Here is a 221978-nt window from a genome sequence, read left to right as displayed (position 1 = left end):
GCGCAGCAGCTCGCCGCGGACGGCCTCTCGCCCGCGCAGATCCAGCGCGCCCTCGCCGTGCTGCAGCCGGGTCAGGCGGCGCTCGGACGGGCGGCGGCCTCCGCCGAGTCGCTCTCCTCCGGCGCCTCGTCCGTCGCCTCCGGCGCGAGCCGGGTGAGCACGGGCGCCGGGCAGGTCGCGGCGGCCGCGAAGCGCGCGGCGAGCGGCGCCGACCGGGTCGCGTCCGGCACGCGCTCCGTCGCCTCCGGTGCCTCGAGCCTCGCCAGCGGCACGAAGCAGGTGGCGTCCGGCGCCTCCTCCCTCGCCTCGGGCACCGACTCCCTCGCCGCGGGCACGAAGCGGCTCGCCTCGGGCGCCGCGTCGGCGGCCAGCGGCAGCAGCTCGCTCGCGAGCGGCACCGCGGAGCTCGCCTCCGGTGCCTCGTCGCTGCGCGACGGCCTGTCGAAGGGGGCGCACGCGATCCCGGCCACGACCGCCCAGCAGCGCACCGCCCAGGCGACGGCGCTCGGCGACCCGGTCGCCGTGCGGACCACGGACACCGCGAGCGCCGGCACGTACGGCGCGGGCCTGGCACCGCTGTTCCTCAGCCTGTCGGCGTGGATCGGCTCGTACGCCCTGTTCCTGATCCTGCGGCCGCTGTCGCGCCGGGCGATCACCGCCGTGCGGCAGCCGATCCGCGTGGCGCTGGCCGGCTGGCTCACGCCCGCGCTGCTCGGTGCCGCCCAGATGCTCGCGCTGTTCCTCATCGCGACCGGGCCGCTCGGCATCTCGATCGTCCACCCCGTCGCGACGATCGGGCTGCTGCTGCTCACCGCGGCCACCTTCGCGGCGATCCTGCTGCTGCTGAACGCCGCGCTCGGCAGCGTCGGGCAGTTCCTCGGCCTGATCCTGATGCTCGTGCAGCTCGTGACCGCGGGCGGCACCTTCCCGTGGCAGACGCTGCCCGGACCGCTCGCCGCCGTGCACCACGCGCTGCCGATGGCCTACGCCGTCGACGGGCTGCGGCAGGTCATGTACGGCGGCGACCTCGCCCTCGCCTGGGGCGACGCGGGCGTGCTCGCGATCTGGCTCGTCGCCGCGGTCGCCCTCACCTCCGCGGTGGCGGCCCGCATGACGCGGCACCGCACCCTGCGCGACCTGCAGCCGAGCCTCATCGGCGGTTGAGCCGTCCTGACGTTCACGGATCAGGGGAAGCGCTTCGTGATCCCCCTGATCCGTGAACGCCGTCAGCTTCCGTCGAGGACGTCGACGAGGCTGCCCTGCAGCCAGGTGAGCCAGGCGTAGACCATGCTGTGCGGCTGCGTCACGTCGTGCTGCAGCGCGTCCATGCCGACGCGCTCGGCGAGCGCGAGCCGCAGGTCGCCGAGCACCCGCAGCCAGACCACGGCGCCGTCCTCGTCGAGCCGGACCAGGCCGTTGGGCGCGGCCTCGAGGTCGGCGGCGACCCGGCGCGCCGTCTCCTGCTTCGCGGTCGCGAGGCGCTGGCGCGTCGCGGACGCCCACTGCGCCCCCGCCTCCGGGTCCTCCGGGTAGGCGTTCGGCAGCAGGCGGCGCAGCACGGCGTCCTCGTAGCCGGCCAGCTGGTCGGAGCGGTCCAGCGTCTCGTCGAGGCCGCGCAGCAGGTTGCCGATCATGCGGCGCTCGGCGGGCGTGAAGCGCCGCTCGATCCGGCCGTGCTTCCGACGGAACTCGCCCAGGATCCTCACGCCTCCACCTTCGCATCCCGGGCGGACGCAGGAACGCCCGCGGCACCGATCGGTGCCGCGGGCGTCCCGGTGGAGCGGTGGAGCTAGGACTGCAGGTTCTGCCGGGCCTCCTGGGCCTGGCCCTGCAGGTCGTCCTTGGCGCCGGCGGCCTGGTCCTGCACCGTGCCCCTGGCGTCCTGGGCGGTGCCCTTGACGTCCTGCGCGGCGGACGTGCCCTGCTCCTTGACCGTCGAGGCCGCGTCCTGCGCGGTGCCCTTCAGGTGCTGGGCGGCGTCCTGCGCCGGCTCCTTGAGGTGCTGGGCGACCTCCTGGCCGGCCTCCTTCGCCTTCTCCTTGACCTGACCGGCCAGGGGCGCTGCCTTCTCCTTCGCCGTCGAGGCGAGGTCCTGCTCGGCCTGCGAGGAGGGGAGGAGGCTGGACAGCAGCCAGCCCGCGCCGAACGCGATCAGGCCGACGACGACCGGGTGGCCCTTCGCCGACTGCACCGTGCTGGACGCGGCGCCGGAGACGCCGTCCGCCGCGGAGCCGGTGCCGCCGCGCACGCCGTCCTTGACCGAGCCGACCTTGTCCTGCGCGTCGTGCGCGACGCCCATGATGGACTCGCGGACGTCGGTCAGACGGCCGCGGACCTTCTCCTTCTGGCGCTCCGCGATCTGCTGCGGGCTCACCTTGTCGGCGAGGGCGTCGACGTCGGTCCCGAGGTTGGCTCGGGTCCGCTCGATCTCGGCGCGGATGGTGTCGGGGTCGCTCATGCTGTGCCTCCAGGCTTCAACGTTTCGGGGATCTCCTTGAGGGAGTCGACGGTCTGGGGCGCGCCCTGGATCGTCTTGAACTGCTTGCGTCCGCGCAGGAACAGCACGAGCGCGACGACGGCGTAGACCACCGTGACGGCGAGGGCCGACCACGCGTTGCCGATCAGGTACCCGAGCGCCCACCAGACGGTGATCGACAGGAACAGCAGTGCGAAGTAGCCCGCGACCGCGGCGCCGCCGAACATGCCGGCGCCCTTGCCCGCCTTCTTCGCCGAGTCGGTGAGCTCGGCCTTGGCCAGCTCCACCTCCTGCCGGAAGAGGGTGGACAGGTCACGCGTCACGCCGGCGAGCAGCTCGCCGAGGCCCGTGTTGGCCGCGCGCTCGGCCGCGGGGTCGGGATGACCCGCGGCGTGGGCGGAGCCCGAGGGGATGCTCATCGAACCCCACCGGTGGTGCCGAGGTCGCCCGTCTCGCCGTAGCCCGGTGCGGTGCCGTAGCCCGGCGTGGTCGGCTCGACGAAGGGGTCGTCGCCGACGTAGGCGCCCGGCGTGTAGCCGGTGCCGTAGTCGACGCCCCGCGTCGTGCCGTTCGGGAACGCGGTGCCGGCGCCGGAGGTGCCGAGGTGTCCGCTGTCGACGACGTCCGTCCCGGCCTCCGACTTCGCGTCGGCGACGAGCGCCTTCGTGAGGCGGGCGCCGACGATGCCGGCGGTCGCGGCCAGGGCGATGAAGAGGCCCGGTCGGCGTGCCGCGAACTGCTTGACCTCCTGCAGGACGTCGGCCGGCTCGCGCTGCTCGAGCCACGTGGCGACGCCGCTCGCGCGCTGGGAGAGGTTCTGCACCAGCTCGGTCGCGAGCCCGCTGTCGACGCTCTCGCCGCGGCCGAGCTTCGACAGGTCGGCGCCGAAGGTCTGCAGCGTCGAGGCCGCCTTGCTCTGCTGCGTCGAGGCCTGGCTCGAGAGCTCGCTCGTCGCCTGGCCGTACAGCTCGCGGGCCTGGCCGAGCGCGTCCTTCGCGACGCGGGAGGCCTGCTCCTTGGTGGTGCCGGCCACCTGGCCGGCGGCGTCCTTGGCGGCACCGGCGACCTGACCGGCCTGCTCCTTCGCGACGCCGGCGGTCTCCTTCGCCGTGTCCTTGGCCTGTGCTGCCGTCTGCTTCGCCTGGTCCTTGGCCTGATCCGTCTTCGAGCCGGACCCCGTCTCGTCGTCATCGGTCGGGTGCACCGCGGTCGCGGTCACCGTCTCGTCGAAGATGGGGGTCGTGGGCTGAACGGAGTCGTCGGTCGGATAACTGCTCATGGTTTTCCTTCTCGTCGTCCATCGGCGGCCGTAGCGGCCACAGGTCGAGCGGAGCACGCACCGACTGGGCGTTGCCCCCGTTTCCAGGGTGCACGCCGGGGACGCGCGGCCGCTTCCCAGAGTGCGGGAGGGGGGTTGACCCGACCCCCTCCGCTGTGCTGGAAGGCGGGTCAGGACTGCTGGAGCGTGGCCTGCAGTCCGTAGCCGTGCATGGCCTCGACGTGCCGCTCCATCTCCTCGCGGCTGCCCGATGCGACGGCCGCCCTGCCCTCGGTGTGCACCTGCAGCATCAGGCGCTCGGCCTTCGGCTTGGAGAACTCGAAGTAGGTCGTGAACACCCACGTCACGTAGGTCATCAGGTTCACGGGGTCGTCCCAGACGACGAGCGTCCAGGGCTTGCCGAGCAGCAGGTCCTGGTCGAGACGGATGTCCTCGAGCACGTCGGTCACGCGTCAAGCGTGCCACCGGTCGCGACCTCCGCGCTCGGAGGAGGACGAGCGGGTACTTCCGCGGGAGTACGGGCCCGCTTCCCGGGATGGCTACGGTCGGACGGTGACGCGAGCGGTCCCCGGGCACCGGTTCCGCCATCGCGCCGTGGTCGCGCTGGCGCTCTCCGCCGTGCTGGTCGGCGCGGTCGCCGGCAACCTCGCCCGGCTGGGCGACCCGGTCCGCGGCCTCGCCTACCTGCTCCTCGGCTGGTCCTCGGCGCTCGTCGTCGGGCTGCTCGCGCGCCGCGCGCCGGGCCCGGCCGTCGCCGTCGCGGCGGCGCTGTCCACCGCGGCCGCCGTGGTGCAGCCGGTGCCGCCCTTCGCGCTCCTCCCCTTCGCCGTCGCGATCGTGCTGGCCTTCGTCGGGGGCGCCGCGGTGTGGGCGCTCGTCGCCGTCGGTGCCGCCTACGCCGTCGCGCTGACCACCGTGTTCGTCAGCGACTCCCCGCCCCAGGCCGTGCGCGGGTTCGGGACCATGGCGATCCTGCTCGTCGCACTCGGCTCCGGGGCGTTCCTCCGCTCCCGCCGGGCGCGCGAGGAGGAGGAGGCCCGGCTGCAGGTGCAGCGGCAGCGGACCGCCATCGAGCAGGAGCGGCTGCGCATCGCGAGAGAGCTGCACGACGTGCTCGCCCACTCCCTCTCCTCCATCACCGTGCAGGCCGGCGTCGGGCTGCACCTGGCTCCCGGCCGCCCCGAGGCCGCCACCGAGGCGCTCGAGACGATCCGCACCGCCAGCCGCGAGGCGCTCGACGAGGTGCGGAGCGTGCTGGGCGTCCTCCGCGGCGACGAGGACGCGCCGCTGGCGCCCGGCCCCGACCTCGACGCGCTGCCGCTGCTCGTGGAGGACGTGCGGCGCACGGGCGCCCGCGTCGTCCTGGACGACCGCCTCCAGCCCCGCCCGAGCCGGCCCGTGCAGCTCGCCGTGTACCGGGTCGTGCAGGAGGCGCTGACGAACGCGCGGCGGCACGCGCCGGGTGCAGCCGTCGAGGTCGCCCTCGCCCGCGACGGCTCGGTCGTCACCGCGTCGGTGCGGGATCGACGCCCCCGAGCGGAGCCGCCGCCGCTCGTCGCCGGCAACGGGATCACGGGCATGCGGGAGCGGGCGGCATCGCTCGGCGGCTCGCTCGAGGTGACGGCGCACGACGACGGCGTCGAGGTGGCGCTCAAGGTGCCGACGACGGAGGGGACCGCATGATCCGGGTGCTGCTCGCGGACGACCAGGCGCTGATCCGCGCGGGATTCGCCGCCCTCGTCGACGCCGAGGCGGACATGACCGTCGTGGGGCAGGCGAGCACGGGCCGGGAGGCGGTCGCGCTCGCCCGCCGGAGCCGCCCCGACGTGGTGCTGATGGACGTGCGGATGCCCGACGGCGACGGCCTGCAGGCGACGCGCGAGATCGTCGGCACCGCGGGCCTCGAGCGGTGCCGCGTCGTGGTGGTGACGACCTTCGAGCTCGACGAGTACGTCGCCGAGGCCGTGCGGGCCGGTGCCAGCGGGTTCCTGGTGAAGGACACGGAGCCCGCCGAGCTGCTGCGCGCGGTCCGCGTCGCGGCGGCGGGCGACGCGCTGCTCAGCCCCGGCCCCACCCGGCGCCTCCTCGCCCGCGTCGCCGGCGGGCTGCGCCGCGCGGAGGCCCCGGAGCGCCTCGCGGTGCTGACGGACCGCGAGCGCGAGGTGCTCGTGCTCGTCGCCGGCGGCCTGACGAACGAGGAGATCGCGGAGCGCCTGTTCCTCAGCCCGCTGACCGCGAAGACGCACGTGTCCCGCGTGATGGGGAAGCTGGGCGCGCGCGACCGGGTGCAGCTGGTCGTGCTCGCGTACGAGACGGGGCTCGTCGCGCCGGGCTGGCAGCCCTAGGCCTGCTGCCCAGGGAGCAGCGCGAGTGCCTCCCGAGGGCGGACGCGCCGCGGACACGATTGGCGGAGTGTGGGAGCACGGTCCGACCGGATCCGTTCGACCCCGACCTTGGAGGCATCGTGCTCACCGCACTCGCCGCTGCTGCGCCCTGGACCGACCCGAACCGCTTCGGCGGCCCCGGCCCCGGCTTCCCGTTCTTCTTCCTGATCCCGCTGCTCTGGCTCGCCGCGTTCGTCGCGCTGGCCCTGCTGTTCCGCCGGGGCGCCCGCCGCCGCTGGGAGGCGTACGGCGGTCCCGCCTCCGGCCCGAACCGCTCCCCCGAGGCGACGCTCTCCGAGCGGTTCGCGAACGGCGAGATCGACGAGATCGAGTACCGCGCCCGCCTCGAGGTGCTGCGCGCGAACCGCCCCCAGCGGCGCTGACCCGCGATGGTGCTCCGGATCCCTGCCGCGCCGACGTCGACGGCGCGGCAGGGATCCGGAGCACGTCACGACGGGGCCCAGCGGCGGACCCACTCGTGCATGACGATCGCGGCCGCCGCGGACGCGTTGATGGAGCGGGTGGAGCCGAACTGGCGGATCTCCACCACGGCGTCCGCGCCCGCGAGCGCCTCCGCGGTCAGGCCCGGCCCCTCCTGCCCGAAGAGCAGCAGGCAGGCCTCGGGCAGGTCGAACGACTCGATCGGCACCGACCCGGGCACGTTGTCCACCGCGACGACGGGCAGCCCGCGCTCGCGGGCCCACGCGAGCAGCCCCGCGACGTCGTCGTGGTGCACCACGTGCTGGTAGCGGTCGGTGACCATCGCGCCGCGCCGGTTCCAGCGGCGCCGCCCGACGATGTGCACGGTCTCGGCCAGGAAGGCGTTCGCGGTGCGGACGATCGACCCGATGTTGAGGTCGTGCTGCCAGTTCTCGATCGCCACGGAGAAGGGGTGCCGGCGCCGGTCCAGGTCGGCGACGATCGCCTCCATCCGCCAGTAGCGGTAGCGGTCGACCACGTTCCGGGCGTCGCCCCGCGCGAGCAGCTCGGGGTCGTACCGCGGGTCCGTCGGCCGCTCCCCCTCCCACGGGCCCACGCCGACGGACGCGCGCTCGACCTCGGGGACCGCTGCGGCGCGACGGGGCGTCGGCTCGTGCTCCGGAGGGGGCGGGGCGACGATGTAGCCGCCGGCCAGGTCGCCGTACACGGTCAGGGCGCCCGGCCGCTGCTCCCACAGCCAGGCGAGGTGCGCGCAGAAGACCGCGTCGACCTCGTCCTCGAGCACGTCGAGGTGCACGAGCCGCTCCGCGGCCGCGAAGCGCTCGCGGATGGACGCCCAGGCGTCGCTGCGCCGTAGGGCCAGCACCTCGATCGACTCGAGCAGCGCCAGGAGGCGCTCGAAGGCCGCTCGACGGTCCGCGAACGCGCCCTTCTTGTACGGCAGCACGCGGCCGAGCCGGAACAGGCCGACCATGCCCGGATGGGGGTACACCTCCAGGCAGAGGGGCTCCTGCTCGGTGCCGCGGTGCGCGGGATCGATCGACCAGCAGTGCCGCTCCGCGAGGCGCAGCCCCCGCGGCGGGTCCATCCAGGGCCGCGACCGGTTGGTCGGGTGCGCGCCCGCGTCGAAGCGGGCCCAGGCCTGCCCGAGCAGCCGCTCCGCCTCCCGACGGCCGGTCGCGTTCGGCACGATCAGCGGCGCGTCGACGCCGACGACCACCGCCGGGCCGTGCTCCGCCAGCCAGCCGTCGATCTCCGCGTCCGCCCGCACGCTCGTGGAGGCGACGAGGGCGCCCGTCGGATCGAGCGCGGCGAGCCCGGTGCGGCCGTTGGCGCCCCAGGCGAGGTCGATCCCGATGAACACCCGCGCAACGCTAGGCGGCGGGACGGACCCCGGTCACTGCACGGCGGAGGTCAGCCGCGCGACGCCGTCGACGAAGGCGTGCACCGGGCCGCGGCGCTCCCATCGCTCGAGCGTCAGCTCCTTCGACCGCGAGCGGTACTCGTCCTCCACCGCCTGCAGCTGCTTCGAGAACGAGCGCCCGGACACCAGCATCATGACCTCGAGGTCGAGCTGGAACGACCGGATGTCCATGTTCGACGAGCCCACGACCGAGACGTGGTCGTCGACCGACATGTGCTTCGCGTGCAGGATCGTCGGCGCCGCGTACTCGTGGATCCGCACCCCCGCCTCCAGCAGCTCCCGGTAGTAGGAGTGCTGCGCGTGGAACACGAGGAACTGGTCGCCGATCTCGCCGACGAACAGCTCGACGGCGACCCCGCGGCGTGCGGCGGTGAGGATCGCGCCGAGCAGGGACTCGTCGGGCACGAAGTACGGGCTCGTGATCGAGACGCGGTGCTCCGCCGCGTAGAGCAGGGAGTTGAACAGCGCCAGGTTGTTCTCGCTGTCGAACGCCGGCCCGGACGGAGCGATCTGCGCGAGCAGCGTCCTCGCGTCCTCGTCGTCCGCGGCCGCCTCCACGGCGGTGCTGCCGGGGATCTCGTCGGTCTCGCTGAACCAGTCGGTGTCGAAGAGCGCGTCGATCTCCTGCACCACCGGGCCCTCGACGCGCGCCATCAGGTCCCGCCAGCGGAGGTGGCGCCTGCGGCTGCTCCAGGTCTCGTAGCCCGGGTCGATCATGTTCAGCGAGCCGACGAAGCCGATCCGGCCGTCGATCACCATGAGCTTGCGGTGGTTGCGGAGGTCGGGCCGCTGGTACCGCCCGCGCAGGGGCTGCACGGGCAGCATCAGCCGCCACTCCGCACCGATCCGCGTGAGCTCCTTGCGGGCCCGCCGGAAGCCGGGGTACTTCAGCGAGCCGAGGTGGTCCACGAGCACCCGCACGGCCACCCCGCGGGCGACCGCCCGTTCCATCGCCGCGAAGAACGGCCGCGTGGTCGCGTCGAGCGCCAGGATGTAGAACTCGACGTGCGCGGTCCGCTCGGCGGCGTCGACCGCCTCGACCAGCGCGGCGAGCTGCTCCTCGAAGTGCGGCAGCAGGAGCGCGCTGTTGCCGTCGACGAGCGGCATCGCGCCCGACTCGCGGTTCAGCCGGGCGATCGGCGCGAGCCAGCGCGGCGCCCCGTGCGTGTGGGCGACCTGTTCGACCGCGCGGGAGCGGTCCTCGATGCGCTCGTTCATCGACCGCTGCCGGTCGCGACGGCGCTTCGGCAGCTTCGGCGACCCGATGACCGCGAAGAGCACCAGGCCGATGAACGGCAGCACGACGATCAGGAGGATCCAGGCGAGCGCCGACGACGGCCGGCGGTTCGGCGGCGCGACGGCCAGCGCCACGAGCAGCAGCGCGACCTCCAGCACGACCACCGCGGCCGCGGGCAGGACGCCGGAGAGCCAGTCGAGCACGGTGCATTATTTCGGGAACGGCGCGGTGCGTGCACCCCCGCCGCGTACCGTGCACGGTGTGAGCAGGCGCTTCGCCGGGGTGGACGCGGCCCGCGGGCTGGCGATCCTCGGCATGCTCTGGGCGCACACGGCCGCCGACGGCACCCGGCAGTCGCTCGCGGACGGCCGCTCCTCCGTGCTCTTCGCGACGCTGCTCGGCTGCTCCGTCGGCCTCATCACCGGCGGTGCACGACCGCGACGGGGCGCGGACCGGCGGGAAGCGGTCGCCTCCGTCGCCCTCCGGGGGCTCGCGCTGATCGTGCTCGGGCTGATGCTGTGGACCCTCGGCACCCCGGTCGCGGTGGTGCTCGACACCTACGGCGCGCTGCTGCTCGTGCTGCTGCCGATCGTCTTCGCGCCGACCGCGGTGATCGCCGCCGTCGGCGTCGTGGCCGCGCTCGCCGGGCCGCTCGTCGTGCAGGCCGTCGGGGAGGACCTGAGCACGCCGTTCTCGCCGCAGCGCCTCCCCTCCCTGCTCGGCGAGTGGTTCGTCACGGGCTACTACCCGGGCGTCGTGTTCGCCGCGTACCTGTGCGCGGGGCTGGTCGTCGCCCGCGCGGACCTGGCGCGGCGCGCGACGCTCGTCGCCATGCTCGGCGGCGGGGCCGCGGCGAGCGCGCTCGGCTACGGAGGCGCCGCCCTGCTCGGCCTCGACGCCTCCGCGCACGCGAACTCGACGGCGGAGGTGCTCGGCTCGGGCGGGCTCGCGATCGCGGTGGTCGGCGGCCTCGAGCTGCTCTGCACCGCGGAGGCGACCGCCCGGCCCGCGCGCACGGTGCTCGCACCGCTGGTGGCGGCGGGCCGGATGCCGCTGACGATCTACACGGCGCAGCTGATCGTGCTGACCGTCTGGCTCGCGACGCCCGCCGCGGGGACCCCGCCGTGGATCGAGTCCTGGGCGCTGCTCGGCGGCCTCGCCCTCGCCTCGGTCGTCGCCGCGATGATCTGGCAGCGGTTCGTCGGCAAGGGCCCGCTCGAGCGGGTGCTCACGCGGCTGACGACGTTCCCGGCACGGCGGGCCTGATCGGGCGGCACCGGTTCGGGGCGTCGCCCTGCGGCCCGGCGGGTCCTAGCCTGAGGCCGTGCCCGGAACCCGCGCCGACGTCGACTGCTGGCTCACCGACATGGACGGCGTGCTCGTCCATGAGAACCAGGCCATCCCCGGCGCAGCCCAGCTGATCCAGCAGTGGACCGACCAGGGCAAGCCCTTCCTCGTGCTCACCAACAACTCGATCTTCACGCCGCGCGACCTCGCCGCCCGTCTCCGCGCGTCCGGCCTGTCCGTGCCGGAGGAGTCGATCTGGACCTCCGCGATGGCGACGGCCGACTTCCTCGCCTCCCAGATCCCCGGAGGCAGCGCCTTCGTGATCGGCGAGGCCGGGCTGACCACCGCCCTGCACGAGGCGGGCTACATCCTCACGGACACCGCCCCCGACTACGTCGTGGTGGGCGAGACGCGCAGCTACTCCTTCGAGGCGATCACCAAGGCGATCCGGCTGATCGGCGGCGGAGCGCGCTTCATCGTGACCAACCCCGACGCGACGGGCCCGTCGAACGAGGGGCCGCTGCCCGCGACCGGCGCCGTCGCCGCGCTGATCGAGCGGGCGACCGGCAAGTCCCCGTACGTGGTCGGGAAGCCGAACCCGATGATGTTCCGCTCCGCGATGAACCGCATCGGTGCGCACAGCGAGAACACCGCGATGATCGGCGACCGGATGGACACCGACGTGGTCGCCGGCATCGAGGCGGGGCTGCACACGATCCTCGTGATGACCGGCATCGCCGACCCCGCCGAGATCGAGCGCTACCCGTTCCGCCCGGACGAGGTGCTCTCCTCCGTCGCCGACCTGATCGACCCGCAGCCGACGCTCACCACCGGCGCCGAGGACTGACCGCCCGCCTCCGGCCGAGCACGACGGCAGGACGAAGGACGTTCAGCAGGACGGAGCGGCCTCTCCTGTCCTGCTGACGTCGTCCCGTCCTGCCGACGTGCTCGGAGGGCGGGTCAGACGAGCACGCGCACGTGGCCGACCTCCGCGCCGCCGCCGAGCACCGCGAGCGCGGGGTCGGCGAGGAACGCGTCCGCGCCGGCGCGGTCGACCGCGCCGACGCCGGCCAGCAGCGACACGGCGACCGCCGCCGCGGCGCGGTGGGCGCCGTCCAGCACCTTGACCGCGGTCGCCGTGCCGTCCGGCGCGATCGCGCACCACACGCCCTCGGCGCCCGACTTGGCGAAGACGCCGAGCGCGGCGACCGCCCGGGTCGTCGCGGTGCCCTCGCCCTCGATCAGCTCGGGATCCGACCGCACGGCGGCGAGCAGCGCCGGCTCCGCGGCGCCGAGGGAGGCGTAGCCCCGCGCGAGCGCGACGAGCGGCACCGCCCAGACGGGACCGCCGCAGCCGTCGGTGCCCGGGTGGAGGGGGTCCGCGCCGCTGTGCTCGTGCAGCACCTCGACGGCCAGGGCGTGCACGGGGCTCGACGGGTCCAGGTAGTCCGCGACGGGCCGGCCGAGGGCCAGGGAGGCGGCGATCATGCCGGCGTGGTTGCCGGAGCAGTTCATGGCGATGCGGCTCGGGCCCTCGCCCCGCCGCACGGCCTCCTCCATCGCCGTCCGCGACGACGGCCATGCGGGCGGGGTCCGCAGGTCCTCCTCCGAGGCGCCCGCACCCTCGAGCACCGTCCGCACGGCGTCCACGTGCCGCGGGCTGCCGACGTGGCTCGAGGTGACGATCGCGAGCCCCGTCGCGTCGAGCCGCACGCCCGCCCGCAGCGCGGCGACCGTCTGGAACGGCTTCAGGGCGCTGCGCGGGTAGACGAGCGCGTCGGCGTCCCCGGAGGCGGTGAGCACCCGGCCGCGCGGATCGACGACGACCGCGGCGCCGAGGTGCTGGGACTCGGGGAAGCCGCTGCGCTCGAGGGTCGCCAGCGGCACCGCCCCCGCGCTGCTCAGGGCGCTCATGCCTGCACCGGCATGCTCAGGCGAGGCCGAGGTCCGCGAGGTCGAGCGCAGCCAGGTAGCGGTACCCGGCGCCCTCGATGACCTCGCGCGCGCCGGTGCTGCGGTCGACGACGACGGCCACGGCCGCGATCTCCGCCCCGGCCTTCTCGAGCGCCTCGATCGCCTTCAGGGGGGAGCCGCCGGTGGTCGAGGTGTCCTCGACCACGATCACGCGCCTGCCCGCGACCTCCGGGCCCTCGACCTGCCGGCCGCGGCCGTGGTCCTTGGGCTCCTTGCGCACCACGAAGGCGTCGAGCGCGCTGCCGCGCGCGGCGCCCTGGTGCAGGATCGACGTCGCGATCGGGTCCGCGCCCATCGTCAGGCCGCCGACCGCGGCGACGTCGGGCACCTCGGCGATCAGGTCGAGCATCACCTGGCCGATCAGCGGGGCGACCCGGTGGTCGAGGCTCACCTTGCGGAGGTCGACGTAGAACGTCGCCTTCTTGCCGCTCGTGAGGGTGAAATCGCCGTGGAACACGGCGTCGGCCTTGATGTGGTCGATCAGCTGATCGCGGGCGCTGGGCACGGTCCCCCATCGTATGCAGCGGTGCCCGGCGGCCGGAACGCCGGATGCACGTGGATCGCGCTCCTCAGCGCAGCGCGTCGACGAAGGCGCGACGCGCGGGACGCGCCTCCGGGATCGGCAGGAGGGGGAAGTTGTGGAGCAGCCCCTCCCCCACCAGCACGCGGACGGGGCTCGGGCACCGCTCCTCCAGCCGCAGCGCGTCGCGGTGCAGCACGTCGCGGGTGCCGCTGGCGACGACGATCGGGCCGAGCCCCGTCAGGTCGCCGAGCAGGGGGCTGACGAAGGGGTGCTCCATGGGAAGCGCACCGCGGTACAGGTCGGCCGCGTGACGGAGGCCGGGCGCCGCCAGCCACGGGTCGCGGGGCGCGGTCCAGGGCTCGGGCACCCGGCCGTCGAGCCACGGGGCGCTCAGCAGCAGCGGGACCGGGTGCCCGTCGACCGCGAGCAGCTGCGCCGCGGCGAGCGCCATGCCGCCGCCCGCGGAGTCGCCGAGGAGCGCGACCGGTCCCTCCTCCGCGAGCGCGCTCGTGAGGCGCGCGACGTGCGGCACCGCTTCGGCCGCGGTGCCCTCGGGGGCGAGCCGGTAGAGGGGCACCACCACGGTGCGGCGGCTCGCGAGCGCGATCGCGCGCCAGAACGACCAGTGCTGCGGCTCGGGCCCGAAGACGTAGGCGCCGCCGTGCAGGGCGACCACGGCACCGGAGGCGCGGGGCGGCACGAGCCGGACGACGGGCCAGCCGTCGTCCTCTGTCCTCGCGACGACGACGCCCGGCGAGGGCGTCGGCGCCGTCGCGGGCCAGGGCGCTCGGCGGGCGATCGCCTCTTCGACCGCCTCCGGCGAGCGCCAGGTCCGCCCTCGGCCGCTCAGCGTGATGAAGGCCCGCACCGCGTCGTGTCGCACGCTCATCGGCCGCGCCCTCCTCCCGCGGAATCCTCCGCTGCGATGGGTAGCGTTGCATCCCGTGCGGATCGCCACCTGGAACGTCAACTCCGTCCGGCTCGCGTCGGCCGCGTGACCGACTGGCTGCAGCGCGCGGACATCGACGTCCTCGCCATGCAGGAGATCAAGTGCAAGGACGCCCAGTTCCCGCACCAGGCGTTCGAGGACGCCGGCTACGAGGTCGTCACCCACGGGCTGTCGCAGTGGAACGGCGTCGCCTTCGCGAGCCGCATCGGCCTCGACGACGTGCAGCGCGACTTCCCCGGCATGCCCGGCTTCGGCAAGCCGCTGGACGACGGCGGCCTGCCGCTCGAGGCGCGGGCGATGGCCGTGACGGTGGGTGAGGGCATCCGGCTGTGGAGCCTCTACGTGCCGAACGGCCGCGAGCTCGACAACCCGCACTACCCCTACAAGCTCGAGTGGCTGAGCGCGCTCGCGGACGTCGCGCAGGGCTGGCTGGCGGACCACGAGGGCGAGCCGCTGGCGATGATGGGCGACTGGAACATCGCGCCGCTCGACAGCGACGTGTGGGACCGCTCGGTGTTCGAGGGCTCGACCCACGTCTCCGAGCCCGAGCGCGACGCGTTCCGGCGGTTCGAGCGGCTCGGCATGGCGGACGTCGTGCGCCCCCTGGTGCCGACCGGCTACACCTACTGGGACTACAAGCAGCTGCGCTTCCCCCGCAACGAGGGCATGCGCATCGACTTCGTGCTCGGCTCCCCCGCGTTCCAGGAGCTGGTGTCGTCCGCCTCCATCGAGCGGAACGAGCGCAAGGGCGAGGCCCCGAGCGACCACGTGCCCGTGGTCGTGGAGGTCGACGCGGACTCGCCGCTCGACGACGACCGGCCGATGATCTTCTGATGGCCGAGGCGCCGTACCGGATCATGACCGTCTGCACCGGCAACATCTGCCGCTCCCCCATCGCGGAGGTGGTGCTGCAGGACCGCTTCGCCGCGGCGGGCCTCGGCGACCGGGTCGTCGTGGACTCCGGCGGGATCTCCTCGGAGGAGCTCGGCAACCCGATCGACCCGCGCGCGGCCCAGGTGCTGCGGGAGGCGGGCTACGCCGTGCCGCGCCGGACCGCGCACCAGGTCACCGGGCGCGACATCGCCGAGCGCGACCTGCTGCTGCCGATGACCGCGCAGCACGCGCGACGCCTCCGCACGCAGGCGCCGACCGATGCGGACGCGGCGAAGGTGCGCATGTACCGGTCGTTCGACCCGGCCGCGCCGTCGCTCGCGGTGGTCGACGAGTCCGCGCTCGACGTCGAGGACCCCTGGTACGGCGGCCATGACGACTTCGTCGCCACACTGGAGCAGGTGGAGGCCGCGGCCGACGAGATCGTCGCGCACGTGCGCGAGGAGCTCGCCGGCCGCTGAACCTCCGTCTCGCAGGACGGAGGTCCCTGCAGGACGGAACGGGCCGTCAGCGCGCGGCGCGGGCCAGGTCGCTGAGGCGGTCGAAGTCCGGTCCGGAGGTCGGCACGTCGATCCGGAAGACCTCCTTGACCGCCTGCAGCCAGCCGTGCACGAAGTACGTCCAGCCGTCCTCGGCGCGGACGCCGCGGGAGCCCTCCTGGCGGATCGCGGTCTCGAGGAACCGGAGGTCGCCGCGGTAGTTGAGGTCCCAGGCGATCGCGTCCTGCGGCAGCAGCGCGTCCTCGCCGATCGGGGAGCCCGGCAGGTCCTTGCCGAGGCCGGTCGCGTTCACGACCAGGGAACCGGCGGGCTGCGCGGCCAGCACGGCGTCCGTCTCGTCGGCGGACGCCACCTGCACGAGCTCGAGCGGCACGTCGGGCCCGACCTCGCGGGCGATGGCGGCCAGGTGCTCCAGGCGCTCGGCGCTGCGGTCCGTGACGACGAGGGTGCCCGGGCGGTCCTCGCCGAGCTCGCGGCGCACCAGGCACCAGGTCAGCGCGGTGCCCGCTCCACCCGCTCCGAGCACGACGGCGCCGGCACCGGTCGACCAGTGCCCGGTCGGCACGATCGCGTCGAGCGCGAGCGCCCCCGCCACCGGGTCCTTCGCGAAGCCGGTCAGGCCGCCGTCCTCGTCCTTCGTCACGCAGCTCACCTCGCCCATGAGCGTGGCGAGGGGGCGGAGGTGCGTGAACAGGTCGCGCGCGGCCGTGCCGACGCCGATCTTGTGGCTCGTGATCTGCATGCCGACGCCGAGGGCGTCGTCCCGCAGGAACTCGACGATCCGGCGGGTGTGGTCGGCGGGCGCGCCGACGGGCAGGTCGATGCCGCGCAGCACCGCGTCGCCGAGCCCGAGCTCGGCGGCCCAGCTCGGGAAGACGCGCTGGATGGAGGACGAGCCCGTGGAGACGCCGAGGAAGTAGATCGTCGGCTGCTCGGCGGGCACGAGGGTGTCCGGGGTCAGCACCGGCAGCGGTGCCGCAGCGGGGACGTCGATCGCGGTCATGGGACCTCCTAGGTGGAGCGCGGGTCGCCGCGTCAGCGTAGGTGAACCCGGTAGCCGATCAGGGTCTTCCCAGATGTCGGGGTCGGGCCGGGATCACGGCACGAGCAGCAGCGAGACGACCAGCAGCACGGGCACCGCGGCGATCGTCGTGATGAGCCCGGTGTCCCGGGCGATCGGGATCCCGGTGCCGTAGCGGCTGGCGAAGTTCAGCACGTTCTGGGCCGTCGGCAGGCCCGCCAGCACCACGGAGGCGTGCAGCTCGGCGGCCGGGAGGTGGAGCACGAGGGCGCCGACGGCCCATGCCACGAGCGGCATGCCGATCGCCTTGAGGAACGACGCGAGCAGCACGTCGACGCGCCCCTCCCCCGCCGCGAGCGGCCGCGCACCGAAGAGCGACAGCCCGAACGCGCTGAGCATGAGGGGCACGGACGCGCCGCCGAGCAGGCGCAGGGGCTCGAGGACCAGCGCGGGCACCCGCAGGTGCGCGAGTGCCACGACGGTGCCGAGCACGGAGGCGATGATCAGCGGGTTCCGCAGGGAGGTGAGCACCGTGCCGGCGACGCTGCGCCGTCCCTCGTGGGTGGCCGCGTCGAGGATCACCAGCGCGGTGGGCGCGAGGACCATCAGCTGCAGCAGGATGATCGGCGCGGTGTATGCGGCGTTCCCGAGCAGGTAGACCGCGACGGGCAGCCCGATGTTGTTGCCGTTGACGTAGCCCGACGACAGCGCGCCGACGGTGAGCGGACCGAGCGGCCGGTGCCAGACCAGGCGGGCGACGAGCACGTAGACGCCGGCCACCGACAGCGCGGAGATCGCGGCGACCAGCAGGATCGGGGAGAACAGCACCGCGGTGTCCGCGGTCGCGATCACGGTGAAGAGCAGGCACGGCGCCGCGACGAAGAACACGAAGCGGTTCAGGACGAGCTGCGCGCCGGGGCCGAGCAGGTCGAAGCGCCCGAGGAGGTAGCCCACGAGCACGATCACCCCGATGACCGCGAACCCCTGGAGCACACCCGCCACGGGTCGAGTCTGCCGGTGACGCCCGGGCCGTTCCTCCTGGAACGGCCCGGGCGGCGTGCTCAGACGGCGACGGGCTCGGTCACCCGGTGCTGGACCGCCTGCGCCTCGGCCTCCGGAGCCGCGATGCCGCGCGGTGCGCGTCCGGCGGGCAGCAGCAGCGCGAGCAGCGCGCCCAGCGCGACCGCCGCCGCGCCCACCAGGACGGCCGGCTGCGCCGCTGCGGCGAAGCCGGAGGGGGTGAGGGTGCCGTTCGCGCCCGTGAAGACGGCCGTGAGCACCGCGGTGCCGAGGGCCACGCCGATCTCGCGCAGCGTGGAGTTGGTGCCGTTCGCCTTCGCGTGGTCGGCGGGCGCGACGGATGCGAGCACCGCGTTCGAGAGCGGCGAGAACGTGAGCCCCATGCCGATGCCGGCAGCGATGTAGGCGGGCAGCTGCTCGCCGTAGGTCGCCGCACCGGGCAGGATCACGCCGAGGTAGGCGATGCCGCCGGCGAGCAGGCTCGCCCGCGAGCGGGGCGTGCACCTGTCCCTGCTGCAGGCCTTCGTGCAGGGGGCGGACCCGGTCGTGGGCACCGCCGCGCGGGCCGGCTACCTGGAGATCTGGCGGATGCTGCGCGACGAGGCGGGGCTGAGCACGGAGCAGGCCCGCGACTTCCTCGGGCAGGGGATGCTCATCAGCGTCCTGCTCGCCGTCGACATGCCCGTCCTCGACGGACTCGAGCCCGACGCGCACGCACTGCTGCAGGCCGCGTGCGGCGACAAGCTGACCGAGCTGCTCGAGTCCGCCTGACGGAGCCCGGGACCCCGTTCGGGTTCCCGCGGGACGACGCACTCCCCGTTCCGCCGGTCGGTCGGCCCTGCGGGACGGGGAGTGCGGACGTCGTCCGCTCAGCGGACGAGCGCGAAGCCGCCCTTCGGCAGCGCGACCCGGCCGGCACGGACCGTCACCGGATCGAGGGAGGACCCGTCGGCGCGGTACCGCTCGACGCGGGCGCCTCGGTCGACCGCGACGGTGCCGCCGCGGCCGGAGTCGACGAGCAGCGTCGGCCCTCCGTCGAAGGCCACCCGCTGCACCGCGGGCCGGACGAGCAGCGCGTCGATCCGCACCGCTCCGCCGAGCGCTCGGACGGTGAGCACGTCCCCCCGCACAGCGCCGATCGTCTGCGGCGCGAGCGCTCCGGAGGTCGGCGTGATCCCCCTCGCGCCGACCGTCGAGGTGAGGGTGCGCCGGACGCCGCCGCCCCTCCAGCGCGAGACCGGCGGGGTCGCGGTGCCGCGCTCGACCTGCTGCACGACGGCCTCGACCTCGTGGAGGCCCGCGCCGAGGTGGAAGGTCGCCGACTGTCCCTTCCGCAGCAGCAGGCCCTTGCCGCTCCACGCGGACTCCGCCGTGGAGGCCGGGTCCGGGGTGAACACGGCACCCGTCGTCGACGCGCCCTCCGCCTCGATCACGCGCAGCCCGTCGCGGGCGCCGAGCCCCCGGATCGCGGTGGCCGCCCGTGCGACGGACGGGTGCGCGTCGAGCGCGAGCATGGTGAGGAGGCCGTGGATCGTGCTCTCGGCGCCGCTGTTCCGGTTGACCGTCCCGTCGGCCTGCACCCCGTCGAAGGTGACGCCCGTCGCGGGGTCGTAGACCGGCGAGCCGCTCGCGTTCGCGCCGAAGAACCACGAGGCCTGGAGCGCGGCGAGCGCACGCACGCCGCGGGAGCGGGTCCGGTCCGCCACGGCGAGGAGGCCCTGCACCCGGGAGTCGACGCCGTAGGCGATCTGCGTCCGGTCGCTCGGCGTCGGGCCGAGCAGGTCGTCGGCGCCGCCCGCGGCCAGCAGGTCCGGCTCGAACCCGGCGGTGTCGCGGACGGCGGACCGCAGCAGCGATGGCCGGTGCAGCGCGGACGAGGCGGCCGCGAGGGCGGCGCTCGTCTGCGACGCCCACGCGTGCCAGCTCGTCCTCGAGGCGGCGGAGGGGAGGATCGCGCCGTACGGCCAGGAAGCGGTCTGCGGGGTGGTGGCCGCGAGTCGTTCGATCGACCCCGCGAGCGCGGTGAGCGCCCGACGGGGCGCCGCGTCGTGCGGTGCCGCCTTCGAGTAGGCGGCCAGGCCGAGGACCGCCTCCGCGCTGGCGCCCGCGTCGTCGACGATCAGGCGACCGGGGACGCCGACGCCGTCGGCGGTCTCGGTCGCGGCCCCCGTGCGCAGGGTCTCGCGGTCGAGCGCGCGGACGGCCAGCCGGAGCCGGCCCTGGAGGAAGCGGGCGAAGCCGGGATCGCGGTCGCGGAAGGCCGCGTACCCCTCCCCGTACGCCCAGACGGTGCGCGCGAGCCAGTAGCTCGGACCGGAGTCGCTCGGATCGGGCAGCTCGACCGGGTCGGCGCTCGGGTTCAGCGTGCCGTCCGGCTGCATCCAGAGCACGGGGTTCCCCGCGTGCGGACCGGTCGTGGTCTGGAAGACCGCGAGACCGCGCAGCACGGCCTCCGCGCGCTCGCGGCTCGCCGCCCTGCCGGTCTGCCGCCAGTCGCGGACGTAGACGACGGCCGCCCGGGCGACGTCGTCCGTGTTGAAGGCCCCCTGCCCGTAGGTGTTCGTCGCGGCGTCGTAGGTCCCGCCGCCGACCCGGCGGTAGGACCCGTCGGCGTTCCGGTCCGCGTAGGTCCAGGGCAGCTCGACGGCCGCCGAGCCGTACGTGCTGTGCCCCGGGACGGCCGGCGGCCGCACCTCCTGCAGCAGGAGGTCGAGGTGGGCGGTGTTCGTCAGCCGCGCCGGGGCGGCCGGCGGCGGCGCGGCGTCGGCGGGTGCGGCGACGAGCGCCGTGGCGAGCAGAGCGCCGGCGGACGCCGTCGCGAGCAGATGCTTCAACACGCGTGAACTCCTTCGTTCGGGTGCTTCGCGGATCCGCAGCTTCCCCGCGGATCCGCGAAGAGGGATCAGTCCTTGAGCAGCCGGGCGGCGCCGATCTTCGTGTCGGCCATGCCGTAGAAGACGAACGGCTGCCCGTCGATCTCCTCGATCGCCGTCGGGAACACCACGTTCGGCACGATGCCGCTCTTCTCCCAGTCCGTCTCCGCCGTGAGCACGGGGACCGGAGTGCGGGCGAGGACGCGGGAGGGGTCGTCGCCGTCGAGCAGCATCATCCCGGCCGCGTAGTTCACGTGCTTCTGCTGCGCGAAGGCGTTGTCGATGCGGCCCGTCACGCCGTGGTGCAGCAGCAGCCAGCCCTCCGGCACCCGGTAGGGCGCTGGCCCGCCGCCGATCTTCAGCTCCTCGAACGGGAACTCCGGCCCGGCGAGGAACCGGTTCCGCGTCCACCGCGTCAGCAGCGAGAGGTCCCGGGCGACGTCCTCCACCGGCACGTACCCGATCCAGATGCTCTCCCGGGCGTCCGGCAGTCCGGCCGGCACCTGCGGCGACTCCCCGGGCACGGTCTCCCCCACGTTCCACATCGGTCGGTGCAGCACCGCGAAGCAGCGCACCCCGTCCGGCGACGTGACGGCCTCCGGGAAGAACACCGTGTCCTTGTTGAAGACGATGCCGAGATCCGCGTCCTGCGCGTCGTCGTACGCGAACGTGACCGGACCGAGGCGGCGCCAGGACCGGAGGTCCTCCGAGACCGCGACCGCCGTCCGCGGACCCAGCGGCCCGTACGCGACGTAGGTCATGACGTGCAGCCCGAGCTCGTCGATCCGCGTGATCCGCGGATCCTCGACGCCGGCGTGCGTGGCGCCGCGCTCCCACTGCCGGTCCGGTTCGAGGACGATCCCCTGGCGCTCGACCCCGACGGGCACGCCGTCCTCGACGAGCACGCGGGCGAGGCCCACGCGGGAGACGTTGCCGGCGGCGACGACCCGCGGCAGCAGGTAGAGCTCGCCGTCGGGTCCCCGACCCGAGCCGGGGTTGAGCACCCCTTCGAACTCGAGGTCGTTCCCGGGCTCCGGCTCCATCACGAGTCCGACGCGCTCGAGGCGGTAGCCGACGTCCGTGCGGGTGGAGGAGGTGGTCATGGGGCTCATCCCTTCACGCCCGAGCCGAGGTCGCTCGAGACGAAGTAGCGCTGGAACACGATGAACAGGACGACGACGGGCACGGCGAGCACGAGCGCGCCGGCGGTGACCGCACCGAAGGGGTTGGCGGTCGACGAGGCGACCGAGGTGATGTAGTTCGCGAGGGAGACGGCCAGCGGCTGCCGGTCCGCCTGCTTCGTGATCAGGAACGGCCAGAGGAACTCGTTCCACGGTCCGATGAAGGTGAGCAGCACGCCCGTCACGAGCGCGGGCCGCACCAGCGGGATGGCGACGCTCCACAGCAGGCGCAGCTCCCGGGCGCCGTCGATGCGGGCGGCCTCGAACAGCTCCTTCGGCACCTGGAGGAAGTACTGCCGGAACAGGATGACCGCCGTCGAGTTGATGGCGAACGGCAGGATCATGCCGAGCACGTTGTCCGCCAGACCGTAGTTCCGCGCGACGAGCACGTAGAGCGGGATCTGCAGCAGCTGGAACGGGATGACCTGCACCAGCAGCACGATCGCGAACGTGGCGCCGCGGCCCCGCCACTCGAGCACCGCCAGCGCGTAGCCGACCAGCACGCCGAACACGAGGGTGCAGATCAGCACGCCGCCGGTGAAGAGTCCGGAGTTCAGCAGGCCGGAGAGCAGGCTGATGCGGCTGTTCACCGCGGCGAAGTTGTCGAGGGTCAGGTTCGACGGGTCGGGGATCAGACCGGACAGGGTCTGGTCCGGCTTCTTCTGCAGGGAGCCGATGACCATGTAGTAGAAGGGGAAGAGGAAGGCCACGGCGCCGATCGCGAGGACCGCCCCGCGGAGCACGGTCTGGGTCCGCGTCCATCCCGTCGATCGCCGTCCGGCCGGGCGGCTCGTCGTCGGCGCACCGCTTCCGGGCGCGGCCTCCTGGGCCTGCTGGATCGTCATCGGTCCCTCTCTCCGGCGAATCGGTTCTGCAGCCACGCGATGATCAGGACGCCGATGACGAGCACGATGCCGATCGCGCTGGCGACGTCGGGGAGGCCCTGCTCCACGCCGAGCTGGTACATCAGGTAGACGGGGGTGTTCGACGCCCCGTTCGGGCCGCCTCCGGTGAGGAGGTACGGCTCGGTGAAGAGGTTCGCGCCGGTCACCGTCGAGACCAGCAGCACGAGCAGCGTCGCGGGCCGGACGCCCGGGACGGTGACGGACCGGAACTGCCGGATCGCGCCGGCGCCGTCGGTGGAGGCCTGCTCGTAGAGCTCCTTCGGCACGTTCTGCAGCGCCGCGAGATACAGCAGGATGTAGAAGCCGAGCTGCTTCCAGGTGACGTAGATCGCGATCACGGGCATCGCGAGCGACTGGTTCACCAGCCAGGACGGGGCCGGCGCGAGCGGCCCGAGGGTGGAGTTCACGAGGCCGTCGCCGCCGAAGAGGAACAGCCAGACGCCGACCAGCGCCACGGAGGCGGTGATGTACGGCACGTAGAAGCTGATCCGCAGGAAGACCCGCAGGTGGATCACCCGGTTCAGGGCCGCCGCGAGGAGCAGCGACAGCACCACGGTGAGCGGCACGTTGATCAGCAGGAAGACGCCGACGTTGCCGAACGACTGGATGACCTGCGCGTTCGAGAAGGCGTAGACGAAGTTGGCGAAGCCGACGAACGGGTAGGAGACGTCCGCGCCGGGAGCGGCGAAGAAGAAGTCGTGGAACGCGATCCAGACCGCGTAGACGACCGGGGAGGCGAAGACCGCGACCACGAAGACGAGGTACGGGGCGCTGAACAGGAGCCCGAGGGGGTTCCTGCCGAGCACTCGATGGCGGAGGCGGTCGTTCGGGTTGCGGCGGTCGATCCTGCCGACCGGCGTCGGCGGGGCCGGCCTGGTCACGGCGGTCACGGCTGCTGCTCCAGGGTGTCGATGGTGGCGGCCGCGTCGTCGAGCGCCTGGGCGGGGCTCGCGCCGCCGAAGATCACGGACGACGTCCACGCGTTGCGGAAGGTCTGCATCTGCTGCACCGTGTTCGGCCCTGCGGGCACCTCCACCGTGCGCGTCGCGAGGGAGCCGAAGAGCCGGTACTGCGGGTGCTTCGCGAAGTAGTCGGCGTAGGTGGAGGCGAGATCGGGCCGGATCGGCATCTGCCCCGTCGTGTCGAGGAACCTCGCGTCCTGGTCCTCGCTCGTCGCGAACTTCAGGACGTCCCAGGCCGTGCCCTTGTGCTGGCACGCGGTGTACATGGCGATGTTCTTCGCGTCGCTGAACGTGTGGATGTCATCGGCGGGCGTGCCGTCCGGCGTCGGCACCGGGACTGCGCCCCAGTCGACGTCCTTGTAGTAGCTGACGGCCCAGGGCCCGACGATCGCCATGGCGGCGTAGCCGTCGGCGAACGCGTCTCCCTGGTACTGCTCGGGGCTCGACAGCCCCTCCTGGTAGAGCGTCCGCCAGAAGTTCGCGACCTCGTCGCCCGTCTTGTCGTCGAAGGTCGCCTCGCCGTCCTGGATCAGCGGCGTCCCGCCGCTCGCGGCGACGTACAGCGGGTAGAAGTCGGTGTCCATCTGGAAGAACTCGCTGGTCGGCGCGGGCTGGATCGCGACCTTCGCCGCGCCGGTCTTCACGACCTTCCGCGCCGCGGCGAGGAACCCGGCGTAGGTGCCGAGGCCCGGGTCCTTCGTGTCGATGCCGGCCTTCGCGAAGAGCTTCTCGTTGTAGAAGATCACGACGGGGTTCGACTTCCAGGGCAGCTGGTAGTAGTCGCCGTCGACGCTCGACCGGTACTGCTTCGCGAGATCGCCGCTGCGGCCCTCGATGTAGGAGTTCCCGTCCGGGAACTTCGACAGGTCGACGAGGCCGCCCTGCTTCTCGAACTGACCGGCCGCGAAGGGCGCGGTGTTCAGCACCAGGCACGGAGCGTTACCGGCAGTGATCGCCGCCGAGATGACGGACTCGCTGGTGCGGCCGGCGGGGATCTCCTGGGCGGTGACCTTCTCGTCGGGGTGGTCCCGGTTCCAGGCGGCGACCATCTGCTTGCCCCAGGCCACCTCCTGCTCGTTGTTCGAGTACCAGATGGTGATCGGGCCCTTCGAGGTCAGGCTCGGGTTCGCGACGTTCCCCTGTCCGCAGGCGGTCAGGCCGACTGCGAGGACCGTCGCGACGGCGGCAGCGGCGATGCTGCGCGCCCGTCGGTGGTGCTGCATGGGGGTGTTCCTCATTCCTGGGTCTCGTGCCCCGCGGGTACGGGGCCGGTCGAGCGGCGCACGACGAGCCGCGCGGGCCCGAGGTCCTGGTCGGTCGCCGGCTGCCCGGCGAGCAGGTCGAGCAGGGCGCGCGCCGCGGCCGCGCCCCACCGCCCCGGGTCGGTGCTGACCGTGGTGAGGGCCGGCACGGTCCAGCGGGCGATCTCCGAGTCGTCGAAGCCGCACACGGAGATCCCGCGGGGCACGTCGAGCCCGTGCTCGCGGAGCACGCTGATGCCGGCGGCGGCGGCGACGTCGTTGCCGTAGACGATCGCCGTCGGCGGGTCCGCCGCCGCGAGCAGCGCCTCCGTGGCCCGCGCCGCCGCGAGCGGTGAGAAGTCGGTCTCGACGACCGTCGGTCCGCCGACCCCGGCCTCGGTGAGCACCCGCCGGAGGGCGTCGGCGCGGCGAGCGCCGTGCACCAGCTCGCGCGGACCCGCGACCATCGCGATGCGCCGGTGCCCGAGGTCGAGCAGGTGCCGCGCGGTCGCGACGACCCCTGCGGCGTCGTCGATCGTGACGGCCGGGAACCGCGCGTCCCCCGTGCTGCCCAGGGTGACGGCGGGCAGCTCCAGCTCGGCGAGGAGGTCGAGCCGCGAGTCGTCGGGCCGGATGTCGCCGATGATGACGCCGTCGACCCGGCGGTCCGCGACGAGCGCCCGGTAGTGCGCGGCCTCGTCGCGCTCCCGGCCCAGCACGCTCAGCGTCAGGGTGCGGCCCGCATCGACGAGCACGCTTTCAGCGCCGGCGATGAAGGGCGGGTAGAAGGGGTCGGCCGCGACCAGATCGGCGTCCCGCGCGATGACGAGGCCGACGGAGTAGGCGAGCCGGGTGGACAGCGAGCGTCCCTGGACGCTCGGCCGGAACCCGAGCTCCTGCGCGACGTCGAGGATGCGGCGTCGTGTGGCGGGGGCCACGCCGGGCCGGTCGTTCAGGGCGAAGGATACGAGGCCCTTGCTCACGCCGGCCGCCTGGGCGACGTCCGCGATCGTCGGCTTGCCCGCCATCGCGCCTCCCGTCGTCTCTGAACCGGTTTAGTCACCGTAGGACCGCTGGCTGCCGCAGTCAAGGGCCCCCCGAATGCACAGCCCCTTGCGAGCGGACCGGAGGGGCTGCACGCAACATCTGTGCGCAGACGGCACGTCCGTGCACGGGGTGCGCACGCAAACGGCGCGCGGTGCGCCCTACCGTCGGTCGGGAACGAAGGAGGCGCACTGTGTCGCTGCTCGAGTCGACCCGTCCGACCGTCACCGCCGAGTCCCCCGACTGGCTGGCCCTGAAGGCCGTCGTCACCTCCTTCCGCGCGCTGCAGCAGCGCGACGGCACGCTCGCCGAGGGCGCGGACGCCGCCCTCGCCGCCCGCCTGATCGACGAGGTGCGCGGGTCCGTCCGGGCGCTCGCACCGGCCTTCCCGCACGACGCCGCCTACCTCGCGGCGCTCGACGAGGACCTGGCCGCCTGGGCCGCCTCCGGCTTCGCGGTGCCCGACTTCCGCGCCTCCCTCGCGGCGTTCAACCCGCAGCGCGACCGGACCGACGGCCTGCGGCACCTCGTCGTGTTCCCGATGACGACGCAGAACGGCTCCCCCGACCGGCTGCTCGAGGCGCTGCTCGTCGACGTGATCTGGCCGGACTTCATCGACGCGCTCGAACGGGACGCCTACTCGAACCCGCTGTTCGTGCCGATCCGCTTCGTCGACTTCACCGGCGGCTACGACACCGACTCCGCGGTCCTCTTCCCCGAGACCGTCGCGATGAAGGAGCTGATCCCCTTCACCTGGGGCGCGATCCTGCAGGACCGCGAGGCGGCCCGCTTCCGGCGGGTGGTCGCCGCGGCCGCGGAGATCACGAAGCTCGACCTGCCCGAGGACGCGCAGCGGCTGCTGCAGGACCAGCAGCTCGCGGAGCGCGCCTTCGTGCTGTGGGACCTGATCCACGACCGCACCCACATGCGCGGGGACCTGCCGTTCGACCCGTTCATGATCAAGCAGCGGATGCCGTTCTTCCTCTACTCGCTGGAGGAGCTGCGCTGCGACCTGACCGCGTTCCGCGAGGCGGTGCGCCTCGTCCGGGCCGAGGACACCGACGACGAGACGCGGGACCACGCCCGGCTCGCGCAGTACACGATCCTGTTCGACCGCATCTTCCGCTTCCCGCTCACCGGCTCGCGGGTGCGCAACTACGACGGCCTCGGCGGGCAGCTGCTGTTCGCCTGGCTGCACCAGCACCACGTGCTGCACTGGACGGACACGAGCCTCGCGATCGACTGGGAGCAGCTGCCTCACACCGTCGTGGCGCTGTCGGACGCGATCAACGACCTGTACTGGGCCTCGATCGACCGACCGAAGACGGCGCACTGGCTCGCGGCCTACGACCTGGTCCGGTCGACCCTGACCCCGAACCCGGCGTCGCGCTGGGCGCGGGGCCTGCCCGACGAGATCCTCAGCGGGGCGCCGAAGGGCTTCACGGACGCCGTGCTCGACGACGAGTTCCCGCTGTCGATGTTCTACGAGGCGCTCGGCAAGAAGCTCCGCCCGACGATCGAGTCGACGAAGGGCATCACGGGCGCGACCGCCTGACGGGGAGTTCCTCCGCGGGCGGACCGTCGGTTCCGGCAGCACCGGTCGGCTGCGACAGCGCGGCGGCACCGAACCGGCTGCCGGATCCGACGGAGCGCTGCGGGAACCGACGAGCGCGCGGCTCGGGGAGGATGGGGGCGTGAGACTGCACGATCCCGACCGCCGCACCTTCGCCTCCGACAACTACGCGGGGGTGCTGCCCGAGGTGCTCGCGGCCGTCGCCGACGCGAACGGCGGCCATCAGATCGCTTACGGCGAGGACGTCTACACGGCCCGCCTCGGCGAGGTGGTCAAGGAGCGGTTCGGCGAGCGCGCCGAGGTCTTCCCCGTCTTCAACGGCACCGGCGCCAACGTCACGGCGCTGACCGCGCTGCTGCCGCGCTGGGGCGCGGTGATCGCCACGGGCTCCGCGCACATCCACACCGATGAGGGCGGTGCCCCGGAGCGGGTCAGCGGCCTGAAGCTGCTCGTGGTCCCCGCCGAGCACGGCAAGCTCACGCCCGCCGCGGCGGAGACGGAGGCGTGGGGCTGGGGCGACGAGCACCGGCCGCAGCCGCTCGCCGTGTCCATCACGCAGTCGACCGAGCTCGGCACCGTCTACACGCCCGACGAGGTGCGGGCGATCGCCGACTTCGCCCACGAGCGCGGCATGGCCGTGCACATGGACGGCGCACGGATCTGGAACGCCGCCGCGGCGCTCGACATGCCGTTCGCGGCGTTCACGAAGGACGCGGGCGTCGACGTGCTCAGCCTCGGCGGCACGAAGAACGGGCTGCTCGGCGCGGAGGCGATCGTCGTCCTCGATCCGGAGCGGGTCAGCGGCCTGCACTTCCTCCGCAAGCTGAACATGCAGCTCGCCAGCAAGATGCGGTTCGCGAGCGCCCAGCTGCTCGCGCTGTTCGAGGACGACCTCGGGCTGCGCACCGCCGCGCACGCCAACGCGATGGCCGCCCGCCTCCGCGCCGGGCTCGAGCAGGTCGAGGGCGTCGGCTTCAGCCACCCCACCCAGGCGAACGCGATCTTCGCGGAGCTCGACCTCGACGCGGCCGACCGCATCCGCGAGCGCTACCGCTTCTACGACTGGGACCGCGCGAACCGCCAGGTGCGGTGGATGTGCGCCTTCGACACCACGGAGGCCGACGTCGACGACTTCGTCGCCACGGTCAAGGCCGCGCTGAGCTGATCGCTGCGCCGCCGCTGCGACGCTTCGCGGCCCTGAACGGGTCGCGCTCCGCGTCCTGCCGCGCGGCACGCACCGGACGGGGCGGTCTCGGGACAGCATGGCGTCCGTGATGGGCGTCAACCACGCGACCAGCGGCGCAGCCGTGTGGTTCGCGGCGACCGCGGCGCTGCCGTCCTTCGGCACGCACGCCTACCCCCTGTCGCCCGCGGGCGTGCTGTCGGGAGCCGTCGTGTGCGCGGGGGCGGCCCTGCTGCCCGACGCGGACCACCACAGCGGCACCATCGCCCACTCGGTCCCCGTGATCGGCAAGCTCGTGACGAGCGGCATCGCGGACACCAGCGGCGGCCACCGCCACGGGTTCCACACGATCCTCGCCGGCGCGATCGTCACCCTGCTCGCCGTGCTCATCGGCCGCTTCACCGCGGACGTCCCGACGCTCGGCGTCGTGCCGATCGGCCCGGCGATCGCGACGATCGCGCTGATCTGCTTCGCGGTGAAGGCCCGCGAGCTCGTCCCCTCCTGGGCCGCGGCCTGGTTCATCGGCCTCCTGGCCGCCGCCGCGGTGGTCGTCTACGCGCCGGACAACCCGACCTGGTTCCCCATCGCGGTCGGGCTCGGCTTCCTGACCCACATCGCGGGCGACCTGCTCACGAAGGAGGGGGTCCCGTCCCCCACCTGGCCGATCCAGATCCGGCCGCCCCGCTCCTGGGCCCGCACGCCGGGCCTGCGCGCGATCTGGAAGCGCAACGGTTACATCGCGGTCCCGGTGCTCGGCCACGCGGGCAGCTGGCGCGAGGCGCTGCTCGGGTCCCTGCTGGGGCTGTACTGCATCTACGCGATCGTGATCGTCGTCGCGCGGGCGGCGCACGTCTCGCTCACCGCGCTCGGCTGACCCCGGTCCGGGTCGTCTGCTGCGGAATCCGTCGTCGAAGCGCACTGCGCCTGCCGGATCGCGCACTTCCGGCGTCGAACACCGACGATCGCGCCGGTGCGGAGCTCGATCGTCCTTATGCTGACGCCATGACTCGGATGGAGCGGGACGTCGTCATCGTCGGCGCCGGCGCCTGCGGCCTCGTCGCGGCGAACCGGCTGAAGGAGGCGGGCGTCTCGGTCGTCGTGCTGGAGGCGCGCGACCGCGTCGGCGGGCGGCTGCACACCGACGCGTCCTCGGGCGCGCTGCTCGAGCTCGGCGGCCAGTGGATCTCGCCGGACCAGACGGCGCTCAGCGAGACGGTCGCGCAGCTCGGCCTCGAGACCTTCGCCCGCTACCGCGAGGGCGAGAGCGTCTACGTCGGCCCCGACGGCGCCGCGAAGCGCTTCACGGGCGACATCTTCCCCGCGTCCGCGACGACGGAGTCGGAGATCGAGCGGATGATCGCCGTGCTCGACGGCCTCACCGCGGAGATCGACCCCGACGCGCCCTGGGAGCACCCGCGGGCCCGCGAGCTCGACGGCATCACCTGGCGGGGCTTCCTCGAGCAGCTCTCGGACGACGAGGAGGCGCGGGCGAACGTCGCGCTGTTCACCGCGGAGGCGATGCTGACGAAGCCGTCGCACTCCTTCTCCGCGCTCCAGTCGCTGCTGATGGCCGCCTCGGCCGGCAGCTTCTCGAACCTCGTCGACGCGGACTTCATCCTCGACCGCCGCGTGGTCGGCGGCCTGCAGCAGGTCCCCCTCCGGCTGGCGGAGGCGCTCGGCGACGACGTCGTGCTCGACTCCCCCGTGCGGCGCATCACGTGGGGCGACGACGGCGTGACCGTCGAGGCGGACGGCGACCTCACCGTGGTCGCGCGCCGCGTCGTGCTCGCGGTGCCGCCGAACCTCTACGACCGCATCGACTACGTGCCGACGCTGCCCCTGCGCCGCCACGTGATGCACCAGCACCTGTCGCTCGGGCTGGTGATCAAGATCCACGCCGTGTACGACGAGCCGTTCTGGCGCGCGGACGGCCTCTCGGGCACCGCCTTCAGCCCGTACCTGCCGGTGCACGAGGCGTACGACAACTCGAACCACGGCGACCCGCGCGGCATCCTGGTCGGCTTCGCCTCCGACACCCGCGCCGACGCCCTCCTCGCGATGGACCCGGAGACGCGGAAGGCCGCCGTCCTCGACTCGCTGGCGCACTACTACGGCGAGCGGGCCCGCACGCCCGCGATCTACTTCGAGAGCGACTGGGGCAGCGAGGAGTGGACGCGCGGCGCCTACGCCGCGAGCTTCGACATGGGCGGCCTGGAGCGCTTCGGCGCCGACCTGCGCACGCCCGTCGGGCCGATCCACTGGGCGTCCAGCGATCTGGCCGGAGCGGGCTACCAGCACGTCGACGGCGCGATCCGCATGGGCCGCTGGGTCGCCGACCGCGTGCTGAGCGCCCTGGCCCCCGTCCCCGCCTGACCCTCACGACCGACCCGACCACTTCCCGACGCGTACCGCGGCCCGTTCAGGGCCGCGAAGCGTCACAGCTGCGCCGCAGCGGCGGCGGCGCAGCAGTCAGTGCAGGTACCGGTGCATGACGTGGAGGCCGACGAGGCCGTGCGTGCGGCTGTCGAACGCCTCCGGGACCGTGCCGATCACCGTGAAGCCGAGCGAGCGCCAGAGGTGCACCGCGGCCGTGTTCGTCTCGACGACCGCGTTGAACTGCACCGCTCGGTACCCCGCCTCCGCCGCCCACGCCAGCACGTGCTCGCCGAGCGCGCGGCCGACGCCCCTGCCCCGCGCGGCGCCGCCGACCATGAAGCTCGCGGTGGCGACGTGGGAGCCGCGGCCCGGCCGGTTCGGGCCCATCGTCGCCGAGCCGAGGACCTCGCCGCCCTCCTCCGCGACCACGACCCGGTGCTGCCCCATCCACAGCGCCTCCGCCTCCGCGGACGACAGGCCGGGCGGGTAGGCGTAGGTCTCGCCGTCCTCGACGATCGCGGAGAAGAAGGGGAGGATCGCGGGCCAGTCGGCGGGCACGGCGGGGCGGATCGGCATCCCCCACGGTACCGGGGCGCCGCTACCCTGTTCGCGCCCATGCCGCAGCCCAGCACCGACCCCGTCGTGTTCGGCGTCCTCAACGTGACGCCGGACTCCTTCAGCGACGGCGGCCGCTTCCTCGACCCCGACGCCGCCGTCGCGCACGGCCTCGAGCTCGCGCGGGCGGGTGCGGACGTCGTCGACGTGGGCGGCGAGTCCACGCGGCCGGGCGCGCAGCCCGTGGACCCGGACGAGGAGACGCGGCGCGTGCTGCCCGTCGTCGCGGGCCTCGTCGCGGCCGGCGTGCGGGTGAGCATCGACACCCGCCGCGCGACCGTCGCCGCGGTGGCCGTCGAGGCGGGCGCCGCGATCGTGAACGACGTGGACGGCGGCCGGGACCCCGGCCTGCTCCGGGTCGCGACGGAGGCGGACGTCGACCTCGTGCTGATGCACTCACGGGGCCCCTCCGCATCGGCCGGCGGCTACGGCGACGTCGTGCAGGAGGTCGCCGCGGACCTCCGCGCCCGGGTCGACGCCGCGCTGGCGGCGGGTGTGCCCGCGGAGCGGCTCGTGGTCGACCCCGGCATCGGGTTCAGCAAGACGGGCGCCGAGAACTGGCGGCTGCTCGCGCACCTCGAGGCGCTGCGGATCGACGACCTGCGGATGCTCGTCGGCGTCTCGCGCAAGCGGTTCCTCGGCGAGCTGGTGGAGGGCGACCCCGAGGAGCGGGACGGGGTCACCGCCGTGCTCTCGGCCCTCCTCGCGGAGCGCTCGGTCTGGGGGCTGCGCGTGCACGACCCGGCCGCCACGCGCGCCGCGATCGAGGTCGTGCGCCGCATGCGGGTCGCGGCATGAGCGGCGCGGACCGCATCGTGCTGACCGGCGTGCGCGCCTTCGGCCGGCACGGGGTGCTGCCGGAGGAGCGCGTCGCGGGACAGGACTTCGTCGTCGACCTCGAGCTGCACCTCGACCTCGACGTCGCCGCGGCCACCGACCGCGTCGCGGCGACCGTGCACTACGGCGAGCTCGCGCAGCAGGTCGCGGCGGTGATCGGGGGCGAGCCCGTCGACCTGATCGAGACCCTCGCGCAGCGCATCGCCGACACCGCGCTGGCGTACGACCTGGTCGACCGGGTGGCCGTCACCGTGCACAAGCCGGCCGCGCCGATCCCGGTGCCGTTCGGCGACGTCGCCGTGCGCATCGAGCGGGAGCGGTCCGCGCCGGCCGAGCACGTGGTCGTCGCGCTCGGCACCAACCTCGGCGACCGCGACACCACCCTCGACGACGCGGTCGCGGCGCTGCAGCGGCTGCCCGGCCTGGTCGTGGAGGGGGTCTCCGCGATCCACGAGACCGTCGCCGTGACGCTGCAGGGGCCCGACCCGTCCCGCCCGCGCTACGGGAATCGGGTGGTCGTGGGCCGCACCGCCCTGCCGCCGCAGCGGCTGCTCGACGCGCTGCTGCGGATCGAGCGCGTGTTCGGGCGCGTGCGCACCGAGCGCTGGGGCGACCGGACCCTCGACCTCGACCTGATCGTGCAGGGCGACCGCGTGCTCGACGAGCCGGGCCTCGTCCTGCCGCACCCCCGCGCGCACGAGCGGGCCTTCGTGCTGCTGCCCTGGCTCGAGGTCGAGCCCGACGCCGTGCTGCCCGGTCGCGGCCGGGTCCGCCACCTGGCCACCGGGCTGGAGCCGTCGTGACGCCGGACCTGGAGCGCGCCCGCCGCGCGGTCGAGGAGTACCTGCGCGCCTACGGCCTCGACCCGGCCGACCCGACGCTCGACCGCACCCCGGACCGCGTCGCCCGCCTCGGCGGCGAGCTGTTCGCCGGCGTGGGCGTGGACCCCGTGCCGGCGCTGCGCGACTCGGCGGTCGCCGACGTCGACGCCCGCGGCCCGGTCGCGTTCCGCGACGTGCCGTTCCGGTCGACCTGCGAGCACCACCTGCTGAAGTTCGCGGGCACGGTCTCGGTCGTCTACCTGCCCGGCGAGCGGGTCGCGGGCCTCGGCGCCATCGTGGCCCTGGTCGAGACGATCGCCGCGCGGCCCCAGGTGCAGGAGCGGCTGACGGACGAGGTGGCCCTCGGGCTCGAGCACGCGCTCGGCGCCGTCGGCGTGCTCGTCACCGCCACCGCCGAGCACAACTGCGTGGCGATGCGGGGTCCGCGCATCCGCGGCGCCTCCGTGACGACGCTGGCGGCCCGCGGCCGCTACGCGACCGAGCCGGCGGCCGCCGAGGCGAGGGCGCTCGTCGGCCTCGGCTGACCGCAGGAGGCGTCGTGTGACGGGCGGGAGCGCCCGTCCTGCCGCGAGCGCCTAGCGTCGATGCGCCATGTCGACCGTGCACATCAGCGAACTGCTGCCCGAGACCCGCGTCTTCCCGCCGAGCCCGGAGTTCGCCGCCGAGGCGAACGTGCAGGCGGAGGAGTACGACCGCGCCGCCGCCGACCCGGTCGCGTGGTGGGAGGAGCAGGCCGAGCGCCTGCGGTGGACCGAGCGCTGGCGCACCGCCCACCGCTTCGTGCCCGCGCAGCGTCCCGACGGATCGCTGCAGCCGCCCGAGATCGCCTGGTTCGAGGGCGGCAGGCTGAACGTGGCCGTCAACTGCGTCGACCGGCACGTCGACGCCGGACTCGGCGACCGCGTCGCGTTCCACTTCGAGGGCGAGCCCGGCGACCGCCGCAGCCTCACCTACGCCGAGCTGCAGCGCGAGGTGTCGCGCGCCGCGAACGCGCTGGAGGCGCTCGGGGTGGGTGCGGGCGACCGGGTCGTCGTCTACCTCCCGGTGCTGCTCGAGACGGTCGTCGTCACGCTCGCGATCGCGCGCATCGGCGCCGTGCACTCCCTCGTGTTCGGCGGCTTCTCGGCCGAGGCGCTGCGGTTCCGCGTCGCGGACACGGAGGCGAAGCTCGTCGTCACCACCGACGGCCAGCACCGGAGGGGGCGCGCGGTGCCCGTGAAGGCCGCCGTGGACGAGGCGGTCGCCGGGCTGGAGCACGTCGAGCACGTGCTCGTGGTGCGCCGCACCGGCGACGACGTCGCCATGACCGCCGGCCGCGACGTCTGGTGGCACGACGTCGTCGACACCGCCGACGACGTGCACGAGGCGCCCTCGTTCGACGCCGAGCACCCGCTCTTCGTCATCTACACCTCCGGCACGACGGGCAGGCCGAAGGGCGTCGTGCACACCTCGGGCGGCTACCTCGTGCAGGCGTCCTGGACGCACTGGGCGCTCTTCGACGCGAAGCCCGACGACGTGTACTGGTGCACCGCCGACCTGGCGTGGGTGACGGCGCACACCTACGCGCTCTACGGGCCGCTGTCGAACGCGGCGACCTCGGTGCTCTACGAGGGCACCCCCGACACCCCGCGGCGCACCCGCCACCTCGAGATCATCGAGCGGTACGGCGTCACCACGTACTACACGGCGCCCACGCTCATCCGCACGCTCGCGACCTGGTTCCCGGACGGGCCGCCCGCGGGGTCCGACCTGCGGTCGGTGCGCCTGCTCGGCACGGTCGGGGAGGCGATCAACCCGGCCGCCTGGATGTGGTTCCGCGAGCACCTCGGCGGCGGCAGCGCTCCGGTGGTCGACACCTGGTGGCAGTCGGAGACCGGCGCCGCGATCGTCGCCCCGCTGCCCGGCGTCGTCCCGGGCAAGCCGGGCTCCGCCACCCGGGCCCTGCCCGGTCTCACGGTGCGGGTGGTCGACGAGGGCGGCGCGGAGGTCGGCCCCGGTCAGGGCGGCCTGCTCGTCGTCGACGGGACGTGGCCCGCGATGGCGCGCACCCTGTGGCGGGACCCGCAGCGCTTCCTCTCCGCCTACTGGGCCCGCTTCGCGGAGCAGGGGTGGTACGTGGCGGGCGACGGCGCCCGGAAGGACGCGGACGGCGACCTCGTCGTGCTCGGCCGCATCGACGAGGTCGTCAACGTCTCCGGGCACCGGCTCTCGACCATCGAGATCGAGTCCGCGCTCGTCGCGCACCCCGCCGTCGGGGAGGCGGCCGTGACGGGCGTCGCCGACCCGCTGACCGGGGAGGCGGTCACCGCGTTCGTCATCCCCGCCTCGGACGCGCGGGACCTCGAGGCGGTGCTGCGCGCGCACGTCGCCGCGGTGATCGGGCCGATCGCCAAGCCGAAGCACGTGCACGTCGTGCGCGACCTGCCGAAGACGCGCTCGGGGAAGATCCTGCGGCGCCTGCTCCGCGACCTCGCCGAGGGCCGTCCGCTCGGCGACACGACGAGCCTGCAGGACCCCGAGGGACCGCGCCGGATCGCCGAGCAGCTCGCCGCGGAGCGCGGGGAATAGCGGTGCGCCGCCGCGTGCTCCACCGGACGGCCCGATGACGTGCTGCAGCCCTCGATCCCGCTCGGAGGAACCATGACGCTCATCACCGACGACCGCCGCGCCACCACCGCCGCACCGATCGAGGAGATCCTCTCGATGCGCTGGTCGCCGCGGTCCTTCGACGAGACGGCGACGGTGACGGACGAGCAGGTCACCTCCATGCTCGAGGCCGCTCGCTGGGCCGCCTCCGCCTCCAACGCGCAGGGCCGCCGCTTCATCGTCGGCCGGCGCGGCACCGAGACCTTCGACCGCCTCGAGCGGCACCTGATGGGGTTCAACCGGATGTGGGCGCCGAAGGCGTCCCTGCTGGTGCTCGCGATCGTCGTGACCCCGGAGGGGGACCAGCCCGCCGGTGCGCTGCGCTGGGCCGAGTACGACGCCGGGCAGTCGATGGCGAACCTCGCGAGCCAGGCCCACGCGCTCGGGCTGCACGCCCACCCGATGGGCGGCATCGAGGTCGAGGCGCTGCGCGACGAGTTCGACCTGCCGCAGCACCTCGTGCCGATCACGGTCACCGCGATCGGCACCGTCGCCTCGCCGGACCTGCTGCCGGAGAAGTACCGCGAGCGCGAGACCGCGGTGCGCACGCGGCTGCCGCTCGACGAGCTGGTGCTCGTCCGCGACTGACCTCAGCCGCGCGCCAGCGCGGCGAGCAGCCGCGGCGTGAGCTCGGTCGGGGGCATCTCCGCCGGCCACTCGTCGAGGGCCGTGTTCCACGCGGCACGTGCGACGAACGACGCGACCACCTCCGGCTCGCCCCCGCCGTGCCCTCCGCCGTCGAGGTGACCGTGGTCCGTCGTCACCGCGACGAGCCACGGCTCCCCCTCCCGCGCCCTGCGGTCGACGACCGCGAGCAGTCGGCCGAGGTGCACGTCGATGCGGCCCACCGCCTCCACGTACGGGCGGCTGACCGCGCCGTACACGTGGGCGGCCTCGTCGGCGCCGGAGAAGTACACGAAGGAGACGTCGGGCCCCGCCGCGTGCAGCCCGGCGACGGCGAAGTCCGCGATCTCCGCGTCCGTCGTGCGGTAGCCGTAGGTCTCGCCGTCCCGGACGACGACGCGGTGCCGCTCCGCGCGCCGCTGCTCGTCGCGGGTGTGGATGATCGGTCCGACCCCCGCCGGGTCCACCAGGGGCGGCCAGGCGGCCGCGGCGAAGGTCGTCCGCGACGGGTCCGCGAAGACCGCGCGGCTGAGCAGGTCGGGGAACGACGCGAGCCGGCTGCCGACGAAGCGGTTGTCGACGACGCCGTGCTCCTCGTGCGAGGCGCCGGTCAGCAGCGTCGCCCAGCCGGGCCCGGAGATGGTCGGCACCGGCATCGTCATGCGCGTCTCGGCGCCGCGCGCCAGCAGCGCGTGCAGGTGCGGGGCGCGGGCGCGCGTGGCGAGGTCGAGCCGCAGCCCGTCGACGCCGACGAGCAGCAGGTGCAGGCGGTCCACCGGGCCTGGCTACCGACCCCAGGTGTCCGGCAGGCGACCAGCAGGGGTCGTCCCGGATCCGGTGGTGCGCCGCAGCACCGGATCCGGGAGGGTCGTCAGGCGACCGGGACCTCGAAGCGGCCGACGACGAGGGCGTCGTCCACCGGGTCCACGTCCACCCGCACGGCGTCGCCGTCGCGCACCTCGCCGGCGAGCAGCGCCCGCGCGAGGCGGTCGTCGATCTCCCGCTGCATGAGGCGGCGCAGCGGCCGGGCGCCGTACATCGGGTCGTAGCCGCGCTCCGCGAGCCAGCGCCGCGCCTCCGGCGTCACCGCCAGCTGCAGCCGCCGGTCGCTGAGCCGGCGCGACAGCCGGTCGATGTACAGCTCGACGATCTGCGCGAGGTCGTCCTCGGTCAGCGTCTGGAACACCACGATGTCGTCGAGGCGGTTCACGAACTCCGGCTTGAAGGCCTGCCGCACCATCGCCTGGACGGCCTCCTCCTTCTGCTCCGCCGACAGCGACGGGTCGGTGAGGTACTGGCTGCCGAGGTTCGACGTGAGGACGAGGATCGTGTTGCGGAAGTCGACCGTGCGGCCCTGGCCGTCGGTGAGGCGGCCGTCGTCCAGCACCTGCAGCAGGACGTCGAACACCTCCGGGTGCGCCTTCTCGACCTCGTCGAGCAGGATCACCGAGTACGGACGGCGCCGCACGGCCTCCGTCAGCTGGCCGCCCTGCTCGTAGCCGACGTAGCCGGGAGGGGCGCCGACCAGGCGCGAGACGGAGAACTTCTCGCCGTACTCGCTCATGTCGATGCGCACCATGGCGCGCTCGTCGTCGAACAGGAACTCGGCGAGCGCCCGGGCGAGCTCGGTCTTGCCGACGCCGGTCGGGCCGAGGAACAGGAACGAGCCGGTGGGCCGGCTGGCGTCGGCGATGCCCGCGCGGGTGCGGCGCACCGCGTCCGCGACGGCGCGCACGGCCGCCTTCTGGCCGATCAGGCGCTTGCCGAGCTCGGCCTCGAGGCGCAGCAGCTTCTGCGTCTCACCCTGCAGCAGGCGCCCCATCGGGATGCCCGTCCACTGGGCGACGACCGCGGCGATGTCCTCGTCCGTGACGTGGTCGTTGACCATGCGCTGCACGTCGGGGTCGTCCTCGGCGCGCTCGGCGGCCGCGAGGTCGCGCTCGATCACGGGGATCTCGCTGTAGAGCAGGCGGGAGGCCTCCTCCAGATTGCCCTCGCGCTGCGCCCGGTCCGCGCGCATGCGCAGCCCGTCCATCTTCTCCTTCAGGTTCCCGACGCGGTTGAGGTCCGCGCGCTCGCGGTCCCACCGCGTCTGCAGCTCCTTCAGGGTCGACTCGCGACGGGCGAGGTCCGCCCTGAGCTTCTCGAGGCGGTCGCGGGAGGCGTCGTCCTTCTCGCGCTTGAGGGCCAGCTCCTCGAGCTTCAACCGGTCGACGGAGCGTCGCAGCTCGTCGATCTCGACCGGGGCGGAGTCGATCTCCATCCGCAGCCGGCTCGCCGCCTCGTCGATCAGGTCGATCGCCTTGTCGGGCAGCTGGCGGGAGGAGATGTAGCGGTTCGAGAGCGAGGCGGCCGCGACGAGCGCCGAGTCGGCGATCGCGACCTTGTGGTGCGCCTCGTAGCGCTCCTTCAACCCGCGGAGGATCGCGACGGAGTCCTCGACCGAGGGCTCGCCCACGAACACCTGCTGGAAGCGGCGCTCGAGCGCGGCGTCCTTCTCGATGTACTCGCGGTACTCGTTGAGCGTCGTCGCGCCGATCATGCGCAGCTCGCCGCGGGCGAGCATCGGCTTCAGCATGTTCGACGCCGCGACGCTGCCCTCGCCGCCGCCGGCGCCCATGAGGGTGTGCAGCTCGTCGATGAAGGTGATGATGCGGCCGTCGGAGTCGTTGATCTCCTTCAGCACGGCCTTCAACCGCTCCTCGAACTCGCCGCGGTACTTCGCGCCGGCGACCAGGGCGGCCAGGTCCAGGGAGACGAGCTGCTTGTTCTTCAGCGAGTCGGCGACGTCGCCGGCGACGATGCGCTGCGCGAGCCCTTCGACGACGGCGGTCTTGCCGACGCCGGGCTCGCCGATCAGCACGGGGTTGTTCTTGGTGCGCCTCGTGAGCACCTGGCTCACCCGGCGGATCTCGCTGTCGCGACCGATGACCGGGTCGAGCTTGCCGGCTCGCGCGATCTCGGTGAGGTTGATGCCGTACTGCTGGAGGGCGCTCTTGGCGTTCTCCTGCGGAGCAGCCGCGCCGCGCATGTTGGCCATGTGTCCTGCCTTCAGGAGGAAGCGGATGGAGGAGGTCCGTCGGCGTCCGCTCTCGCGGATCCGACTCCTGCAGAGTTGAGCGCACCACGCTCAGGTGTATTCCGACCCTACTCCGACTCGATGGAGCGAGGGCGCCACACCATCACCTCGGTGCGACGAGCGGCACGGGTGCCGTGCCGCAACGGCACCACGTCTCCCTGGGGGGACGACGCGAACACGCGGGCGCCCGGGCGGGACAGCAGCTCGTTGGCGAGCGCCGTCTCGAGCTGGCGCACCCGGTCGCGCAGGCTCACGACCTCGTTCTCGAGCTCGAGCACGCGCTTGATGCCCTCGAGCGAGACGCCCTCGCTCGACAGGCGCTGCACCTCCCGCAGCTGCGCGACCTCGCGCAGCGAGTAGCGGCGGGACTTGCCGGAGGTGCGGCGCGGCACCACGAGGCCGAGCCGGTCGTACTGCCGCAGCGTCTGCGGGTGCATGCCCGCGAGCTCCGCGGCCGCGGCGATGGGGAAGATCGGGTCGTCCGCTTCCATCACTGCTCCAGCTGTCGTCGGTGTCCGCGGATCGGGGGAATCGGTCCGGCCGATTCCCCTGATCCGTGGACACGACCGGTCATGCGCGGGCCCTGGCCAGCAGGTCGTCGCGCGGGTTGTCGTCGCCGGAGGCGGCGGCGAAGGCGTCGAGCGCCTCCTTCTGCGCCGCGGACAGGTGGCTCGGCACCGCGACCTCGACCCGGGCCAGCAGGTCGCCCGTGCCCTTCGGCGTCTCGACGCCGCGGCCCTTCAGCCGCAGCACCTGGCCGCTGGAGGTGCCGGCCGGCACCTTCATGCGCACCGGGTCGCCGCCGAGCACGGGCACCTCGATCGTCGCGCCGAGGGCCGCCTCCGCGAACGTCACCGGAACGTTCACCCTGAGGTTGAGGCCCTCGCGCTCGAAGACCGGGTGCTTGTCCACGCGGACCGTGAGCACGAGGTCGCCCGGCTCGCCGCCGTCGGGGCTCGGTTCGCCCTTGCCCCGCAGCTTGAGCTTCTGGCCGTCGGTCACGCCGGCCGGGATGCGGACGGTGATCGGCTTGCCGTTGCCGCCGGACAGGGTGACGGTGTCGCCCTTCGTGGCGGTGAGGAAGTCGATGCTCGTCGTGGCGGTCACCTCGCGCCCGGGGGTGGGCCCCCCGAACCCGCGGAACCCGCCCGAGGTCTGGCCGAAGCCTCCCCCGTTGCCGAACATCCCGCCGAGGATGTCCTCGAACCCGCCTCCGCGGGTGCTGGTCCTCGTGCGAGTGCCCTGCCCGAACAGGTTGCCGAACACGTCCTCGAAGCCGCCGCCGCTCTGGCCGCCGGCCCCGCCCGCCGTGAAGCGGGCGCCCGAGCCCATGGCCCGGATCTGGTCGTACTCCTGCCGCTGCTCCTCGTCGGACAGCACGCTGTACGCCTCGGAGATCTCCTTGAACCGCGCCTCCGCCTTCGCGTCGCCGGGGTTCGAGTCGGGGTGGTACTGCCGCGCGAGCTTCCGGTAGGCCTTCTTCAGGTCGGCCTGCGAGACGGACTTGTCGACTCCGAGGACCGCGTAGAAGTCCTTCTCGAACCAGTCCTGACTCGCCACGGCTCAGCTCCCGGAGGGGGTGTCGACGACGACCTTCGCCACGCGGAGCGTCGTCTCGCCGATGCGGTAGCCGCGCTCGACCACGTCGGACACGGTGGGGCTGGTCACGTCGGGGCTCTCCCGCTGGAAAATCGCGTCGTGCTGGTGCGGGTCGAAGAGCTCGCCCTTCTCGCCGTAGGGCGTGATGCCGAGCTTCGCGACGGCGCCGCGCAGCTTCTGCGCGATCGCGGTGAGGGGGCCGCCCTCGGCGAGGTCGCCGTGCGCCTCCGCCCGGTCCAGGTCGTCGAGCACCGGCAGGAACGCCCGCGCGGCGTCGCCCGTGGCACGGTCGCGCAGCGCGTCGCGCTCGCGCTCGGTGCGGCGCCGGTAGTTGGCGTACTCCGCCGTCACGCGGCGCAGGTCGGCGAGGTGCTCGCTGTCCTGCGGGGTGCCGTCCGGCCCGGTCCCGGCGGGGAGGTCGCCCTCCCCGTTCAGGAACGCCTGGTCGGCGTCGTTGAGCGACGTCTCGACGTCCGGCCCCTCGGCCTGGATCCAGTTCTCGTCGTTCTGGCCACCGTCGCCCTGGGGGGCGCCCTCCTCGGGCGCCCCCTCCGGCTGGTTCTTGTCGTCCGTCATCGCTTCGGCTCGTCGTCGTCCACGACCTCGGCGTCCACGACGTCCTCATCGGAGGAGGACGAGGCGGCGGGCTCCTCGGCGCTCGGGGCGGACTGCTCCGCCTGCGAGCTCGCGTAGATGGCCTGGCCGAGCTTGGTCTGGCTCTCGTTCAGCTTGTCGAACGCGGTCTTGACCGCGTCGTCGTCGTCGCCGGCGAGCGCGCTCTTCAGGGAGTCGACGTCGCCCTGCACCTCGTCCTTGACGTCGGCGGGCAGCTTGTCGTCGTTCTCCTTGATGAGCTTCTCGATCGAGTAGACGAGCTGCTCACCGGAGTTGCGGACCTCGGCGGCCTCGCGACGGCGCTTGTCCTCCGCGGCGTGCTCCTCGGCCTCGCGGACCATGCGCTCGATGTCGTCCTTCGGGAGGCTCGAGCCGCCCGTGATCGTCATCGACTGCTCCTTGCCGGTGCCCTTGTCCTTCGCGGACACGTGGACGATGCCGTTCGCGTCGATGTCGAAGGTGACCTCGACCTGCGGCATGCCCCGAGGCGCCGGCGCGATGCCGGTCAGCTCGAAGGTGCCGAGGTTCTTGTTGTCGCGGGTGAACTCGCGCTCGCCCTGGAACACCTGGATCGCGACGGACGGCTGGTTGTCGTCGGCCGTGGTGAAGGTCTCGCTGCGCTTGGTGGGGATGGCCGTGTTGCGCTCGATGAGCTTGGTCATGATCCCGCCCTTGGTCTCGATGCCGAGGGACAGCGGGGTGACGTCGATGAGGAGGACGTCCTTGCGCTCGCCCTTCAGCACGCCGGCCTGCAGGGCGGCGCCGACGGCGACGACCTCGTCCGGGTTGACGCCCTTGTTGGGCTCCTTGCCGCCGGTGAGCTTCTTCACGAGCTCGGAGACGGCGGGCATGCGGGTGGAACCGCCGACGAGGACGACGTGCGCGATGTCCTCGACCTTGACGCCCGCCTCCTTGATGACGTCCTGGAACGGCTTGCGGGTGCGCTCGAGCAGGTCGCTCGTGAGGTTCTCGAACTGCGCGCGGGTGATCGTCTCGTCGAGGTTCGCCGGACCGTTCTCGGTCAGCGACAGGTACGGGAGGGTGATCGAGGCGGAGGTGGAGCCCGAGAGCTCCTTCTTCGCCTGCTCCGCGGCCTCCTTGAGGCGCTGCAGCGCGATCTTGTCCTTCGAGACGTCGACGCCGGTCGAGTCCTTGAAGCGCTTGATCAGGTGCTCGACGACCCGCTGGTCCCAGTCGTCGCCGCCCAGGCGGTTGTCGCCGGCGGTGGAGCGGACCTGGATGGTCGAGAAGCCCTCGTCCTTGCCCACCTCGAGGAGGGAGACGTCGAAGGTGCCGCCACCGAGGTCGAAGACGAGGATGAGCTCGTCCTCCTTGCCCTTGTCGAGGCCGTAGGCGAGCGCCGCGGCGGTCGGCTCGTTGATGATGCGCAGCACGTTGAGGCCGGCGATCTCACCGGCGTCCTTCGTGGCCTGGCGCTCGGCGTCGTTGAAGTACGCCGGCACGGTGATGACGGCGTCCGTCACGCTGTCGCCGAGGTACTGCTCGGCGTCGCGCTTCAGCTTGCCGAGGATGCGGGCCGAGATCTCCTGCGGCGTGTAGGGCTTGCCGTCGATGGACGTGGTCCAGCTGGTGCCCATGTGGCGCTTGACGGAGGAGATGGTGCGGTCGACGTTGGTGACGGCCTGACGCTTCGCGGTCTCACCGACCAGCACGTCACCGTCCTTCGCGAACGCGACGACCGAGGGGGTGGTGCGGAAGCCCTCCGCGTTGGCGATGACCGTGGGGTCGCCACCCTCGAGCACGGCGACCACGGAGTTCGTGGTCCCGAGGTCGATTCCGACGGCACGAGCCATGGGGTGTCTCCTTGCGTTGATTGTCTGCGGCACGACTTGCGTCGTGGCGACTCAACATTAGGAACCCGAGGCGACCGTGTCCAATCGCAGCCCGAGAAGTTGAGTCATAGGTACTCAACTCTCAGGAAGCGCCCGAATTCCCGGTGGATGGGAGCGATCGCCGGGATCAGGCGAGCGCGCGCAGCGCGGCCACCAGGACGAGGCCGACGCAGACCGCGGCGATGATCAGCAGCGGCGTGCGGCTCCTCCAGCCCCGGTCCGGGCCCGATCGGATCAGCCAGAGCGCGCCGGCGCCGCCGACCATGCCGCCGACGAGGCCGGCGAGGCCGTTCCCGCCGAGCACGAGGCTCAGCATGAGGTTGATGCCGATCATGATCAGGATCTGCGTGCGCATCTGCGGTTCGTGCCACACGACGACGAGCAGCGCGGCGAAGCACCCGAAGATCACCGGCGACAGCCCGGCGGCGAAGCCGGCCGACAGCACCAGGCCCGCGCTGCCGACCACCGCGGCGGTGCCGACGACGATCAGGAAGGTCCGCAGGCCGAGCATCCGCTCGAGCTGCGGCGCCGTGAGCCAGAAGAAGACGGCGGACAGCGCGAAGAAGACCGCCGAGGGGAAGCTGAACCCGCCCGACGAGCTGACCAGCGGCGCCGTCAGGTAGCGCCACACCTGCAGCTCCGGCAGCGGGAGCGGCGACAGACCGAGGGAGGAGGACTGCCCCGCGAGGAACGCGAACGGCAGCATCGAGAACGAGCCGACGACCCAGAGCACGATCGCGGAGCCGAGGATCACCGAGCTGGCGCTGAAGCCGACGCCGCGGGGCGCGAGCAGGGACTGCACGCGAGCGGCCGCAGCCGGCCGACGACGGCTGCGCTTCGGCTTCGCGAGCGGGGTGACGGTGTTGGCGGGCCGCCAGGCGACGCCGCCCGAGGTCTCCGCGACGCACTCGGGGCAGTGCACGCCGACCGGGGCCTGGATCTGGCACTCCGGGCACACGGTGCGGCCGCAGCGCTGGCACAGCACCCAGCTCTGCCGCCCCGGGTGGCGATAGCAGACGGAGGGGTCCGTCTCCAGGGCACGCGTTCGATCGGTCACCCGCCGATTCTCCCCGATCCCGCGCGCGTCGCGGGGCGTGCCGCGTCCCCCGTTCTCGGCGGGCGCCCCGCCCGCTCCTCCTCCACAGCCCCGATTCGGGTGTGCGCAACCCGATGCACGTGGATCAGGGCACCAGAGGTCGAACGATCGCGCGTTCCCGTCCCGGTAGCGCACGAGCCCTCGCGCACAACTCGGACTGGAGCCCACGACCACTCCCCGCCGCCGGGACGCGAACGGGGGATCCGGTCCGACACCTCGCGGTCCTACGCTGCGGCCATGACCACGGCACCGCCGCCCGCCGTCCGGCTGCTCGACCGCCGCGTCTTCGCCTGGGCGGCCTGGGACTGGGGCAGCGCCTCGTTCAACGCCGTCATCACCACGTTCGTCTTCACCGTCTACCTCACGAGCGACGTCTTCACCGGGCTGACCCCGGAGGCCCCCGGCTACACGGCGGCGAAGGCGGCGCTGTCCAGCGGGCTCGGCGCCGGGCTCGCGGTCGCCGGCGTCGCGGTCGCACTGATCGCTCCGGTCGTCGGGCGGCGCTCCGACGCCGTGGGCCGACGGCGTCGTCCGCTCGCCGTCGCGAGCGCCGTCGTCGCCGCCGCGATGGTCGGCATGTTCTTCGTCCAGCCGTCCCCGTCCTACTTCTGGTTCGGCGTCGCGCTCGTCGCGATCGGCACGGTCGCCTACGAAGCGGGCGCCGTCAACTACAACGCGATGCTGCTGCCGCTCTCCACCCCGAGGTCGATCGGGCGCATCAGCGCGTTCGGCTGGGCCTCCGGCTACGTCGGCGGCATCGTCCTCCTGGTCCTGCTCGTCACGACCCTGATCCCGCTCGGGGCGTTCGGCGTGCGGCTGAGCGCGCTCGTCTGCGCGATCTGGTTCGCCGTGTTCGCGATCCCGGTGCTGTTCGCGGTCCCCGACGACCGCCGGATCGCCACCGGGGAGCAGCTCGGAGTCCTCGCCACCTACCGGCGGCTGGTCGCCGACCTCGTCGCCCTGCGGCGGAACGACCGCAACCTGCTGATGTTCCTCATCGCGAGCGCCGTGTTCCGAGACGGGCTCACCGGCGTCTTCACCTTCGGCGCGGTCATCGCCGCCGCCGTCTTCGGCTTCACGTTCTCGGAGGTCCTCGTGTTCGGCGTCGCGGCGAACCTCGTCGCCGGGGTCAGCACCCTGATCTCCGGTCGCTTCGACGACCGCTACGGCCCGAAGCCGGTGATCATGACATCGCTCGTCGGCCTCGTGGTCTGCGGCACGATCGCGTTCGCGCTGCAGCACGAGGGCCGGTGGGTGTTCTGGGTCTTCGGCCTGGCGCTCTGCCTGTTCGTGGGCCCGGCCCAGACCTCGAGTCGCGCCCTCCTCGGCCGGCTCGTGCCGGCGGAGCGGGCGGGCGAGCTCTTCGGCCTCTACGCCACGACCGGTCGCGCTGCCAGCTTCATCGCGCCCGCGGCCTTCGCCGCGCTGACCGCGATCGCGCAGGACCAGGGCTTCGGCATCCTCGGCATCGTGCTGGTGCTCGCGCTGGGGCTCGTCCTGATGCTGCCGGTCGAGGGGTCGTCGTCACCAGCCGAGGGTGCCGGGCGCTCCCTTGAAGGGGCCGACCACCTTTGAGGTGACCCAGCCGCCGTAGAAGTCCCCCTCCTGCGGCACGACGGCCTCGCCGTCGACCGTGCAGCGGTCCATCTTCGACGGGTACACGGCGATGCGGCCGGCGATCGCCTCGTAGCCCGGCCACGGCTCGGGGTAGGTCCACGCGGAGCGGACGGCGATCCGGTTCCCGGCGGCGATCGTCAGGTAGTGCGCCATGCCCTTGAACTCGCACATGCTGAGCCCGCCGCCCTCGTGCACGTCCACGACGAAGGCCTCCGGGGGCAGGTAGTACACGGGAGGGTGGCTGGTCTCGAGCACACGGAGGCTGTCGGTCGTCTCCGCGACCAGCACCCCGCCGAGCTCGATCCGCACCAGCTCCGTGGACGGTTCCACGGCGGGAGGGCGCGGGTAGTCCCACACCGACTCCTGACCGGGCCCCGGCTCGATCCGCTTGAACCGCTTCCCCCGCATGTCGCGATCCTCCCCCGGATTCACGCGAGCGCCGACGCGACGATCGCGAGCATGGTGACGGCGAACCCCGCGCCGTAGTTGATGGCCAGGAAGCGGCGCCAGCCCCGGTTCGCGCGCTCCGCGGTGGCGTCGGTGATGCCGACGAACGGCAGCACCATCGCCAGGTAGGGCAGCGCGAGCAGCCCGGCGAGCGCCGTCGGCCACCTGGAGCAGGCGGCGAGGACTCCCGCGGCGAGGTACAGCGCCGCGGCGAACAGCACGGTCGCGCGGGCGCCGAGCACGGTGGCGACCGAGCCGATGCCCGCTTCGCGATCCGACGGCACGTCCTGCACCGCCCCGAAGGCGTGGCTCGCCATGCCCCAGCAGAAGAACGCGGCGAGCAGCAGCACGGCGCGGGCGTCCGGCGCGACCCCGGCCAGCGCGACCGCGTACGCGGCGGGGCTGGCGAAGTGGGTGGCCGAGGTGATCGAGTCGAGCACCGGGCGCTCCTTGAACCGCAGCACCGGCGCGCTGTAGGCGACGACGGCGAACACGCTGATCAGCAGGACGAGCCAGGAGGCGGGGCCGCCGAGCAGCACGAGCACCACCAGGAACGGCGCGTTCGTGACCGCGGCGGCGAGCAGGGTGGGCCGGTGGAACGCGGGGGCGAGCACCGCGCCCTCGATCCCGCCCTTGCGGGGGTTCCGCAGGTCCGACTCGTAGTCGAACACGTCGTTGATGCCGTACATCGCCAGGTTGTACGGCACGAGGAAGTAGAGGGTGCCGACCACCAGCACCAGCGGGTCCACCGGCCGCGCGAGCAGCAGGTAGGCGAGCGCGAAGGGGTACGCCGTGTTGACCCACGAGAGCGGGCGGGAGGAGACGAACAGGTGGCGGATCACCGCGCGCGCCTCCGCTCGAGCAGGACCCACAGCGCGGGCAGCGCGAGCGCCGCGACGATCGCGTAGGAGAAGTCCTCCACCGGTGCGACGCCGAGGCGGATCCCGAGGATGCGCGTGGAGTCGTACGCGACGACGCCCGAGCCGACGATGACGTTGTCGAACACGGCGGTCAGCGCGACGAGCACCACCAGCCCGGCGAGCGCCGGCAGCAGCGCCCGGCGACCCGCCCGCGCGAGCACGACGAGCGCGACCGCGGAGACGGGCACGGCGACGCCCGCGGCGAGCCAGAGGTAGGTGGTCACCGCGCGGAGCCCCGCCCGGCACCTCGATCGACGAGGCGCTGCACGAGCGCGAAGGCCTCCATCGCGCTGAGGCACAGCAGGATCAGGAAGAAGAGCTCCTCGAGCGGGATCTGCGGCGCGAGGTCGATGCCGACCAGCAGGTCGTTCCGGCCCTCGAAGAAGATGCCGAGCGCCACCCCGGCCGCGTCCCAGACCAGGAAGCCGACCACGCCGATCGCGAGCACCGCCGCCGCCCGCCGCGGTGCGGCGCCGAGGAAGAGCTTCGACCTGAGGTCGAGGAACACCAGCCCGGCGATGGAGAGCAGCAGTCCGCCCAGGTACAGCCCGGTCACGGACGGACCAGCGGCTCGGGCAGCGGCCCCGCCGTGGTGTCGTCGTGCAGGCGCTTGATCACGAGCTCGGCGCTGATGAGGCACATCGGCAGGCCGATCCCCGGGATGGTCGACCCGCCCGTGAAGAGCAGGCCGTCGACCTTCCGGCTCGTGTTCCCGGCGCGGAAGAGCGCCGACTGCGCGAGCGTGTGGGCGGGACCGAGCGCCGTGCCCTGCCAGGCGGCGAGGTCGTCGGCGAAGTCGGCCGGGCCGATGGTGCGGCGCACCTCGATGCGGTCGGCGAGGTCGGGCGTCTCGAGCCACCGGGACACCTGCGCGATAGCGCGGTCCGCGATCGCCTCCACGCCCGCGTCGCCGGCGCCGTCGACGCCGCCGTGCCCGATCGCCGGGTCGGCGGTGACCGGCACCAGCACGAAGAGGTTCTCGTGCCCCTCCGGGGCGACCGCGTCCGTGGCGCTCGGCCGGCAGACGTAGAGGGAGAGCTCGTCCGGCAGGGGCGGCGCCGGCCGGTGCGTGGGCATGACCGCTTCGAAGTTCTCCCGCCAGTCGTCGGTGAAGAACAGCGTGTGGTGCAGCAGCTCCGGCAGCTCGCCGCGGACGCCGAGCAGCACGAGCACCGCGGAGGGTCCGGGCGTGCGCTTGGACCACCAGTCGGCGTCGTAGGTGCGGAGGGCGGGCGGGAGGAGGGTGCGCTCGGCCGCCTCGAGGTCCATCGCGCTGACGACGAGGTCCGCGGGGACGACGTCGCCCGCGGCCGTGCGGACGCCGGTGACGTGCGGGGTGCCCGCCGCGGTGCCCTCGGTGAGGATGCGCGCAGCCGGCGTGCCCGTGCGGATGTCGACGCCCCGCTGCTCCGCCTGCTTGCGGATCGCGTCGATGACGGCGGTGATGCCGCCGCGCGGGTAGAGCACGCCGCCCTCGAGGTCGAGGGTGCTCATCAGGTGGTACATCCCGGGCGTCTTGAACGGCGAGCTGCCGAGGAACACCGCGGGGTACTGCAGGATCTGCGCCAGCCGCTGGTCCTTGAACCGACGGGTCACGAAGCGGTGCAGCGACTCGGTCAGCATCGGCACGAGGCGCGGCAGGCCGCGCACCACCTCCCGCACCATCAGCGGCTTGAGCTTCTGGAAGGTCGTGTAGAGGAAGTACCGCTTGGCGGTCTCGTACACCCACCGCGACGAGTCGAGGTAGCGCGACAGCTGCTCGCCGGCACCGGGTTCGAGCGACTCGGCGAGCGCGATGTTCGCCTCGCGGCTCGCGGCGATGTCGACGACCTCGGCGGCCGCACCGGGCTTCGGCTCGAAGACGACCCGGTAGCCGGGGTCGAGCTGCTGCAGGTCGAGCTCCGCGTCCGCGCTCGAGCCGAGCAGGCGGAAGAAGTGGTCGAACACCTCGGGCATCAGGTACCAGGAGGGGCCGGTCTCGAACCGGTAGCCGCCGCTGTGCCACTGCCCTGCCCGGCCGCCGACGTCGTCGCGCGCCTCGAGCAGCACGACGTCGTGCCCCTCCTCCGCCAGCAGCGCCGCGGTCGCGAGACCCGCGATGCCGCCGCCGATGACGACCGCGCGGCTCATCGTCGCCTCGGCAGGCGCCCGGCGACGGCGAGCGCCGCCAGCCGCGCCTTCGCCGGGTCGGGCACCCGGATGCGGGTGGTGCGCAGGGTCTCCGCCGGCGTCGCGCGGATGCGGACCGCGAGTTCGGCGAACAGGCCGTGCGCGAGCGCCACCGCGCGCCGTGGACCGGGTTCCAGCAGCGGCAGGGCGGCCGCCGCGGCCGCGAGGTCCGCGTCGATGTCGTCCAGCAGCCGGTCCTTGGTCGATTCGTCGAGACGCGTCACGTCCACCCCCGGGAAGTAGGCGCGCCCCAGTCCGTCGGAGTCGGCGGCGAGGTCGCGCAGGAAGTTCACCTTCTGGAACGCCGCACCGAGCCGGCGCGCACCGGTCTCGAGCGTCGCGAGCTGCTCGGGCGAGCGCGGCGGCCCCTCGGCCGTGAACGCGCGGAGGCACATCAGGCCGACCACCTCCGCGGACCCGTCCACGTACTCGGCGAACGAGGCGTCGGTGTGCGTCGCGCGCTGCAGGTCCATGCGCATCGACGTGAAGAACGGCGTGACGATCCCCCGCTCGATCCCGACGGCGCGGGCGGTCGTCGCGAAGGCGTGCACCACGAGGTTCGTCGAGTACCCGGTCCCCATCGCCTCGTAGGTCGACGACTCGAGGTCGTCGAGCGCCGCGGCGATGCGATCCGCGGGGACGCCGGCCGCGGCCGCCACCCCGTCGACGACCTCGTCCGCGAGGCGAACCAGCGCATAGACGTTGCGGATGTGTCCCCGGGTGCGGGGCGGCAGCAGGCGCACCGCCAGCCCGAACGAGGTCGAGTACTCGCCGATGACGACGGCGGAGGAGCGGGCCGCGGCGCGGTCGTAGCGCTCGAGCGGTCCGGCGCTCACGGGCACCGGCTCCACGGGTCGACCGCGCAGGTTCGAGCGCCGCCTGGCTCTAGGCTGGCGGCCTCTCGGCGCCCCCGAACGGGGGCGTCTCGGTACGGCACGACGGCAAGGGTACAGCGCAGCGGATGACGGACATGGACGAGCGCGTGGTGCTCCTCGACGACGACGGCACGCCGATCGGCACGGCCCCCAAGGCGACCGTGCACGACGAGGACACGCGCCTCCACCTCGCCTTCAGCTGCCACCTCCGCGACGCCGACGGCCGCCTGCTCGTCACCCGCCGCGCGCTCTCGAAGCGCACCTGGCCCGGCGTGTGGACCAACTCCTTCTGCGGGCACCCGGCACCCGGCGAGGACATGGCGACGGCGATCGCTCGCCGGGCGAACGACGAGCTCGGCGTCACGGTCACCGATCTGCGGCTGGTGCTCCCCGACTTCCGGTACCGCGCGACCGACGCGTCCGGCGTCGTGGAGAACGAGATCTGCCCGGTCTACGCCGCCGTGACGCTCGACGAGGTGCAGGCCGACCCCGACGAGGTCGCCGAGTACCGCTGGATCGAGTCGGACGACCTCGAGGTCGCCGCGAGCATGGCGCCCTGGGCCTTCAGTCCCTGGTTGAACCTCCAGCTCGCGGAGCTGGCGGCCGCCCGCGCCTGAGCCTGTTCCACGTGAGCAGGACGCTCAGGCTCCGGAGGCCCCCGCGTCCGTGACGGAGACGTCCGCCTTCGTGAAGTTCAACCAGGACCGGGAGGCGGTCGGGCCCCGCTGGCCCTGGTACCGCGACGCGTACTCGCCCGAACCGTACGGCTTCTCGGCCGGCGAGCTCAGGCGGAAGAAGCACAGCTGCCCGATCTTCATCCCCGGCCAGAGCTTGATGGGCAGCGTCGCCACGTTGCTCAGCTCGAGGGTGATGTGGCCCGTGAACCCCGGGTCCACGAAGCCGGCCGTCGAATGGGTGAGCAGGCCCAGGCGGCCGAGGGAGCTCTTGCCCTCGAGCCGGGCGGCGATGTCGTCGGGGAGCGTCACGGCCTCGAAGGTCGCACCGAGCACGAACTCGCCCGGGTGCAGCACGAAGGCCTCGCCGGGCTTCGTCTCCACGAGGCGCGTCAGGTCCGGCTGGTGCTCCGCCGGGTCGATCACCGCGTACTTGTGGTTGTCGAACAGCCGGAAGTACCGGTCGAGCCGCACGTCGAAGCTGGACGGCTGCAGCAGACCCGGATCGTAGGGATCGAGCACCACCCGACCCGAGGAGAGCTCAGCGGCGATGTCCCGATCCGACAGCAGCACGGCCCCGACCCTAGCGGGGCGACGAGACGCCGATCCCCCTTGCTACACTCGCCGGGCGCGCTCGACGCGCATCGCGGGCGTAGTTCAATGGTAGAACTCCAGCTTCCCAAGCTGGTAGCGCGGGTTCGATTCCCGTCGCCCGCTCCGCATCCATGGTCCTCGAAGCGCGAGCGCTTCGGATCCTGTGCCGCTTCGCGGCTCGTGAACCGAGCTGCGGTACGCGACCACTCGCCGCCGGGTCGGTCTCACGGCCTCTGCCGCGCAGGCGCTCCGATGTCCGCGGCGACCGTGCACGCCGTCGTGTCGGTGGCTCAGCGGTGATGGCGCTCCGTTCGACTGCGCGCAGGTCGACGTCCCCGGCCGCCCTGGTTCAGGGGTGGGGGAGCCACGCCTCCGGCGGCTCGGAGCGGCCCGTCTCCTCCAGCCACTGGTCGGCCTGCGTCTGCAGCGCCGCGATGATCTGGAACACCTGCTCCGCCGGGATGCGCACGCGGGCGGCGACGCGCGCCGGCATCGCGCCCACGATCTCGCCGTCGCCGTCCAGCTGCGGCTGCGGGCCGGGCGACGTCAGCGACAGGAAGTCGAGCACGAAGGTGTTCGGCGTGTGCCAGATGCCGGCGAAGTCGGCGAAGACCCCGACCTCCTGCTTCGGGGGCACCGTCACGGCGATGGAGGGGGTCGCGGCCTCGTCGGTCATGGCTCCACGCTAGGACGCGGGACGAGCTGCGGCGTGGACGGACCCTCCCCCGCTCGCGGAGTGGCGAACTCCCGGCGGAGCCTGACATCGTGGGTGCCGGTCCCGACGCGGGACCGAGTGACGAGGAGGCGCGCGAGCGTGCAGATCAACCAGATCAACCCCGGGACGGCCTTCCACAAGTCCCCGAACCGGATCATCGCGACCCTGTTCGGCGCGGTCTACGTGCTGGTCGGGCTCCTCGGCTTCTTCTGGGTCAACGGCGTGCCCTTCGCCGGTCCGGGCGACGGCAGCAACGCGATCCTCGGGATCTTCGAGGTCAACCCGCTGCACAACATCGCGCACCTGCTGATCGGCTCCGCGCTGCTGATCGCCGGCGCCGGCACCGCCGCCTCCGCGCGGGCCGCGAACAGCACCGTCGGCGCCCTCTACCTGCTGCTCGGCATCGTGGGCTTCTTCCTCACCGCGCCCGACGGCGGCCGGTCCCCCGTGAACTTCCTGTCGCTCAACGTGCCGGACCACATCCTGCACCTCGCCTCGGCGCTGCTGCTGCTCGCGACCGGTCTCGGTGCGGACCACGGCGCCACCCGCGACCGCGAGCAGCCGGAGCCCGAAGCGCAGCACGTCTGACCCGGGCGCCTCGTGCGCACCTGGCCGGGGCTCGCCGCCATCGGCGCCGGGCTGATCCACCTCGGCAGCTCCGTCGGCGCGGTCCCGGCCGCCCTCACCCCGCTCCTCCTCCTCGGCGTCGCCGAGGTCCTGTGGGGCGTCCTGGCGCTCTCCCGCACCGCCCCTCCCGCCGCGCCCGCAGCAGCCGGAGGCACCGCGGTCGCACTCGTCGGCACGGTCGTCGGCCTGCTGCTGCCGGGCTCCGCCGCGCGCCACGGGTTCTCCGTCTCGCTGGGCGTCCCGCCCGTCGCTTTCGCCGTCGGCGGGGCGCTCGACCTGGCGGTCGGCGTGCTGCTGGTCGTCCACCTGCTGCGCGGCCGCATCGAGACCCGCCCGATGCGCCCCCTCCGCTTCGTGCTGGAGGCGGGCGCAGCGGCTGCGGTCGTCGCCGTGCTGGTCACGCAGGGCCTCGCCGCCACCTCCGTCGGCGGCTCCATGCCGATGCAGATGCACTGAGCCGGTCCACGGGTTTCACGGCTCGTGGTCGTGCGGGCCGGCTCAGCCCTCGGCTGCGGCCCTTCGGCGCTCCTCGACCCATCGGCGGACGTCGGCGTCGACGATCACGTCGCCGGGGATGAGCGGGCGCGACAGGTAGAGCCCGTCGAGGCTGGTGAGCCGGCTCAGCGCGACGTACGTCTGGCCGGGGGAGAAGGCCCGTCGGCCCAGATCGATGCGCGCCGTCTCCAGCGTCGCCCCCTGCGCCTTGTGGATCGTGACCGCCCAGCCGAGCCGCACCGGCAGCTGCCGGAACTGCGCGACGACCTCGCGCTGCAGCTCCTTGGAGTCCGGCGACACCGTGTAGCGGTGGCGCTCCCACGACACGGGCTCGACCTCGTGCCGCACGCCGTCGATCTCCACCGTCAGCGCACCGCGGGTGAGCTTGGCGACCGTGCCCATCGATCCGTTCACCCAGCGGCCGTCGGCGTCGTTGCGCAGCATCATCACGTGCGCGCCGACCTTCAGCCGCAGCTCCTCGTCAGCGGGGAAGCTGCGGCCGCCGAAGTCGCCGTCCACCTCCGCGAGCGCCGTCGCCTCCTTGCCGGGCAGGTCGGCGAGCGCACGCTTGTTGATGGCGGTCACCGAGGCGTTCGTGCTCGCGAGCGTCAGCGGCGTGTCCGCCGGCAGGGGACGGGCCCCGACCTCGTTCAACCGCTGCGCCATCTCCCGCGTCACGGACCCGTGGCGCACGGCGGTCAGCAGGCGCCGGAACTCCTCGTCCTGCTGGCGGTGGATCAGGTCGAGATGGAGGGTCCGCAGGCCGATCTGGTCCCACACGTGCGCGTCGAAGAACCACAGCGAGCGGTACATCTCGGCGTACCAGGTGCGCTCCTCCGCGCCGCCGGGCACGGGAGCGAGCTGGAACGGGTCGCCGAAGAGCACGAGCTGCACCCCGCCGAACGGGTCCGACCGCCCCCGCGCCTCGCGCAGCGCCCGGTCGATGCCGTCCATGAGGTCGGCGCTGACCATCGAGATCTCGTCGATGATCAGGACGTCCAGCGCCATCAGCAGCCGTCGCAGCTCGCGGTCCTGGTACAGCCGGCTGTTACCGATCAGGCCGACGGGCAGGCGCAGCAGGGAGTGGATGGTCTGGCCGCCGACGTTCAACGCCGCGACGCCGGTGGGCGCTGCGACGGCGACCTTGCGCTGGTCCGCAGCCACGATCCGGTGCAGCACGGTCGACTTGCCCGTGCCCGCGCGCCCGGTGACGAGCAGCGGCGTGATGTCCGCGCCGGCCACGGCCTCGAGCACGGCCTGCTGCGCCGGGGTGAGCGCGACCTCGAGCGCGGCGTTCATGCGGGGACCTCGGATCGTCGGGAGGGGAGCGGCTGAACGGCCGTCGAGGCCTGCGCGTCGGCGGGGCGGCGCAGCGCGACGACGAGCAGCACGAGCGTCGGCGCCGCCGTCACGACCCACGCGAGCACCGCGCCGATGCGCTGGTCGACGAGGGCATCCGTGCCCCAGCCCATCGCGCCGTACCAGTCGGCGAGCAGCAGGCCCGACCCGGCGCCGAGCACGGCGGCAGCAGCGGTCTCGATCAGGAGCAGCAGCACCGTCGCGGCCACCGCCGCCCGTCGCGGACCGCCGAGCACGGCGGCGACGACGAGCGCGCCGGTGACGACGCACTGCAGCAGGGACCACTCCGCGCCGATCGCGTCGGTGACCGACCACCGCAGCAGGGGCGAGCCGTGGAGCGCGAGGAACGCGATCGCCGCGAGCACGGCGACGGGGACCGGGTGCTGCAGGACCCGGGGCAGGTCGCGCTGCTCCGTCCGGTCCGATCGGAGCGCGTGCAGCAGCCGCAGCGGCGCGCCGCCGGCGAGGAGCAGCGGCACGGCGACGGTCAGCGCCGCGTGCTGCGTCAGCTGCGCGCTCAGCAGCACTGGTGCGTAGACGGCGGGTCCCCCGCTCGTGCACCACACGAGCACCAGCACCCCTGCAGTCCAGGAGAGCGTCCGCAGGGCCGGCCACGACCGGCCGCTCCGGCGGAGGCGCACGACGGCGACCAGGTGGGCCGCGAGCAGACCCGCGCCGACGACGAGCCAGATGGCGTCGGGCTGCACGGCGGCCAGCAGCCGAGCGGCGGTCGGCGCCGGCGGCAGCGGGGCGCCCGTCAGGATCGCCGCGGGGGAGGTGCGCGCTGCGGCCGACGTCGGCGCCGCCTGCAGGACCCGGCCTGCGACGCCGAGCCCGGCCGCGACGCCCAGCAGCACGACCGACGCCGACCGGGCCCGCGCCGACCCGGCGACGAGTGCGAGCACCAGCGCGCCGACGACCGCGAGGCCGAACGGCAGCAGGGGCATGCCGCCCAGCAGGAGCGCCGCCACGGCCAGCACCGTGCAGACCGGCGCGATCGCGCGCAGCGCCCGGGACCCGCCTCGTGCTCGGCCTGCGGACAGCACCGCGGTCGCTCCGATCCACGTGCTCGTGCTCAGGAGCACGACGAACGCCGCGGCGCCGGTCGATCGCGTGCCGGCGAGCGTGCCGTCGGGCGTCGCGCTCTGCAGGGCGACGGGCACCAGGCAGGCGGCGGTGAGCAGGGCCAGCACGACCAGCCCGGGAGCCGAGCGGACGGCCACGAGCGCAGCGCTGAGCACCGCTGCGAGGATCGCCGCGATGAGCCAGGTGCGACCGACCGGGATCTCGGCGACGAACGTCACCAGGCCGGGCCCGAACGAGGGCGAGGACACCGCGGGCGCCTGCCCGACGTAGAGCAGGAACGCCGTCAGCGCTGCGGCGACGGCGGCGACGCCGGCGGCCACCGCCGCGGCGTCGAGCAGCGCCCCGCGACGGCGCTCCGCACGGGGCGCCGCGAGGAGCAGCACGGCGAGGATCCCGAGCACGGCGGCCCAGGACAGGTCCAGCGCGAGCCGGGCACCGACCCGGGCGAGCAGCAGCGGCGCGGCTCCTCCCGCACCGGCGACGGCGGCGATCACGGCCGCCGCGACGGCGGCGACCACGAGGAGGAGGACCGGGAGCGCGGCGGGCCGCCGGTCGTCGTCCGCGCGGCCGGCCGGCCGGCCCGGAGCACGGCGAGCGGACGGAGCAGCGGACATCATCCTCTTCAGGGTAGGCGGGCGAGCGCGGCGCAGCGGCCCCGCGGGCCTGCGGGAACGAGAACGGCGCCCGTCCTCCCCGGGGGAGGAGCGGGCGCCGTGCTCGTGCGGAACGCGGTCCTACTTGACGGCGGCCTTCAGCTTGCTGCCGGCGCTGATCTTGACCGACTTGCTCGCGGCGATCTCGATCGGCTCGCCCGTCTGCGGGTTGCGGCCGGTGCGGGCGGCGCGGGACGTCTGCTCGACGGCGAGCCAGCCCGGGATCGTCACCTTCGTGCCGTCGGCGACGGACTTCGCGAGCGTCGAGAACAGCGCGTCGAGCACGCCGTTCACCGTCGCCTGCGACTGGTTCGTCTCGTTCGCCACTGCCTGCACGAGCTCGGTGCGGTTCAGGGTGTCTGCCATAAGAGTCGTCCTCCTCGAGTCGGACGGGTAGGCCGCGGTCAGGCGGCGGTTCGGTGGGTGAGGTCCTGCGTGGTCCCCGGCGTGTCGCCCGGAACCACGCGGAAACCTACCAGGAGGACTTCGTGATGCCGGGGAGTTCGCCGCGATGCGCCATGTCGCGGAAGCGCACGCGCGAGATGCCGAACTTGGAGAGGTTGCCCCGGGGACGCCCGTCGACCGCGTCGCGGTTGCGCAGGCGGACCGGCGACGCGTTGCGGGGCAGCTTCTGCAGACCCACGCGCGCCTCCTCGCGGGACTCGTCGGTGCCGTTCGGGTCGACGAGCGCCTTCTTCAGCTCGAGCCGCTTGACGCGGTAGCGCTCCACGATCACGGCGCGCTGGTCGTTGCGCGCGATCTTGCTCTTCTTCGCCATGTCCTGTTCCTTAACGCTCTTCGCGGAAGTCGACGTGCTTGCGGACCACGGGGTCGTACTTCTTCAGCACGATGCGGTCGGGGTTGTTGCGGCGGTTCTTGCGGGTCACGTAGGTGTACCCGGTGCCGGCGGTCGACTTGAGCTTGATGATCGGTCGGACGTCCTGCTGGCGGGCCATCAGATCTTCTCCCCACGGGCCAGGATGTCCTTGACCACGCTCTCGATGCCACGGGCGTCGATCACCTTCATGCCCTTCGCGGACACCGTCAGCGTGACGGTGCGCTTGAGGGACGGCACGAAGTACTTCTTCTTCTGGACGTTCACGTCGAACCGGCGACGGTTGCGCCGGTGCGAGTGCGAGATGGTGTTCCCGAAGCCGGGTCCGGCCTGGGTCACCTGGCACACTGCTGCCACGATTTCCTCCTCGGTACCGTGCACGTGCCGGAGCACGTGCACCCAAGATCACTTGTCTGCGATCCCCCCGGGTGCGGGACGACCACTGCCGCGACGCGGCCGATCGAGAACCCTACCAGAGTCCCTCGGCGCAGCCTCCTCCAGCGCGTGAAACCACCGCGCACGTGAATCGCCGAGGTTCGAACACCTGATTGCGTTTCAGAGTCGCATCGGCTGCTCGCGGGCAGTGCAGGCCTCGCAGGTGCCGAACACGTCGACGACGTGCTGCGGATCCCGGAACCCGTGTGCCGCCGCCGTGCGGGCGGCCCACGCCTCGATGTCGTCCGCCTCGATCTCCACGGTGCGGCCGCACGACCGGCAGATCAGGTGGTGGTGGTGACCGGGGGAGGCGCAGGCGCGGTACAGGCTCTCGCCCTCGGCCTGCAGGGAGTCCGCCTCCCCCTCCTCCGCCAGGTCCGCGAGCGCGCGGTACACGGTCGCGAGCCCGATCGGCGAGCCGTCGGCACGCAGCGAGGAGTGCAGCGCCTGGGCGCTCACGAAGTCCTCGCGGCCCGCGAGCGCCTCCTGCACCGCGGTGCGCTGCCAGGTCCGCCGCTTCATGCGGCCGAGCGTACGCGCGCGGACCGGCGGGCCCCGGCGACGCGGCAGACGAGGTAGATGAGGAACGACAGCGACGTGACGAACGGGCTGATCGGGATGGAGGACCCAAGGGCCAGCAGGATGCCGCCGACGACCGACGCGGTCGCGAAGAGCATGCTGAGCAGACTGACCGCGAGCGGTCCGGACGCGACCCGCAGCGCGGCGGCGGCCGGGGTGACGAGCAGCGCGAGCACCAGCAGCGCACCGACGGTCTGCACGGCCACCGAGACCGTCAGGGCCAGCAGCACCATGAACAGCATCGAGAGGGCCCGGGTCGGCACGCCCCGGGCGACGGCGACTTCCTCGTCGACGCTCGCGAACAGCAGCGGCCGCCACACGAGCAGCAGCGTGACGAGCACGACGAGCGACACCGCGATGAGCACGAGCACCTGCGGGCCGTCGACCGAGACGACCTGGCCCGTCAGCAGCCCGAACCGGTTCGCGGAACGGCCGGGGTAGAGCGCGAGGAACAGGATCCCCAGGCCGAGCCCGAACGGCATCAGCACGCCGATGACGGAGTTGCGCTCCCTCGCCCGCGCCCCCAGCAGGCCGATGAGCAGCGCGGCGACGACGGAGCCGACCACCGAGCCGGTCACGACGTCCGCGCCGATCAGCAGCGCGCCCGCCGCACCGGCGAACGACAGCTCGCTGATGCCGTGCACCGCGAACGGCAGGTCCCGCGCCATCACGAAGAAGCCGACCAGGCCGCCGACCACGCCGAGCAGCGCGCCGGCGATCAACGAGTTCGTGACCAGGGACAGCAGCGCCCCGTAGTCGGAGTAGTCGAAGAGGCTCATGACGCCTCCTCGGCGTGCTCGTGCGGATCGTGCCCGGCGCCGACGACGACGATCCGGTCGTGCACGCGCACCACGTCGATGTGCGTCCGGTACAGCTCGCTGAGCACGGGGGAGGTGAGCACCTCGTCGGGCGGGCCGATCCGCACCCGCCCGTCCACGAGGTAGACGACCCGGTCGACGTGCTCGAGCACGGGGTTCACGTCGTGGGTGACGAACAGCACCGCGGAGCCGTGCTCCCGGCGCTGCCGGTCGATGAGCCCGCTGACCGCGGCCTGGTTCGCGAGGTCGAGCGAGATCAGCGGCTCGTCGCAGAGCAGCAGCGCGGGGTGGTCCGCGATCGCCTGCCCGACCCGGAGCCGCTGCTGCTCACCGCCGGACAGGCGCCAGGCGGGGCGGTCGGCGAAGCCCTCGGCGCCCACCTCCGCCACGAGACGGGCCACCCGCTCCCGGTCCGCGCGCCGGCGGAACGGCAGGCCGAGCCGGGGGCCGTCCACGCCGAACCCGACGAGGTCCGCGCCGCGGACCGGCGTCGACGCGTCCAGGAGGCGCTGCTGCGGGATGTAGCCGATGCGACGGTCGCCGCGGGACGGCGCCCGCCCGAGCACGCGCAGCGAGCCGCCGCTCAGGGGCTGGATCCCCAGCACGGCCTTCAGCAGCGTCGTCTTCCCGGATCCGTTCGGCCCGAGCACCGCGACGAACTCCCCCGGCTGCACGTCGAGGTCGAGGTCCCGCCACAGGGTGCGCCCGCCGAAGGCGAGCCGTGCGTCCCGCAGCTCGAGCGAGGCGCTCATCGGCTCACCGCCGCGCGCAGCGCCGCGAGGTCCTGCTGCATCCACGCGACGTAGCCCTTCCCCTCCGGCAGCGTCTCCCGCACCCCGACGACCGGCACGTCGGCCGCCTTCGCCGCCGCCAGCACCTGCTCGGTGGTCGCGCCGGTGGTCTGCTCGTTGTAGGCGAGCACGGCCACGCGGTGCTCGGACAGGAGCGCGAGCTGCTCGCGGAGCAGCGCGGGGGCGACGTCGTCCCCCTCCTCGATCGCCTCGCTGAAGTCGGGCGAGGTGCGGTTCACGAGCCCGAGCGCCTCGGTCATGTACAGCGGCACCGGCTCGGTGATCGCCACGCCCTTCCCCTGCGCGGTGCGGCGGATGTCGGCCTCGGTGCGCTCGAGGCCGTCGAGCTGCTCCCGGAAGCGGTTCAACCGCGAGGTGAAGGTCGCCTTCCGCTCGGGATCGATGCGGGTCAGCTCCCGTGCGATGCGGCCCGCGACCTCCGACACGACCGGCACGTCGTACCAGAGGTGCTCGTTGAACTCCCCCGAGTCCGGCGTCCGGTCGAGCCCCGACACGTCCGCGGCGTCGATACGTGCGGTGGAGTCCGGCGCGTTCTTCAGCAGCTGCGTCAGGAAGTCGTCGTACCCGCCGCCGTTCACCACGACGAGCCGCGCCCGGGACACGGCGAGCTGGTCGCGGGCGTCGGCCTGGAAGTCGTGCGGGTCGCGCGACGGGTCGTCGATCAGGGAGTCGACCTGCACGGCGGACCCGCCGACCTGCCGCACGACGTCGCCCCACACGTCGGTGGAGGCGACGACGCGGATGCGGCCGCCGTCCTCCGCGCCGGCCGACGCGGAGCAGCCGGTGAGGAGCAGCAGTGGGACGACGAGGAGGACGGCGAGGCGCTGCACGGACGGCAGGCTAGCGCTTGATGACAATGATTCTCAAACTCGGCGCCGGGCGCCGAGCCGTCAGTCCAGCAGCAGCGCGGGCTCCTCCATCACCGCGGCGACGTCCGCGAGGAATCGGCTCGCCACGTCGCCGTCCACGATGCGGTGGTCGAAGCTCGCCCCGATCGTGGTCACGTAGCGCGGCACGACCTCCCCGTCGACGACCCACGGCTTCTGCCGGATGGTGCCGAGCGCGACGATCGCGACCTCGCCCGGGTTCAGGATCGGCGTGCCGGTGTCCATCCCGAAGCTGCCGAGGTTCGTGATCGTGATGGTGCCCTGCGCCATGTCGGCCGGCGTCGTCTTGCCGTCGCGCGCCGTGATGACGAGCTGCTCGAGCGCGCCCGCCAGGTTCCGCATCGACAGCGACTGCGCGTCCTTGACGTTCGGCACGATGAGCCCGCGAGGGGTCGCCGCGGCGATGCCGAGGTTCACGTAGTGGTGGACGACGATCTCCGCGTCCGTCCACGTCGAGTTGACCGTGGGGTTGCGGCGCACCGCCCAGATGATCGCCTTCGCCATCACGAGCAGCGGCGAGATCTTGACCGACGCGAAGTCCGGCGAGGCCTTCAGGCGCCGCACGTACTCCATCGTGCGGGTCGCGTCCACGTCGACGAAGAGGCTGACGTGCGGCGCGGTGAAGGCGCTGCGCACCATGGCGCTCGCGATCGCCTTGCGGACGCCCTTGACCGGGATCCGCTCCTCGCGGTCGTCCGGCCACGCCGGCGTCTCGACGTTGCGGAACACGCTCTCCTGCTGCTTGCTGCGCAGCACGTCGTCCCGCGTCACCTCGCCCGAGGGGCCGCTCGGCGCCACGCGGGCGAGGTCGACGCCCAGGTCCTTCGCGAGCTTGCGGATCGGCGGCTTCACCGGAGCGGCGACGGCGGGCTTCGTGGGCACCGGGCTCGCGACCGGGCCGCGGCGCTGCCCGCGCCGGCTCTTCGCCCGCGCGTCCACCCCGTAGCCCACCAGGACGGCGCCGGAGCGCTCCTCCGCCGGCGGCTCGACCTGCTCGGCCGGCTCGCGGACCTGCACCTCGTCGGGGGAGGCGGCCTGCGCCGGCGTCTGCAGCGGCGCGGCCAGCTGCTCGGCGGTGCCGGAGGCGACCGCGAAGATCGGCGTGCCGACCGCGACGGTGTCCCCCTCCGCGACGAGCAGCTCCTCGACCGTGCCCGCGTACGGCGACGGCAGCTCGACGAGCGACTTCGCGGTCTCGATCTCGACGACCACCTGGTTCACGGTGACCGCGTCGCCGGGCGCGACCTTCCACGAGACGATCTCCGCCTCCGTGAGTCCCTCGCCGACGTCGGGCAGGGAGAAGTGGGACGTGGTCACGGTTCTCCTAATGCGGCTTCGTCAGTAGCCGAACGAGCGGTCGACGGCCTCGAGCACGCGATCCGCGTCGGGCAGGTGGAGCTTCTCGAGCTTGGCGGGCGGGAACGGGATGTCGAAGCCCCCGACCCGCAGCACGGGCGCCTCGAGCGAGTAGAACGCGCGCTCGGTGAGCGTCGCGGCGATCTCCGCACCGAGGCCGAGGAAGCCGGAGGCCTCGTGGGCCACCACCGCCCGGCCGGTCTTCTCGACGCTCGCCAGGATCGGCGCCCAGTCGATCGGGGACAGGGAGCGCACGTCGACCACCTCGAGGCTGCGGCCCTCCTGCGCGGCGATCTCCGCCGCGCTCAGCAGCACGCTCACCATGGGGCCGTAGCCGATCAGGGTGGCGTCGGTGCCGGTGCGGACGACGCGGGAGGCGTGCAGGCCGACGGCCGGGCGCTCCAGGTCGACCTCGCCCTTCGGCCAGTACCGGCCCTTGGGCTCGAAGAACATCACGGGGTCGTTCGACGCGATCGCCTGCTGGATCATCCAGTAGGCGTCGTTCGGCGTGGAGGGGGAGACGACGCGGAGGCCCGCGGTGTGCGCGAACAGCGTCTCGGGGCTCTCCTGGTGGTGCTCGACCGCGCCGATGTGGCCGCCGAAGGGCACGCGGATCACGACCGGCATCGACAGGCTGCCGCGGTGGCGGTTCGTGATCTTCGCGAGCTGCGAGGTGATCTGGTCGAAGCCCGGGTAGATGAACCCGTCGAACTGGATCTCGCACACCGGGCGGTAGCCGCGCATCGCGAGGCCGATCGCGGTCCCGATGATGCCGGACTCGGCGAGCGGGGTGTCGAGCACCCGGCGGTCTCCGAACTCGGTCTGCAGCCCCTCGGTGACGCGGAAGACGCCGCCGAGCGCGCCGACGTCCTCCCCCATGATCAGCACCTTGGAGTCGTCCTCCATGGCCTTTTTCAACCCCGCGTTCAGCGCGCGGACCATCGGCATCGTGGTCATCGGTCGCTCCCGTACGAGGCCTCGTAGTCGCGCAGCCACTGCAGCTGCTCGTCCATCAGCGGGTGCGGCTCGCTGTAGACGTGCTGGAACAGGTCGGCCATCGGCGGATCGGGCAGCTCGAGCGTGCGGCGGCGCACGTCGGCCGCGAGGTCGGCCGCCTCCGCGTCGATCGTGTCGAACAGGTCGGCGCCGACGCCCTCGGTCTCGAGGTGGCGGCGGAGGCGCAGGATCGGGTCCCGCTCGGCCCACCGCTGCAGCTCCTCCTCCGACCGGTACTTCGTCGGGTCGTCCGAGGAGGAGTGGCCCTGGATGCGGTAGGTCAGCGCCTCGATGAGCGCCGGTCCGGCGCCCGCGCGCGCGTCGTCGAGCAGGGCGCCGGTGACCGCGAACGAGGCGAGCACGTCGTTGCCGTCGAGCCGCACGCCGGGCATGCCGAAGCCGGCGGCCCGGCCGGCGAGCGCGACCCTCGACTGCCGCTCCACGGGCACCGAGATCGCCCAGTGGTTGTTCTGGATGAAGAACACCGTCGGCGTGCGGTAGCTCGCTGCGAAGACCAGCGCCTCGTTCGAGTCGCCCTGCGAGGTCGCGCCGTCGCCGAAGTAGACGACGACCGCGGCGTCCGTCTCCGGATCGCCCGTCGCGGTCGCGCCGTCGAGCTGGAGTCCCATCGCGTACCCGGTCGCGTGCAGCGTCTGCGAGCCGATGACCAGGCAGTACTGCCGGAAGTTGCCGGCCGCGGCGGGGTCCCACCCGCCGTGGACCGCGCCGCGGTAGAGCCGGATGATCTCGAGCAGGTCGAGGCCGCGGATCATGCCGACGGCGTGCTCGCGGTACGCGGGGAAGACGGTGTCCTGCGTCCGGGTCGCGCGGGCGGAGCCGACCTGCGCCGCCTCCTGGCCGTAGCTCGACACCCAGAGGGCCAGCTGCCCCTGCCGCTGCAGGTTCGCGGCGGCGACGTCGAACGCGCGCACCCGCACCATGTCGCGGAGGAAGCCGATCCGCTGCTCGACGGAGGTCGCCAGCGCCCGGTCCGCGTACGGCTCGGCCGCCGCGGAGGGGCGGATCGCGCCGTCCTGGTCGAGCACGCTGATCGTCTCGGAGCCTGAGGCCACCTGCGCTCCTCACGTGGTGCGTCGACGCGCACCCGACGGGCCGCGCACGGTGGGCCGCACGGCCCGCCGATCACTGTATCCGTGGACGGTACCCGGCACGGGGCGCCCCACCGCTGGAGGAAGGGCACAAAGCGCGAGCCCGTTCCATGCACGGTTCCGACGAGCGCAGGCGCGCGGGCCTCCATGCCCCCCGGCGCATCCACGACCGCCGGCTGCCATAGTGGTCCGATGCGCCGCTTCGTCGTGCGCGCGATCGCCAACGCGATCGCGCTGTGGCTCACGACCCTGCTCTTCTCGTTCCTCTGGCGCGACGCCGGGGTGCGCGTCGTCTCGTACGAGTCCGGCGACGTGATCGCGACCGTGCTCACCTACCTGCTGCTCGGCCTGATCTTCGGCCTCGTGAACGGGGTGCTCGGCACCGCGATCCGCATCGTCGCCTTCCCGCTCTACCTGCTGACCCTCGGGCTGATCTCCCTGGTCGTGAACGGGCTGCTGTTCCTGCTCGTCGCCTGGATCAGCGACGTCATCGGCTTCGGGCTCGTGGTCGACGGGTTCTGGTGGGGCGTGCTCGGCGCGCTCGTGGTCGGCGTCATCGGCTGGGTCCTCGGTCTCGTGCTCCGTCCGCTGTCGGGCCGGAACCAGGACTGACCCGCCGGGCCCGCCAGCGCGTGGCGGTGCCCTCGCGGCCGTCGAGGAACGGGCCGAGCCGGTCGCGGAAGGCCCGCACCCTCGCGTCGCCGGACGCCTCCGCCTCCGCGGTGGTCCGCCGGTAGGCCCCGAGGTCGTGCGCCGGGAAGGCCGCCGTGGCGGGTGACGTCGGGCGCCCGAACCCGCCGCCGGGCAGCGACCGCCGGATCACGAGCCGTCGCAGGCCGGCGGCGCCGGACGCGGCGGTGCCGCCCAGGACCGGCACCAGGTCCTCGTCGTGCTCGACCGCGAGCACCGGCACGTCCTCCGGCAGGACCACCTGCCCGGTCGGGCCCCCGAACTGCACGACGCCGCCGACCTCGTACCCGCCGTCCTGCGCGACCCGCACCGCGTCGAGCGCACCCTGCGAGTGCCCGACGAGCAGCACCGGCTCGTCGGCGCCGACGCCGGCGGTGCGCATGGCCTGCAGCACCGCCTCCTCCGAGTCGCTGGTGCGGTGGGCGACGCCGAGCACGTCGGACGCGAGGTCGAAGGGCTCGTCCCCGCTGTCGCGGTCGAAGGTGACCGTGCCGGCGATGTAGACGATCCAGCGGGTGCCGTCGGCGTCGTCGTACCGCTCGATCCGCACCTGGCCGCCGGGCTCCGAGCCGTCGGGCAGGCGGTCCGCCAGCTCGGCGAGCCGCCGCGGCGAGCGCACGGCCCGCTCGGAGGTCGGCACCGTGCTGAGCCGGGCTCCCGCGGGATGGAGCAGCAGCGCCGCGAGCAGGGCGCCGATCCCCTCGCTGCCGATCGCCCCCGCCGGGTCGTCGGACACGAGGTGCTGCGGGGTCTCGAGCAGGAGGGCGCCGCGCACGCCGTCGTCGAGGGACGCCGCGGCGAGCGCGAGGGCGCGGAGCAGCACCGGGTCCGACTGCGGTGCCAGCCGGCCGGTCTCGATCGTGCGCTGCACCGTGCGCGCGGCGACGAGCAGCGCCGCGAGCTCGAGCACGCCGCCGGCGACCAGCACCGGCCCCGCCGCTCCGAGCACCGGGACCGACAGGCGCATGAGGGCGCCGGTGACCGCGGCCGCCGCAGCGGCCGCACCGCGCTGCCCGTCGAGGACCAGGTGCTCGACCCCGCCGTACCGCAGCGCGGCGGTGCGCAGGCCGTCCGCGGCGGCCTCCGCCTCCGCGGTCGCCCGCCGCAGCAGCACGACCGCCTCGTCGACGTGCCTGCGCGGGAGACCGTCGGGCAGCCCGCCCGCGCAGGCCGCGGTGCGCGAGGCGATGCCGGCGAGCGCGTCCTGCGCCGTCGCCAGCCGGTGCGCCGCCTGCACCATGGCGTCGGTGTCGACGGCGATCGTGCCGCCGCCGGAGACGGAGGGCCCGCTCATCCGGACGCCCGGGCTGCGGCGAGCGCCGCGGCGATCGTGCCGAGCAGGTCCGCGAGGCGCCGTGCGGCGACCTCGTACTCCTGCGCGGTGAGCGACTGCCAGCCGGGCAGCTCGGGGGACGGCAGCGGCACCGCGCGCACCAGCTGCTCGAGGCGCAGGAGCTCGAGGAGGTCGGCCGCGTCCGGTGCGGCGAGGGAGGGGTCGGGGAGCACGCGGGAATCCTCCGCTCCCGGCTTCGCGCCGGGAGTCCTGAGGGACCGGATCGGGGTGGGGAGGAGCGGACCGCGGCGCCCGGGGAGAATGGGGGCAGCCGAAGGAGGCCCCGATGCCCGCTCCCGCCGACCAGCCGCTCTCCCCGCTCGACGGCCGCTACCGCGCCGCGACCGCGCCGCTCGCCGTCCACCTCTCCGAGGCGGGCCTCAACCGCGCCCGCGTGCGCGTCGAGGTCGAGTGGCTCATCGCCCTGACCGACGCCGGCGTCGCCGGCACGTCCGCCCTCTCCGACGAGCAGCGCGCCGGCCTGCGCCGCGTGGTGACGGAGTTCGGCGCCGACGACGTGGCCGAGCTGGCCGCGCACGAGGCCGTCACCCGCCACGACGTGAAGGCCGTCGAGTACTACCTCCGCGACCGGCTGCCCGCGCTGGGCCTCGAGGGCCTCGCCGAGCTGGTGCACTTCGCCTGCACGAGCGAGGACATCAACAACCTGGCGGTCGCCACGACCGTGCGCACCGCCGTGCAGGAGGTGTGGGTGCCCGCCCTCGACGCGGTGCTCGAGAAGCTCCGCGGGCTCGCCCTGCGCTGGGCGGACGCGCCGATGCTCGCCCGCACCCACGGCCAGCCGGCGACCCCGACCACGATGGGCAAGGAGCTGGCGGTGTTCGTGCACCGCCTCGCCCGCCTCCGCGAGCAGGTGCTCGCCGTCCAGGTCACCGGCAAGGCGAACGGCGCGAGCGGCGACTTCGCGGCGCACGTCGTCGCCGTGCCGGACGTCGACTGGCAGGCGCTGACCCGCCGCTTCGTCGAGGGCCTCGGCCTCGTGTGGAACCCGCTGACGACGCAGATCGAGTCGCACGACTGGCAGGTCGAGCTCTACGGCCGCATCGAGCACGTCGGGGGCGTGCTGCACAACCTCTGCACCGACGTCTGGCTCTACATCGCCGAGGGGTACCTGATCCAGGTGCCGCAGGCGGGCGCGACCGGCAGCTCGACGATGCCGCACAAGGTGAACCCCATCCGCTTCGAGAACGCGGAGGCGAACCTCGAGCTCGCGGAGGGCGTGCTCGGCACCCTGCGCCGCACGCTCGTCACCTCGCGCTGGCAGCGCGACCTCACCGACTCCAGCACCCAGCGCAACATCGGCGTCGGGCTCGGCCACGGCCTGGTCGCGCTCGACAACCTCGCCCGCGGGCTCGGCGAGATCGAGCTGGACCGCGACCGCCTGCTCGCCGACCTCGACGCCAACCAGGAGGTGCTGGGCGAGGCGGTCCAGACGGTGGTGCGCGCGGAGATCGTCGCGGGGCGCAGCGAGGCCGCCAACCCGTACGAGCTCGTCAAGGAGCTCACCCGCGGCCGGCGCGTCACCGCGGAGCGGATGGCGGAGTTCGTGGCCGGACTGGGTCTCGACGACGCCGCGGCGCAGCGACTGGGCGCGCTCACGCCCGCCGGCTACACGGGACTCGCGGAGCAGCTGGTCGACCACGTCCGCTGACCGTCGAGACGATCGCGGATGCGTGCAGCGTGGACCCGTCGGGCCTGCACGGAAAGTTCCCCGAGATCTGGGGCCGCCGTGGACAGGGCGGTTCGGACAGGCTCGTCGGGTGACCATCCAGCGTGCATCGACCTCCGTCCGCCGCCCGGCGGACGGGAGGCGGCACGCGCTGCCTGTCGACGAGGCGGCCGCTCCCGCCCGTCCGGCCGACCGGCGCGACGACCTCGGTCTCGGTCTCCGCATCCTCTTCGTCGGCACGGGGCTCGACCACGGCTGGAACGGCGGTCGCCGGCACGCGCCGACCGCCGCGATCGCGGCGAGCGTGCGCGCGATCACCGGTCGCTCCTGCGAGCTCGACCTCGTGGGCGACCCGACGGCGGACGGGGAGGCCGTCGCCGAGGACCTGCACGCACGAGCCGGCCGGCACTACGACGGCGCCGTCGTCGCGGTGGGGGCCGCGGACGCCATGCGGCTCACCCCGGTCGCCGACTGGGGCGCACGCATCGTCGACCTCGTCGACGTGGTGCAGGCCGCCCTGCCCGCCGGGGCCCCGGTGCTGCTCGTCGGCGCACCCGCGGTGCACGTGCCGACGCGCGTGCAGCCGCTGAACCCCATCGCCCTGCGGCACGCCGCTCGGCTCGACCGGGTCGCGCACCGGCTGGCGCAGATCCGTGCAGACGTGACCTACCTGCCCGCACCGCCGCTCGCGAAGCTGGTCGGCCGGCGCGCGGGCGGCGACCTGCACGCCGCCTTCAGCCTGCCCATCGCCTCCGCGTTCGCGAAGTCCCTGCGCGACCGCGCCGCGGCGGTCGCGGTCGTCCGGCCGGCGCCCGGCCAGCGCGTCGACCGCCGAGTGCTGGTCGACGCCGCGCGCACGGGCGCGCTGTCCGCGCTCACCGACCTCGTGCGGCGGGCGGCGGACGAGTTCGGCGTCGCGGAGGCGGCCATCTCGCTGTTCGACGGCGAGCGGCGCTGGCGCATCACGAACCACGGCTCGGGCCCGGCGGCCGAGACGCAGTCGCTGACCTGCTGCGAGACCGTCGTCACCGCGGGCGAGCCGCTCGTCGTCGCGGTCGACGCGGCACCCTGCTTCCCGGCACAGGCCCGCGCCGGCCTGCCCGTGCCCGTCTTCTACGCCGGGATCCCCGTCCACGCCGAGGACGGCTCCGCGGTGGGCGCCCTGTGCCTCGTGGAGACCGACCCGCGCCTGACGGGTTCGGTGGACGTCGACCGGCTGCGCGACTTCGCGCACGAGGCGGAGCGCGTGCTCCGCGCCGCCACCGCGGGGCCCCTCGTCCGCTAGGAGCGGTCGCGCCGACGGCGGCGCGAGGGCCGCTCGCGGTCGAGCACGGGCCCCTGCTGGTCGCCGTCCTGCGCGGTGCCGCTGGCGAGGGCCAGCATGGCGAGCACGAGCAGCCCGACGATGAAGGCGACGCCCGCGAAGATCAGCGACAGCTCGATGGAGCGGCTGCCGAGGAAGCCGACGCCCCCGGCGAACACGCCGAGCACCGCGGCCATGCCGACGAGCTCGAGCGGCTTCATCCGCTCGCGCCACGAGGGGCCCGTCACGCGCGGACCGCCCGACGACGGAGGTTGGCGGCGGAGATGCCGAGGTACACGGCGACGATCGCGCCCCACGCGGCGAGCACCCCGACCGCGAACAGCGGGTCCGAGTTCAGGATGATCAGCAGCACCCCGACGAGCGCCTGCAGGCCGCCGACGACCACGGCGTCGCCCGCGAGGTCCGCGCGCTCGGAGCGGCGCAGGCCGCCGACGATCTCGAGCGCGCCGAGCAGGAGGAACACCAGCGCCTCGAGCGGGCGCAGCACGTCGATGCCGCCGTCGACCCCCGTGAGCGCGATCACGCCGCCCACGAGCGACACGAGCGCACGCACGAGCACGAGCGCGCGACCGACGCGGGACCAGGCGAGGCCCGGCGCGCAGACGGCGAGCACCACGGCCTGCACGATCAGGTAGCCGCCGAGCACCAGCAGGCCGAAGCGGGCCGGGTCGCCGTGGTCGAGGGCGAAGGTGACGACGATCGCGAGCCCCGCGGCGACGATCGCCCGCACGGCGACCGCGAGCGGCGTCGAGACCGGGAAGCGGGCCGGTCTGGTCGTCGTGCTCACGTGTCCCTCCCGGCCCCGGGGATCCGCGGGCCGAGGATCAAGGGTACGGCCGGGCGGCCGTCCCTCCGCCCGCAGCGCTGGGTCAGACGGCGGCGATGTCGGCGAACCGCGAGTACCGGCCGTGGAAGGCGACCGTGACGGTGTCCGTGGGGCCGGCGCGGTGCTTCGCGACGATCAGGTCGGCGTCGGGGTTCGGCTGGTCGCGGTCGTAGGCGCTCTCGCGGTGCAGCAGGATCACGATGTCGGCGTCCTGCTCGATCGAGCCCGACTCGCGGAGGTCCGAGATCGCCGGGCGCTTGTCCGCGCGCTGCTCGGAACCGCGGTTCAGCTGCGACAGCGCGATGACGGGCACGCCCAGCTCCTTCGCGAGCAGCTTGAGCGCCCGCGAGAACTCGCTGATCTCCTGCTGCCGGCTCTCCACGCGCTTGCCGCTCGACATCAGCTGCAGGTAGTCGATGACGATCAGCTTCAGCCCGTACTTCTGCTTCAGCCGCCGGCACTTGGCGCGGATCTCGACGAGCGTCATGTTGGGGCTGTCGTCGATGAAGAGCGGAGCGTCGTTGATGCGGCCGCGGGTGGCGGCGATCTTCGTCCAGTCGTCGGCGCTCAGGCGGCCCTTGCGCATGTCCTGCATCGAGATGGTCGCCTCGGCGGCCATGAGCCGCATCGCGATCTCGCTCTTGCCCATCTCGAGGGAGAAGAAGATCGTCGGCATCTGCGCCTTGACGCTCGCGTGCCGGGCGAAGTCGAGCGCGAGCGTCGACTTCCCCATCGCGGGACGCGCGCCGATGATGATCATCTGGCCGGGGTGCAGCCCGTTGGTCAGGTCGTCGAGGCCCTTGAAGCCCGTCGGCACGCCGGTCAGCTCGCCGTCTCGCCCGCTCGCCGCCTCCATCTCGTCGATGGCGATGGTCACCGCCTCGGAGAGCGGCGCGTAGTCCTCGGTGGCCGATTCGCGGGCGATGCCGAACACCTCGGCCTGGGCCTGGTTCAGCAGGTCGAGCGCGTCGCCCTGCGCCTCGTAGCCCATCTGCGCGATGTGCGTGCCGGCCTCGACGAGCCGCCGCAGCACGGCCTGCTCGGCCACGATCTGGGCGTAGTACCCGGCGTTCGCCGCCGTGGGCACGATGTTGGTGAGCGTGTGGAGGTAGGCCTCGCCGCCGGCGCGCTGCACGTCGCCGGTGCGTCCGAGCTCGTCGCCGACGGTGATCGCGTCGGTCGGCTCGCCGCGCGAGTACAGGCTCAGGATCGCCTGGAAGATGACCTCGTGCTTCGGCACGTAGAAGTCGGCGCCGACGACGACCTCGAGCACGTCGGCCACGGCGTCCGTCGACAGCAGCATGCCGCCCAGCGCGCTCTGCTCCGCGAGGAGGTTGTGCGGCGGGGTGCGCTCCTTGCGGTTGGACCGCTCGCCCCACTGGTCGTCCGGGGGTGCGGCGGTGTCCCACTCCGTCATCGACATGCGTTCGAGCACCCCTTCCCTGCACGGCTTCCGGGCGGCGACGCCGCCGTTCCGGTCCCACCGTGGTCTAGCACCTGGCCCGGACACACCGACGCGCCGCGGACCCGCAGAACCTACGCGAGGGGGTGTGCACGGCCTTGTGGACGACGCGCGGGAAGTCCGGTCGTGCACATGTGGAACGCCTGTGGACAACCAGTCGCGGAGAACCCTGCGAGCGGGCCGTGTTGCCGGTCTGATCAGGTCCTTCGACAGTGCACAGGGGCACCTGGGGATAAGTGGCGACCGGAGATGGGCCGCCGCTGTCGGCGGGCGTGTCGCGGTCCGACCGCCGTCGGCGGCCCGGGCGGGGGCCGCTGCCCGCCGGGGACGCGAACGGCGCCGGCCCCCCGAGAGGGACCGGCGCCGCGTCGATGCTGCAGCAGGCTCAGCGCTTGCCGACGACCTCCAGCGTGAGGGACGCGGTGACGTCCTCGCGGAGTCGGACGGTCGCCTCGTGGGTGCCGACCGAGCGCACCGGGGAGGTGAACTCGACGGTGCGGCGGTCGATCGAGCCGAGGCCCGCCGCCTCCACCGCGTCCGCCACGTCGGCGGTCGAGACGGAACCGAACAGGCGGCCGGCCTGACCGGTGCGCACCGGGATGCGCACGGCCTGGGCCTCGAGGCGGGCCTTCTGGGCCTGCGCCTCCTCGAGCGACGCCGCCGCGCGGGCCTTGCGGGCCTTCGCGATCTGGTCGACCTGCTTCTGGCCGCCGCGGGTCCACGCCGTGGCGAGGCCCTGCGGGACGAGGTAGTTGCGGGCGTAGCCACCCTTCACCTCGACGATGTCACCCGCGCTGCCGAGGCCGGAGACCTCGTGCGTCAGGATCAGCTTGGTGTTCGACATGTGCCGTCCTCCGATCAGCGGCCGGAGCCGGAGTAGGGGAGCAGCGCCATCTCGCGCGCGTTCTTCACGGCACGAGCGATGAGTCGCTGCTCCTGCACGGAGACGCCCGTGATGCGGCGGGCGCGGATCTTTCCGCGCTCGGAGATGAACTTGCGGAGGGTCGCGACGTCCTTGTAGTCGATCGGCCCGACCTTGATGCGCTTCGCGGGAGCGAGCGGCTTGCCGCCCTTGGTCCGCGGCTTGCGGCTGTCGCCGCGCGCCTTGCCTGCCATGAGGTGTCCTTTACGTCAGAAAGAGTGTGAGAGGGGACGGGAGGCCTAGAACGGCGTCTCGTCGTCGTATGCGCCGGGCGTGGACCAGCCGTCGTTGCCGCCACCGGAACCGCCGCCGGAGCCGCCCGAGGGCGCGCCCCACGGGTCGCTCTGCGGCTGGGACTGCGGACGACCGCCGCCACCGCCCATGCCGCCGCCACCGCCACCGCCACCGCCGCCGACCTGGCCGCGGCCACCGCCGCCGCCGGATCCGCCGCTGGAACGCGTGACCTGCGCGGTCGCGTAGCGGAGCGAGGGGCCGATCTCATCGACCTCGAGCTCGATGGAGGTGCGCTTCTCGCCCTCCTTCGTCTCGTAGGAGCGCTGCTTCAGGCGCCCGGTCGCGATGACGCGGGATCCCTTCGTCAGCGATCCCGCGACGTGCTCGGCGAAGTCGCGCCACACGCTCGCACGGAGGAACAGCGCTTCGCCGTCCTTCCACTCGTTGCTCGCGCGATCGAAGTTGCGCGGCGTGGAGGCGATCGTGAAGTTCGCGACCGCGAGCCCGTTCTGCGTGTAGCGCAGCTCGGGGTCGCTGGTGATGTTGCCGACGACCGTGATGATCGTCTCGCCCGCCACGGCCGACTACCTCGGGGAGGAGGTGCGGGGCGGGCGGGGGCCGCGGGAACCGCGGTCGGGGCGCTCGCTGCGCTCCGGACGGGGCTCGCCGGCGTTGTCGTTGGGCTTGCCGACCACGGCCACGGCCTCGTCGGCGCGCAGCACCTTCGTGCGCAGCACCGCCTCGGACAGGCCCAGCTGGCGGTCCAGCTCCTGCGTCGTCGCGCTCGTCGCGGTCAGCTGCACGACGGCGTAGATGCCCTCGGTGTGCTTGTCGATCTCGTACGCCAGCCGACGACGGCCCCAGATGTCGACGCCGTCGACGGTGCCACCGTCGTTGCGGATGACACCGAGGAACCGGTCGAGACTGGGTGCGACCGTCCGCTCGTCGATGCTCGGGTCCAGGATGACCATGAGCTCGTACTTCTGCGTCACTACCCCACCTCCTCTGGTCTAGACGGCCACGGACGATCCGTGGCAGGAGGGTGTGAAACCGTGCGCGGGCATGCTGACGCCGCCCGGGCAACCGCAACAGGGTACACGGCCGCGTGGTCGCCCGCCTCCCCGGCCCGATCGGCAGGGATCCACGAGCACGGCCGCCGCGGCGCTCGGGACCCCGGGCGGCAGTCGGAAGGCGACGGTTCAGCCGGCCGCGGAGCGCTCCGCCCACCAGGTGCGGAGGCGCCGGACGGCCTCCTCCTCGCCGAGCGGCCCCTCGTCCATGCGCGTCTCGAGCAGGAACCGGTACGCCGCCCCGACGTCGGGTCCCGGTCCCACGCCCAGCTCGCGCATGATCGCCTCGCCGTCGAGGTCGGGCCGGATCGCGTCCAGCTCCTCCTGCGCGGCGAGCTCGTCGATCCGCCGCTCCAGGTCGTCGTACGCGGTCGCGAGGCGCCGCGCCTTCCGCTCGTTCCGGGTCGTGACGTCCGCCCGGGTGAGGATGTGCAGCTGCGGCAGCAGGTCGCCGGCGTCGCGCACGTACCGGCGGACGGCGGAGTCGGTCCAGGCGCCCTCGCCGTAGCCGAAGAACCGCTGGTGCAGCTCGATCAGCTTGGCGATGCGGTCCACCTCCGCGTTCGGGAAGCGCAGGGTCTTCAGGCGCTTGCGGGCCAGCTTCGCGCCGACCACGTCGTGGTGGTGGAAGGTCACGAGGCCGCCGGCCTCGAAGCGCCGGGTCGCGGGCTTGCCGATGTCGTGCAGCAGCGCCGCGAACCGCAGCACGACGTCGGGCGCGCTGCCCGGGAACCGCTCGTGCTCGAGGTCGATCGCCTGCTGCAGCACCTGGAGGCTGTGCTGGTACACGTCCTTGTGCCGGTGCTCGCCGTCCCGCGTCAGCCGCAGGGCCGGCAGCTCGGGCAGCACCAGGTCGGCGAGCCCCGTGTCGACGAGCAGCTCGAGGCCGCCGACCGGGTGGTCCGTGGAGACGAGCTTCACGAGCTCCTCCCGCACCCGCTCCTGCGACACGACCTCGATGCGCGGCGCGAGCGCCGTCATCGCGCGGCGGCCCTCGTCGTCGAGCACGAAGCCGAGCTGCGCGGTGAACCGGGCGGCCCGCAGCATCCGGAGGGGGTCCTCGTCGAAGGACTCGACGGCGGGGGAGGGCGTGGTCAGCCGCCGCTCGAGCAGCGCCGCGATGCCGTCGGTCGGATCCACGATGGCGAGCGACGGCAGCCGCACCGCGATCGAGTTCACGGTGAAGTCCCGCCGGCGCAGGTCGCCGTCGAGGGTGTCGCCGAAGACGACCTCGGGCTTGCGCGACGAGGGGACGTAGGCGTCCTGGCGGTAGGTCGTCACCTCGACCGAGTCGCCCGCCACGCGCACCGCGACGGTGCCGAAGGCCCGCCCGACGTCCCACATGGCGGAGGCGACGGGCTTCAGCACCGCGGCCGACTCCTCCGGCCGGGCGGAGGTGGTCAGGTCGATGTCGGTGACGGCCCTGCCGAGCAGCGCGTCCCGCACCGGTCCGCCGACGAGGGCGATCTCGTGACCGGCCGCCTCGAACGCGGCCACCACCCGGCGGACGGACTCCCGCTCGGCGAGCGCGGTCAGCCGCGGCAGAGCAGCGGCGACCGGATGCATGCCCGCAAGCCTAGGGAACGGGCGCGGCATCCCCCTCTCGGGGGTCGCCTTCCGTACACTCGCCGCCATGTCGGAGCCCCTCGAGCGCGCGCCCGGCATGGAGCGGTGACCGCCCGGCGCCTCCTCGCGGCTCTGCTCGCCGCGGCCACCGCGACGATCGGGCTGGCCGCGCAGCCGGCCGCCGCGGCGACCTCCACGTCCACGACCTCGGTCGTCGTCGCGCCCGACCGGGCCGGCGTCGTCGACCCCGACCGCGGGCTGGGGGTCAGCGTCACCGTGACGAACTCCGGCTCGACGCGCCTCGCCGCCGGATCCCTGGCGTTCTCCCTCGACTACGCGCCGGTCGCCAGCACCGCCACGCTGCTCGGCTCCATCGCGAAGCCCCCGGAGGCGCTGCAGGGCCAGCTCGCCGCAGCGAACGTCGACGTGCCCGCGCTCGACCCGGATTCGAGCCGCACCCTCCGCGCGACCCTCAGCAAGAAGGACCTCTCGACGCTGCTCTCGAGCAGGAGCGGTGCCCGCCGGCTCTACGTGCAGTACCTGACCGGCCAGGACCGCACCATCGCGGTCTCGTCGATCACGAAGATGACGAAGGGCGACGGAGCGACCGTCGGCTTCGGCACCGTCATCCCCGTCGTCGCGCCGAGGACCACCACCGGTGTCGTGGAGGTGACGACCCAGCAGCAGCTCGTGGCCGACGACGGCGCCTGGAGCCGCGCGCTGCTCGCCGCGCAGGCGGCGCCCGCCGCGACCGTCGCGCTCGATCCGGCGGTGCTCGCCTCCATCCGGCTCGCGGGCTCGAGCGCGCCGTCGGACGTCACCGCGTTCCTCGAGCGGCTCGGGCAGCTGCCGAACCAGTTCGTGCGGCTGCCCTACGCGGACGTCGACGAGACGCTCGCGCGCGCCGCCGGCGTCGATCCTCGCGCCGACGTGAGCTTCACCGGGGCGACCCTCCAGACCGCTGCGGGGGACGACGCCGCGCCCGCCCCCGCGCCCACCCAGGGCACCAGCGACGCCGTGCCCACCGAGCTCACCGCCTGGAACTGGTCGGACCAGGCGGTCTCGTGGCCGGTCCCGCACACCGCCGGTCCCGGCGACGTCTCGACGCTCGCCCGAGGCGGGTCGACCCTCCTGCTGCCGTCCGACGACGTGACCGACTCCCCGGCCCGCCGCACCGCCGGTCCGCTGGCCGACGTGCCCGGAGGCCGGGTGCTCGTGTCCGACACCACCGCCTCCTCGCTGCTCGCCGCCGCGAGCGGCGAGGGGCAGTCCGCCGCTTCGGCGCTCGCGACGCTGACCGGCGTGCTGGCGACTGCGGCCGCGACCCGGGAGACGTCGGCGCTGCTCGCCACGACCGGCCGCAGCAGCGACGGCCCGGACCTCGATCGCGCGCTCGCCCTGCTCGGCCGGCAGCCCTGGATCCGCATGCGGTCCCTCGCCCAGCTCGGCGGCCAGACCACCCGCGTCCGCGTCGGGCTGAAGGACGCGACGACGCGCGCCTCGGTCGTCGCGACGGCCCGCTCCCTGACGGAGCGGGAGCGCCCGGTGCAGGAGCTGCGCAAGGCGATCACGGCGAACGCGGGCACCGTGATCGCTCCGCAGCGCCTCGCGCTGCTCGGCATGCTGTCGGCCGCCTGGCGCGGGGACGACTCGGCCTGGCGGGCCGGAGCGGCCGTCGCGGAGAAGGCCTTCACCGACGTCGCGAAGCGGGTCCACGTGCTCAAGGGCTCCGACAGCAACGCGATCGGCACCGACGGGATCCTGCAGGTGACCGTGTCGAACGAGCTGCCGGTGCCCGTGCGGGTCCGCATCGATCCGAGGGTGAGCAACGGCCGCCTCCAGTTCCAGAGCACGTCCGACACCACCGTCGACATCCCCGCGAGGTCGAACAAGCTGAGCAAGCTCGCGTTCAAGTCGATCACCAACGGCAGCACGGACGTCACGCTCTCCCTGGAGGCGCCGGACGGGACGACCATCGGCGACAGCGTCACCCGCCGCGTCAGCGTTACCGCCGGCTTCGACACCGTCGTCGCGGTCGCGCTGATCAGCGCGCTCGGCCTGCTGCTCGCGCTGGGCATCTACCGGAACATCCAGCGCCGCCGCCATCCGAAGGCGGCCGAGGCATGAGCACCGGCGTCGGTCGCGCGAGCGCGCTGCTCGCCTCCGGGACCATCGTGTCGCGCATGCTCGGGTTCGGCCGCAGCTTCGTGCTGACGATCGTCTTCCTCGGCACGATCAACCCCGCCGGCAACGCGTTGACGCTGTCGAACCAGATGCCGACGAGCCTCTACGCCCTGATCGGCGGCGGCCTGGTGAGCGCGGTCCTCGTGCCGCAGACCATCCGCGCGAGCAGGGGTGCGGACGGCGGCGCCGCGTACATCAACAAGCTCGTGACGATCGCGGTGGTCGCGGTCGGCGGGCTCACGGTGCTGCTGACGATCGCGGCGCCGCTGCTCATGCGCCTGACCGTCAGCGACGACACGACCTACGCCATCGCCGTGCCGCTCGCCTACTGGTCGATGCCGCAGATCTTCTTCCTCGGCATGTACGCCGTGCTCGGCGAGGTGCTCAACGCCCGCAAGCGCTTCGGCGCGTACACCTGGGCCCCGGTCGCGAACAACGTCGTCGCGATCGCGGTGCTGGTGCTGTTCCTCGGCGTGTTCGGCACGGTGCCGGCTGACCGCACGACGGCGCTGCCGCCGGCGCAGACCGCGCTGCTCGCAGGCGGCACCACGCTCGGGCTGGTCGTGCAGGCGCTGGTGCTCGCCCTGGTCTGGCGCCGGGCCGGCCTCTCCTACCGGCCCGACTTCCGCTGGCGCGGCGTCGGCCTGCGGGCCACCGGGCAAGCGGCGGGCTGGACCTTCGCGATGCTGGTGCTTACGCAGGCGGCGGGCTTCCTGCAGAGCTTCGTGGTGAGCACCGCGAGCAGTCCGACGACGGCGTCGTCCACCGCGCTGCTGAACGCCTGGCTGCTCTTCATGCTGCCCCACTCGATCATCACGGTCTCGCTCGCGACGGCGTTCTACCCCCGCATGAGCGAGCACGCGGCGGAGGGGGACACCGCCGCGGTCCGTGACGACCTGAGCACCGTGCTCCGGCTCGTGCTGATCACCATGGGTGCCGCGACGGTGGTGCTCGTCGCCGCGGCACTGCCGGTGACCGCGATCTTCAGCGGTGCGACGCAGTACCTGACGATCGCGCAACAGACGTACGCGGTCGCCCCGGTCCTGATCGCCTACGTGCTGGGCCTCCTGCCCTTCACCGTCCTCTACGTCGTGCAGCGCGGGTTCTACGCCCTCGCCGACACCCGCACCCCGTTCCGGTTCACGATCACCCAGCTGCTCGTCGTGGTCCCGGGGATCCTGCTCTGCCTCCTGCTGCCCCTGGAGGTGCGCGCAGCCGGCATCGCCCTCGTGATCTCGATCGGCGGCACGCTGCAGCTCGTCGTCGCCACGCGGCTGCTCCGCCGCCGGCTCGGCCCGCTGCTCGACCCGCACCTTTCGGCGGCCGTGCGCCGCGTCGTCATCGCCGGCGCACCGGCGCTCGTCGTGGGCCTCGCCGTGCTGGCCCTGCTCGGCGGGTTCAGCAGCGGCTGGCCCGTGCAGTCCCGACTCGGCGGCTTCGGCGCCGCGATCCTCGTCGCCGCCGTCTGCGGGCTGGTCTACCTCGGGGTGCTGGCGCTGCTGCGCGCCCCCGAGCTGCGCCTCGTCACCGACGTCGTGCGGTCCCGCATCCGGCGCTGAGGCGGTCGCCCCCGGACCGGGGAGGGCCCGCCCGGCCCGGAATAGGCGCCCGGCCGTTATCGTTCCAGCCCCTGCACGTTCGAGAGCGAGGAGCGAGACATGCGCCAGGTGATCATCATCGGTTCGGGCCCTGCGGGCTACACGGCCGCGATCTACGCCGCGCGCGCCCAGCTGGCGCCCCTCCTGATCGCCAGCTCGGTCGAGGCCGGCGGCGAGCTCATGAACACCACCGAGGTCGAGAACTTCCCCGGGTTCCCCGAGGGGATCATGGGCCCGGACCTGATGGAGAACATGCTCCAGCAGGCCAAGAAGTTCGACACCGAGGTCGTGCTCGAGGACGTCACCGCCGTGGAGCTCGACGGCGACGTCAAGCGCGTCCACGTGGGCGAGGGCAGGTCGCACAAGGTCTACGAGGCGCTCACCGTCATCGTGGCCAGCGGTTCGGCCTACCGGAAGCTCGGCGTGACCGGCGAGGACCGCCTGTCCGGCCACGGCGTCTCCTGGTGCGCCACGTGCGACGGGTTCTTCTTCCGGGGCAAGGAGATCGCGGTCGTCGGCGGCGGCGACTCCGCGATGGAGGAGGCGACCTTCCTCACGAAGTTCGCGGACAAGGTCCACGTCATCCACCGCGGCGACTCCCTGCGCGCGTCGAAGATCATGCAGGAGCGCGCGTTCAGCGACCCGAAGATCGAGTTCCAGTGGAACGCGAAGATCGACGAGATCACGGGCGGCTCGCTCGTGGACGGCGTGCGGCTCGCCTCCACCAACGGCGGCGAGGACCGCGAGCTGCCGTTGAACGGCGTCTTCATCGCGATCGGCAACGACCCGCGGACGGACCTCGTCAAGGACCAGCTCGAGCTGACCCCCGAGGGCACCATCAAGGTCGACGGACGCTCGTCGCGCACCTCGATCCCCGGCGTCTTCGCCGCGGGCGACGTGATCGACCCGACCTACCGCCAGGCGATCACGGCGGCCGCCTCCGGCACCGTCGCGGCGCTCGACGCCGAGCACTACCTGGCGTCGCTGTCCGGCGACCTGCTCGCGCAGGCCAAGGGCGACGCGAAGCCCGGCGAGGCCCCCGCGGCCGGCGCCACGTTCACGCCTGCCGGCGAGCTCGTCGGCCGGGCGTAGAGTTCCCCCTCGTCCCCACCTCTAGGAGTGATAGCGCGATGCGCGAAGTGACCGATGCGACGTTCGAGCAGGACGTCCTCAAGTCCGACAAGCCGGTCCTGGTCGACTTCTGGGCGGCCTGGTGCGGCCCCTGCCGCCGGGTCGGACCCGTCCTCGCCGAGATCGCCGAGGAGAACCCCGACAAGCTCGAGATCGTCAAGCTCAACGTCGACGAGAACCCCGAGACGGCGATGAAGTACCAGATCACGTCGATCCCGGCGATGAAGCTGTACTCGAACGGTGAGGTCGTGAAGACCGTCATCGGTGCGAAGCCGAAGCCGGCCATCGAGGCCGACCTCGCTTCGGTCCTGGCCTGACAGCCCCCACCCGTACGGCCTTCCCTCCGCGACCCCGCGGCGGGAGCGGATCCACGGGCGGGGGCCAGCACCCCGGCAGGACGAATCGCCTTCAGCAGGACGAGACCGTCTTGGATCCCTCCTGCCCTGGTGCATTCGTCCTGCTGAAGCACTGCCTCGCCGAGGATTGAACCAGTGAGCGACCTCCGCCCGACCGGCACCGATCTCGACCCGTGGCTCGCCACGTACGCCGAGCGAGCTTCCGGCCTGGCCGCGAGCGAGGTCAGGGCGCTCTTCGCCGTGGCCTCGCGCCCCGAGGTCGTCTCGCTCGCCGGCGGCATGCCGTACGTCACCGCGATCCCGCGCGAGCTCGTGGCCGGTGCGATCGACCGCGTGCTGCTGACCAGCGCGCCCCAGGCGCTGCAGTACGGCTCCGGGCAGGGGCTGCCGCGCCTCCGCGAGCAGATCGTCGAGGTCATGGCGGAGGAGGGGATCACCGCCTCCCCCGACGACGTCGTGACGACCACCGGGTCGCAGCAGGCGATCGACCTCGTCACCAAGCTGTTCATCGATCCGGGCGACGTGATCCTCGCGGAGGGCCCGAGCTACGTCGGCGCCCTCGGCGTCTTCAAGTCGTACCAGGCCCGCGTGGTCCACCTGCCGATGGACGCCGACGGGCTCGTGCCCGAGGTGCTCGAGGCCGCGATCCACGAGCAGCGCGCGGCGGGCCGCACCGTGAAGTTCCTGTACACGATCCCGAACTTCCACAACCCGGCGGGCATCACCCTGTCCGCGGAGCGCCGCCCCCGGGTCGTCGAGATCTGCCGGCGCCTCGGCGTGCTCATCGTCGAGGACAACCCGTACGGGCTGCTCTGGTTCGACACCCCGCCGCCGCCTCCCCTCCACACGCTCGATCCGGAGGGGGTCGTGTACCTCGGATCGTTCTCCAAGACGTTCGCCCCCGGCTTCCGCGTCGGCTGGGCCGTCGCACCGCACGCGATCCGCGAGAAGCTCGTGCTCGCCGCCGAGTCGGCGATCCTGTCGCCGTCGAGCTTCAACCACCTGCTGATCAGCGAGTACCTGGAGACGGTGGACTGGCGCGCGCAGGTCGGCCGGTTCCGCGACGTGTACCGGGAGCGCCGCGACGCCATGCTCGCCGCGCTCGGCACCCACCTGCCGAACCTCACCTGGAACGAGCCGAACGGCGGCTTCTACATCTGGGTCGGGCTGCCGCAGGAGCTGCACTCGAAGCAGATGCTGCCGCGCGCGGTGCGCGAGCTCGTCGCCTACACCCCGGGCACCGGCTTCTACGCCGACGGCTCGGGCGGCCGCGAGATGCGCCTGTCGTTCTGCTACCCGACGCCCGCGGACATCCTCGTCGGCATCCAGCGGCTGGCCACGGTCGTCAACGGCGAGCTCGAGCTGGTGCGGGCCTTCGCCGGCACCGGCTCCCTGGCGCCGCGTCGCGACGACCGCGCGGTCACCAGCCCACCGCCCGACCTGCGCTGACACCCCTGCGCCGACACCCCGCCGACCCCAGAGGAGTACGAATGGCCGGAACGACCTCCGTGGTGGTGCTCTCGGGCGGCATCTCGCACGAGCGCGACGTGTCGCTGCGCTCGGGTCGGCGGGTGGTCGACGCGCTCGCCCGGCTCGGGTGGCGCGTCACCACCGCCGAGCCCGATGCGAAGCTGCTGCCCGCCCTGCTCGAGCAGCGGCCCGACGTCGTCTGGCCCGCGCTGCACGGCGCGAGCGGTGAGGACGGTCGCTGCGCTCGCTGCTCGACGTCGCGGACATCCGCTACATCGGCAGCCGGGGCCCCGCCGCCCGGCTGGCGTGGGACAAGCCGACCGCGAAGCGCATCGTCGAGGCGGCCGGTGGCGCGACGCCCGCAGCCACCACGCTCACGCGGGAGGTGTTCCGGGAGATCGGCGCCCGCAGCGCGATCGACACGATCCTCGGCTCGATGTCGGAGGGACTCGTCGTGAAGCCCGGCCGCGGCGGATCGGCGCAGGGCGTCACCGTGGTCGAGACCGCCGACCAGCTGCCGCGGGCGCTGATGGACGCGTTCACCTACTCGGACGAGGCGCTCATCGAGCAGCGCGTCGTCGGCACGGAGATCGCGGTCGGCGTGCTGGACGCGGACGACGGCCCCGAGGCGCTGCCCGCGGTCGAGATCGTGCCCCGCAGCGGGTTCTACGGGTTCGCGGAGCGCTACACCGCGGGCGAGACGCGCTTCTTCACACCCGCGCGCATCGACCCGGAGGCCGCACGAGCCGCCGGCGGACTCGCGGTCCTCGCGCACTCGGCGATGGGGCTGCGGCACCTCTCGCGCGCCGACCTGATCCTCGACGCCGAGGGCCGGCCCTGGTTCCTCGAGTCGAACGTGATGCCGGGCCTCACCGAGACGAGCCTGCTGCCGCAGGCGCTGCTCTCCACGGGCCGCGACCTCTCCTCCGCCTACGCCGCGATCACGGAGCGCGCCCTCCGCGACGCCTGACCACGCGCAGTGTTCACGGGTGAGGGGATCGCGCGTTCCCCTGATCGGTGAACACACCGTCGACGAGGCGCGGCACGCCGACGCTCGCGTCGAGCTCCGCGGCGATCGCGACGTCCTCCGCGAAGCCCTGCTCGACGAGCTCCCTGCCGCTCGCCACCTCGGCGAGCGGCAGACCGCTGACCGATGCGGCTCGGAAGGCGTCCGCCGCTGCCAGGGCCTCCGGCGACGCCAGGTCGTCCCGCCCGAGCGCGGCGAGGATCGCGCCGGCGCCCCAGACGTCCTCCCAGGCTGGACGCAACGAATCGTCGGTCCAGCGCTCACCTGCGGCCACCACGGCCACGATCGCGTCGGCCCCACGCGCGAGATGCGCCGCGCAGACCCGCGCGACCGCTGTCGCGTTGCGGAAGCAGCCGGCGATGACCGTGCCGTGCTGCGCGAGCTCGGCCGACAGGGTCGCGCCGTTCGGGGACGGCAGCACGAGGCGCCGCACCCCCTCCGCCCGTCGGACGGATGCGGGGGAGAGGCTGAGCCCGGCGCCGGAGCGGGGTCCCGCGAGCACCGCGTCGTGCTCCTCCGCGAGCGCTGAGGCGCGCTCGTCGCGCCACCGCGCCGGCACCACCTCGATCCCGCCGTCGAGCGCGACGGACACGCACGTCGAGAACGAGAGCACGTCCACCACGACCACGAGCGCGTCGCCGTCGCGCGCGATGCTCCGGCCGCCGACGAGCCCCTGCTCGAACCGGATCCGGTGCACGTGCGGCGTCATGAGACGGCTCTGCTCACGCTTCGTGCCGCGCGCACGAGGCGCAGGCGGCACGAAGCGTGAGCACGGCGGGTCAGGAGCGGCGGAGGGCGGCGGTGCGCTGGGCGAGCATGCGCTCGCGCGCCTCGCCCTCCTCCCACTTCTCCTCGCCGATCTCCTCGAGGATGCGGTTCAGGTCCTGCACCGAGCCGAAGTCGATGACGATGCGGCCGCTCTTCGCGTTCAGGTCGACCCGCACGCGGGTGTCGAAGCGCGAGCCGAGGCGGTCGGCGATGTGGTCGAGCCCCTCGTTGCGGCGCCCCGTCGACTTCTTCGGCTTCGCCGGACCGGCCATGCGGATGGCCGCGGCCTCCGCCTGCCGCACGTTCAGGTCCTCGGTGACGATCTTCTCGACGAGCCGGTCCATCAGCTCCGGATCCACGACCGACAGCACCGCGCGGGCGTGACCCGGCGTGATGACGCCCGCCGCGACCTTGCGCTGGATGGGCTCCGGCAGGCGCAGCAGCCGGATCGTGTTGGTGATCGTGGTGCGGTTGCGCCCGATGCGCTGCCCGAGCTCCTCGTGCGTGATGCCGAAGTCGTCGATCAGCTGCTGATACGCGCTCGCCTCCTCCAGCGGGGTGAGCTGCAGGCGGTGCAGGTTCTCGAGCAGCGCCTCCTGCAGCATCTGCTCGTCCGCGGTGTCCTTGACGACCGCGGGCACGGTGCGCAGGCCGGCCTGCTTCGACGCCCGCAGGCGCCGCTCGCCCATGACCAGCTCGAACTTCGCGTCCTCGCCGGGCGGCAGCGGCCGCACGACGATCGGCTGCAGCACGCCGTTCTCCTGCACCGACTGCACGAGCTCGGCCATCGCCTGCTCGTCGAAGTCGCGGCGGGGCTGCTGCGGGTTCGGGCGGATCTCGTCGGGCGACAGCGCTGCGAGCCGCAGGCCCGGCACGGGCTGCAGGTCGTCCGCGGCTTCGCTCGCGCGGCCGAAGTAGACGTCGGAGGGGCGCGTCTGCTCGAGCGAGCGGTCGTCGTCCGGCATCAGCAGCGCGCCGATGCCGCGGCCGAGCCGCTGCTGGCGGGCGGGGGCGGTCACGCCGCGTCCCCGCGACGCGCGATCTCGCCGGCCGCCTCGAGGTAGGACAGCGCACCGGGCGAGTTCGGGTCGTACGTGATGACGCTCTGCCCGTGGCTCGGCGCCTCCGAGATGCGCACCGCGCGCGGGATCACGCTGCCGAGCACCTGCTCCGGGAAGTGCTTGCGGACGTCGTCGGCGACGTCGTTCGCGAGTCGGGTCCGCCCGTCGAACATGGTGAGCAGGATCGTGGACACCGTGAGCTCCGGGTTCAGGTGCTTCTCGATCAGGTCGACGTTGCGCAGCAGCTGCGACAGGCCCTCGAGCGCGTAGTACTCGCACTGGATCGGGATCAGCACCTCGGTCGCCGCGACGAACGCGTTGATCGTCAGCAGGCCGATGGACGGCGGGCAGTCGATGAACACGTAGTCGAAGCGCTCGGCCGCGGTCTGGAGGTAGGCGTTCAGCGCGGTGCGGAGGCGCTGCTCGCGGGCGACGAGGGAGACGAGCTCGATCTCCGCGCCCGCCAGGTGGATGGTCGCCGGGGCGCACCAGAGGGTGTCGAACTCGGGGCTCTTCTGCACCACGTCGGACAGGGGAGCGTCGCCGACGATGACGTCGTAGACGCTGATGGTGTCGTGCCGGTGCTCGACCCCGAGCGCCGTGGAGGCGTTGCCCTGCGGGTCGAGGTCGATCGCGAGCACGCGCATCCCCGACTTCGCGAGCGCGGCGGCCAGGTTGACGGTCGTCGTCGTCTTGCCGACGCCGCCCTTCTGGTTGGCGACGGTGAAGATGCGGGTGGCGCGAGGCCTGGGCAGGGCGTTGCCCCGCAGTCGTGCACGCCGGGCGGTGAGGTCCGCGAGCTCGCGAGCGAGGGGCGTGGACTCGTCGAATCCCGACCCTCGCGAGTCGAGCGCTGAGCTGGGTGTCACTTCTGTCCTCGGTCGATCGGGTGGTGTCCCCCGGACAGGGGTCAAGACGGCACAGTAGCCACGAGCACGCGGGTTTCGAGTCCCGCCATGCCGCGTCCCGCGATCTCCACACGCACGTCGGTCAGGCGCAGCCGCCGCACGACCTTCTCCGCCTTCGCCAGCTCGGCGTCGACGGCGGCGCCCTTCAGCAGTGCGAGCCGGCCGCCGCGCTTCGCGAGCGGCGCCGTGATGGGCAGCAGCCCGGTCAGCGCGCCGACCGCACGGGCGGTCACGACGTCGAACCGGCCGGGCGCGGCGTCCTCCGCGCGGGAGCGCTCGACGACGACGTTCTCCAGCCCGAGGCGTGCGCGCTCCTCCTCGAGCCACGCGACGCGACGTTCCATCGGCTCGATGAGCGTGACGCGCAGGTCGGGGCGCGCGGCCGCCAGCACCAGGCCCGGCAGGCCGGCGCCGCTGCCGACGTCGGCGACCGCGGCGTCGCGGGGCAGGAACTCTGCGAGCAGCCCGCTGTTCAGCACGTGGCGCGACCAGAGGCGCGGCGGCTCGAGCGGACCGATCAGCCCGAGCACGATCCCGTGCTCGGCGAGGTCCGCGGCGTAGCGGCGGACGACCGGGAGGCGGTCCCCGAAGACGCGGGCGGCCTCGGCCGGCTCCTGCTCGAGACCGTCGCTCACGCCGGGGTCAGCACGATGTGCCGGTCGGCGCCCTCCCCCTCCGAGTGGGACGCGAGGCCCCGCTCCGAGGCGAGATCGTGGATGAGCTTGCGCTCGTACGACGACATGGGGGCCAGGGCCTTGCGGTCCGCGCCCTCGGCGAAGCTCGCGACGGCGGAGTCGACGAGCACCGCGAGCTCGCGCGAGCGCTGGTCCCTGCTGCCGCCGACGTCGAGCGTCAGGCGGGCGAAGCCGCCGGTGCGGGTCTGCACGGCGAGGCGGGTGAGCTCCTGCAGCGCGCCGACGGTCTCGGCCGCGGAGAGCAGACGCAGGTCGCCGCCGGTCACCTTCACCGTGGTGCGGCCGCCCTCGTCCTCGATCTCGATGTCGCCGTCGAGGTCGACGATGTCGAGCAGCTCCTCGACGTAGTCCGCGGCGATGTCCCCGACGTCCTCACCGGAGGCCTCCCCGTCGAGCGCGGCCTGCAGGCCGACCACGTCGTCCTCGACCGGTGCGCTGGCGTCGCTCATGCGCGTCGTTCTCCCGTCCGCTTCGAGCGCGCCTTGCCGACCGGCTGGGTGCGCTGGTTGTTGACCTTCGGCACCACGACGCCGACCTCGGGGGCCTCGAGGGGCGCCCCGCTGCGCTCGCGCTGCCGCTCCGCCTTCTTCGCGAGCCGGATCTCTCGGGCCTTGGCGGCCTCGCTGCCCGGGGTCGGCGAGTTGCGGATGACGATGAACTGCTGGCCCATGGTCCACAGGTTCGAGAAGACCCAGTAGAACATCACGCCGAGCGGGAAGGCGATGCCGGAGAAGATGAAGACGAGCGGCAGGACGTAGAGCAGCATCTTCTGCTGGCGGTACATCGGGCTGGCCATCGTCTCGGCCGACACGTTCTTCGACATGATCTGCAGCTGCGTGATGAACTGCGTGATCGTCATGAGGGCGACCATGCCGATGCCGATGACCGTGACGAGCGCGTCGCCGCCGTTGTTGCTGATCGTCGCGTGCAGCGAGGCGCCGAAGAGGTCGGAACGGCCGAACGAGCCGGACAGGGCCGGCGTGAGCAGGCCGACGCCGCCCTTGGAGGGGTCGCGCTGCGCGGTCTCCAGCACCTGGAACAGGCTGAAGAAGATCGGCATCTGCGCCACGAGCGGCAGGCACGAGGAGAAGGGGCTCGTGCCGTTGTGGCGGTAGAGCTCCATCGTCTCCCGGCTCATCGCCTCGCGGGAGAACTGGTCGCGCTTGCCCTTGTACTTCTCCTGGATCTTCTTCAGCTGCGGCGCGAGCTCCAGCATCTTGCGCTGGCTCTTGATCTGCCGCACGAAGAGGGGGATCAGGGCCGAGCGGACCACGATCACCAGGCCGAGGATCGAGAGGATCCAGGTCAGGCCGTCGTTGCCGTCGAACCCGATCGCGGTCCAGAGGCTGTGGAAGCCGACGAGGATCGCCTCGATGACCCATTTGAAGGGCCAGAGGACGAGACTGAAGAGATCCGCCATGAGTGGTGCTCAGCCTCCCGGCTGCTCTGCCGGCCGAACGAAGCCGTGCGTGGTGATGCGGTACGAGGAGCGCAGTCGTGCGGGCGGGTCGTCCACCCCGCCGCGGGACCAGGGGTTGCAGCGGAGCACACGCCATGCCGCCTGCGCGGTGCCCACGACGACTCCCGACTGCTGCACGGCCTCGAGGGCGTACCGGGAGCAGGAGGGATGGTACCTGCAGACGTCGCCGTAGAGGGGCGACACCGCGACGCGGTACAGCCGCAGCACGGCGATGACCGCGTTGCGGGGCAGGAGCAGCAGGGCGCTCATGCGCGCTCCTGGAGGGTGCCGACCAGTCGGCGCACCTCGATGTCGACGGCCGCGAAATCGGCGCCGGCCGCCGAGGGCAGTGCCCGCACGACGACGTCGAGCCCCTGCACGTCCTGGGCGAGCGCCCAGCCGACCGCCTTGATGCGGCGGCGGACGCGGTTGCGCACGACGGCGTTGCCGACGTTGCGCGCGACGATGACCCCGACCCGCAGCGGCGAGTCGGGGTTGGAGCGGCGCCCGTACGCCAGCGTCAGCGCACCGCGAGCCCGGCGACCCGAACGGACGAGACGCCGGTAGTCGGTCGCCGAGACGATTCGATTCGCCTTCGCGAGCACGGGGAGGGCGTCGAGCCCCTACGCCGAGAGCTCGGTGCGGCCCTTGGCGCGGCGCGCGGACAGGATGGCGCGGCCGGCACGGGTGCGCATGCGCAGACGGAAGCCGTGCACCTTGGCGCGCTTGCGGTTGTTCGGCTGGAACGTGCGCTTCGACACTGCGGTCACCTCTGGATCTCGGATGCACCTCGTCGCCCGGGAACCCGTGCGGGGTGCGAAGTCGTGGGGCGCGAGGAACGCGCCGCGGAACCGGAACACAGTACATCACGCAGCCCCCGTCCCCTGGACGAGGGGCGAATTCCACAGGTGTGATTCGGTGTTGTCCCCAGGTCTGGGCGCGTGTTCCTCGGGTCGCGTCGGCGTTTCTCCACACACAGGATGTGCCCCTGTGGAGACTTGCCGCGTCGAACGGGCGGGCATTACGGTTGGCCCTCGTCGCTCCGGGTACCCGGTCGGAGCAGAGGTCTCGCCAGGCGCCCGCTGCGCCCGTCTTCGTGATGCACGAGCCGAGAACGTGGGGAGGAGAGCCTTGTGACGGATGCCGCTGCCGATGCCTGGACCCGCATCCGCGCCACGCTCTCCGGCGACTCGCGGGTCGGCCCGCAGCTGCAGGGCTTCATCAGCCTCGTCGAGCCCAAGGGCGTGATGGCCGGCGTCCTCTACCTCGAGGTGCCGAACGACTTCTCCCGCTCGATGCTCGAGCAGCGCGGCCGGATCCCGCTCGCCGAGGCGATCGGCGGCCTCGGGTCGGAGTTCGAGATCCACACCTTCGCCGTCACGGTGAACCCCGACATCGTCCCGGACTACGACTCGGCCCCGCCGGCGCCGCAGCCGGCCGCAGCGCCGTCCCCCTCCGTAGCCGCCCGCGAACGGGCTGCGGCGGTGGCCGTGGAGGCCGCGCCCGAGACCCCGGTCATCCCGACGGGCACCGAGTCGCGTCTGAACGAGCGCTACACCTTCGAGACCTTCGTCATCGGCGCCTCGAACCGCTTCGCGCACGCGGCCGCCTTCGCCGTGGCGGAGTCGCCGGCCAAGGCCTACAACCCGCTCTTCATCTACGGCGGGTCGGGCCTCGGCAAGACGCACCTGCTGCACTCGATCGGCCACTACTCGATGGGCCTCTACCCGGGCATCCGGGTGCGGTACGTGTCCAGCGAGGAGTTCACGAACGACTTCATCAACTCGATCGCGACGAACCGCACGCAGGGCTTCCAGGCCCGGTACCGAGACGTCGACGTCCTGCTGATCGACGACATCCAGTTCCTGTCGGGAAAGGACTCCACGCAGGAGGCCTTCTTCCACACCTTCAACACGCTGCACGACCACAACAAGCAGGTCGTGATCACCTCCGACCTGGCGCCCCGTCAGCTGACCGGCTTCGAGGACCGCATGCGGTCGCGGTTCGAGCAGGGCCTGATCACCGACGTGCAGATCCCGGACCTCGAGACCCGCATCGCGATCCTCCGGAAGCGCGCGCAGAACGACCAGCTGCAGGTGCCCGACGACATCCTCGAGTTCATGGCGTCGAAGGTGTCGAGCAACATCCGGGAACTCGAGGGCACGCTGATCCGCGTCACCGCGTTCGCGAGCCTGACGCGGGCACCCGTCGACATGGCGCTCGTGCAGACGGTGCTGAAGGACCTGATCACCCTCGACGAGGACAACGTGATCGCGCCCGGCGACATCATCGAGGCGGTCGCGGCCTACTTCAAGCTCTCCACCGACGACCTGTTCGGATCGAGCCGGTCGCAGCAGATCGCCTCCGCCCGCCAGATCGCCATGTACCTGTGCCGCGAGCTGACCAGCCTGTCGCTGCCGAAGATCGGGCAGCTGTTCGGCGGCCGCGACCACACGACGGTGATGTACGCGAACAAGAAGATCAGCGAGCTCATGAAGGAGCGCCGCTCGATCTACAACCAGGTCACCGAGCTCACGAGCCGCATCAAGCAGGAGCAGCGCTACCGCCGCTGACCCCTCGTCCGACGCCTCGTCCCTCCGTCGACGCCGCGCTCGGTCCGATCAGGGACGGGGCGTCGATCCGACGCGTCCGTGGGCGGCGAGCAGGTGCCAGACGCGCTTGACGAGCTGCGGGTCGAGGCCCTCCACCCGCCGGGCGCGGCCGAGCGATGCCGGGGTCAGCGGGCGACCGCCCGCGATGCGCGTCGCCGCTTCCGCGGCCTCTGGTCCTCGGTAGGCGACGAGGGCCGGCAGGCGTTCGGGCGCGAGCTCGTACCCGGGGTGCCACACGACCGGGATCCCGCTCGCGGCGGCCGCGTCCTCGACCGGCGTGCCGCGGAAGCTCGGGTCGAGCACGATCGCCGCCACGTCCCGCTGCAGGTCGACCCCGCCGTGCACGTGCGCCTCCACGTAGCGGTCGAGCGGATCCCCGGGTCGGATGCGTCGGCGCGCGAGGACGACGGCAGCCGCGCGATCCGCGGTGCCGACCGCCTCCGGCTCGAACACCGAGTCGGGGAAGCAGAGCGTCGTGCGGGCCAGCACCTCCGGCCGCAGGCGCAGGTGCGCCGAGCCGAACCGCGGCGCCGGGCCGTACGGGTCGTCGCTCCCTCGCACGGCGCCGTAGGCGGGGCGCTCGGACGGGTCGGCGTCGTCGTACACCCCGTCGAACAACCGGGACTCCCAGCGCCACCGGTCGCCGCCCGCGACGGCGGTCAGCCCGCCGTTGCTCGTGCCGGTCTCGAACTGGGTGCGCCACCGTCCGTCGTCGGCGATCGCCTCGACGACCGACCGCCCTCCTGGCGTGATCGCGTCGGGCTGGAAGTGCACGTCGACGCCGATCGCCGCAGCAGCGCCGGGCAGGGATCGCCGACGGACCGCCTCGACCGCTGCTCGCGCCCGCTCCACCCGCTGACGGTACTGCCGCACCCACGCCGCTGCGGGGGCCGCCCGCGGCACATCGGCCGGTGCGCATCCGCCCGTCAGCCACGGAGGGCCCCCGGCGCGAGCGTCGGGGCCGGAGCGGGTGGCCCGAGTGCGGGGGGCGGCGCTCATCGGCGGAGGAGCGGTAGCAGCACCCTCCGACAGTCTCCGGACGCGGTGCATCGGGCCCCGACCAGGCAGTTCGTCCGGAGCGGGGCAGGAATCCACCCCCATGTGAGGGACCTGTGGATAACTGGGGGTGGGTCCCCCGTCCGAGGCCCCCTCCCCCTGGGGCGATGTGGAGTTCGGGTCGGGGCGTCAACATGGTGGAGCGCACGAGTCCGCCGTCAGTCCGCACGGTTTCGACAACTGACAGGGATGTAGTTCCCGCTCGCCAGGCCGGTCCACACGAGTTATCCACAGTGTGCACACCTGTTAAGAGTGTGGTTGTCCTTCTCCTTCTCTTCTTCCTCCGACTCGATTCCGCGCTGTGGACACGACCCCCGTCCGGGCGCCAGGGCCCGTGAGCCGGGCCGAGGCCACCCGCTAGCATGCTCAGCGACTTCAACCAGGACAGACACCCGGCACGACTGACGGGACCAACGGAACAGGGAGTGCCAGGGTGCGATTCCACGCGAACCGGGACGTGTTCAGCGACGCCGTCTCGTTCGCCGTCCGGCTGCTGCCGCAGCGCACCACGCTGCCGATCCTCTCGGGCGTGCTGATCGAGACGACGGACGACGGGCTGTCGCTGTCCTCCTTCGACTACGAGGTGAGCGCCCGCGTCCGCATCGACGCGCAGGTGGACGAGCCGGGCCGGGTGCTCGTCTCCGGCAAGCTGCTCGCGGACATCGCCAACCGCCTCCCGGGCATGCCGGTCGAGGTCTCGACGCAGGACAACCGCGTGCTCGTCAGCGCCGGCAGCGCGAAGTTCACGCTGCTGTCGATGCCCGTCGCGGAGTACCCGAGCCTCCCGGCGATCGGCGAGTCCACGGGCGTCGTCCCGGCGGGCACGTTCTCCGGCGCCATCGCGCAGGTCGTCGTCGCCGCCTCCCGCGACGACGTGACCCCGGTCATCACGGGCGTGCAGCTCGAGGCGACCGCGGGCTCGATCTCGCTGACGGCCACGGACCGCTACCGCGTCGCCGTGCGCGAGCTGCCGTGGAACGGCGACACCGCGGAGCCGGTCAGCGCCCTCGTGCCGGCCCGCACGCTGCAGGAGGTCGGGCGGACCTTCGCCGGCAGCGGCGACGTCAGCATCGGCATCACCCGGGGCGGCGACCGCGAGCTGATCGCGTTCGCGTCCGACCGGCGCACCGTCACCTCGCTGCTGATCAAGGGCAACTTCCCGCCGGTCAAGCGCCTGTTCCCCGAGACCACGGAGCACTTCGCCGTGATCGGCACGGCCGAGCTGGTCGAGGCCACCCGTCGCGTGCAGCTCGTGCTCGAGCGCGAGGCCGCGCTCCGCTACTCCTTCTCCTCCGAGGGCCTCACCCTCGAGGCGGCCGGCTCCGAGCAGGCGCAGGCTTCCGAGCAGCTCGACGCGGTGCTCTCCGGCGACGACATCGTGGTGTCGCTGAAGCCCCAGTTCCTGCTCGACGGGCTCTCGGGCGTCCACACGGACTTCGTGCGAATCTCGTTCACGAAGACGGAGAACCCGAACAAGCCCGGTCCGGTGCTCATCACCGGGCAGAAGTCGCGCGAGGACGTGGGGAACGAGGAGTTCCGCTACCTCCTCCAGCCGAACCTGCTGCTGCGCTGACCTGAGCGCGGCCGGACGACCCGTACGACGGATGTGAGGACGGAAAGCATGAAGATCGGTCTCGTTGGCCTGGGCAAGATGGGCAACAACATGCGCGCCCGCCTGAAGAAGGGCGGCGTCGACGTCGTCGGCTACGACACGAACCCCGACGTCAGCGACGTGCCGGACTACGCGGCGCTCGCCGCCGCGCTGTCCACGCCCCGCGTGGTGTGGGTCATGGTGCCGGCCGGCAGGATCACCGACTCCGTGATCGACCAGCTCGCCGAGGTGCTCGAGCCGGGCGACATGATCGTCGACGGCGGCAACACGAAGTTCACCGACGACGAGGTGCACGGCAAGCAGCTCGACGCCAAGGGCATCGGCTTCATGGACGTCGGCGTCTCCGGCGGCGTGTGGGGCCTGGAGAACGGCTACGGCCTGATGGTCGGCGGCAGCCAGGAGCAGGTCGAGCACCTCATGCCGGTGTTCGACGCGCTTCGCCCCGAGGGCCCCCGCGAGGAGGGCTTCGTGCACGCCGGCCCCGTGGGCGCCGGGCACTACACGAAGATGGTCCACAACGGCATCGAGTACGCGATCATGCAGGCGTACGCCGAGGGCTACGAGCTGCTGGCGGCCTCCGACCGCGGCATCGACGTACCGGGCACGTTCAAGGCCTGGCAGCGCGGCACGGTCGTCCGCTCCTGGCTGCTCGAGCTGATGGTCAAGGCGCTCGACGCCGACCCGCAGTTCGCGGACATCGACGGCTACGTCGACGACTCCGGCGAGGGCCGCTGGACCCTCGAGGAGGCCATCGACCACGCCGTGCCGATGCCGGCGATCAGCGCGTCGATCTTCGCCCGCTTCGTGTCGCGCCAGGAGCAGTCGCCCGCCATGAAGGCGGTCGCGGCCCTGCGCAACCAGTTCGGCGGCCACGCGGTCAAGGCCGCCGAGGTCGAGCACGCGCAGGAGATGCACCCGACCAAGCGGTAGTCCGCTTCCTGTGGACCAGGGGATCCTGCGATGCAGGGTCCCCTGATCCATGAAGGGCACGACATCCGATGCGCATCCTCCGACTGCAGCTCACGGACTGGCGCAACTACGCGACGGCCGAGCTGGTCTTCGCCCCCGGCGCGAACGTGCTCGCCGGCAGCAACGGTCAGGGCAAGACGAACCTCGTCGAGGCGATCGGCTTCCTGACGACCCTCGGCTCGCACCGCGTCTCCGGCGACGCGGCGCTGGTCCGCGCGGGTGAGGACGCCGCGGTCATCCGCGCCACCGTCGTCTCGGGCGAGCGGGAGGTGCTGGCCGAGGTCCTCGTCAACCGGGTCGGGGCGAACCGGGCGCAGCTGAACCGCTCCGCGGTCCGGCCGCGGGAGATCACGCGGAACGTCTCGAGCGTGCTGTTCGCCCCGGAGGACCTGGCGATCGTGCGGGGCGAGCCCTCGGCCCGCCGCCGCTTCGTCGACGAGCTGCTCGTGCAGCGCACGCCCCGCCTCGCGGGGGTGGTGAGCGACTACGAGAAGGCGCTGCGCCAGCGCAACGGCCTGCTGCGCGGCAGCCGCGGGATGGTCGACGCGGAGTCCCTCGCGGTCTGGGACGAACGCCTCGTCACCACGGGCAGCGAGCTGCTCGACGCGCGCACCGCGCTGCTGTCCGACCTCGAGCCGATCGTCGCCGAGCAGTACGCGGTCGTGGCCGGCGCCGACCAGCGGGTCACCCTCGAGGCGCAGCGCACCATCGACGAGGAGACGGAGGAGGCGCCGACCGCGGAGCGCTTCACCGCTGCGCTGGCCCGGGTGCGCCGCCGCGAGATCGAGCGGGGCATCACGCTGATCGGCCCGCACCGCGACGACGTGCTGCTGACGATCAACGCCCTGCCCGCCCGCGGCTACGCGAGCCACGGCGAGTCCTGGTCGCTCGCACTCGCGCTGCGGCTCGGCGCCGTGGAGCTGCTGCGGCACGCACTCGAGACCGGCGACCCGATCGTGATCCTCGACGACGTCTTCGCCGAGCTCGACGAGCGCCGCCGGGTCCGGCTGGCGGATCGGGTCTCGCGCTACGAGCAGGTCATCGTCACGGCGGCGGTCGAGGCCGACATCCCTCCGGCGCTCGCCGGTCACGTCACCCGGATCCGCGCCGGGCACGTGCTCGACGACGTCGCTGACGAACCGGGCGCGGCCCCCGTCGATCCGGCAGGATCGGAGGCGTGACGGACGAGGAGGCGAGGACCGAGGCGCAGCGGGTCTGGTCGCGCCTCCGGACCGTCTTCGGCGCACCCCGGTCCCGTCGGCGCGTGCTCGAGCAGCGTCCGGGCAGCACGCCCTTCGCGAAGGGGCGCGATCCGCTGTCCGTCTCGAAGGTGCTCGACGGCGTCACGGACGCGCTCGGCTGGCGCACGCCGCTCGCGCAGACGGACCTCGCCGCGGCCTGGCGGTCGATCGCCGGCGCCGAGACGGCCCGGCACGCGACGGTCGAGGGCTTCGCCGACGGGGTGCTGCTGGTGCGGTGCGACTCGACCGCCTGGGCGACCCAGCTGTCCCTCATGCGCGGCCAGATCAGCGACCGGATCGCCCGCGACTTCCCCGACGCCGGGGTCGACTCCCTCCGCTTCCTCGGGCCCAACACCCCGAGCTGGAACCACGGTCCGCGCAGCGTGCCGGGACGGGGTCCGCGCGACACCTACGGATGACGCGTCCTGCACCCGCGTTCCGCGCCCTCCTGGAACCGCCGCGGAGACGGACGAGAAGCACCGAGCGAGTGCGTGTCGCGGATCAGGACGGGTGATTCGGTACCCCAGGCGATTCTGAGCCCGCAGAAGCCGGAATCCGGCTCGGCGGCGACCGCTCGCACGGTAGACTCGTGCGGTACCGACGACGGGAGTACGGATCAGTGACGAGCGACGCGAGCGGGCCCATCGACGGCGACGAGACGAACGACGCGAGCAGCCCGATCGGCGACGACCTCGGCCCTGAGGCCACGGACGGCGAGTCGATGACCGAGGCCGCCGCGGACGAGTCGGAGGTCGACGACTCCGAGGGCAGCCGCCGCCGCGCGGCCGCGGGCGACGACTACGGCGCCGGCTCGATCCAAGTGCTCGAGGGCCTGGAGGCGGTCCGCAAGCGCCCCGGCATGTACATCGGCTCCACGGGCCCCCGCGGCCTGCACCACCTGGTCTACGAGATCGTCGACAACGCCGTCGACGAGTCGCTCGCCGGGTACTGCGACGCGATCGACGTCCGCATCCTCGCCGACGGCGGCATCCGCGTCGCCGACAACGGGCGCGGCATCCCGGTGGACATCCACCCCGTCGAGGGCCGCTCCACCGTCGAGGTGGTGCTGACGGTGCTGCACGCGGGCGGCAAGTTCGGCGGCGGCGGGTACGCGGTCTCCGGCGGCCTGCACGGCGTCGGCAGCTCCGTCGTGAACGCGCTGTCCCACCGCCTCGACGTCGAGGTGCGCCGGCAGGGCCACGTCTGGCGCCAGCGCTACACGGACGGCGTGCCGAACGAGCCCCTCGCCGAGGGCGAGGAGACCACCGAGACCGGCACGACGGTGGCGTTCTGGCCGAACGCGGAGATCTTCGAGACGACCGAGTTCGACTACGAGACCCTGCGCACCCGCTTCCAGCAGACGGCGTTCCTCAACAAGGGGCTCACGATCGCGCTGACGGACGAGCGCACGACCGAGCGGGTGGAGGGGGAGACGGAGGCGGCGGAGGTGCGCACGAACGTCTTCCGCTACGACCGGGGCCTCGTCGACTACGTCGAGTACCTGAACCTCGCCAGCGCGAAGAAGTCCGACCCGGTGCACGAGACCGTGATCGCCTTCGAGTCCGAGGACAAGGAGAAGGTGATCTCGCTCGAGGTCGCCATGCAGTGGACCGGCTCGTACTCCGAGAGCGTCCACACCTTCGCCAACACCATCAACACGCACGAGGGCGGCACCCACGAGGAGGGCTTCCGCGCGGCGCTGACCGGCCTCATCAACCGGTACGGCCGCGAGAAGGGCTTCATCAAGGAGAAGGACGAGAACCTCACGGGCGACGACGTCCGCGAAGGCCTCACCGCCGTCATCTCCGTGAAGCTCGGCGAGCCGCAGTTCGAGGGCCAGACGAAGACGAAGCTCGGCAACACCGAGGCGAAGCCCTTCGTGCAGCGCATCGTCACGCAGGAGCTGACGCACTGGTTCGACTCGAACCCGAACCAGGCGCGCGACATCGTCCGCAAGGGCATCCAGGCGATGACCGCGCGGCTGGCGGCGCGGAAGGCGCGCGACGCGACCCGGAAGACGGCGCTCGACCGCGCCTCCATGCCGGGCAAGCTCAAGGACTGCCAGACCCGCGACGCGGCGCGCGCCGAGGTGTTCCTCGTCGAGGGCGACTCGGCCGGCGGTTCGGCGGTGCGCGGTCGCGACCCCGAGACGCAGGCGATCCTGCCGCTGCGCGGCAAGATCCTGAACGTCGAGAAGGCGCGGCTCGACAAGGCGCTCGGCAACGCCGAGGTCCAGGCGATGATCACGGCGTTCGGCTGCGGCATCGGCGAGGACTTCAACCCGGACAAGGTCCGCTACCACAAGATCGTGCTGATGGCCGATGCCGACGTCGACGGCCAGCACATCACGACGCTGCTGCTGACGCTGATCTTCCGGTTCATGCGACCGCTGATCGAGCTCGGCTACATCTACCTCGCGCAGCCGCCGCTGTACCGCCTGAAGTGGAGCAACGCGCCCCACGACTACGTGTTCAGCGACCGGGAGCGCGACGCGCTGCTCGCCGACGGCATGGCCTCCGGCAAGCGCATCCCCAAGGAGAACGGGGTGCAGCGCTACAAGGGTCTCGGCGAGATGGACTACTCCGAGCTCTGGGAGACGACCATGAACCCCGAGACCCGCACCCTCCGCCAGATCACGACGGAGGACGCCGCCGCCGCGGACGAGATCTTCGCCACCCTGATGGGCGAGGACGTCGAGTCCCGCCGCAACTTCATCCTGCAGAACGCGAAGGACGTCCGCTTCCTGGACATCTAGCAGCGCTGTTCACGGATCAGGGGGTCCGGGAAGCCGATCCCCTGGCCCGTGCACACCGCCCTGCGCCCGGCACCACCGAGAAGGACTGCACATGGCTGACAACATCGAGCAGGTCGACCTGCAGCTCGAGATGCAGCGGTCGTACCTCGACTACGCGATGAGCGTGATCGTGGCGCGGGCGCTGCCCGAGGTGCGGGACGGCCTGAAGCCGGTGCACCGCCGCGTGATCTACGCGATGTACGACGGCGGCTACCGCCCCGACCGCGCCTTCTCGAAGTGCGCGCGCGTCGTCGGCGACGTCATGGCGCAGTTCCACCCGCACGGCGACAGCGCGATCTACGACACCCTCGTGCGCCTCGTGCAGGACTGGAGCCTCCGGTACCCGCTCGCGCTCGGGCAGGGCAACTTCGGCTCCCCGGGCAACGACCCGGCCGCCGCCCCGCGGTACACCGAGACCAAGATGGCGCCGATCGCCATGGAGATGGTCCGGGACATCGACGAGGACACCGTCGACTTCCAGGACAACTACGACGGCCGCACGCAGGAGCCGGTCGTGCTGCCCGCGCGCTTCCCGAACCTGCTCGTCAACGGCGCCGCCGGCATCGCGGTCGGCATGGCGACGAACATCCCGCCGCACAACCTCCGCGAGGTCGCCGACGCCGCGCTCTGGGCGCTCGACCACCCGGACGCCACCCGCGAGGAGCTGCTCGCGGGCCTGATGGAGCGCATCAAGGGACCGGACTTCCCGACCCACGCGACGATCCTCGGCACCCGCGGCATCCAGGACATGTACCGCACGGGCCGCGGCTCGATCACCATGCGCGGCGTCGTGAGCGTCGAGGAGCTGCAGGGCCGCACCTGCCTCGTCATCACCGAGCTGCCGTACCAGGTCAACCCCGACAACCTCGCCGACAAGATCGCGACGATGGTCAAGGAGGGGCGGATGGCCGGCATCGCCGACATCCAGGACCACACCTCCGGCCGCACCGGCCAGCGCCTCGTCATCGTGCTGAAGCGCGACGCGGTGCCGAAGGTCGTGCTGAACAACCTCTACAAGCACACCGAGCTGCAGCAGAACTTCGGCGCGAACATGCTCGCGCTCGTCGACGGCGTGCCCCGCACGCTCGCGCTCGACGGCTTCATCTCCGCCTGGATCGAGCACCAGCTCGAGGTCATCCAGCGGCGCACGGCCTACCGGCTGCGCAAGGCCGAGGCCGACGCCCACATCCTGCGGGGCTACCTCAAGGCCCTCGACATGCTCGACGAGGTCATCGCCCTGATCCGCCGGTCGCCCACCCCGGACGACGCGCGCAAGGGCCTGATCGACCTGCTCGACGTCGACGAGGTGCAGGCGAACGCGATCCTCAGCCTGCAGCTGCGCCGCCTCGCGGCCCTCGAGCGGCAGAAGATCATCGACCAGGCCGCCGAGCTCGAGCGCCTCATCGCCGACTACAAGGACATCCTCGCGAAGGTGCCGCGTCAGCGCGCGATCGTCGGGGAGGAGCTGAAGGAGATCGTCGAGCGGTTCGGCGACGACCGCCGCACGCAGATCCTCGCCGGCTACGACGGCGAGATGAGCATCGAGGACCTCATCCCGGAGGAGGAGGTCGTCGTCACCGTCACGCGCGGCGGCTACATCAAGCGGACCCGCAGCGACCAGTACCGGTCGCAGCGCCGCGGCGGCCGCGGGGTGCGGGGCGCGCAGCTGCGCGCCGACGACATCGTCGACCACCTGTTCGTCACCTCCACCCACCACTGGCTGCTCGTCTTCACGAACGCCGGCCGGGTGTACCGGGTGAAGACGTACGAGGTGCAGGAGAGCGCCCGAGACGCCAAGGGCCAGCACATCGCCAACCTGCTCGCGATGCAGCCCGACGAGAAGGTCGCGCAGATCCTCGACATCCGCGACTACACGGTGGCGCCCTACCTGGTGCTCGCCACCCGCGGCGGCCTCGTGAAGAAGACGGCGCTCGCCGAGTACGACACGAACCGCTCCGGCGGCATCATCGCGATCAACCTGCGCGAGGACGACGAGCTGATCCAGGCCCTGCTCGTGGAGGACAGCAGCGACCTGCTGCTCGTCTCCCGCAAGGGCATGTCCATCCGCTTCACCGCCTCCGACGACTCCCTGCGGCCGATGGGCCGCAGCACGTCCGGCGTCATCGGCATGCACTTCCGCGGGGAGGACCAGCTGCTGGCGGCCCGCGTCGTGTCCGACGAGGGCTTCGTGTTCGTGGTCACCGAGGGCGGCTTCGCCAAGCGCACGGCGGTCGACCAGTACCGGCTGCAGCAGCGCGGCGGCCTCGGCATCAAGGTCGCGAAGCTGCAGGAGGCGCGGGGCGACCTGGCCGGCGCGCTGATCGTGGGCGAGAGCGACGAGGTGCTCGTCGTGCTCGAGAGCGGCAAGGTCGTGCGGTCCAACGTCTCCGAAGTTCCGGCGAAGGGGCGCGACACGATGGGTGTGGTCTTCGCTCGCTTCGCCGAGAGTGACAGAATCATCGCGATTGCCCGGAACAGCGACACCACCGTGGAGGCGCCTGCAGATGAGCTCGGTGAAGAGCCCCAGTCGTCCGACGGAGACGGCGCAGAAGGATAGCGTGGCCGACAAGCTGTCTGACCGGACCCCGCGTCCGGCCCAGTCCAAGCAGGTCCGGCTGAAGCTCGTGTACATCGACTTCTGGTCGGCGGTGAAGTTCTCGTTCCTGATCGCCGCGGCGGTCGGGGTGATCATCTTCGTCGCCGTGCTGCTGATCTGGACGGTGCTCGCCTCGACCGGCGTCTTCGACCAGGTGTCGAAGCTGATGCAGGACGTGTCGGGTCAGAGCAGCCTCACGGTCAGCAACGTGATCTCGTTCGCGCAGGTCATGGGCTTCACGCTCGTCATCGCGGCGCTGAACGTCGTCGTCGGCACCGTGCTCGGTGCGATCGCGTGCGTGCTCTACAACCTCTCGGTGCGCATCACCGGCGGCATCCTGGTCGGCTTCAAGAACGGCTGAGGGCTGGTACGCTCTTCTGCGGCTCGCAGCACCGGTTCGGTGCCGCGGCCGGGGCCCGATGAGGGCCACCCTCTCGGGGCTATAGCTCAGGCGGTTAGAGCGCTTCGCTGATAACGAAGAGGTCCCAGGTTCAAGTCCTGGTAGCCCCACCATCCGCAGCCCCCGGTCCGCTCGGACCGGGGGCTGCGTCGTTCCCGCCGTACTCCACAGGCGCTGGACGATCGGCCGCGTGGTCGCGGGCACCGAGCGACGTCCTCGACGGTCCACGCCGCAGCGGTGTCGGACCTGCAGGCAGATGCGGCATCTGCAGGACGAGGTGCTCGAACCACGCCTGCAGGAGCCACTGCCGCCTGCGGATCCGACGCCGCGCACCTCGAGCACTCGACTCGCGCCGCGCAGGCCGCGAGCCGTGCACCCCGAGATGGCGCACCCAGCACCGGAGGGACTCTTCGCCTAGGCTGCTGCTCGTCCCATCCGGGGGCTTAGCTCAGTTGGTAGAGCACCTGCTTTGCAAGCAGGGGGTCAGGGGTTCGAGTCCCCTAGTCTCCACAGCGCTCATGGTCTTCGATCCGCGGGCGGATCGAAGCCTGTACCGCTTCGCGGCTCGTGAACCGAGCCGCGGTACGCGGTGCCTTCGGCCCTGGCTGTCCGTTCGCAGGTCGGCGTGCGGCGCCGGCGCGACCCCGCTGCTGAATTGGTTCCACGACCTCCTCCACGTCGTCAGGCGCTGGCGTTCGTCAGCTCCGTGCGGACCGCTGTCGTCGTGTGCGCCAGGCTCGCGCGGGAGGCGCTCACCAGGGCCAGCACGTCGGTCTGCCGGCGGTCGGTCGCGTCGTTCCAGCGCACCAGGTCGTAGGCGCGGGCCGCCGTGACGCCCGGGGGCGTGCCCCAGTCGCTCGAGACGCCGCCGCCGTGCAGCACGTTCCACATGGTGCCGATCGCGCGCTGCGCGACCGGGCCGGTGATGGTGCCCGGCAGCGACTCGATCGCCACCGCGGCGACGAGGCAGGCGCGCTCGCTGCGCTCGCCGTCGTGCGCCCGCAGGGTGCCGACGTGCAGCTGCACCCCCTCGTCGTCGATCGTCGTGAACCACGCGTCCTGCACCCAGCCCGACGCGAGCCGGTCGTGCGCCCGGGCCAGCACCGCGTCCACCGCGTCCAGCCGGGCGAGCCGCGCGCCCAGGCGGTCGACGCGGTGCAGCCGGCGGCGATCGCGCCACCTGGTGCGCAGGCCGACCGGCGCGAGGAGCGGTTGCTGGAGGAGCGAGTCGGGCATGGATGGACCCCTTATCGACGGCACCGGTGTGCGATACGGGCATTCTGGTGATGGACCTGGATTCCGCCTGTGTCCTCCGGTTCCACCTGGGCCCGGACGAGGAGGACGCCGCGCCCCTCGAGGGAGCGCGGCGTCCTGGCCGAACAGGGGCGCGGCGTCAGATGACGCCGTCGGTGAGGCCGTTCGGGGTGCCGAACCGGTGCGCGGTGATGCTGACCGACTGCTCGTGCAGGAACGGCAGCAGCTCCAGCCGACCGGCGGTCGTGACCTCGCTCGACCACACCGCCAGGTCCGGGTCGCCGCCCGCCGCCTCCAGCAGCGCCGTCGCGGAGCCGCCCACGAGCCGCACGCGGCCGGTGAGGACCGGACGGGCGTCGACGCGGTGCGCGACGCCCAGGCCGTCCAGGGCTCCGGTCAGCGGCACGGGGAGCGCGACCGCGGAGACGACGGAGCAGGGAGCGCCGGCCCGCGTCGCGGCGGCGATCACGCGCAGCACGGCTCCGGGTTCCGCGTCCTCGCCCACGGAGACCGTGACGGGCACCGGGCGGTAGCGCAGCAGGTTCCGCTCCACGCCGAGGCCCGCGAGCTCCCGGGTCGCGCCGAACTCGTCCTGCCACGCGGCCTGATCGCTCGCGGCGCCCGCCGACACGAAGGCGCGCGCCTCGTCGCCGAGGGACGACGCCGCGGCCACCACCCGGGCCACCGCCGGCTCGAGGCGGGCGGTCGCCGGAGCAGCCGCACCGTCCCGGACCCAGCCGCCGAGGCCGACCAGGTAGTTGGGGCCGCCGGCCTTGGTGCCCGCGCCGACGGAGGAGCGCTTCCAGCCGCCGAACGGCTGCCGACCGACGATCGCGCCGGTCGTGCCGCGGTTCACGTAGAGGTTGCCCGCCTCGACGCCGTCGATCCAGCGGGCGATCTCGGACGGCTCGAGGGACTGCAGCCCGGCCGTGAGGCCGTAGGAGACCTCGTTCTGGACGGCGATCGCCTCGTCGAGGTCGTCCGCGGCCATGATGCCGAGCACCGGGCCGAAGTACTCGGTCAGGTGGTACGCCGAGCCGCGGCGCACGCCCGTGCGGATGCCCGGCGTCCACAGCGCGCCCTCGGCGTCGAGCCGCTTCGGCTCCAGGAGCCAGCGCTCGCCGGTCCCGAGCGTCGTCAGGCCCTCGAGCAGCTTCCCCGACGCCGGCTCGATGAGCGGGCCCATGCGCGTCGTCGGCACCCACGGTGCGCCGACCTCGAGGGAGCCGACCGCGTCGACGAGCTGACCGAGGAAGCGCTTCGACCGCGCGACCGGTCCGACCAGGATCACGAGGCTCGCCGCGCTGCACTTCTGGCCCGCGTGACCGAAGGCGCTCGCGACGAGGTCCTTGACCGCCAGGTCGAGGTCGGCGGAGGGGGTGACGATCATGGCGTTCTTGCCGCTGGTCTCGGCGAGCACCGGCAGGTCCTGGCGGAAGTCGCGGAACAGGCGGGCGGTCTCCCACGCGCCGGTGAGCACCACGCGGTCGATGCGCAGGTCGGCCACGAGCTGCCGGCCGAGCGCGTCCTCGTCGACCTGCACGAGCGCGAGCACGTCCTTCGGCACCCCGGCGTCCCAGAGGACCTCGGCCAGCACGGCACCGCACCGGCTGGCCGGGCCCGCCGGCTTCAGCACGACGCCGCTGCCCGCGGCGAGAGCGGCGAGCACGCCGCCCGCCGGGATGGCGACGGGGAAGTTCCACGGCGGCGTGACCAGGGTCAGCGCAGCCGGCACGAAGCGCGCGCCCTCGACGTCGTCGAGCTCGGTCGCGCGAGCCGCGTAGTAGTGCGCGAAGTCGATCGCCTCGCTGACCTCCGGATCGGCCTGGTCCAGCGTCTTCGCGGCCTCGCTCGCCATCACCTCGATGAGGCGGCCGCGCGCCGCCTCCATCGCGTCGCCCGCCCGGCGCAGGATCTCGGCCCGCTCGGCGGCGGGGCGGGCGCCCCAGGCGCGACCGGCGGCCTGCGTGCTCGTGAGCACCTCGTCGAGCACCGCCTGCTCGGTCACCGTGTGCTCGGCCAGGGTCCGGACGCCCTCTTCCGAGTGCTCGGCGCGCTGCAGGATCCCTGCGGCCCAGGCGCGGTGCTCGGCCACGGCGGGGTCGGTGTCGACCGCGTTGCGGAACGGTGCGCCCGCCGCGGTCGGCTCGACCGTGCGGGGCACGCGGTGCGACGGCGGCACCGCGGTGTCGAGCGCGGCGAGGGAAGCGGCGAAGCGGTCGCGCTCACGGGTGAAGAGGCGCTCGTTCGACGCGAGGTCGAAGACGCTCGACATGAAGTTGTCCTCGCTCGCGCCCTCCTCGAGGCGGCGCACGAGGTAGGCGATGGCGACGTCGAACTCGCGCGGGTGCACGACCGGCGTGTAGACGAGCAGGCCGCCGACGTCCTTCCGCACCGCGTCGGCCTGGCCGGTGGCCATGCCGAGCAGCATCTCGAACTCGACCGCGTCGCGGACGCCGCGCTCGCCGGCCAGCAGCCACGCGTGGGCGACGTCGAACAGGTTGTGGCCGGCGACGCCGAGCTGCACCGCGTCGACCCGCTCGGGCGTCAGGGCCCAGTCGAGCACCCGCTTGTAGTTGGTGTCGCTCTCGACCTTCTCGTGCCACGTCGCGAGGGGCCAGTCGTGCAGCGCGGCCTCGACCCGCTCCATCGGCAGGTTGGCGCCCTTGACCAGGCGCACCTTGATGCCGGCGCCGCCGCGCGCCCTGCGGGCCGCGCTCCACTCCTGCAGCCGCATCATCGCGGAGAGCGCGTCGGGCAGGTACGCCTGCAGCACGATGCCGGCGCGGTGGTCGCGGAACCGCGGGGCGTCGAGGATCCGCTGGAAGACCGCGATGGTCAGGTCGAGGTCCTTGTACTCCTCCATGTCGAGGTTGATGAAGGTGCCGGTGCGCAGCGCCGCCTCGTAGAGCGGGGTGAGGCGGGTGACGACGTCGTCGACGGCGGCGTCGAACGCCCAGACGGCGTGCGGCGCGACCGCGGCGGACACCTTGATCGACACGTAGTCGACGTCGGGCCGCTCGATGAGGGCCAGGGTGCCCGCGAGCCGCCGGTCCGCCTCCTTCTGCCCGAGCACCGCCTCGCCCAGCAGGTTGAGGTTGAGCCGCACGCCGCGGGAGCGGATGCGGGCGATCGCGCGGCCGAGCCGGGCGGGCGTGGCGTCGATGACGAGGTGGTCCACCATCCGGCGCAGCGCCGTGCGGGCGAGCGGCACCACGAGCCAGGGCAGCAGCGGAGCCGTGAGGCCGCCGAGGCGGACGGCGAAGCGGAGGGGGAGGGGGAGGAAGCGGGGCACGTCGGGCGCGAGCACCGCGAGCCGGTGCGCCGCTGCGCGCAGGTCCTCGGGACGGACGACGCCGTCGACGAACCCCACGGTGAAGGCGAGGCCCTTCGGGTCGCGCAGCACGCCGGCGAGGCGGGCGGCGGCGGGATCGGTGGGCGCGTCCGCGGCCTCCGCCAGCCACCGGCGCACCAGGGTCTCGACCTGCTCGAGGTCGGAGGGCACGGCCCCCGGCGAAGCGGGGACGTCCACGGCGATTCCACTCATCCCCGCAGTATCCGATGTCGGACGCTTCGGCACCGGTGATGATTCATCACGAGTACCGTTCAGCTGCGCTGATGAACAGCGCGAGGATCGGAGCGCCCGTGTACGACGTGCGCAGGCTGCGCCTGCTGAAGGAGCTCGCTGATCGCGGCACCCTCGCCGAAGTGGCCGCTGCGCTGAACTTCAGCCCCTCCTCCGTGTCGCAGCAGCTCGCGCTGCTCGAGCGCGAGGTGGGGGTGCCGCTGCTCGTCCCCTCGGGCCGCCGGGTCGCGCTCACGCCCGAGGCGCAGACCCTCGCCGACCGCGCGGGCGAGGTGCTGTCGCTGCTCGAGCGCACGGAGTCCGAGATCGCCGCGCGCACCGTGACCGCCTCCGGCACCGTGCGGCTCGCCATCTTCCAGTCCGCGGCGCTCGCCCTGCTGCCGCAGACCCTCACCCTCATGTCGGCCGAGCACCCGCAGGTCCGCGTCGAGGTCGTGCAGCACGAGCCCGAGGCCGCTCTGCGGCGCACGGCGACCCGCGACTTCGACCTCGTCGTGGCGGAGGAGTACCCCGGTCACGCGACGGCGTGGCACGAGGGCCTCGATCGGCGCGCACTCGTCGACGACCCCCTGCGGGTCGCGGTGCCGGCCGACTCCGGGATCACCGCGCTCGCCGGAGCGGCCGACGCGGCCTGGGTGCTCGAGCCCCGCGGCGCCGCGTCCCGCCACTGGGCGGAGCAGCAGTGCCGGCTCGCCGGCTTCGAGCCCGACGTCCGCTACGAGTCCGCGGACCTCGAGGTGCACATGCGCCTCGTGGAGTCCGGCAATGCCGTCGCGATGCTCCCGGACCTGGTGTGGAGCGGGCGTGCGGCCCCCGGGCGGACGATCGCGCCGGAGGGGGATCCGCAGCGGCGGATCTTCACGGCCGCGCGCACCTCCGCCGCGGCTCGGCCGGCGGTCGCCGCCCTGCGCGCCGCGCTGGAGGCCGCCGCGTCCTGACGGCCGCGATCCTCCTGCCGGATGCACGAAGGGGACCCGCCGACGGTGCGGCGGGTCCCCTTCGTGAGGCGTTCGGGCGATCAGGCCGTCGGCGTCGTGGAGGAGCCGGTGGTGTCCGGGTCCTCGTCGGCGACCCACAGGTCGTCGTCCGCGCGCAGCGTCTGCCAGACCGCGTAGCCGATGCCGGCGACGACGCCGACGCCGAGCAGGATGCCGAGCGTCCCGCCGACGCCGCCCTTCTTCTTGTTCTTGCTCGCGAGCTTCGCGCCGTGCTTCGCCGCCGCACCGCCGGCCTTTGCGGCGGCACGCAGCTTCGCGCCGCCCTTGGCGCCGTCGCGGTGACCCGACTTCGTCACGGAGTCGAGCGAGTCCGTCAGCTTCTTGCCCTGCTTCGTCACGGTGTCCGAGACGCCGAGGCGGCTGCCGGCCTCCTCCGCCAGCGCGATGGCCGCGGCCGTGGCGCTCGAGATCGCCGGCAGCAGCACGCCGGTGAGGGCGTCCTTGCCGGTCGAGGCCGCGTAGGACCCGGCGGCCTTGCCCGCCTTGCCGACGGCGGGGGCGACCTTCTCCGTCACCAGGGTGGTCGTGCCCGGCACGACCGAGTCGATGCGACCCTTCGCGTAGCGCTGCACGTGCGGGGAGGCGGAACGACCGAGACCGTTCGCGCGCGTCAACAGCGCCTGCTGGTCCGACCAGAGACGCTGCGCGTCCTTCTTCAACCGCTTCACCTGCTTCTCCTGCGAGACCATCGCTGCGCTCCTCGGGGTTCCGTCTGCGGCACGCCGACGATGCCGTCGGCGCAGTGCGAGCCATCCTTGCATCGAGAGCGCTGCGCATGCCCTGAAAGTCCTCGGGGCGAGCCCGCAGAACGAGGTCCGCCGCCTCGGGGTCCGCTGTGCAGCACCGGGCGGATCGCGCAGGACGCCAGGGGCTGCGTGCGGCGATGCCAGACTGGCGGCATGCCCGACGTCACCGCGACCGCAGTCCTCCACACGACGCAGGGGGACATCACCGTCGACCTGTTCGGCCTCCACGCGCCGAAGACCGTGCGGAACTTCATCGGCCTCGCCACCGGCGAGCAGACCTGGCGCAACCCGTCCACGGGCGCCGAGGAGTCCGGCCCGCTCTACAAGGACCTGGTCTTCCACCGCATCATCCCGAACTTCATGATCCAGGGCGGCGACCCGATCGGGAACGGCACCGGCGGCCCCGGCTACGAGTTCGACGACGAGATCGCGCCCGACCTCGACTTCACGAAGCCGTACATGCTCGCCATGGCGAACGCCGGCAAGCGCGGCGGCCGCGGCACCAACGGCTCGCAGTTCTTCATCACGACCGCCGCCACGACGTGGCTGCAGGGCGCGCACACCATCTTCGGCGAGGTCGCCGATCAGGCGTCCCGCGACGTCGTGGACAAGCTCGGCGCCGTGCCCACCGACCGCGCCGACCGCCCGCTGGAGCAGCAGGTGCTCTCCAGCGTCGACGTGCAGCAGCGCACCTGATCCGATGAGCGACGCCCGCGCCGACCTCCGACGCCTCTGGCGGCGGTCCGCGCGGTACCGCCCGCGGACGGCCACCGGCTGGATAGCGGCCGTCACGGTGGCCGCCTATGTCGTCCAGCTGCTGACCCGCGGCGTGCTGCAGCACGTGCTGCAGTACGCCGCGGCGTACTCGCTGCCCGCGACCGGTGCGCCGTTCGAGCCGTGGCGCCTGCTGACGGCGGCCCTGCTGCACCAGCCGATCTCGATCCCGGGATCCCTCATCGGGATCACGCACATCGCCTTCAACATGATCGCGCTGGTCTCGTTCGGCCGACCGCTGGAGAACGTGATCGGTGCGCCCCGCCTGGTCGCCATCTACGTGCTCGGCGCCCTCGGCGGCTCGATCGGCGTGCTCTACGCCTCCCTCGTCGGGCTGATCTCGCCGTTCGACCCGGTGATCGGCGCCTCCGGCGCGGTGTTCGCCGTGCTGGGCGCCGTCGCGGCGGTGCAGCGGCGGCTCGGGATCGACGTCCGCACGCTGGTCGTGCTGATCGCCGTGAACCTCGCGCTCGGCTTCGTCGTCGCGGGCATCGCCTGGCAGGCGCACGTGGGCGGCCTGATCGTGGGCGCCCTCACCGGCTGGCTGTTCGTGACGAACCGCGGGCCGCGTCGGGATCGACGGGCCCGCATCGGCGCCGCCGTCATCGGCGCGGTGCTGCTCGTGCTCGCCGTCGTGCCGGCGGCCGCAGGCGTCTGACGCAGCGCGTCCGTTCGCGTTCCACGGCTCCTCCACCACGAGTCCACGGAGTTATCCACAGGCTTGTGCACTGTGTGGAGAATCACAGGGTTGTGGTTCCCGCACGGCCGCAAGTCCCCGGCAGGGGGTCGGGCCGCAGACGTGCGGGCGCTCCGCCGAGGGCTCGGCGGACGCGGCTCAGCGCGCGGGTGCGGTCAGCGCCACCAGAGGGTCATCAGGAACCCGACGAACGCGATGCCGAAGCCGATCAGGATGTTCCAGCTGGACTGGTCGGCCGGGAACGGGATGGGCAGGGTGCCGCCGGAGATGTAGAAGACGACGATCCACAGCAGCCCGAGCAGCATGAAGCCGAACATCAGGGGCTTGAACCAGACCGGGTTCAGCCCGTCGTCCGCACCGGCTCGGCGATCCTCCCGGCGGGCGGCGGGCGTCTTCACTCGGGCCATGCCCCACAGCGTACCGGGCGCTCGGCCCGGGAACGGGGCGGACGGTGCGTAGGATTCCCAGGATGACCAGGGTGCTCGTCGTCGACAACTACGACAGCTTCGTCTACACGCTCAACGGCTACCTGCAGCAGCTGGGCGCGGACACGCACGTCGTGCGGAACGACACCGTGCCCGTCGACGCGCTGTCCGAGCGGATCGCGGAGTACGACGGCGTGCTCGTGTCGCCCGGGCCGGGCAAGCCCGCGGACGCCGGCGTCTCGATCCCGATCGTGCACGCGGCCGTCGAGGCCGGCGTGCCCCTGCTCGGCGTCTGCCTCGGCCACCAGGCCATCGCGGAGGCGTTCGGCGGCGTCGTCACGAACGCCGAGGAGCTGATGCACGGCAAGACCTCGCGCGTCGTGCACGCCGACAGCACGATCTTCGAGGGCGTGCCGGAGACCTTCACCGCGACCCGGTACCACTCGCTGGCGGTGGTGGACGGCACGGTCCCCGTGGAGCTGTCCGTGACGGCGCGGACCGAGGGCGGCGTGATCATGGCGCTGCAGCACCGCGACGCGCCCGTCTACGGCGTGCAGTTCCACCCCGAGTCCGTCATGACCGAGGGCGGGCACCGGATGCTCGCCAACTGGCTGCAGGTCGTCGGCCACGCCGACGCCGTGCGCCGCTCCGAGGGCCTCAGCCCGCGCATCGCCTCCTGAGCGCTGCGCTCAGCCCGCCGGCGGCGGCGTCGCGCTGTCGGTCGGGACCGGCGTCTCGGACGTCGCGGCGCACTGCTGCAGCGTGACCTTCGAGCCCTGATCCACGGCGCCCGCGCCGGTGACCTGGTAGGAGACCGTGTCGGGCAGCGCGGTGCAGTCCGTGACCGTCACGACGTCGGCGGTGAGGCCGAGGTCGTCGAGGGTGGACCGGGCGTCGGAGATCGTGCGGCCCGTCAGGTCGGGCAGGTCGACCTTGCCGTCCGAGACGACGAGGTCGACCTTCGCGTCCTCGTCGAGCTTCGCGCCCTCATCGCGGGAGGCGGAGATGACGCTGCCCGCCGGCACGGAGGCCGAGTGCGCGGTCGTGACGGCGCCGGCCGCGAGGCCGACCTGGGTCAGCGCCTGCTCGGCCGCGTCCTGCGACAGGCCCTCGAGCTTCGGCACGGTCGCCTGCGGCGTGCCCGTGGACACCCAGAGGTTGACCGTGTCGCCCTTCTTCAGGACGGTGCCGCCGCCCGGGCGCACGCGGATGACCTCGTCCCTGGCGACGGTGGAGCTCGCCTCCTGGTGCAGCACGGGGGTGAGGTCCTGCGCCCGCAGCGCCCGTTCGGCGCTCGTGCTCGTGGCGCTCTCGAGGCCCGTCGGGACCGTGCGGTTGTCGGCGCCGAACCCGCCCGTGGCGAGCGAGACGACCCAGAGCGCGACGCCGAGCACGATCGCGGCGACCACGACCACGCCGGCCCAGATCCAGGCGGCGGGCGGGCGGCTGGAGGTCGACGCGGGGCCGGGGTCGTCGAAGGCGAGCCGTCGAACGGTCGCCTCGGGCGTCGCCTCGCCGGCGCCGAACAGCTCCTGCTGGATCGGGGCGGTGGGGAGGCGGGCGGTCGGGGCGCGGCCGGCGAGCACCGCGTCCACGTCGTCGCGGAACTCCTCGGCCGACTGGTAGCGCTTGGCCTTGTCCTTCTCGAGCGCCCGCAGCACGACGGCGTCCATCTGCTCGGTGAGCGCCGGGTTCAGCCGGCTGGGCACCTCGGGCCGCTCGGAGACGTGCTGGTAGGCGACCGCGATCGCGCTGTCGCCGCGGAAGGGCGCCCGGCCGGTCAGCATCTCGAACAGCACGACGCCGGTGGAGTACAGGTCGCTTCGGACGTCGACCGTCTCGCCCTTCGCCTGCTCGGGGGAGAAGTACTGCGCGGTGCCGAGGATCACGCTGGTCTGCGCGACGGTCGCGGACGAGTCGCTGATGGCCCGGGCGATGCCGAAGTCCATGACCTTGACCTGGCCGGAGCGGGTGACCATGACGTTGCCCGGCTTGATGTCGCGGTGCACGACGCCCGCGCGATGGGAGTACTCGAGCGCGGTGAGGATGCCGCCGATGATGTGCCCGGCCTCCTGGGCGGTCATCGGACCGTCCTTGATGAGGTCCTTCAGCATCTTGCCGTCGACGAACTCCATCACGATGAACGGCAGCTGCGCCTCGCCGCCGCCGGACTCGAGCACCGTCTCCTCGCCGGCGTCGAAGACCCGCACGATCGTCGGGTGGGTCATGCGGGAGGCGGCCTGCGCCTCCTGCCGGAACCGCATGCGGAACGTCGGGTCGTTCGCGAGGGAGGACTTCAGCAGCTTGATCGCGACCTTGCGGCCGAGGCGGGTGTCGGTGCCGACGTGCACCTCGGCCATGCCGCCGCGACCGATGTGCTGCTCGACGCGGTAACGACCGGCGAGCAGGCGCTCGCCGTCCGTCAGGGCGAGGATCGGCCCGGTGACGGCGGCTGCGGGGGTCTCCTCGTCCACGCTCACTGCGTCGCAGCGGTGTCGGTCGGCGCCGGCGAGGTCACGACGGGCGCGGACGTCGCCGGCGGGGCGGCCGGGGCCTTCACGGTGACCTTGAGGGCTGGCGAGTTCGGGGTGTCCCGGGCGCCGCAGTTCGCGGAGTACCGGACGGTGATGGTGCCCGGGGAGCCGCCTGCGGTGATGCTGGTGGAGCGGGGGCTCGCGTCGAGCGGGATCGACCCCGCGTTCGCGGCGGCGCCCGACACCGTGAGCGTCCAGCCGGACAGCGACCCGCCCGCGCCGGCGGCGCAGGTGTACGACGGCCAGGAGACGGTGAACGTCTGGCCGGTCGTGACGGACTTGCCCGCGCTCGACGACGGTGCGGATGCCGGCGCGGAGAGCTCGGTCGACTGCCCGAAGTAGGTCACGGTGACGGAGTCGCCGGACTGCACGTTCAGCGGGTCCAGCGCCGTGACCTTCCCCGAGTCGTCGGGGCTGTCGGCGGTCTGCTCGTCGGGCACGACGTCGAGGCCCTTCGCCTCGAGCTGCGCCTTCACCGTCGAGTACTGCTTGCCGACGTAGTCGGTCGGGTCGAGGGTGATCGTGTCCGCGGTCGCCGATGCCGACGCCTTCGCGGGCTGCGAGCTGCTCGTCGCGGGCTTCGAGCTGCCGGCGCCCTGCGGCGTCGAGCTCTTGGTGAGTTGGTTCACGAGGAAGAAGCCGAGCAGGATCGCGAGCAGCACGATGAGGATGATCAGCGGGATCGTCCAGGCGCTGCGCTTGCGCGGGCCGTCGTCCCGCGGGCCGTCGCCGGTGCCGTACGGCCCCGTGACCGTGGGCGGTCCGGCCTGCGCGGGCGGGTAGGCCGAGGTCGCCGCGGTGGGCGCTCCGGCGGGCACGCCCATCAGCATCGTGTCGAAGCCGGGCGCCTGCGACGGCAGGACCGTCGTGGAGGCGTCGGTCTGCATCGCCATGGTGGGCGCGGCCACGCCGGCGGGCAGCACGGCGGGCACCGCGGAGGCGGCGGCCAGCACGTCGCCGCGGCGCAGCGCCTGGGCGGCGCGGGCGAGCAGCGCCGCGGTGGTGGGGCGGTCGGACGGCGCCTTCGCGATGCACGCGAAGACCAGCCGGCGGATCGGCTCGGGGACCGTGTGCGGCAGGTCGGGGGCTGTGTCGTTGATCTGCGCCATCGCGATCGCGACCTGCGACTCGCCCGTGAACGGGCGGTGGCCGGCCAGCGCCTCGTAGGCGACGATGCCGAGCGAGTACACGTCGGTGGCGGGGGAGGCCGGCTGGCCGCTGGCCTGCTCGGGCGAGAGGTACTGGACCGTGCCCATGACCTGCCCGGTCGCGGTGAGCGGCACCTGGTCGGTGATGCGCGCGATGCCGAAGTCGGTGATCTTCACGCGGCCGTCGGGCGTGACGAGCAGGTTGCCCGGCTTGATGTCGCGGTGCACCAGGCCGGCGGCGTGGGCCGCGTGCAGCGCCATGGCCGTCTGCGCGACGACGTCGAGGACGCGGTCGGGCGTCAGGGTGTGCTGGCGCTCGAGGATCGACGAGAGGGGCTCGCCCGGCACGAGCTCCATGACGAGGAACGCGGAGCCGTCCTCCTCGCCGTAGTCGTAGACGTTGGCGATGCCCTCGTGGTTGACGAGCGCGGCGTGCCGGGCCTCGGCGCGGAAGCGCTCGAGGAAGCCCGGGTCGCCGAGGTACTCGTCCTTCAGGATCTTGATGGCGACGGGGCGGCCGATGACGAGGTCGGTGGCCTCCCACACCTCGCCCATCCCGCCGATGGCGATGCGCGAGGAGAGCTCGTAGCGGCCCCCGAAAGTGAGCCCGGACACGGGTCTCATCCGTTCAGCACCGCCTCCATGACCTGCCGGGCGATCGGGGCGGCGACGACGTTGCCGACCCCCGACTGACCCAGTCCCCCACCGTTCTCGATCACGACGGCGACCGCGACCTTCGGGTCCGACGCGGGCGCGAACCCGGTGAACCAGAGCGTGTACGGATCGTTCGCGCCGTTCTGCGCGGTCCCCGTCTTGCCCGCCACGGCGACCCCCTCGATTCTTGCATTCCTCGCGGCGCCGTTGTCGACGGACGAGACCATCATCGCCTTCACCTGCGACGCCGTCTTCTCGCTGACCGGCCTGCCGAGCTCCTCCGGGGAGAACGGCTGCGTGATCTCGAGCGAGGGCGACACGACCTTCTCGACGAGGTTGGGCTTCATCTCCACCCCACCGTTCCCGATGGCCGCGGCCACCATGGCCATCTGCATCGGCGTGGCCCGATCCTCGTACTGCCCGAAGGCGGTCTGCGCCGTCTGCGCCGAGTCGAGCTGCGCGCTCGGGTAGGTGCTCGGGGTCACCTTCAGCGGGATCGAGAGCGCCTTGTCGAAGCCGAACTTCTCCGCCTGGGTGCGAAGCGCGTCGTCGCCGAGCTTCTGACCGAGCTGCGCGAACGGGATGTTGCAGGAGAGGCTGAGCGCGGTGGCGATCGACGCGGTCTTCTCGGCGCCGCAGAACTCGCCGTCCGCGTTCTGGATGATCGTGTCCGTGCCCGGCAGCCGGTACGACGTCGGGCTCGGGAACTTCGACGAGGGCGTGTACCTGCCGCTCTCGAAGGCGGCCGACGACGTGATGATCTTGAACGTCGATCCCGGCGGGTTCAGGTCGCCGCCGATCGCGCGGTTCACGAGCGGGTTCACGGTCCTCGACGACAGCGCGTCGTAGGCGGAGACGCCCTTGCCGTGGTCCGCGATCGCGTTCGGGTCGAACGAGGGCTTCGACACCAGGGCGAGCACCTTGCCGGTCTTCGGGTCGAGCGCCACGACCGCGCCGCGCTGGTTCCCGAGCGCGTCGTAGGCGGCCTTCTGGATCTTCGGCTGGATCGTCAGCTGCACCGAGGCGCCCTTCGGGTCCTGGCCGGTCACGATGTTCTGGAGCCGGTCGAGCACCTGGTCGCTCGACGTGCCGGCGAGCTGCGCGTTCATCGCGCCCTCGATGCCGGTCGGGGCGCCGATCGGGTTGTAGTAGCCGGTGACGGCGGCGTAGAGCCTGCCGTCCGTGTACTTCCTGTCGAACTGGTACGTGTCGTCGGACTTCGGCGAGGTGACGATCGCCTTGCCGTCCGCGGTGAGGATCTGCCCCCGCTGGATCGAGTACTGATCCGCCTTCGCCCGCTGGTTGCGGGCGTCGGAGTCGAGGTTGTCGGCCTGGAACACCTGGATGATCGACGACGCGACGAAGAGCGCCGTGAACATCACGAGCACCAGGGCGCTGATCCGCTTCAGCTCGCGGTTCATCAGATCACCGTCCTCGGGCCGCTGCGGATGGTGTCGGAGATCCGCAGCAGCAGCGCCGCGATCATCCAGTTCGCGACGAGGGACGAGCCGCCCGCCGCGAGGAAGGGCGTGGTGAGCCCGGTCTCCGGGATCACCCGCATCACGCCGCCGATGACGATGAAGCACTGCAGCGCGAACACGAACGCCAGCCCGACGGCGAGCAGCTTGCCGAAGTCGTCGGGGCCGGAGTAGCCGATGCGGAAGCCGCGCGAGACGAAGAGCAGGTAGAGGCAGAGGATCGCGAAGACGCCGACCAGCCCCAGCTCCTCCCCGAGCGACGCGATGATGAAGTCGCTGTTCGCGGCGGGGGTGATGTCCGGCCGGCCCTGGCCGAGTCCGGTGCCGAACAGGCCGCCGTGCGACAGCCCGAAGACGCCGTTGACGACCTGGAAGCTGCCGCCGGGCTCGTTGTAGAGGTTGCCGTTGAAGGCGTCGAGCCAGTTGGTGATGCGGCCCTGCACGTAGGAGAGGATGCGGCTGGCGGCGTACGCCCCGACGGCGGCGAGCAGCAGGCCGAGCACGATCCAGCTCGTCCGGCCCGTGGCGACGTAGAGCATCGCGACGAACATGCCGAACAGCAGCAGGCCGGTGCCGAGGTCGTGCTCGCCGACGATCACGCCGAGCGCCAGGAACCAGACGACGACGATCGGCCCCAGGTCGCGCGCGCGGGGCAGCTGCACGAACAGGATCCGGCGGCCGACCATCGCGAGGGAGTCGCGACGGGCCACCAGGAACCCGGCGAAGAAGATCGCGAGCGTGATCTTCGCGATCTCGCCCGGCTGGAAGTTCAGCGGGCCGACGCTGACCCAGACGTAGGCCGCGGCGCCGCGCAGGCGCAGGCCCGGCACGAGCGGCAGCAGCAGCAGCACGATCGAGGCGAGCATCGCGATGTACGTGTACCGCTGCAGCATGCGGTGGTTGCGCACGAGCAGCAGCACGAGGATCGCGGCGCCGATGCCGAGCGCGGTCCAGAGGATCTGGTGCGTGCCGTCGTCCAGGCGGTTCCTCAGCCCGAGCGGGCTGATGTCGATGCGGTAGATCTCGGCGATCCCGAGGCCGTTCACGGCCGTCGCGATCGGGAGGATGAAGGGGTCGGCGTCGCGCGCGAGGAACCGCAGCACGACGTGCAGCACGAGCACGAGCGCGGCGAGGCCGGCGGCGAGCGTCGCGATGTGCCCGTCGATGTGGCCGAGCGCCCCGAGCTGCACGAGCACGATCGCCCCCGCCGACACCGCGACGGCGAGCAGCAGGAGACCGAGCTCGATGTTGCGGAGCCGGGTCGAGGGCCGGGCGCCGGAGACGGCGTCCGCCTCCGGTCGCGACAGCGTCGTCGTGGCGTCAACCACCGCTGTCCTGCTTCGCGTTGTCCACGACGGTCTCGGCGGCCTCGAGGGAGGAGGCGGAGATCGTCTCGTCGATCTGCGACCGCGCGTACGAGGTGAGGGTCGAGCGCGTGAGCGCCGTCTCCTGCACGACGTGGCTCAGCCGGATCGGCCCGATCGTGCCCTGCACCCCCTGGTAGATCGCGACGCGGTCCCCGTCGAACCCGACGTAGTACCGGGTCTGCGTGTAGCGGTAGCCGAGCACGGCAGCGCCGGCGATCGCGATCAGCAGCAGGGCGACGGCCGCGAGCCAGGTGAGCCGGCGCCGCCAGAGCCGCCGGCGGTCCTCGCGGATCAGCGCGTCGAGGTAGTCCTCCGACTCCGGCTGGAACCGCGCCTCCGGCGTCGTCGTCCGGATCGGGTGGAGGAGCAGGGCGGGCAGCCGGCTGTGCGCCCTGCCGGACGCGGCGAGCTCGGGGTCGAGCCCGCTCGCCGCGGAGCCGACGAGCTGCGCCGCGGAGGGGCCGCTGCCGGGGCGGTCGATGTCGAGGACGATCGCGGTGACGTTGTCGGGGGCGCCGTGCTCGAGCGCCTCGCCGACGAGGGCGTTCGCCGCGTCGGCCGGCGTCCGCTGGTCCGCCATCGCCGCGAGGATGCGCTCCTGCGGCACGTAGCTCGTGAGGCCGTCGGAGCAGAGCATCCAGCGGTCGCCGGGCACCGTCCCGAGGATCGACGTGTCGATCTCGGGCGACTGGTCGATGTCGCCGAGCACGCGCATCAGGACGCTGCGGCGGGGGTGCACCGCCGCCTCCTCGGGCGTGATCCTGCCGGTCTCGACGAGGCGCTGCACGAACGTGTGGTCGTTCGTGATCTGCGACAGCTCGCCGTCGCGCAGCAGGTAGATGCGCGAGTCGCCGATGTGCGCCGTCGCGATCACGTCGTCGACCCGCACGAGGGCGCTGACGGTGGTGCCCATGCCGGTGAGCTCGGGGCGCTCCTCGACGGCGGCGCTGATCTCCTGGTTCGCGGCGATCATCGCCGACTGCAGGGCGAACTCCGCCTCCTGCGGCGTCGCGAAGTCGAGCCGGTCCGTCTCCGCGATGCGGCGCACGGCGATCGCGGAGGCGATGTCGCCGCCCGCGTGGCCGCCCATGCCGTCGGCGACGACGAAGAGCGACGACCCGGCGTACCCGGAGTCCTGGTTCTGGGTCCGCACCCGCCCGACGTGGCTGACGGCCGCGCCCGTCGTGATCGTCGTCACGCGGTCAGCCACGGAGCTCGAACGTCGTCGCGCCCACCTTCACCGGCACCCCGACGGGCACCTGGGTGGGGGAGTCGATGCGGGCGCCGTCGACGAACGTGCCGTTCGTGGAGTCCAGGTCCTGCACGACCCAGTCGGAGCCCCAGAGCAGCAGCCGGGCGTGGTGGGTGGAGGTGTAGTCGTCGCGGATCTGCAGGCCCGCGTCGCTCGCGCGCCCGATCATCAGCGGCTCCGTCCCGAGCGGGATCTCGAGGCCCGCCTTGCCGCCGGAGGTGATCACGAGCGTCGTCGCCGGGCCGTGGTGCACCGGAGGGTGGCCCCCGCCCGGCGTCGGCGGGGAGGGCAGGGACTGCACGGCGGGCGGCGCGCTGGAGGGCGCGGGAGCCGGCGCCGCGGACGCGACCTCCTGCGGGACCCGGCGCACGCGGCCGCCGAAGAGGTCGCTGCGCAGCGCGTAGACGACCGCGAACACGAAGACCCACAGCAGGGCGAGGAACGCGATGCGCAGGACGAGGAGCGTGAGGTCGGTCATGGCTCAGTGCTCCCGTGCCCTGGCGACGACCCGGAACAGCATCCGGGTGCGGCCGATCTGCAGCATCGACTCGTTGGGCAGGGCCGCCCGGGTGAGCCGCGCCCCGTTGAGGGTCGAGCCGTTCGTGGAGCCGAGGTCGCGCGCCTCCGCGCGCCGCCCGTCCCACACGATCTCGAGGTGCTTGCGGCTGATGCCGGTGTCGTCGACGGTGATGTCCGCCTCCGAGCCGCGGCCGATCACCGTGCGGGCGCCGAGGGCGTGGCGGACGCCGTCGATCTCGAGCACCGGCGCCCAGTCCACCTCCACCTTCTCGGACGCGGAGCGCACGTCGAGCAGGCCGACGGTGAGCGACGGGTCCGGCTCGAGCGCGATCACCGGCGGCGACGCCATCTGGTAGCGCTGCTGGGTCGCGTAGTCGGTGAGCAGCTCGGTGAGCTCGTCGATCAGGCCGGCGCCGAGCGCCGACATCGCCGCGTGGTCCTCGGGGTTCATGCGCACCGTGAAGCGGTTCGGCACGAGCACGCGGTCCCGTGCGACGGGCGACGCGTGCGTGTCCATCTCCTTGCGGAGGGCGGCCGTGATCTCGACGGGAGCGAGGCCCGAGCGGAAGGTGCGGGCGAACGCTCCGTTCACGGCTCGCTCCAAGCCGCGCTCGAAGCTGTCGAGAATGCCCACCCGCTGGAACCGTCCCGTGATCGTCTGTGCGCACGGAGGGCCCGCCCGCGAATGGCCCAGGGTAACGCGGGGCGCCATGACGGGGGTCAGCGCCGCGCGCGCCGGACCGTCGCGGCCGAGCGCGGAGGAGGCGGCCCTCCGGCTCGTGCTAACCTCGCTGAGCCTTCGGCGCCCTGCGGCGCCGCGCACGCGCGAGTGGCGGAATAGGCAGACGCGCACGGTTCAGGTCCGTGTGCCCGAAAGGGCGTGGGGGTTCAACTCCCCCCTCGCGCACGACAGGATCCCCGGGTCCGGCAGCCGCCGGGCCCGGGGATCTCTCGTTCCCGGCGAAGCGTCGGCCAGGACGGGCGGCATGGAGCCGTCCGCACTGCTGCCCGCGATCGTCGTGCTGCACGTCGTCGTGATCGCCGCGGCGGTGCTGGTGCTCGCCCGCGTCCCGCCGCGCCGCTTCCAACGCAGGGTGCGCGACTAGGGCGGTCCTCCGCCGTCCGAACCCGACCTGCTCGACCACGGTCCGCGCGGGACGGCTACGGCCGGAGCGCCTTGCTGATCGTGTTGGGGCTCATGCCGGTGATCTCCCGCATCCTCACCCAGGTGGCGCCCGCCGCGCTCGCCGCGCGGAGGACGGTGTCCCGGCGGGCGACCGCGGCCGCCCGCTCCCGGTCGAGCGCCGCGATCACGTCCGAGGCCTCGGCCAGATCCTTGAGCAGGGCGTCGAGGTCGGCCACCGCTCCAGGATAGGGATCGACCTGCAGCTGCGACGCGCCGGCCGGGCGTCGGGCGCTGCTCGTCGGATCAACGGTCCGCCGCGCTGCCGGTGCACCCGCTGATCGTGCTGCACGCAGCATGATCGGGCGGATGACGGGGGCTACCGGAAATGGTTGCGGGAACGCTACGGTGCAGCGGCCCGTGTGACCCGCACGGGCTTCCACCCGCTTCACGACAGGACCCGCCCGAATGAAGAAGCTCCTCCCCGTGGTCGCCGCCGGCGCCGCCGCCGTCGCGATCATGTTCGCCCCGACCCTCGCCGCGGACGCCGCGCCCGTGCACGCCGCGAAGTCGACCCCGAAGCAGTACACGCTGTCGGTCGACGGCAACGGCAAGCACGCGTCCGTGGTGTACACGACGCTCAAGGTGAAGAAGGGGACCGACGAGTACGGCAAGCCGTTCCCGGTGAAGCCGGTCGTGCACACGATCGCGAAGGCGCACGAGCCGTGGACGAAGCGCGTCACCTCCGGCGCCGACCTGTACGAGATCGCCGCGGTGCAGACCACGGGCACCAAGCTCAGCTGCACGATCAAGAACACGCACGGCACGGTCATCGCCCGCTCGACCTCGACGGGCAAGAACACGATCGTCACCTGCATCGTGGCGAAGGACGCCCTGCTCGCCGGCGTGGGCGGCACCGGTTCCGGCTCCGGCACCGGCGCGTCCGCGATGAGCTCGAAGCTCCTGCTCGGGCTGCGCTGACGCGAAGTCGCTCCACGACGAGCCCCGGGGTCCGCGCGAGCGGACCCCGGGGCTCCGTCGTCTCCGTGGCCTGAGGAGCGACGGCCGCGCGGGTGCCGGCGTCGAGCGCGTCCGACGGGGGAGACGGCGAACGCCGCCGCGGTCAGTGGGGGCTGACCGCCGACGGCGTTCGCTGCTGGACTCCACATCCATCTGGGCGGTCATGAGCGGAGTCGGCCGCCCGAGGGGGGTCGGCGGCCTGGACGTCTCTGACTGCGCCGGTTCGGGTGGCCGGCTCGCGGTCCGGGTGACCGCTCGCTGACGACAGTAGGACAGACCGATCTGTCTGTCCTCGTCCCACTACAGGGGGCAGCGGCGGTGCTCCCCGTGTCGCTAGCCTGCGCAGGTGTCTTCTGCACCCACAGAGGACGTGGACGCTCTGACGACCATGCCCATGCATCCGCTCGCCCCGCTGGAGCCGAGCGACTTCCTCGACCGCCTCCGCACCTACGCCGAACGCAGCGCACAAGCGCTGCAGGTCTTCGGCGACTCCGGCACCTAGGCGGGGCGGACGCCGTTGACCCAGTCGGCGACCTCGCCGCTGCCGTCCTGCAGCTCCCACGGCACCGGGTCCGCCAGCTGCACGGGCTCCGCCGGCGGGGCGTCGAACGGCCCCTGTCGCCGGACGGTGCCGTAGACGTCGATCTGCGCCGCGTTGCGGAGGCTCGACGACACCGCGCTGCCCGGTCGGATGCCGACCAGGGCCCGCAGGCGCGCGTTGAAGCTCACGGACGCATCCTGCCCGACCCCGGCGCCGCCGTGCGACCCGCGATCGCGGGCGGGCGTCAGTCCTTGTGCAGCGCGCCGGGCTTGTGCACGGCCTCGCCGCCCGACTTCTCGCTCTTGACGAGGTACTGGGGATCGTCCTGCGACGCCTTCACGTGGCGGCCGCCGGCGTCGGTCTCGCTCGTGATCTTCTTCTCGACCTCGCCCTCCGCCTCGCCGCCGTGCGACTTCCAGGAGACGTGGTCGCCCTTCTTGAGCTCATCAGCCATGCGGCCGACCGTAGAGGTGCGCTCGGCGTCGCGCCTGGACGCGCCGCGGATCCTCAGTGGTGGGGGGCGTACTCGCGGAGGCGGCGCTCGAGGCGGTCGGTGAGGCGCTTGGTGGCCTTCTCGACGGCGTCGGATCGGTCCTGGTGCGACCGCTGCCAGGCGGAGACCCCGGCGGGAGCCTTCGGCGCGGGGGCCTCCGGCGCCGCATGCGTCGCGACGGGCGTGACGACCGGAGCGGGCGTCGAGACGACTGGTCGCGGCGTCGGGCGCGCCGAGTGGGAGGTCGCCCGGGGTGCGGGCGTCTCCGCGGACGCGGCAGGTGCAGCGCCGCCGGAGAGCGCGGCGATCCAGCCGCCGGCGGCGATCACGACGAGCAGCCCGCAGGCGGCGGCGAGCACGTTGCGCCGGCGGCGCTCCCGCCGCGCACCGCGGGGACGCGGCCGGGCGGTCACGGTCGGCAGCACGGCGGTGGCGTGCGCCTCCGCCGGCATGACCGTCGTCATCAGCTGCGTCGCCAGGTCGGCGGCGTCCGGGTCCTGGGCCTCGTCGGGCAGGGCGCGCACGACCTCGAGCAGCTGCTCCACCCCGGGCCGCTGCCGGGGGTCGAGCGCCGTCATGGCGGTGAGGACGCCCCGCCAGGCGGGTCCGAGCGCGGAGGGGAGGGCGGGCGGTCGCACGAGGCGCGCGGCGGCCGACTCCGCAGGGCCCCCGGGGAACGCGATGGCGCCGCTGAGCGCCTCGATGGCGAGCAGGCCGAGCGCGTAGACGTCCGTCGCGGGCCCGATCGGCCGACCGCTGACCTGCTCGGGGCTCAGGTAGGCGGCGGTGCCGACGACCTGGCCGGTGGAGGTGAGGTGGTCGGTGCGGATGTGCTGGGCGATGCCCAGGTCGACGAGCTTCACGTCCCAGCGGCCGGTGGCCGGCTCGGCGGTGAGCAGCACGTTGGCGGGCTTCAGGTCGCGGTGCACGACGCCGGCGACGTGGAGCACGTCGATGGCGGCGAGCACGCCGAGCAGCACCTTGCGGACGGCGGCGCCGTCCATCGGGCCGTCCTGCCGCAGCACGGTGCGCAGGTCGGGTCCGTGCACGAGCTCCATGGCGAACCAGACGGTGTCCGTGCCGCGCAGGCGGTCCTCGCCGGCGTCGAGCACCGCCACGAGGTTCGCGTGGTCGAGGCGGGCGAGGTACTGGGCCTCCCGCCGCAGGCGCTCCTTCTCGACGCCGCCGGAGCGGACGACCTTGACGGCGACCTCGCGGTCGAAGCGCTCGTCCCAGGCGCGGTGGACCGCCCCCATCCCTCCGGACCCGATCTCCGGGCCGAGGCGATAGCGGCCACCGAGCACCGGGATCGTCTGCACCCGACGACGCTATGCGGCCCTCCCCCGTTCGCCGGGGAGCGAACCGCCCCTTCGCCCGATCCGCGGCCGAGCGGAAGGAGCGGAGGGCCCGACCGTGACGAGCGCTGCCCGCCTCGAGAACGGAACCGATGCGCCGTACCGAGGCTCGGTCCACGAGCCTCGAAGGCGCACAGCCCTTGGATCCGCTCGCGGATCCAAGGGCTGTGAACTCAGTGGTGGGACTCGCGCCAGACGCGCTCGAAGGGGAGGCGCCAGGCGTACGGCGCGATCAGCTGGTGGATCGCGTTCGGGCCCCAGCTGCCGACCGCGTAGGGGCGCACGGGGGGCGCGTCGTCCAGCAGCGGCTGGCTGACCTCCCACAGGCGCTCGATGCCGGCGGCGGAGGTGAAGAGCGTGTGGTCGCCGCGCATCGCGTCGAGGATCAGGCGCTCGTAGGCCTCCAGCACGTCGTTCGCGTTCGCGGTGTCCTGCATGGCGAACTGCATCGACATCTTGTCGAGCCGCATGCCGGGTCCGGGGCGCTTGCCGTAGAACGACAGCGACATCTTCGAGGCGTCGGCGAGGTCGAACGTCAGGTGGTCCGGCCCCTTCGCGCCGATGCCGGAGCCCGCCGGGAACATCGACTGCGGCGGCTCCTTGAAGGCGATGGAGACGATGCGCTGGCCCTCGGCGAGCTTCTTGCCGGTGCGGAGGTAGAACGGCACGCCCGCCCACCGCCAGTTGTCGATCTCGCACTTCAGCGCGACGAAGGTCTCCGTCTCGCTCTCGGGCGAGACGCCCTGGATGTCCTTGTACCCGACGTACTGGCCGCGGACCACGTTCTCCGGGTCGATCGGCTTCATCGAGTTGAAGACCTTGTTCTTCTCCTCGCTGATCGCCTTCGGCTCGAGCGCGGTCGGCGCCTCCATCGCGACGAACGCGAGGATCTGGAACAGGTGCGTCACGACCATGTCGCGGTACGCGCCGGTCGCCTCGTAGAAGGACGCGCGCTGCTCGAGGCCGAGGGTCTCGGGCACGTCGATCTGGATCTGCTGGATGAAGTTGCGGTTCCAGATGGGCTCGAACAGGCCGTTGCCGAACCGGATCGCGAGGATGTTCTGCGCCGGCTCCTTGCCCAGGAAGTGGTCGATCCGGAAGATCTGGCTCTCGTCGAACGTCTCGTGGAGGCGGCGGTTCAGCGTGACGGCGCTCGCCAGATCCGTGCCGAACGGCTTCTCCATGATGATCCGCGAGCCCTCGACCAGGCCGGCGTCGCGGATGGTCTCGACGGCGGCGAGGGCCGCCTTCGGCGGGACCGACAGGTAGTGGATGCGCCGGGCGCTCGGCCCGAGGCGGGCCGCCGCCTCGGCGACCGCCTGCGCGAGGGCCTTGGGGCCGGCCTTGCTGGGGACGTAGTGCAGCTTCTCGGCGAAGCTGCGCCACTCCTCGTCGGTCAGGCGCCGGCGGTCGAACTCGTCGAGCGCCTCCTTCGCCTGCTGGCGGTAGGTCTCGTCGTCGAGGTCCTCGAGGGACGTGCCGACGATCTCGATGTCGGGGGCGAGGGAGGACAGGACCAGGTTCGCCATGCCCGGAAGGAGCTTGCGCTTGGCCAGGTCGCCCGCGGCGCCGAACAGGACCACGACGTGCGGTGCCGTCGCCTGGGCCGCCTTCGCGTACTGGCGCTCCACCTGCGTGAGAGTCATGCAGCGATCATCCCGCAGATCGCCGCCGCCCTTGCTGCACGGTGCGGTCGACGTGCGGGCACCTCACGGGTGATCCGGTGCTCCGGCCGCGACGAGGGCGGGCAGCTCGCCGGGCGAGGCCGCGATCGCGACGGTTCCGGCGGCCTCCTCCGGTGCGCCGTAGCCCCAGCTCGCGAGGATCGCCGGGATGCCGTGGGCCGCCGCGCCGGCGACGTCGTGCACCCGGTCGCCGATCATCACGGGACGGGACACGTCGACCCCGCGCTCGACGAGCAGCTCGAGCGCCCGGGTGATGACGTCGGCCTTCTCGCTGCGCGTCTCGTCGTCGGAAGCGCCCGCGATCACCGTGAACAGCGGCGCGAACCCGAAGTGCTCGAGGATGCGGACCGCGACGGACTCGGGCTTCGAGGTGGCGATCGCGAGCGGCGCGGTCCGGCCCAGCGCCTCGAGCGCCTCCCGGACGCCGGGGTAGGGCTCCGCCTCGAAGGCGCCGGTCACCCGGTACCGCGCGCGGTAGCGGTCGAGGACCTGCCGGGCCTCCGCGCCCTCGATGCCCGCGACGTCGCGCAGGCCGTCGAGGATCGGCGGGCCGACGAACTCGAGCAGGCGGGACGGCGGCGGCACGGGCAGCCCGAGCTCCTCGAGCGCGACGGCGAGCGTGCGGGTGATGCCCGGCGCAGAGTCCATGACCGTGCCGTCGAGGTCGACGAGCACGACCGTGTAAGGGAGGTTCAAGGCGCCGCCGTTCGGAGAGGGGGGTCGAGCACCCTAGCCCGGTCCGCATGGGGCTCAGCCCATCGGAGCAGCGGGATCCGGCGCGGTCCGACCCGGCGCTCCGCAGCGTCGGCCGGTCCACGGCCGACGGAGGAGCACAGGCTTCGATCCGCGCGCGGATCGAAGCCCATGAGCTCAGAACAGCCGGGCGGGGCCGCCCTCGACGCCGCGCATGGCGTCGTAGTCGAGGGTGACGCAGCGGATGCCGCGGTCCTCCGCGAGGGTGCGCGCCTGCGGCTTGATCTCCTGCGCGGCGAACACGCCCGTCACCGGCGCCAGGTGCGGGTCGCGGTTCATCAGCTCGAGGTAGCGGGTCAGCTGCTCGACGCCGTCGATGTCGCCGCGGCGCTTGATCTCGACCGCGACGGAGGTGCCGCCCGGGTCCTTCGCGAGGATGTCGACCGGCCCGATGGCGGTCATGTGCTCGCGGCGCACGAAGGTGTGGCCGTCGCCGAGCAGCTCGATCTGCTCCGCGAGCAGCCGCTGCAGGTCCGCCTCCACGCCGTCCTTGACGAGGCCGGGGTCGATGCCGAGGTCGACCGTCTCGTCGATCACCAGGTCGTGGATGCGGATGATCAGCACGTCGCCGGTCTTGCCGTGGGTCACGCGCCAGAGCTGCTGGACCCCGGCGGAGCGCAGCTCCTCGTCCGGCTCCTCGACGACGAGGGAGCACGGCGGGCTCATCCAGTTCAGGGGCTTGTAGGAGCCGCCGTCGGCGTGCACGAGCACGCTGCCGTCCGCCTTCAGCATCAGCACCCGCCGAGCGGGATCCAGATGCGCGGAGAGCCGCCCCGCGTAGTCCACCGAGCACTCCGCAACCACCAGCCGCACGGCGGGCAAGCCTACGGACCGCGCGGCCGCGATCCGTCCACCGCGCACGGGCGCCGCGACCCGCCTCCGACCAGTCGAAGGTGCGCTCCGGGTCCGCCCGACCCGCGCGAGCCCTCCCGCGACCGGGGGGTGGGCGCTCCTAGACTCCTCCCGTGGCCGAACCCGAAGGCGCGGCAGTCCCCGCGCGCATCCAGGACGACCTCTACCGCGCCGTCAACGGCGAATGGCTCGCGACCGCGGAGATCCCCGCGGACCGGGCGCGCTCGGGAGCGTTCCTCGACCTGGTCGACGGCGCGGAGATCGCGGTGAGGGCCATCGTCGAGCGGGCCCAGCAGGCCGAGCCCGGCACCGAGGCGCGCAAGATCGGCGACCTCTACACGTCCTTCATGGACGAGGAGCGGGTGGAGGCGCTCGGCGCCGCACCGCTCGCGGAGCCGCTCGGCCTCGTCGCCGCCTCCGACTCCGTCGCGACCGTGCTGTCCGTGCTCGGCACGCTCGAGCGCCGCGGCGGCGGCAGCCTCTTCCGGCTCTTCGTCGACAACGACCCCGGCGACCCGAGCCGCTACCTCGTCTTCTTCGAGCAGGGCGGCCTCGGGCTGCCCGACGAGCGGTACTACCGCGAGGACGACTTCGCGACGCATCGTGCCGCCTACCGCGGGTTCCTCGTCCGGATCCTGTCGCTGGCCGGGCTCGACGACGCGGAGGCGCGGGCCGATCGCGTGCTCGCGCTCGAGACCGAGATCGCCGGCACGCACTGGGACGCCGTGGCGACCCGCGACGTGCAGGCCACCTACAACCCCACCTCCTGGGCGGCGCTCGTCGCCGAGGCCGGGGAGGGCGGCGCGCTGCTCGAGGCGTGGGCCGCGGGGCTCGACGCTCCGGTCGGCGCGCTCGACACCGTCGTCGTGCGCGAGCCGGGCTTCGTCTCGGGCGTGCTCGGCCTGCTGACGGCCGACCGGCTGGAGGCGTGGCGCGACTGGCTCGCCGTGCGCGTGATCCGCCCGCTCGCCCCGTACCTCTCCTCCGCGTTCGTCGAGGCGCACTTCGCCTTCACGGGCACCGCGCTCACCGGCGCGCAGGAGCTCAAGGCGCGCTGGAAGCGCGGCGTGGGCCTCGCCGAGGGCGCGATGGGGGAGGCGGTCGGCCGCCTCTACGTGGAGGAGCACTTCCCGCCCATCGCGAAGGTGCGGATGGACGTGCTCGTCGCGAACCTCGTCGCCGCCTACCGCGACTCCATCTCCGGCCTCGACTGGATGGGCGAGGACACCCGCGCGCGTGCGCTCGAGAAGCTCGGGAGGTTCACCCCGAAGATCGGCTACCCGGCCGTCTGGCGCGACTACTCGGCGCTCGAGGTGTCGGCCGACGACCTGGTCGGCAACGTGCGCGCCTCCAGCGCGTTCGAGTTCGACCGCGAGCTCGGCAAGATCGGGAAGCCCGTCGACCGCGACGAGTGGTTCATGACGCCGCAGACGGTCAACGCCTACTACAACCCGGGCATGAACGAGATCGTCTTCCCGGCCGCGATCCTCCAGCCCCCGTTCTTCGACCCCGACCGCGACGACGCCCTGAACTACGGCGGCATCGGCGCGGTGATCGGGCACGAGATCGGGCACGGCTTCGACGACCAGGGCTCGCAGTTCGACGGCGACGGCCGGCTCGAGAACTGGTGGACGGAGGCGGACCGCGCCGCGTTCGAGGAGCGCACCTCCGCGCTCATCGCCCAGTACGACGCGCTCGTGCCCGAGGGCCTGACCGACCACGTCAACGGCGCGCTCACGATCGGCGAGAACATCGGCGACCTCGGCGGCCTCACGATCGCGTGGAAGGCCTACGTGCTCTCGCTCGAGGGCGCCGAGCCGCCCGTGATCGACGGCGAGACCGGTGCGCAGCGCTTCTTCCGCAGCTGGGCGTCCGTGTGGCGCGAGAAGCGGCGCGAGGCCGAGGCCAAGCGTCTGCTGACCATCGACCCCCACTCCCCGCCCGAGTTCCGCTGCAACCAGATCGTGCGCAACCTGGACGAGTTCGCGGCGGCGTTCGACCTCACCGAGACGGATGCCCTGTGGCTGGATCCGACGAAGCGGGTCACGATCTGGTGACCGCCGCTCCTGCCGAGTCCAGACGGGCTCGGCAGCGCGGCGGCGACGAGCAGGCCAGGCACCGGGGCGAGGCGGTGCGCGCGGACTTCACGGACGGCTTCACCGCGCTCGCGCACCTGGCGCTCGACGGCGCCCAGGTGTCGGCGAGGGTGATCGACCTGCTGTCCGGCAAGGCGCTGTTCTCCGTCGACGACCACGTCGTGCTGCCGACCGCCAGCGTCGGCAAGGTGCTGCTGCTGCTCGAGATCGCCTCCCGCCTCGAGGAGCAGGTGAACACCCGCTTCGACCTGCTCGACCGCGCGCCGGAGGACCTCGCGTCCGACGCCGGCGTGTGGCAGTACCTGCACGCGCCGAGCCTGCCGCTGACCGACCTCGCGGCGCTGGTGGCGGCGACGAGCGACAACCTGGCGACGAACGTGCTGCTGCGCGCGGTCGGCCTCGACGCCGTGCGGGCCCGCGCGGACTCCCTCGGCCTCAAGCGCACCGCGCTGCTCGACCGCGTGCGCGACCGCCGCGGGCCGGACGACGCCCCGCAGCTGTCCGTCGGCTCGGCCGCCGAGCTCACGACCCTGTTCGCCCGGATCGCCCGCGGGGAGGCGGTCAGCCGCGCGGTCTCCTCCCGCGTCTCCGACTGGCTCGCGCTGAACGCGGACCTGTCGCTCGTCTCCTCCGCCTTCGCGCTCGACCCCCTGTCGCACGTGCGCAGCGACCACGGACTGAGCCTGCTGAACAAGACGGGCTCGGCCCCCGGCGTCCGCAGCGAGGCCGGCGTGCTGCGCGGGCCCCGCTCCTCCGTCGCCTACACGGTGACGATCGAGTTCGACGACGCCGTGCACACCCGCCGCCTCGCGGTGCTGCAGGCGATGCGCACCATCGGCATCGGCATCCTCGAGTACGTCTGCTGAGTCCGTCGCCGCGCGATCGTCCGCGACTCAGGACCGTCTGCACCGCCGAGGATCCGGCGAGGTCAGGCGACGCGGTTGCGGGGCGGGCGGCCCTGGACGGTCTCGATCCAGCTGCCGCTGCCCGCGAAGGGCGCCTTGATGCGGCCGCCCGAGAGCACGCGCTCCAGGTCCTGCTCCATGCCCGACACGTCGCCCGGGTCGGGCAGGTCGTCGAGCATGCGCAGGAACTCCACGACCTGGTGCCCGGGGACCGCGGCGTCGCGGCCGCCGGACCGGGTGCTGTAACCGCGTTTCCAGACCTCGCGCTGCACCCGGTTCGCCTCGTCGACCGGGATGCTGCGGGGGATCACGACGCGGTAGGACACCGCTCGAGGATACGCAGGTGCTCCGGGCGCATCAGCGCTTCTGGTAGGCCGCTCGGCGGATCCGTGCGCGACCGCCGCGGTGCCACACTGCGGACCATGACCCCGTTCGACCCGGAGACCGGGATGCGCGTCGAGGAAGCACCGGCGGCGGGTGCGACCGCTGCGCGGGACACGCGCCCTCGCCGTCAGCCGAATCCGTTCCTGCTCGCACTGACGGCGATCTGGCTGCTCGCGGGCGCCTCGGGACTGCTCGCCTGGCGGACCGGGGTGGGGACCGATGCGGTGCAGGGGGACCCGATCGCGCTCCTGCTCGCGACCATCTGCGTGCTCACCGCGGTCGCGGCGGGGGTGGCGCACCTGGCCGTGCTGGCAGTCGGCTGGCGCCCGCCGGAGGAGTAGGGCTCAGCCCGCGAGCTGCGAGCCGGGCTGCTCGCCCGCGGGGCGGGCGGCGTCGGGTGCCAGGCCGTACAGGACCTGCACGGCTTCCGCGAAGCGCTCGCCCTCGCCGGCGGCCGCGAGCTCGCGAGCCCGGGCGGAGGGGGTGTGCACGAGCACGCCGGCGAGGTGGCGCATGGCCCGCTCGACCGCCTCCGTGGCCTCGCCACGCCGGCGGAGGCGCTCGAGCTCCTGGTCGACGAGCTCGAACACGTGGGCGCGGTAGGCGACGACGGCCGGGGTGACCGCGGTGGCGCGCTGGTCGGCGCCGTACTGGTCGACCGCCTCGGCGATCAGGGCGCGGGCGTCGTCGGTCGCCTGCAGCTCGGGCAGCGGGGCGTGCTTGCCGATGGTCTCGAGGTCGAGCAGCTCGACGTCGGGCAGGTGCGCGACGTCCGGCTCGACGTTGCGGGGCATGCCGAGGTCGACGATCAGCTGTCGCGCGGGCTCCTCCACCACCGAGCGGGCGCGGCGCAGCCGCTCCTCGTCGAGGATCGGCGCCGTCGCGATGCTGCAGGAGATGACGATGTCCGCGAGGGCGAGCCGGTGCGGCAGGTCCTGCCGCTCGACCGCGACGACGCCCTCGCGCTTCGCGAAGAGCAGGGCGCGGCCGCTCGGGGAGTAGACCGCGATCTCCCGCACGCCGCGGTCGCGCAGCGCGGCGAGCGTCGCGCGCGCGTAGGTGCCCGTGCCGATGAGCAGTACGCGCGTGGTCGACCAGTCGGCGACGCGGCTGCCGGCCAGGTCGAGCGCGAGGCGCACGATGTTGCGGCCCGCGGTGCCCACGCGCGTGTGCTGCTGCACCGCGCTGGAGGTGCGGGAGGCGCGCTGGAACAGGCGCTCGAGGTCCGGGGTGGTCGTGCCGACGCTGCGGGCGGTCTCGAGGGCGCGCGACACCTGGCCCGCGATCTCGGCCTCGCCCACCACGAGGGACTCGAGCCCGCTCGAGACGGAGAAGAGGTGCCCGGCGATGTCCGCCTCCTCGTGCCGCACGGCGATGCCGGACAGCTCGGCGCGCTCGACCCCTGCGGCGGCGGTCGCGAAGTCGAGCAGCGCGTCCGCCCCGGCGGTGCCGTCGTCGGCGGTGTCGAGGTAGGCCTCGAAGCGGTTGCACGTGGCGAGCAGCACGCCGCCGCGGACGTCGGTCCGCGTGGCGGCGAAGCGGGCGAGGGTGTCCGCGGAGATCGTCGCGAGCCGCTCGAGGACCTCGAACCCCGCGCTGCGGAAGTCGGCGGTCACAGCGGTCAGCACAGCCGGAGATTCGGCCAGTCGTCGAATCCGGGTCCGGCGCCGTGCCGCGGAACGATCAGGCGCCGTGCAGCGCCGGAGGCCGTCGCGGCCGGACCTGGCAGGATGCCCGTCCGTGTCGACCGAATCCGCGCTCCTGCAGGCCTACCGGGGCGTCCGCCCGGAGCGGCTGCCCGTCTGGTTCATGCGGCAGGCCGGCCGGTCGCTGCCCGAGTACAAGGCGACGCGCGCCGGCACCGCGATGCTCGACGCCTGCCTCACGCCGGACCTCGCGGCGGAGATCACGCTGCAGCCCGTGCGTCGGCACGGGGTCGACGCGGCCATCTTCTTCAGCGACATCGTCGTGCCCCTCAAGCTGGCCGGGGTCGACGTCGACATCGTGCCCGGCCGCGGGCCCGTCTTCGCCCGCCCGATCCGCGACGCGGACGACCTCGCGGACCTCGTCGCCCACGACCTGCCCGACGACGCGCTCGCACCGATCGAGGAGGCCGTCGCCCGCACGATCGCCGGGCTCGGCGACACGCCCCTGATCGGGTTCGCCGGCGCGCCCTTCACCCTCGCGGCCTACCTCGTCGAGGGCGGCCCCTCCAAGGACCAGCTGCGCGCCCGCACGCTGATGCACGCGGACCCGGAGGCGTGGCGGACCCTGGCGGACTACCTCGCCCGGATCTCCGGCGCCTTCCTCCGGGCGCAGGTGCGTGCCGGGGCGTCGGCCGTGCAGCTCTTCGACTCCTGGGCCGGCGGCCTGTCGGAGGCGGACTACCGCGAGCACGCGCTGCCCGCCTCGACCACCGCGATCGCCGCCGTGGACGGGGCCGTGCCGGCCGTGCACTTCGGCACCGGCACCGCCCTGCTGCTCGGCGCGATGCGGGACGCCGGCGCGGACGTGATCGGCGTCGACCACCGCGTGCCGCTCGACCGCGCGTCCGAGGTGCTGGGCGGCACGACGCCGCTGCAGGGCAACATCGACCCCGCGCTGCTCGCCGCGCCCTGGCCGGTGCTCGAGCGCCACCTCGAGGAGGTCGTGGCGGCCGGCCGGGCCGCGCCAGCGCACGTGCTGAACCTGGGCCACGGCGTGCCGCCCGAGACCGACCCCGGTGTGCTGACCCGCATCGTGGAGTGGGCGCACCGCAGCTGATGCGCGCCGTCGTCATCGGGGGAGGCGTCGCCGGCCTCGTGGCCGCGCGGCGGCTCGCGCTCGCCGGCTCCGAGGTCGTGCTGCTGGAGGCGGGCGACCGCGTCGGCGGCCGGGTCGCCTCCGTCGAGCTCGCCGGCATGCGGGTCGACACCGGTGCGGAGAGCTTCGCGTCGCGGGGCGGCGCCGTGCGCGCCCTGATCGACGAGCTCGGCCTCGGCGGCGACGTGCAGGACCCGAGCGGGTCGGCCTGGGTGGCGCTCGCCGACCGCACGGTGCCGCTGCCGGTGGGCGGACTGCTCGGCATCCCCTCCTCCCCGCTCGCGACCGACGTGCACCGGGTGCTCGACACCCGCGGATCGCTGCGCGCCTACGCCGACCGCCTGCTGCCCGTCGTGAAGGTCGGCAGGTACGAGCGGCTCGGGCCGCTCGTGCGCGGGCGGATGGGCGATCGGGTGCTGGAGCGGCTCGTCGCCCCGGTCGTGCAGAACGTCTACGGCGCGGACCCCGACGAGGTGCCGGTGGACGCGATCGCGCCCGGGCTGAACGCCGCGATCACGCAGACCGGCACGCTCTCCGGCGCCGTGCTGCGGCTGCGCGCCGCAGCGCCCCCGGGGGCGGCCGCGCAGGGGATCGCCGGCGGGGTGCACCGCGTGACGGACGCGCTCCTCGAGTTGACGCGGGGGCTCGGGGTCGACGTGCGCACCGGCGATCCCGCCCTCGGCGTGCATCCCGCACCGTTCGGCGGCCTGATCACGGTGACCACCGCGCGCGAGGACCTGAAGGTCGACCGGGTCGTGCTCACCGCCGACGGGGCGGCCGCGCTCGACCTGCTGTCCGACGCCGCGCCGGATCTCGCCGCCCTGCCGCGGCCCGCGGCCTCCCGCAGCCGCGCCGTGCTGCTGCTCGTCGAGGACGCCCGGCTCGACGCCGCGCCGAGGGGGACCGGCGTGCTGCGCGCCGCCGGGCGGCAGGGCGTCAGGGCGACCGCGGTCACGCACCTCACCGCGAAGTGGCCGTGGCTCGGCGAGCGCGCCGGCCGCGGGCGGCACCTGGTGCGCCTCGCCTACCGGGGCGCCGAGGAGGTGCCGGACGCGGTGGCGGCGGCCGACGCCTCCGCCCTGCTCGGGACCGACGGCCTGCGCATCGCCGACCGCACCGACGCGGTCTGGACCGACTCCGCCCCCGCGCTCGCGCCGGAGACGATCGCGATCCGCAGGGCGCTCGCCACGACCGTGCTGCCCGACGGGCTGCTGGTCGCGGGCTCGTGGGTCGCGGGCACCGGCCTGGCCTCCGTGGTGGCGTCCGCGGAGCAGGCCGCCCGACCCCGAGCCTCCTGATCATCTGTTGGAAAGATCCTGAGCACTCAGTTCGTGCTCGATACAGTGGCGGCTGTTCTCTTGCGAAAGAGCGACTTCCGAGCAAAAGGGGTGAGCCATGCAGGGCCGAATTCTCTTCGTCGCCGGTGCAACGATCGGGTACGTGCTCGGTGCGCGCGCCGGACGGCGTCGTTACGACCAGATCAAGGCCGCGGCGGACCGCGTCTGGAACGACCGCAACGTGCAGAAGAGCGTCAACGACGTCGTCGGCACGGTGCAGGGGTTCGTGAAGGAGAAGGCGCCGGAGGTGCAGGACGCCGTCGTCGGTCAGGCCAAGAAGGTCGCCGCGAAGGTGAAGAAGGCCGACGACGACGGCGCTCCGTCGCCGTCGATCTGATCCGATGGCTGACAACGACACGAGCCGCCCGGCCACGGCCTTCGCGGTCGGCCCGGAGAGCGGCGACCGCGGTCGCCGCTTCCGCGTCGGCGGCAAGGACGGCGCGGGCAGGGACGGCGACAAGAAGACCGTCTTCTCGCTGATCGGCGAGCTGCCCGGCATCATCACGACGCTGATCCGCGACGAGATCGAGCAGCTGAAGCGCGAGCTCATCAGCCGCGTCAAGGCGATCGGCATCGGCGCCGCGTTCTTCGTGGTCGCCGCCGTGCTGCTTTACTTCGCGGCGTTCCCGCTGATGGCGGCGATCGTGATCGGCCTCGGCCAGGCGCTGCCCTACTGGCTGTCCGCGCTCATCCTGGGCGTGCTGCTGCTGATCATCGCGGCCGTCTTCGTGCTCATCGGGGTGTCCCGCCTCAAGAAGGGCGTGCCGCCGGTGCCGAAGGAGTCGGTCGACAGCGTGAAAGACGACGTGAAGGCGTTCAAGGGGGTCCAGCAGTATGACCGATGACAAGGAACGCGCGCTCTCCGAGATCCGGTCGGACATCGAGGCGACGCGGCAGAAGCTCGCGGAGACCCTCGACGCGATCGAGGACCGCCTCGACGTGCCGAAGCGCCTCCGCGCGCTGCTCGAGGACGCCCTCGAGCGCCTCGACGCGCTCCGTCAGGAGCGGCCCGAGGTCGTCTACGGCGCCCTCGCCGGCATCGGCGGCCTGCTCGCCGGCGTCACCGCGCTGATCATCCGGTCCGCGCGGCGCTGACCGGTCGCGACCCCTCGCGGGTCGTCCCGACGCCGCGGCGCCGGTCCCTCCCGGGGCCGGCGCCGCAGCGCGTCGCGCCCCCTCCCGCTGGAGCGCGGGCGCGAACCCTCCCGCTGCACGAGCGCCCATCGGCGGTGATGCAGACTGGACGGGGTCTGCGCTGACGCGACCCCGGGGGCGCCCGAACCGGGCGCCGTCCGTCGTACGGGTCGCAGCCGCCCGCGGCGACGAAGCACGTGCTGCGAGCGAGGAAGTACCCCACGATGACGAACGAGGGCTGGGCCCTCTGGGCCGTGTTCCGCCGCGGGCAGGCCGGGCAGGTGCCCGGCGACTCGTCGGCCGCCCACCTGGGCGACGTGCTCGAGGAGCTCGCGGGCAAGGGCATCACCACCCGCGGCGTGTACGACGTCTCCGGCCTCCGCGCCGACGCCGACGTCATGTTCTGGCTGCACGGCGAGGACCCCGCCGCGCTCCAGGCCGCGATCCGCCGCGTCCGCCGCACTGCGCTGCTCGCGCCGCTGGCGTTCACGTGGAGCGCGCTCGGCGTGCACCGCGACGCCGAGTTCAACCGCTCCCACGTGCCCGGCTTCCTCCGGGGCGAGCGGGCGCGGGACTGGCTCGCCGTCTACCCCTTCGTGCGCGGCTACGACTGGTACGTGCTGCCCGAGGACGACCGCAAGCGCATGCTCGCGGAGCACGGGCGCAAGGGCGCCGCGTACACCTCCGTGGTCGCGAACACCGTCGCCGCGTTCGCGCTCGGCGACTACGAGTGGATCCTGCCGATGGAGTCCGACTCCCTGACCGACCTGGTCGACATGATGCGCGACCTGCGGGCGACCGAGGCCCGGCTGCACGTGAACGAGGAGACCCCGTTCTTCACGGGCCGCCGCATCACGCTCGACGAGGTGCCGGAGGTGCTCTGGTGAGCGCGATCAACATGGGCGCGGTCCGCAACGCGTCCGGCCCCGCCTCCTCCGGACCGGAGCACGTCACCGAGCCGGTCGACTACGACGGCATCCTGCTCGCCAGCTTCGGCGGGCCGGAGGGGCAGGACGACGTCATCCCCTTCCTCCGCAACGTCACCCGCGGCCGCGGCATCCCGGACGAGCGGCTCGAGGAGGTGGCGCACCACTACCGCCACTTCGGCGGCGTCTCCCCGATCAACGCGCAGAACCGCGCGCTGAAGGCGGCGCTCGAGACCGAGCTCGCCGCCCGGGGCGTGGACCTGCCCGTCTACTGGGGCAACCGCAACTGGGGCCCGTTCCTCGCGGACGCGCTGCAGGAGGCGGCCCGCGACGGCTCGACGAAGCTGATCGCGATCGCCACCAGCGCCTACAGCTCGTACTCGTCGTGCCGTCAGTACCGGGAGGACTTCGCGCGCGAGCTCGACGCCACCGGCCTCGCGGACACGATGGTCATCGACAAGGTGCGCCAGTACTTCGACCACCCCGGCTTCGTCGCGCCCTTCACGCAGGGCGTCGCGGACGGCCTCGCCGAGCTCGAGGCGAAGCTGCCGGGCGTCGACCTGGCGACCGAGGCGCACGTGCTCTTCTGCACGCACTCGATCCCGACCGGCGACGCCTCCCGCAGCGGCCCCGCCGCCCGCGGCTTCGGCGAGGGCGGCGCCTACGCGGCGCAGCACAGGGCGGTGGCCGAGGTCGTCATGGCCCGCTCCGGCCGCGACGTGCCCTGGGACCTCGTCTACCAGTCCCGCAGCGGGCCCCCGACGCAGCCGTGGCTCGAGCCGGACGTCAACGACGCCCTGCGCGACCTGGCGGCGAAGGGCGTCAAGGGCGTGCTGCTCGTGCCGCTCGGCTTCGTGTCGGACCACATGGAGGTCATGTGGGACCTCGACGAGGAGGCGACGGAGACGGCGCAGGAGCTCGGGATCGTGTCCGTGCGGACGCCGACCCCGGGCGTCGACCCGGCCTACGTCACCGGTCTCGTCGACCTCGTCCTCGAGCGCGTGCACGGCACCCCGCCGGCGGAGCGCCCCGCGGAGACCGACCTCGGGCCCTGGTACGACGTGTGCCGTCCCGGCTGCTGCGAGAACGCGCGCCTCGGCTTCCGGCCCGCGGTCTCGGGCCTGCAGCCGTGACGCCGGCGCTGGGAGGGTCGTGACGATCCGCCTCGGCACCCGGGGGAGCGCGCTCGCGCTCGCCCAGGCCGGCCACATCCGCGACCGCATCGCCGCCCTCGGCGAGCCCTGCGAGCTCGTGACGGTCACGACCGCCGGCGACGTCTCGCGCGCCTCCCTCGCCCAGATCGGCGGCACCGGGGTGTTCGCGGGCGCGCTGCGCTCCGCGCTGCTCGCCGGTCAGGTCGACCTCGTCGTGCACTCGCTGAAGGACCTGCCGGTCGCGCCCGCGCCCGGCCTCGTCGTCGCCGGGGTGCCCGACCGCGAGGACGCCCGCGACGTGCTCTGCGCGCGCGACGGGCTCGACCTCGCGTCGCTGCCCGCCGGGTCGCGCGTCGGCACCGGCTCCCCGCGACGCCACGCCCAGCTCGTGGACCGCCGCGACGACCTGGAGGTCGTCGACCTGCGCGGCAACGTCGACAGCCGCCTCCGCCGCGTGACGGACGGCGAGCTCGACGCCGTCGTGCTGTCCCGCGCGGGCCTGGCCCGGCTGGGCCGGCTGGACGCCGTGACCGAGGTGCTGCCGCTCGACACCTGGCCCACCGCGGCAGGGCAGGGCGCGCTCGCGATGGAGGTCCGGGAGGCCGACGTCGACCCGTCCGGCCCCGTCGGCAGGGTCGTCGCCGCGCTGACCGATCCCGCCGCCCGCGACGCCGCCTCCGCCGAGCGCCGCGTGCTCGGGCTGCTCGAGGCCGGCTGCGCGGCGCCCATCGGCGTCGCGAGCGTCGTCGACGAGGCGCACGCCGTGCTGTGGGCCAGCGTCCACCGCCCCGGCGGCGGGGAGCGGCTCGACCGGCGCCGCGAGGTGGACTTCACCGCCGACGAGCGCGGCGCCGCCCTGGCCCTCGCGGCCGACGGCCTCGCCGCGGACCTGCTCGCCGCGGGCGCCGCCGAGCTCGCTCCCCTGGGGGCGTCGTCGTGACCGCGGGCAAGCCGCTGCTCGGCTGGCGCGTGCTCGTGCCGCGGGGCGGCCCGTGGGGACACGGCGTCGCCGCCGAGCTGCGCGCCCGCGGCGCGAGCCCCGTCGTCGCCCCTTCCATCAACTTCGCCGGCACGGCCGACGAGGAGGCGCTGGACCAGGCGCTCGCGCGGCTGCAGGCCGGCGACTACCACTGGCTCACCGTCACCAGCGCGACCACGGTGGACGTGCTGTCCGCGCACCGGGCCGTGATCCCCGAGCACACGCAGATCGCCGCGGTCGGCGAGACGACCGCTGCGGCGCTCGGCGCCGCCGGCTACCGGGTCGACTTCGTGCCGCGCCGCGACAACTCCGCCGGCGGGCTGCTCGCGGAGTGGGGCGAGGCGACCGGCGGCACCGTGCCGCTCAAGATCCTCGCGCTGCGCAGTGACATCGCGAAGCCGGTGCTCACCGACGGCCTCCGCGCCTCCGGGCACGACGTCGACTCCGTCGTCGCCTACCGCACGGTCGGCGTGCCGATCGCGCCGGAGACCGTGGCCCGCGTCTCCGCCGGCCAGTTCGACGCGATCCTCGTCACCTCGGGGAGCGTCGCGAACCAGATCTCCGTGCAGATCGGGCTCGTCCCGTCGCGGACCGTCATCGCGTGCATCGGTCCGCGCACCGCCGTCGACGCCGAGGCCGCGGGCCTGCGCGTCGACATCGTCGCCCGTGAGCGCAGCAGCGAATCCCTCATCGACACGCTCGAGGAGTTCGCCGTGCGCCGACCCATGCAGGGACCCGTCTCATGACACTGCCAGTCCGCCCCCGACGCCTGCGGCAGACCGCCGCCGTGCGACGGCTCGTCGCCGAGCACCGCCTCGACCCCGCCCAGCTCGTGCTGCCGATGTTCGTGCGCGAGGGCATCGACGAGCCCCGCCCGATGCAGTCGATGCCCGGCGTGCTGCACCACAGCATCGACAGCCTGCGCCGGGCCGCGGCGGAGGCCGCCGAGGCCGGCGTCGGCGGCGTCATGCTGTTCGGCGTCCCCGAGCACCGCGACGGCATCGGCTCGGGCGCCACCGACCCGGACGGCGTGCTCAACGCCGCCACGCGGGCCGTCGCCGCGGAGGTGGGCGACGCGATCGTCGTGCAGACGGACCTCTGCCTGGACGAGTTCACCGACCACGGCCACTGCGGCGTGCTCGCGGCCGACGGCTCCGTCGACAACGACGCCACCCTGCTGCGCTACCGCGAGATGGCGCTCGCGCAGGCCGAGGCCGGCTCGCAGCTGCTGGGCCTCTCCGGGATGATGGACGGCCAGGTCGCCGCCGTGCGCGAGGTGCTCGACGCCGCCGGCCGGTCCGACGTGCTGCTGCTCGGCTACGCCGCGAAGTACGCCTCCGCGCTCTACGGGCCCTTCCGCGAGGCCGTCGAGTCCACGCTGCAGGGCGACCGCCGCACCTACCAGCTCGACCCGGCCAATCGGCGCGAGGGCCTCCGCGAGGCCGTGCTCGACGTGGAGCAGGGTGCGGACGTCGTCATGGTGAAGCCCGCGTCGTTCTACCTGGACGTGCTCTCCGACGTCGCGGCCGCCAGCCCCGTGCCGGTCTGGGCCTACCAGGTGTCCGGCGAGTACGCGATGATCGAGGCGGCCGGGCGGAACGGCTGGATCGACCGCGACCGGACGATCCTCGAGTCGCTCACGTCGATCCGTCGAGCCGGCGCGGACGCCGTGCTCACCTACTGGGCGGTGGAGGTGGCCGGATGGCTTCGGAGCCGCTGACCCGCTTCCCCCAGCCCTCCGACGACGTCCCGCCGGGCGGGCTGGACGCTGCCCCCGAGGCGTTCGACGGCAACGCGCGGCTGTTCGAGCGCGCGCAGCGCCGCATCCCGGGCGGCGTCAACTCCCCCGTGCGCGCTTACCGGTCCGTCGGCGGCGCCCCCCGCTTCGTGACGCGGGCGACCGGGCCGTACGTGTACGACGCGGAGGACCGCGAGTACGTCGACCTCGTCGCCAGCTGGGGCCCCGCCCTGCTCGGGCACGGCGACGCCCGCGTGGTCGACGCCGTGAAGGCGGCGGCGGACCGCGGCCTGTCCTTCGGCGCGCCCACGGAGGGGGAGGTCGAGCTCGCGGAGCTGGTGCACGACCGCCTGCACCGCGACGGCCGGACGCCGATCGAGCGCCTGCGGCTCGTGTCGACCGGCACCGAGGCCACCATGACCGCCGTGCGGCTCGCCCGCGGCGCGACGGACCGGCCGCTCGTCGTCAAGTTCGCCGGGCACTACCACGGGCACTCCGACGGCCTGCTCGCCGACGCCGGCTCCGGCGTCGCGACCCTCGCACTGCCCGCGTCCGCGGGCGTGCCCGCCGCGATCGCGGCGCAGACGCTCGTGCTGCCGTACAACGACGAGGCGGCGCTGCGGCTCGCCTTCGAGCGGCACCCGGGGCGCATCGCGGCCGTCATCACCGAGTCCGCGGCCGCGAACATGGGCGTCGTCGCCCCGCAGCCGGGCTTCAACCGGTTCCTGGTCGACACCGCCCACGCGCACGGCGCGCTCGTGATCTTCGACGAGGTGCTGACCGGGTTCCGCGTCTCCGCGGGCGGCTGGTGGGCGCACGACCCGGACGGCGCCCTCGACCTCGACCTGCTCACCTACGGCAAGGTCATCGGCGGCGGCCTGCCCCTGGCCGCCCTCGGCGGCCGGGCGTCCGTGATGGACCTGCTCGCCCCGGTCGGCCCCGTCTACCAGGCGGGCACCCTGTCGGGGAACCCGCTCGCGGTGGCCGCGGGCCTCGCGACGCTCCGCGCCGCCGACGACGAGGTGTACGCCCGCGTCGACGCCGCCTCGCTGCGGGTGCAGGCAGCGGTCACGGCCGCGCTGACGGAGGCGGGCGTCGCCCACGCGATCAGCCGGGCCGGGAACCTCTTCAGCGTCGCGTTCGGCCTGACCGAGCCGCCGAAGGACTACGACGAGGTGCGCACGCAGGAGTCGTGGCGCCACCCCGCGTTCTTCCACTCGATGCTCGAGCAGGGCGTGAGCCTGCCGCCGTCGGTGTTCGAGGCCTGGTTCCTCACCGCCGCGCACGACGACCGCGCGCTCAGCCGGGTGGAGGAGGCGCTGCCCGCCGCAGCCCGTGCCGCAGCGGCCGCGACGGCCCCCACCGAGTAGCCCGCCGCCAGGCGGCGGTCCACCACCTCCGGCGGGCAGGACCGCCGCTCGGGGGCGGAGCCGCGTCAGGCGATCGGCGGCACCGTCCGCGGCCGCACGAGCAGCAGGAGCGCGGCCGCGGCGCACACGGCGCCGATCGTGGCGACGATGCCGATCGACGACGCGGCGGCCGCGCCGAGCAGGCCCACGATCAGCGGCACGATCGCCGCGAGGCCGAAGTTGCCGGCGCCGAGCAGGCTGGCGGCGGTGCCCGCCTCCTCCCCGTGGTGCAGCAGGCCGAGCACCTGCACGCACGGGAACGTGAAGCCGCACGCGGTCATGAAGACGCAGAGCGGCACGATCACCGCGACGAGCGGGGCCGGGTAGAGCATCGTCGTCAGCAGCGCGACCGCGCTGAGCAGCTGCGCCGAGATCGTGCCGACGAGGATCCACTGCGGGCCGATGCGCCGCATCACCCGGGCCGCCAGCTGCGCGCCGAGGACGACGCCGACCGAGTTCGACGCGAACACGAAGCCGTACTGCTGCGGGCTGAGCCCGTACGTCCCCTGCAGCAGGAACGGGGACACGGCGAGGTAGGCGAACAGCCCGGCGCCCTGCATCGCGCCCACGATCGCCGCGCCGACGAAGACGGGGTCGCGCAGCACCGCGCGGTAGCGCGCGCGGGCGGTCGCGTGCACGCTACTCGCCCGTGCGGTGGTGGTCCGGGTCTCGCCGATGCCGACGGACGCCAGCACCAGTGCCGCGGCGCCGTAGATCGCGAGGCAGACGAAGAGGCCGCGCCAGTCGAGCACCGCGAGCAGCTGGGAGCCGATGAGCGGGGCGAGGATCGGCGCGGCGCCGATGACGAGCCCCATGTTGGCGAGCGTGCGGACGAGCCGGTGGCCGTGGAAGAGGTCGCGCACCATCGCGGACGCGACCACGCCGCCTCCCGCCGCACCGATGCCCTGCAGCAGGCGGAGCGCGGCGAGCACGCCGATGCTCGGCGCCATCGCCGCGCCGAGGCAGGCGAGCACGTGCAGCGAGGTCGCGACCAGCAGCGGCACGCGGCGGCCGAAGCGGTCGGAGAGCGGCCCGACGACCAGCTGGCCCAGCGCGAAGCCGATGACGGTCGCGGAGAGGGTGAGCTGGATCGCCACGTCGGAGGTGGCGAACGCGGCCTGCACGGCCGGGAAGGCGGGCAGGTAGAGGTCCGTCGTGAACGGTCCGAGGGCGACGAGCAGGCCGAGGATGACGACGACGGCGGTGCGGGCTCGAGGGCGGAGCGCGTCGCCCGGCGAGACGGGGCGGGCGGGGACGGATGCGGTGTTCGCGGACATGACGGTCCAGAGGGTTCGCGGGCGGCCGAGACGCGACCACGCGGTGCGCTCGGACACGGGCGGCACCGGATCCGGCGTCGATGCTCGTGGAGGCATGGAGAGGCTCGACCTGCAAGCGATTGCGGAGCAAGCGCCTCCCGGCGCGTCGTAGCGTTGTCGCGCCGGATCCGCACCGGCGGGGGAACGGGGAGGCATGGCGGCGACGATCCGCGACGTGGCCAGGCTGGCGGGCGTCTCCGAGGCCACGGTGTCCCGCGCCCTCCGCGACCTGCGGCACGTCGCGCCCGAGACCGCGGAGGCCGTGCGCGCGGCGGCGGACCGCCTGGGCTTCGTGCCGTCCCGCAACGCGGCGGCGCTCGCCACCGGCCGCCCCCAGGTCGTCAGCGTGGTGACGCCGACGCTGGTGTCCTGGTTCTACTCCTCCGTCGTCGACGGGGTCGACTCCGTGCTGCGGCAGGCGGGCTGGGCCACGAGCCTCGTCAACCTCATCGAGGCGGACGGCACCCGCCGGCGGCTGACCGGCGCGGCGCTGCAGGCCGGGCAGGCGTCGGCGCACGTCGTGATCGGCTTCGGGCTCGACGAGGCCGAGCAGGCCGTCGTGCGCGGCGCCCGCGTGCCGCTCGTCACCGTGGGCGGCTCCTTCGAGGGCGTGCGGGGCATCGGCATCCCGGAGGGGGAGGCGGCGCGCCTCGCCGTCGGCCACCTGCTCGCGCTCGGCCACCGGCGCATCGGGCACGTCGGCGGGGACGGCGAGCCCGGGCTGAACGACAGCGTCGTCGGACCGCGGCGCGACGCCTGGGCGTCGATGCTGCGGGAGGCGGGCGTCGAGCCCGAGCCGTGGTGGTTCGCCTCCGGCGGGCTGGCGCTCGAGGCCAGCCGCGACGCCGCGGAGCGGCTGCTCGACCGGCCCGACCGGCCGACCGCGGTGTTCGCCGCGACGGACGAGACCGCCTACGGCGTCCTGCTCGCGGCGCAGCGGCTCGGGCTGCGCGTGCCCGGGGACCTGTCGGTCGCGGGGCTCGACGACCACGCCTTCTCCTCCGCGTACGGGCTGACGACCGTGCGCCAGTCCCCGATGGAGCAGGGGGCGCGGGCGGCGGCGCTGCTGCTGCACGACCTCGGCGTGCGCCGCCGGGCGGTGAGCACGGCTCCTGAGCCGATCGAGCTCGTCGTGCGCTCGACGACCGCCCCGCCGAGCGCCTGATCGCTCAGCGGACCCGGAGCGTCATCACCGGTCGGGCCGGCGCCGGGCGGGCCGTCTCGGCGAAGCCCGTGCGTGCGAAGAGCCCGGCGGTGCCGTGCCAGAGCTCGGCGCTGCTCGCCTCCGGCCGCGCCGCCCGGTCGACGGGGTAGCCCCCGATCGCGCGCGCGCCGTGCGCCTCGGCGTGCGCCACCGCGGCGGCGAGGAGTCCGGCCGCCAGCCCGGCGCCGCGGTGCTCCCGGCGGACCACGAAGCAGGTGACCGCCCACACGTCGGGGGCGTCCGCGGGCTCGGTGCTGCCGCTGCGCACGACGCGGGTGCGCAGCACGCCCGCCTGCGCGGGGCGCGGGGCGACCCGGACCCACCCGGCGCCCGCGCCGTCGACGGTCGCCACGAGGGCCGGGGCGACCGCCGCGTCCGCGAGCTCCTCGCGGAGCGCGGCACGCTTCTCGTCGCGGGAGGCGGCGTCGAAGGCGCTGCGGGTGCCGAGCAGGAACCGGCACCAGCACGAGCCGCCGTCCCCGCCGCCGGTGAGCGCGTGCTCGACCAGCGCGAAGGCCTCCGCGCTCGCCGGCTGGATCCGCACCTCGCCGCTCATCGCTGCAGGTCCACCGCGATCCGCCCGCGCACGTGTCCGGCGAGCACGTCGTCCGCGGCGTCGAGGGCCTCCGCGAGCCCGACCGTGCGCTCGGTGAGCCGGTCGACGACGTCGCCGTCGATGCGGGCGGCGAGCAGCTCCCACGCGGCCCGCCGGAGGGAGGGGGCGAGGTCGACCGAGAAGATCCCCGCCAGCGTCACCCCGCGGAGGATGAACGGCAGCACGGTGCCGGGCAGATCGGGGGAGCCGGCCAGGCCGCACGCGGCGACCGTGCCGCCGGGCACGGTCTGCGCGATCGCGTTGACGAGCGCGCCGCCGCCGAGCGAGTCGACCACCGCCGCCCAGCGCGGGCTCTGCAGCGGCCGGCCCGGCTCCGCCGGCAGGCGGCCCACCACCTCCGCGGCGCCGAGGCCGCGCAGGTGGTCGCCGAGCGCCTCCGCCCGCCCGGTCGCGGCGTGCACCTCGCGGCCGAGCGCGGCGAGCAGCGCGACGGCGAAGCCGCCGACGCCGCCTCCCGCGCCGGTCACCAGCACGGGCCCGTCGGGCAGGCCGGCTCGTTCGAGCGCGAGCACGGACAGCGCCGCGGTGACGCCGGCGGTGCCGATCGCCGCGGCCTGCTGCGGGCTGAACGCGCTCGGCACCGGCACCGCGGTCGCGGGGTCGATCGCCACGCGCTCGGCGAGCCCGCCGTCGACGCGCTCGCCGAGGCCGGCGCCCGTCACGACCAGCACCGTCCCGTCGGCGTCGCGACCGACCACGTCGATGCCCGGCACGAGCGGCAGCGACCGCAGCACGCCCGGCCGCCCCGCGATCGCCAGGGCGTCCTTGTAGTTGAGGGAGGACCACAGCCCGGAGAGCACGGTGCCGGTCGGGTCGGCGTGGTCCGCGAGGGCCGCGGCCGCCCCTCGCTCGGTGGCGACGAGGGCGCGCACGGTCAGCCGTCGAGCTCGACGGTGCGCGCCTCGCCCACGTTCGGCCGCCCGCCCGTGACGGCCGCCTTCGCGTACTTGAAGAGGACGAGCGGCTTCGGCTCGTTCGTGGACCAGTACTCGGCGGTGTGCGCGACGACGCGCAGCAGCGCGACCTTCGGGTCCCGCCGCCCCTCGGTGAACCAGGCCTCCGCGCCCGTGTCCCACAGCTCGTCGATCTTCGCGGCGTCCCGCACGACCTGCGCCTCGCCCGACAGCGACACCCAGCCCTGGCCCGACTGCAGCGACACGTTCACCTGCGCGTTCGCGCGCACCTCGGTCGTCTTGTGCGACGGGTCCTCGGTGAAGAACCAGAGGTCCCCGTCGAACTCCCGCTCCTTGACCGACATGGGGCGGCTCACGAGGTGCCCGTCCGCGTCGGTGGTGGTGATGATCCCGATGCGGGACTTGTCGATCAGCACGCGCAGGCGCTCGATCTCCTCCGTGGTTGCCATGGCCGGACGCTAGTCCCGGCAGGGGACAGGAACCTGCGCGGCCCGGGGCGTCGAACGACAGCCGTGTGGTTCCTACACTGGTCCCCCGTGCGGGGGACAGCGGAGGCGGAGGCGCCGGCGGTGCGGACGATCTACTCGCCAGCCGAGCCCGTCGACCTCGTCGCGACCGTGCGCGTGCTGCGCCGCGGCGCGGGGGACCCGACCTTCCGCCGCGAGCCGGACAGGCCCGTGATCTGGCGCACCGTCCGCACGCCCGAGGGCGACGCTGCCACGCTGCGGCTCGCGCAGCACGCGGACGGGTCGGTGCACGCCTGCGCCTGGGGCCCGGGCGCCGAATGGGCGGTCGACGGCGTGCCCGAGCTGCTCGGCGCGGGCGACGACTGGGACGACCTCGACGTCGGCGCGGTGCCGCTGCTCGCCGAGACGCGCAGGCGGCACCCCGGGCTGCGGCTCACCCGCTGCCGCCAGGTGCTCGAGATGCTCGTCGCCGCGATCCTCGAGCAGAAGGTCGCGACGGTCGACGCGCACCGGGCGTGGGCCTGGCTCGTGCGCCGCCACGGCGAGACGGCGCCCGGTCCGGCGCCGGAGGGCATGCGGGTGCCGCCGACCGCCGAGACGTGGCGCCGCATCCCCTCCTGGGACTGGCACCGGGCCGGGGTGGACCCGAAGCGCTCGGCGGCCGTCATGGCGGCGACGGCGGTCGCGCCCGGCCTCGAGCGCACGCTCGCCCTCGGCCGCGGCGGAGCGGAGATCGCGAAGCGCCTGCGCAGCGTGCCCGGCGTCGGCATCTGGACCGCCGCGGAGACGAGCCAGCGCTCGCACGGCGACCCGGACGCGCCGAGCTTCGGCGACCTCCACCTGCCCGGCATCGTCGGCACCGCACTCATCGGGCGCAAGGTCGACGATGCGGGCATGCTCGAGCTGCTCGAGCCGTGGCGGGGCCACCGCCAGCGCGTCATGCGCCTGATCACCGTCTCGGGCGTCAGCGTGCACCGGCGGGCGCAGCGGCTGGCGCCCCAGGACCACCGCTTCCACTGACCCGCGGATCCGCGGTCCCTGGCCGACACGCCGGGCGGAGGGTCTCCGCACTCGGCGCGGCGACGAGTCCTCGCGGATCCGCGGACGCGCTCAGACCGCGGGGCGCTCCGCGGAGACGAGCTGCTCGGGCGGCAGGGAGGCGAGCCGCGCGGCGATCGTGCTGCGCTGCTCCCGGCCGCCGTCGAGGATGCGCTGCAGCTCCTCCGGCCGCAGGGGCACGAGCCCGACCAGGCGGACCTCGCCCGCGGCGGTGGCGACCGACTCGGGCACGCCGGGCAGGCCGACCCCGATCAGCACGCCCACGGTGCCGTCGGCGGTGCGCCAGTCCTGCGGCGCGTCGGCGGGCACGGTCATCGACAGCGTCCCGTACTGCTCGAGCTCGGCGGGCAGGTGCATGCCGCTGGCGCCGATGCGTCGTGCCACGGCGGCGACGATCGTGAAGCGCCAGCCGTCGGCGACGGCCTCCGGGGTCGCGCCGAGGTCCGCTTCGGCGAGGTAGACCTCCGCACCGGCGCCGAGCGCCGCGGCGCCCTCGCTGGCGCCCAGGCCGTTGGTCGCGAGCACGTCGGCGCCGTCCGCGAGGCGCACGAGCACGTAGCCCTGCTGCCGCCAGGACGGCTGGACGCCGAGGCGCGGTTCCACGCGCTCCACGCGCCCCAGACGGCCCCAGGCGGCCAGCAGGGCGTCGTCGGGCGTCTGGCCGGCGTCCGACGGTGGCACGACGGGCATCGGCGCGGTGGCGGGCGGCGCCGTCGCCGGTGCGGGCCAGGCGTCGAAGCCGCCGTTCGCGGGCGGGGCGGCGCTCGGGTCGGCAGGAGGGGGCGCGGTGGCGAGCGACGGCTGCGGAACGACCGGCTGCCACGCGGGGGCGCCCTGGTCGAACCGGCGGCCCTCCGGGTTCGTCGGCAGGATCGTGAGCACGAGCACGATCAGCCCGCCGACCGACGGGACGAGGGACAGCAGGAAGAAGAGGCCCGACAGGTTCGCGTCGTGCAGCCGCCGGACCGCGGACGAGATCGACGGCACGATCGTCGCCAGGAAGAAGAGGAGCGCCGCGAACAGCAGCACGCCGCCGAGGGCGTTCGGCACCGCGGCGATCCCGAGCCCCTGCTCGGACAGCCCACCGCCGACGGCGAGCAGGACGGCGCCCAGCACGCCGACAACCACGCCCACGATCGCGTTCGCGAGCACGGGCCACCAGTACTCGGAGAGGCTGGCGCGGCCGCTGAAGACGACGTAGCGCCGCCAGTACCGCGAGTACGCGGTCAGCGGCGAGGCGCCGTACAGGGGCAGGTCGGGGTCGGTCGGGTCGACGGGCATTCCGCTCCTGAGGCGCTGGGACAGGGTCGTCCGAGACCCTATCCACGCGGCACGACGCCGTGCGCGGCCCCGTTCACGGGACCGCGCACGGCGTCGTGCGGGCGGAGGGTCAGGCGGGGCGGGCCACCGCGGAGACGCGGTCGCCGGCGCGGACCTTGACCTCGCGCACCCGCTTGCCGGGGTACGGGGCCTCGACCATGCGGCCGTGGCCCGCGTAGATGGCGACGTGGTACACGGCACCGGGGCGGCCGTAGAAGATCAGGTCGCCGACGCGCTTGTTCTTGTAGGAGTGCAGGCGGTGCTGGCGCTTGGCCTTGTTGTACTGCGCAGTGGCGCTGTGGCCGCCGATGCTCACCTTGACGGCGCTGTACGACTTCATGGTGAGACCGGAGCAGTCCCAGCGGCCGGGGCCCGCCTTCGCGAAGCCGTAGGGGTCGCCGATCTGCTTGCGGGCGAACGAGACGGCGCGGAGGGCCCGCGTGCGGCCGACGAGGGCCGTGGTCGTGGCGGTGGCGCCGTCGGCGGCGGGAGCGGTGCTCACGCCGAGCTTCGTCAGGCGCTGCAGGAGGCTCGTGAGCTCCGGGGTCTGCCGGTCGGCGAGGGCGACGAGCCCGGCCTGAGCGCGGTCGGTCGCCGCGCGGTTCGCCGCGGTGTCGTGCTGCAGCAGCGCCTCGTTGGCGATCTCGGCCGTGCGGCCCGCCTTGTCGGCCTGCGCCTCGAGCGAGTCGAGCCGGGCGCGGACCGTCTTGACCGCGGCGGCCCGGTCCGCCGCGACGGCGACCGGGGCGGTGTGCTGCTCGGGCTGGGGGGCACCGGCCAGGCAGCCGATGGCGACCGCCGTGCCCGAGAGCACACCGGTCAGGGCGAGTGCGGCCTTCCGCATCGTCGTTCGGCGCATGCCGTCTCCTCACGTCGTTCGGCGCGCGGGGCGCGCCGACGGCACGCCGAAGGCGGGCCTGCGGAGGGAGTCGTCGGCCACGACGGGGGCGTGCCGCATGGTCTGTCGCCCCGGTGGGGAAGGGGGCGGCGGATGTCGGGGAGGAAAGTAACAGGAGGATCACGGTCCGAACGAACCGCGCATATCGCCTGGACGAGCGCTGAACCTTGTGCCACGCCGTGGGGGTGGTCGGAATGTGACACGAAACCCCAGGTCGTGCCCTGGGTTCCCGGGGTCGGCAATGGTGCCGGAGGGACCGTTTCCGCGCTCCCACTCAGTGGAAAGGCGGGTTCTGGGCCTCCTGGCTCAGGCGCCGGTGCGGTTGACGAGCCGGGAGAGCACGATCGCGCTCCTCGTGTGGTCGACGTTCGGGGCCACGCGGACCCGCTCGAGCGCGAGCTCGAGGCTCGGGATGTCGCGGCTGCGCATGTGCACGATCGCGTCGGCGCTGCCCGTGACCGTGCCGGCGTAGACGACCTCCGGCACGGCGGACAGGATGCGGCGCAGCTCGGTCGGGGAGACGGTGCCGCGGCAGAACAGCTCCACCCACGCCTCCGTGCTCATCCCCTCGGTCGCCGGGTCGACCTGCACCGTGAAGGAGCGGATGACGCCCTCGGCGAGCAGGCGGTCGACCCGGCGCTTCACCGCGGACGCGGACAGTCCCACCACGGCACCGATGTCGCCGTAGGCCGATCGCGCGTTGCGCTTGAGCAGGTCGATGATGCGGGAGTCGATGGCGTCCATGATCCCGAACGGTACGCATCGTTGCGTGCGCACCAGGGGAGGCGCATGGGCGCTGCGTGCGCGCCGTGTCCAGCAGGAAGGGCGGCCTGGCCTTCTCTTCTGCACGGCCACCGACCTCGCGTCGGGCGCGGAGACGCGCTCCGACCTGCGAAACGTGTACCCGAAAGGGTTCCAAACGCACGATCGTTGCGTTCCGGACCGCCCTGGTGCGCGCCTCCGGAGGCACACTGGGTCGCGAGCCGTCGACCTGGTCCGGCGTCCAGCCCCGCTGAACATGGAAGGACCGTCGTGACGTCCACCGCGCCCGCACGCACCTCGCCCTCGTCGCTCGACCAGCCGGAGCGGACGGCGCTGCGCCGCCGCTTCCTCATGTGCCGCCCCGAGCACTACACCGTCGCCTACCGGATCAACCCCTGGATGAACCCGCAGGACCCGACCGACACGTCCGTCGCCCTCGGGCAGTGGCAGACGCTGCACGACGCCTACGTGTCGCTCGGTCACGAGGTGGAGCTGATCGACCCGATCGCCGGCCTGCCCGACATGGTCTACGCGGCGAACGGCGGATTCACCCTCGACGGCGTCGCCTACACGGCGAGGTTCACCCACCCCGAGCGGCAGCCCGAGGGCCCCGCGTACGGCGAGTGGTTCCGCGAGCACGGCTTCCGCGTGCACGAGGCGCAGGAGGTGAACGAGGGCGAGGGCGACTTCCTGCTCGTCGGCGACGCGATCCTCGCCGGCACCGGCTTCCGCACCAGCGTCGAGAGCCACGCGGAGCTGGCGCAGGTCACGGGCCGCGAGGTCGTGACGCTCCGCCTCGTCGACCCGCGGTTCTACCACCTCGACACGGCGCTCGCCGTGCTCGACCCCGCCGGCGCGGACGCGAACATCGCCTACCTGCCCGAGGCGTTCGACGACGCGAGCCGGGCCGAGCTGCAGCGCCGCTACCCCGACGCGGTCGAGGTCGGCATCGAGGACGCCCGCTGGCTGGGGCTGAACTCGATCTCCGACGGCCGCAACGTCGTCATCGCCTCCCGGGCCGTCGGCTTCGAGGCGTCGCTGCGCGAGCGCGGCTACACGCCCCTCGGGCTCGACCTCGCCGAGCTGCTGCTCGGCGGCGGCGGCGTGAAGTGCTGCACCCTCGAGCTGCGGGGCGAGCGATGAGCGACCAGCGCACCAGCGCGCTCGCGCACAACTACCACCCGCTGCCCGTCGAGATCGCGACCGGCGAGGGCGCGTGGGTCGTCGACTCCGACGGCCGCCGGTACCTCGACCTGCTCGCCGCGTACTCCGCGGTGAACTTCGGACACGGCCATCCGCGGCTGATCGCGGCCGCGAAGGCGCAGCTCGACCGCGTGACCCTCGTCAGCCGCGCGTTCGAGAACGACCGGCTCGAGCCGTTCGCACGGGAGCTCGCCGCGCTCGCCGGCAAGGACATGGTCCTGCCGATGAACACGGGCGCCGAGGCCGTGGAGTCGGGCATCAAGGTCGCCCGCGCCTGGGGCTACCGCGTCAAGGGCGTGCCGGACGGCGCCGCGACGATCGTGGTCGCGAGCGGCAACTTCCACGGCCGCACCACGACGATCGTCTCCTTCAGCGACGACCCGTCCGCGCGAGACGACTTCGGGCCGTACACGCCCGGGTTCCGCGTCGTGCCCTACGGCTCCGCGGAGGCGCTGGAGGCCGCGATCGACGACACGACCGTCGCGGTGCTGCTCGAGCCCGTGCAGGGCGAGGCGGGCGTCGTCGTGCCGCCCGACGACTACCTGCCGGCGGTCCGCCGCCTCTGCGACGAGCACCGCGTGCTGATGATCGCCGATGAGATCCAGTCCGGCCTCGGCCGCGTCGGCGCGACCTTCGCCTCCGACCTCGTCGACGTCGTGCCGGACCTCTACCTGCTCGGCAAGGCGCTCGGCGGCGGCATCGTGCCGGTGTCGGCCGTCGTCGGGGACGAGGACGTGCTCGGCGTGCTGCGGCCCGGCGAGCACGGGTCGACGTTCGGCGGCAACCCGCTCGCCGCGGCGGTCGGCCTCGAGGTCGTGCGCATGCTCGCGACCGGGGAGCCCCAGCAGCGCGCCCGCGAGCTCGGCGCGATCCTGCGCGACCGGCTCGAGCCCCTCATCGGGCACGGCGTCACCGCGGTCCGCACCCGCGGCCTGTGGGCCGGCGTCGACATCGACCCGGCGCTCGGCACCGCCCGCGAGGTCTGCGAGCGGATGATGGCGGCCGGCGTGCTCGCGAAGGACACGCACGGCCAGACGGTGCGCTTCGCCCCGCCGATCGTGATCTCGGAGGCGGACCTCCACCGCGCCCTCGACGTCTTCGAGGGCGCGCTGCGTTGATGGCTGCGCCGCCGCTGCGGCGCAGCTGTCACGCTCCGCGGCCCTGAACGGGCCGCGCTACGCGTCGATCGGGGCGGGGCGGCGGGCGATGAGGAGGCAGTCGCAGGCGATGCCCGCGGCCGTCTCGCGGTCGCGGCGGCCGGAGAGCTCGATCGTCAGCCCCGCCCCCGCGGCCGCCGCGCCGGTCTCCTCCGGCGTCGTGCGGATCGCGGGGGTCATCGTGCCGCCGAGGCCGCGGGCGACGTCCTCGCGGTCGTGCCAGATGCCGAGCAGCAGACCGCCCTCGGCGAGCGACTCCGCCGCCCGGGCGATCGCGGCGGCCAGGGCCTCGGGCGGCAGCTGGAGGTAGCAGAGCACCGCGAGATCGGCGGGCTCCGGCGACCGCCACGCGGTGGCGTCGGCGACGACGGCGCCGACGTCAGCGCCGGCCGCCGTCGCCCGGCTGGTCATCCCGGCGACCGCGCTGGGGGAGAAGTCGGTCGCGACGACCCGCCAGCCGCGGCCGGCGAGCCAGAACGCGTTCCGGCCCTCCCCCGCACCGAGGTCGACGGCGAGGCCGGGCGCGGGCGCGAGGGCCGCGACGCGGTCCGCGACCCACCCGTTGGGCGCCTCGCCCCAGAGGCTGGTGCCGTCCGCGGCGGACGCCGCGTACCGCCCTTCCCAGAAGTCCCGGCTGCCCGGGGTCATCGGAGGGCCGTTCGTCTGCGCGCCATGCGCGCATTCTCCCGGCCCTCCCCGCGATCAGGAGCCGGTGGCAGCGGAGGCGGAGCCCTGCGGGGCCGGCGCCTCGGGCGCTCCGGAGGCGGTGGGCGCCTGCGGAGCGGCGGGAGCGGCGGATCCGGACGCGGCGGGCGCCTCGGGTGCCTGCGGCTTCGCACCGCCCTCGGGAGCGGCGGGCGCGCCCTGCGCACCGGCGCGGCCGCCGGGGCCAATCGGCCCGCCCTTCGGCGGCGTCGGCTGCCCGATGCGCACCTCGGTGGCGTCGAGGGTCGTGCCGTTCGAGTCGACGGTGCCGCTCGCCTCGATCCAGGCGCCCTTCGCGATCGCGGAGGTGGAGGAGGACGCGTCGTCCTTCGTCACCTTCACGTCGTCGCCGAGCCGGATCGTGCGGGTGAAGCCGTCGTGGTCCTTCACGGTGACGGTGCTGCCGTCGACGGTCAGCACCTTCCCGCCGATGTGCGGGGCGTGCGCCTTCGCGCCGGGACCGCCGGCGCCGGGCGCCGCCGGACCGCCGGGCGCACCGGGCGCCGCCGGAGCACCGGAGGGGGCACCGGAGGCGGCGGGGGCGGGGGCGCTCTGCGAGGCGCCCGGGGTCGGGGCGGAGTCGGCGAACGCGACGGTGCCGAAGCCGACGGCGCCGACCAGGGCGAGGCCGGCGGCGCCGCCGACGATCGCGGCGCGGCGGGAGGGGCGGAGGAACGACTGCATGAGGGGGATCTCCTTCGGTGCCGCGTCGATCGCGGCCTCCTCCAGATCACGGTCCGGGCCTGAAGCGGGACTGAAGCGGGCGGGCGCTTCAGCGACGGTTCAGGCGCCCTCCCCTTCTTGGCCGATGCTCAGCCGGCGCTTCAGCATCGCTTCAGACCCGCACCGCAGGGTCGAGGGATGCCCTCCTCCGCCCGCGTGCTCGTCGTCGAGGACGACCCGCTGATCCGCGAGTCCGTCGCAGCCGCCCTCGAGCGCGCCGGCCTCGCCGTGCGGGCGGTCGCCGACGGCACCGGGATCGCGGCGCTCGCCGCCGACTTCCGGCCCGACCTCGCCCTGCTCGACGTGATGCTGCCCGGCCCCGTCGACGGGTTCGGCCTCGCCCGTCTGCTGCGCCGCGACCGCGACGTGCCGGTCATCTTCCTCACCGCGCGCGACGCCGGCGCGGACCGGCTGGCCGGCTTCAGCGCCGGGGCCGACGACTACGTCGTGAAGCCGTTCATCGTGGAGGAGCTCGTCGCCCGCGTGCGCGCGGTGCTGCGCCGCCTGGGCCGCGTGCCGGCCACGCTCGACCTCGGCGACCTGGTCGTCGACGAGCAGAGCGCGGAGGTGGTGCGCGGCGGCGTCGTGCTCGACCTCACGGCGACCGAGTACCGGCTGCTCGCCTACCTCGCCCACGAGCGCGGGCGGATCCTGTCGAAGACGCAGCTGCTCACGCAGGTGTGGGGCTACGACGACTACGACGCGAACCTGGTCGAGGTGCACGTCAGCGCCCTCCGCCGCAAGCTCGAGGAGCAGGGGCCCCGCATCCTGCACACCGTGCGCGGCTTCGGGTACGTGCTGCGCCCGGTGGACCGGGAGGAGGTCGCGTGAGGACCCCGTCCCTGCGGCGCCGGGTGGTGCTGTGGGCCGTCGGCGTGCTCGCCCTGCTGCTGCTCGTCGTCGGGGTCGGCGTCGACCTGGCGCTCGGCACCGTGCTGAAGGCGGAGCAGCGCGAGCGGCTCGTGTCGGTCGCGGCGCTCGCCGGGGACCTCACCGGGCTCTCGGACCAGTCGCTGGCGGATCGGCTGAGCATGCCGGGCATCGAGGCGCGGATCACGTACGACTCGGGCGGCGGTGCCGTCGTGGGCACCCCACAGCCCGCGCCGCCCGGCCGCGGGCGCCCCGACCGCCCGGCCGCGGACCCGGCGGCCGAGGCGGCCGTGACGGTGACCGAGCAGGACGGCCGCCTGGTCGCGCGGGAGCGGCTCCGCCCGGGCGCGACCCTCGTCCTGGCGACCGACAGCGAGCAGATCGACCGCGAGCTGGCGCGCTTCCGCACGATCATGGCGATCGCGAGCGTCGCGGCCGTGGCGCTCGCCGCGCTGCTGCTGCCGCTCGTGCTGCGGCGCGCGATGCGGCCCCTCGACGTCCTCACGGGCGCGGCCCGCGAGACCGCGGCGGGCGGTCGCGGTCGACGGCTCGCGCCGCTGGACCCCGGCACCGACCTCGGCCGGGCCGCGGTCCAGTTCGACGCGATGCTGGAGGAGCTGGAGGGGGCGGAGCAGCGCGCCGAGGAGGCCGCCGAACGGCTCGGCCGCTTCCTCTCCGACGCCTCCCACGAGCTGCGCACCCCGCTCGCGGCGCTGTCCGCGGGCGCCGAGCGCCTGATCCGGGAACCGCTCGACGACGAGGAGCGCGACCGCGTGCTCGTGCGGCTCGTGCGCGAGACCCGCCGCGCGGGCCGGCTCGTCGACGACCTGCTGCTCGTCTCCCGCCTCGGCGAGCTGACCGTCGAGACGCGCCCGCGGTCGCTGCGCTCGCTGCTGCAGGAGGCCGCCGACCGCACCGCGCCGCGGCGGGACGCGCCGACCGTGCTCGTCGAGGGCGACGACGCGGTGGTCGACGTCGACGCCGGGCGCATCGACCAGGTGCTCGCGAACCTCGTGCAGAACGCCGGGACGGCGGGGGCGAGGACGGTGCGGCTCGCGGCGCGCGTGCAGGACGGGGAGGCGGTCGTGCGGGTGTCGGACGACGGGCCCGGCATCCCGGCCGACCGCCGCGAGGCCGTCTTCGACCGGCTGGTCCGCCTCGAGCCCTCGCGCTCGAGCGGCGGGGCCGGCCTCGGGCTGCCGATTGCCCGCGGGCTGCTCGCCGCGCACGGCGGCTCCCTCCGCTGCGAGGAGCCGCAGGGCGACGACCTGCCGGGCGCGGTGCTGGTGATGCGGCTGCCGTGCGCGGTCGGCGCGGACGTGCCACGGCAGCTCGTCGCGGGCTGAGCCTCAGTCCGCGACGGCGAAGTCGACCTGCACGAGCACCCGGTCGCCGTCGATCCGCAGCTCGGCGCGCGGGAAGACCGCGCGGAGCAGGGGCACGAGCGGTGCGTACCGGCTGCGCCTGGGCCGCGCCGCCACCGGCAGGCTCAGCCGGAGGGTCGCGGCGCGGTCCAGCCCGTCCACCGCGGCGGTGCCGGGGCGCTCGAAGTCGGCGAGGGGCAGGCTCGCGACGGTGGTGCGCAGCGCCGCGCGCTGCTCGGGCGTCATGCGCTCGGCGTAGCCGTCGGGGTCGTCGACGCCGAAGCCGGCCTCGGCCAGCCAGCCGCGCGCCAGATCAGCGACCAGCGCGGTGCGCAGGTCGGCCGTGATCGCGCGCGCCCGCTCCGCCTGCTCGGCGGTGACCGAGCCCGCGGCGACGACGGCGGTGAGGAGGGGGATCGCGGCCGCCTCCAGCCGGGCGATCGTCTCCTGCTGCACGGACGGCGCGCTGTCCGCCTCGGGCGACGCGGGCGCCGGGCGCCGCCCGCCGAGCCGGCGCATCGTCGTGCGGGCGAGCGCCGCCGCCGCGATCGCCGGCGGCAGCACCTCGGTCAGCACGATCGCGACCCGCGCGGCGCGCGGCAGCGGCACGAGCAGGGAGGGGGACAGCGCGGCCACGGCGCCCGCGATCACGGCGACCGCGACGAGGCCCCCGGCCAGCACCTCGCGCGGCGGCCGGAGCGTCGCCAGCACGAGCAGGAAGACGGGCACGACCGCGAGTCCCCAGTCGTCGTGGACCACGGCGTTCCGACCGGTCTGCGCGGCCTCGTCGAGCACCGCGGCGAGCAGCACGAGCGCGAGCACCGCCGCCTGCGAGCGGGCGCGGAACGGCGCGCGGAAGGGGCTGGCGAGCAGGACGACGGCGACGCCCGCGACGGCCAGCACGACGAGCGCCGCGGCCTCGAGCGGCCACGACGCGATCTGCGCCCGCCCGAGCGCGGTGGCGGCGACGGCGGTGACGAGCGCCAGGCCCGCGCCGCCCGCGGCGAGCACGGGCGCGGGGGCGCCGAGCAGCAGCGGCTCGCGCGCGGCGAGGCTCACGCGGCTCACGGCGCGACCGCCTTGGGCACGCCGAGCAGGACCGTCGTGCCGACGCCCGGCTGCGCGAACACCCGCACGGTGCCGCCGACCTGCTCGATGCGCGCCCGGACCGCGGTGCTGAGGCCGAGGCGGGAGCGGTCGACCTCCTCCGGCGCGAAGCCGGCGCCGGAGTCGGCGACCATCACCGTGAGCCCGGTCGGGTCCGCGAGCACCGTGACCTCGGCGGAGTCGGTGCCCGCGTGGATGCGGGCGTTGACGAGGCACTGCTCGAGCGCGGCGGCCAGCGCCTGCTCCACGCGGGGCTCGAGGCCGCGCAACTCGGCGAGCTCGCCGTCCAGGCGCACGGTGAACCCGTCCTGCTCGGTCCGCTCGATCGCGGCCAGCACCGGGCCGCCGATCGCGCCGGGATCCTCGGCGGGCAGCGCCCAGCCGGGGGAGGCGAGCAGCTCGAGCGTGCGGCCGAAGCGGTCCGCCGCAGCGGACGGGAGCGGGCCCGCGCCGAGGGCGCTCACCGCGGCGAGATCGCCGAGCACGGTGTCGTGCACGACCGCGGCCGCCCGCGACCGCGCGACGGCGCGGGTGCGGACCAGCACCTCCTCCCCGGCCGCGGCGGCCGACGCGCGCCGCGGCTGCTCGGTCCGGCGCCCGGCGATGAGGAACCCGGACGAGGCGAGGGCGATCAGGGCGAGCGTCGCCGTCTCCGGCAGGTCGAACGCCCACGGCACGCCGAGCGCCGGGCCGAGCAGCGCCGAGGCGCCCTCCGCGACGACCACGAGCGCGGCGCCCGCGAGCAGCGGCGCGCGGCGGCGCCCGGCGTTCACCGCGAAGGCGAGCATCGCGGTCTTCACGGGGGACAGCGGGAAGGCCGCCGTCGTGCCGGGCGGCGCGGCGGAGCGGGCGAGCACGACGAGCGTGGCGACGTACCCCGCGCCCATCACCACGATCGCGGCGGGCACGACGACGACGCCGACGACCGCGCGCGGCGCGGGCAGCACGAACAGCAGGCCGCCCGCCGCGATCACCGCGGCCGTCACGGCGAACAGGCCGAGGGAGGGGGCGCTGCCGTCGATCAGCGCCGTGGCCGCCCACGCGAGCACCAGCGTGCCGCCGCCGAACCAGAGCCCGGCGGCGCGCAGCCCGTCGGACAGCGCGCGCCGCGCGGTCCGCGGCGGGCCCGACATGGGCGCGATCGTACGGGCACCCCTGCGTCGAGGACGGGTCCTCGCCCGTAACACGCTCGGAACACGGCTCTGCTTCCATCCGGACATGGCGGACCTCTTCGACGGGTACGCGCGCACCACTGCGCCGGCCGACCCGACCGCCTCCGCGCCGTTCGACGAGATGTTCGCGGAGCTGCCGATGACCACCGCTGCCGCGGTGCCGCGGGCGCCGTACAGCCAGGTGCACGCGGCCCTCGCGACGATGACCCGCGCCGAGCTGCGGGGCCGCACCGCGGCGCTCGCCGACTCCTACCTCGCGCAGGGCGTCACCTTCGACTTCGCGGGGGAGGAGCGGCCGTTCCCGCTCGACGCCGTGCCCCGGGTGATCGAGGCGGACGACTGGGCGTCCGTGGAGGCGGGGGTGCAGCAGCGGGTCCTCGCGCTCGAGGCCTTCCTCGCCGACGTCTACGGCCCGCAGGCCGCGGTGCGCGACGGCGTGCTGCCCGCCGGGCTGATCAGCTCGTCGTCCCACTTCCACCGCCAGGCCGCGGGCGTCGTGCCCGCGAACGGCGTGCGCATCCAGGTCTCCGGCATCGACCTCATCCGCGACGAGCACGGCGAGTGGCGGGTGCTCGAGGACAACGTGCGGGTGCCCTCGGGCGTGAGCTACGTCATCTCCAACCGGCGGGTGATGGCGCAGACGCTGCCCGAGCTGTTCGTGCAGATGCGGGTGCGGCCCGTCGGGGAGTACCCCCACCGCCTCCTGCAGGCGCTGAAGGCCGCGGCTCCGCCCGGGATCGAGGACCCGACGGTCGTCGTGCTGACGCCGGGCGTCCACAACTCCGCCTACTTCGAGCACACCCTGCTCGCCCGCCTCATGGGCGTCGAGCTGGTGGAGGGCCGCGACCTGTTCTGCTCCGGCGGCCGCGTCTGGATGCGGACCACGGCCGGGCCCACCCGCGTCGACGTCATCTACCGCCGGGTCGACGACGAGTTCCTCGACCCGCTGCAGTTCCGGGCCGACTCGCTGCTCGGCTCCCCCGGCCTGATGCTCGCCGCCCGCCTCAGGAACGTCACGATCGCCAACGCGGTCGGCAACGGGGTAGCCGACGACAAGCTCGTCTACACCTACCTGCCCGACCTCATCCGCTACTACCTGGGCGAGGAGCCGAAGCTCAAGAACGTCGACACCTGGCGGCTCGAGGAGCCGGCGGCGCTCGAGGAGGTGCTCGACCGGCTCGACGAGCTCGTCGTCAAGCCGGTCGACGGCTCCGGCGGCAAGGGCCTGGTCGTCGGTCCGAAGGCGACGAAGCCGGAGCTCGACCGCCTCCGCGAGCGCCTGATCGCGGACCCGCGCGGCTGGATCGCGCAGCCGGTCGTGCAGCTCTCCACGATCCCGACGCTCGTCGAGGACGGGGTCCGGCCGCGGCACGCGGACCTCAGGCCCTTCGCGGTGAACGACGGGCGCGAGGTCTGGGTGCTGCCCGGCGGGCTGACGCGGGTGGCGCTGCCGGAGGGGCAGCTCGTCGTGAACTCGAGCCAGGGCGGCGGCTCGAAGGACACCTGGGTCACGGGCACCGGCCCGGCGCCCGCGGAGCGGTCCGTCGCGACCCTCGTACGCGGCCAGGCCTCGCACGACAGGGTCGCCCGCCCGGTCGTGCCGCCCTCGCACGAGCCGGACCACGCGCCGCTCGACGTCGTCGACGACACGGGCGAGCAGCAGCAGCAGCAACAGCAGTCGCTTCATGTCCACGGAGTTCTGGCGCAGCCGGAACTCCGTGAACACGAAGCTCCCGAGCGGGGCGGTGCGCCGTGCTGAGCCGGATCGCGGAGAGCCTGTTCTGGATCGGCCGCTACATCGAGCGGGGCGACGGCACCGCGCGCATCCTCGACGTGCACCTGCAGCTGCTGCTCGAGGACCCGTGGGTGGACGAGGACACGGCCTGCCGGGCGCTGCTGTCGGTGATGGGGTCGAGTCCCGCAGGGGACGGCCGCCTCACCCGCGACGACGTGCTGGCGATCCTCGGCGTCGACCGCACCCACCCCGCCTCCATCGCCTACTCCCTGATGGCGGCGCGGGAGAACGCCCGCCGGGCCCGCGAGATCGTGAGCACCGAGCTGTGGGAGTGCCTCAACACGACCCGCGCCCGGATCCCGCGGCAGGTGTCGCCGAACCGCGTCGCCGAGTACTTCGGCTGGGTGCGGGAGCGCACGGCGCTCGCCGTCGGGATCATCGACAGCGCCACGAGCCGCGACGAGGCCTGGCAGTTCTTCACGCTCGGCCGCAGCATCGAGCGGGCGGACATGACCGCCCGCCTGCTCGCGACGCATGCCCTCACGGGCAAGAACGGACCGAGCTGGACGACCCTGCTGCGCTCGTGCGGCGGGTACGAGGCGTACCTGCGCACCTACCGCGGCGTCCCCTCCGCGCAGAACGCCGCGGAGTTCCTGGCGATCGACCGGCTGTTCCCCCGCTCGATCCTGTTCTCGATCTCCCGGGCGGGGGCGTGCCTGCGGCAGCTCGAGCCGCGCAGCGAGCGGGTCGGCACCTCGGACCGCGCGCTGCGGGTGCTCGGGCAGATCCGCTCCGAGCTCGAGTTCCGGCCGATCGACGAGATCCTGACGGACCTCGCGTTCCAGATGGAGGCGGTGCAGGCCGCGACCTCCGCGGCGTCGGAGGCGATCCGGCGGCGCTACTTCCCGACGAACGCGGCGCCCGTGTGGGTGGGGGAGTTCTGATGGCGCGGTGCATGCGGGGAGCGGCATGAGCAGGCTGCGGGTGCGGCACGTGACCGGCTACCACTACGGCGGCGAGGTCACGCAGTCCTACAACGAGGCGCGGATGCTGCCCGGGTCCGACGACGGCCAGTTCGTGCTCGCGGCGAACCTCGAGATCTCGCCGATCTCGTCCTCGCACGGCTACGTCGACTACTGGGGCACCCGGGTGAACTCGTTCGAGATCCTCACGCCGCACGATCGGCTGTCGCTCACCGCGACGAGCCTCGTGGAGGTGGTGCGGCGCGACCACGCGGCGCCCGGGCTGTCCTGGGACGACCTCGCACCGGCCGCGCGCGCCTCCGTCGACTCGGTCGAGCAGCTGCAGCAGACCCCGCTGACGGAGCCGCCCGACGAGCTGCGCGAGATCGCCCGCGCCGCCGCCGCCGACCTCGATCCCTGCGCCGCGGCGCGCGCGGTGTGCCGCGAGATCCACGACCGGGTCGCCTACCTGGCCGGCTCCACCGGGGTGCAGACCACCGCGCAGGAGGCGTGGGCGCAGGGGCGCGGTGTCTGCCAGGACATCGCGCACATCGCGATCGGGGCGCTGCGCAGCATCGGCGTGCCCGCCCGCTACGTGTCCGGCTACCTCCACCCCGACCCGTCGTTCCCGGTCGGCGTGCCCGTCACGGGGGAGTCGCACGCGTGGGTCGAGTGGTTCTGCGGCTCGTGGCACGGCTTCGACCCGACGAACGACCTCGACATCGGCGAGCGGCACGTGCTCGTCGGCCGCGGCCGCGACTACACGGACGTCGCGCCGCTGCGCGGGATCTACGCCGGGCCCTCCGGCAGCCGCCTGTTCGTGGAGGTGGAGATCACGCGCGAGGCGTGACCCTCACTCCTCCGGACCGGGGTCGCTCGAGCCGCGTCCGGGGCGACGGACGCCGCCCTCGTCCGGGCCGGGGTTCGACGACCCGCGCTCCGGGACGTCGCCGCCGGGTCCGGGGTCCTGGGTGCCGCGTTCGGGGTCGCGGGGCTCGCCCTCGTCGGGGCCGGGATTGGAGCTGCCTGAGACGTCGCTGTCCATGGGCGCACCGTACGCGTGCGGAGCGCTCGCGCGCAGCGGCCCTGCACGACTGTTCGGCGAGGATGGCCCCATGGCCCGCCTGATCCTCGTCCGCCACGGTCAGACCCGGTCGAACGTGCACGGGCTGCTCGACACCGCCGCGCCCGGTCCGGGCCTCACCGAGCTCGGCCGGCAGCAGGCCGCCGCCCTCGTCGACGTGCTCGCGGCCGAGCGCATCGACCGCGTCGTGGCCTCTCCGCTCACGCGCACCGTCGAGACGGCGACGCCGCTCGCGGAGGCCCGCGGGCTGCCGCTGCTGCAGGACGACGGGCTGCGCGAGGTCCTCGCCGGCGGCCTCGAGATGCGCGCCGACCGCGACGGCCACCTCGCCTACCTGGGCACCGTGTTCTCCTGGGTGTCCGGCGACCTCGACGCGGCGATGCCGGGGCTCCCGGAGACCGGCGCGTCCTTCTTCGAGCGGTACGACCGCGCGGTCGAGGCGGCGCTGCACGGCGCCGAGGCGGTCGTGTGCGTCAGCCACGGCGCCGCGATCCGCACCTGGGCCGCCTCCCGGGCCGTGAACGCGGACGGCGACTTCGGCGCGGAGCACGGCCTGCCGAACACCGGCGTCGTCGTGCTCGAGCGCGACGGCGACGGCCCCTGGCGCATGGACGCCTGGCTCGGCCGGCGCCTGCCGTCGGCCGACGCCGACCCGACCGGCGCCCCGATCGCATGACCCGGTCGCGCGGCGCCCTCGTGCTCGCCGCGGTCCTCCTCGTCCTCGTGGTGCTGCTCGGCGTCGTCGCCGCGCTCGGCGACGGGATCCCGCGGCCCGTCGTCGGGCACTTCGGCGGCGGCGCGGTCCGGCTCGGGGTCGTGCAGGTGGCCGCTGCGGTGCTCGTGCCGCCGGCGCTCGTCGCCGTCGTGGCGGCGCTGCGCGGCACCGGCCGCCTCGAGCGCACCGCGGTGCCCTGGGCGCTCGGCGCCGCGTCGCCGATCGTGCTGTTCCTGGTGGCCCGGCTGAACGGCGTCGCGGAGGCGGTGGCGCTCGTGCTCGTCTACGCCGCGACCGCGGGCGGGGTGCTGCTGCGGTCCCTGCACCGGCCGGGCGGCGATCCGATGCCCCTGCGCTGGGCGGCCGTGCTCGGGATCGTGCCGTGGGGCGTCGTGGCCTTCTCGCAGATCGGGGGGCAGCTGACGGGCACCCCGGTGCCGGCGGGCGTCCCCCTCCTCACCGAGGTCGTGCTCGCGGCGAGCATCGCGGAGTACGTGGTCGCCCACCGGCGCCGCGACCACCCGCTCGCGCCCGCGGTCGCGCTCGGTCTGGCGGCGCTGCCGGGGGTGCTGCTCGCGGTGCTCGCCCTGGCCTTCCTGCACTGAGCCGGCGTCGGCAGAGCCCTCCTTGGCTGGGAGCGGACCGCGCGCGGAGCCGTCCTGTGGGAGAACTGAGGGGATGACTCCGATCAGCTCCGCCTCCGCGCCCCTGACCGACGTGCGGCGCATCGCCGTGCTGCGCGCCAACGGGCTCGGCGACTACATCGTCGGCGAACCCGCGCTCGCTGCGCTGCGGGCCGCCTACCCGGACGCGGAGATCACGCTGCTCGGCGCCGCCCACACGGTGGCGCTGCTCGAGGACCGGCCCTCCCCGGTCGACCGCGTCCTGGTCGTGCCGCCGGTGCACGGCGTGCGCGTGGGCTCGGCGGCGCCCGACGCGACGGAGGAGGAGATCGAGGCCTGGGCCGCGGAGCAGCGGGCGGAGGGGTACGACCTCGCCGTGCAGCTGCACGGCGGCGGGGGCAACTCGAACCGCCTCCTGCTGCGCCTCGGCGCGACGACCACGGTGGGCGCCGCGACCGCGGACGCCCCGAAGCCGGACCGCTGGGTGCCCTACACCGCGTTCCAGCACGACACCCTCCGCTGGCTCGAGGTCGTCGGCGCCGCGGGTGCGCCGCCGGTGCGGATCGAGCCCCGGCTCACGGTGACGGAGGCGGACCGCGCGGCGTCGATCGAGGCCGTGCCCGAGACGGACGCGCCGCTGGTCGTCGTGCACCCGGGCGCGACCGACCCCCGGCGCTGCTACCCGGAGGACCGGCTGGGCCGCATCGCGCGCGTGCTCGCGGACCGCGGAGCCCGCGTCGTCGTGGTCGGCGGGGCGTCGGAGGCGGGCAGGGTCCGGGAGGTCGCGCGCGGCTTCGGCGGACCGGTCGAGACCGTCGTCGGCGACCTGTCGCTGCCCGGGCTCGTGGGCCTGCTCGAGCGCGCGCACCTCGTGCTCGCGAACGACTCCGGCCCGCGGCACATCGCGGGTGCGGCCGGCACCGCCACCGTCGCGGTGTTCACCTACGCCAACCTCGCCGACGTGGCACCCCTCTCCCGGGCCCGCCACCGCGTCCTCGTCTCCTGGCACGGCGGGTGCCGGGTCTGCGGCCGGCGGGTGCTCGACGGCTGGTGCGACCACGGCGTCAGCGCCACGCACGACGTGCCCGAGGCGGAGGTGCAGGAGGCCGCGATCGAGCTGTTCGAACAGGTGGTCGCGGCGGATCGCGATGCCGCACAGTCCGCTCCCAGGCTGGTCGAGCGGTGAGGTACCGTGCCCGCATGAAGACTCCGTTCGGTCTGCTCGACCTGTCCGCCCCCGAGAGCCGCCGACCGGGAGCCGCGCTGGCCGCGGGCGTCGTGGCGGGCCTCAGCTCCGGCGCGATCAAGATGGGCTGGGAGTCGCTGTTCCCGCCCCGCAAGCCGGACCGCGAGGTGCCGGTCACCTTCCTGCAGCAGCGGGGGATCGACCCGGACGAGGCGACCTACACGTACAACGACAACGAGGTGCCGTGGGGCGTCCTCGCCGTGCACTTCGGCTTCTCCGTCGTGACCGTCGCCGCCTACTCCGTCGCCGCGGAGTACCTGCCCCGCACCAAGCTCTGGGCCGGTGCCGCGTACGGCCTGGGGGCGTTCGTCGTCGCGCACGAGATCGTGCTGCCGCGGCTCGGTCTGAGCCCGAAGGCGAAGGACCTGCCCGTCGAGGAGCACGTCTCCGAGCTGCTCGGACACGTCGCCTGGATGCTCGAGGCCGAGCAGGTCCGCAAGGCCGTCCGCCTCGCGATCGCCGGCGTGCCCGACGCGGACACCCGCGCGAGCGCGCTCGCGAAGCTGGCCGACACCGCGCGCGCGGCGCTGCGGCGGTGACGAGCGGCGCAGCGCGACGGGTCCTCGTCGTCCGCCTCGACAGCATGGGCGACGTGCTGATGTCGGGGCCGGCCGTGCGCGCGGTCGCCGCGCGGGAGGACACGGAGGTCTGGTACCTCGCAGGTCCGCGCGGCCGGTCCGCGGCGGCGCTGCTGCCGGGCATCGACGAGCTGCGCGTGGTCGGCGTCCCGTGGATCACCGCGGTCGACCGGCCCGTGGACGCCGCGCTGGTGGCGGAGGTCGACGCGGTCGTGGCGGAGTGCCGTCCCGACGAGGCGATCATCCTGACGGCCGCGCACCAGTCGCCGCTGCCGATCGCGCTGCTGCTGCGCCTCGCCGGGGTGCCGCGCATCCTCGGGGCGTCCGTCGAGGCGTCCGCCGGGCTGCTCGACGGCCGGTGGATCCCGGGCGAGACGTTCCCGGAGGACATCCCCGAGCCCGAGCGGAACCTCGCGATCGTGCGCCTCGCCGGCTACGAGCTGCCGGAGGGCGACGACGGCCGCCTCCACGTGACCCTGCCGGAGGAGCCGCCCGCCGGCCTGCCCGAGCGGTACATCGCCGTGCACCCCGGCGCCCAGTACCCCGCGCGCGAGTACCCCGCGCACCACTTCGCGGAGGTGGTCCGCCTGCTCGCGGAGGCGGGGCACGCCGTCGTCGTCACGGGCGGCGCCCACGAGCGCGCGCTGACGGCCGAGGTCGCCGGCGATGCGGGGATCGACCTCGGCGGCGCCCACGACCTCACCGGCACCGCGCAGGTGCTGGCGGGCGCGTCCGTGGTGGTCGTCGGCAACACCGGGCCCGCGCACCTGGCCGCCGCGGTCGGCCGACCGATCGTGAGCCTGTTCTCCGCGGTGGTGCCGCCCGAGCGGTGGGCGCCCTACGGGGTGCCCGTCGAGCTGCTCGGCGACCGCACGGCCGCCTGCCGGGGCTCCCGTGCGACGCTGTGCCCGGTCGCCGGGCACCCGTGCCTCACCTCCGTCGCCCCCGCCTCCGTCGTCGCCGCGACGGAGCGACTGCTCGCCCTCGAGCCCGCGGCCTGACCGCCCGCGGGCGCCGGGCGCGCACCGGCGGATCACCAGCGAGGCGCCGTTAGCGTCGTGCGCCGCCCGACCCCCTGAGGAGATCCACCGTGACCACCACCGTCCCCGCCCTGCTGACGAAGACCACCGGAGCGCCGTTCGAGCGGGGCACCGTCGAGCGCCGCGAGGTCGGCCCGCGCGACGTCCTCATCGACATCGCCTACGCCGGCATCTGCCACAGCGACATCCACCAGGCCCGGCAGGAGTGGGGCGAGGCGATCTTCCCGATGGTGCCCGGCCACGAGATCGCCGGCACGGTGTCCGCCGTCGGCGCCGAGGTCGAGCGGTACGCGGTCGGCGACCGCGTCGGCGTCGGCTGCTTCGTCGACTCCTGCCGCGAGTGCGAGTACTGCCTCGCGGGCGAGGAGCAGTTCTGCCTCAAGGGCAACGTCGCCACCTACAACGGCCGCTACTACGACGGCGAGCCCACCTACGGCGGGTACTCGACGCAGACGGTCGTCGACGAGCGCTACGTGCTGCGCATCCCCGAGGGCATCCCGCTCGACGCTGCCGCGCCGCTGCTCTGCGCCGGCATCACCACCTACAGCCCGCTGCGCCACCACGGCGCGGGCGAGGGCAAGCGGGTCGCGGTCATCGGGCTCGGCGGGCTCGGCCACATGGCGGTGAAGATCGCGGCCGCGATGGGCGCCGAGGTCACCGTGCTCAGCCGCACCCGCTCGAAGGAGGAGGACGCCCTCGCCTTCGGTGCCGCGCACTACGTCGCGACCGCCGAGGACGGCGCGCTGAAGGCGCTGCGCAACACCTTCGACCTGATCATCAACACGGTGTCGGCGGACCTCGACCTCGACGCCTACCTCCGCACCCTGCGCGTCGACGGCTCGCTGGTCTACGTCGGCGCCCCGAGCGAGCGGCAGTCGTTCGCCGTGTTCTCGCTGATCGGCGGCCGGCGCAGCGTCGCGGGCTCGAACATCGGCGGCATCCGCGAGACGCAGGAGATGCTCGACTTCTGCGGCGAGCACGGCATCGTCTCGACCATCGAGACGATCGGCGCCGACGACGTGACCGCGGCGTACGACCGCGTCGTCGAGGGCGGCGTCCGCTACCGCTACGTCATCGACACGGCCACCATCCCCGCCTGACCCCTCTTCTCCGTTCCGTAGGACGTGCCGTCCTACGGAACGGAGAGCGGATCAGCGGGCGGGCGCGACCGCGTCGAGCACCAGGTCCGCGGCCAGCCCGGCGGCGCCCAGCACGGCTGCGGCGTCGCCGAGCGGGTCCTCGGCCGGCACGACGTCGACGGCGAGGCCGGCGGCCACCGCGGCGACCCGCTCGTGCAGCTCGGAGCGGCCGCCGAGCGACCCGGACAGCACGACCAGGTCCGGGTCCAGCACGGCGGTGAGGTCGCGCAGCAGCAGCGCGACGCCTCGCGCCTCGTCCGCGACGGCCGTCTCCGCGGCGGGGTCCCCGGTCGCGGCGGCGGCGAACAGGTCGTCGAGCGCCGCGGGCAGCGGTGCGGCGGCCGAGTGCCCCGCCGCCTCCAGCAGCCCGCCGACCGACAGCGCCTCCTCGACGGACCCGCCGCGGCCGATCGGGCTCGCGAGCCCCTTGATCTCGCCGGCCCGCCCGCGGGCGCCGCGGACGATGACGCCCTCGACGATCAGCGCGGCGCCGACGCCGGCGCCGACGTGCAGGTGCAGCACCGAGCGCGGCGGGGGCCCGGGCCGGTATCGCAGCTGCGCGATCGCCTCGCAGTTCACGTCGTTCTCGGTCCAGACGGCCGCCGGGGCGACGGGCACGAGCGCAGCGAGCAGGCGCTCGTCGACCCCCTCCGCGCCGTCCCCGACGAGGTCCCGCCGCACGGGCACCGCGCGCGCGACCGCGAGCGTCGCGCCGAGTAGCCCGCCCTCCGACTCCGACAGCTCCTGCGCCACCTCGGCGAGGGCGTGGGCGGCGAGCTCGAGCTGGTCGGGCCAGTCGCGGGAGACGGTCGGCGCCGGGTTGCGCACGAGGCGCTCCGCCACGATCGTGCCGTCGAGGCGGGCGGCGGCGACCCGCAGCCGGTTGGAGCCCAGGTCGACGCCCGCGACCCAGCCGGCCCGGCGGTGCAGCGCGTAGCGGAGGGCCGACCGGCCGGTGCGGCCCTGCTGCACGGCGACCGCCTCGACGAGCTCCCGCTCCTCCAGCTCCGCGATCGCGGCGGACACGGTCTGCTTCGTCACCCGCAGCGCCTCCGCGAGCTCGGGACGGGTCGCCGTCCCGGCGGCCAGCAGCGCTCGGAAGGTGCGGGACGCGGTCTCGCCGAGGGGCTCCGGCAGCGTCATCGCGCGAACATCCGCATGTGGGAACACTTCCACGAGTTCGTTCGTTCACCTATCATACGAAGGGGTTCGCAGTGAATCCCGTCTGCTGAAGGAGACCTCATGACGAACGTGCTCGACCGCCTCATCCAGAGCAACCCGCTGCTCGCGCACGGCCCCCGCACTCACGGCACCGGTGTCGCGCTGCCCGCGCAGGTCGCTGCGCCGAAGCGCCGCGCCCGCTGGGACGTCGACGCCCCCAAGGTCCACCTGGGCCACGCCGGGCGCTGATCGTGCTCGCCGCCGGGCAGCACGACGGAGGGGGAGGGACCGCATCGGTCCCTCCCCCTCCGTGTCTGCGCTGATCCCCCGGCGCTGAGCGGCGCGGCCGCGCTGACCGACTACCCCCGCAGCTCGAGGTACTTCGCGATCAGCGACTTCGTCGACTGGTCCTGCGCCGCGAGCGCGTCGGCGTCGCCCTGCACGGCCGGCGTGACCTCGAGCGCGAGCTTCTTGCCGAGCTCGACGCCCCACTGGTCGAACGAGTCGATGCCCCAGACGGTGCCCTCGACGAACGTGATGTGCTCGTAGAGCGCGATGAGCTGGCCCACCACCGACGGCGTGAGCGCCGGCGCCAGGATCGACGTCGTCGGGCGGTTGCCGCTGAAGGTGCGCGCCGGCACGACGGCCTCGTCGGTCCCCTCCGCGCGGACCTCCTCCGCCGTCTTGCCGAAGGCCAGCGCCTTCGTCTGGGCGAAGAAGTTCGCGAGGAACAGCGAGTGGACGTCGGTGTCGCCGTCCTGCAGCGGGTGCGCCGGGTTGGCGACCGTGATGAAGTCCGCCGGGATCAGCCGCGTGCCCTGGTGGATCAGCTGGTAGAACGCGTGCTGCCCGTTGGTGCCGGGCTCGCCCCAGAAGACCTCGCCCGTGTCGGTGACGACGGGGCTGCCGTCCCAGCGCACGCTCTTGCCGTTCGACTCCATGGTCAGCTGCTGGAGGTAGGCGGGGAAGCGGTGCAGGTACTGCGCGTACGGCAGGACCGCGTGGCTCTGCGCGCCGAGGAAGTTCGAGTACCAGACGTTCAGCAGGCCCATCAGCACCGGCACGTTCGACTCGAGCGGCGCGGTGCGCATGTGCTCGTCGATCGCGTGGAAGCCGGCGAGGAAGTCGGCGAAGCCGTCCGGGCCGATCGCGATGGCGATGGAGGTGCCGACGGCGGAGTCGACCGAGTAGCGGCCGCCCACCCAGTCCCAGAACCCGAAGGCGTTCTCCGGGTCGATGCCGAACGCCTCGACCTTGTCGAGCGCGGTGGAGACGGCCACGAAGTGCTTGCTGACCGCGTCGCGACGCGAGTCGTCGGCGTCCTCGATGGCGCCGGCCTTCGACAGGCCCTCCCACAGCCACTGGCGGGCGAGGCGCGCGTTGGTCAGGGTCTCGAGCGTGCCGAAGGTCTTCGACGCGACGATGAACAGCGTCGTCTCGGGGTCGAGGTCCGCGGTCTTCTCGTAGATGTCGGAGGGGTCGATGTTCGACACGAAGCGGACGGAGAGGCCCTGCTGCACGTACGGCTTGAGCGCCTCGTAGACCATGACCGGGCCGAGGTCGGAGCCGCCGATGCCGATGTTCACGACGGTCTCGATGCGCTTGCCCGTGACGCCGGTCCAGGAGCCGTCGCGCACCGAGGTGGCGAACCCGGCGATCTTGTCGAGCACCTCGTGCACGTCGGCGTCGACGTCCTGACCGTCGACCGTCAGCGGCGCGGCCGGCTCGAGGTCGGCGCCGTCCTTCGGGCGGCGCAGCGCGGTGTGCAGCACGGCGCGGTCCTCGGTCACGTTGATGTGCTCGCCGCTGATCATCGCGCGGTACCGGCCCGGCACGTCGACCGTCCTCGCGATCTCGAGCAGGTGCGGCAGCACCTCCTGCGTCAGCAGGTTCTTCGACAGGTCGACGGTGAGGTCGGCGGCCTGGAACGTGTACCGCTCGGTGCGACCGGCGTCCTCGGCGAACCAGGCGCGCAGATCGGGCGTGAAGCCCTCGGCGAGGTCGGAGAGGGCCTGCCAGGCCTCGGAGGTCGTGGGGTCGATCGGTGAATCGGTCACGGAGGGTACGAACCTTTCGATGTGAGCGGGGAGCCGCCCGACATCGGGCGGTGCCCGAGCAGCGACGCCGCTGGGAACGCTAGTCCTCCCGGCTGCACGGCCGCTTCCACCGCCGGTCCCCTTTTCTGGGAGCCCTCGCTAGGGTCTGCTGGCCGCGCCGGTGCGGCGGAGGAGCGGGGTCGGCACATGATCGTGGGCATCGAGACGGGCGGCACGAAGGTCGTCTGCGCGGCGGGGCGCGCCGAGGCGCCCGACCGGCCGGTCCTGACCCGCCGCTTCCCGACCACCGATCCGGACGGGACGATCGGCCGCATCCGCGACTTCATCGCCGAGGCGGGTGCGGACGAGCCGGTCGAGGCGATCGGGGTGGCGTCCTTCGGACCCGTCGACGCCGACCCGTCGAGCCCCCGGTTCGGCTGGATCACGACGACGCCGAAGCCCGGCTGGGCCGACGTCGACCTGCTCGCGCGCGTGAACCCGGAGGGGCTGCCGGCCGCGTTCGTCAGCGACGTGCTCGGCGCAGCGGTGGGGGAGCTGCGGTACGGCGCCGGCCGGGGCGCCTCCTCCCTCGCCTACGCGACCATCGGCACCGGGGTCGGGGTCGGCATCGTCGTCGACGGGCGCCCGATCGGCGGCGACGGCTGGCCCGAGGTCGGGCACCTGCTCGTGCGCCGCCACCCCGCCGACGACTTCGCGGGCAGCTGCCCGTTCCACGGTGACTGCCTCGAGGGCCTCACCGCAGGTCCCGCGGTGCTGCAGCGGTGGGGCGTCGACGCGTCCTCGTTCCCGCCGGAGGTGCGGGACGAGCGCCTCTCGATCCTCGCGTCCTACGTCGCGCAGATGGCGTACAGCGTCGCGCTGACCGTCGGTGCCGAGCGGGTCGTGCTCGGCGGCGGCGTCATGCTCGCGCCCGGGCTGCTCGAGGCGACCCGCGCCGCACTGCCAGACCTCGCCCGCGGCTACGGGCCCGCCTCCCTCTCCTCCCGCGACCCCGCGGACGTGCTCGTCGCCCCCGGCGTCGAGGACTCGCCCGGCGTCGTCGGGGCCATGGCGCTCGCCGCCGACCTGCTCGGCTGAGTCGCCGATCGGCCATCGGGTGCACGGGCCGCGCGGGCGGTGCACCCGATGTGGCCCTTGGACTGAGGGTCGAGCGTGCCGGAACTCATAGGAGAAACTCAGGCATGAGCACTTCGGTCCTGAGCACCGCGGATGCGGCACGCACTCTCGCCGCCTCCGAGGACGAGGTCCGCTCGGCCCTGATCGAGGCCGCGATCGCCCTGTACCGCGAGCGCGCGCTGACCGAGGTCGCGCTCGAGCAGGTGGCCGCCGCCGCCGGTCTCGACCTCGCCGACGTGCAGGAGCGGTTCGCGACGCTGGACGACCTGCTGCTCGCCGTGATCGGGGTCTGGCACGGTCGGCGCGACGCCGACCTCGTCGAGGTGCCGATCGAGTTCGGCGCCGTCGCGTTCCTGCGCGCGGTCGTCGTGGCCAACGTCGCCGAGCCCGCGCTGATGCGGCTGATGATGGGCGCGGCGAGCGTCTCGGCCACGCCCGGGCACCCGATCGGCGTCGTGATGCGGCAGCAGTGGGTGCAGTTCCACGGCACCGTGCAGCGCGCGCTCGCGCACGACATCGCCATCGGCCGCGAGCCCGCGACGGTCGAGCCGCCGCACGGTGCGGAGCAGCTGATCGCGGTCTACGAGGGGCTGCAGGTGCAGGCCCTGATGAGGCCGAACATGGACCTGCTCGAGGCCTACGACCGGGCGGTCGCCCGCCTGCGCGAGGGGTGGGCCCACGCCCCCGCCCCGCTCGTCTGGGAGCTCTGACCCCCTCCGGCCCGCTCGTCAGTCGGTGTGCAGCACCGGCTCCGCAGCGCCCGCGTGGCGCCGGACGTACACGGCGCCGACGATCGCGGTGAGCACCCCGGCGACGGCGCCGATCAGCAGTCCCTGGCGCGGGCCGAAGGCGTTCGCGACCCAGCCGACGGCCGGGCCGCCGACGACGGTGCCGCCCATGACCGTCGCCATGTAGAGCGCCATCACGCGCCCGCGCACCTCGCGGCCCACGCCCATCTGCACGAGCCCGTTCGCGGTGGTCATGAAGGTCTGCGCCGCGACGCCGACGAGCGGCAGCACGATCGCGAGCGCGAGGTAGGAGGGCGCCGCCGACCCGAGCAGCAGTCCGATGCCGAACAGCGCGCCGGCGAGCACGAGCAGCGAGAACCGCGGCGCCGGTCGCCGCGCGGACAGCAGGGCGCCTGTGACGGCGCCGACCGCGAGGGCGGAGGAGAGCAGGCCGTACCCGGTCGCGCCCTGGCCGAACAGCACCGCCATGGTCGAGGCGTAGATGGCGAAGTTGAGGCCGAACGTGCCCATCAGCGCCACGAGGACGAACACGATCAGCAGGTCCCGGCGGCTCGCGACGGCGGTGAAGCCCTCACCGATGTCCTTGAACGAGCGGCTCGGGCGGCCGCCGACGTCGACGCCGGGCGCGTGGATGAACCGCAGGGAGGTGAGCACGGCGGCGAAGCTCGCGGCGTTGAGCACGAAGACCCAGCCGGGGCCGACCGCCTCCGTGAGCAGGCCCGCGACCGCTGGGCCGAGCAGCCGTGCGAGGTTGAACGACGCGGAGTTCAGCGCGACCGCGTTCGACACGTCGTCGGGCCCGACGAGGTCGGAGACGAAGCTCTGCCGGGCCGGTGCGTCGAAGGCGGCCGTGATGCCGAGCAGCAGGGCGAATCCGTAGACCTCGACGAGCGTGTCGGTGCCGGTGAGGACGAGCACCCCGAGCGCGAGGCCGAGGACGCCCATGACCGCCTGCGTGATCGAGAGCAGCAGGCGCTTGGGCACGCGGTCGGCGACCAGTCCGGTGACGGGGGAGAGGAAGAGCTGCGGCCCGAACTGCAGCGCCGTGGTGATGCCGACGGCGAGGGCGTCGTGCTGCGTGAGGCGGGTGAGGACGATCCAGTCCTGCGTCGTCCGCTGCATCCACGTGCCGACGTTCGACACGATCGCGCCGGACGCCCACAGGCGGTAGTCGTGCACCCGCAGGGAGCGGAACATGCCCGTTCCCGTGATCGCACTCATCGCTGCCAGTGTAGGCAGTCTGGACTGTGTATTCGTGCCGTCAGGCCGCGGTGCCGAGGGGCGGGACGCGCCCGCCGGGCCGCTCGCGCCCGGTGGTGTCGACCCAGGGCGGCGGGGTCCACCACCACCGCTCGTCCCTCCTGCCACCCGTGCTCGTCGAGAAGCAGGTGGCAGCGCCAGCACAGGAGCAGCCCGTTGTCGACGGCGGTGGGACCCCACCCCGCGGGCTTGAGGTGCGCCGCGTCGCACCACGCGAGCGGGGCGTCGCAGCTCGGCCCTTCGCAGCCGCCGGCCCGAACGGCCGTCGCCCGCCGCTGCACCTCGGTGAAGAACCGGCGGCTCGTGCCGAGGTCCAGGGGCTGCGACTTCCCGCCGAGCACGACCGGGACGACCTCCGCCTCGGCGGCGAGCATGCGGGCGGTGGAGGCGGCGATCGTGTCCGTGCAGCCCGGCAGCGACGCGACACCGAGCCCGGTCTTGAGGGCTTCCTCGGTCATCGTCACCAGCAGGGTCACGGCGGTGCCCGCCTGCTGGCCGTCGTCGCTCTTCAGCGCCCGCTTCGCCACGAGCCCGACCCCGTCGACACGACGTCGGGTTGAGCGGTCGCCGGTCGTCGTCCACCGTGTCGGGCAGTGCGTCGGAGTCGACGATCGCGAAGCGACGGATCGAGGTGTTCGCGTCGAGCGCGGTCTTGAAGAACCCGAACAGCGACGCGTACGCCGCCGCCTGCTCGAAGACCGCTGCCGCGCTCCGGTTCATGCCCGTGTTCGAGCACGGGCCACCGACACTCAGTCCAGATTTGGACCAGGCATTCCCTGCTCGACGGGACGGGGAGCCGGACCTAGGTGCAGTCCTCCGCGTCCGCTGCTCGCACGCAGTAGGTCGCGTCGCTCACCGCACCTTGATCGAGGCCGAACTGGCTGTACGTGACGGCGATGCGATCGAGCAGGGCTCGCTGGCCGAGGACGTGCGGACGGAAGCGGACACCGATCAGATACCGCTGATCGCTGTGCGGCGGGAGGACGAAGCCCTCCACGGGGCTCGATGCGACGAGCTCGTCGCGGACCTTTCCCGGCAGCGGCTCGGTCACCTGCAGGTAGTAGCTCCCCCGCAGCGGTACGACGCGCGTCTCCAGCACGTCGGCGCCTGCGGACCGGCGCGCTGTGGCGGCGTGCAGCGTGATCGGGGACCCCGATCGATTCGTGAGCACGACGTTCGCCCAGCTCGCTCGGTCGCCGCCGGTGGCAGGCGCGCTCGACCGGAACCCGCCGGTGACCTGCAGCGCAGTGGCGCTGGAACGCACGACGACGAGGATCCCGGCGGCCACCAGCAGCGCGACCACCGCGAGCGCGATCACCGCGATCCGCACCGGGAGCGGCAGCTGCGCAGTCGCCATGGCGCGAGCATGGCGGACGGCGTCGGCCCGCGCCACCAGAATCATCGCGTGGGTTCGTTCATCGACGACGAGGGCGTCGTCATCGAGACCGTCGAGTGGCCGGTCGAGGCGCCGCGCGCGGTGATCCAGCTGTCGCACGGCATCGGCGAGCACGCCCGTCGGTACGAGGCGCTCGCCGCGGACCTCAACCGCGCGGGCTTCACGGTCGTCGCCGACGACCACCGCGGGCACGGCGCCACCGGCATGCGGCAGTGGAACGACCCGGCCAAGCTCGGCCGACTCGGACCGGGCGGGCTGCGGGCGACCGTCGCCGCCATCGGGCGCTTCCGCGATCTGACCCGGGAGCGCTTCCCCGACGTGCCGCTCGTGCTCGTCGCCCACAGCTGGGGGTCCCTGATGGCGCAGATCGCGCTCAACGACCGACCGGACGCCTACGACGGCATGGTGCTGACCGGCACGGCCTACCGCTTCCCCGGGTTCATGGACGCCGGCGACCTCAACCGGCGCCACCGCACGCTCGGCACCACCGGCGCGGAGTGGCTCAGCCGCGACCCCGGGGTGGCGCGCGCGTGGGTCGAGGACCCGCTCACGTTCCCCGCGCAGACGACGAAGCTGCTCGGCCTCCGCGACGCGCTCCGGCTGCTCGGCCGGCCGGCACGCAGCCTGCCCGCCGACCTGCCCCTGCTGCTGCAGGTCGGGTCCGACGACACCCTCGGCGGCGGCCGCAGCGTCGAGCGGCTCGCGAGCGCGTACCGTCGCCGATCGGGCCTGCGCGACGTCACGGTCCGCGTCTACGAGGGCGCCAGGCACGAGGTGTTCAACGAGACGAACCGCGACGAGGTCGTCGCCGACACCGTCGCCTGGATCGAGTCCCACGTCCTGAAGGAGGCGCACGCATGAGCGAAGCCGTCGAAGCCCCGCACGGGGAGGCCGCATCCGTCGACTCCCTGCACGGGGAGGCCGCACCCGTCGACTCCCTGCACGGGGAGTACAAGGTCCCGGGCGGCAAGCTCGTCGTCGTCGACCTCGAGATCGCCGACGAGCGCATCGCGCGCTTCCGGCTCGCCGGCGACTTCTTCCTCGAGCCGGACGAGGCGCTCGAGGCCATCGACCGCTCGATCGTCGGGCTGCCGTCGACCGCCTCCGCCGCGGACCTGGCCGGCGCCGTGCGCGCCGCGCTGCCCGCTGACGCGGTGCTGCTCGGCTTCACCCCCGAGGCGGTCGCGACCGCGGTGCGCCGTGCGATCGGCCGCGCCGCGGACTGGCGCGACTTCGAGTGGGAGCTGCTGCACCCCGTCGCGGTGAAGCCCGCCGTGCACCTCGCCCTCGACCAGGTGCTGCTGGAGGAGGTCGGCTCCGGCGCTCGGAGGCCGACGCTGCGCATCTGGGAGTGGGACGAGCCCGCCGTCGTGATCGGCAGCTTCCAGTCGCTGAAGAACGAGGTCGACGCGGCCAACGCGGCGCGGTTCGGCGTCGACGTCGTGCGGCGGATCACCGGCGGCGGCGCCATGTTCATGGAGGCCGGCAGCGTGGTCACCTACTCGCTCTACGCCCCGGGCGACCTCGTGCGCGGCATGTCCTTCGCCGAGTCCTACGCCTACCTCGACGACTGGGTGCTGCAGGCCCTCCGCTCGCTCGGCATCGACGCGACGTACCAGGGGCTGAACGACATCAGCAGCCCGGCCGGCAAGATCGGCGGCGCCGCGCAGAAGCGGCTCGGCGGGGGAGCGGTGCTCCACCACGTGACCATGTCCTACGACATGGACGGCGAGAAGATGGTGCAGGTGCTGCGCATCGGCCGCGAGAAGATGAGCGACAAGGGCACGGTCTCCGCCGCGAAGCGCGTCGACCCCCTCCGAAAGCAGAGCGGGCTCTCGCGCGCGGCCATCATCGAGCGCATGGAGGACACGTTCGTGCGCCTGACCGGCGCGACGCGCGGCGACCTCACCGAGGCCGAGCTGGCGGAGGCGGAGGAGCTCGTCCGCACGAAGTTCTCGACGAAGGAGTGGCTCGAGCGGGTGCCCTGAACCTCAGCGCCCGGCGGCGTCGTGCGCCTTGACCTGCGCGGGCGTCAGCGCGGTCGTGTACACGGCGGCGTACCGGAGGCTGCCGGTGAAGTAGGCGGTGGCGACGTTCGGCCACGATCCCGCGAGGGTGTCGTACCCGACCTTCCAGTACCCGCTCGCGTTCTCGGCGGTCGTCGTGTTCGGGTCGGTCGCGATCGAGCGGCCGTCGACGTAGAGCGCGAGGCCCGCAGCCGAGAGCGTGCCCACTGCGGAGTGCCAGCGGCCGTCCGCGTAGTTGGTGCCGGCGGTCCTCAAGGTCTTGATGGCGCCGGAGTAGACGCCGAAGACGACGGCGCCGTTCTTGTCGATGTACAGGTGGCGGTCGTACTGCGCGGACTGCCCCGTGGTCGTGCCGAACCCGATCAGCTTCCCGCCCGCCACGGTGGTCCGGAACCAGATCTCGACGCTGAACGTCGTGGGGTTCGTCTGCTGCGTCGGGTACAGCGCGGTCTGCGCCGAGCCGTCCAGCGACCAGGCCGTGCCGGGGTCGCGGGGGCAGGCGATCGGGGTCGGGGTCGAGGCCGTCATGGTGCCCGAGTAGGTGCCCGGATGGCTCTGCCCGCTGATGTCAGCGGCCGAGGTCGAGCCGGACGCGTCGGCGAGCGGCCACTGGAACAGGGCGTTCGCCGAGTCCGCTCCGAGCGCGGCGGAGCACAGGAAGTACGTCGCGGTGCCCGCGGTGTCCGTGCTGTTGCGGATGACGGCCGAGTAGCCGCCGAATGCGCCCGGCGTCGTGAGACCGATGCCCGCCAGTGCGAGCAGCGCGGCCGCGCCCGCGGCGACCCCGAGCCGCCTCATGCGGTCGCCTCGTCACGGCGCGGGAGGCCGACCAGGAACACGATGAGCGCGGGCAGCAGCGCGACGGCGATCACCGCGCACTGGGCCACCGGCCCGAGGTCGGGCACGGCGAGCACGTGCCCGCGCGCGCTCGCCGTCGCGGGCAGGGACACCACCTCCGGGTGACCGGTCGAGAGCCGCGCGAGCACCGTGCCGGCGGAGTCGACCAGCCGCACGGGCAGCAGCCCGGTCGACACCATGGACGCCCGCACGCCGTCGGCCGCGGTCTCGGTGGCGAGCAGGACGACCCGGACGAACGGGTGCAGCCACAGCACGACCACCGTCGCGACGAGGTGCACGCCGATCACGCGGGCGGCGGCGCGCTGGTCTCGGCGGCGGATGAGCAGCGTCCCGGCCCAGACCAGCATCCCGCCGGCGATGAGCCCCGGAAGGCCTCGGACGAGGTAGCCGGCGCCGGGCAGGATCGCGACCGCGTGCCCGAGCACCGCGGTCGGCGCCACCGTCCACGGATCGGGGGAGGCGTTGACGTCCCCCTTCGTCCGGAGGGCGCCGTCGGGTCCGACGGCGAGCACGCGATGCGTGTAGACGCGCGGCGTCCCCGGCGGGGTGAAGGCGATCACCGTCCCCGGCGTGGGCTTCGCGTCGGGCGCCGTGATCACCAGGGCGCCGACCGGAGCGGCGGTGCCCATCGACGGCGTCTCCACGACGAACCAGCGCATGCCGCCGCCGAGCGCGACGACCGCGCCGGCGACCAGCAGGATCGCCGTCGCCGAGGCGAGCCCGATCACGAGGCGCAGCACGCCGTGCGGCCGGGGTGCGGTCGCCGCGGCGACCTCCGCCGCGGTCGCGGCAGCGAGTTCCTCCTCCCCCTCCGTCCACCACGGGGCCGGGAGGGGGAGGTCCGGCGTGCCGCGGAGCGACCACGTGGTCGCGACGGGGGTGAGCGTCAGCTCGTGAACGTCCATGTCATCGGCATCGAGGCGGTGAGGCCCTGGTACGCGGTGGTCGCCGACGAGTCGAGCGTGACGGTGAAGACGTAGGTCGACGAGGCGCCCGAGGCGAGGGGTGTGAGCGCGTACGGGGCCGTGCTCGCCGCGAAGGAGGCCAGGGTGCCGCTGAACAGCGCGGGGCTGCTCGCGCCGTTCTGCGTGATCGTCAGGTTCAGCTTGCCGCACAGGTCGTTGGCGCTGCCGGACACCGAACCCGTCTGGGTGCACGTCGTGCCGGGCGTCAGGGAGAAGGCGGTCGCACGCACGGTGCCGGTGTTCTTGAGGACGACCGTCGTCGTCACGGTCTGCCCCGGCACCATGGACTGGGAGCCGCCGAACTTGTTGATCGTCGCGCAGGTCGCGGTGTTCGTCGCCACCGAGCCGCCGTCGGTCGAGTTGCAGGTCACGGTCGCACCGGTCGAGCCCGGTCCGGTCTCCTGCATCGTGAGGGATCCCGTCGATGCGCTGTTCACGCTGTTGGTGATCGACGCGGCGAAGCCCGACAGCGTGCCGGTCACCGACATCGACAGCAGGCCTGCCGACAGGAGCACGGTGGTCAGCGCCAGTGGCGTGAACCGCAGTCGCTTGCCGGCGATGGGGCTGGTCATGGGATTCCTCTTTCGGGCCTGGGTGGGGGCGAACCGAACGGTATGTCCCCCGGGGAACCGGGGGCAGACCCCAGTACAGGAGCCCCCAGGACGGGTGATCTTCCGTGCAGCCGCCACTCAGGGTTCGAAGACGACGGCCGGAAGGACGGGTCGGCGGCTCGGGATCCCGTGCACCGCGATCCCACGAGGGCGCCGGCACATCTCTTAAGCGGCTCCAAGGCCGTGCGGACCGGACGGGGGAAGACGACCCGGCAGGATCGGGTTGACGGTCATGTGCGTCGCAGGTGCGACGTGGGACGGAAGGGACGAATGCACCGCCACTACAACGGCCTGAAGACCGCTCTGCTCTTCGGACTGCTCGGCGCGGTCGTCCTGCTCGCGAGCTTCTTCCTGTTCGGCCGCAGCCTCACCGCGCTGACCATCGGTCTCGTCATCGCGCTCGCGGTGAACCTCGGGTCGTACTGGTTCAGCGACACCGTCGGCATCCGCGCGATGCGCGCGCGGCCGGTCACGGAGGCGGAGCAGCCCGAGATGCACCGGATCGTGCGCGAGCTGTCGGCGCGCGCCAACCAGCCCATGCCGCGCCTCTACGTCTCGCCGACCATGGCGCCGAACGCCTTCGCCACCGGCCGGAACCCGCAGCACGCGGCGGTCTGCGCGACGGAGGGGATCCTGCAGATCCTCGACGAGCGCGAGCTGCGCGGCGTGCTCGGCCATGAGCTGATGCACGTCTACAACCGCGACATGCTCACCGGCTCGATCGCCGCGGCCATGAGCTCGGTGATCACCTACCTCGCCTACGCGGCGATGTTCTTCGGCGGCGGGAACGACCGCGATCGCGGCGGCAGCCCGATCGGCGCGATGCTGATGCTCTTCCTCGGCCCGCTCGCCTCCGGCATCGTGCAGATGGCGATCAGCCGCACCCGCGAGTACGACGCGGACGAGGACGGCGCGACGCTCACCGGCGACCCCCTCGCCCTCGCGTCGGCGCTGCGCAAGCTCGAGCGGGGCACGCAGGTGCGGCCGCTCGCGCCCGAGCCGCAGCTGCAGTCGGCCAGCCACCTGATGATCGCGAACCCGTTCCGGGCCCAGGACGTCGGGCAGCTGTTCTCGACCCACCCGCCGATGGCGCAGCGCATCGCGCGCCTCGAGGCGATGGCCGGGCGGCCCCTCGGCCGCTGATCGTCGACGGGCAGGTTTCGGGAAGCTAGGAGAACGCCGACAGACCGTTCCGCCGCCGAGCCGTGTCGCGCCAGTCTGGGCGCGACCCGGCACCGGTCGGGCGGAAGGGGTCCGCCGTGGCCGTTCGAGACCTGTTCGTCACGAGGAGCATCGCCGACCTCGTCAAGGACACGGGGACCGAGGGCGAGCAGCTCAAGAAGACGATCGGCCCCGTCGCGCTCACCGCGCTCGGCGTGGGCGCGATCATCGGCACGGGCATCTTCGTCGTGATCGGCCAGGGCGCCGGGCTCGCCGGCCCGGGCGTGATCCTGGCCTTCGTCCTCGCCGGCGTGACGTGCGCGTTCTCCGCGCTCTCCTACGCCGAGCTCGCCGCGGCGGTGCCCGTGTCGGGCAGCGCCTACACGTTCTCCTACGCCACCCTCGGCGAGCTGGTCGCGTTCATCATCGGCTGGGACCTGATCCTCGAGTACGGGGTCTCGGTCGCCGCCGTCGCGGTCGGCTGGGGCGGGAACATCAACGAGTTCCTGCAGGCGGCCTTCGGCGTCGCCCTGCCCGACGCGATCTCGAAGTCCCCCTCCGACGGCGGCGTCGTCAACATCCCGGCCGTCGTCGTGGTGCTCGGCATCACCGTGCTGCTGACGATCGGCACCCGGGAGAGCGCCCGCATCAACGCCGTCATGGTCGGCGTGAAGATCGTCATCCTGCTGTTCTTCATCGTCGTCGCCTTCACGGCCTTCAACGGCAGCCACTTCGAGCCGTTCGCGCCGAAGGGCATCCCCGGCATCGCCGCGGCGGCGAGCACGATCTTCTTCGCCTACATCGGCTTCGACGCCGTCACGACGGCCTCGGAGGAGACGAAGCGGCCGGCGCGCGACCTGCCGATCGCGATCATCGGGTCGCTGCTGATCTCGACCCTGCTCTACGTGCTCGTCTCCTTCACGGCGGTGGGCATCGCGAGCACCAAGCAGCTGTCGGGCAGCGACGCCCCGCTGTCGACGGCGCTCCGCGAGGGCGCGGGCATCCCGTGGGCGGGCGCGGTCCTGTCGCTCGGCGCGCTCATCGCGATCACGAGCGTCGTGCTCGTGATCATGTACGGGCAGACCCGCATCTTCTTCGCCATGTGCCGCGACGGGCTGCTGCCCCGGCGCCTCGCGAAGGTGAGCCCGCGCTTCGGCACCCCGGCGCGCATCACGATCGGCTTCGGCATCCAAGTCGGATCGTAGCCATGTCGTTCTGTGAGCCAAGGAGTTGGTGTGGAACCTTGTCTTCCTAAGACCGCTTGGCCTCCGACTTTCGGCACCCCGGCGCGCATCACGATCGGCTTCGGCATCCTGATCGCGATCCTGGCGGCGCTCGTGCCGCTGAACGTCATCGTCGAGCTGACGAACATCGGCACCCTGTTCGCATTCATCCTCGTGAACATCGGCGTGATCGTGCTGCGCCGCACCCGGCCCGACCTCGAGCGGCCCTTCAAGGTGCCGCTGGTGCCGGTGATCCCGATCATCGGGGTGCTGCTCTGCGGCTACCTGATCGTGCAGCTGCCGATCGAGACCAAGCTGCGGTTCGTCGTCTGGCTCGTCGTCGGGCTGATCATCTACTTCGCCTACTCCCGCTCGCACTCCCGCCTCCGCACCGGCGAGAAGACCGACCTGCCTCCGGTGGAGGGCGCATGACCGAGCGGTCCGCGCCGCTGATCGCGGCGTACAAGGGCGCGGCCGGCCCCGACGTGCTGACCTTCGCCTCCCGCTGGCGCGGCGCCTCCGGTCGCCCGATCCACGTGGTCACCGTCTACCCGGGCGCGGCACCGCTCGGCGCCGGCCGCATGGACGTCGAGTGGGTCGCGCACAACCGGGAGGAGGCGGAGGCGGTGCTCGACGAGGCCCGCACCGCGCTCGCCGGCACGGACGCCGAGTTCCGCACGCTGGCCGCGGACTCCGCGCCGCGCGGGCTGCACGAGGCGATGGAGGCGGCCGGACCGGGCGCGGTCGCCGTGGTCGGCTCGCGGAACACGAGGGGCATCCGCCGCACGTCGCCCGGCAGCACCGCCGACCGCCTCCTGACCGGCGCGCCCGGTCCGGTCGTGATCGTGCCGTGGGACTACGAGGAGTCGCCGCAGCCGCCCGTCGGGCGCATCGCCGTGGCCTACATCGACACCCCGGACGGTCGCGCGGCGCTCACCGCCGCCCGCGCCCATGCAGCGGAGACGGGTGCTGCGATCGACCTCGTGACCGTGCTGCCCGACACCCTCGTGCGTCCGAGCCTCGGGGAGCCCCGCCGGTTCGCGGAGGAGCAGCGACGCGACTACCTCGCCGCGCTCGAGGCCGTGGCCCGGGACGGCGAACGGGTGCGGCTGCTCGACGGTCCGGTCGTCGACGCGCTCGGGCAGGTGCAGCCGGAGGACGCGGACCTGCTCGTCTGCGGATCCCGCGGATACGGTCCCGCCCGCCGCGTGCTGCTCGGCGGGGTGTCCGCCCGGCTGCTCAAGGTCGCTCGTGTTCCGGTGATGGTCGTGCCACGAGCCTGAACGCCGCACGCAGCCGCGAATGGTGCGCACGTCGATCTGGATAGGCTCCGGCCGTGTCGCAGAGGATCGTCCGCGGATGCGCCGCGCTCGGGATCGTGCTGGCCCTCGCCGGATGCACGGCCACCGGGACCCCCTCCTCGCAGAGCGCATCCACGGCGGCCGGCAGCGACGATCCGGTGCGCTCGTCGGCGCCGCCCGTCGCCTCGGCGACCCCCTCCGCGACGTCGCCGGCGCCGGCGCCGACCACTGCCGCGTTCGACCGGTCGAAGCACTCGCTCGACGACCCGAGCAGCATCTGGGTCGTCGTCGACAAGCAGCGGCCGCTGCAGCCGAAGAGCTGGGTGCCGCCCGACCTCGTGACGCCCGCGGTGCCGCACACGAACGTGCCGCAGCTGCGGAAGGTCGCCGCCGACGCGCTGGTCCGCATGTTCGCCGGGGCGGAGCAGGACGGCATCAGGCTCGTGTCGCTGTCCGCCTACCGGTCGTACGCGACCCAGTCGTCGATCTTCGACCGCAACCTGGCGACGCTCGGGCGCGCGAAGACGCTGCAGCTGACGGCCAGGCCGGGGTACAGCGAGCACCAGACCGGTCTCGCCGACGACCTCGGCGACGGCTCCTCCTGCGATCTGCAGGTGTGCTTCGAGTCGCACCCGGCCGCGAAGTGGCTGCTCGCGAACTCGTGGCGGTACGGCTGGATCCTGCGCTACCCGCTGGGCGACACGGCGGTCACGGGGATCCAGACCGAGCCGTGGCACTTCCGGTACATCGGGAAGTCCGCGGCGAAGGAGATGCACGCGACGGGCGTGAAGACGCTCGAGCAGTTCTTCGACCTGCCGGACTCGCCCGACTACTGATCGGGCGTGGCAGGCTCGGGCCGTGCAGGAGCGGTTCCCGAGGTCGGTCCACGGCGTCGGCGACGAGCCGGATCCGCGCTTCACGCTGGCGAACGAGCGGACCTTCCTCGCCTGGATCCGCACCTCTCTCGCGCTGATCGCCGGCGGCGTCGCGATCGACGCGGTCGCCCTGCCGCTGCCCGTCTGGGTCCGGGGCGCCGCCTCGATCGTGCTGCTGGCGCTCGGCCTCGCGGTGCCGCTGCTGTCGTGGTGGAGCTGGGCGGCCACGGAGCGCGCCCTGCGGCTCGGGCGCCCGCTGCCCGCCTCCCTGCTGACGCTGCCGCTGGCGATCGGGCTGCTCGTCGTGGCCGTGCTCGTCGTGCTCGGCGTGCTGCTGCGGTGAGCGCACCGCGCGACCCGGGGCTGCAGCCCGAGCGGACCGTGCTCGCCTGGCGCCGCACCCTGCTCGCCCTGGCGGTCGGTGCGCTGGTCGCCGTGCGGGTGCTGCCGCCGGTGCTCGGGGGGCGGACGATCGTGCTCGCCGTCGGCGGCCTCGCGGCGGTCGCGGTGCTGTGGGTCGTCGCGGGCCGTCGGCACCGGGCGGTGGAGGCGGTCTTCCGGGGCCGCGCCCCCGCCTCCGCGATGCCGGGCGGCGCCCTCCTGCTGGCCCTCGCCCTCGTGGCGACGCTCGCCGCAGCGCTGGGCCTGGCGGTCACCTTCCTCCCGCACCCCTGATGCGGGGGGCTTCGCGGATCCGCACTTCCTTCGTCGATCCGCAGTTCTCGATCGACACGCCGGACGCGGAGAGTCCGCGGGCGGCGTGTCGTCGAAGAACTGCGGAACCGCGGTCTAGGAGCCGAGGGCGGTGTCGACGATGCGCTTCGCCTCCGCCTGGACCTCGGCCAGGTGGTCGGCGCCCTTGAAGGACTCCGCGTAGATCTTGTAGACGTCCTCGGTGCCGGAGGGGCGGGCCGCGAACCACGCGGACTCCGAGACCACCTTCACGCCGCCGATCGCCGCGCCGTTGCCGGGCGCCTTCGACAGCTTCGCCGTGATCGCCTCGCCCGCCAGCTCGGTCGCCGACACCGCGTCGCCGTCGAGCCTGCCGAGCGCCGCCTTCTGCGCCTTCGAGGCCGGGGCGTCGACACGGGCGTAGGCGGGGTCGCCGAAGCGCTCGGTCAGCTCGCGGTAGAGCTCGCTCGGCGACTTCCCGGTCACCGCGCGGATCTCGGAGGCGAGCAGCGCCAGCAGGATGCCGTCCTTGTCGGTGGTCCATGCGGTGCCGTCGAAGCGGAGGAAGCTCGCGCCCGCGCTCTCCTCGCCGCCGAACGCGACCGAGCCGTCGATCAGGCCACGCACGAACCACTTGAAGCCGACCGGCACCTCGACGAGCTCGCGCCCGATCGACTCCGCGACGCGGTCGATCATCGACGACGACACCAGCGTCTTGCCGACCTTCGCCGACTCCGACCACTGCGGCCGGTGCGTGAACAGGTACTGGATCGCGACGGCCAAGTAGTGGTTCGGGTTCATCAGCCCGGCGTCGGGCGTGACGATGCCGTGCCGGTCGGCGTCCGCGTCGTTGCCGGTCAGCAGGTCGTAGTCGCCCGCCCGGGCGACGACGGAGGCCATCGCGGAGGGGGAGGAGGGGTCCATGCGGATCTTCTCGTCCCAGTCCAGGGTCATGAACCCCCACGCCGGGTCCACCTCCGGGTTCACGACCGTCAGGTCGAGCCCGTACGCGTCCGCGATCGCCTGCCAGTAGCTGACGGAGGCGCCGCCCAGCGGGTCCGCGCCGATGCGGATGCCGGAGTCCTTGATCGCCTGCATGTCGATGATCGACGCGAGGTCGTCGACGTAGTGCGTGCGGAAGTCGTACGTCTCGACGGCGCTGGGCTCGGCGCGACGCACGTCCTTCAGGCCGCCCGCGATGATCTCGTTCGCGCGGTCCGCGATCCGGTTCGTCGCGTCGGAGTCGGCCGGGCCGCCGTGGGGCGGGTTGTACTTGAAGCCGCCGTCGGAGGGCGGGTTGTGCGAGGGCGTGACGACGATGCCGTCCGCCTGGTCGTCCTCCGCGGCGGTGCGGTTGTAGCGGATGATCGCGTGGCTCACGGCGGGCGTCGGGGTGTAGCCGTCGAACTCGTCGACGAGCACGCGCACGCCGTTCGCGACGAGCACCTCGAGCGCCGTCGTCTGCGCGGGCGCGGACAGCGCGTGCGTGTCCGCGCCGATGAACAGCGGGCCGGTGGTGCCCTGCTCCGCGCGGTACTCGACGATCGCCTGCGTGATCGCGGCGATGTGGTCGTCGTTGAACGCGGTGTTCAGCGAGCTGCCGCGGTGCCCGGAGGTGCCGAACACGACCTTCTGCTCCGGGTCGGCGACGTCGGGGTGGCCGGTCCAGTACAGGTGGACGAGCTGCTCGACATCGATCAGATCGGACGACTGCGCCGGCGTCCCTGCACGTGAGGTCATGGGCACATCCTGGCGCAACCGCGCCGGAAAGGAACCGGAGGGTCAGTCGGCGGCGACGCGCACCACGGGCGTGCGCGGTGACCAGGGCAGGGTGCCGAGCAGGCGCACCCCCTCCGGCGCGGGGTCGTCGCCGGAGGCGCTGGAGATCAGGAGGAAGCGGCCCGCGTCGTCCGTGAGCAGCTCCGCGAACGCCGCACCGCCCCCGCCGAGCAGCGGCAGCGCGTCGGCCGCGTCGGCGCCGATGCGCACGGACCGCACGGTCGGGTCGGAGCCGTCCCGCTGCGGCGTGAACTCGCCCGGTGCGCCGACGACGATGAAGCGGGTGATGGAGCCGGACAGGTCGTCCACCTCCCGCTCGATGACCTGCAGGTCACCGATCGCGAGCCCGGCGCCGCCGAGGGCCACTGCGGGCGCATCGGAGGCGAGCGCCTGCTCGAGCGCCGCCGCCGTGGAGTCCGTCGGGATCGGCTCGAGCCCCCACCGCGCGATGAAGCGCGTGCACTGCGCGAGCCCCTGCGGGTGGCTGTACACGGGGGCGCCGCGGTACGACTCGAGGGGGCGCGACGCCGTCGTGTAGGCGTCGAACCGCACGGCGACGTCGACGACGCCGCTCGCGATGAGGGGCGCGTCGTGCGCGAGCAGCGCCTGCACCGAGCGGGAGACGAGCCCGGAGGCGCTGCTCGAGATCGGCAGGACCGCGATCGTGCCGGGGCGCACGGCGGCCAGCACGTCGGGGAAGGTCGCGCAGGCGAGCAGGTTCCCCGCCGCGACGCCGACGCTGGTCGCGCACTGCCGCGCGGCCGCCTCCGAGAAGGTGCCGGAGGGGCCGAGGTAGGCGACGTCGAAGACGTCGTTCGCGAGGGTCCGCGCGATGCCGACGGGCCACGCGTAGGCGGCCTCGACCTCGCGGCGCACCGCCTCGACGGTCGCCTCCACGTCCCGGTCGGCCCGGATGCCGACGTGCACGACGACGGACCGCTGCCCGGTGCGGACCACCTCGTCGACGAGCCGCACGTCGCGCAGGCCGTCGAACTGCGCGACCACGCGCGCGACACCGCTGCCCGCCACCGACTCCGGCACCAGGAAGCGCACGTCCCGGCCGAGGAACGCGAGCTGCTCGTCGAGCACCGCGGCGAGCTCCGAGTCCGGCACCAGCTCGATGTGGCCCAGCCCGAACGACTGCCGCCGCACCGTCATCGAGACGCCGAGCCGTTGCGCGTTGTCGAGTCCCGGGCCGTCGAGCAGGGCGCCGCGGCCGGTCGGGCCGACGAGCAGCACCGCGAGCTCCACCCGCGTCGGCGTGACGTCGACGATGCGGCCGACGCGCACCGGGCCGGACGTGCCGGTGCGGCGCAGGCCGACGAGGGCCCCGTCCCGCCGCCGCCGCGAGATGTCGCGCCGCCGCGACTGCGCCGCTCGGATCCCTGCTGCCGCGGAGGTCTGCAGCTCCTCGAAGAGCGCCCCCGTGATGCGGTCGCGCACCCGTACGATCGCGGCCTCGAAGTCCTGCCCGTCGAGCTCCCGCAGCGACGCGGCCAGGCGCTCGCCCGCCTCCTTGCCGCTCGCGCTCTGCACCGACGCGACCTGCGCCTGCTGCCGCGGGTCGAGCGCGCGGGCGGTGAGGCCGAAGAGGCTGTCGAAGAGCGGCGTGCGCAGCGCCCAGAGCGCCTCGAGGTCCACGTCGCTGCGGGTCACCGCGTCGGCGAACGCGACGAGCGCGCGGTGCGTGGTCGCCTGCACGCTCGCCATCGCCGCGTCGTGCTCGGCCGCGGTGCCGCTGCGCAGCACGCCGCCGCTGCCCGCGACCACGTCGTCGAGCCAGCCCGGCGCCTCCGCGTCCCCCGCGACGTAGACGCTCTGGCCGTCGATCGCGGTGAGGTTCGGGTCGAACAGCAGGTGCACGCCCCACAGCGCGCCGGAGGGGAGGAGGGGCCGTGCGACCTCGAGCGTCGCCGCCATCGTGCTCGTGACCAGCACCACCTCGGTGGCGGAGCCGATGTGCCGGGCGAGGGACGGCAGCACCTCGGGCAGGGCGGCCACCGGGACCGCGACGACGACGGTCGCGGCCGGTCCCTGGGCGATCGAGGAGCCGTCGGCCGTGCGGGTCAGCGTCCCGTCGGCCGCCAGCACGGCGACGAGCGTGGTGTCGTCGTCCCGGTCGCGCAGCGCGCCGGCCGCGGAGGCGGTGTCGACGAGCACGGCCGGGCGGACCCCGTCGGCCAGGTGGTCGGCGAACCAGCGACCCGGGCCGAGCGCGGCGCCGACCACGACGAGGAGCCCCTCGACGGGGTGCGCGTCCGGGTCCTGTGCCGCCACGGCACCACCCTGCCAGTTCGGGGGCGCCTCACGAGGAGGCTCGGGTCAGGCGAGCGACCAGTAGAACGCGCGGCCGCCCGGGTGGTCCTTCGTGATGGCGTCGTCGACGTCGCGGTAGTCGGAGTCGGTGGTGTGCCCGGCGAAGCCGATCCGGGTGCGGCCGCCCTCCGTCGTGATGCGGGTGACGACGCCGGTGTGGTCGCGGTCGCCGGTGCCGTCCCAGTCGAACTGCACGACGTCGCCCAGCTTCACCTCCGCCCGCTCGTCGTCCGTCAGCGCGGTGCCGAGCTCGGGGTGGGCGTGCATGAAGTCGCGGAACATCGTCGAGCTGATCCAGGCGCCGCCCGACTGCGCGACCGAGTCCGCATGCGTCCACAGGCCCTGCTGCTCCCAGCCGCGCTCGAGCAGCGACTGGCTGGTGAAGTCGACGCAGTCGGTGGAGCCGAGCGGCTGGTAGTCGGGGTTGTAGTCCTTCCAGTACCGCAGCAGGTACTGCAGCTGGCGGTCGGTCCCGTCGACGGCGCCGAAGCGGAGGGTGGCGGTGCCGACCGCGGTGGCGCCGGCGCGCAGCGACGCGGCCACCGACCGGTCCACGAAGTCCGGGCTGCCGGGCGCGGTGAACACGACGCGGTCGGCGCTCGCCGAGGACACCGGCACGTCGACGTCGTCGATGCGCACGGCGGTCACCTCCGCCAGGCCCGAGCCGCGCACCTCCACCTGCGTGCCGCCGCGCACGGAGACGGTGGCGGGGGAGGCGGTGCGCACGGCCGGTCCCTCGCTGGCCGCGGCCACGGGAGCGCTGCCGCCGGCGCGCGCGCCGGACGGCGCCGAGCAGCCCGCGAGGCCGCCGCCGACCACGAGCGCGCCGAACGCGAGCAGCACCTGTCTGCGTGTTCCCCCCATCACGGCGAGAACGCTAGGCACCGCCGGCGCGGAACCCGGGCATGTCGGGGTGCGGCGCGTCGATCCTCAGCGGGTCCTCAGAACGGGGCTCCGACGGTGCGGGTCAGGCGACCTGCGCCTCGCGCTCCTCCATGGAGTGGGGGAGGCGGTCCTGCTCGGTCGCGGGGATCCGGACGGCGAGCCCCTGCGGTCGGACGCGCGCCCGCACCGCGACGACCTCGCCCATGGCGTCGCCGTCGAGCTGGAACTGCTGCGGCGTCTCGGTGCGCAGCACGATGGAGCGGCCCTTGAGGTAGCGCAGCGTGCGCACCTCCTTCGTGTAGCCGAGGATCTTGCGCCCGACCTCGCTGCGGCGAAGGACGCCGTTCTCCCAGAGCACCTTCCAGGCGATCTGGATCCAGCCGAACAGGCCCTCGGGGCGCAGCGCCACGATGTCGAAGATGCCGTCGTCCACCGCGGCTTCCGGCAGCAGCAGGATGTTGCCGGTCAGCAGGCCGCAGTTGCCGATCAGCACCGTGTTGACCCGGACCGAGCGGGGCTGGTGGTCGTCGAGCTGGAAGCGGAGGCGCACGGAGTTCTCGCCGTGCAGCGCCCGCGCGATCCCGCCGACGTAGGCGAGCCAGCCGACGCGCTGCTTCAGCCGCGGATCGGTGTTGGCGATCATCGCGGCGTCGAGGCCGAGACCCGCCATCACGACGAAGGCGTGCGAGTCGCGGCCGCCGTCCTCGCGCTCCAGCTCGACGATCCCGAGGTCGATGCGGCGGTCCACCCCGGTGAACGCGGTGCGGACCGACTCCTCGAGCCGGTCGAGCGACAGCCGCAGGTTCCGGGCCAGCAGGTTGCCGGTGCCGGAGGGCAGCAGGGTCACGGGCACGTCGCTGTCGCGCAGGCCGTCCGCGACCGCGCGGATCGTGCCGTCGCCGCCCGCGGCCATCACCACGGCGGCGCCATCGGCGACCGCCTGCCTGGCCTGGCCGATGCCCGGGTCCTCGACGCTCGTCGGGTACCAGCGGCTCCCGCCCCAGCCCGCCGCCTGCTGCGCGGCGTCGACGACCGCGCGCAGGCGCTGCTCATCGATCTTGACCGGGTTGAAGACGACGGCCGCGAACGAGGTGGACGGGTGGTCGTTCGTGGGCACGACCCTCACGCTACTGAGTGTCAGCAGGGTGTCGCCTGCATGCAGCATGAGAACGTCGCATGGAGGCCGCGCACGTAGTCTTGGCGTCGTGATCGACCCGCAGCTGCTGCGTGCCGCTCCGGAGGTCGTCGAGGCGTCGCAGCGCGCCCGTGGCGCCGACGTCGCGTTGGTCGCGCGCGCCGCGCAGGCCGACGCCGCCCGCCGGGACGCCATCGCCGAGTTCGAACGCCTCCGGTCCGAGCAGAACGCGTTCGGCAAGCGCGTCGCCGTCGCCTCCAAGGAGGACAAGCCGGCGCTGCTCGCCCAGGTGAAGGAGCTCGCCGCCGCCGTGAAGGCCGCGTCCGAGCGCTCGAACGAGGCCGAGGCCGCGGCGGAGGAGGCGCTCGGCGCCATCCCCAACGTCGTCGTCGACGGCGTGCCCGAGGGCGGCGAGGACGACTACGTGGTCCTCCGCGAGGTCGGCACGATCCCCTCCTTCGACTTCGAGGCCCGCGACCACCTGGAGCTCGGCGAGCTGCTCGGCGCGATCGACATGATCCGCGGCGCGAAGGTGTCCGGCACCCGGTTCTCCTACCTCCGCGGCGTCGGCGCGCGCCTCGAGCTGGGGCTGATGAACCTCGCGCTGAACCGGGCGCTGGAGGCGGACTTCGTGCCGCTCATCACCCCGACGCTGGTGAAGCCCGAGATCATGCGCGGCACCGGCTTCCTCGACGCGCACGCCGACGCGGTGTACAAGGTCGAGTCGGAGGACCTGTACCTCACCGGCACGAGCGAGGTCGCGCTCGCCGGGTACCACTCCGACGAGATCATCGACCTCGCCGACGGTCCTCTCCGCTACGCCGGCTGGTCGACCTGCTACCGCCTGGAGGCGGGCAGCGCCGGCAAGGACACCCGCGGCATCATCCGCACGCACCAGTTCGACAAGCTCGAGATGTTCTCCTACGTCGACCCCGCGCAGGCCGAGCAGGAGCACGGGAAGCTGCTCGCGATGCAGGAGCGGATGATGGTCGACCTGGGCCTCGCCTACCGCGTCATCGACACGGCGGCGGGCGATCTCGGCGGCTCCGCGGCCCGCAAGTTCGACGTCGAGGCGTGGATCCCCACGCAGGGCCGCTACCGCGAGCTCACCTCCACCTCGAACTGCACGACGTACCAGGCGCGGCGCCTCGCGATCCGGCACCGCACGGAGAGCGGTCGCACCGCCCCCGTCGCGACGCTGAACGGCACGCTCGCCACGACCCGCTGGATCGCCGCGATCCTCGAGACGCACCAGCAGGCGGACGGCTCCGTCGTCGTGCCCGAGGTGCTGCAGCCGTACATCGGCGGGCTCGCCGTGCTCGAGCCCGCGTCGAAGTGACGCTCCGGGACGGCGGCTGGCTCGCGGCCCTCGACATCGACGGCACGATCCTGCACGAGGACGGGTTCCTGTCCGAGCGCGTGCGCACCGCGGTGCAGGAGGCGGACGCGCGCGGCCACGAGGTGATGCTGGCGACCGGGCGGTCGGCGGACTCCACGACGCCGGTGCTCGCGCGGCTCGGCGTGCTGCCGCGCTACCTCGTCTGCTCCAACGGCGCGGTGACGCTCGAGCGGAACGAGGCGGGGGAGTACGTCCGCGCCCGCACCGAGACCTTCGACCCCTCCGAGGTGCTTACCACGATCTCGGGTGCGCTCGACGACGCCCGCTACGCCGTCGAGGACGAGGAGGGGCGCTTCCGCTACACCGCGAGCTTCCCGGAGAACGCGGTGTCGGCGGGCAGCGAGGAGGTGCCGTTCGAGCAGCTGCTCGCGGTGCGCGCCACCCGCGTCGTCGTCATCTCGCCGAACCACGCCACCGAGGAGTTCCTCGGCATCGTCGACAGGATGGGCCTGACGCGCGTCAGCTACGCGATCGGCTGGACCGCGTGGCTCGACATCGCGCCGGACGGCGTGAACAAGGCGACGGCGATGGAGTGGGTCCGGCAGCAGCTGGGCGTGCCGATCGAGCGCACCGTCGCGATCGGCGACGGCCGCAACGACATCGACATGCTCGAGTGGGCCGCCCGCGGCGTCGCGATGGGCCAGGCGCCCGCCGACGTGGTCGCCGCCGCCGACGAGGTCACGCGCGAGGTCCGCGACGACGGCCTCGCCAGGGTGCTCGACTCCCTCCCCTGACCGCTCGTCGCGCGGTACCCGTGGCATCGCGCGGTCCGCGTGCGCACCGCGCGACGCCGCAGCGACCGCGCGTCGTCAGCCGCCGGGCAGCAGGAAGTGCAGCGCCAGGCCGCCGGCGAACAGCACGGCCGCGCCGGTCGTGACGAGCAGCGACGCCCGCGTCGTGCGCCGGGACGCCGCGTCCCGCCCGTAGACGAAGGCGCGCACCGAGGTGCGGTTCGCCTCCTCGAGCACGCGGCGCACCTCCGGGTCGTCGTGGTCGAGCCGCCCCTCGGCGTCCTGACGGCGGATGCGCGCGGCCTCCTCCGGGGTCATCCGGCTGCTCGAGGCCACGGGCGTCCTCCTCCGACGGTCGGCCCCATCATGCGCCTGCCGCCCGGGTATCGTCGGGGTTCCTGGAGGGCTGTCCGAGCGGCCGATGGACCCGGTCTTGAAAACCGGTGAGCAGCAATGCTCCGTGGGTTCGAATCCCACGCCCTCCGCCATCGCGCCGGCCCCTCCTCGGGCGCGTACGCCTGCGTCCGTCGTCCGCGGTCGCACGGGTCCGCCCGGGACGCCGCCATGCCTCCGGTGCGAGATGACCCCTGAAGGGGGAGGGGACAGACAGGTCGTTCTGTCCGTAGCTTCTTCTTCAGGCGGTTCCCCCGACCACCCGCACCGTCACCCCCGGTGCTGCACCACCTCGCGTCAGCTCCCCAGCACGACGCGCACCCGACAGGACCGCCGCGCACCCGAACGCCGGCGGTCCAGGCCCGAGCACCCACAAGGACCATGACGAACTCCCCCCTCGCCCTCAGTCCGACCCGACCGGCCTTCGCCGACCTCGCCCCGATCCCCGTCGCCTCCCGCTCGTGGGACGACGCCGATCGCTTCTGCAAGCGGATCCTCGACGTGGTCGTCGCGGCTGTGGCGCTGGTCGTCCTGGCCCCGGTGCTCGCCGTGATCGCCGTGCTCATCGCTTGCGACAGCGCGGGCGGCGTCCTCTACCGCCAGCAGCGCATCGGTCGCGACGGCGAGCCGTTCTCCATGCTCAAGTTCCGCTCCATGAGCGCCGACGCCGACCTCCGCCGCGAGGCGCTCACCGCCGGTCGCGGCAAGGGGCTCTTCAAGATGGTCGACGACCCCCGGATCACCCGGGTCGGCCACGTCCTGCGCCGCTACTCGCTCGACGAGCTGCCGCAGCTCGTGAACGTCCTCCGAGGCGACATGAGCCTGGTCGGCCCGCGCCCGGCGCTGCCCTCCGAGGTCGCCGAGTACGACCGCCGTGAGATGGGTCGCCTCGCCGCGACTCCCGGCCTGTCCGGCCTCTGGCAGGTCAGCGGGCGCTCCGATCTCGGATGGGACGACGGCATCCGCCTCGACCTGTTCTACGTCGAGAACCGGTCGATGGCGCTGGACCTGCGCATCCTCTGGCGCACGGCGAAGGCCGTGACGAGCTCGTCCGGGGCCTACTGAGGCGCTCGCTCGGGTTCGAGCCAGACGTCGACGCCGGCCGTGCGGTTCTTCGAACCGCGCGGCCGGCGTCCCTCGTCGGTGTCGAGTCGCTCCGCGATCGCGCTCTTCCGGCAGGCGATGCCCGACTACGACGTCCGCCACGAGGACGTGCTCGTCGACGGCGATCGCGTCGCCGTCCGCAACACCGTGTCCGGCACCCACCTCGGCGCGTTCATGGGCCACGAGCCCACCGGCCGGCGCATCGAGATGCGCACGATGGACGTGCATCAGGTGCGGAACGGCCGGATCGTCACCACCTGGCACCTCGAGGACTTCGCGGGGCTGATGGCCCAGCTGAACGCCGGCCCGGACGTGCCGGTCCGCGCGGCCTGGAGCTGAGCCCGCGGCGGTGGGGGAGGCGCGTCCTGAGGGCCGTGCCTCCCCCTCCTGCGTCCTGCGCCAGGAATAGCCGGCCCGCATGCGGTGTCTGCTCCTCGGTCGAGACCTCTCGGCGCGCGTTCTCAGGAGAGACCATGACCTCCACCCCAGCCGCCGCCGGCGGGCCCGCGATGACCGACCGCCGAGGATGGATCGCGGTGCTGTCCGTGGCGCTCGGGTCGTTCGTGCTCGTGCTCTCGGAGTTCCTGCCGATCGGTCTGCTGCCGGCGATCGCCGCGGACCTGCGCATCGACGTCGGGACCGCGGGGCTGATGGTCGTCGTCACCGCGCTCCTGGGCGCGATCGGCGCTCCCGTGGTCACCGTGTACACGTCCCGGGTCGACCGCCGGATCGTGCTGTGGTCGCTGACCGCGCTGCTCGTGGTCGCGGACGTGCTGGGCGCGCTCGCGCCCGGCTTCGGGGCGCTGCTCGTCTCCCGGATGCTGCTCGGGCTCTGCATCGGCGGCTTCTGGGCGCTCGGCGCCGGCATCGCGAGCCGGCTCGTCAAGGAGAGCGCGGTCATCCGCGCCACGTCCTTCATCACGGCGGGCGTCTCGGTCGCGACGGTCGTCAGCCTCCCGCTCGGCGCGTTCGTCTCCTCCGTCGCGACCTGGCGGCTCGCCTTCGTGATCGGCGCGGGCCTCGGGGTGGTCGCGCTCGTGCTGCAGCTGACGATGCTGCCGCGGATCCCCGCGCTGCAGCGGGTCCGGTTCGCGACGCTGGGCCAGCTGCTGACGATCCCGCGCGCCCGCATCGGCCTGATCGCCACGGCGCTGGCGTTCATCGCGCAGTTCTCCGCCTACACCTACGTCGCGCCGTACCTGCAGGAGCTCGTGCGCATCTCCCCGGCGACCACCACGGTCGCCCTGCTCGCGTTCGGCGTCGCCGGGATCGCGGGCAACTTCGTCGCGGGCATCACGCTGAGCCGCAGCGTCACCGGCACCCTCGCCGTGACGAAGATCGCGCTCGCGATCGCCGTCGTCGCCCTGCCGCTGCTCGCGTGGTCGCTGCCGGGCGTGCTCGTGCTGCTCGTGGTCTGGGGCTTCGTGTGGGGCGCGCTGCCGCTCGGCCTGCAGACCTGGATGTCGCAGGCCGCGCCGGACGCCTCCGACGGCAGCCTCGCGCTGTTCGTCTCGACCATCCAGATCGCGATCTCGCTGGGCTCGGTCGTCGGGGGACTGGGGGTCGGCGCCTTCGGCATCGCCTTCGACTTCTACCTCGCGGGCGGCATCGCGCTCGCCTCGCTGCTCGTGCTGCTCGCGCTCGGCAGGGGGCGGCGCGTGATCGCTCGCCCCTCGGGGGCGGTGCCCGAAGCCTGCTGATCCGTGCCGCGCATCCGATTGCTGGTAGGGATGTGCGGGCGCACGGCGCATCCGAGCAGGAGGTGAACGCATGGCTCTGGTCACGATCTACGACGTCGCCCGCGAGGCCGGCGTCAGCATCTCCACGGTGTCCAACGCGCTGAACCGCCCGCACAAGGTGGGCCTCGAGACGCGGGAGCGCGTGCTGCGCGTGGCCGACGAGCTCGGCTACATCCCGAAGCCCGAGGCGGCGGTGCTCGCCCGCCGCTCGAACCGCCGCGTCGGGGTCTTCGCGCCGTTCACCTCCTACGACTCGTTCCTCCGGCGGCTGTCCGGCGTGCTCGAGCAGGCCGCGACGTCGGGCACCGAGGTGTCGGTCTTCGACGTCGGCTCGGCCGCGCAGCTCGCCTCCCCGGTGCTCTCGAGCGTGCCGCTGCAGGCGCGCTTCGACGGCCTGATCGTGATGGGCATGGCCCTCGACCCCGTGGTGGAGCAGCGGCTGGTCGACCGCGAGGTCCCCGTCGTCGTGGTCGACGCGCACAGCGACCGGTTCCCGACCCTGGTGGTCGACGACGCCGAGGCGGGCGCGCTCGCCGCGCGGCACCTCGTGGCGCTCGGTCACCGGCGCATCGGCTACGTCGCGGAGCAGCAGGCGACCGACTACGAGTCGCAGTCCACCAGCCGGCTCGCCGGGTTCCGGTCGGTCGTGGAGGCGGCCGGAGGCTCGGTGCGGGTCGTCGAGAGCGGACCCAGCGCCGACGCGGCGGCGGCCGCCGCACGGGACCTGGTCGGTCGCGATCCGTCGCTGACCGCCCTCGTCGCCCATTTCGACCGCATGGGCGTCGGCCTGCTGCGCGCCGCGCGCACGGCGGGGATCGCGGTGCCCGAGGCGCTCAGCATCATCTCCTTCGACGACGGCCCGGTGGCGGAGGCGGCCGGGCTGACGACCGTGCGGCAGCCGTTCGAGGAGTCCGGAGCGGTCGCGCTGCGCCTGCTCGACGCAGCCGGCGGTCTGCAGATGATGACGCGCACGCACCTCGAGCTGCGCCTCGTCGAGCGCGGTTCGACCGCGCCTGCAGCGGTCCGGGACTGACGCAGACCATTCCTGTCGCAGCCGCCCTCAGCGTCGATAAAAGTGCTTTTATTGAAGCACTTGACAGGAGGACGCCGGCGGCGTTGACTGCGTCGCGGGACAGAGCGGTCCGCTCGGATCGCCGCCCGTTTCCGCCCCACAGCAAGGAGGCCAAGGTGGACAAGATCCGACCCTCTCGACGATCGCGGGTCCGCGTACCCGCTCTGGCCGGCATGGCGCTCGCCGCCGTGCTCGGCCTTTCGGCCTGCGCCCCGGGCGGCACCGCCGCCACCCCGTCGCAGGGCAGCACCACCTTCGCCGGCGGCACGCCGACCTGCGGCACGAAGCCGGTCACGATGTCCGCCTACTTCGAGACGGGCTTCCCGCTGCCGAAGGCGCTCACCGACGAGTTCACCAAGCAGCACCCGAACGTGACGTGGAACATCCGCGAGGACCAGTTCGCGGTCATCACCCAGAACGCCGCGCGCACGCTGGCCGACTCGCCCCCCGACCTCATGCGCCTGCCGAGCATCGCCGACCTCGCCAAGGAGGGGCTGCTCAAGAACCTCGACGGCTACGCGAAGGCGTTCGGCTGGGACGAGTGGCCGGCGTCGCAGCTCGAGCAGCTGCGCGTCGAGAAGAGCGGCGCCCGCGGCTCCGGCTCCCTCTACGCCCAGGGCCTCAACTTCAGCCTCACCGGCGTCTTCTACAACAAGGACCTCGCGAAGCAGGCGGGCATCACCTCGACGCCGACGACGCTGGCCGAGTTCGACGACGCCCTCGCGAAGGCGAAGGCCAAGGGCATCACCCCGATCGCGCAGTTCAACGGCGGCGCGACCGGCGGCCTCGCCTTCCCGCTGCAGCAGCTCATGGCGTCCTACGGCTCGCCCACGTCGATCAACGACTGGGTGTTCCAGAAGTCGGGCGCCGACATCGACACGTCGACCAACCAGCAGGCGGCGCAGCACCTCGAGACGTGGGTCAAGGCCGGCTACTTCGCGAAGGACGTCAACTCGCTCGACTACTCCGGCATGATGAGCCGCTTCATCGGCGGCAAGTCGCTGTTCATCTTCGACGGCGACTGGGAGTCGGGGAACCTCGACAAGCAGATGGCGGGCAAGGCCGGCTTCTTCCTGATGCCCCCCGCGACCGCCGGCGGCAAGCAGGCCGCGATGTCCGCGCCCCTCACCTACGGCATCGCCGCCGGAGCGAAGCACGCCGACTGCGCCGCGACCTTCCTGAACTGGGTGGCCACCGACAAGACGGCGCGCTCCATCGACGTGAAGGTCGGCGGCTCGCACCCGATGGGCCTCGCGGACGCGTACATGCCCGACGTGGACAGCAGCACGGTGACGGGGCAGACCCTCGCCGCCGGCGCGAAGGTCTCGAAGGACAACGGCGCGATGGACTTCATCGCGAACGCGACGAACGCGATCTACGCCAAGAGCTGGACCCCGCAGCTGCAGTCGCTCGTCGCCGGGCGGGTCTCGGCGGACGACCTGCTGAAGTCGGTGCAGTCCGACTACACCTCGCAGATCAAGCAGTAGGGACCGATCCGCTGACATGACCGGCACCATGACGACGCCCGAGGTCGGGACGCCGTCGACCAGTGCCTCCCTCCGCCAGGAGCGCCGCCGCAGCACGCGGCGGCGCTTCGGGCGCGAGGCGCTGATCGGCTGGCTCTTCCTCCTGCCGGCGACCGTGTTCTACCTCGCGTTCGTGCTGTGGCCGATCATCAGCACGATCAACTACTCGTTCTACGACTGGAACGGCATCACGCCGGCCACGTTCGTGGGCGTGCAGAACTACGTGGCGCTCGTCACGCAGCCCGAGCTGCTCGGCTCGATCGTGCACGCCTTCGAGCTGATCGTGTTCTTCAGCCTCGTGCCGACCGCCCTCGGACTCGTCATCGCGGCGACGATCCGCGGGATCAGCGGCAGCACGCTGGCGGGCGTCGCGCGCGTCGTCCTCTTCCTGCCGCAGATCATCCCGCTGGTGGCCGCCGGCATCATCTGGACCTGGCTGCTCTCCACCGACGGCCTGGTCAACCAGCTGCTCGGCGCCGTGGGCCTCGGCGGCGTCACCCGCGCCTGGCTCGGCGACTTCAACTGGGCGCTGCCCGCCGTCGGCGTCATCGGCGCGTGGGTGCTGCTCGGGCTCTGCACGCTGCTGCTGCTCGCCGGCATGAGCAAGCTCGACACCAGCCTCTCCGAGGCCGCGCGCCTCGACGGCGCCGGTGCGATCCGCGAGTTCTGGTCGATCACCGCGCCGCTGCTCAAGCAGGAGATCGGCGTGTGCATCACCGTCACGGTGATCGCCGCGCTCGCCAGCTTCGACATCATCTACATCTCGACGCAGGGCGGCCCCGGCAACTCGACGATGGTGCCCGGCCTGCAGATCTTCTACCTGGCCTTCACGCAGCGGGAGGTGGGGCTCGCGTCGGCGCTGGCGGTCGCGCTGATGGTCCTCGTGCTCGCCGTCGTCCTGCCCATCCAGCGCGTGTTCCGGGGGACCGACCAGTGAGCTCCGTCACCACCGTCCGCGCCGGCCTGCCCGGGCGGATCATCCTGATCCTGCTGATGATCGTCACGATCGTGCCGTTCGTCAGCGTGCTGCTCACCGCCCTGCACGCCTCCGGCACCTACCCCTCCGGGGTCGACCTGCCCGAGACGCTGCACTGGGAGAACTTCGTGCAGGCGTTCCAGGTCGCGGACATGGGCGCGCTGCTCTTCTCGAGCGCGATCATCGTGCTCGCGGTCGTGCCGATCAGCATGCTGATCTCCACGATGGCCGGCTTCGCGCTCGGCCACCTCAGGGTGCCGGGCCACCGGATCGCGTTCCTCGCGTTCGTGCTGGGCCTCACCCTGCCGCTCGAGGGCATCATCACGCCGCTCTACTACCAGGTGCGCTCGATGGGGCTGCTCAACACCAGGTGGGCGATCATCCTGCCGCTGATCGGCCTGTACATGCCGTTCGCGATCGTCTGGATGCGCGCCCACTTCGTGAACATGCCCGCGGAGATCACGGAGGCGGCCCGCATCGACGGCGCCTCCACCTGGCAGCTGTTCTGGCGGGTGCAGGTGCCGCTGGCGAAGCCGGCGCTGTCCTCGCTCGGGATCCTGCTGTTCCTGTGGACCTGGAACCAGTTCCTGCTCGCGATCGTGCTCGTGGACGATCCGCTCAAGCGCACGATGGCGGGCGCGCTCGGCGCCTTCCAGGGGCAGTGGGGCACGAACATCCCGCTGCTCTGCGCCGGCGCCCTGCTCATCCTGACCCCGACCCTGATCGTGTACCTCGTGTTCCAGCGCGCCTTCATCTCCGCGCTGCTCGAGGGCTCCGTCAAGGCCTGACCGCCCGTCCCGCGGAGGAGACCCGTGCCACTGACCGACCTGCCCCTCGCCGAGCTGCAGCGGTACCGATCCGCTGTGCCGGAGCCCGCCGATTTCGACGGGTTCTGGGGCGACACCCTCCGCGCCTCCCGCGAGCTCGCGTTCGCGCCCGTCGTCACCCGGGTGGACGCCGGGCTGACGGCCGTCGAGGTGCACGACGTCACCTTCAGCGGGTACGACGGCGAGCCGATCAAGGCCTGGCTGCACCGGCCGGTCGGGGCCGACGGGGATGCACCGATCGTCGTCCGCTACGTCGGCTACAACTGCGGGCGCGGGCTGCCGCACATGGTGCACCCGCTGGCGCTCGCCGGGTCGGCGGTGCTCACGGTCGACAACCGCGGGCAGGGCTCGGTCGCGGGCTACGCGTCGGACACGAGCGACATCGGCGGACTCCGCCGCGCGTACGGCGGCCACATCACGCGGGGCATCGAGTCGCGGGAGACCTACTACTACCGGCGCCTCTACACCGACGCGGTGCTCGCGGTCGACGCCGCTCGGCAGCTGCCGGGCGTCGACGCCGACCGCCTCGCCGTCGCGGGCGTCAGCCAGGGCGGCGGCATCGCGCTCGCGGTCGCCGGGCTCGCCGAGGGGATCGGGGCGGCGCTGATCGACGTGCCGTTCCTGAGCGACGTGCCGCGCGGCGTCGACCTGTCGGGCACCATCCCGTACAGCGAGCTGGCCGTGCTGCTCGCGAGCTACCCCGGCTCGCGGGAGGCCGCGTTCGGCGTGCTCGAGTACTTCGACGGCGTGCACTTCGCCGCCCGCGCGGAGGCGCCGGCCCTGTTCTCGGTCGGCCTGATGGACGCGATCTGCCCGCCGTCGACGGTCTACGCCGCGTTCAACGCGTACGCCGGCGAGAAGGAGCTGCAGGTGTACCACCACGGCGGCCACGAGGGCGGGGGCTTCGCGCACGAGGCGCTGCAGCTCGAGCGGCTGCCCGCGCTGCTCGCGGGGGCCGGCGCCGCGCGCTCCTAGTCCCGGCGGATCCGCGGGAGGTGCCCGGCGTCGGGCGCCTCCCGCGGGTCGGTCAGGCCTTGATGCCGGCGTCGAGGGTCTTCTGCAGCGTGGTCAGCGCCTCCTTCGGCGTGGCTCGCAGGCCGATGACGGTCTGCCCGAAGGTCGTCATCGCGGGCGTGCTGTCCACGAGCGTCACGTTCGAGAACAGCGCGGCGCCCCCGGGGGCGGCCCACGTCCTGCAGATCGGCTGCCAGTCCTTGATCATCTTCGCCGCGTTCGGGTCGGCCTGGAACTCCTTCGTCGCCGCGATCGACTTCAGCACCGGCAGGCCGATGCCCGTGTTCTGCGTCCACAGCGGCGCCATGTTCCTGAAGTAGTACGTCATGAACGCCTCCGAGCCCTTCTGGGTGGGGGTGTTCGTGTACATCATGATGTTGTTCGGGAAGGACAGGGCGCCCTTCTTGCCGGAGGCGCTGGTCAGCGGATCGCCCACCACGACGTCCTTCGCGAACTCGCCGCCCAGCTGCGCCGCGAGGCCCGGCGCCTCCACCTGCATGCCGAACTTCTTCGCCTTCCACTGCGACTGCGTGTTCGCGGTGGAGTACCCGACGCTCCGCGGGTCCGAGTAGCCCTTGCGGATCAGCTCCTGCACGTAGTCGAGCGCCTCGATGTTCGCCGGCGTCACGAGGTCCGGCTTCTGGCTCTCGTCGAAGATGCCGCCGCCGTTGTTGATCATCCAGCCGACGACGGCCTGGAACGCGTTGCCCTGGGCGCCGCCGCTGAGCCCGAACCCGTAGACGCCGATGCGCTTCAGCGCCGCGCAGGCGTCGAGGTGCGTCTGCCAGTCGGTGGGCGGCTGCACGCCGGCCTTCTCGAGCAGCGACCTGCTGTACCAGAGCACCCGCATGTCGAGGTTGTAGGGCACGGCGACGTAGCCCTTGTCCGTCTTCATCGTGTCGAAGACGCCGGGGAGGAAGTCGTCGTACAGCCCGCTGCTCCTCCACGACTCGATCAGGTCGTCCGCGTACGCGATGCGGTTCTGCTTCGCGAACTGGAACGCCTGCGTGCCGCTGCCGCTGCTCACCGCCGGCCCGTTCCCGGCCGCGATCGCCGTCGAGAACGTCTGGGTGAACGCCTGCCACGCCACCGACTGGTACTTCGCCGGCGGCAGGTCGCCCTTCGGCTTGTACGCCTCGGTGATGCGCGCATCGAGGGACTGGAACGACGTCGCGCCCCACTGCATGTTCCAGAACTTGATCGGCCCCTTCGAGCCGCTGCCGCCGCCGGTGCTGCAGGCGGCGAGGCCGAGCGTGGCGAGCGCCCCGCCGGCCATCGTCGCGAACGCCCGGCGTGAGACCTGCATCGTCGTCATCGACGTCTGCTCCTTCCGCGGGCCGCTCTGCCCGCGTCGTCGTTCGAGTTGCGAAAAGAGTCGCTTCCGCTCCCGAGGTGATCCCGTCATCGTCCCCGCAGGACTGCGGCCTGGCAAGAGCGACACGAAGAAAGAGTTGCGCAAACCCGTCGTGCCCCTAGGCTCGGCGCGTGAGCATCGGGGACCGCGTCACGGGCCGCAGGCGCACCCTGGCGGAGGTCGCCGCGCTGGCCGGCACGAGCGTGCCCACCGTCTCCAAGGTGCTGCGCGGCGGCACCGACGTGTCCGCGCGCACGCGCCTCGACGTGATGGCGGCGGTGGAGTCCCTCGGCTACGAGGGACGGAGCGGACGCGGCGCCGATCGCGCCGAGCCCGCCCTCGTCGACTTCGTGCTCAGCGACGTGCGCGGCAGCTGGGTGAACGAGGCGCTCGTCGGGGTGGAGGAGGCGGCGACCGCCGCGGACCACGACGTCGTGCTGACCATCGCGCGCCGCGACGGCGCGTGGCTGCAGCGCCTGCTGCGCCGCCGGTCCGCCGGCATCGTGATCGCGCTGCTCGATCCCACGACGGCGCAGCTCGAGCTGCTGCGCGCCGCGCGGCGCCGTTACGTCCTCATCGACCCCATGAGCCGGCCGCCCGCGAACGCCGCGAGCGTCGGCGTGACGAACTGGGAGGGCGGTCGCACGGCTGCGGAGCACCTGCTGGGCCTCGGCCACCGCCGCTTCGTCGCCCTCGGCGGGGAGCGCAGCCACCTGTACAGCCAGGCCCGGCTCGACGGCTTCCGCACCGGCCTGCGCGCCGTGCCGGGGGCGGAGCTGCTGGGGGAGGGCTCCGCCGACTGGGGGCGCGAGCAGGCGGCGGTGGCGGCGGAGCGGCTGCTGCGGCAGCATGCGCCGACCGCGATCTTCTGCTGCAGCGACCTGATGGCCATCGGCGCGTACGACGCGGCGCGGACCCTCGGGCTGCGGGTCCCGCAGGACGTCAGCGTCGTCGGCTTCGACGACATCCCCGAGGCGTCGTGGGCGACCCCGCCGCTGACCACGGTGCGCCAGCCGATCGGGGAGCTCGGGGCGGCCGCGGTCCGGATGCTGCTGCGGATGGCGTCGGGCACGGGCACCGCCGTGCCGCGGGAGGAGCTGGCGACCAGGCTCGTCGAGCGCTCGTCGACGGCGGCACCGGCCGCCGCCGGCTGACGCCGGATCAGAACCGCAGCGCGCCCCGCACGATCGAGTCGCCGGAGTGCGCGACGTCGCCGTCGCGCGGCTCGTCCGACACGTCGACGAAGCGGAAGCGGTGCACGTCGAGCCCGGCGGGCACGGAGAAGCGGCCGCTCGTCCCGTGGAGCACGCCGAGGCTCACCAGCCGCTCCGCGCCCGCCGTCATCAGCCACACCTCGTGATCGGTGCGGCCGTCCGGCTGCACCGTGGTGCGCACGTCCACGACCTGCTCGCCGTCCCCCGCGCGCTCGAGCACCGCGGTGCCGCTCTGGCCCTTCCAGCCCGGGAAGGCGGTGAGGCGGGCGGAGGCGACGGGATCCGAGACCGACCGCAGCAGCACGACGCCGATGCCGCCGACCAGCAGCACCACGGCGGCGGCCGCCGCCGCCCGCACCGCGACCCGGCGGCGTCGTCGCAGCGGGACGACCGGCGCCGACCGGGTCGCGGCGGCGCCCAGACCGAGCTCCTGCGCGATCCCCTCCCACACCCGCGGGGCGGGCACGTCGAGCGGCGGGGCGCCCTCGGCGCTCCGGCCGGCGACGACCGCGCGCTGCAGCCCGCGGAGCGTCGCACCGCACGCGGCGCACCCGGCGAGGTGGGCGCGCTGCTCGGGCGTCGCCGCGTCCTCGCCGAGGGCGAGCAGGGCGAGCAGTTCAGGATCGAGGTGCGTCATCGCCCACCTCCAACCGGCGCCGCATCCGCTCGAGGCTGCGGCGGATGTGGCTCTTCACGGTGCCGAGCGGCAGGCCGAGGCGCTCGCCGATCTGCTGGTGGGTGAGGTCGTCGTAGAAGGCGAGCCGCACCACGGTCTGCGCCTGCGGCGACAGCCGGGCGATCTCGTCCGCGACGAGCAGCCGATCCGTCGGCTCGGGCGCCTCGGCGGACCGCTCCTCCACGGCGTCGAGGTCGACTGCGGCGGTGCGGGCGCGCGCCGCGTGCGCGTCGGCGATCTCGTGGCGGGTGATGCCGACGAGCCAGGCCGAGAGCCGCGCGCGCTGCGGGTCGTAGGTCTCCCGGCGCCGCCAGGCCGCGATGAAGACCCGCTGGGTCACGTCCTCCGCGTCCTGCACCTGTCCGAGGCTGCGCAGGGCGAGCGTGTGCACGAGCGGCCCCCAGCGGCGATAGGCGGTCTCGAGCGCGGCCTCGTCACCGGCGCGGAACGCGAGGTCGACGGCATCCGCGTCGCCCTCGTCCTGCATCGCTCGATCCTCGGTCCCGCCGGGCGCACCGTCCGCCGCCTCGACCGGACCACGGCGACCGATCGCGGTCCAAATGCTAGAGGGGCGGGGGAGCGAGCCGGGGTCGCCGCCGGCCCCGCTCGTCTCCACCAGCACGCCGCCTCGTCCCGTTCCGAGGGCGCGCGCCGCGCCCTCCTCCATCACTACGGCGCGCGGAGCCCGCACGGATCCATCCGGGCCTGCGAGTCCGCCGGGAACCCGCTGGCACGGCCCGCGGGATCGGCACCGCGCCGGAGGTCTTCCGGCGCGACGGCGGCGCTCAGCCCTGCGGCGGCGTGTAGAGCTGCAGGTCGTTGCCCTCGCTGTCCCGGAACGGGGCGATGCGGCCCCACTCGTGGTCGCTGATGCCGCCCGTGAACGAGACGCCGGCCCGCGTCAGGCGCTGCACCTCGTCGTCGATGCTCGAGTCCGGCTGGAACGACACGACCGCGCCGCCGCCGGAGCCCTGCTGCACCTGCTCGCGCGCGTTCAGGCCGAGCTTCAGGCCGTTCGCGTCGACCTCGCTCCAGTCCGCGTCCGTCTCGGTCACGTCCAGGCCGAGCACGTCGCGGTAGAACCCGACCGCTCGCCGCATGTCGCTGACCGGCACCCAGACCGCTGCCACTCCGTCGACCATGGTGTCCTCCTCCGCTTCGGGTGCCGCTCCGTCTGACGCGGCACGGCCAGGCTGCGCGCGTCCGTCTGACGGCGGGCCGAGTTCCCAGGGACGAGCGCCCTCCCGCTTCTCGGCCTGCGGCGTTAGCCTCTAACGCATGACTGACGACCACTCCTCGCACGACGGCGCCCCGCTCGACGAGGCCGGCTCGGGCGACCTGCTGAACCCTCCCGGCCCGGTCGAGGGCGAGCCCGATCTGGGCCCCGCACCGGACGCGGCGGCGGACGACGACGGCGCTCCGGAGGCGGGCGCCCCGGCCGGCGGGGGCTCGGCGCAGCCGGACCAGTACCCGGAGGAGCTGCGGCGGCTCAGCGAGATCGCCGGCGAGGCGATGCAGAACATGCTGGAGCACTACGACAAGGTCCTGTCCCCGTCGCTCGACGCGCTCCGCCGGGCGATCGCGAACTCGGTGCCGACGTCGACCATCGCGCCGGAGGTGTTCAAGGACTTCCAGATCCCGGGCGTCGCCGACATGTCGCGCAACCTGTCCAAGCAGCTCGACGGCATCGTGCGCTCGGCGGTCCCGCGGCTCTCCATCAGCCGGGTCGAGGCCTCCAAGCTCTTCTCCGTCACGCCGGGCCGCATCTCGCAGATCGCGAAGGCCGCGGAGGGGCTGCAGAAGGACTTCCAGGAGCGGTTCCCGACCCCGGCGCTGCCCCACGTGCTCGACGTCGAGGTGCAGCGGCTCGCCGACATCGTGCGCCGCCGCACGGCCGCGGCGCCGACTGCGGCGCCGACCGCGCCGCCGGCCGAGGGCGGCGACGTGGTGGCCGGCCTCGAGCGGCTCGCCTCGCTGAACGAGCGGGGCCTGCTGACCGACGACGAGTTCCGCACGGCGAAGGCGAAGCTGCTCGGGGAGTAGCCGCGATCGGTCGGCCGGGCGCTCCGCTGCGCCCGGCCGACTCCCGAGCCCGGCGCCTACTCTCCGCGCATGGCCTCCAGTCGCAACCCGCTCGACGATCTCCGCGAGACCGTGGGCCGGGTCAGCGACCGCCTGCGCCAGCCCGGGCGCGAGGGCGGCGTCGGCGAGCTCGTGAGCGACCTGCTCGGCGGGCGTCCCGGGCCTGCGCGGCCGCTCGCGGAGCTGCAGGCCGAGCTCGACGCGCTGGTGGGCCTCGAGAGCGTGAAGGAGCAGGTGCGCGCGCTCGTCGCGTTCCTCCAGGTGCAGGCCCGGCGCAAGGCGCACGGCCTGCCCGAGGTCGCGACCTCCCAGCACCTCGTGTTCCTCGGCAACCCGGGCACGGGCAAGACGACGGTCGCGCGGCTGCTCGCCGAGATGTACCGCGCGGTCGGCCTGCTGCAGAAGGGGCACCTCGTCGAGGTGGACCGCGCGGGGCTCGTCGGGCAGTACGTCGGCGCGACCGCGATCAAGACCGACCGCGTCATCCGCCGGGCGCTCGACGGCGTGCTGTTCATCGACGAGGCGTACTCCCTCGCTCCGGAGGGGGAGGGGCGCCTCGACTTCGGCCCCGAGGCGATCGAGGTGCTGCTGAAGCGGATGGAGGACCACCGCCACCGGCTGGTCGTGATCGTGGCCGGCTACCCGAGGCTGATGGAGTCGTTCCTGCTCTCGAACCCCGGCCTGCGGTCGCGCTTCGCCCGGGAGATCAGCTTCCCCGACTACTCGACGGAGGAGCTGCTCGCGATCTTCGCCGACATCGCCGGCCAGCACGAGTACGCGCTGGCGCCGGGCGCGGAGGAGGGCCTCCGCCGCATCTTCGCGGGAGCGCGACGCGGCGACGACTCCGGCAACGCGCGCTTCGCCCGCACGCTGTTCGAGCAGGCGCTGAACCGCCAGGCGCTGCGCCTGACGCAGGCGGGCGGCGTCGACCTCGACTCGCTCGACCGGGACGACGTCACCACGCTGACCGCGGAGGACGTGAGCGAGGCCGCCCGCGCGCTCGGCTCGGAGCCGGGCCCGTCGGGCTGGCGTCGCTGGCTGGGCTGACGCCTAGACGGGCCGGGCGCCCGCCAGGGCGTCCTTCCACAGCAGCTCCTCGATGCGGGCGGCGCTGTCGCGCAGCCCGTCGAGGTCGCGCGATCGCAGCGACCGCGGGGTCGGCCCGTAGACGCACACCATGCCGATCCGATAGCCGTCCCAGGTGTGCACCGGCCACCCCGCGTAGAAGCGGACCCCGGCCCGGGTGGACGGGTTCTCCCGCGTGCGCGGATCGAGCAGCGTGTCGTTGATCACGAGCGGGCCGTCGCTGCGGATGCCGAGGTCGCAGAAGGCCTGCGAGCGCTCCATCACCTGGATCTCCGGCTCGGTCGTCGCCCGGGTGTAGGCCCTGTCGCCGTCGAGCACCGTCAGCGCGGCGCCGCCGGCCCGGTAGAGCGTCCTGACCTGCCGCACCTCCCGGTCGAGGTGGTCGTCGCGGGTCCCGGGCCGCAGCCGCAGGGACGCGACCGCGCGCTGCCGCAGGCGCTCGTCCTGCGGCCGGTTGCGGAACCGCTTCGGCAGGTCCTCGGCGGCGCTGCGGTCCAGCTCGTCGAGGGCGGGGTGGAGGCGTTCGACCATCCATGCCGCCCAGTCCCGGTAGGTGCCGTCGGCGAACCCGCGGGTCGGGTCGGCGGGCAGCACCGCCTCCGGGACCTCGGCGAACCGGACGCGGCGGGCGAGCCCGCACACCTCCTCGCTCACGGAGACGATCCGGTCGATGCCCGCGGCGGCGCGCGGGTTCGGCTGCTCCACGACGACCGGCGAGACGGCGCGCGTGGAGTCGTAGAGGAACACCCCCGCGGTCGGGCAGGTGTCGGTGACGAGCAGCTTGGTGAGCCCGACGAGCGCGCCGCGCCACTGCGCGGCGGCGAGGTTCGCCGTGTCCTGCTCGCCCAGCACGACGATGACCGCGTCGTAGCGGCGGAGGCGCAGGCCGGCGAGTCCGTTGAGCGCCTTCGGCGCGGTCGGCTGCGGCTCGGCGACGACGTCGAGGTGCACGCCGCGCCGGCGCTGCGCCGCGAGCTCGTCCGCGAGTCGGCCCGGCAGCCCCTGCTCGTGGTCCCGCAGCCCGACGCCCCGCAGCACCCCCGCGCCGAACAGCAGCACGGAGTAGGGGTCGGGACCGGACCGGCGGATGGCCGCGACGGGATCGGGCCGCTCCTGCAGCACCGCCAGCGCCTGCTCGCGGCTGAGGGCTGCGAAGGAGCGCCGCGTGAGCGTGGAGAGCAGCGTGACGGGCCGCTCCTGCCCGCTGTCAGGACGCCCTGGGGCGATGGTGGTCATCCCGTGCTCCTCCCGTGCCGTGGTGTCGTCCGCTCGCGGGGCGACCCGCTGCGAGAGGTGTTCTACCCGCGGTCGGGTGGGTGCCTGAACCCCTCGTTCGCGGGCGATCTGCACGAAAGTGCGGATCACCTGGGAAACGGGCCTCGGAGGTGACGGGAGCGCGGGTGTTCCGTGCACCACGGGGGGCTCACTGCACGCCGGGGCCGCCCCCGTTCGGGCTGCTGACCCGGGCGTCGGCCCGCCTGCGCTGCCGGTCCGTCGCGCGCGCCTGCGGGCGCACGAGGCGGACCGCAAGCGCGCGGCGGACCGGAAGGCGGTTCATCCCGCCGGGAGGTGCTGGGTGAGGAACAGCGCGGCTCGGTCGAGGGCCTGGCCGGCCTCGTCCAGCGCGCCCGTGTACGCGGGGAACACGTGGGGCACGCGGGCGACGACGTCGAGGATCACGTCGACCTCCTGCGCCCGGGCCCGTGCAGCCATGCGGGTGGAGTCGTCGAGCAGCAGCTCGTCCGTGCCCACCTGCAGGAGCATCGGCGGGAACCCGCGCAGGTCCGCGTGCAGGGCGGGAGCGAGCAGCGGCTGCTCCGGGTCCGCGCCGCCCAGGTACAGCTCGCCGGTCCGTCGCATCCCTTCCCGGGTGAAGAAGGGATCGACCCCCTCCTTCGTGCGCATCGAGTCGCCGGACCGCGTGTGGTCCAGCGCCGGTGAGAACGCGAGGAGCGCGGCAGGCACGGGGAGACCCGCATCCCGCGCCGCCAGGCAGACCGTCACCGTCAGGCCGCCGCCCGCCGAGTCGCCCGCGAAGACGATCGACCCCGGGTCCGCACCGTCGTCGAGGAGGCTGCGGTAGGCGGCGACGCCGTCGTCGATCGCGGCGGGGAAGGGGTGCTCGGGAGCGAGCCGGTACTCCACGGAGATCGCGCGCACACCGGTGCGCCGCACGAGGTTCGCGGTCAAGGCCATCGCCGTCTCCGGAGAACCGAGCGAGAAGGAGCCGCCGTGGAAGTAGAGGATCGTGCCGGCGTGCGAGCGCTCGAGCGGTTCGACGAGGACCGCGGGGCGGGCTCCGATCGACGTCGCGGTCCGCCGGACGTCCTCGGGCACCGGGAACCCCGCCATCAGCAGGGCGAACCCGGCCCGCATCCGCTCCACGGACTGCTCGCCCTCGTCCTGCGGACCGTTCCGCAGCGTCGCCGCCAGAGCGGCCCGTTGTGCACTGCTCATCCCGTCCTCCATCGCTCGATCAACTGCATGCCTGGGCATGCATCAGTAGGCTACATGCCGTGGCAAGTTCTTCTTCCTCGTCGCCCTCCTCGGTGGACCGTCGCCGAGAGCTCTTCGACGACCTCGTCCGCGCAGAGACGCGGATCTACAACGCGGTGGGCGAGCGCCTCCGCGTGGAGCACGGCATCGTCACGTCGCAGTTCGAGCTGCTGCGGTACCTGGGCGCTCATGCCGACGCCCGCGTCGCCGACATGGCGACGGTGTTCGCGGCCGGCATCGGGGCGGTGAGCAAGGGCGTGGACCGGCTGGAGGCGCGGGGCTGGGCCGCTCGGGTGCCGAACCCGGCGGATCGGCGCTCGTCGCTGGTCCGTCTGACCGCGTCCGGCACGGCCCTGGTCGCCGCCGCGCAGCGCACCTTCGACGAGGAGCTCGAGCGGCTGATCGCACCGTCGCTCACCGAGGAGCAGGTGGACGCCGTCGCCGGTGCCCTCGGCGCGGTCCGTCGTGCGCTCGAGGACGCGCGGATCGGCCTGCCGATCGGCTGACGCGGCCTCGCCGCGAGCGGTGCGTCACCGGGCACCACCGCGCGCGGCGCGATCGTGCGGTCAGCGGCCTGCCGCGACCTCCGCCTCGAGCTCGGCGCGGACCGAGCGCGGGGACCGGCCGAGCAGGCTGCCCAGAAGCGGGTCGACGCCGGCGAAGCGCCCCTCCTCGGCGGCCCGGTAGAAGCCGAGCGTGAAGCGGATCGCCGGCTCCGGCAGCCCTGCCGCCTGCTGCGCCGCCGCCCACGCCTCCTCCGTCACGACCTCGTGGCGGATGGTGCGCCCCGTCACCTCGGACGCGATCGCGGCGACCTCCTCGAAGGTCGGGGCCGCACCGGCGGTCAGCACGACGGGGCCGTCGAAGCCGCCGTCCGCCTCGAGCACGGTCGCCGCCGCAGCCGCGGCGTCCTCCCGCGCGGTCCACGACACCGGGCCGTCGCCGGGCACCGAGATCACGCCCGTCCGCTGCCAGGGGCCGGCGAGCCAGACGAGGCTGTGCGCGTAGAAGCCGTTCCGCAGCGAGGTCCACCGCAGGCCCGACGCGGCGAGCGCCTGCTCGGTCGCGGCGTGGTCGTGCCCCGGCCCGAAGGGACTGCCGAGCCCTGCGCCCTGGTGGCTCGTGTAGAGGACGCGGCCGACCCCGGCCTCGACCGCGGCGTCGATCGCGGCGCGGTGGAGTGCGACCGCGTCCGCCGTCGGGTCGCTGGAGGACACCAGCAGCAGCTGGTCCGCACCGGCGAACGCGTCGGGGAGCGATGCCGGATCGGCGTAGTCGCCGCGACGGACCTGCACCCCGAGGTCTGCGAACCGCTGCGCCTTCGCGGGGTCGCGCGCGACCACCACGATGCGATCGGGTCCGTGACGCTCGAGCAGGCGCTCGGCGGTCGCGCCGTTGAGGGCGCCCGTGGCGCCGGTGATGACGATCATCCGTGGTCCGTTCCGTTGGTAGCTGGTGAACGTTAGCGACGCTAACACAGTGGTAGCAGCATGTCGTTATCGTTGATCCGTGGCGATCGCGAGCACCAAGGAGGACGTGCGGTCCCGCATCGTCCGCTCGGCAGCAGGGCTCCTCGCCGACCAGGGGCCGGCCGCGGTGACCACCGCGGGGTCGCGGAGCGGGCCGGGGTCCAGGCGCGACGATCTACCGCCTGTTCGGTGACAAGGACGGGCTGCTCGAGGCCGTCGCCGAGCACGTCATGGCGGAGCAGGTGGACGCGAAGGCGGCGGTGGTCGCCGCTGCGGAGTCGGCGGGCGTCGACCCCCTCGTCGACCTGCGGGCCGGGTGGGACGGGCAGATCGCCTTCGGGCTCGCGAACCCCGGGGTGTTCCGGCTGCTGAGCGATCCCGACCGCGTCCGGCGGTCCGCGGCGGCCCGGACCGGGCGCGCGGTGCTCACGGCGCGGATCCACCGCGTCGCGCTCGCGGGCCGGCTGCGCGTGAGCGAGCAGCAGGCGGTCGACCTCGTGCAGGCGGCCGGCGTCGGGGTCATCCAGACGCTGCTCGCCTCACCGCCCGAGGCGCGCGACGGCGGCCTGTCCGACCTGCTCTACGAAGCGGTGCTGCGGCAGATCCTCACCGACGACCACGCCGCCGCGGCGGGTCCGGGGGAGGGCGGTCGGGACGACGTGCGCGCCGCCGCGGTCGCCCTCCGTGCCGCGGCCGGCGATCTCGAGGTCCTCAGCGCCGGTGAGCGGCGCCTGCTCGGGGAGTGGCTCGACCGCGTCGTCCAGGCCCGTTGAGCCGCTCGTTCTGCTCTGAGCGGAGCGGTCTGGAGGAGGTCGGAGGCGCCGATCTAGCATCCGGCATGGCCGAAACCGCCCCGCAGCTCCCGCCCGCACCCGCCGGACCCCGCCGCCCGGCGCCGCGGGACGCCGCGCCCGTCGAGCCGCTCTGGCGGCACATGCTCGGCGACCGCCTCCGCAAGCTGCGGCACGACCGCGGCGAGACGCTCGGCGAGACCGCCGCTCGCGCCGGCGTCTCGCCCCAGTACCTGTCGGAGATGGAGCGCGGTGCGAAGGAGCCGTCGAGCGAGATGATCGCCGCGGTTGCCGGCGCGCTCGGCGTCACGCTGCTCGACCTCACGACCGGCGTGGCGGATGGGCTGCGGGCGTCGCGTCCCGCTGCGCAGCGGTCCTCCGGCGGCCGCGCGGCGGTGGCGCTCGCCGCCTGACCCCTGCATCCCACGGCGTCGGCCGTGGCGTGAGCGCATGGCGCTGGAGGAGGTCCCGCTGCCGGCGGGGGCGGTGCTGCGACCGGTCCGCGCGGACCAGTGGGGCGTCGTGGCGTGGCTGTGGCAGGCGTTCCGGCAGGACCTGTCACCCGTCGTCGGCGGACTGCCGTACTCCGACGGCCGGTACGGCGCGGCGCCGCTGCGCGACTTCCCGTCGCGGGACGGCGCCGGGCACCTGGCCTGGCGTCCGCACCCGAACACCGGGGAGGACGCGCCCGTCGCCTTCGCGCTCGTGAGCGGGCTGCAGGCGGACCACCGGCCGGTGGCGGCCTTCTGGGTGGCGCCGCCGCTGCGCCGCACGGGACTCGGCACCGCGGTGGCCCTCGCCCTGCTCGAGCAGCACGCCGGCCCGTGGGAGGTCGGCTTCCAGCACGACGACCCGTCGGCCGGTCGCTTCCGGCGCCGTATCGCGGACGCGGCTTCCGGGCCGGGGGCGTGGACCGAGACGGAGGCGCCCGTGCCGCACCGTCCTCTCGTGCCGCCCGATCACCTCATCCGTTCGGCGATGTGACGCGGTGCGCATACCCCCTGGGGGTACTTGCGTCGGCGAGCGACGGGTGATACCCCTAGGGGGTATTCGAGGAGGCTCCATGACCCAGCACGCGCACCACGACGAGCACGCCCGCACCGGGGGCGCGACCTGGGCGATGGCGGCCCAGGCGACGCTGCACTGCCTGACCGGCTGCGCGATCGGCGAGGTGCTCGGCATGGTGATCGGCACGGCGCTCGGCCTGTCGAACGCCGTGGTGATCGTGCTGTCCGTCGTCCTCGCCTTCGCGTTCGGCTACGCCCTCACGATGCGCGGCGTCCTGCGCAGCGGCGTCGACCTGCGCCGGGCCTTCCGGCTCGCCCTCGCGGCCGACACGGTGTCGATCGCGGTGATGGAGGTCGTGGACAACACCGTCGTCGCCGGGATCCCGGGTGCCATGGACGCCGGGCTCGGCAGCCCGCTGTTCTGGGGCTCGCTCGCCCTGTCGCTCGCGCTCGCCTTCGTCGTCACCACCCCGGTGAACCGCTGGATGATCGGCCGCGGGCTCGGCCACGCGGTGGTGCACGCGGCGCACTGAGCGGCGGGGCGCCTAGGCGCCCACGTACGCGGCGAGGTGCTCCGCGGTGAGGGTCGACCGCGCGGCGACGAGGTCCGCCGGGGTGCCCTCGAACACGACGCGACCACCGTCGTGGCCGGCGCCGGGCCCGAGGTCGATGATCCAGTCGGCGTGGGCCATCACGGCCTGGTGGTGCTCCACCACGATCACCGATCGGCCGGAGTCGACCAGGCGGTCGAGCAGCGCGAGCAGCTGCCGCACGTCGGCGAGGTGCAGCCCGGTGGTCGGCTCGTCGAGCACGAGCACTCCGCCGGGGTCGCCCAGGTGCACGGCCAGCTTCAGGCGCTGGCGCTCGCCGCCCGACAGCGTGGTCAGCGGCTGGCCGACGGTCAGGTAGCCCAGGCCGACGTCGACCAGCCGAGCCGCGATCGCGTGGGCGGCCGGCACCTTCGCGTCCGTGCGGAAGAACGCCTCCGCCTCCGAAGCCGACATCGCGAGCACCTCGCTGATGTCGCGACCACCGAGCCGGTACTCGAGCACGGAGGCGTCGAACCGCCTGCCGCCGCAGACCTCGCAGGGCAGCGCGACGCCCGCGATCATGCCGAGGTCCGTGTAGACGACGCCGGCGCCGTTGCAGCTCGGGCACGCGCCTGCCGAGTTCGCGCTGAACAGCGCGGGCTTCACGCCGTTCGCCTTCGCGAACGCGGTGCGGATCGGGTCGAGCAGGCCCGTGTAGGTGGCCGGGTTGCTGCGCCGCGAACCGCGGATGGGGCTCTGGTCCACCGTGACCACGTCGTCCCGGGTGGAGACCGAGCCGCCGATGAGGGAGCTCTTGCCGGACCCTGCGACCCCGGTGACCACGACGAGCACCCCGAGCGGCAGGTCGACGTCGACGTCGTGGAGGTTGTGCGCGTCGGCACCGCGGACGGCGAGGGCTCCCGTGGGGGTCCTGGTGGCGGCCTTCACGGTCGCGCGGTCGTCGAGGTGCCGGCCGGTGGCCGTGCCGCTGCGGCGCAGCGCCTCGACCGTGCCCTCGAAGCAGACCGTGCCGCCCGCGCCGCCTGCACCCGGTCCCAGGTCGACGACGTGGTCCGCGATCGCGATCGTCTCCGGCTTGTGCTCGACCACGAGCACCGTGTTGCCCTTGTCGCGGAGGCGCAGCAGCAGCTCGTTCATGCGGCGGATGTCGTGCGGGTGCAGCCCGGTCGTGGGCTCGTCGAACACGTAGGTGACGTCGGTGAGGGAGGACCCGAGGTGGCGGATCATCTTCACGCGCTGCGCCTCGCCTCCCGAGAGGGTGCCGGAGGCGCGGTCGAGCGACAGGTAGCCGAGCCCGATCTCCTCGAACGAGTCGAGCAGGGCCTGCAGCGTCGTGAGCAGCGGCGCCACCGACGGCTCGTCGAGCGACCGGACCCATGCGGCCAGGTCGCTGAGCTGCATCGCGCAGGCGTCGGCGATGCCGATCCCCGCGATCCTCGAGGACCGGGCCGCTGCCGAGCGGCGGCTGCCGCCGCACCCGGGGCAGGCGGTGAAGGTCGCCGCGCGGTCGACGAACGCGCGGACGTGCGGCTGCAGGGCATCGCGGTCCTTCGTGAAGAACGACTTGCGCACCTTCGGCACGAGCCCCTCGAAGGTGAGGTTCATGTTCCCGAGCTTCACCTTCGTCGGCGCGCGGTGCAGGAAGTCCTCGCGCTCCTGCGCGGTGTAGTCGCGGATGGGCTTGACCGGGTCGAGGAAGCCGGACTCGGCGAAGACCCGCACCATCCAGCCGTCCGCGGAGTAGCCGGGCACGGTGATGGCGCCGTCCGCGAGCGACTTCGAGTCGTCGAAGAGGGCGGAGAGGTCGATGTCGGAGACCGTGCCGCGGCCCTCGCAGTGCGGGCACATGCCGCCGGTCACCTCGAAAGTGCGCAGGGCCGGCTCCGCGCCGTCCTTCTCGACCGTGATGGCGCCCGTGCCGCGCGCGGAGGGCACGTTGAAGGAGAACGCCTGCGGCGACCCGATGTGCGGCTGCCCGAGGCGGCTGAAGAGGATGCGGAGCATCGCGTCCGCGTCGGTCGCCGTGCCGACGGTCGAGCGCACATCGGCGCCCATGCGCTGCTGGTCGACGACGATCGCCGTCGTCAGCCCTTCGAGCACGTCGACGTCCGGCCGGGCGAGCGAGGGCATGAACCCCTGCACGAACGCGCTGTAGGTCTCGTTGATGAGGCGCTGCGACTCCGCGGCGATGGTGCCGAACACGAGCGAGCTCTTGCCCGAGCCGGAGACGCCGGTGAACACGGTCAGCCGGCGCTTCGGCAGCTCGACGTGCACGTCGCGCAGGTTGTGCTCCCGGGCGCCGTGCACGCGGATCAGGTCGTGGACGTCCGCGGGGTGCGCGGGGGTGCCGTGGGATGCCGGATCACTCGTCATCGGGTTCCGTTCGGCGCGGTCGGCTGCGGACCGGTTCACGGTAGCGCGCGACGCGTCGAGAAGGAGGGGGCGCGATCGGCCGGCATGTGCCCCGCACTGGGGAGCGGAATGCGGATGCGAATGGCGTGCGGCCGCATTACGCTCTTCGATATCGGGCAGCTTCCAGCTGGGGGGTTGGAATTGAGGCCTGATTCGCTACGGGAACGCCGCGGCGGCCGATTGGGGGATCGGCCGCACGCGGCGTTTTCCGTTTCCGCTGCGGATCGTGCCGCGCGGGGATCGCAGCGCATCCGCATTCGTGATGCGCCGCGCGGGGAGTCGCGGCGCATCAGCGTCCGCACTGCGCGGGGAGTCGCAGCGCGAGCGCATCCACGTGTGCCGCGCGGGGAGTCGCGGCGCATCGGTGTGCAGGGGTGCAGCGCGGAGTCGAGCGGGAATCGTGCACCGCGGATCCGGGTCCGCGGTGCGACGTCTCGAACGTGCTGCTGAATTCGGGTATTCATCTCGCGGCGGGTACCGCGATGAATGGACAGTAGCACGGCATGGGACAGACAGATCTGTCTGTCCCATCCATTTCCCGTACCCAGTCCGGGGGGAATTGCGCGCATTCCCCGGCGAGCCGGAATGCGCGATGACCATCGACATGCGCTCGAAACGTCCGCGAGGGAGGATCGGGGGCGTGCTCGAGCTCGCGGACCGGCTGCTGCCGCTGATCGCGGCCGGCACGCCCGTCGCCGTCGCGACCGCCGTCGACGTGCTCGGCAGCTCGCCGCACGGTGCAGGGACGTCGATGGCGGTGACCGACGACGGCCGCCTGCTGGGCGCCGTGTCCGGAGGCTGCGTGGAGGACGCCGCCCTGCGCGCATGCCGTGCGCTCCTCGAGGACGGCGAGACCGCCGTGCACCGATTCGGGTTCGGGGATGCGGCCGCCGCGTCGGCGGGCCTCGCGTGCGGGGGTGAGCTGGACGTGCTCGTCCACCGTCTCGCCGGTGCGGAGGTCGCCGAGCAGCTGCGGCTCGTGCTCGCCGGCCGGCCGGCCGCACTGGGGGTCGTGACGGCCGGTCCGCCCGCCCTGCTCGGTCGCGCCGTCACCCCTGCCTCGGTGGCGGCGTTCGCGCGCGAGGTGCCCGGCCTCGCACCTGCGCTGCTCGCGGCGGCGCTGACGGGCCGCCGGGACACGGGGACCTCCGGGCCGATCGAGGCGGTGTGCGCCGGGTGGACGCTGCGGCTGTTCGTCGACGTGGCCGCGCCCGCCCGGCGGCTGCTCATCGGCGGCGCGACGGACGCCGCCGCAGCGCTCGCGGCGGCCGCGACGGCGATCGGGTACCGGGTGACCGTGTGCGACCCCCGACCGGCGTTCGCGCTGCCCGCGCGGTTCCCCGCGGCGCAGGAGGTGGTGACGGGCCGCGTGCACGAGGCGGTCCGCGCCGCGTCCCTGACCCCGCGCGACGCCGTCTGCCTCCTCGGTCACGACGAGGACCTCGACCCCTTGGCGCTCGCCGCCGCGCTCGAGTCGGCCGCCGGCTACGTCGGTGCGCTCGGCTCGCGCAGCACCGCCGCGCGCCGCCGGGAGCGGTTGCGGGCGCTGGGCGTGCCGGAGGCGCTCGTCGCCCGGCTGCGCATGCCGATCGGCCTCGACGTGGGAGCCCGCACGCCCGGGGAGCTGGCCGTCGCCGTGCTGGCCGAGGTGCTGGCGGTCCGCAGCGGCACCGACGCCGTGCCGCTGCGCGTCGGCGCGGGGTCGATCCACCGGCCCGTGCCGGCCGGCTGAACTCCGGACCACACCCGGTCCGCGACCGCTCCGAAGACCACTTCGGAGGACGGATGCGAAGCGCAGCTGCAGGCGAGGAGCTCACGGGGTCGCCCCGGCTCGAGGTGGTGGAGTCCGCCGACCGGGTCGCGGTGTCCACGCACGACCGGGCGGAGGCCGCACGGCTGCTCCGCCGCAGCTATCCGGGCATCGCGCTCGAGATCGCCCGAGCCGAAGGACCGTTCGTCTTCCGGCACAGTTCGATCGGCGACGGCCGCATGAGCAGCACCGAGCTGATGATCAGCGGCCCCGCCCGCGCCTCCGGCAGCTTCGAGGAGCGCGCCGTCACCGTGGGCGAGGTGCTCGCCGGCCGGCTCACGGCGGAGTACGCCCGCACCCGGATCGACACCGCGCAGCCCTTCCTGCGTCCCAGCGGCCCCGCGCGCTTCACGCTCGACGACGTGCACCTCCGCATGACGTCCTTCGACGCGGAGGCGTTCCACCTCGCGGCCGAGCGCTACGAGCACGCGGGGGAGCGGCGGCGGCTGTCCCGCACCGCCCCGCAGTCGCCGGCGGCAGCCGCCGCGTGGTCGTGGACGGCGGCGCACGTGCAGCGCACGATGCGCGACCCGCACTCCTTCGACAACCCGATCGTGGCCGGCGAGCTGTTCGACCTCGCCGTGCGGACCCTGCTCGCGTGCTTTGCGGAGGCGGGCGGGGAGGGTCCCGCACCGAGTCTCGCCGGCGCGCCTCGCGCCGTGCGGCGAGCGGTGGCGTACCTCGAGGAGCACGCGCTCGACGTGGTGACCGTGCCCGACGTCGCGGAGGCGGCCCGCATCTCGGTCCGCTCGCTGCAGGCCCTGTTCCGCCGGCACCTGGGCGTCAGCCCCGTCGAGCACCTGCACGCGATCCGGCTGGAGTCGGCGCGCCGCGACCTCCTGTCCGGCTCGGGCGAGGACGCGACGGTCCGCTCGGTCGCCGAGCGCTGGGGGTTCGGCAACAGCGGGCGCTTCGCCCGGCTGTACCAGGCGCGGTTCGGCGAGCTGCCGAGCGACACCCTCCGCAGCCGCCACTGACCGGGGATCGCCGGCACATCGCATGAGCGGCGGCCATGCGCGTGCTGAGCAAGCCCGGGTGGACCGTGAGCAGGACGCCTCGACGGCCCCGCGCGGCCGGTCCGACCGGTTCCATGGAGGATCCGCATCGCCCCCAAGGAGCTCCTCACATGAACGCGCCGGCCCTCGTCTGGGTGCTGACCGTCCTCGCCATCGTCGGACTGCTGCTGTTCGACTTCTTCGCCCACGTGCGGAGGGCGCACGCGCCGAGCCTGAAGGAGGCGGCGGTGTGGTCCGGCGTCTACGTCGGGCTCGCGCTGCTGTTCGGCGTCGGGGTGCTCGTGGTCGCCGGGCCCGCGACGGGCGGCGAGTACTTCGCCGGGTACCTGACCGAGAAGGCGCTGTCGGTCGACAACCTGTTCGTCTTCGTCGTGATCATGGCCGGCTTCAGCGTGCCCCGCGAGTACCAGCAGAAGGTGCTGCTGTTCGGCATCGTGTTCTCGCTGATCGCGAGGACCGGCTTGATCTTCCTGGGCGTCGCGCTGATCGACGCCTTCGCCTGGATCTTCTACGTGTTCGGCGCCGTGCTCCTCCTGACGGCCGTCAACCTGCTGCGTCCGGGCGGGCACGACGCGGTCGGCGACAACCTGGTCGTGCGCGTCGCCCGCCGGGTGCTGCCCACGTCCGACCGCTACGACGGCGACCGCCTGACCGTGCGCGTCGACGGCCGTCGCGTCTTCACGCCGATGATGCTCGTGATGGTGTCCATCGCGGGCACCGACGTGCTCTTCGCCTTCGACAGCGTGCCGGCCATCTACGGCCTGACCGAGAACGTCTAGATCGTCTTCACCGCGACGGCGTTCTCGCTGCTCGGTCTGCGCCAGCTGTTCTTCCTGATCGACGGGCTGCTCGACCGCCTGATCCACCTGAGCCTGGGCCTCGCGGCGATCCTTGCGTTCATCGGCGTCAAGCTGCTGCTCCACGCGCTGCACGAGAACGACCTGCCGTTCGTGAACGGCGGCCGGCCGGTGCCGGTGCCGGAGATCAGCACCTCCCTGTCGCTCGTGGTGATCGTCGGCATCCTCGCCGTGACCGTCCTCGCCTCCCTCCTGTCGCCCGCCGGCCGTCGCAACGCACGGATGCTGAAGCTGCGGGAGCACGCCGCGGTGGTGCTCGACCCCTCCGCCTCGCTGCAGGACCGGCGGGAGTCGAAGGAGAGGATCGACGACGTGCACGACGAGATCGAGGCGAATCGGGACGATCTCACGTCGGAGGATGGGATCCTTCTGGAGAAGGCCCGTTCGACGCGGCTCCGGTGATCGGGGCCCACGGGCGGAAGGAGCGCCGATGTTCGGACTGAGCCTGTACCCGACCGCCGCCCTGTACGCGGTGCTCGCGCTGGTGACCGCGGGATTCGGCGTGGGCATGCTGGTGTACCAGACCGGCGCGACGCAGCACGCGCTGACCCGTCGCCGCGGGATGATCGTCGGCGGCGTGCTGCTGATCCTCGTCGGCGGTCTCGTGCTGCTGACCCAGGTCTTCGCGATCGTCAGCAACTCGTACGGCACCGTCGGCGGCCCCGGCGGGTCCTGACCCGCCCGCACCGTCGGTCGATCCGCGAGCGGACATCCGCCGCGATCGGCGACCCGGCCGGGTGACCCGGTCACGGAGGAGACGCGCTCGAGCCCGAGGCGCCGCACCTGGTGCGGCGCCTCGTCGCGTGTCCGGACGCGTGCGGGAGGCGTCGGAGCGGCCACCCGGGAGCGACACGCCCGGGGGCCTCGATCCGCGACCCGCAGGACACTTCGCGCGCATCCGCCGATCCCGTCCCGTTTCCCGCCATCCGACGGTGGGGTCGGCGACGTACGTTCCAGCAGTGCCGCACCCCCGCGGCGCGGACGACGCCGTCGATCAGGCGCGTGCCGTCCCCCCCGACTCGGCAGGAGCCGTTGTGTACGAGAAGCAGTTCATCAGCGATGCGGTGAAGCGCA

Annotated in this window: 224 protein-coding genes, 5 tRNA genes and 4 pseudogenes (1 of these 233 running past the window's edge); 110 read left to right on the top strand and 123 right to left on the bottom strand. The window is 73.5% G+C overall.

Going from position 1 to position 221978, the window contains the following annotated elements; translation table 11 throughout:
* A protein-coding gene (locus ABEA53_RS10560) for a YhgE/Pip domain-containing protein (RefSeq protein WP_345481112.1) crosses the window boundary here: on the top strand, window positions 1-1164 show its 3' portion. Its footprint begins 942 nt before the window's first position; only the last 1164 of its 2106 coding nucleotides appear in the window; its start codon lies beyond the left edge, outside the window; its stop codon occupies window positions 1162-1164.
* 62 nt (window positions 1165-1226) lie between these two features.
* Here the strand turns inward: ABEA53_RS10560 and ABEA53_RS10555 are convergent, their stop codons facing one another.
* From ABEA53_RS10555 to clpS, 5 genes are all read right to left on the bottom strand, one after another.
* Window positions 1227-1706 (bottom strand): DUF2017 family protein, encoded by a 480-nt coding sequence (locus ABEA53_RS10555; protein WP_345481110.1) that lies wholly within the window; start codon window positions 1704-1706, stop codon window positions 1227-1229.
* Window positions 1707-1789: 83 nt separating this feature from the next.
* Window positions 1790-2458, bottom strand: coding sequence for a DUF3618 domain-containing protein (locus ABEA53_RS10550; RefSeq protein WP_345481109.1), 669 nt, complete (start codon window positions 2456-2458; stop codon window positions 1790-1792).
* Window positions 2455-2895 (bottom strand): phage holin family protein, encoded by a 441-nt coding sequence (locus ABEA53_RS10545; protein WP_345481107.1) that lies wholly within the window; start codon window positions 2893-2895, stop codon window positions 2455-2457. Before ABEA53_RS10545 ends, ABEA53_RS10550 begins: the two co-directional genes overlap by 4 nt.
* A complete protein-coding gene (locus ABEA53_RS10540; RefSeq protein WP_345481105.1) occupies window positions 2892-3755 on the bottom strand; it encodes a hypothetical protein in 864 nt (287 codons plus the stop codon). Before ABEA53_RS10540 ends, ABEA53_RS10545 begins: the two co-directional genes overlap by 4 nt.
* 170 nt (window positions 3756-3925) lie before the next feature.
* The gene (gene clpS / locus ABEA53_RS10535; protein WP_345481104.1) at window positions 3926-4204 is read right to left on the bottom strand and encodes an ATP-dependent Clp protease adapter ClpS; all 279 of its coding nucleotides are present in this window, start codon (window positions 4202-4204) and stop codon (window positions 3926-3928) included.
* A 103-nt stretch (window positions 4205-4307) separates the two neighbouring features.
* Between clpS and ABEA53_RS10530 the strand changes: the two genes are divergently transcribed.
* The 3 genes from ABEA53_RS10530 (at window position 4308) to ABEA53_RS10520 (ending at window position 6522) form a co-directional block, all read left to right on the top strand.
* Window positions 4308-5438 (top strand): sensor histidine kinase, encoded by a 1131-nt coding sequence (locus tag ABEA53_RS10530; protein ID WP_345481103.1) that lies wholly within the window; start codon window positions 4308-4310, stop codon window positions 5436-5438.
* Window positions 5435-6100 carry a response regulator gene (locus ABEA53_RS10525; protein ID WP_345481102.1) on the top strand — a complete coding sequence of 222 codons (666 nt, stop codon included), beginning with the start codon at window positions 5435-5437 and terminating at the stop codon, window positions 6098-6100. Before ABEA53_RS10530 ends, ABEA53_RS10525 begins: the two co-directional genes overlap by 4 nt.
* A 119-nt stretch (window positions 6101-6219) precedes the next feature.
* Window positions 6220-6522, top strand: a complete 303-nt coding sequence (locus ABEA53_RS10520) for an SHOCT domain-containing protein (protein WP_345481100.1) — start codon at window positions 6220-6222, stop codon at window positions 6520-6522.
* Between the two features lie 65 nt (window positions 6523-6587).
* Here the strand turns inward: ABEA53_RS10520 and ABEA53_RS10515 are convergent, their stop codons facing one another.
* The 3 genes and pseudogenes from ABEA53_RS10515 to cls all read right to left on the bottom strand — a co-directional run bounded on the left by ABEA53_RS10515 (window position 6588) and on the right by cls (window position 9443).
* Entirely contained in the window at window positions 6588-7175 is a 588-nt protein-coding gene (locus tag ABEA53_RS10515; protein WP_345481485.1) for a TrmH family RNA methyltransferase, read from the bottom strand.
* 114 nt (window positions 7176-7289) lie between these two features.
* Window positions 7290-7943 (bottom strand): annotated as a pseudogene (locus ABEA53_RS10510) (DUF429 domain-containing protein); the annotation flags it as partial.
* A 33-nt stretch (window positions 7944-7976) separates the two neighbouring features.
* Window positions 7977-9443, bottom strand: a complete 1467-nt coding sequence (cls, locus tag ABEA53_RS10505; RefSeq protein ID WP_345481098.1) for a cardiolipin synthase — start codon at window positions 9441-9443, stop codon at window positions 7977-7979.
* Window positions 9444-9501: 58 nt separating this feature from the next.
* On the opposite strand from cls, the gene ABEA53_RS10500 reads away from it, so the two are divergent.
* Entirely contained in the window at window positions 9502-10506 is a 1005-nt protein-coding gene (locus ABEA53_RS10500) for a DUF418 domain-containing protein (RefSeq protein WP_345481096.1), read from the top strand.
* A gap of 100 nt (window positions 10507-10606) precedes the next feature.
* Complete coding sequence (locus tag ABEA53_RS10495) at window positions 10607-11374, top strand: HAD-IIA family hydrolase (protein ID WP_345481483.1); 768 nt, start codon at window positions 10607-10609, stop codon at window positions 11372-11374.
* Between the two features lie 113 nt (window positions 11375-11487).
* Here ABEA53_RS10495 and ABEA53_RS10490 read toward each other — a convergent pair whose 3' ends face one another.
* The 3 genes from ABEA53_RS10490 to ABEA53_RS10480 form a co-directional block, all read right to left on the bottom strand.
* On the bottom strand, window positions 11488-12441 hold the full coding sequence (locus tag ABEA53_RS10490) for an asparaginase (protein ID WP_345481095.1): 954 nt from the start codon (window positions 12439-12441) through the stop codon (window positions 11488-11490).
* A gap of 16 nt (window positions 12442-12457) precedes the next feature.
* A complete protein-coding gene (gene pyrE, locus ABEA53_RS10485; protein WP_345481093.1) occupies window positions 12458-13006 on the bottom strand; it encodes an orotate phosphoribosyltransferase in 549 nt (182 codons plus the stop codon).
* A gap of 64 nt (window positions 13007-13070) precedes the next feature.
* Entirely contained in the window at window positions 13071-13913 is an 843-nt protein-coding gene (locus ABEA53_RS10480; protein ID WP_345481092.1) for an alpha/beta hydrolase fold domain-containing protein, read from the bottom strand.
* A 55-nt stretch (window positions 13914-13968) separates the two neighbouring features.
* On the opposite strand from ABEA53_RS10480, the pseudogene ABEA53_RS10475 reads away from it, so the two are divergent.
* Together ABEA53_RS10475 and ABEA53_RS10470 are read left to right on the top strand one after the other, a co-directional pair.
* A pseudogene (locus ABEA53_RS10475) lies at window positions 13969-14807 on the top strand (exodeoxyribonuclease III).
* Entirely contained in the window at window positions 14807-15325 is a 519-nt protein-coding gene (locus tag ABEA53_RS10470; RefSeq protein ID WP_345481091.1) for a low molecular weight protein-tyrosine-phosphatase, read from the top strand. The pseudogene ABEA53_RS10475 and the gene ABEA53_RS10470 overlap by 1 nt, the downstream one beginning before the upstream one ends.
* Window positions 15326-15371: 46 nt before the next feature.
* Here ABEA53_RS10470 and ABEA53_RS10465 read toward each other — a convergent pair whose 3' ends face one another.
* From ABEA53_RS10465 to ABEA53_RS10455, 3 genes are all read right to left on the bottom strand, one after another.
* Window positions 15372-16367: a shikimate dehydrogenase family protein gene (locus tag ABEA53_RS10465; protein ID WP_345481090.1), complete on the bottom strand. Its 996-nt coding sequence runs from the start codon at window positions 16365-16367 to the stop codon at window positions 15372-15374.
* A 93-nt stretch (window positions 16368-16460) separates the two neighbouring features.
* Window positions 16461-17387 carry an AEC family transporter gene (locus ABEA53_RS10460; protein WP_345481089.1) on the bottom strand — a complete coding sequence of 309 codons (927 nt, stop codon included), beginning with the start codon at window positions 17385-17387 and terminating at the stop codon, window positions 16461-16463.
* Between the two features lie 59 nt (window positions 17388-17446).
* Window positions 17447-17854, bottom strand: coding sequence for an MFS transporter (locus ABEA53_RS10455; protein ID WP_345481088.1), 408 nt, complete (start codon window positions 17852-17854; stop codon window positions 17447-17449).
* A 13-nt stretch (window positions 17855-17867) separates the two neighbouring features.
* On the opposite strand from ABEA53_RS10455, the gene ABEA53_RS10450 reads away from it, so the two are divergent.
* Window positions 17868-18176 carry a hypothetical protein gene (locus tag ABEA53_RS10450; protein ID WP_345481087.1) on the top strand — a complete coding sequence of 103 codons (309 nt, stop codon included), beginning with the start codon at window positions 17868-17870 and terminating at the stop codon, window positions 18174-18176.
* 98 nt (window positions 18177-18274) lie between these two features.
* On the opposite strand, the gene ABEA53_RS10445 is transcribed toward ABEA53_RS10450, so the two are convergent.
* The 6 genes from ABEA53_RS10445 to ABEA53_RS10420 form a co-directional block, all read right to left on the bottom strand.
* On the bottom strand, window positions 18275-20242 hold the full coding sequence (locus ABEA53_RS10445) for a hypothetical protein (RefSeq protein ID WP_345481086.1): 1968 nt from the start codon (window positions 20240-20242) through the stop codon (window positions 18275-18277).
* Window positions 20243-20307: 65 nt separating this feature from the next.
* Window positions 20308-21390, bottom strand: a complete 1083-nt coding sequence (locus ABEA53_RS10440; RefSeq protein ID WP_345481085.1) for a glycoside hydrolase family 130 protein — start codon at window positions 21388-21390, stop codon at window positions 20308-20310.
* Window positions 21387-22304 (bottom strand): carbohydrate ABC transporter permease, encoded by a 918-nt coding sequence (locus ABEA53_RS10435; RefSeq protein ID WP_345481084.1) that lies wholly within the window; start codon window positions 22302-22304, stop codon window positions 21387-21389. Before ABEA53_RS10435 ends, ABEA53_RS10440 begins: the two co-directional genes overlap by 4 nt.
* The gene (locus ABEA53_RS10430) at window positions 22301-23245 is read right to left on the bottom strand and encodes a carbohydrate ABC transporter permease (protein WP_425550625.1); all 945 of its coding nucleotides are present in this window, start codon (window positions 23243-23245) and stop codon (window positions 22301-22303) included. Before ABEA53_RS10430 ends, ABEA53_RS10435 begins: the two co-directional genes overlap by 4 nt.
* Before the next feature lie 5 nt (window positions 23246-23250).
* A complete protein-coding gene (locus tag ABEA53_RS10425; protein ID WP_345481083.1) occupies window positions 23251-24549 on the bottom strand; it encodes an extracellular solute-binding protein in 1299 nt (432 codons plus the stop codon).
* Between the two features lie 11 nt (window positions 24550-24560).
* A complete protein-coding gene (locus ABEA53_RS10420) occupies window positions 24561-25595 on the bottom strand; it encodes a LacI family DNA-binding transcriptional regulator (protein WP_345481081.1) in 1035 nt (344 codons plus the stop codon).
* Between the two features lie 209 nt (window positions 25596-25804).
* On the opposite strand from ABEA53_RS10420, the gene ABEA53_RS10415 reads away from it, so the two are divergent.
* From ABEA53_RS10415 to ABEA53_RS10400, 4 genes are all read left to right on the top strand, one after another.
* The gene (locus ABEA53_RS10415) at window positions 25805-27166 is read left to right on the top strand and encodes a DUF6421 family protein (RefSeq protein ID WP_345481080.1); all 1362 of its coding nucleotides are present in this window, start codon (window positions 25805-25807) and stop codon (window positions 27164-27166) included.
* 139 nt (window positions 27167-27305) lie between these two features.
* Window positions 27306-28349 (top strand): threonine aldolase family protein, encoded by a 1044-nt coding sequence (locus tag ABEA53_RS10410; RefSeq protein WP_345481079.1) that lies wholly within the window; start codon window positions 27306-27308, stop codon window positions 28347-28349.
* A gap of 109 nt (window positions 28350-28458) precedes the next feature.
* Window positions 28459-29241, top strand: coding sequence for a metal-dependent hydrolase (locus ABEA53_RS10405; RefSeq protein ID WP_345481481.1), 783 nt, complete (start codon window positions 28459-28461; stop codon window positions 29239-29241).
* Window positions 29242-29369: 128 nt separating this feature from the next.
* Window positions 29370-30740 carry a flavin monoamine oxidase family protein gene (locus ABEA53_RS10400; protein WP_345481078.1) on the top strand — a complete coding sequence of 457 codons (1371 nt, stop codon included), beginning with the start codon at window positions 29370-29372 and terminating at the stop codon, window positions 30738-30740.
* Between the two features lie 96 nt (window positions 30741-30836).
* Here the strand turns inward: ABEA53_RS10400 and ABEA53_RS10395 are convergent, their stop codons facing one another.
* Window positions 30837-31319, bottom strand: a complete 483-nt coding sequence (locus ABEA53_RS10395; RefSeq protein ID WP_345481077.1) for a GNAT family N-acetyltransferase — start codon at window positions 31317-31319, stop codon at window positions 30837-30839.
* A 39-nt stretch (window positions 31320-31358) separates the two neighbouring features.
* Here ABEA53_RS10395 and folP point away from each other — a divergent pair, with 39 nt between their 5' ends.
* The 5 genes from folP (at window position 31359) to ABEA53_RS10370 (ending at window position 36271) form a co-directional block, all read left to right on the top strand.
* Entirely contained in the window at window positions 31359-32156 is a 798-nt protein-coding gene (folP, locus tag ABEA53_RS10390) for a dihydropteroate synthase (RefSeq protein WP_345481075.1), read from the top strand.
* On the top strand, window positions 32153-32998 hold the full coding sequence (gene folK, locus ABEA53_RS10385; protein ID WP_345481074.1) for a 2-amino-4-hydroxy-6-hydroxymethyldihydropteridine diphosphokinase: 846 nt from the start codon (window positions 32153-32155) through the stop codon (window positions 32996-32998). The genes folP and folK overlap by 4 nt, the downstream gene beginning before the upstream one ends.
* A complete protein-coding gene (folE, locus tag ABEA53_RS10380; RefSeq protein ID WP_345481073.1) occupies window positions 32995-33561 on the top strand; it encodes a GTP cyclohydrolase I in 567 nt (188 codons plus the stop codon). Before folK ends, folE begins: the two co-directional genes overlap by 4 nt.
* A gap of 67 nt (window positions 33562-33628) precedes the next feature.
* The gene (gene acs, locus ABEA53_RS10375; protein ID WP_345481072.1) at window positions 33629-35605 is read left to right on the top strand and encodes an acetate--CoA ligase; all 1977 of its coding nucleotides are present in this window, start codon (window positions 33629-33631) and stop codon (window positions 35603-35605) included.
* Between the two features lie 72 nt (window positions 35606-35677).
* Window positions 35678-36271, top strand: a complete 594-nt coding sequence (locus ABEA53_RS10370) for a nitroreductase family protein (RefSeq protein WP_345481071.1) — start codon at window positions 35678-35680, stop codon at window positions 36269-36271.
* Window positions 36272-36273: 2 nt separating this feature from the next.
* On the opposite strand, the gene ABEA53_RS10365 is transcribed toward ABEA53_RS10370, so the two are convergent.
* From ABEA53_RS10365 to ABEA53_RS10335, 7 genes are all read right to left on the bottom strand, one after another.
* Window positions 36274-37083, bottom strand: coding sequence for an alkaline phosphatase family protein (locus tag ABEA53_RS10365; protein WP_345481070.1), 810 nt, complete (start codon window positions 37081-37083; stop codon window positions 36274-36276).
* A gap of 95 nt (window positions 37084-37178) precedes the next feature.
* Window positions 37179-39347: an ATP-dependent Clp protease ATP-binding subunit gene (locus ABEA53_RS10360; protein WP_345481069.1), complete on the bottom strand. Its 2169-nt coding sequence runs from the start codon at window positions 39345-39347 to the stop codon at window positions 37179-37181.
* A 107-nt stretch (window positions 39348-39454) separates the two neighbouring features.
* Window positions 39455-39877, bottom strand: coding sequence for a heat shock protein transcriptional repressor HspR (locus tag ABEA53_RS10355; protein WP_345481067.1), 423 nt, complete (start codon window positions 39875-39877; stop codon window positions 39455-39457).
* 79 nt (window positions 39878-39956) lie between these two features.
* On the bottom strand, window positions 39957-40946 hold the full coding sequence (locus ABEA53_RS10350; protein ID WP_345481065.1) for a DnaJ C-terminal domain-containing protein: 990 nt from the start codon (window positions 40944-40946) through the stop codon (window positions 39957-39959).
* Between the two features lie 3 nt (window positions 40947-40949).
* Window positions 40950-41561, bottom strand: coding sequence for a nucleotide exchange factor GrpE (locus ABEA53_RS10345; protein ID WP_345481064.1), 612 nt, complete (start codon window positions 41559-41561; stop codon window positions 40950-40952).
* Complete coding sequence (dnaK, locus tag ABEA53_RS10340) at window positions 41558-43414, bottom strand: molecular chaperone DnaK (RefSeq protein ID WP_345481063.1); 1857 nt, start codon at window positions 43412-43414, stop codon at window positions 41558-41560. The genes ABEA53_RS10345 and dnaK overlap by 4 nt, the downstream gene beginning before the upstream one ends.
* 166 nt (window positions 43415-43580) lie before the next feature.
* A complete protein-coding gene (locus ABEA53_RS10335; protein WP_345481062.1) occupies window positions 43581-44510 on the bottom strand; it encodes a rhomboid family intramembrane serine protease in 930 nt (309 codons plus the stop codon).
* Window positions 44511-44786: 276 nt separating this feature from the next.
* Here ABEA53_RS10335 and ABEA53_RS10330 point away from each other — a divergent pair, with 276 nt between their 5' ends.
* Window positions 44787-46124, top strand: a complete 1338-nt coding sequence (locus ABEA53_RS10330; RefSeq protein ID WP_345481061.1) for an MFS transporter — start codon at window positions 44787-44789, stop codon at window positions 46122-46124.
* Here ABEA53_RS10330 and ABEA53_RS10325 read toward each other — a convergent pair.
* Genes ABEA53_RS10325 through ABEA53_RS10300 form a run of 6 tightly spaced genes read right to left on the bottom strand, consistent with a single transcriptional unit; the run spans window position 46074 to window position 50538 of the window.
* Window positions 46074-46574, bottom strand: a complete 501-nt coding sequence (locus ABEA53_RS10325) for a DUF427 domain-containing protein (protein WP_345481060.1) — start codon at window positions 46572-46574, stop codon at window positions 46074-46076. The two genes, ABEA53_RS10330 and ABEA53_RS10325, sit on opposite strands and share 51 nt — an antisense overlap.
* 20 nt (window positions 46575-46594) lie before the next feature.
* Window positions 46595-47455 carry a prenyltransferase gene (locus ABEA53_RS10320; RefSeq protein ID WP_345481059.1) on the bottom strand — a complete coding sequence of 287 codons (861 nt, stop codon included), beginning with the start codon at window positions 47453-47455 and terminating at the stop codon, window positions 46595-46597.
* A complete protein-coding gene (locus ABEA53_RS10315) occupies window positions 47452-47757 on the bottom strand; it encodes a lycopene cyclase domain-containing protein (protein WP_345481058.1) in 306 nt (101 codons plus the stop codon). The genes ABEA53_RS10320 and ABEA53_RS10315 overlap by 4 nt, the downstream gene beginning before the upstream one ends.
* On the bottom strand, window positions 47754-48089 hold the full coding sequence (locus ABEA53_RS10310) for a lycopene cyclase domain-containing protein (protein ID WP_345481057.1): 336 nt from the start codon (window positions 48087-48089) through the stop codon (window positions 47754-47756). Before ABEA53_RS10310 ends, ABEA53_RS10315 begins: the two co-directional genes overlap by 4 nt.
* Window positions 48086-49663, bottom strand: a complete 1578-nt coding sequence (gene crtI / locus ABEA53_RS10305; RefSeq protein WP_345481056.1) for a phytoene desaturase family protein — start codon at window positions 49661-49663, stop codon at window positions 48086-48088. The genes ABEA53_RS10310 and crtI overlap by 4 nt, the downstream gene beginning before the upstream one ends.
* Window positions 49660-50538: a phytoene/squalene synthase family protein gene (locus ABEA53_RS10300; RefSeq protein WP_345481055.1), complete on the bottom strand. Its 879-nt coding sequence runs from the start codon at window positions 50536-50538 to the stop codon at window positions 49660-49662. Before ABEA53_RS10300 ends, crtI begins: the two co-directional genes overlap by 4 nt.
* A gap of 125 nt (window positions 50539-50663) precedes the next feature.
* Here ABEA53_RS10300 and idi point away from each other — a divergent pair, with 125 nt between their 5' ends.
* Window positions 50664-51194 carry an isopentenyl-diphosphate Delta-isomerase gene (idi, locus tag ABEA53_RS10295; protein ID WP_345481054.1) on the top strand — a complete coding sequence of 177 codons (531 nt, stop codon included), beginning with the start codon at window positions 50664-50666 and terminating at the stop codon, window positions 51192-51194.
* Between the two features lie 24 nt (window positions 51195-51218).
* On the opposite strand, the gene dcd is transcribed toward idi, so the two are convergent.
* Complete coding sequence (gene dcd, locus ABEA53_RS10290) at window positions 51219-51824, bottom strand: dCTP deaminase (protein WP_345481053.1); 606 nt, start codon at window positions 51822-51824, stop codon at window positions 51219-51221.
* A 73-nt stretch (window positions 51825-51897) separates the two neighbouring features.
* Here dcd and ABEA53_RS10285 point away from each other — a divergent pair.
* Window positions 51898-51968, top strand: a tRNA-Gly gene (locus ABEA53_RS10285).
* 226 nt (window positions 51969-52194) lie between these two features.
* On the opposite strand, the gene ABEA53_RS10280 is transcribed toward ABEA53_RS10285, so the two are convergent.
* Window positions 52195-52521, bottom strand: coding sequence for a DUF3467 domain-containing protein (locus ABEA53_RS10280; protein ID WP_345481052.1), 327 nt, complete (start codon window positions 52519-52521; stop codon window positions 52195-52197).
* Between the two features lie 138 nt (window positions 52522-52659).
* On the opposite strand from ABEA53_RS10280, the gene ABEA53_RS10275 reads away from it, so the two are divergent.
* Both ABEA53_RS10275 and ABEA53_RS10270 read left to right on the top strand, forming a co-directional pair.
* Complete coding sequence (locus ABEA53_RS10275) at window positions 52660-53148, top strand: DUF4383 domain-containing protein (protein ID WP_345481050.1); 489 nt, start codon at window positions 52660-52662, stop codon at window positions 53146-53148.
* Window positions 53149-53160: 12 nt separating this feature from the next.
* Window positions 53161-53643 carry a hypothetical protein gene (locus tag ABEA53_RS10270; RefSeq protein WP_345481048.1) on the top strand — a complete coding sequence of 161 codons (483 nt, stop codon included), beginning with the start codon at window positions 53161-53163 and terminating at the stop codon, window positions 53641-53643.
* A 42-nt stretch (window positions 53644-53685) separates the two neighbouring features.
* On the opposite strand, the gene ABEA53_RS10265 is transcribed toward ABEA53_RS10270, so the two are convergent.
* From ABEA53_RS10265 to ABEA53_RS10205, 13 genes are all read right to left on the bottom strand, one after another.
* Complete coding sequence (locus ABEA53_RS10265; protein ID WP_345481047.1) at window positions 53686-54981, bottom strand: ATP-dependent DNA helicase; 1296 nt, start codon at window positions 54979-54981, stop codon at window positions 53686-53688.
* Window positions 54978-56744 carry a cytochrome c oxidase assembly protein gene (locus tag ABEA53_RS10260; protein WP_345481046.1) on the bottom strand — a complete coding sequence of 589 codons (1767 nt, stop codon included), beginning with the start codon at window positions 56742-56744 and terminating at the stop codon, window positions 54978-54980. Before ABEA53_RS10260 ends, ABEA53_RS10265 begins: the two co-directional genes overlap by 4 nt.
* A gap of 117 nt (window positions 56745-56861) precedes the next feature.
* Window positions 56862-57146: an HU family DNA-binding protein gene (locus ABEA53_RS10255; RefSeq protein ID WP_345481045.1), complete on the bottom strand. Its 285-nt coding sequence runs from the start codon at window positions 57144-57146 to the stop codon at window positions 56862-56864.
* Between the two features lie 106 nt (window positions 57147-57252).
* Window positions 57253-57558 (bottom strand): 30S ribosomal protein S14, encoded by a 306-nt coding sequence (rpsN, locus tag ABEA53_RS10250; protein WP_345481044.1) that lies wholly within the window; start codon window positions 57556-57558, stop codon window positions 57253-57255.
* A gap of 10 nt (window positions 57559-57568) precedes the next feature.
* A complete protein-coding gene (rpmG, locus tag ABEA53_RS10245) occupies window positions 57569-57736 on the bottom strand; it encodes a 50S ribosomal protein L33 (RefSeq protein WP_119480475.1) in 168 nt (55 codons plus the stop codon).
* Window positions 57736-57972: a 50S ribosomal protein L28 gene (gene rpmB, locus ABEA53_RS10240; protein WP_345481043.1), complete on the bottom strand. Its 237-nt coding sequence runs from the start codon at window positions 57970-57972 to the stop codon at window positions 57736-57738. Before rpmB ends, rpmG begins: the two co-directional genes overlap by 1 nt.
* Before the next feature lie 198 nt (window positions 57973-58170).
* Window positions 58171-58572, bottom strand: a complete 402-nt coding sequence (locus ABEA53_RS10235; RefSeq protein WP_345481041.1) for a Fur family transcriptional regulator — start codon at window positions 58570-58572, stop codon at window positions 58171-58173.
* Window positions 58569-59408, bottom strand: coding sequence for a metal ABC transporter permease (locus ABEA53_RS10230; protein WP_345481040.1), 840 nt, complete (start codon window positions 59406-59408; stop codon window positions 58569-58571). The genes ABEA53_RS10235 and ABEA53_RS10230 overlap by 4 nt, the downstream gene beginning before the upstream one ends.
* Window positions 59405-60199, bottom strand: a complete 795-nt coding sequence (locus tag ABEA53_RS10225) for a metal ABC transporter ATP-binding protein (protein ID WP_345481039.1) — start codon at window positions 60197-60199, stop codon at window positions 59405-59407. The genes ABEA53_RS10230 and ABEA53_RS10225 overlap by 4 nt, the downstream gene beginning before the upstream one ends.
* Window positions 60196-61089, bottom strand: a complete 894-nt coding sequence (locus ABEA53_RS10220; RefSeq protein ID WP_345481038.1) for a metal ABC transporter solute-binding protein, Zn/Mn family — start codon at window positions 61087-61089, stop codon at window positions 60196-60198. Before ABEA53_RS10220 ends, ABEA53_RS10225 begins: the two co-directional genes overlap by 4 nt.
* Before the next feature lie 60 nt (window positions 61090-61149).
* Window positions 61150-62463, bottom strand: coding sequence for a dihydrolipoamide acetyltransferase family protein (locus ABEA53_RS10215; protein ID WP_345481037.1), 1314 nt, complete (start codon window positions 62461-62463; stop codon window positions 61150-61152).
* Window positions 62464-62484: 21 nt separating this feature from the next.
* The gene (locus ABEA53_RS10210; RefSeq protein ID WP_345481036.1) at window positions 62485-63459 is read right to left on the bottom strand and encodes an alpha-ketoacid dehydrogenase subunit beta; all 975 of its coding nucleotides are present in this window, start codon (window positions 63457-63459) and stop codon (window positions 62485-62487) included.
* Complete coding sequence (locus tag ABEA53_RS10205; protein ID WP_345481035.1) at window positions 63456-64571, bottom strand: thiamine pyrophosphate-dependent enzyme; 1116 nt, start codon at window positions 64569-64571, stop codon at window positions 63456-63458. Before ABEA53_RS10205 ends, ABEA53_RS10210 begins: the two co-directional genes overlap by 4 nt.
* A gap of 228 nt (window positions 64572-64799) precedes the next feature.
* Here ABEA53_RS10205 and ABEA53_RS10200 point away from each other — a divergent pair, with 228 nt between their 5' ends.
* Entirely contained in the window at window positions 64800-65219 is a 420-nt protein-coding gene (locus tag ABEA53_RS10200) for a phage holin family protein (protein WP_345481034.1), read from the top strand.
* On the opposite strand, the gene ABEA53_RS10195 is transcribed toward ABEA53_RS10200, so the two are convergent.
* Window positions 65161-66591 carry an alpha/beta fold hydrolase gene (locus ABEA53_RS10195; RefSeq protein ID WP_345481032.1) on the bottom strand — a complete coding sequence of 477 codons (1431 nt, stop codon included), beginning with the start codon at window positions 66589-66591 and terminating at the stop codon, window positions 65161-65163. The genes ABEA53_RS10200 and ABEA53_RS10195 overlap by 59 nt on opposite strands.
* The gene (locus tag ABEA53_RS10190; RefSeq protein ID WP_345481031.1) at window positions 66588-66803 is read right to left on the bottom strand and encodes a hypothetical protein; all 216 of its coding nucleotides are present in this window, start codon (window positions 66801-66803) and stop codon (window positions 66588-66590) included. Before ABEA53_RS10190 ends, ABEA53_RS10195 begins: the two co-directional genes overlap by 4 nt.
* A gap of 113 nt (window positions 66804-66916) precedes the next feature.
* On the opposite strand from ABEA53_RS10190, the gene purB reads away from it, so the two are divergent.
* Both purB and ABEA53_RS10180 read left to right on the top strand, forming a co-directional pair.
* Window positions 66917-68299 carry an adenylosuccinate lyase gene (purB, locus tag ABEA53_RS10185; RefSeq protein WP_345481030.1) on the top strand — a complete coding sequence of 461 codons (1383 nt, stop codon included), beginning with the start codon at window positions 66917-66919 and terminating at the stop codon, window positions 68297-68299.
* Window positions 68300-68408: 109 nt separating this feature from the next.
* Window positions 68409-69602, top strand: coding sequence for a hypothetical protein (locus ABEA53_RS10180; protein ID WP_345481029.1), 1194 nt, complete (start codon window positions 68409-68411; stop codon window positions 69600-69602).
* On the opposite strand, the gene ABEA53_RS10175 is transcribed toward ABEA53_RS10180, so the two are convergent.
* The 8 genes from ABEA53_RS10175 to ABEA53_RS10140 form a co-directional block, all read right to left on the bottom strand.
* Window positions 69599-69868, bottom strand: a complete 270-nt coding sequence (locus ABEA53_RS10175) for a hypothetical protein (protein ID WP_345481028.1) — start codon at window positions 69866-69868, stop codon at window positions 69599-69601. The two genes, ABEA53_RS10180 and ABEA53_RS10175, sit on opposite strands and share 4 nt — an antisense overlap.
* Window positions 69865-70428, bottom strand: coding sequence for a hypothetical protein (locus tag ABEA53_RS10170; RefSeq protein ID WP_345481026.1), 564 nt, complete (start codon window positions 70426-70428; stop codon window positions 69865-69867). Before ABEA53_RS10170 ends, ABEA53_RS10175 begins: the two co-directional genes overlap by 4 nt.
* A gap of 82 nt (window positions 70429-70510) precedes the next feature.
* Window positions 70511-71890, bottom strand: coding sequence for a replicative DNA helicase (gene dnaB, locus ABEA53_RS10165; RefSeq protein WP_425550618.1), 1380 nt, complete (start codon window positions 71888-71890; stop codon window positions 70511-70513).
* Window positions 71891-72314: 424 nt separating this feature from the next.
* Window positions 72315-72773 (bottom strand): 50S ribosomal protein L9, encoded by a 459-nt coding sequence (gene rplI, locus ABEA53_RS10160; RefSeq protein ID WP_345481025.1) that lies wholly within the window; start codon window positions 72771-72773, stop codon window positions 72315-72317.
* Window positions 72774-72787: 14 nt separating this feature from the next.
* Window positions 72788-73045: a 30S ribosomal protein S18 gene (gene rpsR, locus ABEA53_RS10155; protein WP_345481024.1), complete on the bottom strand. Its 258-nt coding sequence runs from the start codon at window positions 73043-73045 to the stop codon at window positions 72788-72790.
* Window positions 73046-73090: 45 nt separating this feature from the next.
* Window positions 73091-73663, bottom strand: coding sequence for a single-stranded DNA-binding protein (locus ABEA53_RS10150; protein ID WP_345481023.1), 573 nt, complete (start codon window positions 73661-73663; stop codon window positions 73091-73093).
* Between the two features lie 6 nt (window positions 73664-73669).
* Window positions 73670-74077, bottom strand: a complete 408-nt coding sequence (gene rpsF / locus ABEA53_RS10145) for a 30S ribosomal protein S6 (protein ID WP_345481021.1) — start codon at window positions 74075-74077, stop codon at window positions 73670-73672.
* 207 nt (window positions 74078-74284) lie between these two features.
* Entirely contained in the window at window positions 74285-75721 is a 1437-nt protein-coding gene (locus tag ABEA53_RS10140) for a CCA tRNA nucleotidyltransferase (protein ID WP_345481019.1), read from the bottom strand.
* 105 nt (window positions 75722-75826) lie between these two features.
* Between ABEA53_RS10140 and ABEA53_RS10135 the strand changes: the two genes are divergently transcribed.
* The 6 genes from ABEA53_RS10135 (at window position 75827) to ABEA53_RS10110 (ending at window position 83430) form a co-directional block, all read left to right on the top strand.
* Window positions 75827-77848, top strand: a complete 2022-nt coding sequence (locus ABEA53_RS10135) for a DUF6049 family protein (RefSeq protein ID WP_345481018.1) — start codon at window positions 75827-75829, stop codon at window positions 77846-77848.
* On the top strand, window positions 77845-79464 hold the full coding sequence (gene murJ / locus ABEA53_RS10130; protein ID WP_345481017.1) for a murein biosynthesis integral membrane protein MurJ: 1620 nt from the start codon (window positions 77845-77847) through the stop codon (window positions 79462-79464). The genes ABEA53_RS10135 and murJ overlap by 4 nt, the downstream gene beginning before the upstream one ends.
* 99 nt (window positions 79465-79563) lie before the next feature.
* Window positions 79564-80595 (top strand): thioredoxin-disulfide reductase, encoded by a 1032-nt coding sequence (gene trxB / locus ABEA53_RS10125; protein ID WP_345481016.1) that lies wholly within the window; start codon window positions 79564-79566, stop codon window positions 80593-80595.
* Between the two features lie 38 nt (window positions 80596-80633).
* A complete protein-coding gene (gene trxA, locus ABEA53_RS10120) occupies window positions 80634-80951 on the top strand; it encodes a thioredoxin (RefSeq protein ID WP_345481015.1) in 318 nt (105 codons plus the stop codon).
* A gap of 174 nt (window positions 80952-81125) precedes the next feature.
* Entirely contained in the window at window positions 81126-82439 is a 1314-nt protein-coding gene (locus ABEA53_RS10115; protein WP_345481014.1) for an aminotransferase-like domain-containing protein, read from the top strand.
* Between the two features lie 406 nt (window positions 82440-82845).
* Entirely contained in the window at window positions 82846-83430 is a 585-nt protein-coding gene (locus ABEA53_RS10110) for a D-alanine--D-alanine ligase family protein (protein WP_345481013.1), read from the top strand.
* A gap of 13 nt (window positions 83431-83443) precedes the next feature.
* Here the strand turns inward: ABEA53_RS10110 and ABEA53_RS10105 are convergent, their stop codons facing one another.
* From ABEA53_RS10105 to rpmH, 9 genes are all read right to left on the bottom strand, one after another.
* Window positions 83444-84196, bottom strand: a complete 753-nt coding sequence (locus ABEA53_RS10105) for a 2-phosphosulfolactate phosphatase (protein ID WP_345481012.1) — start codon at window positions 84194-84196, stop codon at window positions 83444-83446.
* A gap of 70 nt (window positions 84197-84266) precedes the next feature.
* Complete coding sequence (locus tag ABEA53_RS10100; RefSeq protein ID WP_345481477.1) at window positions 84267-85220, bottom strand: ParB/RepB/Spo0J family partition protein; 954 nt, start codon at window positions 85218-85220, stop codon at window positions 84267-84269.
* A gap of 50 nt (window positions 85221-85270) precedes the next feature.
* Window positions 85271-86185 carry a ParA family protein gene (locus ABEA53_RS10095; RefSeq protein ID WP_345481011.1) on the bottom strand — a complete coding sequence of 305 codons (915 nt, stop codon included), beginning with the start codon at window positions 86183-86185 and terminating at the stop codon, window positions 85271-85273.
* 41 nt (window positions 86186-86226) lie between these two features.
* Complete coding sequence (gene rsmG, locus ABEA53_RS10090) at window positions 86227-86859, bottom strand: 16S rRNA (guanine(527)-N(7))-methyltransferase RsmG (RefSeq protein ID WP_345481010.1); 633 nt, start codon at window positions 86857-86859, stop codon at window positions 86227-86229.
* The gene (locus ABEA53_RS10085) at window positions 86856-87368 is read right to left on the bottom strand and encodes a Jag family protein (protein WP_345481009.1); all 513 of its coding nucleotides are present in this window, start codon (window positions 87366-87368) and stop codon (window positions 86856-86858) included. The genes rsmG and ABEA53_RS10085 overlap by 4 nt, the downstream gene beginning before the upstream one ends.
* A complete protein-coding gene (yidC, locus tag ABEA53_RS10080) occupies window positions 87365-88339 on the bottom strand; it encodes a membrane protein insertase YidC (RefSeq protein WP_345481008.1) in 975 nt (324 codons plus the stop codon). The genes ABEA53_RS10085 and yidC overlap by 4 nt, the downstream gene beginning before the upstream one ends.
* Window positions 88340-88348: 9 nt before the next feature.
* Window positions 88349-88648: a membrane protein insertion efficiency factor YidD gene (yidD, locus tag ABEA53_RS10075; protein WP_345481007.1), complete on the bottom strand. Its 300-nt coding sequence runs from the start codon at window positions 88646-88648 to the stop codon at window positions 88349-88351.
* On the bottom strand, window positions 88645-88983 hold the full coding sequence (rnpA, locus tag ABEA53_RS10070) for a ribonuclease P protein component (RefSeq protein WP_345481006.1): 339 nt from the start codon (window positions 88981-88983) through the stop codon (window positions 88645-88647). The genes yidD and rnpA overlap by 4 nt, the downstream gene beginning before the upstream one ends.
* A gap of 18 nt (window positions 88984-89001) precedes the next feature.
* A complete protein-coding gene (gene rpmH / locus ABEA53_RS10065; protein WP_345481004.1) occupies window positions 89002-89139 on the bottom strand; it encodes a 50S ribosomal protein L34 in 138 nt (45 codons plus the stop codon).
* 372 nt (window positions 89140-89511) lie between these two features.
* Here rpmH and dnaA point away from each other — a divergent pair, with 372 nt between their 5' ends.
* Window positions 89512-90951 (top strand): chromosomal replication initiator protein DnaA, encoded by a 1440-nt coding sequence (gene dnaA, locus ABEA53_RS10060; RefSeq protein ID WP_345481003.1) that lies wholly within the window; start codon window positions 89512-89514, stop codon window positions 90949-90951.
* 48 nt (window positions 90952-90999) lie between these two features.
* On the opposite strand, the gene ABEA53_RS10055 is transcribed toward dnaA, so the two are convergent.
* On the bottom strand, window positions 91000-91842 hold the full coding sequence (locus tag ABEA53_RS10055) for a DUF3626 domain-containing protein (RefSeq protein WP_345481002.1): 843 nt from the start codon (window positions 91840-91842) through the stop codon (window positions 91000-91002).
* A 637-nt stretch (window positions 91843-92479) separates the two neighbouring features.
* On the opposite strand from ABEA53_RS10055, the gene dnaN reads away from it, so the two are divergent.
* The 9 genes from dnaN to ABEA53_RS10010 all read left to right on the top strand — a co-directional run bounded on the left by dnaN (window position 92480) and on the right by ABEA53_RS10010 (window position 102168).
* Window positions 92480-93619, top strand: a complete 1140-nt coding sequence (dnaN, locus tag ABEA53_RS10050; RefSeq protein WP_345481001.1) for a DNA polymerase III subunit beta — start codon at window positions 92480-92482, stop codon at window positions 93617-93619.
* 33 nt (window positions 93620-93652) lie between these two features.
* Window positions 93653-94588 carry a phosphogluconate dehydrogenase (NAD(+)-dependent, decarboxylating) gene (gene gnd, locus ABEA53_RS10045; RefSeq protein ID WP_345481000.1) on the top strand — a complete coding sequence of 312 codons (936 nt, stop codon included), beginning with the start codon at window positions 93653-93655 and terminating at the stop codon, window positions 94586-94588.
* Between the two features lie 68 nt (window positions 94589-94656).
* Window positions 94657-95808 (top strand): DNA replication/repair protein RecF, encoded by a 1152-nt coding sequence (gene recF / locus ABEA53_RS10040; RefSeq protein WP_345480999.1) that lies wholly within the window; start codon window positions 94657-94659, stop codon window positions 95806-95808.
* Complete coding sequence (locus ABEA53_RS10035; protein ID WP_345480998.1) at window positions 95805-96287, top strand: DciA family protein; 483 nt, start codon at window positions 95805-95807, stop codon at window positions 96285-96287. Before recF ends, ABEA53_RS10035 begins: the two co-directional genes overlap by 4 nt.
* 302 nt (window positions 96288-96589) lie before the next feature.
* Window positions 96590-98623: a DNA topoisomerase (ATP-hydrolyzing) subunit B gene (gene gyrB / locus ABEA53_RS10030; protein WP_345481476.1), complete on the top strand. Its 2034-nt coding sequence runs from the start codon at window positions 96590-96592 to the stop codon at window positions 98621-98623.
* 91 nt (window positions 98624-98714) lie between these two features.
* On the top strand, window positions 98715-101219 hold the full coding sequence (gene gyrA / locus ABEA53_RS10025) for a DNA gyrase subunit A (RefSeq protein ID WP_345480997.1): 2505 nt from the start codon (window positions 98715-98717) through the stop codon (window positions 101217-101219).
* A 1-nt stretch (window position 101220) separates the two neighbouring features.
* Window positions 101221-101619, top strand: coding sequence for a DUF3566 domain-containing protein (locus tag ABEA53_RS10020; protein WP_345480996.1), 399 nt, complete (start codon window positions 101221-101223; stop codon window positions 101617-101619).
* 75 nt (window positions 101620-101694) lie between these two features.
* Window positions 101695-101771: transfer RNA gene (locus tag ABEA53_RS10015), tRNA-Ile, on the top strand.
* Between the two features lie 324 nt (window positions 101772-102095).
* A tRNA-Ala gene (locus ABEA53_RS10010) sits at window positions 102096-102168 on the top strand.
* A gap of 171 nt (window positions 102169-102339) precedes the next feature.
* Here ABEA53_RS10010 and ABEA53_RS10005 read toward each other — a convergent pair.
* Window positions 102340-102894 (bottom strand): DUF6197 family protein, encoded by a 555-nt coding sequence (locus ABEA53_RS10005; RefSeq protein ID WP_345480995.1) that lies wholly within the window; start codon window positions 102892-102894, stop codon window positions 102340-102342.
* Between the two features lie 157 nt (window positions 102895-103051).
* Complete coding sequence (locus ABEA53_RS10000; protein ID WP_345480994.1) at window positions 103052-106459, bottom strand: bifunctional proline dehydrogenase/L-glutamate gamma-semialdehyde dehydrogenase; 3408 nt, start codon at window positions 106457-106459, stop codon at window positions 103052-103054.
* Between the two features lie 98 nt (window positions 106460-106557).
* On the opposite strand from ABEA53_RS10000, the gene ABEA53_RS09995 reads away from it, so the two are divergent.
* Complete coding sequence (locus tag ABEA53_RS09995; protein WP_425550624.1) at window positions 106558-107436, top strand: LysR family transcriptional regulator; 879 nt, start codon at window positions 106558-106560, stop codon at window positions 107434-107436.
* 80 nt (window positions 107437-107516) lie between these two features.
* Here the strand turns inward: ABEA53_RS09995 and ABEA53_RS09990 are convergent, their stop codons facing one another.
* Window positions 107517-108185, bottom strand: coding sequence for a hypothetical protein (locus tag ABEA53_RS09990; RefSeq protein ID WP_345480992.1), 669 nt, complete (start codon window positions 108183-108185; stop codon window positions 107517-107519).
* Between the two features lie 210 nt (window positions 108186-108395).
* Between ABEA53_RS09990 and ABEA53_RS09985 the strand changes: the two genes are divergently transcribed.
* Window positions 108396-108938: a peptidylprolyl isomerase gene (locus ABEA53_RS09985; protein WP_345480991.1), complete on the top strand. Its 543-nt coding sequence runs from the start codon at window positions 108396-108398 to the stop codon at window positions 108936-108938.
* 4 nt (window positions 108939-108942) lie between these two features.
* On the top strand, window positions 108943-109674 hold the full coding sequence (locus tag ABEA53_RS09980) for a rhomboid family intramembrane serine protease (protein ID WP_345480990.1): 732 nt from the start codon (window positions 108943-108945) through the stop codon (window positions 109672-109674).
* A gap of 194 nt (window positions 109675-109868) precedes the next feature.
* Here ABEA53_RS09980 and ABEA53_RS09975 read toward each other — a convergent pair whose 3' ends face one another.
* Window positions 109869-110120 carry a cell division protein CrgA gene (locus ABEA53_RS09975; protein WP_345480989.1) on the bottom strand — a complete coding sequence of 84 codons (252 nt, stop codon included), beginning with the start codon at window positions 110118-110120 and terminating at the stop codon, window positions 109869-109871.
* A 62-nt stretch (window positions 110121-110182) separates the two neighbouring features.
* Between ABEA53_RS09975 and ABEA53_RS09970 the strand changes: the two genes are divergently transcribed.
* The gene (locus tag ABEA53_RS09970; protein ID WP_345480988.1) at window positions 110183-110818 is read left to right on the top strand and encodes an aminodeoxychorismate/anthranilate synthase component II; all 636 of its coding nucleotides are present in this window, start codon (window positions 110183-110185) and stop codon (window positions 110816-110818) included.
* 9 nt (window positions 110819-110827) lie between these two features.
* Here the strand turns inward: ABEA53_RS09970 and pknB are convergent, their stop codons facing one another.
* From pknB to ABEA53_RS09935, 7 genes are read right to left on the bottom strand one after another with little or no spacing between them, the layout of a single operon-like run.
* Window positions 110828-112612, bottom strand: coding sequence for a Stk1 family PASTA domain-containing Ser/Thr kinase (gene pknB, locus ABEA53_RS09965; RefSeq protein WP_345480987.1), 1785 nt, complete (start codon window positions 112610-112612; stop codon window positions 110828-110830).
* Window positions 112613-112614: 2 nt separating this feature from the next.
* Window positions 112615-114444 (bottom strand): serine/threonine protein kinase, encoded by a 1830-nt coding sequence (locus tag ABEA53_RS09960; RefSeq protein ID WP_345480986.1) that lies wholly within the window; start codon window positions 114442-114444, stop codon window positions 112615-112617.
* On the bottom strand, window positions 114441-115895 hold the full coding sequence (locus tag ABEA53_RS09955; protein WP_345480984.1) for a peptidoglycan D,D-transpeptidase FtsI family protein: 1455 nt from the start codon (window positions 115893-115895) through the stop codon (window positions 114441-114443). The genes ABEA53_RS09960 and ABEA53_RS09955 overlap by 4 nt, the downstream gene beginning before the upstream one ends.
* A complete protein-coding gene (locus ABEA53_RS09950; protein WP_425550617.1) occupies window positions 115895-117280 on the bottom strand; it encodes an FtsW/RodA/SpoVE family cell cycle protein in 1386 nt (461 codons plus the stop codon). Before ABEA53_RS09950 ends, ABEA53_RS09955 begins: the two co-directional genes overlap by 1 nt.
* A complete protein-coding gene (locus ABEA53_RS09945; RefSeq protein ID WP_345480983.1) occupies window positions 117273-118529 on the bottom strand; it encodes a PP2C family protein-serine/threonine phosphatase in 1257 nt (418 codons plus the stop codon). The genes ABEA53_RS09950 and ABEA53_RS09945 overlap by 8 nt, the downstream gene beginning before the upstream one ends.
* Window positions 118522-119049 carry an FHA domain-containing protein FhaB/FipA gene (locus ABEA53_RS09940; RefSeq protein WP_345480982.1) on the bottom strand — a complete coding sequence of 176 codons (528 nt, stop codon included), beginning with the start codon at window positions 119047-119049 and terminating at the stop codon, window positions 118522-118524. Before ABEA53_RS09940 ends, ABEA53_RS09945 begins: the two co-directional genes overlap by 8 nt.
* 3 nt (window positions 119050-119052) lie before the next feature.
* Window positions 119053-119724 (bottom strand): FHA domain-containing protein, encoded by a 672-nt coding sequence (locus tag ABEA53_RS09935; RefSeq protein ID WP_425550616.1) that lies wholly within the window; start codon window positions 119722-119724, stop codon window positions 119053-119055.
* A 189-nt stretch (window positions 119725-119913) separates the two neighbouring features.
* Here ABEA53_RS09935 and ABEA53_RS09930 point away from each other — a divergent pair.
* A tRNA-Leu gene (locus ABEA53_RS09930) sits at window positions 119914-119997 on the top strand.
* A gap of 254 nt (window positions 119998-120251) precedes the next feature.
* Here the strand turns inward: ABEA53_RS09930 and ABEA53_RS09925 are convergent.
* Complete coding sequence (locus ABEA53_RS09925; protein ID WP_345480980.1) at window positions 120252-120452, bottom strand: hypothetical protein; 201 nt, start codon at window positions 120450-120452, stop codon at window positions 120252-120254.
* Window positions 120453-120681: 229 nt separating this feature from the next.
* On the opposite strand from ABEA53_RS09925, the gene ABEA53_RS09920 reads away from it, so the two are divergent.
* Window positions 120682-121194 carry a hypothetical protein gene (locus tag ABEA53_RS09920; protein WP_345480979.1) on the top strand — a complete coding sequence of 171 codons (513 nt, stop codon included), beginning with the start codon at window positions 120682-120684 and terminating at the stop codon, window positions 121192-121194.
* Between the two features lie 537 nt (window positions 121195-121731).
* On the opposite strand, the gene ABEA53_RS09915 is transcribed toward ABEA53_RS09920, so the two are convergent.
* The 6 genes from ABEA53_RS09915 to nucS form a co-directional block, all read right to left on the bottom strand.
* On the bottom strand, window positions 121732-121962 hold the full coding sequence (locus tag ABEA53_RS09915) for a hypothetical protein (protein WP_345480978.1): 231 nt from the start codon (window positions 121960-121962) through the stop codon (window positions 121732-121734).
* A gap of 56 nt (window positions 121963-122018) precedes the next feature.
* Window positions 122019-122228 carry a hypervirulence associated TUDOR domain-containing protein gene (locus tag ABEA53_RS09910; RefSeq protein ID WP_345480977.1) on the bottom strand — a complete coding sequence of 70 codons (210 nt, stop codon included), beginning with the start codon at window positions 122226-122228 and terminating at the stop codon, window positions 122019-122021.
* 53 nt (window positions 122229-122281) lie between these two features.
* Complete coding sequence (locus tag ABEA53_RS09905) at window positions 122282-123586, bottom strand: serine/threonine-protein kinase (protein ID WP_345480976.1); 1305 nt, start codon at window positions 123584-123586, stop codon at window positions 122282-122284.
* A gap of 209 nt (window positions 123587-123795) precedes the next feature.
* On the bottom strand, window positions 123796-125268 hold the full coding sequence (gene zwf, locus ABEA53_RS09900; RefSeq protein WP_345480975.1) for a glucose-6-phosphate dehydrogenase: 1473 nt from the start codon (window positions 125266-125268) through the stop codon (window positions 123796-123798).
* A gap of 63 nt (window positions 125269-125331) precedes the next feature.
* Window positions 125332-126003 carry an HAD hydrolase-like protein gene (locus tag ABEA53_RS09895; RefSeq protein WP_345480974.1) on the bottom strand — a complete coding sequence of 224 codons (672 nt, stop codon included), beginning with the start codon at window positions 126001-126003 and terminating at the stop codon, window positions 125332-125334.
* Between the two features lie 174 nt (window positions 126004-126177).
* A complete protein-coding gene (gene nucS, locus ABEA53_RS09890; protein ID WP_345480973.1) occupies window positions 126178-126873 on the bottom strand; it encodes an endonuclease NucS in 696 nt (231 codons plus the stop codon).
* Window positions 126874-127025: 152 nt separating this feature from the next.
* Between nucS and ABEA53_RS09885 the strand changes: the two genes are divergently transcribed.
* The gene (locus tag ABEA53_RS09885; protein WP_345480972.1) at window positions 127026-128969 is read left to right on the top strand and encodes a M13 family metallopeptidase; all 1944 of its coding nucleotides are present in this window, start codon (window positions 127026-127028) and stop codon (window positions 128967-128969) included.
* Entirely contained in the window at window positions 128966-129874 is a 909-nt protein-coding gene (locus ABEA53_RS09880; protein ID WP_345480971.1) for a serine hydrolase, read from the top strand. The genes ABEA53_RS09885 and ABEA53_RS09880 overlap by 4 nt, the downstream gene beginning before the upstream one ends.
* A gap of 62 nt (window positions 129875-129936) precedes the next feature.
* On the opposite strand, the gene ABEA53_RS09875 is transcribed toward ABEA53_RS09880, so the two are convergent.
* Window positions 129937-130239 carry a hypothetical protein gene (locus ABEA53_RS09875; RefSeq protein ID WP_345480970.1) on the bottom strand — a complete coding sequence of 101 codons (303 nt, stop codon included), beginning with the start codon at window positions 130237-130239 and terminating at the stop codon, window positions 129937-129939.
* Window positions 130240-130335: 96 nt separating this feature from the next.
* Here ABEA53_RS09875 and ABEA53_RS09870 point away from each other — a divergent pair, with 96 nt between their 5' ends.
* Window positions 130336-130638, top strand: a complete 303-nt coding sequence (locus ABEA53_RS09870) for a hypothetical protein (RefSeq protein WP_345480969.1) — start codon at window positions 130336-130338, stop codon at window positions 130636-130638.
* A 3-nt stretch (window positions 130639-130641) separates the two neighbouring features.
* Here ABEA53_RS09870 and ABEA53_RS09865 read toward each other — a convergent pair whose 3' ends face one another.
* Window positions 130642-131913 (bottom strand): glutamyl-tRNA reductase, encoded by a 1272-nt coding sequence (locus ABEA53_RS09865; protein ID WP_345480968.1) that lies wholly within the window; start codon window positions 131911-131913, stop codon window positions 130642-130644.
* 124 nt (window positions 131914-132037) lie between these two features.
* On the opposite strand from ABEA53_RS09865, the gene hemE reads away from it, so the two are divergent.
* From hemE to hemL, 11 genes are all read left to right on the top strand, one after another.
* Window positions 132038-133060, top strand: a complete 1023-nt coding sequence (gene hemE, locus ABEA53_RS09860; protein WP_345480967.1) for a uroporphyrinogen decarboxylase — start codon at window positions 132038-132040, stop codon at window positions 133058-133060.
* Entirely contained in the window at window positions 133042-134397 is a 1356-nt protein-coding gene (locus tag ABEA53_RS09855) for a protoporphyrinogen/coproporphyrinogen oxidase (protein WP_345480965.1), read from the top strand. Before hemE ends, ABEA53_RS09855 begins: the two co-directional genes overlap by 19 nt.
* A 97-nt stretch (window positions 134398-134494) precedes the next feature.
* Window positions 134495-134773, top strand: a complete 279-nt coding sequence (locus tag ABEA53_RS09850) for a hypothetical protein (protein ID WP_345480964.1) — start codon at window positions 134495-134497, stop codon at window positions 134771-134773.
* Between the two features lie 4 nt (window positions 134774-134777).
* Complete coding sequence (locus ABEA53_RS09845) at window positions 134778-135281, top strand: phage holin family protein (protein WP_345480963.1); 504 nt, start codon at window positions 134778-134780, stop codon at window positions 135279-135281.
* Window positions 135271-135531: a DUF3618 domain-containing protein gene (locus tag ABEA53_RS09840; protein WP_345480962.1), complete on the top strand. Its 261-nt coding sequence runs from the start codon at window positions 135271-135273 to the stop codon at window positions 135529-135531. Before ABEA53_RS09845 ends, ABEA53_RS09840 begins: the two co-directional genes overlap by 11 nt.
* Before the next feature lie 263 nt (window positions 135532-135794).
* Window positions 135795-136457, top strand: coding sequence for a hydrogen peroxide-dependent heme synthase (gene hemQ / locus ABEA53_RS09835; protein ID WP_345481474.1), 663 nt, complete (start codon window positions 135795-135797; stop codon window positions 136455-136457).
* A gap of 11 nt (window positions 136458-136468) precedes the next feature.
* Entirely contained in the window at window positions 136469-137629 is a 1161-nt protein-coding gene (locus ABEA53_RS09830) for a ferrochelatase (RefSeq protein WP_345481473.1), read from the top strand.
* 19 nt (window positions 137630-137648) lie between these two features.
* Entirely contained in the window at window positions 137649-138590 is a 942-nt protein-coding gene (hemC, locus tag ABEA53_RS09825) for a hydroxymethylbilane synthase (RefSeq protein WP_345480961.1), read from the top strand.
* The gene (locus tag ABEA53_RS09820; protein WP_345480960.1) at window positions 138587-139375 is read left to right on the top strand and encodes a uroporphyrinogen-III synthase; all 789 of its coding nucleotides are present in this window, start codon (window positions 138587-138589) and stop codon (window positions 139373-139375) included. Before hemC ends, ABEA53_RS09820 begins: the two co-directional genes overlap by 4 nt.
* On the top strand, window positions 139372-140349 hold the full coding sequence (gene hemB / locus ABEA53_RS09815) for a porphobilinogen synthase (protein ID WP_345480959.1): 978 nt from the start codon (window positions 139372-139374) through the stop codon (window positions 140347-140349). The genes ABEA53_RS09820 and hemB overlap by 4 nt, the downstream gene beginning before the upstream one ends.
* Entirely contained in the window at window positions 140331-141737 is a 1407-nt protein-coding gene (gene hemL, locus ABEA53_RS09810) for a glutamate-1-semialdehyde 2,1-aminomutase (RefSeq protein ID WP_345480958.1), read from the top strand. Before hemB ends, hemL begins: the two co-directional genes overlap by 19 nt.
* A gap of 65 nt (window positions 141738-141802) precedes the next feature.
* On the opposite strand, the gene ABEA53_RS09805 is transcribed toward hemL, so the two are convergent.
* Complete coding sequence (locus ABEA53_RS09805) at window positions 141803-143053, bottom strand: multidrug effflux MFS transporter (RefSeq protein ID WP_345480957.1); 1251 nt, start codon at window positions 143051-143053, stop codon at window positions 141803-141805.
* 214 nt (window positions 143054-143267) lie between these two features.
* On the opposite strand from ABEA53_RS09805, the gene ABEA53_RS09800 reads away from it, so the two are divergent.
* On the top strand, window positions 143268-144257 hold the full coding sequence (locus ABEA53_RS09800; protein ID WP_345480955.1) for a LacI family DNA-binding transcriptional regulator: 990 nt from the start codon (window positions 143268-143270) through the stop codon (window positions 144255-144257).
* A 4-nt stretch (window positions 144258-144261) separates the two neighbouring features.
* On the opposite strand, the gene ABEA53_RS09795 is transcribed toward ABEA53_RS09800, so the two are convergent.
* From ABEA53_RS09795 to ABEA53_RS09785, 3 genes are read right to left on the bottom strand one after another with little or no spacing between them, the layout of a single operon-like run.
* Window positions 144262-144852, bottom strand: a complete 591-nt coding sequence (locus ABEA53_RS09795; protein ID WP_345480954.1) for a GNAT family N-acetyltransferase — start codon at window positions 144850-144852, stop codon at window positions 144262-144264.
* Entirely contained in the window at window positions 144849-145784 is a 936-nt protein-coding gene (locus tag ABEA53_RS09790) for a zinc-binding dehydrogenase (RefSeq protein ID WP_345480953.1), read from the bottom strand. Before ABEA53_RS09790 ends, ABEA53_RS09795 begins: the two co-directional genes overlap by 4 nt.
* A gap of 2 nt (window positions 145785-145786) precedes the next feature.
* The gene (locus ABEA53_RS09785) at window positions 145787-146275 is read right to left on the bottom strand and encodes a pyridoxamine 5'-phosphate oxidase family protein (RefSeq protein ID WP_345480952.1); all 489 of its coding nucleotides are present in this window, start codon (window positions 146273-146275) and stop codon (window positions 145787-145789) included.
* An 87-nt stretch (window positions 146276-146362) separates the two neighbouring features.
* Between ABEA53_RS09785 and ABEA53_RS09780 the strand changes: the two genes are divergently transcribed.
* Entirely contained in the window at window positions 146363-147313 is a 951-nt protein-coding gene (locus tag ABEA53_RS09780; protein ID WP_345480951.1) for a DNA-3-methyladenine glycosylase family protein, read from the top strand.
* A gap of 90 nt (window positions 147314-147403) precedes the next feature.
* On the opposite strand, the gene ABEA53_RS09775 is transcribed toward ABEA53_RS09780, so the two are convergent.
* From ABEA53_RS09775 to ABEA53_RS09765, 3 genes are all read right to left on the bottom strand, one after another.
* The gene (locus ABEA53_RS09775) at window positions 147404-148633 is read right to left on the bottom strand and encodes a DUF805 domain-containing protein (protein WP_345480950.1); all 1230 of its coding nucleotides are present in this window, start codon (window positions 148631-148633) and stop codon (window positions 147404-147406) included.
* Window positions 148634-148742: 109 nt separating this feature from the next.
* Window positions 148743-149531, bottom strand: a complete 789-nt coding sequence (locus ABEA53_RS09770; protein WP_345480949.1) for a C40 family peptidase — start codon at window positions 149529-149531, stop codon at window positions 148743-148745.
* A 345-nt stretch (window positions 149532-149876) separates the two neighbouring features.
* Entirely contained in the window at window positions 149877-150314 is a 438-nt protein-coding gene (locus tag ABEA53_RS09765) for an Lrp/AsnC family transcriptional regulator (RefSeq protein ID WP_345480948.1), read from the bottom strand.
* 369 nt (window positions 150315-150683) lie between these two features.
* Between ABEA53_RS09765 and ddaH the strand changes: the two genes are divergently transcribed.
* Together ddaH and rocD are read left to right on the top strand one after the other, a co-directional pair.
* On the top strand, window positions 150684-151475 hold the full coding sequence (ddaH, locus tag ABEA53_RS09760) for a dimethylargininase (protein ID WP_425550623.1): 792 nt from the start codon (window positions 150684-150686) through the stop codon (window positions 151473-151475).
* Window positions 151472-152653, top strand: coding sequence for an ornithine--oxo-acid transaminase (gene rocD, locus ABEA53_RS09755; protein WP_345480946.1), 1182 nt, complete (start codon window positions 151472-151474; stop codon window positions 152651-152653). The genes ddaH and rocD overlap by 4 nt, the downstream gene beginning before the upstream one ends.
* Window positions 152654-152710: 57 nt before the next feature.
* Here the strand turns inward: rocD and ABEA53_RS09750 are convergent, their stop codons facing one another.
* Window positions 152711-153340: a class I SAM-dependent methyltransferase gene (locus ABEA53_RS09750; RefSeq protein WP_345480945.1), complete on the bottom strand. Its 630-nt coding sequence runs from the start codon at window positions 153338-153340 to the stop codon at window positions 152711-152713.
* Window positions 153341-153394: 54 nt separating this feature from the next.
* On the bottom strand, window positions 153395-154081 hold the full coding sequence (locus ABEA53_RS09745) for a single stranded DNA-binding domain-containing protein (protein ID WP_345480943.1): 687 nt from the start codon (window positions 154079-154081) through the stop codon (window positions 153395-153397).
* A gap of 177 nt (window positions 154082-154258) precedes the next feature.
* On the opposite strand from ABEA53_RS09745, the gene ABEA53_RS09740 reads away from it, so the two are divergent.
* Entirely contained in the window at window positions 154259-154951 is a 693-nt protein-coding gene (locus ABEA53_RS09740) for a response regulator transcription factor (RefSeq protein ID WP_345480942.1), read from the top strand.
* Window positions 154948-156336, top strand: coding sequence for a sensor histidine kinase (locus ABEA53_RS09735; RefSeq protein ID WP_345480941.1), 1389 nt, complete (start codon window positions 154948-154950; stop codon window positions 156334-156336). Before ABEA53_RS09740 ends, ABEA53_RS09735 begins: the two co-directional genes overlap by 4 nt.
* A 3-nt stretch (window positions 156337-156339) precedes the next feature.
* On the opposite strand, the gene ABEA53_RS09730 is transcribed toward ABEA53_RS09735, so the two are convergent.
* Both ABEA53_RS09730 and ABEA53_RS09725 read right to left on the bottom strand, forming a co-directional pair.
* The gene (locus ABEA53_RS09730) at window positions 156340-157422 is read right to left on the bottom strand and encodes a hypothetical protein (protein ID WP_345480940.1); all 1083 of its coding nucleotides are present in this window, start codon (window positions 157420-157422) and stop codon (window positions 156340-156342) included.
* Window positions 157419-158594, bottom strand: a complete 1176-nt coding sequence (locus tag ABEA53_RS09725) for a sensor histidine kinase (protein ID WP_345480939.1) — start codon at window positions 158592-158594, stop codon at window positions 157419-157421. Before ABEA53_RS09725 ends, ABEA53_RS09730 begins: the two co-directional genes overlap by 4 nt.
* 85 nt (window positions 158595-158679) lie before the next feature.
* On the opposite strand from ABEA53_RS09725, the gene ABEA53_RS09720 reads away from it, so the two are divergent.
* Genes ABEA53_RS09720 through ABEA53_RS09710 form a run of 3 tightly spaced genes read left to right on the top strand, consistent with a single transcriptional unit; the run spans window position 158680 to window position 162180 of the window.
* A complete protein-coding gene (locus tag ABEA53_RS09720) occupies window positions 158680-160392 on the top strand; it encodes a circularly permuted type 2 ATP-grasp protein (protein ID WP_345480938.1) in 1713 nt (570 codons plus the stop codon).
* Window positions 160386-161312, top strand: a complete 927-nt coding sequence (locus ABEA53_RS09715; protein WP_345480937.1) for an alpha-E domain-containing protein — start codon at window positions 160386-160388, stop codon at window positions 161310-161312. Before ABEA53_RS09720 ends, ABEA53_RS09715 begins: the two co-directional genes overlap by 7 nt.
* Window positions 161313-161337: 25 nt before the next feature.
* On the top strand, window positions 161338-162180 hold the full coding sequence (locus ABEA53_RS09710) for a transglutaminase family protein (RefSeq protein WP_345480935.1): 843 nt from the start codon (window positions 161338-161340) through the stop codon (window positions 162178-162180).
* A 3-nt stretch (window positions 162181-162183) separates the two neighbouring features.
* On the opposite strand, the gene ABEA53_RS09705 is transcribed toward ABEA53_RS09710, so the two are convergent.
* Window positions 162184-162375: a hypothetical protein gene (locus tag ABEA53_RS09705; RefSeq protein ID WP_345480934.1), complete on the bottom strand. Its 192-nt coding sequence runs from the start codon at window positions 162373-162375 to the stop codon at window positions 162184-162186.
* A 70-nt stretch (window positions 162376-162445) separates the two neighbouring features.
* On the opposite strand from ABEA53_RS09705, the gene ABEA53_RS09700 reads away from it, so the two are divergent.
* The 6 genes from ABEA53_RS09700 to ABEA53_RS09675 all read left to right on the top strand — a co-directional run bounded on the left by ABEA53_RS09700 (window position 162446) and on the right by ABEA53_RS09675 (window position 167716).
* The gene (locus tag ABEA53_RS09700; RefSeq protein WP_345480933.1) at window positions 162446-163090 is read left to right on the top strand and encodes a histidine phosphatase family protein; all 645 of its coding nucleotides are present in this window, start codon (window positions 162446-162448) and stop codon (window positions 163088-163090) included.
* Window positions 163087-163734 carry a hypothetical protein gene (locus ABEA53_RS09695; protein WP_345480932.1) on the top strand — a complete coding sequence of 216 codons (648 nt, stop codon included), beginning with the start codon at window positions 163087-163089 and terminating at the stop codon, window positions 163732-163734. Before ABEA53_RS09700 ends, ABEA53_RS09695 begins: the two co-directional genes overlap by 4 nt.
* A gap of 73 nt (window positions 163735-163807) precedes the next feature.
* A complete protein-coding gene (locus ABEA53_RS09690; protein WP_345480931.1) occupies window positions 163808-164938 on the top strand; it encodes a glycosyltransferase family 9 protein in 1131 nt (376 codons plus the stop codon).
* Between the two features lie 14 nt (window positions 164939-164952).
* Entirely contained in the window at window positions 164953-165537 is a 585-nt protein-coding gene (locus tag ABEA53_RS09685; RefSeq protein WP_345480930.1) for a DUF1440 domain-containing protein, read from the top strand.
* Window positions 165538-165581: 44 nt separating this feature from the next.
* Complete coding sequence (locus tag ABEA53_RS09680; RefSeq protein WP_345481472.1) at window positions 165582-166577, top strand: glycosyltransferase family 9 protein; 996 nt, start codon at window positions 165582-165584, stop codon at window positions 166575-166577.
* Window positions 166578-166666: 89 nt separating this feature from the next.
* Window positions 166667-167716, top strand: a complete 1050-nt coding sequence (locus ABEA53_RS09675; RefSeq protein ID WP_345480929.1) for an NAD(P)-dependent alcohol dehydrogenase — start codon at window positions 166667-166669, stop codon at window positions 167714-167716.
* A gap of 51 nt (window positions 167717-167767) precedes the next feature.
* Here the strand turns inward: ABEA53_RS09675 and ABEA53_RS09670 are convergent, their stop codons facing one another.
* The gene (locus ABEA53_RS09670; protein WP_345480928.1) at window positions 167768-168898 is read right to left on the bottom strand and encodes an ROK family transcriptional regulator; all 1131 of its coding nucleotides are present in this window, start codon (window positions 168896-168898) and stop codon (window positions 167768-167770) included.
* 99 nt (window positions 168899-168997) lie between these two features.
* Here ABEA53_RS09670 and ABEA53_RS09665 point away from each other — a divergent pair, with 99 nt between their 5' ends.
* Window positions 168998-169165: a hypothetical protein gene (locus ABEA53_RS09665; RefSeq protein ID WP_345480926.1), complete on the top strand. Its 168-nt coding sequence runs from the start codon at window positions 168998-169000 to the stop codon at window positions 169163-169165.
* Between the two features lie 110 nt (window positions 169166-169275).
* On the opposite strand, the gene pgi is transcribed toward ABEA53_RS09665, so the two are convergent.
* Window positions 169276-170973 (bottom strand): glucose-6-phosphate isomerase, encoded by a 1698-nt coding sequence (pgi, locus tag ABEA53_RS09660; RefSeq protein WP_345480925.1) that lies wholly within the window; start codon window positions 170971-170973, stop codon window positions 169276-169278.
* 186 nt (window positions 170974-171159) lie between these two features.
* Between pgi and ABEA53_RS09655 the strand changes: the two genes are divergently transcribed.
* A complete protein-coding gene (locus tag ABEA53_RS09655; protein WP_345480924.1) occupies window positions 171160-172050 on the top strand; it encodes an ROK family protein in 891 nt (296 codons plus the stop codon).
* Between the two features lie 104 nt (window positions 172051-172154).
* On the top strand, window positions 172155-172799 hold the full coding sequence (locus tag ABEA53_RS09650; protein ID WP_345480923.1) for a hypothetical protein: 645 nt from the start codon (window positions 172155-172157) through the stop codon (window positions 172797-172799).
* A gap of 18 nt (window positions 172800-172817) precedes the next feature.
* Here the strand turns inward: ABEA53_RS09650 and ABEA53_RS09645 are convergent, their stop codons facing one another.
* The 4 genes and pseudogenes from ABEA53_RS09645 to ABEA53_RS09630 form a co-directional block, all read right to left on the bottom strand.
* Entirely contained in the window at window positions 172818-174059 is a 1242-nt protein-coding gene (locus ABEA53_RS09645; protein ID WP_345480922.1) for an MFS transporter, read from the bottom strand.
* The gene (locus ABEA53_RS09640; protein ID WP_345481471.1) at window positions 174056-174379 is read right to left on the bottom strand and encodes an HNH endonuclease signature motif containing protein; all 324 of its coding nucleotides are present in this window, start codon (window positions 174377-174379) and stop codon (window positions 174056-174058) included. The genes ABEA53_RS09645 and ABEA53_RS09640 overlap by 4 nt, the downstream gene beginning before the upstream one ends.
* A pseudogene (locus ABEA53_RS09635) lies at window positions 174368-174643 on the bottom strand (DUF222 domain-containing protein); the annotation flags it as partial. The pseudogene ABEA53_RS09635 and the gene ABEA53_RS09640, both read right to left, overlap by 12 nt.
* Before the next feature lie 257 nt (window positions 174644-174900).
* A complete protein-coding gene (locus tag ABEA53_RS09630; protein ID WP_345480921.1) occupies window positions 174901-175455 on the bottom strand; it encodes a hypothetical protein in 555 nt (184 codons plus the stop codon).
* A gap of 48 nt (window positions 175456-175503) precedes the next feature.
* On the opposite strand from ABEA53_RS09630, the gene ABEA53_RS09625 reads away from it, so the two are divergent.
* Both ABEA53_RS09625 and lplAB read left to right on the top strand, forming a co-directional pair.
* On the top strand, window positions 175504-176355 hold the full coding sequence (locus ABEA53_RS09625; RefSeq protein WP_345480920.1) for an alpha/beta fold hydrolase: 852 nt from the start codon (window positions 175504-175506) through the stop codon (window positions 176353-176355).
* A gap of 77 nt (window positions 176356-176432) precedes the next feature.
* A complete protein-coding gene (gene lplAB / locus ABEA53_RS09620) occupies window positions 176433-177482 on the top strand; it encodes a lipoate-protein ligase LplAB (protein ID WP_345481470.1) in 1050 nt (349 codons plus the stop codon).
* Between the two features lie 3 nt (window positions 177483-177485).
* Here lplAB and ABEA53_RS09615 read toward each other — a convergent pair whose 3' ends face one another.
* From ABEA53_RS09615 to ABEA53_RS09605, 3 genes are read right to left on the bottom strand one after another with little or no spacing between them, the layout of a single operon-like run.
* The gene (locus ABEA53_RS09615; RefSeq protein WP_345480919.1) at window positions 177486-178319 is read right to left on the bottom strand and encodes a LamG-like jellyroll fold domain-containing protein; all 834 of its coding nucleotides are present in this window, start codon (window positions 178317-178319) and stop codon (window positions 177486-177488) included.
* Window positions 178316-179284, bottom strand: coding sequence for a S24/S26 family peptidase (locus tag ABEA53_RS09610; RefSeq protein ID WP_345480918.1), 969 nt, complete (start codon window positions 179282-179284; stop codon window positions 178316-178318). Before ABEA53_RS09610 ends, ABEA53_RS09615 begins: the two co-directional genes overlap by 4 nt.
* A complete protein-coding gene (locus ABEA53_RS09605; protein WP_345480917.1) occupies window positions 179266-179916 on the bottom strand; it encodes a hypothetical protein in 651 nt (216 codons plus the stop codon). Before ABEA53_RS09605 ends, ABEA53_RS09610 begins: the two co-directional genes overlap by 19 nt.
* Before the next feature lie 309 nt (window positions 179917-180225).
* Here ABEA53_RS09605 and htpX point away from each other — a divergent pair, with 309 nt between their 5' ends.
* From htpX to ABEA53_RS09570, 5 genes are all read left to right on the top strand, one after another.
* A complete protein-coding gene (gene htpX / locus ABEA53_RS09600; RefSeq protein WP_345480916.1) occupies window positions 180226-181098 on the top strand; it encodes a zinc metalloprotease HtpX in 873 nt (290 codons plus the stop codon).
* A 1669-nt stretch (window positions 181099-182767) separates the two neighbouring features.
* A complete protein-coding gene (locus ABEA53_RS09585; RefSeq protein ID WP_345480913.1) occupies window positions 182768-183622 on the top strand; it encodes a universal stress protein in 855 nt (284 codons plus the stop codon).
* Between the two features lie 53 nt (window positions 183623-183675).
* Window positions 183676-184476: a M15 family metallopeptidase gene (locus ABEA53_RS09580; RefSeq protein WP_345480912.1), complete on the top strand. Its 801-nt coding sequence runs from the start codon at window positions 183676-183678 to the stop codon at window positions 184474-184476.
* Between the two features lie 22 nt (window positions 184477-184498).
* Window positions 184499-184858, top strand: coding sequence for a YidH family protein (locus ABEA53_RS09575; RefSeq protein ID WP_345480911.1), 360 nt, complete (start codon window positions 184499-184501; stop codon window positions 184856-184858).
* Window positions 184855-185190, top strand: coding sequence for a DUF202 domain-containing protein (locus ABEA53_RS09570; RefSeq protein ID WP_345480910.1), 336 nt, complete (start codon window positions 184855-184857; stop codon window positions 185188-185190). Before ABEA53_RS09575 ends, ABEA53_RS09570 begins: the two co-directional genes overlap by 4 nt.
* A 114-nt stretch (window positions 185191-185304) precedes the next feature.
* On the opposite strand, the gene pgm is transcribed toward ABEA53_RS09570, so the two are convergent.
* From pgm to ABEA53_RS09550, 4 genes are all read right to left on the bottom strand, one after another.
* Window positions 185305-186927 carry a phosphoglucomutase (alpha-D-glucose-1,6-bisphosphate-dependent) gene (gene pgm, locus ABEA53_RS09565; RefSeq protein WP_345480909.1) on the bottom strand — a complete coding sequence of 541 codons (1623 nt, stop codon included), beginning with the start codon at window positions 186925-186927 and terminating at the stop codon, window positions 185305-185307.
* A gap of 42 nt (window positions 186928-186969) precedes the next feature.
* Window positions 186970-189243 carry a prephenate dehydratase domain-containing protein gene (locus ABEA53_RS09560; protein WP_345480908.1) on the bottom strand — a complete coding sequence of 758 codons (2274 nt, stop codon included), beginning with the start codon at window positions 189241-189243 and terminating at the stop codon, window positions 186970-186972.
* Window positions 189244-189288: 45 nt separating this feature from the next.
* Window positions 189289-190146, bottom strand: coding sequence for an amidase domain-containing protein (locus ABEA53_RS09555; protein ID WP_345481469.1), 858 nt, complete (start codon window positions 190144-190146; stop codon window positions 189289-189291).
* Between the two features lie 103 nt (window positions 190147-190249).
* Window positions 190250-191284 carry a diacylglycerol/lipid kinase family protein gene (locus ABEA53_RS09550; RefSeq protein ID WP_345480907.1) on the bottom strand — a complete coding sequence of 345 codons (1035 nt, stop codon included), beginning with the start codon at window positions 191282-191284 and terminating at the stop codon, window positions 190250-190252.
* A gap of 88 nt (window positions 191285-191372) precedes the next feature.
* Between ABEA53_RS09550 and serS the strand changes: the two genes are divergently transcribed.
* Window positions 191373-192641 (top strand): serine--tRNA ligase, encoded by a 1269-nt coding sequence (gene serS, locus ABEA53_RS09545; RefSeq protein ID WP_345480905.1) that lies wholly within the window; start codon window positions 191373-191375, stop codon window positions 192639-192641.
* Window positions 192638-193435: an HAD family hydrolase gene (locus ABEA53_RS09540; RefSeq protein WP_345480904.1), complete on the top strand. Its 798-nt coding sequence runs from the start codon at window positions 192638-192640 to the stop codon at window positions 193433-193435. The genes serS and ABEA53_RS09540 overlap by 4 nt, the downstream gene beginning before the upstream one ends.
* A 75-nt stretch (window positions 193436-193510) precedes the next feature.
* Here the strand turns inward: ABEA53_RS09540 and ABEA53_RS09535 are convergent, their stop codons facing one another.
* Window positions 193511-193768: a hypothetical protein gene (locus ABEA53_RS09535; RefSeq protein ID WP_345480903.1), complete on the bottom strand. Its 258-nt coding sequence runs from the start codon at window positions 193766-193768 to the stop codon at window positions 193511-193513.
* Between the two features lie 64 nt (window positions 193769-193832).
* Here ABEA53_RS09535 and ABEA53_RS09530 point away from each other — a divergent pair.
* From ABEA53_RS09530 to ABEA53_RS09490, 9 genes are all read left to right on the top strand, one after another.
* A tRNA-Ser gene (locus ABEA53_RS09530) sits at window positions 193833-193920 on the top strand.
* A gap of 286 nt (window positions 193921-194206) precedes the next feature.
* Entirely contained in the window at window positions 194207-194890 is a 684-nt protein-coding gene (locus ABEA53_RS09525; protein ID WP_345480902.1) for a sugar transferase, read from the top strand.
* 39 nt (window positions 194891-194929) lie between these two features.
* Window positions 194930-195268, top strand: a complete 339-nt coding sequence (locus tag ABEA53_RS09520; protein WP_345480901.1) for an ester cyclase — start codon at window positions 194930-194932, stop codon at window positions 195266-195268.
* Window positions 195269-195402: 134 nt separating this feature from the next.
* Window positions 195403-196629 (top strand): MFS transporter, encoded by a 1227-nt coding sequence (locus ABEA53_RS09515; protein ID WP_345480900.1) that lies wholly within the window; start codon window positions 195403-195405, stop codon window positions 196627-196629.
* A 70-nt stretch (window positions 196630-196699) separates the two neighbouring features.
* Window positions 196700-197701 carry a LacI family DNA-binding transcriptional regulator gene (locus tag ABEA53_RS09510; RefSeq protein WP_345480899.1) on the top strand — a complete coding sequence of 334 codons (1002 nt, stop codon included), beginning with the start codon at window positions 196700-196702 and terminating at the stop codon, window positions 197699-197701.
* Window positions 197702-197856: 155 nt separating this feature from the next.
* Window positions 197857-199227: an ABC transporter substrate-binding protein gene (locus tag ABEA53_RS09505; RefSeq protein ID WP_345480898.1), complete on the top strand. Its 1371-nt coding sequence runs from the start codon at window positions 197857-197859 to the stop codon at window positions 199225-199227.
* A 16-nt stretch (window positions 199228-199243) separates the two neighbouring features.
* On the top strand, window positions 199244-200203 hold the full coding sequence (locus ABEA53_RS09500; RefSeq protein ID WP_345480896.1) for a carbohydrate ABC transporter permease: 960 nt from the start codon (window positions 199244-199246) through the stop codon (window positions 200201-200203).
* A 56-nt stretch (window positions 200204-200259) separates the two neighbouring features.
* The gene (locus tag ABEA53_RS09495) at window positions 200260-201030 is read left to right on the top strand and encodes a carbohydrate ABC transporter permease (protein ID WP_345481468.1); all 771 of its coding nucleotides are present in this window, start codon (window positions 200260-200262) and stop codon (window positions 201028-201030) included.
* Window positions 201031-201054: 24 nt separating this feature from the next.
* A complete protein-coding gene (locus ABEA53_RS09490) occupies window positions 201055-202044 on the top strand; it encodes an acetylxylan esterase (protein ID WP_345480895.1) in 990 nt (329 codons plus the stop codon).
* Window positions 202045-202096: 52 nt separating this feature from the next.
* Here the strand turns inward: ABEA53_RS09490 and ABEA53_RS09485 are convergent, their stop codons facing one another.
* Window positions 202097-203398 carry an ABC transporter substrate-binding protein gene (locus tag ABEA53_RS09485; protein ID WP_345480894.1) on the bottom strand — a complete coding sequence of 434 codons (1302 nt, stop codon included), beginning with the start codon at window positions 203396-203398 and terminating at the stop codon, window positions 202097-202099.
* 170 nt (window positions 203399-203568) lie between these two features.
* Here ABEA53_RS09485 and ABEA53_RS09480 point away from each other — a divergent pair, with 170 nt between their 5' ends.
* Window positions 203569-204591, top strand: a complete 1023-nt coding sequence (locus ABEA53_RS09480; RefSeq protein WP_345480893.1) for a LacI family DNA-binding transcriptional regulator — start codon at window positions 203569-203571, stop codon at window positions 204589-204591.
* Window positions 204592-204598: 7 nt separating this feature from the next.
* Here ABEA53_RS09480 and ABEA53_RS09475 read toward each other — a convergent pair whose 3' ends face one another.
* From ABEA53_RS09475 to ABEA53_RS09465, 3 genes are all read right to left on the bottom strand, one after another.
* Window positions 204599-205288 carry an anti-sigma factor gene (locus tag ABEA53_RS09475; protein WP_345480892.1) on the bottom strand — a complete coding sequence of 230 codons (690 nt, stop codon included), beginning with the start codon at window positions 205286-205288 and terminating at the stop codon, window positions 204599-204601.
* Window positions 205269-205814, bottom strand: coding sequence for an RNA polymerase sigma factor (locus ABEA53_RS09470; RefSeq protein WP_345480891.1), 546 nt, complete (start codon window positions 205812-205814; stop codon window positions 205269-205271). The genes ABEA53_RS09475 and ABEA53_RS09470 overlap by 20 nt, the downstream gene beginning before the upstream one ends.
* Window positions 205815-206112: 298 nt before the next feature.
* The gene (locus ABEA53_RS09465) at window positions 206113-206469 is read right to left on the bottom strand and encodes a VOC family protein (protein ID WP_345480890.1); all 357 of its coding nucleotides are present in this window, start codon (window positions 206467-206469) and stop codon (window positions 206113-206115) included.
* Window positions 206470-206605: 136 nt separating this feature from the next.
* On the opposite strand from ABEA53_RS09465, the gene ABEA53_RS09460 reads away from it, so the two are divergent.
* The gene (locus ABEA53_RS09460; RefSeq protein ID WP_345480889.1) at window positions 206606-207370 is read left to right on the top strand and encodes an SHOCT domain-containing protein; all 765 of its coding nucleotides are present in this window, start codon (window positions 206606-206608) and stop codon (window positions 207368-207370) included.
* 69 nt (window positions 207371-207439) lie between these two features.
* Window positions 207440-208456 (top strand): AAA family ATPase, encoded by a 1017-nt coding sequence (locus ABEA53_RS09455; RefSeq protein WP_345480888.1) that lies wholly within the window; start codon window positions 207440-207442, stop codon window positions 208454-208456.
* 3 nt (window positions 208457-208459) lie between these two features.
* Here the strand turns inward: ABEA53_RS09455 and ABEA53_RS09450 are convergent, their stop codons facing one another.
* Both ABEA53_RS09450 and ABEA53_RS09445 read right to left on the bottom strand, forming a co-directional pair.
* Complete coding sequence (locus ABEA53_RS09450; protein WP_345480887.1) at window positions 208460-209731, bottom strand: hypothetical protein; 1272 nt, start codon at window positions 209729-209731, stop codon at window positions 208460-208462.
* Window positions 209732-210049: 318 nt separating this feature from the next.
* Window positions 210050-210952: an alpha/beta hydrolase gene (locus ABEA53_RS09445; protein WP_345480886.1), complete on the bottom strand. Its 903-nt coding sequence runs from the start codon at window positions 210950-210952 to the stop codon at window positions 210050-210052.
* Window positions 210953-211011: 59 nt separating this feature from the next.
* Here ABEA53_RS09445 and ABEA53_RS09440 point away from each other — a divergent pair, with 59 nt between their 5' ends.
* Window positions 211012-211497: a MarR family winged helix-turn-helix transcriptional regulator gene (locus tag ABEA53_RS09440; protein ID WP_345480885.1), complete on the top strand. Its 486-nt coding sequence runs from the start codon at window positions 211012-211014 to the stop codon at window positions 211495-211497.
* Window positions 211498-211557: 60 nt separating this feature from the next.
* Here the strand turns inward: ABEA53_RS09440 and ABEA53_RS09435 are convergent, their stop codons facing one another.
* The gene (locus ABEA53_RS09435; RefSeq protein WP_345480884.1) at window positions 211558-212421 is read right to left on the bottom strand and encodes an SDR family oxidoreductase; all 864 of its coding nucleotides are present in this window, start codon (window positions 212419-212421) and stop codon (window positions 211558-211560) included.
* Between the two features lie 269 nt (window positions 212422-212690).
* On the opposite strand from ABEA53_RS09435, the gene ABEA53_RS09430 reads away from it, so the two are divergent.
* The 4 genes from ABEA53_RS09430 (at window position 212691) to ABEA53_RS09415 (ending at window position 214791) form a co-directional block, all read left to right on the top strand.
* Window positions 212691-213233 (top strand): TetR family transcriptional regulator, encoded by a 543-nt coding sequence (locus tag ABEA53_RS09430; RefSeq protein WP_345480883.1) that lies wholly within the window; start codon window positions 212691-212693, stop codon window positions 213231-213233.
* A 65-nt stretch (window positions 213234-213298) separates the two neighbouring features.
* Window positions 213299-213664 carry a helix-turn-helix domain-containing protein gene (locus ABEA53_RS09425; RefSeq protein ID WP_345480881.1) on the top strand — a complete coding sequence of 122 codons (366 nt, stop codon included), beginning with the start codon at window positions 213299-213301 and terminating at the stop codon, window positions 213662-213664.
* Window positions 213665-213701: 37 nt separating this feature from the next.
* Window positions 213702-214235 (top strand): hypothetical protein, encoded by a 534-nt coding sequence (locus tag ABEA53_RS09420; RefSeq protein WP_345480880.1) that lies wholly within the window; start codon window positions 213702-213704, stop codon window positions 214233-214235.
* A gap of 79 nt (window positions 214236-214314) precedes the next feature.
* On the top strand, window positions 214315-214791 hold the full coding sequence (locus ABEA53_RS09415) for a DUF4396 domain-containing protein (RefSeq protein ID WP_345480879.1): 477 nt from the start codon (window positions 214315-214317) through the stop codon (window positions 214789-214791).
* A 12-nt stretch (window positions 214792-214803) separates the two neighbouring features.
* On the opposite strand, the gene ABEA53_RS09410 is transcribed toward ABEA53_RS09415, so the two are convergent.
* Window positions 214804-217182 (bottom strand): ATP-binding cassette domain-containing protein, encoded by a 2379-nt coding sequence (locus ABEA53_RS09410; protein WP_345480877.1) that lies wholly within the window; start codon window positions 217180-217182, stop codon window positions 214804-214806.
* 679 nt (window positions 217183-217861) lie between these two features.
* Between ABEA53_RS09410 and ABEA53_RS09405 the strand changes: the two genes are divergently transcribed.
* From ABEA53_RS09405 to ABEA53_RS09390, 4 genes and pseudogenes are all read left to right on the top strand, one after another.
* The gene (locus ABEA53_RS09405; RefSeq protein ID WP_345480876.1) at window positions 217862-218953 is read left to right on the top strand and encodes an XdhC family protein; all 1092 of its coding nucleotides are present in this window, start codon (window positions 217862-217864) and stop codon (window positions 218951-218953) included.
* A gap of 53 nt (window positions 218954-219006) precedes the next feature.
* Window positions 219007-220008, top strand: coding sequence for a helix-turn-helix transcriptional regulator (locus tag ABEA53_RS09400; RefSeq protein ID WP_345480875.1), 1002 nt, complete (start codon window positions 219007-219009; stop codon window positions 220006-220008).
* 149 nt (window positions 220009-220157) lie between these two features.
* Window positions 220158-221306: pseudogene (locus tag ABEA53_RS09395) on the top strand (TerC family protein).
* A gap of 28 nt (window positions 221307-221334) precedes the next feature.
* Entirely contained in the window at window positions 221335-221580 is a 246-nt protein-coding gene (locus tag ABEA53_RS09390; RefSeq protein WP_345480874.1) for a hypothetical protein, read from the top strand.
* Window positions 221581-221978 lie beyond the last annotated feature (398 nt).

It is taken from the genome of Amnibacterium soli, assembly GCF_039544415.1.
In the GTDB taxonomy this organism is placed as follows: Bacteria; Actinomycetota; Actinomycetes; order Actinomycetales; family Microbacteriaceae; genus Amnibacterium; species Amnibacterium soli.
Note: the sequence above shows the minus strand (reverse complement) of the source record. Positions and strands in the feature narration are given on the sequence as shown.

Coding starts and splice junctions, on each gene's coding strand:
- ABEA53_RS10550 (WP_345481109.1), bottom strand. CDS start 2,458: ATGAGCGACCCCGACACCATCCGCGCCGAGATCGAGCGGACCCGAGCC.
- ABEA53_RS10545 (WP_345481107.1), bottom strand. CDS start 2,895: ATGAGCATCCCCTCGGGCTCCGCCCACGCCGCGGGTCATCCCGACCCC.
- ABEA53_RS10540 (WP_345481105.1), bottom strand. CDS start 3,755: ATGAGCAGTTATCCGACCGACGACTCCGTTCAGCCCACGACCCCCATC.
- ABEA53_RS10525 (WP_345481102.1), top strand. CDS start 5,435: ATGATCCGGGTGCTGCTCGCGGACGACCAGGCGCTGATCCGCGCGGGA.
- ABEA53_RS10495 (WP_345481483.1), top strand. CDS start 10,607: ATGGACGGCGTGCTCGTCCATGAGAACCAGGCCATCCCCGGCGCAGCC.
- ABEA53_RS10490 (WP_345481095.1), bottom strand. CDS start 12,441: ATGAGCGCCCTGAGCAGCGCGGGGGCGGTGCCGCTGGCGACCCTCGAG.
- ABEA53_RS10480 (WP_345481092.1), bottom strand. CDS start 13,913: ATGAGCGTGCGACACGACGCGGTGCGGGCCTTCATCACGCTGAGCGGC.
- ABEA53_RS10470 (WP_345481091.1), top strand. CDS start 14,807: ATGGCCGAGGCGCCGTACCGGATCATGACCGTCTGCACCGGCAACATC.
- ABEA53_RS10465 (WP_345481090.1), bottom strand. CDS start 16,367: ATGACCGCGATCGACGTCCCCGCTGCGGCACCGCTGCCGGTGCTGACC.
- ABEA53_RS10450 (WP_345481087.1), top strand. CDS start 17,868: ATGCCGCCGGCGAGCAGGCTCGCCCGCGAGCGGGGCGTGCACCTGTCC.
- ABEA53_RS10440 (WP_345481085.1), bottom strand. CDS start 21,390: ATGAGCCCCATGACCACCTCCTCCACCCGCACGGACGTCGGCTACCGC.
- ABEA53_RS10435 (WP_345481084.1), bottom strand. CDS start 22,304: ATGACGATCCAGCAGGCCCAGGAGGCCGCGCCCGGAAGCGGTGCGCCG.
- ABEA53_RS10425 (WP_345481083.1), bottom strand. CDS start 24,549: ATGCAGCACCACCGACGGGCGCGCAGCATCGCCGCTGCCGCCGTCGCG.
- ABEA53_RS10420 (WP_345481081.1), bottom strand. CDS start 25,595: ATGGCGGGCAAGCCGACGATCGCGGACGTCGCCCAGGCGGCCGGCGTG.
- ABEA53_RS10405 (WP_345481481.1), top strand. CDS start 28,459: ATGGGCGTCAACCACGCGACCAGCGGCGCAGCCGTGTGGTTCGCGGCG.
- ABEA53_RS10400 (WP_345481078.1), top strand. CDS start 29,370: ATGACTCGGATGGAGCGGGACGTCGTCATCGTCGGCGCCGGCGCCTGC.
- ABEA53_RS10395 (WP_345481077.1), bottom strand. CDS start 31,319: ATGCCGATCCGCCCCGCCGTGCCCGCCGACTGGCCCGCGATCCTCCCC.
- folP (WP_345481075.1), top strand. CDS start 31,359: ATGCCGCAGCCCAGCACCGACCCCGTCGTGTTCGGCGTCCTCAACGTG.
- folK (WP_345481074.1), top strand. CDS start 32,153: ATGAGCGGCGCGGACCGCATCGTGCTGACCGGCGTGCGCGCCTTCGGC.
- acs (WP_345481072.1), top strand. CDS start 33,629: ATGTCGACCGTGCACATCAGCGAACTGCTGCCCGAGACCCGCGTCTTC.
- ABEA53_RS10370 (WP_345481071.1), top strand. CDS start 35,678: ATGACGCTCATCACCGACGACCGCCGCGCCACCACCGCCGCACCGATC.
- ABEA53_RS10360 (WP_345481069.1), bottom strand. CDS start 39,347: ATGGCCAACATGCGCGGCGCGGCTGCTCCGCAGGAGAACGCCAAGAGC.
- ABEA53_RS10355 (WP_345481067.1), bottom strand. CDS start 39,877: ATGGAAGCGGACGACCCGATCTTCCCCATCGCCGCGGCCGCGGAGCTC.
- ABEA53_RS10345 (WP_345481064.1), bottom strand. CDS start 41,561: ATGACGGACGACAAGAACCAGCCGGAGGGGGCGCCCGAGGAGGGCGCC.
- dnaK (WP_345481063.1), bottom strand. CDS start 43,414: ATGGCTCGTGCCGTCGGAATCGACCTCGGGACCACGAACTCCGTGGTC.
- ABEA53_RS10330 (WP_345481061.1), top strand. CDS start 44,787: ATGACCACGGCACCGCCGCCCGCCGTCCGGCTGCTCGACCGCCGCGTC.
- ABEA53_RS10325 (WP_345481060.1), bottom strand. CDS start 46,574: ATGCGGGGGAAGCGGTTCAAGCGGATCGAGCCGGGGCCCGGTCAGGAG.
- crtI (WP_345481056.1), bottom strand. CDS start 49,663: ATGAGCCGCGCGGTCGTCATCGGCGGCGGCATCGCGGGTCTCGCGACC.
- idi (WP_345481054.1), top strand. CDS start 50,664: ATGACGGACATGGACGAGCGCGTGGTGCTCCTCGACGACGACGGCACG.
- ABEA53_RS10280 (WP_345481052.1), bottom strand. CDS start 52,521: ATGACCGACGAGGCCGCGACCCCCTCCATCGCCGTGACGGTGCCCCCG.
- ABEA53_RS10265 (WP_345481047.1), bottom strand. CDS start 54,981: ATGAACGCCGCGCTCGAGGTCGCGCTCACCCCGGCGCAGCAGGCCGTG.
- ABEA53_RS10260 (WP_345481046.1), bottom strand. CDS start 56,744: ATGATGTCCGCTGCTCCGTCCGCTCGCCGTGCTCCGGGCCGGCCGGCC.
- ABEA53_RS10255 (WP_345481045.1), bottom strand. CDS start 57,146: ATGGCAGACACCCTGAACCGCACCGAGCTCGTGCAGGCAGTGGCGAAC.
- rpsN (WP_345481044.1), bottom strand. CDS start 57,558: ATGGCGAAGAAGAGCAAGATCGCGCGCAACGACCAGCGCGCCGTGATC.
- rpmG (WP_119480475.1), bottom strand. CDS start 57,736: ATGGCCCGCCAGCAGGACGTCCGACCGATCATCAAGCTCAAGTCGACC.
- ABEA53_RS10235 (WP_345481041.1), bottom strand. CDS start 58,572: ATGAAGCGGCGGACCTGGCAGCGCACCGCGGTGCAGGAGGCGCTCGCG.
- ABEA53_RS10230 (WP_345481040.1), bottom strand. CDS start 59,408: ATGAGCCTCTTCGACTACTCCGACTACGGGGCGCTGCTGTCCCTGGTC.
- ABEA53_RS10225 (WP_345481039.1), bottom strand. CDS start 60,199: ATGAGCGCCTCGCTCGAGCTGCGGGACGCACGGCTCGCCTTCGGCGGG.
- ABEA53_RS10210 (WP_345481036.1), bottom strand. CDS start 63,459: ATGACCACGATGCCGATGGTCCGCGCGCTGAACGCGGGGTTGAAAAAG.
- ABEA53_RS10200 (WP_345481034.1), top strand. CDS start 64,800: ATGCGCCGCTTCGTCGTGCGCGCGATCGCCAACGCGATCGCGCTGTGG.
- ABEA53_RS10195 (WP_345481032.1), bottom strand. CDS start 66,591: ATGAGCGGGCCCTCCGTCTCCGGCGGCGGCACGATCGCCGTCGACACC.
- purB (WP_345481030.1), top strand. CDS start 66,917: ATGCCCGCTCCCGCCGACCAGCCGCTCTCCCCGCTCGACGGCCGCTAC.
- dnaB (WP_425550618.1), bottom strand. CDS start 71,890: ATGTCGATGACGGAGTGGGACACCGCCGCACCCCCGGACGACCAGTGG.
- rplI (WP_345481025.1), bottom strand. CDS start 72,773: ATGTCGAACACCAAGCTGATCCTGACGCACGAGGTCTCCGGCCTCGGC.
- rpsR (WP_345481024.1), bottom strand. CDS start 73,045: ATGGCAGGCAAGGCGCGCGGCGACAGCCGCAAGCCGCGGACCAAGGGC.
- ABEA53_RS10140 (WP_345481019.1), bottom strand. CDS start 75,721: ATGCATCCGGTCGCCGCTGCTCTGCCGCGGCTGACCGCGCTCGCCGAG.
- murJ (WP_345481017.1), top strand. CDS start 77,845: ATGAGCACCGGCGTCGGTCGCGCGAGCGCGCTGCTCGCCTCCGGGACC.
- trxB (WP_345481016.1), top strand. CDS start 79,564: ATGCGCCAGGTGATCATCATCGGTTCGGGCCCTGCGGGCTACACGGCC.
- trxA (WP_345481015.1), top strand. CDS start 80,634: ATGCGCGAAGTGACCGATGCGACGTTCGAGCAGGACGTCCTCAAGTCC.
- ABEA53_RS10105 (WP_345481012.1), bottom strand. CDS start 84,196: ATGACGCCGCACGTGCACCGGATCCGGTTCGAGCAGGGGCTCGTCGGC.
- ABEA53_RS10100 (WP_345481477.1), bottom strand. CDS start 85,220: ATGCCGGACGACGACCGCTCGCTCGAGCAGACGCGCCCCTCCGACGTC.
- ABEA53_RS10085 (WP_345481009.1), bottom strand. CDS start 87,368: ATGAGCGACGCCAGCGCACCGGTCGAGGACGACGTGGTCGGCCTGCAG.
- yidC (WP_345481008.1), bottom strand. CDS start 88,339: ATGGCGGATCTCTTCAGTCTCGTCCTCTGGCCCTTCAAATGGGTCATC.
- yidD (WP_345481007.1), bottom strand. CDS start 88,648: ATGAGCGCCCTGCTGCTCCTGCCCCGCAACGCGGTCATCGCCGTGCTG.
- recF (WP_345480999.1), top strand. CDS start 94,657: ATGCGCATCCTCCGACTGCAGCTCACGGACTGGCGCAACTACGCGACG.
- gyrB (WP_345481476.1), top strand. CDS start 96,590: ATGACCGAGGCCGCCGCGGACGAGTCGGAGGTCGACGACTCCGAGGGC.
- gyrA (WP_345480997.1), top strand. CDS start 98,715: ATGGCTGACAACATCGAGCAGGTCGACCTGCAGCTCGAGATGCAGCGG.
- ABEA53_RS10005 (WP_345480995.1), bottom strand. CDS start 102,894: ATGCCCGACTCGCTCCTCCAGCAACCGCTCCTCGCGCCGGTCGGCCTG.
- ABEA53_RS10000 (WP_345480994.1), bottom strand. CDS start 106,459: ATGAGTGGAATCGCCGTGGACGTCCCCGCTTCGCCGGGGGCCGTGCCC.
- ABEA53_RS09990 (WP_345480992.1), bottom strand. CDS start 108,185: ATGGTCTCGCAGGAGAAGCAGGTGAAGCGGTTGAAGAAGGACGCGCAG.
- ABEA53_RS09985 (WP_345480991.1), top strand. CDS start 108,396: ATGCCCGACGTCACCGCGACCGCAGTCCTCCACACGACGCAGGGGGAC.
- ABEA53_RS09980 (WP_345480990.1), top strand. CDS start 108,943: ATGAGCGACGCCCGCGCCGACCTCCGACGCCTCTGGCGGCGGTCCGCG.
- ABEA53_RS09975 (WP_345480989.1), bottom strand. CDS start 110,120: ATGGCCCGAGTGAAGACGCCCGCCGCCCGCCGGGAGGATCGCCGAGCC.
- ABEA53_RS09970 (WP_345480988.1), top strand. CDS start 110,183: ATGACCAGGGTGCTCGTCGTCGACAACTACGACAGCTTCGTCTACACG.
- ABEA53_RS09960 (WP_345480986.1), bottom strand. CDS start 114,444: ATGAGACCCGTGTCCGGGCTCACTTTCGGGGGCCGCTACGAGCTCTCC.
- ABEA53_RS09955 (WP_345480984.1), bottom strand. CDS start 115,895: ATGAACCGCGAGCTGAAGCGGATCAGCGCCCTGGTGCTCGTGATGTTC.
- ABEA53_RS09940 (WP_345480982.1), bottom strand. CDS start 119,049: ATGACCGACCTCACGCTCCTCGTCCTGCGCATCGCGTTCCTCGCCCTG.
- ABEA53_RS09920 (WP_345480979.1), top strand. CDS start 120,682: ATGAAGAAGCTCCTCCCCGTGGTCGCCGCCGGCGCCGCCGCCGTCGCG.
- ABEA53_RS09910 (WP_345480977.1), bottom strand. CDS start 122,228: ATGGCTGATGAGCTCAAGAAGGGCGACCACGTCTCCTGGAAGTCGCAC.
- zwf (WP_345480975.1), bottom strand. CDS start 125,268: ATGACTCTCACGCAGGTGGAGCGCCAGTACGCGAAGGCGGCCCAGGCG.
- ABEA53_RS09870 (WP_345480969.1), top strand. CDS start 130,336: ATGACCCCGTTCGACCCGGAGACCGGGATGCGCGTCGAGGAAGCACCG.
- ABEA53_RS09850 (WP_345480964.1), top strand. CDS start 134,495: ATGCAGGGCCGAATTCTCTTCGTCGCCGGTGCAACGATCGGGTACGTG.
- ABEA53_RS09845 (WP_345480963.1), top strand. CDS start 134,778: ATGGCTGACAACGACACGAGCCGCCCGGCCACGGCCTTCGCGGTCGGC.
- ABEA53_RS09840 (WP_345480962.1), top strand. CDS start 135,271: ATGACCGATGACAAGGAACGCGCGCTCTCCGAGATCCGGTCGGACATC.
- hemQ (WP_345481474.1), top strand. CDS start 135,795: ATGACGAACGAGGGCTGGGCCCTCTGGGCCGTGTTCCGCCGCGGGCAG.
- ABEA53_RS09830 (WP_345481473.1), top strand. CDS start 136,469: ATGGGCGCGGTCCGCAACGCGTCCGGCCCCGCCTCCTCCGGACCGGAG.
- hemB (WP_345480959.1), top strand. CDS start 139,372: ATGACACTGCCAGTCCGCCCCCGACGCCTGCGGCAGACCGCCGCCGTG.
- hemL (WP_345480958.1), top strand. CDS start 140,331: ATGGCTTCGGAGCCGCTGACCCGCTTCCCCCAGCCCTCCGACGACGTC.
- ABEA53_RS09805 (WP_345480957.1), bottom strand. CDS start 143,053: ATGTCCGCGAACACCGCATCCGTCCCCGCCCGCCCCGTCTCGCCGGGC.
- ABEA53_RS09795 (WP_345480954.1), bottom strand. CDS start 144,852: ATGAGCGGCGAGGTGCGGATCCAGCCGGCGAGCGCGGAGGCCTTCGCG.
- ABEA53_RS09785 (WP_345480952.1), bottom strand. CDS start 146,275: ATGGCAACCACGGAGGAGATCGAGCGCCTGCGCGTGCTGATCGACAAG.
- ABEA53_RS09775 (WP_345480950.1), bottom strand. CDS start 148,633: ATGCCCGTCGACCCGACCGACCCCGACCTGCCCCTGTACGGCGCCTCG.
- ABEA53_RS09770 (WP_345480949.1), bottom strand. CDS start 149,531: ATGCGCCGAACGACGATGCGGAAGGCCGCACTCGCCCTGACCGGTGTG.
- ABEA53_RS09765 (WP_345480948.1), bottom strand. CDS start 150,314: ATGGACGCCATCGACTCCCGCATCATCGACCTGCTCAAGCGCAACGCG.
- ddaH (WP_425550623.1), top strand. CDS start 150,684: ATGTGCCGCCCCGAGCACTACACCGTCGCCTACCGGATCAACCCCTGG.
- rocD (WP_345480946.1), top strand. CDS start 151,472: ATGAGCGACCAGCGCACCAGCGCGCTCGCGCACAACTACCACCCGCTG.
- ABEA53_RS09750 (WP_345480945.1), bottom strand. CDS start 153,340: ATGACCCCGGGCAGCCGGGACTTCTGGGAAGGGCGGTACGCGGCGTCC.
- ABEA53_RS09745 (WP_345480943.1), bottom strand. CDS start 154,081: ATGCAGTCGTTCCTCCGCCCCTCCCGCCGCGCCGCGATCGTCGGCGGC.
- ABEA53_RS09740 (WP_345480942.1), top strand. CDS start 154,259: ATGCCCTCCTCCGCCCGCGTGCTCGTCGTCGAGGACGACCCGCTGATC.
- ABEA53_RS09725 (WP_345480939.1), bottom strand. CDS start 158,594: ATGTCGGGCCCGCCGCGGACCGCGCGGCGCGCGCTGTCCGACGGGCTG.
- ABEA53_RS09720 (WP_345480938.1), top strand. CDS start 158,680: ATGGCGGACCTCTTCGACGGGTACGCGCGCACCACTGCGCCGGCCGAC.
- ABEA53_RS09710 (WP_345480935.1), top strand. CDS start 161,338: ATGAGCAGGCTGCGGGTGCGGCACGTGACCGGCTACCACTACGGCGGC.
- ABEA53_RS09705 (WP_345480934.1), bottom strand. CDS start 162,375: ATGGACAGCGACGTCTCAGGCAGCTCCAATCCCGGCCCCGACGAGGGC.
- ABEA53_RS09700 (WP_345480933.1), top strand. CDS start 162,446: ATGGCCCGCCTGATCCTCGTCCGCCACGGTCAGACCCGGTCGAACGTG.
- ABEA53_RS09695 (WP_345480932.1), top strand. CDS start 163,087: ATGACCCGGTCGCGCGGCGCCCTCGTGCTCGCCGCGGTCCTCCTCGTC.
- ABEA53_RS09690 (WP_345480931.1), top strand. CDS start 163,808: ATGACTCCGATCAGCTCCGCCTCCGCGCCCCTGACCGACGTGCGGCGC.
- ABEA53_RS09685 (WP_345480930.1), top strand. CDS start 164,953: ATGAAGACTCCGTTCGGTCTGCTCGACCTGTCCGCCCCCGAGAGCCGC.
- ABEA53_RS09680 (WP_345481472.1), top strand. CDS start 165,582: ATGGGCGACGTGCTGATGTCGGGGCCGGCCGTGCGCGCGGTCGCCGCG.
- ABEA53_RS09670 (WP_345480928.1), bottom strand. CDS start 168,898: ATGACGCTGCCGGAGCCCCTCGGCGAGACCGCGTCCCGCACCTTCCGA.
- ABEA53_RS09665 (WP_345480926.1), top strand. CDS start 168,998: ATGACGAACGTGCTCGACCGCCTCATCCAGAGCAACCCGCTGCTCGCG.
- ABEA53_RS09655 (WP_345480924.1), top strand. CDS start 171,160: ATGATCGTGGGCATCGAGACGGGCGGCACGAAGGTCGTCTGCGCGGCG.
- ABEA53_RS09650 (WP_345480923.1), top strand. CDS start 172,155: ATGAGCACTTCGGTCCTGAGCACCGCGGATGCGGCACGCACTCTCGCC.
- ABEA53_RS09645 (WP_345480922.1), bottom strand. CDS start 174,059: ATGAGTGCGATCACGGGAACGGGCATGTTCCGCTCCCTGCGGGTGCAC.
- ABEA53_RS09630 (WP_345480921.1), bottom strand. CDS start 175,455: ATGGCGACTGCGCAGCTGCCGCTCCCGGTGCGGATCGCGGTGATCGCG.
- ABEA53_RS09615 (WP_345480919.1), bottom strand. CDS start 178,319: ATGAGGCGGCTCGGGGTCGCCGCGGGCGCGGCCGCGCTGCTCGCACTG.
- ABEA53_RS09610 (WP_345480918.1), bottom strand. CDS start 179,284: ATGGACGTTCACGAGCTGACGCTCACCCCCGTCGCGACCACGTGGTCG.
- ABEA53_RS09605 (WP_345480917.1), bottom strand. CDS start 179,916: ATGACCAGCCCCATCGCCGGCAAGCGACTGCGGTTCACGCCACTGGCG.
- htpX (WP_345480916.1), top strand. CDS start 180,226: ATGCACCGCCACTACAACGGCCTGAAGACCGCTCTGCTCTTCGGACTG.
- ABEA53_RS09585 (WP_345480913.1), top strand. CDS start 182,768: ATGACCGAGCGGTCCGCGCCGCTGATCGCGGCGTACAAGGGCGCGGCC.
- pgm (WP_345480909.1), bottom strand. CDS start 186,927: ATGACCTCACGTGCAGGGACGCCGGCGCAGTCGTCCGATCTGATCGAT.
- ABEA53_RS09555 (WP_345481469.1), bottom strand. CDS start 190,146: ATGGGGGGAACACGCAGACAGGTGCTGCTCGCGTTCGGCGCGCTCGTG.
- ABEA53_RS09525 (WP_345480902.1), top strand. CDS start 194,207: ATGACGAACTCCCCCCTCGCCCTCAGTCCGACCCGACCGGCCTTCGCC.
- ABEA53_RS09515 (WP_345480900.1), top strand. CDS start 195,403: ATGACCTCCACCCCAGCCGCCGCCGGCGGGCCCGCGATGACCGACCGC.
- ABEA53_RS09510 (WP_345480899.1), top strand. CDS start 196,700: ATGGCTCTGGTCACGATCTACGACGTCGCCCGCGAGGCCGGCGTCAGC.
- ABEA53_RS09500 (WP_345480896.1), top strand. CDS start 199,244: ATGACCGGCACCATGACGACGCCCGAGGTCGGGACGCCGTCGACCAGT.
- ABEA53_RS09495 (WP_345481468.1), top strand. CDS start 200,260: ATGATCGTCACGATCGTGCCGTTCGTCAGCGTGCTGCTCACCGCCCTG.
- ABEA53_RS09485 (WP_345480894.1), bottom strand. CDS start 203,398: ATGACGACGATGCAGGTCTCACGCCGGGCGTTCGCGACGATGGCCGGC.
- ABEA53_RS09475 (WP_345480892.1), bottom strand. CDS start 205,288: ATGACGCACCTCGATCCTGAACTGCTCGCCCTGCTCGCCCTCGGCGAG.
- ABEA53_RS09470 (WP_345480891.1), bottom strand. CDS start 205,814: ATGCAGGACGAGGGCGACGCGGATGCCGTCGACCTCGCGTTCCGCGCC.
- ABEA53_RS09465 (WP_345480890.1), bottom strand. CDS start 206,469: ATGGTCGACGGAGTGGCAGCGGTCTGGGTGCCGGTCAGCGACATGCGG.
- ABEA53_RS09460 (WP_345480889.1), top strand. CDS start 206,606: ATGACTGACGACCACTCCTCGCACGACGGCGCCCCGCTCGACGAGGCC.
- ABEA53_RS09455 (WP_345480888.1), top strand. CDS start 207,440: ATGGCCTCCAGTCGCAACCCGCTCGACGATCTCCGCGAGACCGTGGGC.
- ABEA53_RS09450 (WP_345480887.1), bottom strand. CDS start 209,731: ATGACCACCATCGCCCCAGGGCGTCCTGACAGCGGGCAGGAGCGGCCC.
- ABEA53_RS09445 (WP_345480886.1), bottom strand. CDS start 210,952: ATGAGCAGTGCACAACGGGCCGCTCTGGCGGCGACGCTGCGGAACGGT.
- ABEA53_RS09435 (WP_345480884.1), bottom strand. CDS start 212,421: ATGATCGTCATCACCGGCGCCACGGGCGCCCTCAACGGCGCGACCGCC.
- ABEA53_RS09430 (WP_345480883.1), top strand. CDS start 212,691: ATGGCGGAGCAGGTGGACGCGAAGGCGGCGGTGGTCGCCGCTGCGGAG.
- ABEA53_RS09425 (WP_345480881.1), top strand. CDS start 213,299: ATGGCCGAAACCGCCCCGCAGCTCCCGCCCGCACCCGCCGGACCCCGC.
- ABEA53_RS09420 (WP_345480880.1), top strand. CDS start 213,702: ATGGCGCTGGAGGAGGTCCCGCTGCCGGCGGGGGCGGTGCTGCGACCG.
- ABEA53_RS09415 (WP_345480879.1), top strand. CDS start 214,315: ATGACCCAGCACGCGCACCACGACGAGCACGCCCGCACCGGGGGCGCG.
- ABEA53_RS09410 (WP_345480877.1), bottom strand. CDS start 217,182: ATGACGAGTGATCCGGCATCCCACGGCACCCCCGCGCACCCCGCGGAC.
- ABEA53_RS09400 (WP_345480875.1), top strand. CDS start 219,007: ATGCGAAGCGCAGCTGCAGGCGAGGAGCTCACGGGGTCGCCCCGGCTC.
- ABEA53_RS09390 (WP_345480874.1), top strand. CDS start 221,335: ATGTTCGGACTGAGCCTGTACCCGACCGCCGCCCTGTACGCGGTGCTC.